This window comes from Gracilimonas tropica DSM 19535, assembly GCF_000375425.1.
GTDB lineage: Bacteria > Bacteroidota > Rhodothermia > Balneolales > Balneolaceae > Gracilimonas > Gracilimonas tropica.
In genome coordinates this window covers 288,356-519,041 of sequence record NZ_AQXG01000002.1, presented here as the reverse complement: position 1 = coordinate 519,041, position 230,686 = coordinate 288,356, and the positions used below count along the sequence as shown (strand labels likewise).

The 230,686-nt window shown below is 42.4% G+C and carries 197 protein-coding genes, 2 tRNA genes and 1 riboswitch (2 of these 200 cut by a window edge); of the genes, 90 read left to right on the top strand and 109 right to left on the bottom strand.

The features are described 5' to 3' along the window. From B151_RS0105940 to mutS, 5 genes are all read right to left on the bottom strand, one after another. On the bottom strand, window positions 1-166 hold the start of the coding sequence (locus tag B151_RS0105940; protein WP_020402694.1) for a homoserine dehydrogenase family protein. The gene continues 944 nt to the left of window position 1, outside the view; 166 of the gene's 1,110 nt are visible here — the first part of the coding sequence; it begins with the start codon at window positions 164-166; the stop codon falls past the left edge of the window. A gap of 4 nt (window positions 167-170) precedes the next feature. Continuing rightward, entirely contained in the window at window positions 171-1,211 is a 1,041-nt protein-coding gene (metX, locus tag B151_RS0105935) for a homoserine O-acetyltransferase MetX (protein ID WP_020402693.1), read from the bottom strand. Between the two features lie 65 nt (window positions 1,212-1,276). Then, window positions 1,277-2,605 carry an O-acetylhomoserine aminocarboxypropyltransferase/cysteine synthase family protein gene (locus B151_RS0105930; protein WP_020402692.1) on the bottom strand — a complete coding sequence of 443 codons (1,329 nt, stop codon included), beginning with the start codon at window positions 2,603-2,605 and terminating at the stop codon, window positions 1,277-1,279. A 145-nt stretch (window positions 2,606-2,750) separates the two neighbouring features. Next, window positions 2,751-2,892, bottom strand: a riboswitch (SAM riboswitch). 473 nt (window positions 2,893-3,365) lie between these two features. Then, window positions 3,366-4,256 carry a GTPase Era gene (gene era, locus B151_RS0105920; RefSeq protein WP_020402691.1) on the bottom strand — a complete coding sequence of 297 codons (891 nt, stop codon included), beginning with the start codon at window positions 4,254-4,256 and terminating at the stop codon, window positions 3,366-3,368. A 210-nt stretch (window positions 4,257-4,466) separates the two neighbouring features. Next, window positions 4,467-7,136, bottom strand: coding sequence for a DNA mismatch repair protein MutS (gene mutS / locus B151_RS0105915; protein ID WP_026166515.1), 2,670 nt, complete (start codon window positions 7,134-7,136; stop codon window positions 4,467-4,469). Window positions 7,137-7,599: 463 nt separating this feature from the next. Between mutS and B151_RS0105905 the strand changes: the two genes are divergently transcribed. Both B151_RS0105905 and B151_RS0105900 read left to right on the top strand, forming a co-directional pair. Then, window positions 7,600-8,508, top strand: a complete 909-nt coding sequence (locus B151_RS0105905) for a YihY/virulence factor BrkB family protein (RefSeq protein WP_020402688.1) — start codon at window positions 7,600-7,602, stop codon at window positions 8,506-8,508. Further along, window positions 8,508-9,104, top strand: a complete 597-nt coding sequence (locus tag B151_RS0105900; RefSeq protein ID WP_020402687.1) for a DNA-3-methyladenine glycosylase — start codon at window positions 8,508-8,510, stop codon at window positions 9,102-9,104. The genes B151_RS0105905 and B151_RS0105900 overlap by 1 nt, the downstream gene beginning before the upstream one ends. 58 nt (window positions 9,105-9,162) lie before the next feature. Here the strand turns inward: B151_RS0105900 and B151_RS0105895 are convergent, their stop codons facing one another. After that, window positions 9,163-9,663, bottom strand: a complete 501-nt coding sequence (locus tag B151_RS0105895; RefSeq protein WP_020402686.1) for a DUF4168 domain-containing protein — start codon at window positions 9,661-9,663, stop codon at window positions 9,163-9,165. 247 nt (window positions 9,664-9,910) lie between these two features. On the opposite strand from B151_RS0105895, the gene B151_RS0105890 reads away from it, so the two are divergent. From B151_RS0105890 to B151_RS0105880, 3 genes are all read left to right on the top strand, one after another. Beyond that, entirely contained in the window at window positions 9,911-10,537 is a 627-nt protein-coding gene (locus B151_RS0105890; protein WP_020402685.1) for a YceI family protein, read from the top strand. Window positions 10,538-10,631: 94 nt separating this feature from the next. Continuing rightward, on the top strand, window positions 10,632-11,186 hold the full coding sequence (locus B151_RS0105885; protein ID WP_020402684.1) for a DUF6580 family putative transport protein: 555 nt from the start codon (window positions 10,632-10,634) through the stop codon (window positions 11,184-11,186). A 49-nt stretch (window positions 11,187-11,235) separates the two neighbouring features. After that, complete coding sequence (locus B151_RS0105880) at window positions 11,236-11,955, top strand: SDR family NAD(P)-dependent oxidoreductase (RefSeq protein WP_020402683.1); 720 nt, start codon at window positions 11,236-11,238, stop codon at window positions 11,953-11,955. Here the strand turns inward: B151_RS0105880 and B151_RS20435 are convergent, their stop codons facing one another. The 3 genes from B151_RS20435 to B151_RS0105870 are packed head-to-tail and all read right to left on the bottom strand — an operon-like array spanning window position 11,956 to window position 13,748. Continuing rightward, window positions 11,956-12,087, bottom strand: coding sequence for a DUF2256 domain-containing protein (locus tag B151_RS20435; RefSeq protein WP_211207826.1), 132 nt, complete (start codon window positions 12,085-12,087; stop codon window positions 11,956-11,958). 1 nt (window position 12,088) lies between these two features. Then, the gene (locus B151_RS0105875; RefSeq protein ID WP_020402682.1) at window positions 12,089-12,349 is read right to left on the bottom strand and encodes a DUF3253 domain-containing protein; all 261 of its coding nucleotides are present in this window, start codon (window positions 12,347-12,349) and stop codon (window positions 12,089-12,091) included. Then, the gene (locus B151_RS0105870; protein WP_020402681.1) at window positions 12,324-13,748 is read right to left on the bottom strand and encodes a DASH family cryptochrome; all 1,425 of its coding nucleotides are present in this window, start codon (window positions 13,746-13,748) and stop codon (window positions 12,324-12,326) included. The genes B151_RS0105875 and B151_RS0105870 overlap by 26 nt, the downstream gene beginning before the upstream one ends. Before the next feature lie 102 nt (window positions 13,749-13,850). On the opposite strand from B151_RS0105870, the gene B151_RS0105865 reads away from it, so the two are divergent. Both B151_RS0105865 and B151_RS0105860 read left to right on the top strand, forming a co-directional pair. Then, a complete protein-coding gene (locus B151_RS0105865) occupies window positions 13,851-14,996 on the top strand; it encodes a PQQ-dependent sugar dehydrogenase (RefSeq protein ID WP_020402680.1) in 1,146 nt (381 codons plus the stop codon). A gap of 81 nt (window positions 14,997-15,077) precedes the next feature. After that, window positions 15,078-16,088: an isocitrate/isopropylmalate dehydrogenase family protein gene (locus tag B151_RS0105860; protein WP_020402679.1), complete on the top strand. Its 1,011-nt coding sequence runs from the start codon at window positions 15,078-15,080 to the stop codon at window positions 16,086-16,088. A gap of 89 nt (window positions 16,089-16,177) precedes the next feature. Here B151_RS0105860 and B151_RS0105855 read toward each other — a convergent pair whose 3' ends face one another. After that, window positions 16,178-16,507: a phage holin family protein gene (locus B151_RS0105855; RefSeq protein ID WP_020402678.1), complete on the bottom strand. Its 330-nt coding sequence runs from the start codon at window positions 16,505-16,507 to the stop codon at window positions 16,178-16,180. A 16-nt stretch (window positions 16,508-16,523) separates the two neighbouring features. On the opposite strand from B151_RS0105855, the gene B151_RS0105850 reads away from it, so the two are divergent. After that, window positions 16,524-17,018 carry a GNAT family N-acetyltransferase gene (locus B151_RS0105850; protein ID WP_245550361.1) on the top strand — a complete coding sequence of 165 codons (495 nt, stop codon included), beginning with the start codon at window positions 16,524-16,526 and terminating at the stop codon, window positions 17,016-17,018. Here the strand turns inward: B151_RS0105850 and B151_RS19425 are convergent. Both B151_RS19425 and glmS read right to left on the bottom strand, forming a co-directional pair. Then, window positions 17,007-17,354: an Hpt domain-containing protein gene (locus B151_RS19425; protein ID WP_020402676.1), complete on the bottom strand. Its 348-nt coding sequence runs from the start codon at window positions 17,352-17,354 to the stop codon at window positions 17,007-17,009. The genes B151_RS0105850 and B151_RS19425 overlap by 12 nt on opposite strands. 433 nt (window positions 17,355-17,787) lie before the next feature. Next, entirely contained in the window at window positions 17,788-19,620 is a 1,833-nt protein-coding gene (glmS, locus tag B151_RS0105840) for a glutamine--fructose-6-phosphate transaminase (isomerizing) (RefSeq protein WP_020402675.1), read from the bottom strand. Window positions 19,621-19,722: 102 nt separating this feature from the next. Between glmS and B151_RS18105 the strand changes: the two genes are divergently transcribed. Next, the gene (locus B151_RS18105) at window positions 19,723-20,928 is read left to right on the top strand and encodes a putative sugar nucleotidyl transferase (RefSeq protein WP_040516596.1); all 1,206 of its coding nucleotides are present in this window, start codon (window positions 19,723-19,725) and stop codon (window positions 20,926-20,928) included. Between the two features lie 2 nt (window positions 20,929-20,930). Here B151_RS18105 and B151_RS0105830 read toward each other — a convergent pair whose 3' ends face one another. From B151_RS0105830 to B151_RS0105805, 6 genes are all read right to left on the bottom strand, one after another. After that, a complete protein-coding gene (locus B151_RS0105830; RefSeq protein ID WP_040516594.1) occupies window positions 20,931-22,118 on the bottom strand; it encodes a C40 family peptidase in 1,188 nt (395 codons plus the stop codon). 23 nt (window positions 22,119-22,141) lie between these two features. Beyond that, on the bottom strand, window positions 22,142-23,533 hold the full coding sequence (locus B151_RS0105825) for a SusD/RagB family nutrient-binding outer membrane lipoprotein (protein WP_020402672.1): 1,392 nt from the start codon (window positions 23,531-23,533) through the stop codon (window positions 22,142-22,144). Between the two features lie 10 nt (window positions 23,534-23,543). Continuing rightward, a complete protein-coding gene (locus tag B151_RS0105820) occupies window positions 23,544-27,008 on the bottom strand; it encodes a SusC/RagA family TonB-linked outer membrane protein (protein WP_020402671.1) in 3,465 nt (1,154 codons plus the stop codon). 132 nt (window positions 27,009-27,140) lie between these two features. Beyond that, a complete protein-coding gene (locus B151_RS0105815; protein WP_020402670.1) occupies window positions 27,141-28,175 on the bottom strand; it encodes a FecR family protein in 1,035 nt (344 codons plus the stop codon). A 119-nt stretch (window positions 28,176-28,294) separates the two neighbouring features. Further along, window positions 28,295-28,807, bottom strand: a complete 513-nt coding sequence (locus tag B151_RS0105810; protein WP_020402669.1) for an RNA polymerase sigma factor — start codon at window positions 28,805-28,807, stop codon at window positions 28,295-28,297. A gap of 150 nt (window positions 28,808-28,957) precedes the next feature. After that, on the bottom strand, window positions 28,958-30,130 hold the full coding sequence (locus tag B151_RS0105805; RefSeq protein ID WP_026166514.1) for a serine hydrolase domain-containing protein: 1,173 nt from the start codon (window positions 30,128-30,130) through the stop codon (window positions 28,958-28,960). A 258-nt stretch (window positions 30,131-30,388) separates the two neighbouring features. On the opposite strand from B151_RS0105805, the gene B151_RS0105795 reads away from it, so the two are divergent. From B151_RS0105795 to B151_RS0105785, 3 genes are read left to right on the top strand one after another with little or no spacing between them, the layout of a single operon-like run. After that, complete coding sequence (locus B151_RS0105795) at window positions 30,389-31,114, top strand: pyridoxine 5'-phosphate synthase (RefSeq protein ID WP_020402666.1); 726 nt, start codon at window positions 30,389-30,391, stop codon at window positions 31,112-31,114. 3 nt (window positions 31,115-31,117) lie between these two features. Then, entirely contained in the window at window positions 31,118-32,011 is an 894-nt protein-coding gene (locus tag B151_RS0105790; RefSeq protein ID WP_040516593.1) for a GntR family transcriptional regulator, read from the top strand. Between the two features lie 51 nt (window positions 32,012-32,062). Next, complete coding sequence (locus B151_RS0105785; protein WP_020402664.1) at window positions 32,063-33,988, top strand: DEAD/DEAH box helicase; 1,926 nt, start codon at window positions 32,063-32,065, stop codon at window positions 33,986-33,988. 16 nt (window positions 33,989-34,004) lie between these two features. Here the strand turns inward: B151_RS0105785 and B151_RS0105780 are convergent, their stop codons facing one another. The 3 genes from B151_RS0105780 to B151_RS0105770 all read right to left on the bottom strand — a co-directional run bounded on the left by B151_RS0105780 (window position 34,005) and on the right by B151_RS0105770 (window position 36,770). Further along, the gene (locus B151_RS0105780; RefSeq protein WP_020402663.1) at window positions 34,005-36,005 is read right to left on the bottom strand and encodes a M1 family metallopeptidase; all 2,001 of its coding nucleotides are present in this window, start codon (window positions 36,003-36,005) and stop codon (window positions 34,005-34,007) included. A 53-nt stretch (window positions 36,006-36,058) separates the two neighbouring features. Continuing rightward, window positions 36,059-36,445, bottom strand: a complete 387-nt coding sequence (locus tag B151_RS0105775; protein ID WP_026166513.1) for a response regulator — start codon at window positions 36,443-36,445, stop codon at window positions 36,059-36,061. 234 nt (window positions 36,446-36,679) lie between these two features. After that, a tRNA-Leu gene (locus B151_RS0105770) sits at window positions 36,680-36,770 on the bottom strand. 299 nt (window positions 36,771-37,069) lie between these two features. Between B151_RS0105770 and nagB the strand changes: the two genes are divergently transcribed. From nagB to B151_RS0105670, 20 genes are all read left to right on the top strand, one after another. Then, window positions 37,070-37,849 carry a glucosamine-6-phosphate deaminase gene (nagB, locus tag B151_RS0105765; RefSeq protein ID WP_169332192.1) on the top strand — a complete coding sequence of 260 codons (780 nt, stop codon included), beginning with the start codon at window positions 37,070-37,072 and terminating at the stop codon, window positions 37,847-37,849. Between the two features lie 24 nt (window positions 37,850-37,873). Continuing rightward, window positions 37,874-38,737: a PIG-L deacetylase family protein gene (locus tag B151_RS0105760; RefSeq protein WP_157470698.1), complete on the top strand. Its 864-nt coding sequence runs from the start codon at window positions 37,874-37,876 to the stop codon at window positions 38,735-38,737. A 218-nt stretch (window positions 38,738-38,955) separates the two neighbouring features. Further along, window positions 38,956-39,585 carry an RNA polymerase sigma-70 factor gene (locus B151_RS0105755; RefSeq protein ID WP_020402659.1) on the top strand — a complete coding sequence of 210 codons (630 nt, stop codon included), beginning with the start codon at window positions 38,956-38,958 and terminating at the stop codon, window positions 39,583-39,585. 63 nt (window positions 39,586-39,648) lie between these two features. Then, window positions 39,649-40,686, top strand: a complete 1,038-nt coding sequence (locus B151_RS0105750; RefSeq protein ID WP_020402658.1) for a FecR family protein — start codon at window positions 39,649-39,651, stop codon at window positions 40,684-40,686. 102 nt (window positions 40,687-40,788) lie between these two features. Beyond that, the gene (locus tag B151_RS0105745; protein ID WP_157470697.1) at window positions 40,789-44,391 is read left to right on the top strand and encodes a SusC/RagA family TonB-linked outer membrane protein; all 3,603 of its coding nucleotides are present in this window, start codon (window positions 40,789-40,791) and stop codon (window positions 44,389-44,391) included. A 26-nt stretch (window positions 44,392-44,417) separates the two neighbouring features. After that, window positions 44,418-45,812 (top strand): RagB/SusD family nutrient uptake outer membrane protein, encoded by a 1,395-nt coding sequence (locus B151_RS0105740; protein ID WP_026166512.1) that lies wholly within the window; start codon window positions 44,418-44,420, stop codon window positions 45,810-45,812. A gap of 79 nt (window positions 45,813-45,891) precedes the next feature. Then, window positions 45,892-46,791, top strand: a complete 900-nt coding sequence (locus B151_RS0105735; RefSeq protein ID WP_020402655.1) for a PIG-L deacetylase family protein — start codon at window positions 45,892-45,894, stop codon at window positions 46,789-46,791. Window positions 46,792-46,836: 45 nt separating this feature from the next. Beyond that, on the top strand, window positions 46,837-48,081 hold the full coding sequence (locus tag B151_RS0105730; RefSeq protein WP_020402654.1) for a sugar MFS transporter: 1,245 nt from the start codon (window positions 46,837-46,839) through the stop codon (window positions 48,079-48,081). 44 nt (window positions 48,082-48,125) lie between these two features. Next, complete coding sequence (locus B151_RS0105725; RefSeq protein ID WP_020402653.1) at window positions 48,126-48,983, top strand: ROK family protein; 858 nt, start codon at window positions 48,126-48,128, stop codon at window positions 48,981-48,983. An 11-nt stretch (window positions 48,984-48,994) separates the two neighbouring features. Next, window positions 48,995-51,682, top strand: a complete 2,688-nt coding sequence (locus tag B151_RS0105720) for an exo-rhamnogalacturonan lyase family protein (RefSeq protein ID WP_157470696.1) — start codon at window positions 48,995-48,997, stop codon at window positions 51,680-51,682. A gap of 22 nt (window positions 51,683-51,704) precedes the next feature. Beyond that, window positions 51,705-53,186 (top strand): SLC13 family permease, encoded by a 1,482-nt coding sequence (locus tag B151_RS0105715; RefSeq protein WP_020402651.1) that lies wholly within the window; start codon window positions 51,705-51,707, stop codon window positions 53,184-53,186. A 120-nt stretch (window positions 53,187-53,306) separates the two neighbouring features. After that, a complete protein-coding gene (locus tag B151_RS0105710; protein ID WP_020402650.1) occupies window positions 53,307-53,882 on the top strand; it encodes an outer membrane protein in 576 nt (191 codons plus the stop codon). Between the two features lie 125 nt (window positions 53,883-54,007). Then, the gene (locus B151_RS0105705) at window positions 54,008-56,254 is read left to right on the top strand and encodes a RelA/SpoT family protein (RefSeq protein ID WP_020402649.1); all 2,247 of its coding nucleotides are present in this window, start codon (window positions 54,008-54,010) and stop codon (window positions 56,252-56,254) included. Between the two features lie 164 nt (window positions 56,255-56,418). Beyond that, window positions 56,419-56,748: an HU family DNA-binding protein gene (locus B151_RS0105700; RefSeq protein WP_020402648.1), complete on the top strand. Its 330-nt coding sequence runs from the start codon at window positions 56,419-56,421 to the stop codon at window positions 56,746-56,748. Window positions 56,749-56,771: 23 nt separating this feature from the next. Next, on the top strand, window positions 56,772-57,194 hold the full coding sequence (ruvX, locus tag B151_RS0105695; protein ID WP_020402647.1) for a Holliday junction resolvase RuvX: 423 nt from the start codon (window positions 56,772-56,774) through the stop codon (window positions 57,192-57,194). A 6-nt stretch (window positions 57,195-57,200) separates the two neighbouring features. After that, window positions 57,201-57,761, top strand: coding sequence for a peptide deformylase (gene def / locus B151_RS0105690; RefSeq protein ID WP_020402646.1), 561 nt, complete (start codon window positions 57,201-57,203; stop codon window positions 57,759-57,761). 5 nt (window positions 57,762-57,766) lie between these two features. Next, a complete protein-coding gene (gene fmt / locus B151_RS0105685) occupies window positions 57,767-58,681 on the top strand; it encodes a methionyl-tRNA formyltransferase (RefSeq protein ID WP_020402645.1) in 915 nt (304 codons plus the stop codon). Window positions 58,682-58,763: 82 nt separating this feature from the next. Then, window positions 58,764-59,459: an ankyrin repeat domain-containing protein gene (locus B151_RS0105680; RefSeq protein ID WP_020402644.1), complete on the top strand. Its 696-nt coding sequence runs from the start codon at window positions 58,764-58,766 to the stop codon at window positions 59,457-59,459. Between the two features lie 271 nt (window positions 59,460-59,730). Further along, the gene (locus B151_RS0105675) at window positions 59,731-60,213 is read left to right on the top strand and encodes an Lrp/AsnC family transcriptional regulator (protein ID WP_020402643.1); all 483 of its coding nucleotides are present in this window, start codon (window positions 59,731-59,733) and stop codon (window positions 60,211-60,213) included. After that, on the top strand, window positions 60,197-61,423 hold the full coding sequence (locus tag B151_RS0105670; RefSeq protein ID WP_020402642.1) for a trans-sulfuration enzyme family protein: 1,227 nt from the start codon (window positions 60,197-60,199) through the stop codon (window positions 61,421-61,423). Before B151_RS0105675 ends, B151_RS0105670 begins: the two co-directional genes overlap by 17 nt. Before the next feature lie 74 nt (window positions 61,424-61,497). Here B151_RS0105670 and B151_RS0105665 read toward each other — a convergent pair whose 3' ends face one another. From B151_RS0105665 to B151_RS0105655, 3 genes are read right to left on the bottom strand one after another with little or no spacing between them, the layout of a single operon-like run. Continuing rightward, window positions 61,498-62,250: a TPM domain-containing protein gene (locus tag B151_RS0105665; RefSeq protein WP_020402641.1), complete on the bottom strand. Its 753-nt coding sequence runs from the start codon at window positions 62,248-62,250 to the stop codon at window positions 61,498-61,500. Next, window positions 62,243-62,752: a TPM domain-containing protein gene (locus tag B151_RS0105660; protein WP_020402640.1), complete on the bottom strand. Its 510-nt coding sequence runs from the start codon at window positions 62,750-62,752 to the stop codon at window positions 62,243-62,245. The genes B151_RS0105665 and B151_RS0105660 overlap by 8 nt, the downstream gene beginning before the upstream one ends. 32 nt (window positions 62,753-62,784) lie before the next feature. Then, window positions 62,785-63,375, bottom strand: coding sequence for a LemA family protein (locus B151_RS0105655; protein WP_020402639.1), 591 nt, complete (start codon window positions 63,373-63,375; stop codon window positions 62,785-62,787). Between the two features lie 82 nt (window positions 63,376-63,457). Here B151_RS0105655 and B151_RS0105650 point away from each other — a divergent pair, with 82 nt between their 5' ends. Then, a complete protein-coding gene (locus B151_RS0105650; protein ID WP_020402638.1) occupies window positions 63,458-64,168 on the top strand; it encodes an HAD family hydrolase in 711 nt (236 codons plus the stop codon). 218 nt (window positions 64,169-64,386) lie between these two features. Here the strand turns inward: B151_RS0105650 and B151_RS18100 are convergent, their stop codons facing one another. The 9 genes from B151_RS18100 to B151_RS0105605 all read right to left on the bottom strand — a co-directional run bounded on the left by B151_RS18100 (window position 64,387) and on the right by B151_RS0105605 (window position 73,275). Further along, window positions 64,387-65,046: a sulfite exporter TauE/SafE family protein gene (locus B151_RS18100; protein ID WP_020402637.1), complete on the bottom strand. Its 660-nt coding sequence runs from the start codon at window positions 65,044-65,046 to the stop codon at window positions 64,387-64,389. Window positions 65,047-65,095: 49 nt separating this feature from the next. Then, window positions 65,096-65,554, bottom strand: a complete 459-nt coding sequence (locus tag B151_RS0105640; protein WP_020402636.1) for a FixH family protein — start codon at window positions 65,552-65,554, stop codon at window positions 65,096-65,098. 16 nt (window positions 65,555-65,570) lie between these two features. Further along, window positions 65,571-67,034, bottom strand: a complete 1,464-nt coding sequence (gene ccoG, locus B151_RS0105635) for a cytochrome c oxidase accessory protein CcoG (RefSeq protein WP_020402635.1) — start codon at window positions 67,032-67,034, stop codon at window positions 65,571-65,573. 149 nt (window positions 67,035-67,183) lie between these two features. Beyond that, window positions 67,184-67,789, bottom strand: coding sequence for a cbb3-type cytochrome c oxidase N-terminal domain-containing protein (locus B151_RS18095; RefSeq protein ID WP_020402634.1), 606 nt, complete (start codon window positions 67,787-67,789; stop codon window positions 67,184-67,186). Further along, the gene (locus B151_RS0105625) at window positions 67,786-67,977 is read right to left on the bottom strand and encodes a hypothetical protein (RefSeq protein ID WP_020402633.1); all 192 of its coding nucleotides are present in this window, start codon (window positions 67,975-67,977) and stop codon (window positions 67,786-67,788) included. The genes B151_RS18095 and B151_RS0105625 overlap by 4 nt, the downstream gene beginning before the upstream one ends. 2 nt (window positions 67,978-67,979) lie before the next feature. Beyond that, window positions 67,980-70,184 carry a cytochrome-c oxidase, cbb3-type subunit I gene (gene ccoN, locus B151_RS0105620; protein WP_020402632.1) on the bottom strand — a complete coding sequence of 735 codons (2,205 nt, stop codon included), beginning with the start codon at window positions 70,182-70,184 and terminating at the stop codon, window positions 67,980-67,982. Then, window positions 70,185-70,373 (bottom strand): cbb3-type cytochrome oxidase assembly protein CcoS, encoded by a 189-nt coding sequence (gene ccoS, locus B151_RS0105615; protein WP_020402631.1) that lies wholly within the window; start codon window positions 70,371-70,373, stop codon window positions 70,185-70,187. Further along, a complete protein-coding gene (locus B151_RS0105610; RefSeq protein WP_020402630.1) occupies window positions 70,364-72,811 on the bottom strand; it encodes a heavy metal translocating P-type ATPase in 2,448 nt (815 codons plus the stop codon). The genes ccoS and B151_RS0105610 overlap by 10 nt, the downstream gene beginning before the upstream one ends. Further along, the gene (locus tag B151_RS0105605) at window positions 72,811-73,275 is read right to left on the bottom strand and encodes an RrF2 family transcriptional regulator (protein ID WP_020402629.1); all 465 of its coding nucleotides are present in this window, start codon (window positions 73,273-73,275) and stop codon (window positions 72,811-72,813) included. Before B151_RS0105605 ends, B151_RS0105610 begins: the two co-directional genes overlap by 1 nt. Before the next feature lie 166 nt (window positions 73,276-73,441). On the opposite strand from B151_RS0105605, the gene B151_RS0105600 reads away from it, so the two are divergent. The 6 genes from B151_RS0105600 to B151_RS0105575 all read left to right on the top strand — a co-directional run bounded on the left by B151_RS0105600 (window position 73,442) and on the right by B151_RS0105575 (window position 79,681). Further along, on the top strand, window positions 73,442-73,729 hold the full coding sequence (locus tag B151_RS0105600; protein ID WP_020402628.1) for a nucleotidyltransferase family protein: 288 nt from the start codon (window positions 73,442-73,444) through the stop codon (window positions 73,727-73,729). Continuing rightward, window positions 73,719-74,060 carry a HepT-like ribonuclease domain-containing protein gene (locus tag B151_RS0105595; RefSeq protein WP_020402627.1) on the top strand — a complete coding sequence of 114 codons (342 nt, stop codon included), beginning with the start codon at window positions 73,719-73,721 and terminating at the stop codon, window positions 74,058-74,060. Before B151_RS0105600 ends, B151_RS0105595 begins: the two co-directional genes overlap by 11 nt. 90 nt (window positions 74,061-74,150) lie before the next feature. Continuing rightward, a complete protein-coding gene (locus tag B151_RS0105590; RefSeq protein ID WP_020402626.1) occupies window positions 74,151-75,422 on the top strand; it encodes an acetyl-CoA hydrolase/transferase family protein in 1,272 nt (423 codons plus the stop codon). A gap of 416 nt (window positions 75,423-75,838) precedes the next feature. Then, window positions 75,839-78,076, top strand: coding sequence for a phosphoribosylformylglycinamidine synthase subunit PurL (gene purL, locus B151_RS0105585; protein ID WP_020402625.1), 2,238 nt, complete (start codon window positions 75,839-75,841; stop codon window positions 78,074-78,076). Between the two features lie 265 nt (window positions 78,077-78,341). Continuing rightward, window positions 78,342-78,896, top strand: a complete 555-nt coding sequence (locus tag B151_RS18085) for a hypothetical protein (RefSeq protein ID WP_020402623.1) — start codon at window positions 78,342-78,344, stop codon at window positions 78,894-78,896. Between the two features lie 65 nt (window positions 78,897-78,961). Beyond that, window positions 78,962-79,681: an SDR family oxidoreductase gene (locus B151_RS0105575; protein ID WP_020402622.1), complete on the top strand. Its 720-nt coding sequence runs from the start codon at window positions 78,962-78,964 to the stop codon at window positions 79,679-79,681. Window positions 79,682-79,765: 84 nt separating this feature from the next. Here B151_RS0105575 and lat read toward each other — a convergent pair whose 3' ends face one another. Then, window positions 79,766-81,103, bottom strand: a complete 1,338-nt coding sequence (gene lat / locus B151_RS0105565; RefSeq protein WP_245550360.1) for an L-lysine 6-transaminase — start codon at window positions 81,101-81,103, stop codon at window positions 79,766-79,768. A 248-nt stretch (window positions 81,104-81,351) separates the two neighbouring features. Then, window positions 81,352-82,614, bottom strand: a complete 1,263-nt coding sequence (gene rocD / locus B151_RS0105555; RefSeq protein ID WP_020402620.1) for an ornithine--oxo-acid transaminase — start codon at window positions 82,612-82,614, stop codon at window positions 81,352-81,354. A 120-nt stretch (window positions 82,615-82,734) separates the two neighbouring features. On the opposite strand from rocD, the gene B151_RS0105550 reads away from it, so the two are divergent. Then, a tRNA-Met gene (locus B151_RS0105550) sits at window positions 82,735-82,807 on the top strand. Window positions 82,808-82,882: 75 nt separating this feature from the next. Then, entirely contained in the window at window positions 82,883-83,137 is a 255-nt protein-coding gene (locus B151_RS20430; protein WP_020402619.1) for a GIY-YIG nuclease family protein, read from the top strand. 333 nt (window positions 83,138-83,470) lie between these two features. Here B151_RS20430 and B151_RS0105540 read toward each other — a convergent pair whose 3' ends face one another. The 8 genes from B151_RS0105540 to B151_RS0105505 all read right to left on the bottom strand — a co-directional run bounded on the left by B151_RS0105540 (window position 83,471) and on the right by B151_RS0105505 (window position 97,464). Continuing rightward, window positions 83,471-84,865: a RagB/SusD family nutrient uptake outer membrane protein gene (locus B151_RS0105540; protein ID WP_020402618.1), complete on the bottom strand. Its 1,395-nt coding sequence runs from the start codon at window positions 84,863-84,865 to the stop codon at window positions 83,471-83,473. Window positions 84,866-84,877: 12 nt separating this feature from the next. After that, window positions 84,878-87,922, bottom strand: coding sequence for a SusC/RagA family TonB-linked outer membrane protein (locus B151_RS0105535; protein WP_083909870.1), 3,045 nt, complete (start codon window positions 87,920-87,922; stop codon window positions 84,878-84,880). 161 nt (window positions 87,923-88,083) lie between these two features. Next, the gene (locus tag B151_RS0105530; RefSeq protein ID WP_020402616.1) at window positions 88,084-89,514 is read right to left on the bottom strand and encodes a GWxTD domain-containing protein; all 1,431 of its coding nucleotides are present in this window, start codon (window positions 89,512-89,514) and stop codon (window positions 88,084-88,086) included. Between the two features lie 19 nt (window positions 89,515-89,533). After that, window positions 89,534-90,970, bottom strand: coding sequence for a GWxTD domain-containing protein (locus B151_RS0105525; RefSeq protein WP_020402615.1), 1,437 nt, complete (start codon window positions 90,968-90,970; stop codon window positions 89,534-89,536). Window positions 90,971-91,174: 204 nt separating this feature from the next. After that, on the bottom strand, window positions 91,175-92,653 hold the full coding sequence (locus tag B151_RS0105520; protein ID WP_020402614.1) for a SusD/RagB family nutrient-binding outer membrane lipoprotein: 1,479 nt from the start codon (window positions 92,651-92,653) through the stop codon (window positions 91,175-91,177). Window positions 92,654-92,667: 14 nt separating this feature from the next. Next, a complete protein-coding gene (locus B151_RS0105515; protein ID WP_083909869.1) occupies window positions 92,668-95,124 on the bottom strand; it encodes a TonB-dependent receptor domain-containing protein in 2,457 nt (818 codons plus the stop codon). After that, the gene (locus B151_RS0105510; RefSeq protein ID WP_026166507.1) at window positions 95,061-95,945 is read right to left on the bottom strand and encodes a carboxypeptidase-like regulatory domain-containing protein; all 885 of its coding nucleotides are present in this window, start codon (window positions 95,943-95,945) and stop codon (window positions 95,061-95,063) included. The genes B151_RS0105515 and B151_RS0105510 overlap by 64 nt, the downstream gene beginning before the upstream one ends. 91 nt (window positions 95,946-96,036) lie before the next feature. Beyond that, complete coding sequence (locus tag B151_RS0105505; protein ID WP_020402613.1) at window positions 96,037-97,464, bottom strand: GWxTD domain-containing protein; 1,428 nt, start codon at window positions 97,462-97,464, stop codon at window positions 96,037-96,039. 101 nt (window positions 97,465-97,565) lie between these two features. Between B151_RS0105505 and pyk the strand changes: the two genes are divergently transcribed. Continuing rightward, entirely contained in the window at window positions 97,566-98,999 is a 1,434-nt protein-coding gene (gene pyk / locus B151_RS0105500) for a pyruvate kinase (RefSeq protein ID WP_020402612.1), read from the top strand. A gap of 22 nt (window positions 99,000-99,021) precedes the next feature. Continuing rightward, window positions 99,022-101,754, top strand: coding sequence for a type IX secretion system periplasmic lipoprotein PorW/SprE (porW, locus tag B151_RS0105495; RefSeq protein WP_020402611.1), 2,733 nt, complete (start codon window positions 99,022-99,024; stop codon window positions 101,752-101,754). Here the strand turns inward: porW and B151_RS0105490 are convergent. Next, window positions 101,732-102,787, bottom strand: a complete 1,056-nt coding sequence (locus tag B151_RS0105490; protein ID WP_040516671.1) for a quinone-dependent dihydroorotate dehydrogenase — start codon at window positions 102,785-102,787, stop codon at window positions 101,732-101,734. The two genes, porW and B151_RS0105490, sit on opposite strands and share 23 nt — an antisense overlap. A gap of 67 nt (window positions 102,788-102,854) precedes the next feature. Between B151_RS0105490 and B151_RS0105485 the strand changes: the two genes are divergently transcribed. The 4 genes from B151_RS0105485 to B151_RS0105470 all read left to right on the top strand — a co-directional run bounded on the left by B151_RS0105485 (window position 102,855) and on the right by B151_RS0105470 (window position 106,665). Further along, a complete protein-coding gene (locus B151_RS0105485; protein WP_020402609.1) occupies window positions 102,855-104,126 on the top strand; it encodes an anthranilate synthase component I family protein in 1,272 nt (423 codons plus the stop codon). A 65-nt stretch (window positions 104,127-104,191) separates the two neighbouring features. Further along, window positions 104,192-105,676, top strand: coding sequence for a sigma 54-interacting transcriptional regulator (locus tag B151_RS0105480; RefSeq protein WP_020402608.1), 1,485 nt, complete (start codon window positions 104,192-104,194; stop codon window positions 105,674-105,676). Window positions 105,677-105,757: 81 nt separating this feature from the next. Next, the gene (gene rpmE / locus B151_RS0105475; protein WP_020402607.1) at window positions 105,758-105,973 is read left to right on the top strand and encodes a 50S ribosomal protein L31; all 216 of its coding nucleotides are present in this window, start codon (window positions 105,758-105,760) and stop codon (window positions 105,971-105,973) included. 65 nt (window positions 105,974-106,038) lie between these two features. Next, entirely contained in the window at window positions 106,039-106,665 is a 627-nt protein-coding gene (locus B151_RS0105470; RefSeq protein ID WP_020402606.1) for an MBL fold metallo-hydrolase, read from the top strand. On the opposite strand, the gene B151_RS0105465 is transcribed toward B151_RS0105470, so the two are convergent. From B151_RS0105465 to B151_RS0105450, 4 genes are all read right to left on the bottom strand, one after another. Further along, window positions 106,666-107,286, bottom strand: a complete 621-nt coding sequence (locus tag B151_RS0105465) for a tetratricopeptide repeat-containing protein (RefSeq protein WP_026166506.1) — start codon at window positions 107,284-107,286, stop codon at window positions 106,666-106,668. Window positions 107,287-107,342: 56 nt separating this feature from the next. Further along, a complete protein-coding gene (gene lptE, locus B151_RS0105460) occupies window positions 107,343-107,858 on the bottom strand; it encodes an LPS assembly lipoprotein LptE (protein WP_020402604.1) in 516 nt (171 codons plus the stop codon). Then, the gene (locus B151_RS0105455; protein ID WP_020402603.1) at window positions 107,845-109,134 is read right to left on the bottom strand and encodes a sigma-54 interaction domain-containing protein; all 1,290 of its coding nucleotides are present in this window, start codon (window positions 109,132-109,134) and stop codon (window positions 107,845-107,847) included. Before B151_RS0105455 ends, lptE begins: the two co-directional genes overlap by 14 nt. A gap of 143 nt (window positions 109,135-109,277) precedes the next feature. Then, a complete protein-coding gene (locus tag B151_RS0105450) occupies window positions 109,278-109,760 on the bottom strand; it encodes an Lrp/AsnC family transcriptional regulator (RefSeq protein WP_020402602.1) in 483 nt (160 codons plus the stop codon). 192 nt (window positions 109,761-109,952) lie between these two features. On the opposite strand from B151_RS0105450, the gene serS reads away from it, so the two are divergent. Next, a complete protein-coding gene (gene serS, locus B151_RS0105445) occupies window positions 109,953-111,221 on the top strand; it encodes a serine--tRNA ligase (protein WP_026166505.1) in 1,269 nt (422 codons plus the stop codon). Between the two features lie 74 nt (window positions 111,222-111,295). Here serS and B151_RS0105440 read toward each other — a convergent pair whose 3' ends face one another. Both B151_RS0105440 and dusB read right to left on the bottom strand, forming a co-directional pair. After that, a complete protein-coding gene (locus B151_RS0105440; RefSeq protein WP_020402600.1) occupies window positions 111,296-111,496 on the bottom strand; it encodes a hypothetical protein in 201 nt (66 codons plus the stop codon). Window positions 111,497-111,726: 230 nt separating this feature from the next. After that, window positions 111,727-112,716, bottom strand: a complete 990-nt coding sequence (gene dusB, locus B151_RS0105435; protein ID WP_020402599.1) for a tRNA dihydrouridine synthase DusB — start codon at window positions 112,714-112,716, stop codon at window positions 111,727-111,729. Between the two features lie 183 nt (window positions 112,717-112,899). Here dusB and B151_RS19420 point away from each other — a divergent pair, with 183 nt between their 5' ends. Next, a complete protein-coding gene (locus B151_RS19420; protein ID WP_020402598.1) occupies window positions 112,900-114,024 on the top strand; it encodes a T9SS type A sorting domain-containing protein in 1,125 nt (374 codons plus the stop codon). A gap of 92 nt (window positions 114,025-114,116) precedes the next feature. Here the strand turns inward: B151_RS19420 and B151_RS0105425 are convergent, their stop codons facing one another. From B151_RS0105425 to B151_RS0105385, 8 genes are all read right to left on the bottom strand, one after another. Beyond that, on the bottom strand, window positions 114,117-114,569 hold the full coding sequence (locus B151_RS0105425) for an Hsp20/alpha crystallin family protein (protein WP_020402597.1): 453 nt from the start codon (window positions 114,567-114,569) through the stop codon (window positions 114,117-114,119). A gap of 200 nt (window positions 114,570-114,769) precedes the next feature. Beyond that, the gene (locus B151_RS0105420) at window positions 114,770-115,156 is read right to left on the bottom strand and encodes a DUF302 domain-containing protein (protein WP_020402596.1); all 387 of its coding nucleotides are present in this window, start codon (window positions 115,154-115,156) and stop codon (window positions 114,770-114,772) included. Window positions 115,157-115,363: 207 nt separating this feature from the next. Beyond that, entirely contained in the window at window positions 115,364-115,816 is a 453-nt protein-coding gene (locus B151_RS0105415; RefSeq protein WP_020402595.1) for an OsmC family protein, read from the bottom strand. Continuing rightward, window positions 115,816-116,139, bottom strand: coding sequence for a thioredoxin (gene trxA / locus B151_RS0105410; protein ID WP_020402594.1), 324 nt, complete (start codon window positions 116,137-116,139; stop codon window positions 115,816-115,818). Before trxA ends, B151_RS0105415 begins: the two co-directional genes overlap by 1 nt. Window positions 116,140-116,145: 6 nt before the next feature. Further along, the gene (locus tag B151_RS0105405) at window positions 116,146-116,400 is read right to left on the bottom strand and encodes a hypothetical protein (RefSeq protein ID WP_020402593.1); all 255 of its coding nucleotides are present in this window, start codon (window positions 116,398-116,400) and stop codon (window positions 116,146-116,148) included. 343 nt (window positions 116,401-116,743) lie between these two features. Continuing rightward, window positions 116,744-118,960 (bottom strand): TonB-dependent receptor domain-containing protein, encoded by a 2,217-nt coding sequence (locus B151_RS0105395; protein WP_020402591.1) that lies wholly within the window; start codon window positions 118,958-118,960, stop codon window positions 116,744-116,746. A 136-nt stretch (window positions 118,961-119,096) separates the two neighbouring features. After that, window positions 119,097-119,903: a FixH family protein gene (locus B151_RS0105390; protein WP_020402590.1), complete on the bottom strand. Its 807-nt coding sequence runs from the start codon at window positions 119,901-119,903 to the stop codon at window positions 119,097-119,099. Window positions 119,904-119,992: 89 nt separating this feature from the next. Then, window positions 119,993-120,445 carry a hypothetical protein gene (locus B151_RS0105385; RefSeq protein WP_020402589.1) on the bottom strand — a complete coding sequence of 151 codons (453 nt, stop codon included), beginning with the start codon at window positions 120,443-120,445 and terminating at the stop codon, window positions 119,993-119,995. A gap of 179 nt (window positions 120,446-120,624) precedes the next feature. On the opposite strand from B151_RS0105385, the gene B151_RS0105380 reads away from it, so the two are divergent. Beyond that, window positions 120,625-121,374 (top strand): SDR family NAD(P)-dependent oxidoreductase, encoded by a 750-nt coding sequence (locus tag B151_RS0105380; protein WP_020402588.1) that lies wholly within the window; start codon window positions 120,625-120,627, stop codon window positions 121,372-121,374. A 123-nt stretch (window positions 121,375-121,497) separates the two neighbouring features. On the opposite strand, the gene lplA is transcribed toward B151_RS0105380, so the two are convergent. The 10 genes from lplA to B151_RS18065 all read right to left on the bottom strand — a co-directional run bounded on the left by lplA (window position 121,498) and on the right by B151_RS18065 (window position 127,472). Next, complete coding sequence (gene lplA / locus B151_RS0105375; protein ID WP_020402587.1) at window positions 121,498-122,502, bottom strand: lipoate--protein ligase; 1,005 nt, start codon at window positions 122,500-122,502, stop codon at window positions 121,498-121,500. A gap of 49 nt (window positions 122,503-122,551) precedes the next feature. Next, complete coding sequence (locus B151_RS0105370) at window positions 122,552-123,031, bottom strand: hypothetical protein (protein WP_040516590.1); 480 nt, start codon at window positions 123,029-123,031, stop codon at window positions 122,552-122,554. A gap of 42 nt (window positions 123,032-123,073) precedes the next feature. Next, the gene (locus B151_RS0105365; protein WP_020402585.1) at window positions 123,074-123,262 is read right to left on the bottom strand and encodes a DUF3565 domain-containing protein; all 189 of its coding nucleotides are present in this window, start codon (window positions 123,260-123,262) and stop codon (window positions 123,074-123,076) included. Between the two features lie 99 nt (window positions 123,263-123,361). After that, a complete protein-coding gene (locus B151_RS0105360; RefSeq protein WP_020402584.1) occupies window positions 123,362-123,544 on the bottom strand; it encodes a hypothetical protein in 183 nt (60 codons plus the stop codon). Between the two features lie 15 nt (window positions 123,545-123,559). Next, window positions 123,560-124,051, bottom strand: coding sequence for a DUF4149 domain-containing protein (locus tag B151_RS0105355; protein WP_020402583.1), 492 nt, complete (start codon window positions 124,049-124,051; stop codon window positions 123,560-123,562). A 50-nt stretch (window positions 124,052-124,101) separates the two neighbouring features. Then, a complete protein-coding gene (locus B151_RS18075; protein ID WP_020402582.1) occupies window positions 124,102-125,214 on the bottom strand; it encodes a hypothetical protein in 1,113 nt (370 codons plus the stop codon). Between the two features lie 2 nt (window positions 125,215-125,216). Then, window positions 125,217-125,543 carry a metal-sulfur cluster assembly factor gene (locus B151_RS18070; RefSeq protein WP_020402581.1) on the bottom strand — a complete coding sequence of 109 codons (327 nt, stop codon included), beginning with the start codon at window positions 125,541-125,543 and terminating at the stop codon, window positions 125,217-125,219. Between the two features lie 6 nt (window positions 125,544-125,549). Continuing rightward, window positions 125,550-125,792: a DUF2249 domain-containing protein gene (locus B151_RS0105340; protein WP_020402580.1), complete on the bottom strand. Its 243-nt coding sequence runs from the start codon at window positions 125,790-125,792 to the stop codon at window positions 125,550-125,552. A gap of 233 nt (window positions 125,793-126,025) precedes the next feature. Next, window positions 126,026-126,364: a DUF3470 domain-containing protein gene (locus B151_RS0105335; protein WP_026166503.1), complete on the bottom strand. Its 339-nt coding sequence runs from the start codon at window positions 126,362-126,364 to the stop codon at window positions 126,026-126,028. A gap of 97 nt (window positions 126,365-126,461) precedes the next feature. Beyond that, complete coding sequence (locus tag B151_RS18065) at window positions 126,462-127,472, bottom strand: COX15/CtaA family protein (RefSeq protein WP_020402578.1); 1,011 nt, start codon at window positions 127,470-127,472, stop codon at window positions 126,462-126,464. 144 nt (window positions 127,473-127,616) lie between these two features. Between B151_RS18065 and B151_RS0105325 the strand changes: the two genes are divergently transcribed. From B151_RS0105325 to B151_RS18060, 7 genes are all read left to right on the top strand, one after another. Then, on the top strand, window positions 127,617-128,372 hold the full coding sequence (locus B151_RS0105325; protein ID WP_020402577.1) for a hemerythrin domain-containing protein: 756 nt from the start codon (window positions 127,617-127,619) through the stop codon (window positions 128,370-128,372). Beyond that, window positions 128,366-128,989, top strand: coding sequence for a helix-turn-helix transcriptional regulator (locus B151_RS0105320; RefSeq protein ID WP_020402576.1), 624 nt, complete (start codon window positions 128,366-128,368; stop codon window positions 128,987-128,989). Before B151_RS0105325 ends, B151_RS0105320 begins: the two co-directional genes overlap by 7 nt. Before the next feature lie 333 nt (window positions 128,990-129,322). Beyond that, complete coding sequence (nadA, locus tag B151_RS0105315; RefSeq protein WP_020402575.1) at window positions 129,323-130,267, top strand: quinolinate synthase NadA; 945 nt, start codon at window positions 129,323-129,325, stop codon at window positions 130,265-130,267. A gap of 321 nt (window positions 130,268-130,588) precedes the next feature. After that, window positions 130,589-131,353 (top strand): DUF2249 domain-containing protein, encoded by a 765-nt coding sequence (locus B151_RS0105310; RefSeq protein WP_020402574.1) that lies wholly within the window; start codon window positions 130,589-130,591, stop codon window positions 131,351-131,353. Window positions 131,354-131,424: 71 nt separating this feature from the next. Continuing rightward, window positions 131,425-132,870 carry a pyridoxal phosphate-dependent decarboxylase family protein gene (locus B151_RS0105305; RefSeq protein ID WP_020402573.1) on the top strand — a complete coding sequence of 482 codons (1,446 nt, stop codon included), beginning with the start codon at window positions 131,425-131,427 and terminating at the stop codon, window positions 132,868-132,870. Window positions 132,871-133,198: 328 nt separating this feature from the next. Beyond that, complete coding sequence (locus tag B151_RS0105300; protein WP_211207823.1) at window positions 133,199-133,828, top strand: ArsR/SmtB family transcription factor; 630 nt, start codon at window positions 133,199-133,201, stop codon at window positions 133,826-133,828. 21 nt (window positions 133,829-133,849) lie between these two features. Beyond that, window positions 133,850-135,010, top strand: a complete 1,161-nt coding sequence (locus B151_RS18060) for an NAD(P)/FAD-dependent oxidoreductase (protein WP_051069719.1) — start codon at window positions 133,850-133,852, stop codon at window positions 135,008-135,010. Between the two features lie 27 nt (window positions 135,011-135,037). Here B151_RS18060 and B151_RS0105290 read toward each other — a convergent pair whose 3' ends face one another. Together B151_RS0105290 and B151_RS0105285 are read right to left on the bottom strand one after the other, a co-directional pair. Further along, window positions 135,038-135,829, bottom strand: coding sequence for an ABC transporter permease (locus B151_RS0105290; protein ID WP_020402570.1), 792 nt, complete (start codon window positions 135,827-135,829; stop codon window positions 135,038-135,040). 196 nt (window positions 135,830-136,025) lie between these two features. Continuing rightward, on the bottom strand, window positions 136,026-136,649 hold the full coding sequence (locus B151_RS0105285) for an ABC transporter ATP-binding protein (RefSeq protein ID WP_026166501.1): 624 nt from the start codon (window positions 136,647-136,649) through the stop codon (window positions 136,026-136,028). 219 nt (window positions 136,650-136,868) lie between these two features. Between B151_RS0105285 and B151_RS0105280 the strand changes: the two genes are divergently transcribed. From B151_RS0105280 to B151_RS0105260, 5 genes are all read left to right on the top strand, one after another. Beyond that, window positions 136,869-138,002: a multicopper oxidase domain-containing protein gene (locus B151_RS0105280; protein WP_020402568.1), complete on the top strand. Its 1,134-nt coding sequence runs from the start codon at window positions 136,869-136,871 to the stop codon at window positions 138,000-138,002. A 140-nt stretch (window positions 138,003-138,142) separates the two neighbouring features. Beyond that, window positions 138,143-138,955: a formylglycine-generating enzyme family protein gene (locus B151_RS0105275; protein ID WP_083909867.1), complete on the top strand. Its 813-nt coding sequence runs from the start codon at window positions 138,143-138,145 to the stop codon at window positions 138,953-138,955. Continuing rightward, window positions 138,952-139,572, top strand: coding sequence for an SCO family protein (locus B151_RS19415; RefSeq protein WP_020402566.1), 621 nt, complete (start codon window positions 138,952-138,954; stop codon window positions 139,570-139,572). Before B151_RS0105275 ends, B151_RS19415 begins: the two co-directional genes overlap by 4 nt. A gap of 2 nt (window positions 139,573-139,574) precedes the next feature. Beyond that, window positions 139,575-140,045: a cupredoxin domain-containing protein gene (locus B151_RS19410; protein ID WP_020402565.1), complete on the top strand. Its 471-nt coding sequence runs from the start codon at window positions 139,575-139,577 to the stop codon at window positions 140,043-140,045. A gap of 8 nt (window positions 140,046-140,053) precedes the next feature. Beyond that, window positions 140,054-141,316 carry an alginate export family protein gene (locus tag B151_RS0105260; RefSeq protein ID WP_020402564.1) on the top strand — a complete coding sequence of 421 codons (1,263 nt, stop codon included), beginning with the start codon at window positions 140,054-140,056 and terminating at the stop codon, window positions 141,314-141,316. Here B151_RS0105260 and B151_RS0105255 read toward each other — a convergent pair. Further along, window positions 141,311-141,667, bottom strand: coding sequence for a DUF488 domain-containing protein (locus tag B151_RS0105255; RefSeq protein ID WP_026166500.1), 357 nt, complete (start codon window positions 141,665-141,667; stop codon window positions 141,311-141,313). The two genes, B151_RS0105260 and B151_RS0105255, sit on opposite strands and share 6 nt — an antisense overlap. 110 nt (window positions 141,668-141,777) lie before the next feature. Here B151_RS0105255 and B151_RS0105250 point away from each other — a divergent pair, with 110 nt between their 5' ends. After that, window positions 141,778-142,827: an LLM class flavin-dependent oxidoreductase gene (locus B151_RS0105250; RefSeq protein WP_020402562.1), complete on the top strand. Its 1,050-nt coding sequence runs from the start codon at window positions 141,778-141,780 to the stop codon at window positions 142,825-142,827. 23 nt (window positions 142,828-142,850) lie between these two features. On the opposite strand, the gene B151_RS0105245 is transcribed toward B151_RS0105250, so the two are convergent. The 7 genes from B151_RS0105245 to B151_RS0105215 all read right to left on the bottom strand — a co-directional run bounded on the left by B151_RS0105245 (window position 142,851) and on the right by B151_RS0105215 (window position 150,598). Next, window positions 142,851-144,023, bottom strand: a complete 1,173-nt coding sequence (locus tag B151_RS0105245) for a DUF3095 family protein (RefSeq protein WP_245550364.1) — start codon at window positions 144,021-144,023, stop codon at window positions 142,851-142,853. A gap of 131 nt (window positions 144,024-144,154) precedes the next feature. After that, window positions 144,155-145,051, bottom strand: a complete 897-nt coding sequence (locus tag B151_RS18045) for a DUF4382 domain-containing protein (protein WP_020402560.1) — start codon at window positions 145,049-145,051, stop codon at window positions 144,155-144,157. 105 nt (window positions 145,052-145,156) lie between these two features. Beyond that, a complete protein-coding gene (locus tag B151_RS0105235) occupies window positions 145,157-146,923 on the bottom strand; it encodes a DUF2207 domain-containing protein (protein ID WP_020402559.1) in 1,767 nt (588 codons plus the stop codon). Between the two features lie 59 nt (window positions 146,924-146,982). Beyond that, complete coding sequence (locus tag B151_RS0105230) at window positions 146,983-147,285, bottom strand: ferredoxin family protein (protein WP_026166499.1); 303 nt, start codon at window positions 147,283-147,285, stop codon at window positions 146,983-146,985. A gap of 115 nt (window positions 147,286-147,400) precedes the next feature. Beyond that, a complete protein-coding gene (locus tag B151_RS0105225) occupies window positions 147,401-148,726 on the bottom strand; it encodes an FAD-dependent oxidoreductase (protein ID WP_020402557.1) in 1,326 nt (441 codons plus the stop codon). 67 nt (window positions 148,727-148,793) lie between these two features. Further along, window positions 148,794-149,768: an electron transfer flavoprotein subunit alpha/FixB family protein gene (locus B151_RS20385; protein WP_020402556.1), complete on the bottom strand. Its 975-nt coding sequence runs from the start codon at window positions 149,766-149,768 to the stop codon at window positions 148,794-148,796. 59 nt (window positions 149,769-149,827) lie between these two features. Next, a complete protein-coding gene (locus B151_RS0105215; RefSeq protein ID WP_026166498.1) occupies window positions 149,828-150,598 on the bottom strand; it encodes an electron transfer flavoprotein subunit beta/FixA family protein in 771 nt (256 codons plus the stop codon). A gap of 404 nt (window positions 150,599-151,002) precedes the next feature. On the opposite strand from B151_RS0105215, the gene B151_RS0105210 reads away from it, so the two are divergent. Continuing rightward, complete coding sequence (locus tag B151_RS0105210) at window positions 151,003-152,301, top strand: sensor histidine kinase (protein WP_020402554.1); 1,299 nt, start codon at window positions 151,003-151,005, stop codon at window positions 152,299-152,301. A 26-nt stretch (window positions 152,302-152,327) separates the two neighbouring features. Here B151_RS0105210 and porD read toward each other — a convergent pair whose 3' ends face one another. Continuing rightward, a complete protein-coding gene (gene porD / locus B151_RS0105205; RefSeq protein WP_020402553.1) occupies window positions 152,328-153,254 on the bottom strand; it encodes a type IX secretion system protein PorD in 927 nt (308 codons plus the stop codon). 23 nt (window positions 153,255-153,277) lie between these two features. Here porD and B151_RS0105200 point away from each other — a divergent pair, with 23 nt between their 5' ends. The 6 genes from B151_RS0105200 (at window position 153,278) to cysN (ending at window position 161,698) form a co-directional block, all read left to right on the top strand. Further along, window positions 153,278-154,099, top strand: coding sequence for a hypothetical protein (locus B151_RS0105200; protein WP_020402552.1), 822 nt, complete (start codon window positions 153,278-153,280; stop codon window positions 154,097-154,099). A gap of 44 nt (window positions 154,100-154,143) precedes the next feature. Next, window positions 154,144-156,153, top strand: coding sequence for a ComEA family DNA-binding protein (locus B151_RS0105195; RefSeq protein ID WP_169332189.1), 2,010 nt, complete (start codon window positions 154,144-154,146; stop codon window positions 156,151-156,153). Window positions 156,154-156,216: 63 nt separating this feature from the next. Beyond that, a complete protein-coding gene (locus tag B151_RS0105190; RefSeq protein ID WP_020402550.1) occupies window positions 156,217-157,986 on the top strand; it encodes an SLC13 family permease in 1,770 nt (589 codons plus the stop codon). 13 nt (window positions 157,987-157,999) lie between these two features. Further along, window positions 158,000-158,773 carry a 3'(2'),5'-bisphosphate nucleotidase CysQ gene (cysQ, locus tag B151_RS0105185; RefSeq protein WP_020402549.1) on the top strand — a complete coding sequence of 258 codons (774 nt, stop codon included), beginning with the start codon at window positions 158,000-158,002 and terminating at the stop codon, window positions 158,771-158,773. Window positions 158,774-158,813: 40 nt separating this feature from the next. Continuing rightward, a complete protein-coding gene (gene cysD, locus B151_RS0105180; protein ID WP_020402548.1) occupies window positions 158,814-159,722 on the top strand; it encodes a sulfate adenylyltransferase subunit CysD in 909 nt (302 codons plus the stop codon). A gap of 68 nt (window positions 159,723-159,790) precedes the next feature. After that, entirely contained in the window at window positions 159,791-161,698 is a 1,908-nt protein-coding gene (cysN, locus tag B151_RS0105175) for a sulfate adenylyltransferase subunit CysN (RefSeq protein ID WP_020402547.1), read from the top strand. A 131-nt stretch (window positions 161,699-161,829) separates the two neighbouring features. Here cysN and B151_RS0105170 read toward each other — a convergent pair whose 3' ends face one another. Further along, window positions 161,830-164,211: a GumC family protein gene (locus B151_RS0105170; RefSeq protein WP_020402546.1), complete on the bottom strand. Its 2,382-nt coding sequence runs from the start codon at window positions 164,209-164,211 to the stop codon at window positions 161,830-161,832. Window positions 164,212-164,441: 230 nt separating this feature from the next. Between B151_RS0105170 and B151_RS0105165 the strand changes: the two genes are divergently transcribed. Further along, complete coding sequence (locus tag B151_RS0105165; protein WP_020402545.1) at window positions 164,442-165,152, top strand: metallophosphoesterase family protein; 711 nt, start codon at window positions 164,442-164,444, stop codon at window positions 165,150-165,152. Between the two features lie 72 nt (window positions 165,153-165,224). Next, window positions 165,225-165,761, top strand: coding sequence for a hypothetical protein (locus B151_RS0105160; protein ID WP_020402544.1), 537 nt, complete (start codon window positions 165,225-165,227; stop codon window positions 165,759-165,761). Window positions 165,762-165,829: 68 nt separating this feature from the next. On the opposite strand, the gene B151_RS0105155 is transcribed toward B151_RS0105160, so the two are convergent. The 4 genes from B151_RS0105155 to B151_RS0105140 all read right to left on the bottom strand — a co-directional run bounded on the left by B151_RS0105155 (window position 165,830) and on the right by B151_RS0105140 (window position 170,102). Then, window positions 165,830-166,732 carry a glycine betaine ABC transporter substrate-binding protein gene (locus B151_RS0105155; RefSeq protein ID WP_020402543.1) on the bottom strand — a complete coding sequence of 301 codons (903 nt, stop codon included), beginning with the start codon at window positions 166,730-166,732 and terminating at the stop codon, window positions 165,830-165,832. Window positions 166,733-166,782: 50 nt separating this feature from the next. Beyond that, a complete protein-coding gene (locus B151_RS0105150; protein WP_020402542.1) occupies window positions 166,783-167,607 on the bottom strand; it encodes an ABC transporter permease in 825 nt (274 codons plus the stop codon). Then, window positions 167,607-168,833, bottom strand: a complete 1,227-nt coding sequence (locus B151_RS18040) for a quaternary amine ABC transporter ATP-binding protein (RefSeq protein WP_020402541.1) — start codon at window positions 168,831-168,833, stop codon at window positions 167,607-167,609. Before B151_RS18040 ends, B151_RS0105150 begins: the two co-directional genes overlap by 1 nt. A gap of 114 nt (window positions 168,834-168,947) precedes the next feature. Continuing rightward, a complete protein-coding gene (locus tag B151_RS0105140) occupies window positions 168,948-170,102 on the bottom strand; it encodes a hypothetical protein (RefSeq protein ID WP_020402540.1) in 1,155 nt (384 codons plus the stop codon). A 281-nt stretch (window positions 170,103-170,383) separates the two neighbouring features. Here B151_RS0105140 and B151_RS0105135 point away from each other — a divergent pair, with 281 nt between their 5' ends. Further along, window positions 170,384-172,051, top strand: a complete 1,668-nt coding sequence (locus tag B151_RS0105135; RefSeq protein WP_020402539.1) for a M1 family metallopeptidase — start codon at window positions 170,384-170,386, stop codon at window positions 172,049-172,051. A gap of 48 nt (window positions 172,052-172,099) precedes the next feature. On the opposite strand, the gene B151_RS0105130 is transcribed toward B151_RS0105135, so the two are convergent. The 3 genes from B151_RS0105130 to B151_RS0105120 all read right to left on the bottom strand — a co-directional run bounded on the left by B151_RS0105130 (window position 172,100) and on the right by B151_RS0105120 (window position 174,646). Continuing rightward, window positions 172,100-173,080 carry a c-type cytochrome gene (locus B151_RS0105130; protein WP_020402538.1) on the bottom strand — a complete coding sequence of 327 codons (981 nt, stop codon included), beginning with the start codon at window positions 173,078-173,080 and terminating at the stop codon, window positions 172,100-172,102. 141 nt (window positions 173,081-173,221) lie between these two features. Then, complete coding sequence (locus B151_RS0105125) at window positions 173,222-173,755, bottom strand: class I SAM-dependent methyltransferase (RefSeq protein WP_020402537.1); 534 nt, start codon at window positions 173,753-173,755, stop codon at window positions 173,222-173,224. Window positions 173,756-173,899: 144 nt separating this feature from the next. Further along, complete coding sequence (locus B151_RS0105120; protein ID WP_026166491.1) at window positions 173,900-174,646, bottom strand: MBL fold metallo-hydrolase; 747 nt, start codon at window positions 174,644-174,646, stop codon at window positions 173,900-173,902. 150 nt (window positions 174,647-174,796) lie between these two features. On the opposite strand from B151_RS0105120, the gene B151_RS0105115 reads away from it, so the two are divergent. Further along, window positions 174,797-175,693, top strand: a complete 897-nt coding sequence (locus B151_RS0105115) for a glycine betaine ABC transporter substrate-binding protein (protein WP_020402535.1) — start codon at window positions 174,797-174,799, stop codon at window positions 175,691-175,693. A gap of 17 nt (window positions 175,694-175,710) precedes the next feature. On the opposite strand, the gene rodA is transcribed toward B151_RS0105115, so the two are convergent. The 13 genes from rodA to B151_RS0105050 all read right to left on the bottom strand — a co-directional run bounded on the left by rodA (window position 175,711) and on the right by B151_RS0105050 (window position 189,877). Next, window positions 175,711-176,961, bottom strand: a complete 1,251-nt coding sequence (gene rodA / locus B151_RS0105110; protein WP_020402534.1) for a rod shape-determining protein RodA — start codon at window positions 176,959-176,961, stop codon at window positions 175,711-175,713. After that, window positions 176,954-178,819, bottom strand: a complete 1,866-nt coding sequence (gene mrdA, locus B151_RS18035) for a penicillin-binding protein 2 (RefSeq protein WP_245550358.1) — start codon at window positions 178,817-178,819, stop codon at window positions 176,954-176,956. Before mrdA ends, rodA begins: the two co-directional genes overlap by 8 nt. A gap of 5 nt (window positions 178,820-178,824) precedes the next feature. Beyond that, window positions 178,825-179,295 carry a rod shape-determining protein MreD gene (gene mreD / locus B151_RS0105100; protein ID WP_020402532.1) on the bottom strand — a complete coding sequence of 157 codons (471 nt, stop codon included), beginning with the start codon at window positions 179,293-179,295 and terminating at the stop codon, window positions 178,825-178,827. Further along, entirely contained in the window at window positions 179,292-180,134 is an 843-nt protein-coding gene (gene mreC, locus B151_RS0105095) for a rod shape-determining protein MreC (RefSeq protein ID WP_040516585.1), read from the bottom strand. The genes mreD and mreC overlap by 4 nt, the downstream gene beginning before the upstream one ends. Window positions 180,135-180,148: 14 nt before the next feature. Next, the gene (locus tag B151_RS0105090; RefSeq protein WP_020402530.1) at window positions 180,149-181,213 is read right to left on the bottom strand and encodes a rod shape-determining protein; all 1,065 of its coding nucleotides are present in this window, start codon (window positions 181,211-181,213) and stop codon (window positions 180,149-180,151) included. Between the two features lie 141 nt (window positions 181,214-181,354). Beyond that, window positions 181,355-182,929 carry a bifunctional phosphoribosylaminoimidazolecarboxamide formyltransferase/IMP cyclohydrolase gene (gene purH, locus B151_RS0105085; protein WP_020402529.1) on the bottom strand — a complete coding sequence of 525 codons (1,575 nt, stop codon included), beginning with the start codon at window positions 182,927-182,929 and terminating at the stop codon, window positions 181,355-181,357. 2 nt (window positions 182,930-182,931) lie between these two features. Then, complete coding sequence (gene purN, locus B151_RS0105080; protein ID WP_026166487.1) at window positions 182,932-183,516, bottom strand: phosphoribosylglycinamide formyltransferase; 585 nt, start codon at window positions 183,514-183,516, stop codon at window positions 182,932-182,934. Window positions 183,517-183,588: 72 nt separating this feature from the next. Then, window positions 183,589-184,677: an AI-2E family transporter gene (locus tag B151_RS0105075; protein WP_020402527.1), complete on the bottom strand. Its 1,089-nt coding sequence runs from the start codon at window positions 184,675-184,677 to the stop codon at window positions 183,589-183,591. Next, window positions 184,674-185,366, bottom strand: coding sequence for a regulatory protein RecX (locus B151_RS0105070; protein WP_020402526.1), 693 nt, complete (start codon window positions 185,364-185,366; stop codon window positions 184,674-184,676). The genes B151_RS0105075 and B151_RS0105070 overlap by 4 nt, the downstream gene beginning before the upstream one ends. Next, window positions 185,356-186,402, bottom strand: a complete 1,047-nt coding sequence (recA, locus tag B151_RS0105065; RefSeq protein WP_020402525.1) for a recombinase RecA — start codon at window positions 186,400-186,402, stop codon at window positions 185,356-185,358. The genes B151_RS0105070 and recA overlap by 11 nt, the downstream gene beginning before the upstream one ends. Window positions 186,403-187,030: 628 nt before the next feature. After that, window positions 187,031-187,483 carry an IS200/IS605 family transposase gene (tnpA, locus tag B151_RS0105060; RefSeq protein WP_020402524.1) on the bottom strand — a complete coding sequence of 151 codons (453 nt, stop codon included), beginning with the start codon at window positions 187,481-187,483 and terminating at the stop codon, window positions 187,031-187,033. Window positions 187,484-187,823: 340 nt separating this feature from the next. After that, window positions 187,824-189,008, bottom strand: coding sequence for a kynureninase/PvdN C-terminal domain-containing protein (locus B151_RS0105055; protein ID WP_020402523.1), 1,185 nt, complete (start codon window positions 189,006-189,008; stop codon window positions 187,824-187,826). Window positions 189,009-189,097: 89 nt separating this feature from the next. Beyond that, window positions 189,098-189,877 (bottom strand): tryptophan 2,3-dioxygenase, encoded by a 780-nt coding sequence (locus B151_RS0105050; RefSeq protein ID WP_020402522.1) that lies wholly within the window; start codon window positions 189,875-189,877, stop codon window positions 189,098-189,100. 365 nt (window positions 189,878-190,242) lie between these two features. Between B151_RS0105050 and B151_RS0105045 the strand changes: the two genes are divergently transcribed. From B151_RS0105045 to B151_RS0105005, 9 genes are all read left to right on the top strand, one after another. Then, complete coding sequence (locus B151_RS0105045) at window positions 190,243-193,395, top strand: TonB-dependent receptor (protein WP_020402521.1); 3,153 nt, start codon at window positions 190,243-190,245, stop codon at window positions 193,393-193,395. A gap of 31 nt (window positions 193,396-193,426) precedes the next feature. After that, window positions 193,427-195,595 (top strand): T9SS type A sorting domain-containing protein, encoded by a 2,169-nt coding sequence (locus B151_RS0105040; RefSeq protein WP_020402520.1) that lies wholly within the window; start codon window positions 193,427-193,429, stop codon window positions 195,593-195,595. An 8-nt stretch (window positions 195,596-195,603) separates the two neighbouring features. Beyond that, window positions 195,604-196,608, top strand: coding sequence for a PorV/PorQ family protein (locus B151_RS0105035; RefSeq protein WP_040516583.1), 1,005 nt, complete (start codon window positions 195,604-195,606; stop codon window positions 196,606-196,608). A 1-nt stretch (window position 196,609) separates the two neighbouring features. Next, window positions 196,610-197,854: an IPT/TIG domain-containing protein gene (locus B151_RS0105030; protein WP_020402518.1), complete on the top strand. Its 1,245-nt coding sequence runs from the start codon at window positions 196,610-196,612 to the stop codon at window positions 197,852-197,854. 61 nt (window positions 197,855-197,915) lie between these two features. Continuing rightward, complete coding sequence (locus B151_RS19405; RefSeq protein ID WP_020402517.1) at window positions 197,916-199,295, top strand: T9SS type A sorting domain-containing protein; 1,380 nt, start codon at window positions 197,916-197,918, stop codon at window positions 199,293-199,295. 82 nt (window positions 199,296-199,377) lie between these two features. After that, window positions 199,378-201,351, top strand: coding sequence for a family 10 glycosylhydrolase (locus B151_RS18025; RefSeq protein ID WP_020402516.1), 1,974 nt, complete (start codon window positions 199,378-199,380; stop codon window positions 201,349-201,351). Next, entirely contained in the window at window positions 201,351-202,373 is a 1,023-nt protein-coding gene (locus B151_RS0105015) for a metallophosphoesterase family protein (RefSeq protein ID WP_020402515.1), read from the top strand. Before B151_RS18025 ends, B151_RS0105015 begins: the two co-directional genes overlap by 1 nt. A 39-nt stretch (window positions 202,374-202,412) precedes the next feature. Further along, window positions 202,413-204,854 carry a phosphodiester glycosidase family protein gene (locus B151_RS0105010; protein ID WP_020402514.1) on the top strand — a complete coding sequence of 814 codons (2,442 nt, stop codon included), beginning with the start codon at window positions 202,413-202,415 and terminating at the stop codon, window positions 204,852-204,854. A 117-nt stretch (window positions 204,855-204,971) separates the two neighbouring features. Continuing rightward, entirely contained in the window at window positions 204,972-205,319 is a 348-nt protein-coding gene (locus tag B151_RS0105005; protein ID WP_020402513.1) for a hypothetical protein, read from the top strand. A gap of 14 nt (window positions 205,320-205,333) precedes the next feature. On the opposite strand, the gene B151_RS0105000 is transcribed toward B151_RS0105005, so the two are convergent. Continuing rightward, on the bottom strand, window positions 205,334-206,494 hold the full coding sequence (locus B151_RS0105000) for an acyltransferase family protein (RefSeq protein WP_026166486.1): 1,161 nt from the start codon (window positions 206,492-206,494) through the stop codon (window positions 205,334-205,336). Between the two features lie 106 nt (window positions 206,495-206,600). Between B151_RS0105000 and B151_RS0104995 the strand changes: the two genes are divergently transcribed. Continuing rightward, complete coding sequence (locus B151_RS0104995) at window positions 206,601-207,455, top strand: hypothetical protein (protein WP_020402511.1); 855 nt, start codon at window positions 206,601-206,603, stop codon at window positions 207,453-207,455. Here B151_RS0104995 and B151_RS0104990 read toward each other — a convergent pair. Beyond that, window positions 207,447-208,511 carry a glycoside hydrolase family 3 protein gene (locus B151_RS0104990; RefSeq protein ID WP_020402510.1) on the bottom strand — a complete coding sequence of 355 codons (1,065 nt, stop codon included), beginning with the start codon at window positions 208,509-208,511 and terminating at the stop codon, window positions 207,447-207,449. The genes B151_RS0104995 and B151_RS0104990 overlap by 9 nt on opposite strands. A gap of 112 nt (window positions 208,512-208,623) precedes the next feature. Between B151_RS0104990 and B151_RS0104985 the strand changes: the two genes are divergently transcribed. Beyond that, window positions 208,624-209,871: an exo-beta-N-acetylmuramidase NamZ family protein gene (locus B151_RS0104985; protein ID WP_020402509.1), complete on the top strand. Its 1,248-nt coding sequence runs from the start codon at window positions 208,624-208,626 to the stop codon at window positions 209,869-209,871. 4 nt (window positions 209,872-209,875) lie between these two features. After that, window positions 209,876-211,735, top strand: coding sequence for an N-acetylmuramoyl-L-alanine amidase (locus B151_RS19400; RefSeq protein WP_020402508.1), 1,860 nt, complete (start codon window positions 209,876-209,878; stop codon window positions 211,733-211,735). Between the two features lie 38 nt (window positions 211,736-211,773). Here B151_RS19400 and B151_RS0104975 read toward each other — a convergent pair whose 3' ends face one another. The 5 genes from B151_RS0104975 to B151_RS0104955 form a co-directional block, all read right to left on the bottom strand. Then, window positions 211,774-212,985, bottom strand: a complete 1,212-nt coding sequence (locus B151_RS0104975; protein ID WP_020402507.1) for a hypothetical protein — start codon at window positions 212,983-212,985, stop codon at window positions 211,774-211,776. A gap of 98 nt (window positions 212,986-213,083) precedes the next feature. After that, the gene (locus B151_RS20005) at window positions 213,084-215,588 is read right to left on the bottom strand and encodes an N-acetylmuramoyl-L-alanine amidase (RefSeq protein ID WP_051069716.1); all 2,505 of its coding nucleotides are present in this window, start codon (window positions 215,586-215,588) and stop codon (window positions 213,084-213,086) included. A 41-nt stretch (window positions 215,589-215,629) separates the two neighbouring features. Beyond that, window positions 215,630-216,589: a TolB-like translocation protein gene (locus B151_RS0104965; protein WP_020402505.1), complete on the bottom strand. Its 960-nt coding sequence runs from the start codon at window positions 216,587-216,589 to the stop codon at window positions 215,630-215,632. Window positions 216,590-216,672: 83 nt separating this feature from the next. Then, the gene (locus B151_RS0104960; RefSeq protein WP_020402504.1) at window positions 216,673-217,968 is read right to left on the bottom strand and encodes an MFS transporter; all 1,296 of its coding nucleotides are present in this window, start codon (window positions 217,966-217,968) and stop codon (window positions 216,673-216,675) included. A 16-nt stretch (window positions 217,969-217,984) separates the two neighbouring features. Continuing rightward, entirely contained in the window at window positions 217,985-219,670 is a 1,686-nt protein-coding gene (locus tag B151_RS0104955) for a phosphodiester glycosidase family protein (RefSeq protein WP_020402503.1), read from the bottom strand. A 138-nt stretch (window positions 219,671-219,808) separates the two neighbouring features. Here B151_RS0104955 and B151_RS0104950 point away from each other — a divergent pair, with 138 nt between their 5' ends. Beyond that, complete coding sequence (locus B151_RS0104950) at window positions 219,809-220,738, top strand: DUF4434 domain-containing protein (protein ID WP_020402502.1); 930 nt, start codon at window positions 219,809-219,811, stop codon at window positions 220,736-220,738. A gap of 38 nt (window positions 220,739-220,776) precedes the next feature. After that, window positions 220,777-221,952, top strand: a complete 1,176-nt coding sequence (locus B151_RS0104945) for an AGE family epimerase/isomerase (protein WP_211207822.1) — start codon at window positions 220,777-220,779, stop codon at window positions 221,950-221,952. 11 nt (window positions 221,953-221,963) lie between these two features. Here the strand turns inward: B151_RS0104945 and B151_RS0104940 are convergent, their stop codons facing one another. Both B151_RS0104940 and B151_RS0104935 read right to left on the bottom strand, forming a co-directional pair. Continuing rightward, entirely contained in the window at window positions 221,964-223,475 is a 1,512-nt protein-coding gene (locus tag B151_RS0104940) for a peptidylprolyl isomerase (RefSeq protein WP_211207821.1), read from the bottom strand. Window positions 223,476-223,650: 175 nt separating this feature from the next. Then, window positions 223,651-226,338: an alpha-mannosidase gene (locus tag B151_RS0104935; RefSeq protein ID WP_020402499.1), complete on the bottom strand. Its 2,688-nt coding sequence runs from the start codon at window positions 226,336-226,338 to the stop codon at window positions 223,651-223,653. Window positions 226,339-226,684: 346 nt separating this feature from the next. Here B151_RS0104935 and B151_RS19390 point away from each other — a divergent pair, with 346 nt between their 5' ends. Beyond that, the gene (locus B151_RS19390) at window positions 226,685-228,793 is read left to right on the top strand and encodes a T9SS type A sorting domain-containing protein (protein ID WP_020402498.1); all 2,109 of its coding nucleotides are present in this window, start codon (window positions 226,685-226,687) and stop codon (window positions 228,791-228,793) included. 54 nt (window positions 228,794-228,847) lie between these two features. Continuing rightward, window positions 228,848-230,686 carry the 5' portion of a TonB-dependent receptor gene (locus B151_RS0104925; RefSeq protein WP_169332186.1) on the top strand. The gene runs 810 nt beyond the window's last position, so the window shows 1,839 of its 2,649 coding nt (coding positions 1-1,839); its start codon is at window positions 228,848-228,850; its stop codon lies off the right edge, out of view.

The following is a 230,686-nucleotide window of genomic DNA, read 5'->3' as shown; positions in this document are numbered from 1 at the left end:
CGCCAATAATATTTACCTCAAATTGCTGATGATCCAGACCTTTGATCAGTTTCGTTAAAGTTCCCCCGACAGCTCCAATCCCAGCTATAAAAACATGCAGTTTTTTATTCTTGATGGAAAAGTCGGTATGAGGTTCCGTAGATGATTTTTTGAGTGAGAGTGACATAGGTTTATTGTACTTCGGTGAGTGAGTGATAAAATTTTTGTAATTCAATATTTAGCTGATCAAATTCGATCAGAAAAGCATCGTGCCCATAAGGAGATTCCAATTCTGCCAGGTGACTGCTTGGAATGAGTTTTGCCAATTCGCGTTGTTCTTCTATCGGGTAGAGCTTGTCGCTGTTAAACCCGACAATTAAAACCGGCCTGCGGAGGTCTCCTAAAACCCCTTCAAAAGTTCCTCGTCCACGAGATATATCATGACTATCCATAGCTTTGGTAAGCGAGATGTAAGCGTTAGCGTCAAATCGTTCTACCAGCTTTTTGCCTTGATAATTCAGATACGATTCAACTTGAAAAATTTCTTTTTCGGGGTGAATTTCCCGCCCAAATTTTTGCTGATAATTCTCCGGAGTTCGGTAGGTGATCATTGCCATTGCTCTTGCTGCTGCAAGTCCTTTTGCCGGAGGTTGATCTTGATCATAAAAACCATGATTCCAGTTTTTATCTGCGGAAATAGCCAGTCGTTGTGCTTCGCTGATTCCAATAGCCCAGGGAGTATGCGCTTTGCCCATCGCAAAAAGGGCTGCTCTTTGAATTCGCTCATCCATGATCGCAAATTCCAGCGCCGTCATTCCCCCCAGTGATCCGCCAATCACCAATTCAATTTTGTTGATTTCTAATTCATCAAGCAGTTTTTGATTGAACCGGACAATATCCCGAATGGTGATCTCAGGAAATTCTGCTTGCCACGCTTTACCCGTCTTTGGGTTGAAGGATGCAGGACCGGTAGTTCCATAGCAGCTTCCCAGAATATTCGGGCAAATGATAAAATGCTTTTCAGGATCAATGGATTTACCAGAACCGATCAACCCTCCAAACCAATCATCCGCATGGGGATTTCCGGTGAGAGCATGACAAATAAATACCACATTGTCTTTGGCTTTATTGAGCTTTCCCCAAGTTCGCCAGACGATCCGGGGTTGTGGAATTTCAACTCCTGATTCTGTAATAAAAGAATCTTTGAATGTATGCCTGTTAAGTGAGTCCATGATGCTTATTCAATATAAAATGGGACGAGGAATCATTCCCCGTCCCCAAGTTGAGTGATGGACAATTAAGCCGGTACTTTAATTTTTGAGAACGCTTTTTCGAAATCCTCAAGAATATCATCGATATGCTCGATACCAACCGATACCCGGATCAAATCTCCTTTTACTCCACTTGCTTTTTGCTCAGTTTCATTGAGCTGTTGGTGCGTAGTAGAAGCCGGGTGGATGACCAGCGTTTTGGCATCCCCAACATTGGCAAGGTGACTTGACAGTTCCACGTTCTCGATGAACTCACGAGCTGCATCATAGCCGCCTTTTACGCCAAATGTAAATACCGAGCCAAAGTGACCTTCTTTTAGATATTTTTTAGCTCTTTCATGATAATCATGATCTGGAAGTCCTGTGAAGTTGATCCACTCTACGGCGTCATGATCTTTCAGCCAATGAGCTAATTTGAGGGCATTTTCGTTATGGCGTTCAACCCGCAGAGACAGTGTTTCCAATCCCTGAAGCAGCAAGAAACTGTTGAATGGGGATTGAGCCGGGCCGAAATCACGAAGCCCTTCAACCCTTGCGCGAATGGCAAAAGCGATGTTTCCAAAAGGACCATCTTCTCCAAAAACTTCCCAGAAATTCAATCCATGATAGGAAGGGGAGGGCTCACTGAAACCCGGAAATTTTCCATTGCCCCAGTTGAAATTACCGCCATCTATAATCACTCCGCCAATGGACGTTCCGTGTCCGCCAATCCACTTGGTAGCCGAAGCGGTAACCACATTGGCTCCGTGCTTTAGAGGCTGAACCAAAGCTCCACCGGCTCCAAACGTATTATCAACCACGAGAGGGATACCGTTTTCTATAGCCAGAGCCGAGAGTCCTTCGAAATCAGCAATATTTCCACGGGGGTTTCCGATGGATTCCACATAAATAGCTTTGGTTTTATCGTCAATATGCCTGGCATATGCTTCCACCGTTTCTTCCTCTGCAAAGTGCACGTTGATTCCCAATCGGGGAAGGGAAACCTTGAATTGGTTATACGTTCCTCCATAGAGGTTTTGAGTAGAAACAATATTATCTCCGGCATCTGCGAGATTGGTGATCGCTAAAAATTGGGCAGCCTGACCCGATGCAGTTGCCAATGCGGCTGTTCCTCCTTCAAGGGAGGCTAGTCTTTTTTCGAACACATCGGTAGTGGGATTCATGATCCGGGTGTAGATGTTACCGAATTCGCGCAGGGCAAACAGGTTAGCTGCGTGCTCAGTGTCATCAAAATTGAAAGAGGTAGTTTGATAGATCGGCACAGCGCGCGAGCCGGTAGCGGAATCGGGTTCCTGCCCGGCATGCAGTTGGAGGGTTTCAAATTTAAAGTCTCGGTTTTCTTTTTCGTTGCTCATGATAGTTGGTTTTGAGTAAGTGATTTATTGTTTTGTTTGAATCGTGACTGATGATTCTCCTCTGTGAGACTTCATTGCAAAACAAAAAAGCCTCTTTCAGAGATGAATCCGAAAGAGGCTTTTCTTACAAAACCGGGGCTTATCGAACTCATCTTTTCCTCCCGCACATAAAATTTATGATTAGGGGGCAGGATGTAGCACCTTCTCTCCCGGACATAATTTCTATGTGCGGGAGACGGTTGCCAAGGCTTCAAAGGACCTGATCCCTCCACCTTTCGTAATGAGAATGCAACAGTATGTTAAAAGAACATTGAAAATTAAATCAACAAAAAAGCCCTTCTGAGTTGCATTCAAAAGGGCTTGAAAATGTTAAATATATCTTAGCCCTTATGTCTGCGCCATGCACATACACATGCAACACATAATTGCAGAAGAGCTTATGATATTTTGTCCGTTTAATTTCATGGCTTAAAAGCTATGGCAAGATTTTGGATGGTGCAAATTATTTTTTTGATGAAATGAATATGACGCTAATATTGCGGTTGGTCATGGATTTTAAATGGCTATTCTTTTTTGAACTTAAGCTGGATTTCAGGATCGATTCCAAACTCTGATCGTCTTCTATCTTCTGGAGATTTTCTCTTGATAAATAATTTTAAATAGAGAATAGATGAGAGTGGAATGCGCATGAAACCATCACGATAACCAATCAGCGAAAAGCGATAGCCCGCTTAATCCGTGTCATCCACTTTCCAGTCCACTACTTCCCATACCCCAGATTCCGTACCCAATTTTCTTTCTCTCTCCATTTCTCGCGGACTTTAACATGAAGCTCTAAATACACCTGCTTGCCAATAAATTCTTCGATGGATTTACGCGCCTCAATCCCCAGTTCTTTGATAGCCGAACCTCCTTTCCCAATTAGCATTCCCTTTTGTGATTTTTGATTTACTATGATATCGGCAAGAATACGATCGATGTCAACATCCGCATCGTAAGAGGCAATTTCCACGGTACAGGAATACGGAATTTCCTGGTGAAATTGCAGGAATATCTGCTCGCGGATCAGCTCGGAAACAAAAAACCGAACCGGATGTTCGCTCAGATCTTCTTTGGGGTAGAAGGGAGGCCCGGGCAGTAAACTGCTTCGTATATCTTCCATCAATTCCTTCACTCCGGTTCCCGCCGTTGCAGAAACGTAATGTGTGGAACGAATTTTCAGCTTTGCTTCAATTTCCTCAGCCGACTCCCTCGCTTTTTCCTCATTGGCCACGTCCATTTTGTTGACCACCAAATACACCGGCTTGTTAATGGATTTGATGAGCTCGATCACGTCATCGGTGGGATGCTTATCCATCGGATCGTGGATGAAAAGAATTACATCGGCATCACTACGGGCCCGCTCAACCGTTTTCATCATGGCCTTTTGCAGTTCGTATTTAGGAGAAATAACGCCCGGTGTATCCAGGAAAATGATCTGTGTATCTTCATCCGAAAAGATGCCTACGATTTGATGCCGGGTCGTCTGCGCCTTGTGCGTGGTGATGGAGATCTTAGCCCCCAAAATGTAATTCATAAGCGTAGATTTCCCCGCATTCGGCTTCCCTATGATGGCAACGTATCCGGATTTGTGAGCTTTGGTTTCTGGCATAAAGTTTCTGAATAATCTGGGATTGTAATGAGTCTTCCCTTGAGGGGAGAACAATTCAAAAAAGTTGTTCCTTTTTTGAATTTCGTGGGGTGTTGGTGCCAAGGCCTTGATACTTTTACCACAAACACCCTCCTTCCGAGTTCGTATTCACTCACTCCGGCACCTCCCTCAAGGGAGGACTTTCTCACTGGCTTAATAAAGCAATTTTCTTCAATCGACTAATTTCTTCAATTCCGTGATCATCATCAGCGCCTCGATCGGTGTCATCCTGTTAGGATCAGTCGCTTCGAGTTTATTCAGTACGGTTTCAATGCGCGGATCCACATGAGTCTGGAACATAGACATCTGGGAAGTTTCCGGCTGCTTTTCTACTTTTTCTGAAAGATTTTTAGTCGCTTCTTTTTTGGATGATGCTTCCTTCTCAATCGAACCATTTTTGTTGGTGATATCGAGACTGTGGCTTTCCAGATTTTTCAGTATCTCCTTCGCTCGCTCGATCACCACCTGTGGTAATCCGGCCATATCAGCTACCTGAATTCCGTAACTGTGATCGGCTCCTCCTGCCACTAATTTACGCAGAAAAACTACTTTTCCGTCGTGCTCTTTCACCTGCACGTTGTAGTTTTTGGTGCGCTCGTACATTTGCTCCAGCTCATTCAATTCATGATAGTGGGTGGCAAACAATGTTTTGGCAGCTACGGGAGCGTGATTGTGCAAATATTCCGCCAAAGACCACGCGATACTCAATCCATCAAAAGTGGAAGTACCACGACCGACTTCATCCAAAAGAATCAAGGATCGGGGAGTGGCGTTATTCAAAATATTGGCGGCTTCGTTCATCTCCACCAAGAAGGTACTTTCTCCTGCAGCCAGATTATCGGAAGCGCCCACTCTGGTGAAGATCTTATCCACCAATCCAATATTGGCCGATTTTGCCGGGACAAAACTTCCCACCTGAGCCAGCAAGACGATCAGTCCCGTTTGACGCAAAATGATACTCTTACCCGCCATATTCGGTCCGGTGATAATGAGAATCTGATCGTTTTCATTATCCAGCTTGATGTCGTTGGGAATAAACGGCTCACCCATTGGAAGTGATTTTTCAACCACGGGATGCCGGCCTTTTTTGATATCAATTTCTTCATGGTCGCCCACTTCCGGCTTGGCATAATTATTCCGGAAGGCGACTTCAGCAAATCCCTGTAAACAGTCGAGTTCGGCAATGGCTTGGGAGATCTGCTGGATGTCATCGGCAAACTCAGCGACCCAAAGTCGGAGTTCTTCAAACAACTCATATTCCAGTGTTTTGCTTCGTTCTTCAGCCGATAAAACTTTCTCCTCAACTTCCTTCAATTCCGGAGTAATGTACCGCTCAGAATTCACCAGCGTTTGCTTACGGATGAAGCTTTCGGGCACTTTATCCTTGTGCGTGTTGGTCACCTCGATGTAGTAACCAAACACTTTGTTGTAGCCAATTTTTAGTGAAGGAATATTGTGTTTTTTAGCCAGATCGTCTTTGATCTCAGCGATATACTTTTTCCCGTTCTTGGCCACATCACGAAGTTCATCCAGTTCGTCATTGAACGCATCGGCAATCATCCCGCCATCGCGCACACTGGCCGGCGGATCTTCTTTCAGGGCTGAACCGATGCGTTCCTGCACTTCAATCAACAATTTCAGTCGTGATAAAATATCTTGCAGCAGCGGATCATCAATAGCTGAGATCTGACTTTTAAGTCTTGGGATCTGAGCCAGCGATAACTTCAGTTGAACAACATCACGGGCGTTGGTCCGTCCGACACAAATGCGGGAAATGAGTCGCTCCATATCACCGATCTGTTCGAGTTCTTCCCGCAGCGTTTTACGGATCTCGTTGCTGTTATAGAGTTTTTCGACGGCATCCAGGCGCTGTTGGATGGGCTTCAGTCGCTTAAGCGGACGCATGATCCATCTTCTCAATAATCGGCCACCCATGGCCGTACAAGTATCATCCAAAATCGAGATCAACGTACCTTCGGTTCCGCCTTCCTGTATGCTGGCCGTGAGTTCCAGGTTGCGTTTGGTAGACGCATCCAGACTCATGAATTCATTGCTTTCATAGGCATACAACCGGCGCAGGTGACGTAAATACGCCTTCTGCGTTTCCTGCATATAATGCATTAGCGAACCCGCTGCCACATGAGCAATTTCCAGATTCTCGACTCCAAATCCTTTCAGGGAATGGGTTTCAAAATGATCGGTGAGTAAGTTGTAGCCGTAATCGCCATCATACACCCAATCCTCGATATAGGAAATATTGTGGTGAGTGAGCGATTCATCCAGCTTGTTTTTCTTCTTTTGCTGAACCAGGATCTCCGAAGGCTGAATGGCCGCCAGGAAATTATCCAAATGTTCTTCTTTAATATGACTAAGCGCAAATTCACCCGTAGAAATATCCGAAAACGCCACACCGATGGTGGAGCCATCCCAATGCAGGGAAGCGATGTAATTATTCCGCTTATGATCCAGCAACTTTTCCGACATGGTGACGCCGGGCGTTGTGATTTCGGTCACCTCTCGGGTTACAATTTTCCGTCCGGCTTTTTTGGCTTCGTCCGGATCTTCGGTCTGCTCGCAAACAGCTACTTTATGCCCTTTTTTGACCAGCTTAGGAAGATAATTATCCAGCGCGTGGTAAGGGAATCCGGCCAGGGGAGTTTGGTCGCCGCCGTTATTGCGCTTGGTAAGCGTAATTCCCAATTCCTTGCTGATGAGTTGGGCATCGTCGGCAAAAGTCTCGTAAAAATCTCCTACCCGGAAAAGCAAAATGGTGCCCGGATGTTCGTCTTTGATCTGAAAATACTGCCGCATCAGCGGAGTTTGTTTTTTCTTGCCAGCCATGCGCTGTAAAATAGGTGTTTTAAGCTGTTAGATTGCTGATTTTTGAATGCGGAACTTAGCAATGAAATGACTGAAAAACTAAAGGGGATTTGAGCGAGATCTTTAATTGAAATGTAATTGAAGATCATATCCCAAATCATTGAAGCAACCTCTTCATTTTGGCTTGATCCAAAACGAAGCAAAAGATCAAGGCTATAGAAAAAAGCTAAAGCTTGCTCCATTACGCTAAAAGAAGTCAATGTTCCATTTACGGTAGTGGAATTTTCAAGGTTAGTTCACGGAATGACTTCTTTCTTAGCGCTTCATTCTGTAATCTTCTAAACGCTTTTTTCTAAGGCCAGATTCGCTTTGACCTATTTCTTTCAGCAATAGGCTTACAGCAAACTGTTCATATCAAAAATCCCTGCTTGTATTTAACCGTTCATCCTGCGAATTTTAACGGCTCACTAATCAAAAGCACGTTTTGGATAAACAAAAGCAATTTTGGAAACGAGTACTTAAGTTGGCAAGCAAGAAGGATATTTTCTTCAACGCCTCGGCTATCACATTCAATTTATTTATTTGTGCAGTACCGTTTGTGCTCATCCTCATCTCGATTATTGGTTATTTGCTTTCGGCTGAAGAAGCTTTCAATGAAATTGTGAGATATGGCCGTGAATTTTTCCCCAGCTTCACCTATGAAACGCAAAGTGATGATGTATTTCGGGGCGCCATCACCATAGAAACCCTGCTTGAACCATTGATAGGGGCCCGACGTATTTTCGGGATCGTGGGTATTGTGGTACTTCTGTTTTTTACACAAGGATTGCTCCACAGCCTAAAACACGTACTTTTTGATGTGTTCGATATCAAAGAGAGGAAGCATCCAATTATGGATGTGATCTATAATTTCTTTGGATTTAGTGTGATTGGGATCGTCTTTCTGACTTTTAGCCTGGCTGTTTCTACGATCTCACTGTTTAACCTTAGCCAGATCGATATTCCCTTTACAGATATGGTGATCGAGTTACCCTGGATTTATGATTTCCTGAATTTTTTACTGCCGATCTTCCTCGCATTCTTTGTGGTATATGTGGTTTTTAGGTTTGTAAGTGAGCGGAAGATCAAACCCAGAATAGCTTTGATCGCGGCCGGTGTTTATACCATACTTTTTGAGATAGCAAAATATGGTGTCAGTATGTATATGGAATATGCTTTTGCAACTTACAGGTACTTTTATCAAGGGTATACGGTCTTGATCATTCTGACGGTTTGGACTTTCTATACCGCCTTGCTTTTTGTTTTAAGCGGGATGATAGCTCGGGCTTACAAGGATATTTATCTGATGGACCGTCCCTCTATTGAAGAGAATCCATACACAGCTATATCCTGATGGCTAAGAAACTTCCACGCTCTTTTTATGAACGGGATGATGTGGTAAAGATCAGCCGGGAGTTGATCGGAAAGCGATTATGTACCGTAATTGATGGGGTAAAAACGTCCGGCATGATTGTTGAAACCGAAGCCTATAACGGCCGAACCGATGCCGCATGCCATGCCTATCCTGAGGTGAGAACCAAGCGCACCGAAACGCTATACGGCCCTCCGGGATACTCCTACATATATCTGTGTTATGGAATTCACCATCTGTTCAATGTTGTGACAAACAGGGAAGGATTAGCAGATGCCATCCTAATTCGTGCTATTGAACCGGATGAAGGCACTTCATATATGCTTGAACGAAGGAACAGGGATATGCTTAAACCCGTGATAAGCAACGGTCCGGGAAAATTATCACAAGCTTTAGGGCTGACTACTGAACTCGATCAAACGGATTTGCTGGGAGATACTATCTGGATAGAACAAGGTGAAAAGGGAGCAGGAATGGATATTGAGGCTAGTCCTCGTATTGGAGTTGAGTATGCGGGCGAGGATGCCAAACTGCCCTGGAGGTTTACACTGAAAGGCTCAAAATGGGTAAGCAAATAAAAAAGCCCGGCTAACAACGCCGGGCTAAAAGACTATGGGAGACTATTTAGTTCTCCACTTACTGAGAGTCACCTTCCGCACTTATTTCTTCAAAACGATCAGCTACTTCCTGATGTGTTTGAATCGTCAAAGCAAGTTGTTGGAATTTTTGAGGAGTTAAGCCCTCATCCTGAATCGCTTTCACATACTTTGAACGTGCCTCATTGTTAATTTTTTGAAGATTGGGTTGAACGGTCTGAATGGTTTTTTGCTCTTCCTCTGTTACATCAACTTGTTGCGACATTTGTGGATTTTGCATGGCCATCATAATCTGTTGAAAGCGAGAGAATTGCATGCCTTCGTCTTCAAGGACTTTTTTCATCCTGGAATTAGCTTCCTGCTGAATACCTTCTGCAGCTTTGGATACATTTGCCACCATTTGAAGATCTTGGTCCGAAACCTCTTCAGGACTAAGTGGTTTTGGCTGGGGAGGCATTTGCTGTTGCTGTGCAAGAGCAGAACCCGAAATGAATAGGAGGCCTAAGATTAAAGTTAAAGAGTTTTTTAAGAGAGTTGTCATAATTAAAAATGGATTGATATTAAGTATCGGTTAAATAATGCATTAACTAACATGCTTTTATGTACTAATGCAAACCGTAATTAGATGGAAATGTTCTTTATGAGGTTTTGTTTTACATGTTCTAACATTGGCAATGGTGCTGATAGATAAAATTTAATATCAAATAGTTTAATGTTAAACAGAATGATTTTATCTTTGCTTCTGTTAACTCAGAAATTTTAACACTAAATATTAAATCATTCATCAAATGAGAATTCTTAATAAAATAACCACCTTTATTGCTGTAGCCATTTTTGCGGTATCCACACTGGCAATGACAAAATATGCAGCAATGAGCTGGACCATCGACAAAGCGCACAGTGCGATCAATTTTCAAATTACGCACTTCTTTACTCCGGTTAATGGACAGTTCCACGACTATGAAGCCACAGTGAACTTTGATCCTGAAAACCTCGAAGAAAGCATGATCGATGTGCAGATCATGGTAAACAGTATTGATACAGAAAATGAGCGCCGAGACGGACACTTGAAAACACCTGATTTTTTCAATGCTGAAGAGTGGCCGCAGATCAAATTCAGAAGCACCAACATAGAAAAAAGAGGAGAAAATGAATTTGTTGCCAAAGGAACGCTTACCATTAAGGATGTTTCCAAAGAAATTGAACTTCCCTTCAAATTGCTTGGTATCATGGATAATCCAATGAAAGAAGGAACAAAAGTTGCAGGTATTACCGCTTCAACTACTTTGGATAGAACCGATTATAAAGTAGGAACCGGTGATTGGGCGGCTACTGCGGTAGTTGGAGATGAGGTAAAAGTAGATTTGAACCTTGAATTAAATTCAACAGTCTCTACAGATTCCGGTACGTATTAAAAATTTCGGCTAACCGAATTTAATTCAAAGCATCGTTTCATTTGAGGCGATGCTTTTTTTATTTTAAAGATCTAACCAAGCATTTATCAGATCAATGAATAAAAAGCGTTTTTTAGTTTTATCCGGATTCATACTCATTGCCGCACTCTCAAGAATGGTGCCCCATCCCTATAATTTTGCACCGATCGGTGCTATGTCTCTTTTTGGAGCCGCCTATTTTTCAGATAAGAAATTTTCTTTCTTATTACCATTAGCAGCCTTTTTTGTGAGCGACATTTTGGTAAATAACATACTCTTTGCCTCATTCTATGATGGTTTCGTGTTATTTACTCCCGGTTTTTACTGGATGTATGGTTCAATGGCATTAATTGTTTTAGCCGGAATTTTTATTCTAAAAAAAGTAAATCTCAAAACAGTTATTGCCGGTAGTTTTAGTGCTTCTATTATATTTTTTCTGGTAACCAATTTTGGAGCTTGGCTTGGAAGTCCGATGTATCCCCAAACGCTTTCCGGTTTATTGATGAGTTACGGAGCCGGAATTCCATTCTTCCATTACACAGTTGCGGGAGATTTGATCTATTCGGGAGCCTTATTTGGTGCTTTTGAATATGCCCGCCGGAAAATTCCCGGAATACAATTGGCCAACTAATTTTGATCAGGGCTTCACAGGTTGAAGCCCTTTTTAATATCTGCCTGATATGAAAAAGATCATAATTACAGGAGCAACTTCCGGAATTGGTAGAGAGCTGGCTCTTCAATTTGCCAAAAAAGGGCATAAAGTAGGTCTCATCGGCAGAAGAACGGAGCGACTGGAAGAACTGAAAGATGAAATTGGAGAGCAAGCCTATATCCGTACACAAGATGTGACGGAACATGAAGAGGCTGAAAACACATACCGGTCTCTGATCGATGAAATGGGTGGGATGGATATAATGATTTTGAATGCCGGGATGGGCCGCATTCAAATGTTGCCGCCCTGGAAAGCAGAGTCGAAGCTTATTGAGTTGAATGCACTGGCTTTTGCTCATGGTTGTCATTTTGCTTTCGACTACTTTAAGGAACAGGGTCACGGGCAGATCGTAGGAATGTCATCAATGGCGGCTTTATTAGCTCACCACCGTGCAGCAGCTTACACGGCTTCCAAACATTTTATATCTAATTACATGGTGGGGTATCGCCAAAAGGCTAAAAGAGTAGATGCAGATATTTCTGTTACAGAAATTCGGGCAGGTTACATTTGGACAGAAATGACAGAACGGGCTAAAGGCATGTTTTGGGTTGCTTCCGTGGAGAAAGCTGCTTCACAAATGATCCGTGGAATCGATAAGAAAAAGAATATTTTTTACGTAACAAGACGCTGGAGGCTGATGGCTTGGGTAGCAAAGTTAGTCCCGGAATTTATTTGGAATCGGATCTGATTACTTATTTCTTCTGCAGCGTTCACTGCAATATTTGACCTCTTCCCAGTCCCTTTCCCACTTTTTGCGCCACTTGAACGGGCGGTTACAAACCGGACAGATCTTTTCAGGCAGATCGGATTTTTTGATCATATTAGTCACTCTTTGAAAAGACGGACAGTCTGATAGGGCCTTTCGCTTCATCCAGTCTGACTTCCTTTCCTCTTTGTGTGATCTTGATCAGGTTTTCACTTTGCAATTCGCCTGCAACCGTTCGAACGTCATCTACGTGATCTCTCCATACGTCAGAAAACAAGTCTTTTGTTACTTCTGAAGGGCAAACTGATTTTTCAGGACCGCGCTGCCGTGTAAAGGTCAGTATTCTGTTTTTAATCTCTTGCTTTGATTTCTTCATAACTTTCTTCCAGATTGATCATAGGATTTGGATATTCTTTCCCAATCCCTACGGTAAATAACGTTTGTTGTTCGGGATTCATTTTCTGTGGTTCATGAATAAACTCATTAGGTACATTCTTTAATTCCGGAATCCATAAACGAACATAATCACCGTTGGAATCATACTTTTGAGCTTGATTTATGATATTGAAGTATCGGTTTCTGGGATCGTGACCAACCGTAGAATTATATGCCCAGTTGCCATAATTACTGCATGGGTCATAATCCAAAAGCATTGATTCGAAATATTCGGCTCCCATTCGCCAGTCAATATTTAAGTTTTGAGCCAGAAAGCTTGCTACATTTTGCCGCCCCCTGTTACTCATGTAACCGGTGGCATTAAGCTCTCTCATATTAGCATCAATAAAAGGAATTCCTGTGTTACCTTCAGCCCATTTCTTGAAAGTGCCTCTTTCATGCCTCCAGGTTCGTTTTTTCTCTTGAATGCCGGAAGGCCAGAAAATTTTATTACCATATTTCCAGGCAGAGAACCGGAAAAAATCACGCCATATGAGTTCGAAAATCAGCCAATAAGTAGAGACGTTCTTTGTGCGCTGCTCTTCATATTTGCCCACTTCCCAAAAAATTCTTCGGGGAGAAATGCATCCGAAAGCAAGCCATGGCGAAAACTTTGAGGAATAGGCTGCACCAAGCAAGCCATTTCGTGTAAATTTATAATTTTTGAGATGATCTCCCTTCCAAAAGTAATCATCAAGTCGTTTGAGAGCAGCCGATTCCCCTCCTTTAAAACGAAGAGCCGAGCGTTCATCGTAAACCGGTTCACTCAAACCATAGGTACTGTGTTTGGGCAAGTTCTCATTCTCGATGCCGGCTAGTAGTGTTATCTTGCCGGGTATTTCAAATTCCTTGCGGATTCTGGAATGTTGTTCAATGCCCTTTCGGAATGATGTGAAAACTTTCGGAATATCTTCTTTCCCGTATGGAAGGTCATTGATATGATATAGCGTGCTTCCCCAAACAAAGCTTAATTTCGTGTCTAGGTTCTCTTTCAACGCATTCTCCACTTCGATCTCATCCCTTGTAATTTCTTTGGATGTAAAAACCAGGTCGATATCAAATTGTTCGACTAACTCCGGAATGATTTCCTCCGGATGACCATGACGAATGATTAAATCGCCACCCAGCGTTTGTAGTTTTGATCTTAAATCAATAACAGCTTCTAAAAGGAATTGCAGTCGGTGTGCACCGGTTTTTGAAAAACCGAAAGAGGTTAAGGCAAACTGACGAGGATCAAAGCAAAACAGGGGGAGCACTTCCCGGGCCTGACATGCTTTTATAAGGGCTTCGTTGTCGTGTATGCGAAGATCATTTCTGAACCAAACAAGTGACCGCTTCATATTTCTTTTTATCCTAAGAAGTGATTCCTTGTACTTTTCATTCCTTCAATTTCTATAAATTGAAAGGCACTTTTTTACTGAAATATTATCGGAGAAGAGTTTATGAGATATTTTATCTACGTTGTTTTTTTGTTGTTGATGAGTTCATGTGCATCTGAAAACTCACCTGAGAAGAAAGAAAAATCATTGTCTTTAGGTTATTTAGAGGCTCCTGTGGGTTTTTCTGTTGAGATATATGCAGACAGCGTTCCCAACGCACGGCAAATGACAATGGGTGAAAATGGGATTCTCTATGTGGGAACCCGAAGGGATGGAAGGGTTCATGCTGTGGTAGATTCAGATAGTGACCATAAAGCAGATACAGTTTATACCATTGCAAGTGATTTACGTTTACCGAATGGAGTGGCATATAAGGATGGTTCGCTTTACGTTGCCGAGGTGAGCAAAATCTGGAGGTTTGATGATATCGATAACCACCTTGATGATCCGCCAACACCTGTACTCATTACCGATGATTACCCAACGGAAGGACATCATGGCTGGAAATACATCGCCTTTGGCCCGGACGGAAAATTGTATGTTCCGGTGGGAGCTCCATGTAACGTCTGCAATATGGAAAAAGAAAATCCTGTATTTGCATCGCTCACGCGCATAAATCCCGATGGAACGGAACGTGAAATTATTGCACACGGAATTCGGAATACAGTAGGATTTACCTGGCACCCTGAAACCGGAAACCTGTGGTTTACGGATAATAACAGAGACTGGATGGGCGATGACCTGCCTCCGGGAGAACTCAATGAATTGACTGATGAGGGGCTGCATTTCGGTTTTCCATACTTACATGCAAGTAATGTTTGGGATCCGGAATTTGGTGAAGAGGGTAAGAACATGAATGTTGATTTTAAGCCACCGGTTCGAGAATTAGGGCCGCATGTAGCACCTTTGGGTGTGATGTTTTATACCGGGAATATGTTCCCGGATTCTTACAAAAATCAGGCTTTTATAGCTGAACATGGGAGCTGGAACCGCAGTAAAAAAATTGGTTACAGGGTAACTATGGTCAAGTTTGACAATGCCGGAAATCCGGTTTCTTATGAACCCTTTATTTCGGGTTGGCTGCAAGGAGAAGATGATGTTAGGGGGCGGCCTGTTTCGCTCCTGCAACTTGAAGATGGATCGGTGTTGATTTCGGATGACCACGGAAGTAAGATCTATCGCGTAACCTATACCGGAGATCGAAAGTAGGCCGATTGAGACAACACATTTGGGTCTTAAATTGGGTATATTCGAACCCTTAAAAATTTTGAAGTAAATAAATCTAATTTCATGAAAAACGTTGTCCTTATTCCCGGTGATGGTATTGGATCTGAAATCACCAATTCCGTAACTACCATTCTCGAAAAAGCCGGAGCTGAGGTAAACTGGATAGAAAAATCAGCCGGACTAAAAGCTTATGAAGAGACCGGTAATCCTCTTCCTGATGATACGGTAGCCGCTATCGATGAGCATAGAATTGCATTAAAAGGACCATTAACTACCCCTGTTGGTTCGGGATTCCGCTCAGTAAATGTGGCTTTGAGACAAAGATTCAACCTTTACAGTAATATTCGTCCTGCCCGAACACTTCCAAGTATTGAAACTCCATTTCGTGGAGTGGATATGGTTCTGTTTCGCGAAAATACCGAAGGATTATATATCGGTAAAGAAAATTGGGTGGAAGAAAAAGGAGAGAAAAGACATTCTGAGGCTATTGCCGTTGTAACGGAAGAAGCCAGCCGAAAAATTGTTCGTGCTGCATTTGAGTATGCCGTCAAGAACGAGCGGAAGAAAGTGACATTGGTGCATAAAGCCAATATTCTTAAGCTAACAACCGGTTTATTTCTTGAGGTCGGTAAGAAGGTGGCCGAAGATTATCCGGAGATAGAATTTCAAGATCTGATCGTGGATAATATGGCCATGCAAATGGTACTGCGGCCACAGCAATTTGATGTGGTGGTAACAACCAACCTTTTTGGAGATATCTTATCTGACCTGGCTTCAGGATTAGTAGGTGGTTTGGGAGTTACCGGCGCTGCAAACATTGGAGATGATGCTGCCATGTTTGAAGCCGTTCATGGATCTGCACCCGATATTGTTGGCAAAAATGTAGCGAACCCAATGGCCCTTCTGTTTTCATCTTTAATGATGTTGGAACATATTGATCAAAAGCAGGTTGCTGAAAACATCAGAAAGGCCATCTACAAGACTCTGGTAGAGAAAAAAGTGTATTGCACACCGGATATTGGTGGTGAGGGAACAACCTCTACCTTTACACAAGCTGTTTGCGACAATATCTAATTTCTTTGTATTGACAGATCAGTTTTATAAAAAAACCTCCGGGCATTAGCCTCTGGAGGTTTTTTTATGATATGAAGGAAGTGTAAAAACTATCCAAACAATTTAAACAAAACCCAACTGATCACTGACATTACCACACCGAAGATCAGCGCCCAACTAAAACTCTCTACCTTAAACCCGTCTACCATTTTGTCTACCAACATGATCAGAGCCGCATTGATCACCAAAACAAAAAGGCCAAAAGTAAGGATGGTAATTGGTAAACTCAGAAAAAGTAAAATGGGTTTAATTAAGATATTCACTATGGCAAGAAGTGCGGCTACAAAAATGGCACTCCAAAAATTCTTTATGTGAACGCCACGTAAAAGTGAAGCCGTGGCATAAACCGAAACACTATTCAATAACCAAGCCCAGATCATAATGAGATAATTTTGATTGAAGGTTGATTCTCTCTACGACTATCACTGGAAAATGGTTACATTCTCGACTAAAAATATGAACGTTATTCTTTCTGAATTTCAAGACCTGACCTCAAAACAAGTTGAGCAAATTTTTAAATTGAGGCAGAATGTTTTCATTATAGAACAAACTTGCTTTTATGAAGACATAGACGGTGAAGATGACAAAGCCCTTCATCTTATGTTTTTTGAAAAGGAATTTTTGGCTGCATACCTGCGAATTTTTTTGCCGGGCAGTAAATACGAAAGTGAAGCAAGCTTGGGTAGAATCGTAGTGCATCCAAAATTCAGGGGAACCGGAATGGGGCCAAAGCTCATTAGAAAAGGAATTGAGTGTTGTGGTAAATCCTCAATCCGTATAGAAGCACAAGCAGCTTTACAGTCTTATTACCAAAAACTTGGGTTTGAGCCGGAAGGAGATATCTACATCGTAGATGATATTGAACACCTTCAAATGACGCTAACTCAATGATTGCTTGGTCTCAACAAGTTCCGGTATAATTGCCTTAAAGCCGGAATCTAACTTTTGTATCGAATCCGGTATCAATTCAAGGTTTGTTTCTTTTTTACCAAATTCTTCCAGTTTTTCAGCGGTTTCCTTCAACTCAGCAAGGCCTACGTACAACAACATTGGCTTTATTTTGTGTGCTTCAGCGCCCAGTTTTTTCCAAAGTTTATCCCGGTTAAAACTCTTTATGTTTTCTATGTGAGTTGGAGTTTGTTCAATGATAAGATCAATCATCTCAATCATGATCTCATGGTCATTATCAGTAACACTCTCGAGGTAGCTTAAATCAATTTTTCCCATATTCAACGTATCAATTATAGCTGAAAATTAGCGACTCAACTGATGAATAAATATTAGGGAGGATTAATGTAGAGTAGACTTTTGTAATCTAAAGGTAGGATGTGAAGAACGTACCGTTACCACCATAGTGAGAAATGAAGATGAGATTAGTATAAAAGCAGGTATTCAGGAACCTTACCCGGTAAAAATTACGATACCTACCAATACCAAAACAACGACTTTAAAAATAAATGCCTTCCAATTTTTCATTGACTTTAAGAAACTTGACTACACTAATAGTTGAGGGACTTGGATTAAAAGCAATTTTATATTCATAGTCAAGATATTAACAATGAATTATTAAATTATTTTAACCAAAAATAGACTTTTAACGAGCTTTAGGATAATATTTTTTAAGTCAATTGCTCGGTTTCTGTAAACTTATCCACAAAAATTATTCCACGGTTACACTTTTAGCGAGGTTTCTGGGTTGATCTACATTACATCCGCGATTTACTGCAACGTAATAGGAAAGTAATTGAAGCGGAATTACCGAAAGCAAAGGAGAAAAGACATCCAGGGTTTCCGGAATTGTACATGAAAACTCTGCAAGGTCAGCTACTTCATTATTTCCTGCATTAGTAATAGCGATGATTCGACCTTTTCGGGCTTTCACCTCTTCAATATTACTGATCATTTTATCATTTGTATGATGAGTAGCTGCAATGACAACCACCGGCATCATTTCGTCAATTAATGCAATAGGACCGTGCTTCATTTCAGCAGCAGGATATCCTTCGGCATGAATGTAAGAGATCTCTTTCAGCTTCAAGGCACCTTCAAGTGCTACAGGGAAACTGTAAGAGCGTCCGAGATAAAGGAAGTTGGGAGCATAAGAAAAAAGGTTGGATACATGCTGAATCTGATCGGTTTGTTTTAGAATTTCTTCGATCTTAGAAGGGATCAAAGAGAGTTCTTTAATAAGTTTTTTGGCATGCTTTTTATCAATGGTGCCTTTTTCCAAACCAAGACGGATGGCCATTAGGGTGAGAACAGTTACTTGTGCGGTAAAAGCTTTAGTAGAGGCAACACCGATCTCTGGTCCGGCATGAATGTAGACGCCGGCATCTGTTTCTCTTGCTATGGTTGAGCCGACTACATTAACAACACCTAATACCAAAGCTCCCCGTTCTTTGGCTTCCCTAAGTGCAGCCAAGGTATCAGCGGTTTCTCCACTTTGTGAAATAACGATCATTACATCGCCTTCACCAATTAGCTGTTCTTTATACCTGAATTCGGAGGCGTATTCCACTTCAACCGGTACTTTGGCCAAATATTCGAACAAATATTCACCCACCAAACCTGAATGCCAGCTTGTTCCGCAAGCAGCTATCACAATTCGGTTGGCATTCACCAGTTGCTCCATTACGCTTTCGATGCCTCCAAGCGTTACGGTGCCTTCATTAACATTAATCCGTCCCCGCAGACAATCTGAGAGTGCTTTTGGTTGTTCAAAGATCTCTTTCAACATAAAGTGATCATAGCCGCCTTTTTCAATTTCTTCAAGGCTAAGGGCCAACTCATGTACTTCTTTGGTGAGTTCTACTTGTTCGGCCGACTCTACGGTATAATCATCTTTTGTGATCACGGCTATCTCGCCATCATCAAGGTAAACCACTTTATCGGTATAAGCGGCAACTGCAGAAGCATCAGATGCGATCAGCATTTCTCCATCTCCAATGCCTAAAAGAAGAGGAGAACCTTTGCGGGCTACGATAATTTGATCGGGAAAATCAGAATGCACCAAGGCTATTCCATAGGTTCCCGTTACCTGGTGCAATGCAAGTTGAACTGCTTTCTTCAGTGAAGAGGCATCTTTGTCCAAAAAGCTTTCGATCAGTTTGGCTATTACTTCGGTATCAGTTTCAGAATAAAACTCATAGCCTTGTTCCGTTAGTTTCTTTTTGAGTGTGTTGTAATTCTCAATGATACCATTGTGAACAAGAGCTAATTTCCCGTTTTGGCTTAAATGAGGGTGAGAATTGATGTCATTCGGCTCTCCGTGGGTAGCCCACCGGGTATGGCCAATACCAATTTTTCCATGTTGGGAATCGCCAACTAATTTTTCAAGATTTGCTACCTTTCCTTTTCCTTTATTCAGTTCGAGTGTTCCGTTCAGAGTGGCCAGTCCGGCAGAGTCATACCCCCTGTATTCCAATCTCTTTAAACCGTCAATAATTACTTTACTCGCCTGTTTATTACCTACGTACCCTACAATACCACACATGTTATATCAGAATAGTTTTTATTTAAAAATGATAATATGTAAATATAACTTTAAATTAATTAAATGACGATTGAGTTCTAAGAAAATTATTAAGGGTATTGAATGAATATTTGTTTTTTTTCGGATGAGAGATCAGGGCGTTTTCATCCTCTAACATTAACTCGTCCAATGGATGATCTTCGGGTTGGGGTATTTACGATCAGGGAAAAATGGGAACGGTCATTGGCCGTTTCAAATACTTGCAGGCTGGAGCCGGAATATTTGAAAGGGGTTTTTAGAAAAGGGACGTTAGCTGAAGGTGAGTCGTGCTTATGGATAAACTCCAGGTTTTTGCCATCACAAGATTTAATACAAGCAATCAATGAGCTGGAGGACGGACAAGGGTTGGTTCATGAGGATGACTTAATCGCAGCTCGCACAGATTACCCGTTTTCTAAGGATTTCTTTAGAGATAATAATTATCCTGAAAGTGGATTAGAGAAAGTTGAGTTTTCCGGCGCTCAAAGTCTCAATAATATTTGGGACTTAGTTGAATTGAATGCACAGCAAATTGAAGCGGATATAAAACGGTCAAACATTGAGCATATCTCAAATTCCGGACTTGGAGTAGAAGCGGTTGTCCAGAATTCGGATCACATCTACATTGGCCAAAATGTAAACATAGAGCCCGGATGCATCTTTATTGCCAAAGATGGCCCCATCATTATTGAAGACGGAGCAACCATAGAAGCGGGCAGTATTTTACGAGGCCCTGTTGCTGTATGTAAAGGTGCTACGGTAAAAATGGCTGCCCGTATTTATGGTGGTACAACCATCGGCCCGGTTTGTAAAGTTGGGGGAGAGGTTTCGGGCTCCATCTTTCATTCCTATTCTAATAAAGCACACGATGGGTTCTGCGGAAATTCCATTTTCGGGCAATGGGTAAATCTTGGAGCCAATACCGTTACTTCAAATCTGAAAAATGATTACAAAGAAATACAGGTAATTGACTGGGATACCAAATCTCCTATTGATACAGGCAGACAATTTTTGGGTACCATCATGGGGGATCATTCAAAAACGGCTATCAACACCATGTTAAATACGGGTACGGTTTGTGGGGTTAGTTCCAATGTTTTTGTGGATGACCTTTCGCCAAAAGTAATTGAGTCTTTTACATGGCTTGGTCCTCAGGGTCCAGCTCTCTATCGTTTCGATAAAGCATTGGAAGTAATGAAAGCCATGATGAAACGAAGAGAGGTAGAACTAACCCCTGAGTATCAAAAAATGATGAAAAATATACTTAACAACCGTAAAGGAGATGGTTGATATCAGAATTTGATATCCTCATACATGTCTCCGGTTCTGATAATATTCCCGGAATTATTTCCGATGTATCTTCGTGCCTCGAGGTAGCGGCCTGTATTGTATTCATCATAATTCGGGGCATTTGGATCTACGCTGCTGATGCGAACCTGTCTGGATGAGTGTATAAACTCGTTGTTCCCTATCCACATACCAACGTGGACTACCCTGCGTGAAGAAGTTTCTGTTGCTTCTGATCCAAAAAATAAAAGATCACCGGGTTCAAGATTCTCCCAGTTCTTTTGGCTGTCTATTAATTTTCCGGCATGAACTTGTTGTGAAGCATCACGCGGGATGATGAGACCATTCATCAAATAGACCGTTTTTGTAAATCCACTACAGTCGACTCCTTTTGTAGATGTGCCTCCCCAAAGATAGGGGATACCCATCATTTCATACGAGGTTTCAACCAGTGCTTTTTGCGTAGCTTCCAGGTTTTGATTCCATTCATCCAGTGGCTGAGCTTCACTTTTTCTTACATAAGCAGTTCTGCCGTCAGGATAAGATACGTGGTAAAAATTACCTGAAGTCCCGGTCATTTCAAGGATATTTCCTGTGGCAAGGTCGCTGATCTTTTGCGCAGCGGAGCTTGGTTCACGGTAGCTGAAACCGTACGTCTCAGTAAAGATGATTTTCTCAGTATTGCTCCATGCATCCAATTCAGGTTCGCTTACCCGTTCAATACCACCGGCATCCACCCAGGCCAGATAATCTTCAGGAGTTCTTACATAATACCAGCCGCCATCCTTTTTAAGCACTTGTAAAGGCATGCCAAGCAAAGCCTGGGTTGCTAACTGAGCGGAATGCTGAGGAGATGACCTTAAATTGGAAACCGAGTTGTTAACGAGGGCATATTTTTTGTCACCGATTTCTTCAGTGGGAAGCAGCCTAATCTCATCTACAACTTCAATGCCTTGACTTGAAAGTGTATCTAACAAGGCTTGTTTAGCCTCAGCTAAAGTTGTTTCTCCCGTTAAAGTAAGCGGGGATTTTTTTGAAATTTCAACGGTAAATTCATTTACCCTGGTATCGGGTACATAGTGATGTTTAGTGTTAGAAATTATTTCTTCAAGGTGTTGCTGTTGGGAGCCAGAACATGCTCCCAACAGAATACTCAACACCAATGCTTTACAAATAAATATTGTGTGTTTCATAAGTTGATAATGTGAAAATTAAGTTAGTTCGCGTCCCACCAAACTTTTCCATACAAAGTATTTTCACCGTTGAATTGTCTTTCAATGGCGGTTTCGTAGTTTTCGGTGTTATTCAAAGCCTCTTCAGCCGAATAACTTTGGCGAGTAGGAACATTGGCACCTGTGGCAGCCGGAACTAAGTTTGGAAACCCGGTTCTTCGCCACTCGGCCCATCCTTCATATCCATTTAGGAACAGGTGAATATAACGCTGTGTTGCGAGTTGTTCTAATGTCCCATCATAAGCTACTTCGGGTTGAGCTGTATAAGCGGCAACATCGTCGGTACTTCCGGTCCATTGTAGGATAGATGCTTCTATTGCAGCATTATAGTTGGTTGCGTCACTTTCGGATGTCCAGCTGCGTTGAGCTGCTTCAGCACGTGCAAATAGAGCCTGCGCGTAAGTAATAAGATACACGGGTTGATCCTGATCCAGAAGGTCGGAACCTAACAAGGAATAATCCAGGTAGTTAAATTCCGAAGCTTCAGTACCAATCGGAATACCGGCATAATCACCATTACGGGATGTATCAGCAAACACAGGAAGTCTGGGGTCATCCACAGGGTTCATAATATCGAAGAGTGTTTCAGTTATTCCCCACCATTGTCTGTTACTTTCTACAACCTGTCCATACCAGAAATTTTGGTTGTCGGCATTGGCCAAATGTTGATATACAAAACTATCGTCATTTGATTCCATTACACCTGCAGTTAAGGCTGCATTGAATTCAGCTTCAGCGTCGATGCCAGATTGAGCATCTACTTCTGAGAGCCGAAGTGCCATTAACATGCGCAGGGTATTGGCAAATTTTTTCCATTTGCTCATATCTCCGTTATAAATGATATCACTTGGTATAGATCCGCTTTCATCAATCTGCGTGTTTGCTTCTTTCAATATGGCGAATAGCGCCTCATAAATTGATTCTTGTGTATCATAAGCAGGAGCTATGATATCTGTGCCTTGCAAAGCTTCCGAGTAGGGTAAATCACCCCAGCGGTCGGTTAAAAACCAAAAGTAGTAGGCTTTGAGAATTTTTGCCACTGCATATTGATTTTCGCTGGTTGGAACAGTGAATTCTTCCGTCAGAATGGTTTCCAAGTTAATTAAAGGGCCCTCGTACCAACCGTAAAAGCTGGTTCCTCCGGCTGGATATTGAGACGCATTCGGATATTGTGTTTCGGCTAAATATTGCGCCATAAACTGCCCGGTGGTGTTAGAGCTGATGCCGGGAAGCGATCGCATGGAATTAGCCAGAAGTTGTTCGGCAGTGGCTTCGCTTGGAGAGTTTGGATTTTTATTCAAATCTTCATCAATCTGAAGAAGATCACAACTGCTTGCAAAAAATAGTGCAATAAAAAGGATATATAATTTCTTCATGGTCTTATGTTTAAAAAGTGATGTTTATGTCAATTCCAAATGATCGGACGGTGTTCAACTGTCCACTTTCATACCAACTTATTGATTGGCTGCCCGTGGAGAGTTCGGATGGATCGAGGCCTTTGGGGGCATCTTGCCATATCATAAGTGGATTGCTGGCAATAAAAGCCACATTCACATTTTGGACGGGAAGTTTATTGATGAACTGATCTCCCAAATTATATCCCAATCTCACCTCTCTCAGTTTAACATAAGAAGCATCATAGATGTAGGGCTCGTTAATGCGTTGCCCTAATCGTTTATAATAGCTTTTGGCATCTACATACTCCGTTACTTCCTGGCCGGTTGATGCTACAATACCAGTAACTTTGATTCCGCCACCTTCGGCAACAGGGTCTCGGACGTTATTTCCTTTGTCGTTAATGGCAGCTGTTTTTTTGGAAAGTCCGGTTCGGTCTGCCAGCGATTGTGTTCGGCTAAAGAATTTACCACCCACCTGAAAGTCGATAGAGGCGCTTAAATTGAACCCTTTGTAACTGAGGGTGTTTTGGAGCCCACCTGTGAAATCAGGTAAAGCGCTTCCGAAATCATGAGTATTATCGGTGTAAAGAGGCAAATAATTATCATCGAGAAGTATCTTGCCGGTAGCTTCATCTCTTTGATAAGCCTGACCTACAATATGTCCAAAGGCATCGCCTTCATATGAATTTAAGTAGGTTCTTACGCCGGAATAGTAGGTAGATCCATAAGTATAAACATCGATACCGGGATAAAGCTCAACAACTTCTCCGCTGTTTTTGTTGAAATTAAAAGAAGCATCCCAGATAAAGTTTTGAGTCTGAACAGGAGTACCGCTCAGGGCAATCTCTATACCCTTATTTTCAATCAAACCTGCATTTACAGTAGAGGCTGAGTAGCCGGTAGCTCCTGAAATATCAAGGTTAATGATCTGATCTTCATTACGCTGAAGATAGTAGGTGAATTCGAGCCCTAATCTGTTAAAAAAGCGAACATCAAATCCAGCTTCATAAGAATGGGCAAATGATGGCTTAATATTTGGATTGTTCAGTGTATTTGGAATATCCAGTGTACTGATTGAGCCATAATTGGTACCTACCCAATAAAAAGGAGTAGTTTGATAGGGGCTAAGGTCAGAGCCGGCTTGCGCGTAACTTACCCTTAACTTACCAAAGGAGAGGGCATCTGCATCCAAAAGTTCACTAAACACAAAACTCCCGGATACGGATGGATACCAATAAGAATTGTTGTCTTGAGGTAGGGCTGAAGACTTGTCATTTCTGATCGAGACATCCATAAAGTAGGTGTCCATATAGCCTAACGATACCAGGCCGAATGCGCTCACAATTTTCTTATTTAGTTCGTATGAACTTACACTGGGGCGGTCTATGGAAGCTTCAATATTATAGAAGTTAGGCGCTGATAATCCACCTTCCGTTGACTGTGACACATAGGAGTAATCTCGGTCATAAACATTCCCACCGAGGCTTGCCTCAATAGAAATTTCATTCCACCGTTTCTGGTATTGGGCCAGCACCTCGTAGTTCATTTCTGTGTTCTGATATTTGCCGGTAAAATAAGCCGGAGTATTTTCGCCTCCGAATGCCGTTCTTCCATCAAGATTTTGGGTGTACATATCAGAACGAATGAACGCACTTAATGAAAGATCAGAATTCACTTCAAACGTAGTTCCGATATTCCCAAAGAGACGATCCCGGCTATCATTGCCATAATTTTCGTAGGCAATGAAATAGGGATTATCAAAATACAATGGTGTTAAGTATGCCTTATCATTTCCATCGAGGCTGCTCGTTAAATTCCAGTGCTTGAAGGTGCCATCATCATATTTATAGTCTTTTAATTCCTTCATGCTCAGTTGTCGTTCAAACCACTGGCTGAAATACCGGGAACCGGATTCGGCTCCTTGGGTAGGACGGCGAGCCTTGTTGGTGGCAAAATTCACGTTTGCTGAAACATTCCATCTTTCCGTGAAGTCAACTCCGGCACTTACACCAACATTGTTTCTGTTGAGAAATGTATTCGGCTCAACCCCTTGAATATCAGTGTTATTAAAACTGATACGTAACCTGGAATTTTCACTTCCCCCGGAAATCGTGACTCCCTGACTGAAGTTTGTTCCGGTCTCGAAATAGTTTTTTACGTTATTTGGATGTGGATCAAAAGGGGTGAGTTCTCCGTAACGTGGATCCTGAGGGTAAAAACTAAAGTACTCACGAACCAGTTTTCCATCCATTTTTGGGCCCCAGCTTTCATCGTAATTGGTTTGCACATATGGATCGCCATTAGGCAGAGTCAACCAATCCTGTGTGCTTCCTGCTCCATATTTGTTTTGATAAGGCATGATATTACCTACACGCTCTATTGCAAAGGAGGAATTCAGATCTACGGTAAAGGCTTCTGCACCTTTAGCTCCTTTGGTGGTGGTGATCATAATAACGCCATACTGTCCCCGAATACCATAAAGGGCTGAGGCCGCAGGACCTTTAAGCACATTGATAGATTCGATATCATCAGGGTTAATATCCTGTGAAATATTTCCATAGTCTCTTCCGGTAGAGCCTGCAAAGTTTGCGTTCGAAATTGGGGTTCCATCAACAACAATTAACGGCTCGTCGCCTCCGCTAATGGAATTGACACCACGAATTTTGATTTTTTGGGTGCCCCCCATACTTGCTCCGGAGGCTCCAACAACTTGCACTCCCGCAATTTTACCGGCCAGCGTTCCTATCACATTATTCTCGTTTGAGTAGGTTAAATCTTCTCCATCTACCTGTTGAGTTGAGTAGCCAATGGCTCGTTCTGAGCGTACTATGCCAAGTGCTGTAACAACAAACTCTTTGCTCAGAGAGGTAACTCTCATCGCTACATCAATTTGGGTGTTGCCATTGATGGGTATTTCCTGGGTTTGGTATCCTACAAATGAAAAAATGAGGGTGTCTTGCAACGAAGGGACATTCAACTCATAGGTTCCATTTTCATCGGTAGAAGTTCCAATGGTGGTTCCTTTTACGGAAATATTGACCCCGGGCATGGGTTCCTGCATTTCAGCATCAATAACGGTCCCGGTAATAGTTTCCGGTAACGGCGACTGTTCTTCTTCAACCGGCTCCTTGTTTAAATGTACAGCAAGGGTATTGTCTGTTTGCCGGAACCGAAGTCCTGTTTGTGCCGAAATCTCGATCAGCACTTTTTCTACAGTTGTTGTGGTTTTAGGTATTGTAATCCGCTTGTTACTTGCTTCGATTCCTATCGATTCATAAAGAAACTTCAGTTCAGTTTTTTCTTCTATTTCATTGAAAGCATCCTGAATGGTTGTTCCTTCAAATTCAATCGTTATTTCGATTTTGCTAACACTTTGCGCGGAGGTAGTGCCTGCTAAAAGTGTAGTTGCAGTAACAAAACTGAATATAAATCCCCAGATAGTACAAAAAGACATATATAGGAGTGTTCTCGTGGTTATTATTTTCATAGATTACCAATGTTAATGGGCATAGAGATGCCGGTTAATATTAGAGGTCCGTTTTAATCCGATGCGCCAACATGTGAGATTAACTCGGGCCTTTTTTAGCTACTTTTCAGATGCCTGAATAGTGACCACCTGATCTTCAATGGTATATTCAATACCAAGTACAAACTGTATAGACTGAAGAACTTGCTCCAGGCTCATACTCTTATGTTTGCCTTTTAGTTTAGCATCTTTGAGTTCTTTTCCTTTAATAATAATTTCTGTTCCATACCATCGCTCCAGCATTTTGGCTACTTCGGAAAATGGCTTGTTGTTAAAGATCAATACTTGATCTTTCCACGCAATTTGTTCCCAAATATCTCCTTCTCCTTGTTCCACTAAAGTTCCGGAGCGGTGATAGGTAGCCCATTGGTTTTTTTCCAATACAATTTGTTCTTCAGGGTTTTTGGTTGAAGGGGCGGAATTAGATGTTACACCAACTTTGCCTTCAACAACGGCTATTTGCATTTCTTTGTCGTTGTCGTAAGCCTTTATGTTGAAAGAGGTTCCAAGTACGCGGGTAGTTGTATTACCTACATGAACCAGAAAAGGCCGGTTCTTATCGGGGGCTATATCAAAATAGGCTTCGCCTTCCAGGTAAACTTCACGTTTATCCTTTTCAAACTGTTCAGGAAATTTCAGCGAACTTCCTCCATTTAAGGTGATAACGGAACCGTCACTAAATCGAAAGGTTGAAGTTTGCCCGTACGCCAAATTACGTTGCTGCAATGGTAGTTTTTCAGGTTGGGGAGCTGCTGTTTTGGTGGATTCAATGTTAAAAGTCAGGCTTAATGCGATTATGAAAACAGAAACCATAGCAACCGCTTTTACCGCCCAGCTATTATTATGTTTATTAGGCTTCAGCGGTCTTATTCTTTCCTGATTCCCTGCCTCAATATGTTGAAAGACGGATCTTTTAATATGAGTTTTATTTAGCTCAGGCGGTTTAGTTAACCTGATTTCCCTGAGAACCTGCTCCAAAATTTGAACATGCTCCGGTGACTCATCGAGCCATCCCTCAACCTGATCAAGTTCGTTTTGGGTGCAAAGTCCTAAGAGATAATTAATTAAAATCTGTTTCTTAGGTATCTCTTTCATAAACGTTTAATTAGTGTCTCTACTATTAATATCCATTTTTTGGAGGGCACCCTTACTCTGAATATTATTTTTTTTGAAGAACTGTATTGAAAGGTCGTTAGGGGGAGGAAAAAGCGTATTTAAAGGCCACGAAAGTCTTTGAGTTCTTCTCTTAAAATTCGGAGAGCTCTGCTAATTTGTCCTTCAACCGTTTTTGTGGAAATGTTCATGGTTTGGGCGATCTCTTTATAATTGAGGCCTTCTTCACGGCTAAGGAGATACGCTTGCTGGGCGCGAGTTGGAATTTTAGAGAGCGCTGTTTGATAGGCATCATCAAAATCAGGAGGATTTAGGACGGGCTCTTTCGGGGGATGGCTGGTGGTTAGGTTTCTGATGTGTTCCTGCAACCAGCTTTCGTACTGTTTTTTACTCCGTAATTTTTTTAAAGCATGGTTTCTTGCAACCTTTAAGAGGTAGCTTTTTACGGAAGGATGATCAGGATCGATGCGCTCTCTGACTTCCCAAATCTTCAAAAAAACCTCTTGTGTCCAATCTTTGAGCTGATTCGGACAATTGGTATAGAGAGATAAAAAAGACGCGATATCATCAAAATATTGCTCGAAAAAAAGTTCAAATTTTTCTTTCGTCAGCATAAGGAGATAATCAGCCCTAAGTAGGCTAAAGTCTTAGGTTTTGGGATTGAACTAAAATGTGAAATCACAATAAAAAATCATAATAAAAAATTAACAAGGTAAATATATATGATAATATTGAATTTATAAGTTTCATTAAATGACGTATAATTAAAAAATATGTTCGAGCAGATAATCCAGGATATTGCGATCGACTTGCCTGGATTGTCTTAAACTGTTAAAAACAATTGCATATCCCACATTTTGTTCCGGAACTATATAGATGTGGGAAATAAAGCCGTTTTGGTTTCCGCTGTGACCAATCAACGAAGTGCCATTACGTTCGCCCAAAAAGAAAGAAAGTCCCATTTGTTGTCCTCCGGCATTTTCAGGTGCATCACTGCCATCATCAGAAACTGCAATTTGTGGAGTAAACATCTCGCTTAAAGAGGATTTATTAAGAATGAATTCGTAAGCCTCTTTATCTGCGTTTCCCAGCAAAAAATTGAGGTATTTCATCATATCCCCAATGGGAGCATTCAGTCCTCCATTCGAAACAGTGATTCCGGTATTAAGATTAAATCTTCCTTCTTGATAACTTCCATCTTCTGATTGAAAATAACTGTGCGCTAAATCATCGAGTAGGTAGCGAGGGGTGCGATCAAAATAACTTCGATGCATTTCAAGAGGGGCAAGAATGTTTTTCTGGATATAGTATTCATAATCGTCCAAAGTGATGGTTTCGATAATTCTACCCAGGAAAATTATGCCGGGATTAGAGTAGCTCCAGTCAGAGCCGGGTTCAAAGAGTATTTTTGTATATGGAAACATCGCTACGATTTGCTCCCAGTTTTGAGGCTCATGAGGATGCCATTCCTCAGAACCTCCCCATGGCCAGGTTGGATTTCTAAAACCGGCTGAATGTGTCATCAGGTGACGAATAGTGATACCATCCATGCTGCCATATGGATTATGAACATCCCGAAGTTCGGGTAGATATTTCGTTACGGGATCATCAAGTGATAACAATCCCCGATCCCGAAGTTGCATGATCGCAATACCGGTAAATGTTTTGGTGATGGAAGCCCAGTGGAAAATGGTGCTGTCAGTGACAGGAGCCTTTGACTCAAGATTTTTTACACCATGGGTTGTCTTATAAATGGTTTCTCCATTCTGAATGATAGCCAGGGCCCCGCCAACTACTCCATGTTCATTACATTGGTCCTGAAAAAATGCGGTTAAATGTTCAAATTCATTATTCATAGCAGATGATTTTTGTTGTGCCGTCGCGTTGAAAACAGGAAGAAGCCCGGCAATCAGTAAAAGCCTAAAGAGTAATTTCATAAAACGTAGTTTAAAAGTTTCAATGTGCTAAAGAGAAAAGTGAGGCGTCTTTAGATTAACCCGTTGGAATTGTAGGAACTATAAATTCTTCATTTGAAATGATGTTTCGTTTTAAAACCTCATAAGATGAAAGGGGCAACAAAATGAATTTTGTGAAAAACAGGCCCCTCATTTTTTCCTCGAAAATTTTCATGACCTGTAAATATAAACGGATATGCTTACTTTTGAAGCGAGAATTTAAATAGTCATTCGTTTTATATGAAATTACTCGTCAATATCGATCACGTTGCAACGCTCAGGAATGCCCGGGGAGAAGGATATCCCGACCCGATTGAAGCGGCCCGGGTGTGTGAGGAAGCCGGAGCCGCCGGAATTGTATTTCACCTTCGGGGAGACCGCAGGCATATTCGGGATGAAGACGTTTTTCGCCTGAAAGAAAATGTACGCGGAAAGCTGGATTTCGAAATGGCTGCCTCCGATGAGATGCTCGATATTTGCACGAAAGTTGATCCGCATCTCTGCACATTGGTTCCGGAAGGACGTGAAGAACTGACCACCGAAGGCGGCCTCGACATGGAAACTGTTTTTGATGATTATAAGAACAGGGTTTTTCCAAAACTCCGGGAAACGGATATCGAGATCAGTTTATTTTTAGATCCAAATCTCCGGGATATTGAATTAGCCCATGAATTAGGAACGGATGCTATTGAACTTCACACCGGAACATTTGCTAATGCTGATCCAGCTAAACGACAGCACGAACTTACCCGGCTCCGAAAAGCGGCAAAAATGGCGAATGATCTGGGTATTAAATTAAATGCCGGGCATGGGTTGAATTTAGAAAATCTGCCGGATCTGCTTGAGACCATTTCTGTACTTAATGAGGTAAGCATTGGTCATGCGCTTATCAGTAAGTCTCTATTTTGGGGATTGGAACGAACGGTGAAAGCTTATCTTGAGATCATTGAAGACTTTTATGGGTGATCATTGAAAACCTCTGCCAAACATATCGCTGATCGCATTCGTCTCATGATCGCTACCAAACAATTTCAGGTGGGCGAGATGTTGCCTTCTACGCGTGAATTGGGGCAACAGCTGGAAGCGAGTTTTCATACTGTTCGTAAAGCCTATCATATTCTGGAAGATGAAGGGCTGATTCTTGGTGAACAGGGTCGAGGCTTCACGGTAAAAAACCAAACGCCGCTGCTCGATAAATCGGCACGGCTTGAAGTGGGTGGTGAGAAAGTTCAGGCATTGGTAGAAGAGTTGATCGGGTATGGGCTTGATGAATCTGAGATCGAACTCTTGTTTCAGGAGCAGTTGGGTTTTATGGAGTGGCCGGATCGTATTCAAACCTCGGCAAGTGTGGGTGAAAATCACGAGATGGGGCGGATGCTTTCGGATGCCATCAAAAAACAGGTTGGGGTGAAGAGTCAGGTAATCAGCATCAATGAATATGAGAAAGCAGCTAAATATGATGCGCTATTTATTCCCATTCACTTGGTGAATAAATTCCGAAGTCTGCGCGACAGTTTGCTGATCCTGCCGATCGTGTATGATTTCGATCCGGATATTTTGCTTTCCATGGTAGATCGCGCAGCCATTGATACCATTGGACTTGTAACCGGTGCGGAAGACACCATTCCAAAGATCATCGACGAGCTTAAACGTTCTATTCATTTTGAAGGATCTTTTGTGGCCGGGACAACATACGGGAAATCATTACCGCTGTTTGTTCGTGAATCAGATCTTATCTTGTACACCACAGACAGTGCTCGACTGGTAGAGCAAAAAGTACCGGAACGCAGTCGATTACGGCTCGAGTATCTGCTTTCAGAGAAAAGCTCGGAGATGATTCGGGCCGAATTGTGGGATCAGTAGAACATCCAACTACCAACATCGAACATTGAATTTTGAAGGGATAATTTAGATTTGATAAAAACGGTTTTACAGCAGGCGATTAATGCCATCGAAAAAGAGATATTAGCGGTCAGAGAGACTCCTTCCACGGATGTACTTTTTAGCGGAGATCTTGAGAAAATTTCCGGGGAGTATATCTATACTTTTGAAACTCAGAACAAAGGTCTTCGGTTTGCGGAAGAGATTCGAGCAAAGATCGATTCCAAAGAGTACAAAGTGCAGCCGGTGGAGTTCAAGGACAAGAAGGTTCGGCTGGAATTTCCTGAAAATGTGGGCAGTAAAATTAATGAGGTGTTCCTGGAGTGGGAGAATGATTATGTACTCAAGAAAATGGAAGAACACCTGCTTAAACTTCAGGATAAGGCAGATGAGATTTCCCAGCTAAAAGCTCTTCTCAAACCGGATGAGTATTTCAAAGAAGGGTCCGGTTCACCCCAAATAAAAGTAGATGAGTTACGAAATGAGTCTCAGCGGGATGCCATCGAAAAATCCCTGAAGAACAATATTCTGTACGTATGGGGACCTCCGGGAACGGGTAAAACGGCTACGCTTGGCTACATCGTGGCTAACTTACTCAATCAGAATAAACGGGTATTGTTTGTCTCAAATACCAATCGTGCTGTGGATGTTGGATTGCTGAGTGTGATGGATGCACTGTATGAAATTGATCCGGGATTTAATCTGCAAAACACCACCCGTTTTGGGGAAGCTGCACTAGATGATGCGAGACTCGAAGACATTCTGTTTGAACATCAGGTGAAAGCGAAACTGGATGGCCGAAAAGCCGATGCCGTTCAGTTACAAAATCTTCTCAGCAACTACGAAAAACTACAGGAAACGGTAGATGATCTCATGCGAAATGGGGAGGAGGTTCCCGAGAAATTAGACCTCGAAACGCAACTCGCCGGCAACAAAGTTGATGAACACGGCGGGATAGAATCGCTGGAAATTGAGATCGACCGGCTCATGAATTTGAATGAGCGTTATGAGTTGAAGAAGAAAAAACTGGTGGCTACAACATTAGCCAAAGTCTGTACATCAGAGCTTTTCTATAACCTGAGTTATGATGCGGTGGTGGTGGATGAAGGCTCGATGGCTGGGATTCCATACATGCTTTTGATGGCTGCTAAAAGTAAAAAACATTTGGTGGTTGCCGGCGATCCGATGCAGTTGCCTCCTATTGCCATCACGGATCATCCCGAATCGAGAGAATTTCTGGAGCAGGATATTTTTACTTTTGTATCTAAATCTGAGTCGACGGAAGATCTTTTTAACTGGCATGATTTTAACAAGGATTTTACCAGTTTTTTTGATGTGCAGTATCGCATGAAAGATGATCTGGCTGGAGTAATCAGTTCGGTGTTTTATGAGGGGAGGTTGAAATCCGGGAAACCCGCAGATGGCCGTAATTTGGATAACGGGAGTTCGGCTTCTGTGGCTTTAGTGGATACGGCCAAATACAATCCGGCGCTGGAACAGGAATCGGGTGAACGCGGATTTAAGCCAATCAACGAAGTGCACCATCGTTTGATCGAAGAAAGCGTAAAACGGCTCACTAAAAATCATTCTCCGGAAAATATTGGGATCATCGTGCCTTTCAGAAACAGTGTGTATAAAGTAAGAAGTCACCTTTGGGAAAAAGGTTTTGGTGATATCGAAGTCGGCACTATTCATACCTTTCAGGGGCGCGAAAAACCGGTTATTATTTTTGATACGGTGATGAGCGGTGAATGGCAAAATGGGGGCAAGCGACATTATTCGGTTCGCCCGTTTGATGAGAATAAAAATGGATTATCGGTTCCTCGGTTATTAAATGTGGCTTTTTCCCGAAGCAAAGAATTGCTCGTCATTATTGCGGATATGGAACACATTCAAAAGGTATACGGGAATAAATTTTTGGGAAAATTGTTAGGATCCGTAAAGGAAATCTCCCTTTAGCGAAAACTCCTTTGATTTATTCTGTACGTTCCCAAATGTTATTTGCGCGATCTGCATCCGGGAAATAATGCCTGGCATCAATTTCTACTTTGGTAATGGGTGATGGCGCATCAACCCGCGTGCTTGTGATTCGTTTGCCCATCATCCAGTCATCTACACCAATGCGTACTTCAGTTTGGGAGCCGTTTTCAAACGAAATCGTTAAATCTACAGGCATAACTACTTTTCCAAAATCCCGGATGGTGATGGCAGCTTCTTTACCATTTTGAACTACCTTATCCACAGCCTGATCCAGAGTCCAGGTTTCGAAATACCAGGATCTCCAAAACCAATCGAGGTCTTGACCCGAAACATCTTCAAACGTATTGAACATATCGTATGGAGTTGGATGTTTGTAAGCCCATCGGCTCATGAATGTTTCCCATGCTTCTTTGAATACATCCTCCCCTAAAACTCCTTGTAACGCAATTAGCACTGATGCGGGTTTGGGATAAGAAGCTACTCCATAAGCAGGGCCGGGATAGTGATAATCGGACCAGCGCATGATCTCTCCTTCAAGAGAATTCCCTGCAATGGGCAGGTAGCTGTTAAATTCAGCTAAACGGCTGAAGGTATCCGGTAAATAGTCCCACCGTGCCTGGGCTTCATGAAAAGTAGTAGCGCCTTCATCCATCCATGCGTGTCGGCGTTCGTTGCTACTCACGATCATGGGAATCCACATGTGAGCAATCTCGTGTGCAGTGACATCATATAGAGCTCGTTCTTTTCGAGCCTGCGAAACATTCGGGTTGGGATTGTTATAACTGCCGATGACGGTCATCATAGGAAATTCCATGCCTCCACCAATGATATCGGCTCCTTCAACAGATGTCATGTGAGGCCACGGATAAGAAATTCCGGTATAGTCAGAAAGATAGGAAATGGAATGGGCGGTGTATTCTGCTGATTTTTCCCAAAGCGGAGCCAAGTCTCTCCAAAAAGCATTAATGAGTGTGTAATCCGTATTACCATCGTTATCCAAATCTCCAATGGGAGTTCGTTTGGCATCCCAATTTGATTCTTTGGTAGCACTAAAGGCGATATCCCTGACTTGATTAGCTTCAAACTTCCATGTTAAAGTTCCGTCTTCACTGACTTGGGTTAATTGGCCGAAATCAGCCGATGAGGCAATATTCACAACGGTATCGGAATGCTGAGCTACAGTATAACGGTCGAGCAGGGCAGAAGAAAGAACCTCATCTGGATTTTTGAGCTGTCCGGTACTCATAACCAGCCATTGTTCGGGGGCTGTAATATTGACCTCATAGTTTCCAAAATCATAATAAAATTCGGCATTGCCGGTGAAGTTATCTCCAAACCATCCATCCAGGTCATCATATGTTGAGATATGCGGAAACCAGTAGGCGATGAAGAATACATTGTCCTGGCTGTATCCCATACGTCCGCTTGCACCGGCCTGTGGTACTTTAAAATTCCAATCTATCTCAACATTTATTTTCTCATTTGGTAAGATGCGCTCATCAGGATATACCACCAGATTTGTGCCAATTTCCTGATAAGTAGGCCTTTGTCGGGTCATTTCCTTGGATTCGGTTCCATTCACAGAAATTCTACTGATGTGTACTCCACCTGTGATCTCTACAAATTCATTTCTGGGAACGCCGGCCTTATGTAAATTCTGTGCTAATTCAAAAACCAGGTAGTAAAGCGTATCCGAAGAGTTATTGGTGTATGAAATGGAAGCTTCTCCATAGAGCATGGTATCTGCAGGAACCAACTCAGCATCGAGTACATACTTATAGGAATTGGTAAAATAATGGGGTCCCGGATTTCCGGTTTTGGTGCGGGTTCCTTTGTCAATCGCTTTCTGAAAATAGTCCGGATGTTCTAAAGAGTAAGGAATAGGGCGTTCGACGTTCAAAACCCTTTGAGGCTGCTCCAAAGTATTTGAAGATGAAGAGCAATTCGTTATAAAAAGAACCAGGGCAAGGAGTACATAAAGGTATGCAGGCTTCATGGCAAAAAAGAAAAGAGGTTTATGTTACCCCGGTAAAGTAAAAAAGAATTATTTTACTTTTGAATTTTGTCCAGATTTCTTTCAATGGAATCTTTAAGATCGTTGAACTCGATGGGTTTGACCAGATAATCCAGATACTCGGTTTCCTTGGCACGTTGTACATGATGCGGATCAGAGTTTCCGGTTATATATATGACAGGGACATTAGAAAATTTCCGGATTTCTTTCATTGCGGTAATACCATCGATCTCGCCTTCCAAAGAGATGTCCATTAAAATAAGGTCGGGACTGATCTTTTTGGCAACTTCAATAGCTGTTTTGCCATACACCAATTCACCTTCGGCATCGTACCCCAATTTTTCGAGATAACTCTCATACAGCAAGTTAAGAATGAGATCATCCTCAACGATCATTACTGTCTTACGCTTTTGTTTGTCCATCTTTATCAATTATTTGCCATTGCAATAAAGCACATAGTCTTAATAATAACATGAATTGATATTAAACGAAATTTTTGAGGCATAAAAAATTCAGGAATATTTTTACAGTGTTCCTCCACAAGATAGCAAAAAGGGTTTTGGATTTATGAAGAAATTAAATGTTGGAAAAAAACTTCGAAAAGATAGAAGTAAAAACAAAAATAGCCCAGTAAAAACAATGCTTTACTGAGCTATTGGTACCTCGGGCCGGACTCGAACCGGCACGGACATTTTAATATCCATTGGATTTTAAGTCCAACGTGTCTACCAATTCCACCACCGAGGCTTTTGGTAGGCGCCAAATATAAGGTTAAAGTTGCTACATCTTCAAAGTTCTTTTGTTCTTTTTTTGGGATTTTCTCCCGTTCATTTTTGAGTGATGAATTTGAAAAACTTAAGGTGGTCCAAAATAACGGAGCAGTTTTTCAGAAAATTTAAGTCAAAGCTAATTCTCTCCTGTCCAATAGATCTTAAAAAGAGATTGTGAATGGATATCAAAAAAAGATTTAGGGGTAGGCTATTTCTCATCCGTCTTATGTGTAAATGAAGTAAGTGCAAAGTTTGATCAAGCGGATGGAAAAAACTGTGAGTTCAATAACAGTTAGAGTTTTTGAGGATAAACTGTCGGGCAGTCAGTATATAGCCGATGCTCTGCGTTCCAGGATTCATACAAATGATTCCGATTCAAAAAGAACGGTACTTGGCCTGGCTACGGGCGGCTCACCTAAAAAAGTGTACGATCTGCTGGTTGAAAGTGTTGAGACGGGTGAATTGAGTTTCCAAAACGTTACTTCATTTAATCTTGATGAATATTATCCGATCGGGCCCGAAAGCAGGAATAGTTATCACTACTACATGAATCAAAGGTTGTTCAATCATACCGACGTAGACCCCGGGCAGGTTTTTATTCCGGAAGGAGATATTGAGGTCTCTGAGGTTGATCATTATTGTAAGGCCTATGAACGTAAGATCGCAGGCTATGGCGGGATCGAAATACAGCTTTTGGGAATTGGGGGCAACGGGCATATTGGATTTAATGAACCCGGCTCATCAATAGAATCTGAAACCCGCCTTATTCACCTTGATGAAAAAACTCGCAGGGATGCAGCCGATTCATTCGGGGGAATACATCAAACTCCTGAAAAGGCAATTACCATGGGTGTAAAAACAATATTGAATGCGAAAAAGATCTATTGCATGGCATGGGGCGCTCATAAAGCAAGACCCGTGCAACAATTAATTGAAGGCGAAATTACTGCTGAATGGCCGGTTACCTTTTTACAAACTCATGCAAATGTAGAATTGATCATTGATCGTGCTGCAGCTTCTTTACTCACTGACTCATCGAATTTTATCGTGAACTAACCAAATAACTAAAACTTAATGAAGATGAAACGAATAACAATCTTGCTGGCATTTTTTGCACTTACTCCTTTTTTGCTATTTGCACAGCCGGAAACACCGGTAGAAGAATGGACCGGCAGAACAATACTTTTTATTGGAGCTCATCCAGATGATGATGGCGGATCTCATGGAACGATGTCTATGCTTCAGGATAACGGCAATGAAGTATACGTTATGTTACTTACAACCGGGAACGTTGGAACCGGAGATCCTACTATGACTCGCGACCGTCTTGCAAAGATTCGTCGGCAAGAAGAAGTTGATGCACTGAAGGAATTGGGGATACCCGAAGAAAATTACATCAACCTTGGTTATACAGATGGAATGCTGGAATTCGCAGATCGTGAAGAAGTGGTAAAACGCATTGTTTGGTGGATCCGCAAATTACAGCCAACTACATTAATGGCGTTTGATCCTGGATATGGATATCAGCAATGGCATAAAACAGATCACCGTACTGCTTCTTACCTGGCTGTTGATGCTGCACGTGCTGCAGAATGGAGATTGATCTTCCCAAGTCAAATTATCAACGAAGGACTTAAAGAGCATTCTGTGACCGACTACCTATTCTACAGTACCACGGCCGGACACGAAAATACCTGGGTAGATATTTCTGATTATGCAGAAAATAAAGTTCGTTCCCTTTCTAAGTATGTAAGTCAGTTTACTTCTGCTTTTGATAACTATACCGGTCCGAATCTGGAAGACCTGCCAGGAAATGAAGGAGAAGAGTTCCTGGAGCGAATGCGCCGACGAGTATTTGAACGCGGTGCCAAAGATGGCAAGCCTATGGAAAGCTTCCGTTACTACCGCGGAAATCCTGATGGAGCTGGCTCTCGAAGAGACTAATTTACAGATTGGATGGTTTCAACTATTAGTCAAATCATTAAGTAGCAAGTTAAATACTTGCTACTTAATACTTTAAAATAGAATTCAAAAATGTAATTTAACTCATTAATAAAATAATCATTTAGTGAAAATTAAATTATAAATGATTTTTGAATTGTACTTTAGTGTAATTTGAAATTACATTTTTAATAAATAAGTGTGTCATAAGTGTTAGTGTAATGTTTTTGTCTTCGATCTTTTTTAGCGACAAAAAAGAACCGTGTTGGGATGACTCGGAATGGGTTGCTATGATCAAAAAGGGAGATGATAAAGCTTTTGAGCAGCTTTTTTTCAGGTACCATAAAGAATTAAGTCATTTTGCGAACAGTATAACCAGATCAAGGGAGTTTGCAAGAGATGCGGTGCAGGATGTGTTCCTTAAGATCTGGAGAAACCGGGAAAATTGGGAGATCCAGGTTTCAATCAAAGCCTACCTTTATCAATCCGTACGTAATCAATCTTTAAATCTGCTTGAAAAGCAATATACCCGTCTTCGAATTATTGATGAGTATCAATCGGAACAGCAGGGGCAGAAGATATACAGTGTTACCAGGGAACTTATTCCTGATGATATCAGTGACGAGGAACAAGTGCTGATCCGTAAAATATGGAAGATCGTTGACCGGATGCCGGACCGCAGAAGAATGGTGTTCGAGCTTAACAGAAAGCATGGGCTGTCTTACAAGGAAGTAGCTAAAGTACTTGATATTAGCAGAAAGACGGTAGAAAACCACGTAGCAAATGCCCTTCAGGATATTCGGGATGAACTGCAGGCAAAAGGCTTTACAAAAATTTTTAAGAAAGTTTAGGGGTAGCAGTATTGCTGCCTGTCTTATAACTGAAATCGGTAATCATTTAATCATAAAGTAAACTTGGATATTAATTTACTTTCCAAATATATAACCGGCGAATGCTCTGCTTCTGAGAAAAAACAAGTGGAGAAATGGGCATACCAAAGTCCCGGGAATCGCGAATATCTTGAAGACTTAAAAAAGATATGGTCTTATTCGGGGCAAAAGAATTATTCCTCAGAATTGTTCAATACGGAAATGGATTGGACGGTTTTAAAGAATCGCATTGAGGATGAAGCCCTGGTAGGAAATATTAAGACCACGGCAAGCCGAAGTAAATTTTCATTGAATTCTACCTGGTCGGTATTGATGAGGGTTGCGGCGATTTTTCTTATTTCGGGTCTTTTCGGTTTTTATACCTTCAAATCTATCTATGTGCCGGTACCTGAAGTTCAGGAAACCGTTCTGAGAGATATTTTCATGCCCAAAGGTAAGCGTGGAGGAGTCACACTTTCGGACGGAAGTAAAGTGTTTTTAAATGCAGATAGCCGTATTACTATTCCAACCGTTTTCACCGGAAATGTGCGTGAAGTTTACCTTGAAGGCGAAGCCTATTTCGATGTAGTTGAAAATCCCAACCGGCCGTTTATCATCAAAACAAGAGGTGCTGTTGTACAGGTTTTAGGTACTTCTTTTGCTATTCGTAATTACTCGGATGATAAAACAGTGAGAACAGTGGTAGAGGATGGCGTGGTATCTTTCAAAGCCGAAGGAGCTCAAACCAATGATGGGGTAATACTTACGAAAGGAAAGTTAGGTAAGCTTGACCTGAACAGTAAACGCATGATCACTGAAGAGGTTAATGATTTAGATATTTATTTGAGTTGGAAGGAAGGTAACCTCAAATTTGATGATACGAAGATGACCGAGGTAGCCAAGCAACTTGAACGACGATACGATATTAAAGTTGAAATGAGCAATGAGTCTATTGGTGATCTGCACCTTACTGCAGAACTCAGAAGTCGCAGTATGGATAATGTGATCCATACCATCGCTACATCCCTGGATCTGGATTATGTGATCGACCAACAGAAACACAAAGTAATTTTTCAACAATAAAACTTAGGGCAGGTTAGCGAAGAAAAAAACTGCCCTTTTATTATCAGGATTTTGGAAGCGCTTTTTAAATAAAACAATAACAAGCTATGGAGAAGGACACGGATGAAAACATTTGTTACTAAAACAGCTAAGATGACAGTTTGCTTTTTCGCACTGTGGATGGTTGTGCTTCAGTTTGGCTATGCTGCCAACGCAAATGCACAGTTACTGACCTCATTGTCGAATAATTTGCAAACCAACAATAATCAATATTATGAGGTTCGGTTATATTCAAACAGTATTGCTGAACTGAGAACTAAGATTTCGATAGAAAGTAAGGAAAAAGCTCTCGGGAATGTATTGAAAGAAATATCCCAAAAAGCAAGTTTGGGTATTGCATTCAATTCAGATCTCGATGTTTTAAGTACTCCTATCACTGCGAGTCTCAGTGAAGTTACAGTGGCCGATGCCCTGCAGTACGTACTTCGTGAAACCGGATATGAAGCTGCCATTTCTTCAACCAGGGAAATTCTGTTGATCAAAGACAGAGCCGCTGTGAAGCCTGCAGAGAACATTGAAAAGGAAATATCCGGCGTAGTTCGAGATTCTGAGACGGGTGAAACATTGCCCGCTGTTAACGTTTTTGTTGAAGGTACCAACATTGGTGTAACAACCGACGTTAACGGAGAATTTGAGCTTACTGTACCTGATGATGCTGAAACACTGGTATTCAGATTTGTTGGATACATTACACAAGAAGTGCCTATTGGCGATCAGACCTATTTTGAGGTCGCCTTGGTGTATGATCTTGTTCAGCTTGAAGATGCTGTGGTAGTAGGTTATGGTACTCAGCAGCGAACAGAGGTAACAGGTGCGGTAAGTTCCGTGCGTACTGAAGAAATCAGTGGTGTTCCTGTCTCTAGTTTTGAAAATGCTCTTCAAGGAAGGATGGCCGGTGTAAATGTGGCGGAGTCTACAGGAGAACCCGGAGCTACTCCACAGATCACTATTCGCGGTACCGGTTCTATTTCTGCCGGTAATGACCCGTTGTATGTGGTAGACGGTGTTCCAATTTCAAAAAATACAAACCTGCAGTCCAGTATTGGCAGCCAGCGTGCTTCATTCCAGCCTCCAAAGGCGAACCCGCTTGCAACCATCAACCCAAGCGATATTGAGTCTATTGAGGTGCTGAAAGATGCTTCTGCCGCTGCTATTTACGGTTCAAGAGGCTCCAATGGCGTGATCTTGATCACAACGAAAAAAGGACAGTCAGGTACACCTCAGGTTTCTTTCGATAGTTATGTGGGTTCTTCAACGGTTTTCAATCAACCGGATCTGATGAATGCAGAAGAATTGATCGCTTATACCAAAGATTCCCGTAACAACAATTACCTGCAGGATATCGAAATGGGGAATACTCCAGCCAATCCAGATTATGATCCGGACACGAATGAGGGGCGTCCGGATGTAGGTAATTACCTGATCCCTGAACAGTACGTGAACTGGGATGGTACCGATACCGATTGGCTCGATCTAGTGTTTAGTCCGGCTTTAATGCAAAATTATGACTTGTCTGTGGCCGGAGGAAATGAACAAACCCGATATTTCCTTTCAGCCGGATTCTTGAATCAAGAAGGTGTTTTAGACGGCTCTGCATTTGACCGATACACCCTAAAACTGAACCTGACACAAGATATTAGCGAGAAATTCCGGGTTGGAACTTCGATCAATGCTGCTTTAACACAGCACGACCGACTTCCAGCTAATGCCCCATATTTCGGATCACCTCCGGGAATCGTGTATTCTGCATTGGTACACTCACCGGTAGTTGCTCCTTACAATCCTGATGGCACCATTAACCAGCGTAACAACCAGTCTTACCTGGGCGGTGGTACAACCACGGCAAGTAACCCACTGGCCATTATGGAATTTATTAGCGAGGATATTCAGAATAACCGCATCTTTGGAAACCTTTATGGAGATTTCCAGATCAATGACAACTTACTTTTCAAGTCATTAGTGGGTTATGATCTGAATAATTTCAAGCAGTCGTTTTTCCGTGGAACTGAATTCCTTTACAGAAATCAAACAGAAGGTCAACCATACGGGCAAGCCAGCAATGGAGACAGCTTCAACTGGTTATGGGAAAACACCCTGAACTATACCAAAACACTCGCACAGGATCATGATATCAATGCTATTGTAGGGTATACTGCTCAGAAGCAAACGGATGAGACTACTGTGATCGTTGCGGATGAATTCCCGGATGATCAGGTTAAGACCATTAACGGTGGTTTGGTATCCGGCGGAGATGAACTCAATTCCGAATGGAGTCTTGTTTCCATGTTAGCTCGTGTGAATTACGTATTCAAAGACAGATATCTGTTTACAGGTACCATTCGTTCTGACCGCTCTTCAAGATTTGGTCGCGATAATCAAACCGGGGTGTTCCCATCATTCTCACTCGGATGGAGGACTACTCAGGAGCCGTTTATGGCTGACCAAACCTTATTCAGTGAACTGAAACTTCGCGGTAGTTACGGTGTAACAGGAAACTTTGAGATTCCAAACTATGGTTCAATTGGTTTGCTTGAATCTGCCAACTATCCGCTTGGTGGTACTGAGGGTATTGGAATTGCCCCGCAAACATTAGGCGATGATGGACTGACCTGGGAAACAACCTATCAATATAACCTGGGGGTTGATTATGCACTATGGAAAAGCCGTATTTATGGTTCCTTTGATGTATACAACAGCCAGACTGAAGATCTGCTCTTGTTTGTAAGTCTCCCTGCTTCTATTGGCTTCGAGACCATCTTGACAAACATTGGTAAAGTGGAAAACAAAGGGGTTGAATTCTCCATCACTTCCCGAAATGTGTCTAACAAAGCGTTCACATGGGCCACAGATTTCAATATTGCTGCGAACCGTAACAAAGTATTGCAGTTAGGCCCTGAGGGAGATCCGATCCTGAGTTCAGGAGCAGCCGGACAGCGTCACATCACCAGAATAGGCGATCCTATTGGTAGCTACTATGGTTATGTGGTAGACCGCGTTTATCAAAGTCAGGCCGAAATTGATGCTGATAATGCGAATGCGCCCGGTGGAGATTACGACCTGATGGCTCCCGCACCTCGCCCAGGAGATTTCCGCTTCAAGGATATTAACGGTGACGGCGTTGTAAATGCTGATGACCGAACGGTAATAGGGAGTTACCATCCAGATTTCACTTACGGAATCACGAACCGTTTCAACTACAAAGGGTTCGATTTAAGCATCTTCTTGCAAGGTGTACAAGGCCGCGAGGTGTTGAACTTAACATCACGTCACTTGTTGAACGGTGAAGCCAATTTCAACTCCTATGCCGCATTGAACGAACGCTGGATCTCAGAATCTCAGCCCGGTAATGGCGAGCATCCAAGAGCTGATCGTAACTCTGCCGCTCATGGAAACAACAACAGAATTTCCTCTTACCAGGTGCAAGACGGTAGCTATCTGAAGATCAAGAACATCACTTTAGGATATAATTTCCCTCCTGAACTTATTGATGGATTATTTTCTTCAGCACGGATCTATGTTTCTGCTACCAACGTGGCCATGTTTACCGACTATATTGGCTTTAACCCAGAGGTTAGTTTGCAAACTAACAGTTTGACCCCGGGTGAAGATTATGGTGCTTATCCATTATCAAGAACGATCCAGTTCGGTATTAACCTCGATTTTTAATCAGAATTTTTAAAAAGGATATGACCATGAAAAAATTAATCACATTAGTTCTTCTTCCTTTTTTGTTTGTCTCGTGTGGAGAAGACTTTACGGCGCTAAGTCCTATTTCACAGCGAAATAGCGAGAATTACTATAGCTCTCAAAAAGATTTTGAGATTGCTATAACAGGAGCCTACAGCTCACTGCAAGAAAGCGGAACATTTGGAGTAAACTATGTTCTGTTAATGGAAATGCGGGCCGATAATGGTGCCAACGGTGGAGGAGCCACCGGTTTGGCCGCCGTGTACCAACAACTCGATGATTTCGATGAGATTCCTACAGCTGAGATCCTTGAGGATACCTGGGCTGCATCTTATGATGGAATTGCCAGTTGTAATGCCATTCTTTCCCGCATTGACGGAGTTGATTTTACCAGCGAAACGCTGAAAGATCAGATCAGAGGAGAAGCTCTTTTTATTCGTTCCCTTCTGTATTACCACATGGCAGTTATATTTGGAAATATTCCGGCACAGTTTGAAGAAGCCGATTATCCAAATATTGACATCAACCAGGTATCTGCTGCTGATATCTATGCACAGGTAGTGGATGACCTTGAGGAAGCGGAGAGCCTTTTACCTCCGGCATCCGTTAACGGCCGCGCTAATAAGTATGCAGCGGCTGCTCTTTTAGGCAGAGTCCATCTGCAGGCAGGAAATGCTTCTGCTGCGGAAGCTCCTTTACGCCGTGTTATGAACGACCAAGTGTATGATTTGGAAGATGACTTCTCAAGACTCTGGGATCCTAATACGCAACTGGATCAAAATTCAGAATCCATCTTTGAAGTGCAATTCATCAGCGGAGGATTAGGTGAAGGAAGTGCTTATACCGATATGTACACACCAAACGGTGTAGGCGGTGGTGTTGGAGGTGGTGTTGCTCCTCAAAACGTAACCGATGATATCGTTGCTGCTTATGACAGCGCCAATGACGGCCGTTTCTGGACTACTTTCGATACGGTTGGACTGGGCCCGGATAACTTTTGGGTGAAAAAATTCGACAGTAACCCATCACGCGTATTTGATGCCCCCAACAATTGGGTTGAAATTCGATACGCTGAAGTACTATTGAACCTAGCCGAAGCACTTGGAGAAAGTGACGAAGCTTACGATCTCATAAATGAGGTTAGAGATCGTGCAGGACTCGGAGACATCGATGAAAATACCCCCGGTACTTTCGAAGAAAAACTGCTGAATGAGCGACGTCTGGAATTTGCATTCGAGAACAAACGCTGGGCTGATCTGCTCCGCTTTGGACAGGCAAAGCCCGTTATGTCCGGCCATTTGGGTATTTCTGAGTCAGAAGTAACCCTTCTTTATCCCATACCTCAAAGTGCTATTGATGTTACCCCCGATGAGATGACACAAAACTCTGAGCATCAGTAGCCAATTAGTAGCTTAGAGCCGGAACAGCCTGGAAGGAGTTGTTCCGGTTTTTTTTCTCCATTTTAAATCATACACCATCATGAAGCATTTACTTTTTATTATTTTTCTGGGGCTGTTAAGCCTGAATGCATCCACTATTTCAGCACAGAATGAAGAAAATGACCGAATCAGGGTCATTGCGATTTTTGCACACCCGGATGACGGCGATGCCAAAATGGGCGGAACCGCAGCATTGTTAGCTGAGATGGGGTATGCTGTTAAATTTTTATCCATCACCAATGGAGATGCCGGGCATCATGAAGAAGGCGGAGGCATGTTGGCTAAACGCAGACGTGCTGAAGCAGCAGAAGCCGGACGAAGACTGGGAATTGATGAATATAAAGTATTGGACAATCATGACGGGGAATTACTCCCGGAATTGCATATACGCCAGCAAGTGATCCGCGAGATCAGAAACTGGAATGCTGATATTGTTCTTGGATTACGACCAAACGATTACCACCCTGATCACAGATATGCCGGAGTTTTGGTACAGGATGCCGCTTACATGGTAGTTGTTCCCAATGTAGCCCCTGATACTCCTCCATTGAAGAAAAATCCCGTATTTCTATATATGTCAGATGGATTCCAAAAACCCAATCCCTTCAGTCACGACATAGTCGTAGGTATTGATGAAACCTTTGAGAAAAAGGTGAATGCTTTTGATGCTCATGAATCACAGGTGTACGAGTGGTTGCCATGGGTTTCAGGAAACCTGGATAAGGTGCCCGAAGATCCTGAAGAACGAAAAGAATTCCTGCGTAACGGTTTTATAGGAAGAATGGGCGTTTCCCCTGACCAGCGTAAAGGCCTTGAAAAATGGTATGGCAAAGAAAAGGGACAATCTTTTAAATACGCGGAATCATTTGAGATTTGTGAGTATGGCTATCAACCTTCAGAAGAGGAAATCAGAGCATTGTTTCCGATGCTCAAAAAGTAGATCCGATACAAGCATAGAACTATAACAAGCAACTAACAGAATATTATGAAGCGCAATTATTACCTGGTCGGGCTTATTGTATTAACTTTTTTCGTTATCTCATTTTTAACCAATATCATTGGTCCTTTGGTACCTCAGATCATCGAAGATTTTGATTTGAGCCTGACCTTGGTAGCCATATTGCCTTTTGCTTTTTTCATTGCCTACGGAGTGATGTCGATTCCCTCAGGCATGCTGATCGAGCGCTTTGCTGAAAAGAAAGTAATGGTGGCTGCATTTGCGGTGGCCTTCTCGGGCGCTTTACTTTTTGCACTGATTCCTCAGTACCTGGTAGCCGTTGTATCCCTATTCCTGATCGGATCGGGAATGGCGATGCTTCAGGTAGCTATTAACCCCCTGCTTCGTGTTTCCGGTGGAGAAGAAAACTTCGCATTCAATTCAGTGATGGCTCAGTTGTTCTTTGGACTGGCTTCATTTCTAAGCCCGTTAGTGTATTCTTACCTGGTGCTAAACATTGGAACGGATGATATGGGGCCGTTTCTGTCCCTGCTATCTAATGTAGTTCCTGAAAGTTTGCCATGGGTTTCACTTTACTGGTTATTTGCGATGGTCTGTGTGGTAATGATCGTGGTCATCAGTGCCTCCAAATTTCCTGCGGTAGAAAAGAAAGAAGATGAGATCGTAGGAGCGCTGGAAACCCACCTTGAGCTGCTTAAGAACAAAAAAGTAATCCTCTTTTTTCTGGGGATCTTTGCGTATGTAGGTGCAGAGCAAGGAGTAGCTAACTGGATCTCCGAATTTCTTTCAACCTATCATGGATATGACCCACAGACAACAGGTGCAAGCGTGGTTTCCTGGTTTTGGGGGATGATGACAGCGGGAACTCTATTGGGTTTGTTTCTACTGAAGATCATGGACAGTAAAAAGGTGCTCATTCTGTTTACCTCAGCAGTTTTACTTTGTCTTTCTCTGGCCCTTTTTGGTGGCGGAAATATTGCACTTTACGCTTTTCCTGCTATTGGATTTTTTATTGCAGTGATGTGGCCCATCATCTTTTCACTGGCTCTGAATTCTGTAGCCGAGCATCATGGAACTTTCTCGGGAATCCTGGTAACGGGTATTGCCGGTGGAGCTGTAGTCCCCCTTATCGTTGGTTCATTAGGGGATATTTTTGGACTAAGAATTGGGATGCTCTTCCTATACATCGCCTTCGGCTACATTTTGAGTATCGGATTTTGGGCAAAACCGCTCATTAGTAATAAAACTATTGATTTCGGGAATAAGGAGTAAAGTAGAATCAATTATTTAGTTTAATATCATAAATATATCCTCCATTGAATAAGAGAAGTCTGATAGGGATAGACCTGGGTGCCACAAATGTGAGAGTGGCCTTGGTAGAAGAAAACGAAATTACCTCAATATCCAGTGAACCGATCAAGAACAGTTCATCACCGGAAGATCTGATCAATCAAATCAGGGTTCTGATATCCAAAGAGTTAACGGATAAAGTAGGAGCGATCGGCATTGGAGTTCCCAGTGTGGTAGATGTGAAAGAGGGAATTGTTTATGATGTGCAAAATATTCCTTCCTGGAAAGAAGTACCCCTTAAACATATCCTTGAAAAAGATTTTGATCGCCCGGTCTTTATCAATAATGATGCAAATTGTTTTGTGCTTGGAGAAAAACATTTTGGCAAAGCTAAAAACTACAGTTCAGTTGCCGGGTTAATTCTCGGTACCGGTTTTGCCGCCGGGCTTATCTTTAATAACAGACTCTACTCGGGGCCTAATTGCGGAGCCGGTGAGGTAGGAATGCTGCCATATAGAGATTCGATTTTTGAACATTACTGCTCCGGACAGTTTTTTGATCTGCACAAGAATATTTCAGGAAAAGAAGCTTATCGCCGTGCATTAGAAGATGATGAGGAAGCTTTAGAGATGTTTGATGAGTTTGGTCATCATTTGGGCAATGCTTTGAAAGCCGTGATGTATGCGTATGATCCCGAATTGATCGTATTCGGAGGTGGAGTCCGAAAGGCATACAATTTTTTTAAAAACTCTATGATCGCTTCTCTGCGAGACTTTGCCTACAAAAAATCTATAAATAAAATAAAAATAGAAATTTCAGAAAACGAACAGATCGCTGTGCTTGGCGCTGCTGCTTTGGTACTCGATTCGTTGAATTTCGACTAACAGGAAGTATTATGTATAAGAATATGAGAATATCATCCTTCGTCTTTTTGGCCATCATTTTCCCATTTATGTTTTTGAATGCATGCAGCAATAACGGGCCCACGAAGAAGATTCCTGTGACCGTTGAGAATAATGTAGCGGGTACTCCTCAAGTGTTTGGTGTGCCGATCCCGAAAGGAGAACTATATTCGCCGGACCACGTACGGGTTTTGAACAGCAGCGGAGACGAGATTCCTTCGCAAGTAACAAAAGTAACAACCTGGGAGCCGGCCGATGAAAGTATAAAATGGCTTTGGGTATTTTTCTTTACAGAAGAAGGCGACACTTATGAAGTTGAATATGGGGAAAATGTTCGAAATGCCCGTGAGTATGATCAAATTCTCACAGTAAAAAATAATCAGAGGCCTACCGGGGAAGTGATCGTTAACACCGGGCCGCTTCGCTTTACCGTTGAAAAAGGAGAGGGAGGCGGATTCTTTAATGCACCTGCCGGCAGTGGTTTCCTTGATAAGGTTGAACTGGATGTAGATGGTAACGGCTTTGAAGAAAGTGATGTGATAGCCACCGGTGAACCCGGAAGAAGTTCGTTTCTTGATATTATTGACAATATAGGTCTTGATAAATCCAAGGCAGTGGTTACTCGAACTGTCAAAGAATTGGGAACGGGGCCTTTACATGCAATCATCCGGGTAGAAGGGGAATATCATTATGGTCGCGATGATAATAACACAGCTCCTTTTATAACCCGAATTCATGCTTATGCTGGTAAAAGCTACATCAAAGTACAGCACACATTTGTCTATACCGGTGTTCCGGATAATCACACTTTGCCGGAAGGTGAATATGAGGCTATTGCTACCGAGAATGGTATCATCATTGACGAAAGTAAATTAGCGAACGATCGTGGTTTTGTTGAACCCAATGATCAGATTGCAGCAACCGGACTTTCCTTAAACTATAATTTGGCTTCAAACAAAACGGTTACTACCTCTTACTACAATGGAAAATGGTGGGAAACGGGCGGAAGTAATATTGTGCAAAGTGAACTGACGTCGGAAGCTTCCGTTCTGCAAACGGGTCCCAATCCCTCACAAATACCTCCTTTGGCAAATTCTTCAGCTGATGAGAGGTTGCAGAATAAGTTTAAGTCTACCATTAGCCTGGACAATAATTCAGATGTTGAGGCTGAACGCTCAGCCGGATGGATGGATATATCTGACAATAAATGGGGAATAACGGTTGGGTTTAAGAATTTCTTTGAGGAGTATCCCAAGGAGATCAAAGCAACTGATGATGAAGACAAACTAACCGCTTATATCTGGACGCCTTCGGTTGAACCGATGAGTTTTGCCCGCAAGGATAGAGAAAATGACAGTGGCATGATCGCTAACTTTGCTCAGGGGTTGGCCAAGACCACAGAAATGGTTTTTTATTTTCACCAAAAGAGTTCGAATGGCAACGTAGAAGAAACAGCTAAGAAGTTCATGGATTCTCCGGTTACCCATGCCGATCCAAGCTGGTACGCTAATTCAGAAGCATTTGGCAAGATGACGGAAAAGCTCGACCGGTTTGGCGCATATGAAAGAGGCCTGGAGTATAAATTCCGCTGGATGAAATTCAATCAGGAGTGGGAGCCTTGGTATGGAATGCTGAACTATGGGGATAATCTGACCTATTATTATGGAAATGAATGGGGGCAGTGGACCAACAATGAACCCGGAAATGATTATATGTGGTGGTTGCAGTTTGTGCGAACCGGAAATCCAACTTATTACAAAACTGCACAGGCTGCCAGTATGCATACCATGGATGTAGATAATATTCATTGGCCTAAAGATCCTGTTTACTTTGGAGATACCAACGAGTCTCTTCACGCATTCCAGGTAGAGGAAATGCCTAAAGGCTCTCCTTATGTTGGCATGGGGCGCCGACATGCCGATCAGCATTACAGTTCACTCTTAAGTGCCCATGTGTGGGTGCCGGGTTGGGTTGCGTCCTATTATCTGGATGCAAACCACCGTGGACTTGAAGTAGCTATGGAAACCGGTGATTACTACGTTCGAAGAATTTTTGGTGATCACGGGCTCAGAGGCCGCCGGTTGTATCTCTCAGTGTGGAACCTGGCTGAGATCTATGATGCAACCAAAATGGATAAATATGGGGATGAGCTTCGTGACCGTGTAAACCTGATGTTAGAGTTGCAAAAGCATCCCGACCAAGGCAGTGAGATGGTGATAAACCGATACGGCTACTCTCAAGTGTATGTCACAAACGGTATTCGAAAATATGTACAGCTCACCGGAGACGAAAAGGCGAAACGAGCCATGGTAGACCATGCCCGAAGACTTCGTGATGTGCCTCCTTACAATCACGACATGGAATCTTATTTGTCGTCTATAAGCAGCATGGTTTTAGGGTATGAGTATTCAAAAGAGGAAAGCTTACTTGAAGAAGCGGTGAAAAGAGCCGAATATCTTAAGACGGATGAATTGGCGCAGGAATTTGGTTCCTATGAAAATCAACGCATATTGGCAGAGGCCTTGGAAGAATCCAGTAACCTGCCAAATCCTCCAGGTGCCCGAAGGCCACCGATCTGGAAAATCACCAATGGTCTTAGAGTTTTCGGTTGGACAAGTATTTATAATGTTCCATATTTGGAATATTGGATGGAAAAAGAAAACTATCCTGCAGCCAGATAATTAACCGTTAATCGATCAAAAGATGAGTTTTACTTTTTCTGATGTCAGTAAGCGACTGGGGTTATTTGGCGGATGCCTGGTACTGTTGATAATGTTGTTTATTCCCGCGCCAGAGGGGCTTTCCGATGCCGCCTGGAAAACAGCTGCAGTAACCATTTTGATGGGAATCTGGTGGATCACTGAAGCTATACCAATTTCTGCCACCGCTTTATTGCCCATTGTGTTATTTCCGGTATTAGGTGTTGGTTCTATAAGTGAAGCAACCACACCTTATGCCAATCCTCTTATTTTCTTATTCATGGGGGGGTTCATTATCGCTTTGGCGATGGAGAAATGGAGTTTACACCGCCGAATTGCCATCAGTATTGTAAATCTTGTAGGGGTTAAACCGACCTCAATCATAATCGGATTTATAATAGCGGCCGCCTTTTTGAGTATGTGGGTGAGTAACACTGCCACTGCAATTATGATGTTACCCATAGCCACTTCCATCCTCGAGTTAGTGGATCGGGATGAGAGTCAGGATAAATTGAATTTTGAGATCGTTTTGATCCTGAGTATTGCCTACGCCTGTAATATTGGAGGAATGGGAACACTTATTGGGACACCGCCGAATGCTTTATTGGCCGGTTTTGCCCTCGAGAACTATGGTATTGAGATCACCTTCTTTGATTGGATGTTAGTCGGAGTTCCCATCATGCTTATTTCGCTTCCAATCATGTTTGTGGTGCTTACCAAGCTGATCTATCCGATCAAAATAAACGTACTCCCGGGCGGTAAGGAACTTATTCAGAATCAATTGAATGAATTGGGAAGCATCACCAAAGAAGAAAAACGTGTTGCCGTTGTTTTCGTAGGTGCTGCCGCTCTGTGGATCTTAAGGCCTGTTTTGGCAGAATACATTCCCGGTATATCGGATGCGGGTATTGCCATTGCCGCATCGGTAGCGCTCTTTATCATTCCATCGAATTTCGAGAGAAGTGAATTTCTGTTGAAATGGTCGGATACAAAACGATTGCCATGGGGAGTGTTGATCCTTTTTGGTGGAGGATTAAGTATGGCATCCGCAATAAGCTCTACGGGTTTGGCTTCTTGGATAGGAAATGGAATTGGCAGTCTGAATACCTGGCCCATTTTATTACTCATATTGATCGTAATCGCATTGATTGTCTTTTTAACGGAAATGACCAGTAACACGGCTTCAACCGCAGCATTTTTACCTATATTGGCATCTATAGCTATTGGTTTAGGTGAAAACCCGTTTTTATTTGCCATTCCTACGGTATTAGGAGCCAGTTGTGCATTCATGTTGCCGGTAGCCACCCCGCCCAATGCCATTGTTTATGGAAGTGGAAAGATCACCATTCCGGAGATGGCCAAGGCAGGATTTTGGCTCAATCTACTGTTCATAACCTTGCTTACCCTGGCATCACTGACGATCATAAGCTGGGTATTTGGAATTGAGTTAGGGGTACTTCCGGATTGGGTCAAACCCAATATGTAATGATGTAAAGGAATTTGAAGTAAAAGGAGGAAGCGATTAAGGTCAGAAAGTTAGAAACAAAAATATTGAATCAGCCTATCTGTTTTGTAACTTTGACCTAAATCAAAAAAAAATTCAATTATGAAACGGCTGACCATACTTACGGTACTTTTAATTACAATTTTTTCTGCTCCTGCCCTGGCTCAATTAGAGATTGGAGCTTCATACGAACTTAGAAATGAAGAGCCCAAAAATGGATTTGGTTTAAGGATCCAAAAAGGAATTTTTGAAAGACTTCCTCTTGTGAATTTGGGGATTCGTCTCCATGCAAGTTATTTCAGTGAGGAAAATAACATTGATCCTCAAAATCAAAGTTATTCCTATTCCCGAGATCTCACCAATATTGATGTTGGTATTGCGGCAATAGGAGGAGTCTCACTTGGACTTTTAGAACCCTATGTAGGGCTTGGGCTTGGAACCGAAAACTATGAGCAAGTCATCAACGATTATTCCGGGCCTGAATCAGTAAAACCACAAAGCGGAAGTGACAATAATATTTATTGGAATATGCTGGCAGGAGCTAAGGTAACCGTCATTCCCCTGATCAAACCATTTGTGGAATACAGATATTCAGATACCAGTTTGTCGGAACCAGCGTTTGAGAATGTAAAGTCACAAACCGGCCGAATTATGTTTGGAGTATCACTTAGCTTTTAACAAATTGCCGATACCTTTTTGATAGCGGATGTGAACTCCATATCCGCTTTTTTTGTAAGCAAAAATACTTACGGATGCTTTAAAGCATGTGAATGGCTACCTTTAGATGTAGCAGGTAATAGAATATGAGTAGAACGGCTTCCATAGAAAAATATGACCTGGAGGGTTATAAGCTTAAGAAAGCTCAGAGAGAGGATCTGAAGCAACTTGTAGAAGTATGCCAGGAGCATATCGAGAATGTTGACGAAGAGGCCATCAGTAAGGCTTTTAAACTCTGTTATTTGTCTCATCAAGATATGAAACGCGCCTCGGGTGAGCCCTATTATTATCACCCGGTTGAGGTGGCGAAGATTGTAGCAAGCGAGATCAATATTGATGATGTTTCGGTGATTGCATCTCTGCTTCATGATACGGTAGAAGACACCGATGTAAACCTCGACGATATCCGATATTGGTTTGGTGAAGAAGTAGCCGTTATCATAGACGGTGTCACCAAGATCACCGGTGTTTTCAAAAGCAGAGACAGCAAGCAGGCAGAGGCATTCATGAAGCTGTTGCTCACCATGGCAGAAGACATACGTGTCGTACTCATCAAGTTTGCAGACCGGCTTCATAACATGCGAACCATCCAACACCTGAAGCGCGAAAAACAGATACAGATCGCTTCAGAAACCATGGATTTATATGCTCCACTTGCCCATAGGTTTGGTTTATTTCGAATCAAAAATGAATTAGAGGATCTTTGCTTTAAAACCATAGATCCTACTTCTTACAAGTTCGTAGCGAGAAAACTGCGGGAGAAAAAGGAAGACCGGGAAGAGTTCATTCAGGAATTCATGGACCCAATTAAGAATGAGCTGGGCAGAATGAACTTTAAGTTTGAGATCAAGGGGCGTCCAAAGCATATTTTTTCTATCTATCGCAAAATGCAGCGGCAACAAAAGCCCTTTGAGGAAATTTACGACCTCTTCGCAATTCGGATCATCCTGGAAAACCCTCATACCAAAGAAGACTGCTGGCGCGTGTACTCCATTATTACTGATTGGTACACGCCAATTCCGGAGCGGTTCAGAGATTTTATATCGGTACCAAAAGCCAATGGATATCAGTCGCTACATACCACGGTGATCACCAATAAAGGACGAAAAGTGGAAGTTCAGATCCGGACCCGGCGTATGGATGATATTGCTGAAAAAGGCCTGGCTGCTCACTGGAAATACAAAGAAGGTGCTCAGCAAGGATCAGACACCCTCGATAAATTTGTCAACTGGGTGCGGGATGTACTTGATAATCCCCGTCCGGATGCTGCTACCGATTTCGTTAAGGATTTTCAGCTCAATCTTTATAAAGATGAGATCTATGTGTTCACTCCTGATGGGGAGTTGCGGACGCTGCCGCGAAATGCGACCCCTATTGACTTCGCCTTCGAGATCCACAGCGAGATCGGAGAACGGGCAATGGCCGCCAAAGTAAACGGCAAGATGGTTCCCCTGCGGCAGAAATTGCATAATGGGGATCAGGTAGAGATCATAACCGGAAATAAGATCAATCTAAATCCCGACTGGATAGATGATGTTGTTACCCATAAAGCAAAATCCCGAATCCGTCAGTTCATCAAGCAAAAACAACGGAAGGTGGCTGAGGAAGGCCGTACGATCTGGGAGAGAAGGGTAGATCGCGGTAATGTGCAAATATCGGAACAGGAATTGAATAAATTTGCCCGGCGATTTAAATATGAATCTACGCAGGAAATGTTCTTTGATATTGGATCAGGTGCTTTCGATGTAAATACCCTTTTCAAAGAAGTTAAGCAGTATAAAAGTACCGGCCGAATTGAAGCAGAAGAAACGGAGGAAGTTGCACCGATCTCGGATGAGGAGATCCAAAAAAACTATTACGATGCCGCCCGGGCCCTCGGTGAAGGTAAGGCTCTGATCATCAATGGAGAACTAAGTAACATAAAATACTCCTACGCCAACTGTTGCAATCCTATTCCGGGAGATGATGTGATCGGCTTTGTGAGCCGCACCGGAGACATTAAGATACACCGTGCCATGTGCAACAATGCGCAGCACCTGCTCAAAACCGAATCGGATCGGATCGTGGATGTGAACTGGGCCAAAAATCTGGATGCTAAGTTCCTTGGAGCCATCAAGGTTATTGGCGGAGACCGGGTAGGAATGATCAATGATATAACAGACGTTCTTTCCAAGTCATTAGAGACCAATATGAAAAGCATAAATGTCAGCAGCGACAGTGGAATGTTCGAAGGAATTATCACCCTGTATGTGGATGGTATTTCCCATCTAAATAAGATCATGAAACGCCTTGAGAAGATAGAAGGGGTTAAAAATGTTCTGCGCTATGAATGATATTAATATAGGACTTCAGGTAGATTTTTATTATAGTTATCTTTACAATAAAGAGTGATTATTCGTTTTAGGTAAAAACAACTATGGCAATAGTTAGTTACGAGTAATTAGGAAGGACAATAAAACGCTAATAATAGTTAGCATAAAAATTAAATCTCAAAACTATGATGACTTACACTAAACGAGATGTAGTACGGAGGGTGGCTGAATCTATGGATGAACCTATGATTCAAGCAGAGCCTTGGGTGGATGCTGTAATAGTAGCATTAAGAGAAATCATGATGTCTGCCGATACTGAATGCAGAATTGAAATTCGTGATTTTGGGGTATTTGAAGTGAAGGAAACAAAAGCGAAGCCAAAGGCTCGTAACCCCAAAACCAATGAAGTGATATATGTGCCTGCGCACCGTAAAACTCACTTCAAACCAAGTAAACTGATGAAGAAGTTTTTACGTCAGCCTCTGGAAGATGTGAAAAAGAAAAAATCAGATTAACCAATCAAATAGCATAACACTTTTTGCAAAATTATGCTCGCCTTATAGGTATTGATGTTGGGAAGAAAAGAGTAGGCATTGCTCAAACCGACCTGTTGAAAACTATTGCTTCACCGGTCGGTACTTTCCATCCCAAAGATGTTATCTCAGAACTCAAAAAAATAGTTCAGAACGAACCTATAGAAAAATTTGTAATAGGTTGGCCTTTATCTACAAAAGGAGAGAAAGGTTCTGCCACAGAAATGGTCGAAAAGTTCATCACTAAATTGAACAGCGCTTTTCCAAATATAGAAATCGTTAAAGTTGATGAACGCTATACATCCAACAAAGCCAGGGAGCTGATGATAGAAGCAGGCGTTCCCAGAAAAAAAAGACAAGAAAAGGGCAGGGTTGATCGTATAGCAGCTGCAATCATTTTACAAAACTACTTAGATACGAATACATAATTTATCATGCCCATTTTACCCATCGTAACTTACAATGATCCGATTCTTCAAAAAAAAGCTGAAGAGATTGAAGAGGATAGCCCTGAACTGCAGACTCTAATTGATAATATGCTGGAGACCATGTACAACGCAGATGGCGTTGGTTTAGCTGCTCCACAGATTGGCCGGTCCCTCAAACTTTTTGTAATGGACACGGATGCTATGATCGAAGACGGAGAGGTGCCTTACGGTCCAATGGTATTTATAAATCCACTTATTCTTGAAAAGAAGGGGAATAAAGTGCCTCTCGAAGAAGGCTGCTTAAGTATCCCTGAAGTCAATGAAAAAGTTTTTCGTCCGGAAACGGTTGTAATTGAGTTTTTTGACAGAGAGTTTAATAAACATCGTCTGGAAGCCAGTGGATGGACATCAAGGGTTATTCAGCACGAATATGATCACCTTGAAGGAATACTGTTTTTAGATTATTTAAGTGCATTTAAGAAAAGAATGCATAAAAAAGAACTTGAGGAAATTGACTCCGGCAACAAGAAAGTGAAATACCCGGTAGTTCCCAAAAAAGATCAATAAGATCTATGGATATTGTTTTTATGGGCTCTCCGGAATTTGCAATTCCAAGCCTGTTAAAGATTCACGACTCTGACCACACCATAAAAGCAGTGGTCAGCAATGTAGATAAACGTCGAGGAAGAGGTTCTAAGACCTCACCCACTCCCGTTAAAGCCAAAGCATTGGAGCTTGGTTATCCGGTTATAGAAGTAGAAGATTTGAAATCCCCTGAGTTTGCAGAAGAACTTCAAAAGCTGAATGCAGATCTTTTTGTGGTGGTCGCTTTTCGTATTCTGCCGCCTTCTATTTTGGCCATTCCCTCCATAGGTTCTGTTAATCTGCACGCATCTTTATTGCCTAAATATAGGGGTGCGGCTCCTATACATTGGGCAATTATGAAGGGCGAAAAGAAAACCGGATGTTCGGTGTTTTTTCTGGATGAAAAGGTTGATACCGGTAACATCATTTTGCAGGAATCGGTGAGCATCGGAGAAAATGAAACCACAGGCGAATTGTATGAACGGCTTAAAAATATGGGAAGTTCGCTGTTGATAAGAGCTATTGATCAAATAGAAAGCAAAAGCTATTCTCTTTCTCCGCAAAGTGATAAGGAAGCTACTCCTGCCCCCAAACTTTTTAAAGATGATTGTCATGTGGACTTCAGTAAGTCAGCTGAAATTGTACATAACAAGATCAGGGGACTTAGTCCTTTTCCAACTGCCTGGGCAGAATGGCAGGGGCAAAAGTTTAATATGTATCGATCGAAAATTTCAGAGATTCGGAATTTAGAGGCTGGAAAACTTTCCTCAGCGGATGATAAACTGATCGTTGGATGTGGAGAGAGAGCCGTTGAATTGGTAGAAGTACAATTGCCGGGAACTAAAAGAATGAGCGGGGCCGACTTTGTAAGAGGTTATGAAGTATTGGGAAAATTGAAGTAATTTTCTTCAATATTTAGTTTGAGATATACGTACGGTTTTTTATAATCCCGCCAACCCAAATGGTAAATCACAAGAGTTAGTCATGGAGCAACCAGCAATTATTGAAGCCGCAAAGGCAGGGAATTTAGAAGAAATAAAAAAGTTGGCAGGCGCAGATGAAAACATCAATAAAACCAACAGCAGCGGAGCATCTGCATTGATCATAGCGGCCGAAAAGAACCATGTAGATGTGGTTAAATTCCTCGTTGAAGAAGGTGCAGATCTTAATATCGAAACCAAAATGGGAGGTACCGCATTAAACAGAGCTGCTGAAACCGGAAATATCGAATTAGTTAAATATTTGATAGAAAAGGGAGCCCGGATTGGAGACGTTGCTTTAATTGCAGCTGCACGGGTTGGAAATCTGGAAGCCGTTAAGTTATTAGTTGATGCCGGCGCCGACGTAGACGCTCAACAACGCTGGGGCCATACCGCACTGATGGTAGCCGCCAAGGCAGGGAATACTGATGTGGTGAAATATTTGATCGAGCAAGGAGCAAATGTGAAATTGCGCGATAAGAATGGAGATACAGCGATGATCATCGCGATGGATAATGAACAAGATGATATTGCTTTGCTATTACGGCGTGCCGGAGCCAAGGCGGAAATCAAACCTAAGGCAGAAACAGCCCCTATTGTTGATGACGATGACGACGATGATGATATAGATGACACCCCGGATGTCGATGATTTGGTTGATGAAGACGAAGCACCCGATGATGTAGATCTTGACGATTAGATTAATTTTTTAATTTACGCACAGAAGGAATGAGTTTTGGCATCCCAATGCTATAACACATTCCTTTTTTTATTTTTGAAACCCCTCAAACGTAGAATAAAATTCTACGCTACTTTTCTAAATGAATATTTGACGGAATAATTTGTCAGTTGACGGTTTTTATTTAGAATAAAAATCTAAATTCAAGAACAGTAAAGATTATTATTCTTCATAGCTTACAAAATAAAGCATAATTGATTATAATTAGAAAAGAATCAAAGTCAATTATGCTATGCTTTCCTCATTCGACTCTACTGACCGCAAAATCATACAGATCCTTCAGGAAGACGGGCGGATTGCCAATAAAGAACTGGCAGAACGTATTGGCCTGACCACCACTCCGACCTTAGAGAGAGTTCGAAGGCTGGAAAGAGAAGGCGTGATTGAAGGTTATTCGGCAAGGATCAATAAAGAAGCCGTAAGCCGGGGTTTTTCTGCATTTGTGAAAGTAACCTTAAAAGTACATCAGCTTAATTTGATGGAGGAATTTACTTCGGCCATACAGAAAATTCCTGAAATCCTGGCTTGCTATCACACTACTGGAGACGGTGATTTTCTTCTTCATGTAGTTGCAAAAGATACCAAAGACTATGAGCAATTGATGCGTAACAAACTGACTACACTGCCTGATGTTGAGCGTTTATATACCAGCATCGTGCTTAACACTATTAAAGAACAATCTCCAATTCCTGTGTATCATGAAAACCAAGACTAAAGCTACATTTGCATCTGCAGCCATTCACGGCGGAAAAGGAAAGAAAGATCAATATGGATCTCATACTTCACCGATCTATCAAACCTCAACCTTTGTTTTTGATGATGTAGAATCCGGAGCCAAAGCATTCAGGCACGAGGAAGGTGGGGCAAGTCATGTGTATTCAAGGCTCGGAAACCCTACAGTCGAAGAACTCGAAAGAGCCATTTGTACTCTTGAAACATATGCATTGGATAACCCGGAAGCTTATACAGGTATGGCGTTCGGAAGTGGCATGGCTGCCATCACTACGGGCATTCTAAGTATGGCCAAAGGGGGACACGTGATCGCTCAAAATGATCTCTATGGTTGTACCTCTCAATTTCTGAAGGAAGAAGCTCCCGGAATGGGAATCTCTGTATCATTTGTAGATACTTCGGATCTTTTCTTGGTTGAAATGGAGCTTAAAAAGCATCCTCATTCAAAAATGATTTACCTGGAAAGTATTGCCAATCCTACCTTGAAGATATCGGATATCCGGGCGATAGCTCAGTTGGCAGAATCACATGGTGCATTGTTGATGGTGGATAACACCTTTGCAACACCGTATCATATTCAGCCGTTGGAATTGGGAGCCGATATCGTAGTTCATTCCACTACCAAGTATTTGGGAGGGCACGGTACGGTAATTGGTGGAGTTATGATTGCAAGGAAAGAATTATTTGAAGAAGCCGAAACTCATCTCTTTAGAAAGAATTTAGGCGGAATAGCAGGTCCAATGGATGCCTGGCTTACCACCCATGGAATTAAGACGTTACCCGTTCGCATGAAACAACATAACGAGAATGCGATGCAGGTTGCCCGTTGGCTGGAAGATCATCCCAAAATAGACCATGTTTTCTATCCGGGACTGGAATCGCATCCACAGCACAAACTGGCTTCTTCAATGATGAAGAATGGATTTGGCGGGATGATATCCTTTGAACTCAAGGGAGGATTTGATGCAGGTGTTGCTCTTATGAACAAAGTAAAATTATGCACATTGGCAGTAAGTCTTGGAGCCGTTGACAGTCTTATTCAACATCCGGCTTCTATGACACATTCTATTGTAGACGAAGACATCAAAAAAGCAGCTGGCATCACTGACGGTCTGGTTCGGCTTTCTGTAGGAATTGAAGGTGTGGAAGATATCATCTCCGATCTCGAACAAGCTATGGAAATTCAAGACTGAGGAATCAAAATCCAAAATTAGTAAACCTCAATTTTTCATCTTTAATCTTGAATCCTTAATTCCCGAAGGGATACCTACCAACCGCCTCCGGCGCCACCACCGCCTGAGCCAAATCCGCCACCACCGGAAAAGCCTCCAAATCCGCCGCCTCCGCCGAAGGACCCACCGCCACTGCCTCCGCCAAATCCGCCTCCGTAAAAGATAATACCGCCGGATCCGATAGAGTGTCTGCGACCTCCCTTGCCTCCTTTACCCCGGGAAATCAGAATAAAAATGATAATAATAAATATGATGATCACATCAATAGGCAGGCCTTCACCGGAAGATTCTTGTTTTGGAAAACCCTGGAATTCTCCGGCCGCTAAGTCGATCAGAATATTCGTGGCTTGATCCAGACCTCCGTAAAAATCACCGGCACGAAAACTGGGAACCAAAACATCCGCATATACGCGATTTGCCATAGCATCCGGAATGGCCCCCTCCAGGCCATAACCAACTTCGATCTGCATTCTGCGGTCTTGTTCTGATACAAGGATGAGCACGCCATTGTATCGTTCACCTTCCCACATACGCCAGTTATTAAAAAGAGTGGTAGCGATCTCTTCTTCAGGATATCCCTTCAGGCTTTCGAGGGTAACGATGGCTATTACGTTGGTGGTTGTATCCCGATAGCTTCTAAGTTTGGTTTCAAGCCGTTGTTCTTCGGAAGAGGTGAGCATATCAGCAAAATCATTAACCATACCGACCGGCTTATCAGGTAAAAAATCCTGCGCAGATACTGTTATAGATAGTATTAAGAAAATGGCAAGGCTTAAAATTCTACGCATCAGCTTCCCCTTCTTTTTTATTATAACTGATTTGGTCTGAAAGCTCATTGACATCTTCTTTTTTGTCGTAGGGGAAATTCTCTTTTAATTTTTGACCTATCTGCAATACTACTTCTGAGAGGCCGGTTTCATAATCCTCTTCTTTAAAATACTTGATCATAAGTGCAACTTCATCTTCCCAGAACTTCTGACCAACTTTCCCGTGAATGCCTTCATCTCCCCAAATAGCAACCTTTTGGTCTTTCCATGCAACATACACAATTACGCCATTTCGTGATTCCGTTTCATGCATCTTCAGTTCAGCAAAAACTTCTTTAGCGCGGTCAATGGGGTTTTCAGCTTTGCATTTCTTTTCTACATGGACGCGAATTTCTCCGGAAGTCGTTTCTTCGGCTTGACGGATAGCATCTACAATGTGTTCTTCTTGTTTCTGAGTAAGAAATTTTGCCATAATATACATTAGCCCGGGGGCACAGAGTTTTTCAGGATCTTCTTTATCCATATCACTCTGTGACCTCTGCGGGTTTAAATTATTTAATTATTGAAATCGACTTCAGGAGCTTGCTCAGCACCATCTTCTGCCTGGAAATATTCTTTTTGATCGAATCCTAATACAGAAGCAAACAAACTGGTTGGAAATTTTCGAATTTGAGTATTGAAAGACTGAGCAGCCTGATTGAAGCGCATTCGCTCAGTTGAAATCCGATTCTCTGTTCCTTCAAGTTGTGCCTGAAGATCCCGGAAGTTTTGGTTGGCTTTCAGCTCAGGATAACGTTCAACCGTAACCAACAAGCGGGACAATGCACCACTTAACTGATTCTGAGCCTCCTGAAATTGTTGAAATGCCTGCGGGTTGTTCAGATCGTTGGCGCTAATATTAACAGAGGTTGCTTTACTTCGGGCTTCAATAACGTCCTGCAAAGTTTGAGATTCGAAGTCAGCAGCTCCCTGAACGGTATTAACCAGATTGGGAATAAGATCGGCACGGCGCTGATATTGGTTTTCAACCTGGGCCCAGGCACTGTTTACTTGTTCTTCAGCTGTTACCAAGCTGTTATTTACACTGATTCCATAAAAAACGAGGAGTGCTAGCACTCCGATGAAGATCCAAAATTTTGCTTTCATGAGTTGAGATTTTGTGGTTTATTTGTTGCCCGTCTACGAAAGTAGGCTTCGTTAGGTTCAACAATAATCAAAAACTATTCCATTGTCACAACTTAATCCCAAGTTCATTTATTTTGACTTAGATGACACCCTTTTAGATCACAAAAAGGCAGAACAGGCAGGACTCAAAGATGTTCACGATCATTTCGACATGTTTAATGGAATTTCAGAAGAGCAGTTGTTGGAAACCTATCATCATATCAATAAAGGGCTCTGGGAAGAATATGGACGCGGAGAGATCGACCGCCACGAACTGCACCGCCGACGTTTTCAAGAGACGTTTCGGGATTTAAAGCTCGATGAATCGATGCACGAAAAAGCCGGAAATGTGTATATGGATTATTATCGAAATCACTGGGAGTGGATAGATGGAGCGAAGGAATCGTATCTGAAGATCGCGGATAAATATCAGGTAGGGATCATTACCAATGGTTTTGCGGAAACACAATGGTTGAAAATTGATCTGTTCAACCTAAAAGAGACGGCCCGTCATATTGTCATTTCTGAAGAAGTGGGAGAGATGAAACCGCATCCCAAAGTATTTGATCATGCCACAAAATTAGCCGGTGTGAACCGAGAAGATATTCTTTATGTGGGGGATTCGTTCACTTCTGATGTCGTGGGTGGTTCCAAAGCGAATTGGAAAGTGGCTTGGTATACCAAGAATCCCATTGAAGAAGGATATAAGCTGGCAAATTTGATCTTCGATGATTTTGAGGAGCTGTTGAAAGCTTTAAGTGTGAAAACAAAGTGACTTCCCTCCCTTCAAGAAACAGCAAGCTGTTTTTCCTGACCCTGCAGAGGGGCATAGGTTCTTGCCTCTGATAAAATCTTTATGGTCAATATTATGTGCTGGCAAGAACTATCTCTCTTTGGAGAGAGACTGATTTTAGTTCTACTGTCCCGAAAAATCGGGAAGAGAGGGGGCAGTGGTGAATTAGGCGTCGAAAATCTTGACTTAAGTAGTAGTGTTTAATGCCCCATCATCGCACCACCCGCCATGAAGCCTCGCCAGATGAGCAGCAAGCCAATAATGATCGCAAAATAGGTGGAGAAGGGGCGGAGTTTGGAGCGGAGTTTTGGAGAGATAAATCCCGGAGCCATGTTCATGAAGAGCATTACAGGGAGTGTCCCTAATCCAAATAGGGCCATGTAAATACTGCTGTGTAATGCAGTATTGGTAACTAAGGCTACCGCTAAGGCCGTTACCACAAATCCACAGGGGAGAAAGCCATTCAGTAAGCCAATCAAAAAAGAAGAGCCGGCAGACCTCTCTCTGTAAAGAGCAGCGATGGAGGAGCTGATCATAGATTGGAAATTTTGATAATTACCGGTCAATGTACCGGGCAGCTTGATGCGTGGTATCATGGCAAACAATATGATCAATGCACCCAAAATAATTGAAAGGATGTGTTGATATCCGGCTATTGTTGCGCCCATTCCCAAAATGCCAAGTCCAAAGCCAAGAAAGGCGTAGGTGAAAACTCGCCCTAAATTATATAGTACTCCACGAATAAACATGGCCGATTTTGAACGGTTTTGCCCCGGGATGCTCAAAGCAATAGGCCCACACATGCCAATGCAGTGAAAGCTTCCAAGTAATCCTAAAGTAAATCCGGTCCAAAGTTCCATTTTGCTAACTACAAAGTGCCCTGAGATGCACAGAGTTTAAGTTCTGACTCTAAATAAAAATGTTCTTCTCGTCAATATAGGTAAGTGTATCTTGCTGCCATGTTAGCGTCAGCTTCCAACGTCCTTCCTCGAAATCTGAAACAGGGATTGATTGACGGCCATCCCCATCAAGGTGAAGGGGGTAAGTACGATCCAGGGATGAGTCGTTGGGACGATAAAACCGAATGGTTCCATCCAGAGAATCGGATCTCAGCTTTTTGGGAAATGTGATCTTGATGGATACAGTAGGTTCATCAAATAAGATCAAAACCGGGGTGTCAAGGTTTCTGGCATTTTGAATACCTTCTATGGTTTGCTGGTATTCCACTCCTTGCTCGTAGTGATCCTCAGAAACAAGGTAGAACTCAAGACTGATGAGATAGCTTACTGTACTGAGGGTAGCTAATACAAATACCACTATGGCGATGGTAATACCGCTTCCCCAGTTTAATTTATCTTTTATACTCATAGGATTAATTGAACGATTAGTTGTTATTGGCCGGACCCAAAAATCCGGAAGTTACGGTTTCGAGTTTTTTATCACCTGAATAGATGCCGAAGACTAATTCTGTTTGTTGCCCTGTTAGTACAGAATCAGAGAGTTGAATCAAGAATCTGCCTTCTGCAGCATTTTGAGGGGCAATAGATGTAAAACTACCAAGAGATACCAACTCACCAGCCGGCTGCTCCAATTTTATCTCGATAGGAATTTCCTTGAACGTCTTATTCAGCATCTTCAGGTTGTAAATATTGCTATATCGGTTCTCTGGCAATTCCTGATATAAAGTACCCGGTTCTCTTAAAATCGTTGTTTCGGTATCGGGGCGCAGTGTCAATAGAGTGATAAAGGTGGTAAGCAAGATTAAAAGTATTCCGGAATAACCTGCCACACGAGGTGTTAACACTTTTTGCTTTCCTTCACGAATGGCGTCTTCGGAAGAATACCGAATCAGTCCTCGTGGCTTGTCGATCTTGTCCATGACAGAATCACATGCATCAATACAAGCTGTACAATGCACACATTCCAATTGAGTGCCATTCCGAATATCGATCCCCATGGGGCACACCTTCACACATTGGTAACAGTCTATGCAGTCTCCAAACTGCTCGTTTGCACTGAAACCAAGGTCTTCGAGGGTGGCCTTGCGGTTCTCAAGCTGGTAGCGATCTTTGACACTTGCCCGAGTCTCACCCCGCACATAATCATACATCACATTGATGGAGTTATTGTCGAGCATCACAGATTGCATACGTCCATAGGGACACACAAAATGACATACCTGTTCACGCATAAAAGCGAAAACACCGTAAAAAACACCACTGAATACGATCATTGCACTAAGTCCGGCAATATGCTCTGAGGGTGGATCTGTGATGATATCAAAAAGTTGATCTTTCCCGATGATGTAGGCGAGGAACAGATTGGAGATCAAAAAAGCCATTGCATAAAAAATAGCATGTTTGCTGACCTTCTTGGTGATCTTCTCCAAATTCCAGTCTTGTTTGTTGAGCCGGATCTGGGCAGCTGCATCGCCTTCGATCCAGTATTCGATCCGTCTGAAAACCATTTCCATGAAAATAGTTTGTGGACAGGCCCACCCGCACCACAATCGTCCAAATACTACGGTAAAAAGTACGACAAACAGAATAAAAGTCAGCATCCCAAAAAGCAGTAAATGCAGGTCTTGGGGCCAGAATGCCACGCCAAAGATCACAAATTTACGTTCGATGATGTTGATTAACAGCAGAGGGTTACCATTGACCGTTATAAATGGGCCACTGAAGAAGAAGGCCAAAAGGAGTAGGGCAACTATATTTCTTGCTTTATAGTAACGTCCACTTGGCTTCTTGGGATAGATCCAGTTTCTTTTTCCTTCCTCATTTACCGTAGCAAGGTGATTACGAAAATTCTGTTGGTCAATACGTCGTTGCTCTTCTAAACTTGCCATTTTTTAGTTTAACCTCAGGTTTCTCTCATTTATATCGGAATCTGAAATAAGGTAGATTTCATTTTTAATGATTGTGTGAAGACAGGTGTACAGGTAAAAGGCGATATGGTGATTATTTTGAGTTGATAGTCACCATATCACCGATCCCTTCATTCAATAGTGCAAGGTTGAGCACGCGGATCCGGTGCTTTGGGGTTTGCCGGTTCGCTGCCTTGAATAGATGCAATGTAGCTGATCAGGCTTTGCACTTTTTCATTGGGCATTCGGGAGCCACTTCCGTAGGCGATCATTCCACGATCAGGATAACCGTTAATAATGCTGCTTGCTACTTCTTCGGCAGAACAGCCGTGAATCCAAAGTTCATCTGTTAGATTTGGTCCAACCAGCCCTTCTCCGTTAGAACCATGACAGGTAAAACACAGGTTTCCTGTTCCCATGAAAATTTCACGGCCTTCGGCAATTCGTTCTTCATCATCCAGAAATGCCCAGCTGAATTGCTCGGCTACCGGCTCTCCGCCTTCACCATTTTCGGGTGACAGGTTATATTTTTCCTGAGCAGCAGCCATTTCCATTTCGTATTCCTCGTGCTGGTTGGGGCCGTCAAAAATATAGTAGTAAGTGAGATATCCTACCCCCCAGGCGATGGTGAAATAGAACAGCCAAAGCCACCATACAGGCATGTGGTTATCGAGTTCTTTGATGCCATCATAATCATGGTCCAGTAGGAGATCTTTTTCGTCGTCAAATACTTTCATTGTTCTGATTGTTTGATATTCATATTGTTCTCGTCCTCGAGAGGCAGTTTTTCCGCATCTTTCCAGTGATCTTTTCCTTTAATGATCAGGTACACGATCAAGCCTATAAAGAAGGTGAAGAAAATGATTAATGAGATACTTGGGTAGATGCCTATGTCCTCAATAGCGCGTAATACATTCTTGTACATCGCTAATTCTCCGTTTGAGGTTTGAAGTTTGCCTGAATGCGATCACCGGATGGCAGTCCTTCCCATGGGTTGACATTTCCTTTGATGTCAATTCCCAGGCGCTGCATGTAAGCAATAATGGCTATGATCTTCTTGTCGGAAGTAATTTGGATACCTTCGATCTGATCAAATCCATTTTGTCGAAGTCCGTCAACAATGTCGTTGGCCTGGGCTTCAAGATCACGAAGTGCGATGTCTTCGTATCCTTCAACATATGGTACCCCCACTTTTCGCAGTGCATTGATTCGGTTGGGAATGCTTTCCTTGTCCATATCTTCGGTAAACAACCAGGGATATGCCGGCATGATAGAGCCCGGGGAAGTAGAAGTTGGATCGTACATGTGGCGTACGTGCCAGCTATCCGGATACTTGCCTCCTACACGATGCAAATCAGGACCGGTTCGTTTTGATCCCCAAAGGAAAGGGTGATCATACACAAATTCACCGGCTTTGGAATACTCACCGTATCGCTCTGTTTCAGAGCGGAAAGGACGGATCATCTGAGAGTGACAGTTATTACATCCTTCCGCGATGTAAATATCCCTTCCTTCAATCTCCAGCGGGGTATAAGGCTTCACGCTGGCGATGGTAGGCACATTGGAATCCACAAGAGCGGTTGGCACATACTCCACAATTCCTCCAATCAGGATAGCCACTAATGTGAGCGCCGTAAATTGAAGTGGACGTGACTCCAAACGTCGATGCCATTTTTCTTTGGTGCCCGCAGCAGGATCGATGATCGCTTGTGCTTCATCTTCTTCCTCTGCTACAAACGAACCCTGATGTGCTGTTTTGATCAGGTTAATAGCACCAATAACAGCTCCAATAATGAACAAAGTGCCACCAATAGCCCGTAATCCATACATCGGGATGATCTGGGTTACCGTCTCAAGAAAGTTCGGGTACTGAAGAAGTCCTTCAGGAGTGAATTGTTTCCACATCAAACTTTGTGTGATACCGCCCCAATACATAGGGATCACATAAAAGATAGCCCCAAGGGTCGCAAACCAGAAATGCACATTCGCAAGTTTTACGGAGTAAAGCTTGGTCTTATAAATCCTTGGTGTAATGTAATAGAGCATGGCAAAAGATAACCCTCCATTCCACAGTAAAGCTCCGTTGTGCACGTGGCCAATGATGTAATCAGAATAGTGTGCGATGGCATTTACATTGGCAATAGATAACATTGGACCTTCAAAAGTTACCATACCATAGGCGGTTACACCTACCACCAGGAATTTGAGAACGGGATCTTCCCGAACCCGGTCCCAGGCTCCCCGCAAGGTTAATAAACCATTGAGCATTCCGCCCCAGCTCGGCGCGATCAGCATCAAACTAAATACTGTTCCCAGTGCTTGAGCCCATCCGGGAAGCGCAGTGTACAGTAAGTGGTGAGGTCCGGCCCAGATGTAAATAAAGATCAGTGACCAAAAGTGTACAATCGACAATCGGTAGGAGAAAATGGGGCGATTAGCCGCTTTTGGTATGAAATAATACATGATTCCCAAAAACGGGGTGGTCAGGAAGAAAGCCACCGCATTGTGTCCATACCACCACTGCACCAAGGCATCCTGAATACCCGCATAGATCGGATAACTCTTCAGGAAAGTAGCAGGCACCTCAAAAGAGTTTACGACGTGAAGCACAGCCACGGTCACAAACGTAGCGATGTAGAACCAGATGGCTACATAAAGGTGCTTCTCACGACGCTTCAATATCGTCATGATCATATTCAGGCCAAAGATCACCCAAATAATGGTGATGGCGATATCGATCGGCCATTCCAGTTCGGCATATTCTTTACTGGTGTTGATTCCAAATGGAAGCGTGAGCACCGCCGAAACAATGATCGCCTGCCAGCCCCAAAAATGAATCTGACTCAGTTTCTGACTCCACATAGGGGTTTTGGTCAACCTTGGCAGCGAATAATAGACGCCGTAGAAAATGGCATTTCCTGCAAAGGCAAAGATCACCGCATTGGTATGCAGAGGTCGTAATCGCCCATAGCTGAGTTCAGGAATAAAGCCGAGAAAGTCCGGCCAGATGAGTTTGAGAGCAATGGTTAGCCCAACGATAAAGCCAATGAGTCCCCACGCAATGGTGGCTACCCCGAATTTGCGGACAATATCGTTATCGTAATGAAAGGTTTCTAAAGTTGATGAAGACATTTATTCATCCCGATGGTTTTGGTTGTTGTTTGATTTTTTTGGTGAAGATTTTTTGTCGTCGAAGAGCACACGCATAGAGGGAGTGTATTGATCATCAAACTGCCCGGAACGCACCGCCCAAAAAAATAATCCCAGGAAAATGAGAGCCACGAGCAGACTAAATCCAATAAGCAAATACATCACTTCCATATATCCAGACCTCCTTTGCGTGCAAAAAACCGTGTAGTTAGGAACGTAAACACCATTACGCTGATAGAACTCAGCGGCATCAATATGGCGGCTACCAGGGGAGACAGATGTCCCGTTATGGCAAAGCCCAAACCGATGGTGTTATAGAGCAGCGAGAGCACGAAACTCGCGATGATGATATTCATGCTCTGTTGTGAAAATTTGATGAAGTGGTGAAGCTTATTTAGGGAATCCCCTTCCATGATGGCATCACAAGCCGGGGCAAAAGAGCTTACGTCATCTGCAAGGGCGATCCCAAAATCGGATTTTTTTAAGGCTCCGGCATCATTCAAGCCATCACCCACCATGATCACTTGTTCACCCTGATCCTGTAATCTGGTAATAAACTCCAGTTTTTCTTGTGGCTTTTGATTGAAGAGGAGTGAGCCATTTTCACCAAAGTAATCGGAGAAGGCCAGCTTCTGAGTCTCATTATCTCCGGATAGAAGGTATGTGCTGAATTTTGTCTTGATGGAGTTGAGTAGCTCTGAAATACCAGTTCTCATGACAGACTGAATACCAAAAAAACCCCTGTGTTTCCCGTTGACCGCAAGATGTACAGTGGAACCGTTGAAGAGAGGAATCTTAGACAAATCAATTTTACCTTTTTCTGCAAGAAATTGCTTGGAGCCAAGGCAGACGGATGAATGTCCAAAATCTGCATAAATACCTTTTCCCGGAGCCTCTTCAAAATGGTTGGGCTGATGGAGGAATGAACTCGAAAGTGAATTTGCAATCTTTCTGCTGAGCGGATGAATCGAATTCTTACAGGCCGATCGTACCCAATTTTGTTCTTCTTCAGACAATGCAGTGCCATGAAACGTGATCGTATCAGACTCATTCTCCGTAAGGGTGCCGGTTTTATCAAAAACAATGGATGTGGCTTTGGATAAATTCTCAACCAGCAAATGGTTTTTTATGAAAAGACCGTTCAGCGAAAGGATATTCAAAGCCGAGCCGAGAGTGAATGGGGTGGAAAGAGCTAAAGCACAAGGACATGCAATGATCAAAACGGCCGTGAAAACTGAAAGAGCGGTATCCATTTCGGCAGCCTGCAGCCAGTACAATCCCGCAAAAAAGGCAATTCCAAGCACCGATATAGTAAAATAGGGACTGATCTTATCAGCAAAAGTCGTCAGCTTCAGTTCCTTGTCATTATTTTGAAATGCTTCGTGATTCCACAGTTTGGTGAGATAACTGTTAGTGACTTTTTCTTCTGTATTGAAGAGAGCCGCATTCCCGGTCAATCTTCCCCCGGCAAACACCCGTTCTCCTTTTGTAACGGTAACAGGCTCAGATTCTCCGGTGATGAAACTGTAATCCATAAAAGCTTCATCCGAAAGCAGGGTTGAATCACAAGGCACTAATTCCTGATTGCGCAACCGCATGCGTTTTCCGGGCTCCAATTTATCCAGAGAAACGGAATATTCTTCGTCATGATCATTTAATACATTCACAGCAATAGGGAGGTAGGAGCGGTAATCCCGATCAAAAGACAAACGATGAAATGTTTTCTGCTGTACCAGTCTGCCGATCAACAAAAAGAAGATCAGCCCGGTAAAGGAATCCATGTAGCCCGTTCCCGTCATAGTGACGATCTCATATACACTGCGCGAAAATAACGCCACAATGCCAATCGAAATGGGAACATCGAGGTTCACCCCGCGCTGACTCAAAGCCGCAAAAGCTGATTTCAGGTAATCACTGCTGCTGTAAAGTAAAACCGGTAGCGCAAGGATGATATTCAATGCACCAAAGAAAAGATGGAAGTTGCCGCCGAGTCCGCTGCCGGAAGTATCCAGGTAATCCGGAAAGCTAAACAACATGATGTTCCCGAATGCAAACCCGGCCACGCCCATTTTTAACCAAAGTGCACGATTCTGATGAGCTTTTTCTGTTTTGGAATCTAATTTCTCGAGCCGGATTTCAGGTTCATAGCCAATAGTTACCAGCTGTTCTACTACGTCCCGGAGTGATGTATGATTGGTATCTATCAGCAGAGATAATTCCTTCTTTAAGAAATTGACTTCACTTTTTAGGACTCCGGAATCCAGTTTTTGGAGATTCTCGAGCAGCCACACACAAGAAGTGCAATGGATATTTGGGATGTTCAGGGTGAGTGAGAGCCTGGAAGCATCGCAAAAGTCAGAAATACGGTCGACGACTTCCTTATCTTCAAGGTAATCGAAACGAGTCCGGTGTTTGGTGTTTTTTAAGTTGATGCCGGGATTGGTATCAAGGTCGTAATAGGAGCACAACCCGCTTTCATCCAGAATTTGGTAAGCTGATTTGCACCCAAGACAACAAAAGGATTTGTCGTCAAAATGTACGGTCTCATCTACACAGTCCTCTCCACAGTGATAGCAAATATCAGATGATATGACTGCTGTGGTTCCCATTATTTGAATGAAGGACCTCCGTTGGAGAATTGCAAGCGAAGATCAAACCATTTTTGCGTCATTTTTTGATCGACTTGCTCAAAAGTGGTTTCCCGAAGCCATTTCTCTATCTTCTTTCGCTCTACCGACCAAAATTCATGAAAAGGGCAGGGTTCGATATTGCCGCACCCTTCGATACCCATAAAACATTTATCGAAGAACTCAGTACCGTCAATGGCAGCGATCACGTCCATCATAGTCACTTGGTTCACAGGTTTAGCGAGATACACGCCGCCATTCAGTCCACGCTGAGATTTAAGGATTCCGGGTTCCTTCAATTTGGCTAACACCTGAGAGAGATAGGCAGTTGGGCAGTTCAATGATTTAGACAGAAATGAAGCAGAAACGGCGCCGTCCTCGGTATGCTTCGAAATGGCGATAATTGCCGATATGGCGTACTGTGCGCCTTGTGAAATCAACCTCATAAAGATGAATTTAATTCTGATATTTAAATTCTAATATTGATATTAGATTTTAAGGGGAATTAGGAAAAGTGTCAATAACGGAAGGCATTAATTTTTTTCTGAAATGGAAAGTCAAGGTAATAGCAATGGTCATCGCATTTGAAAACCTGAGTTGATATCTTATGGCATGAAAAGAGAAGAAATCTATATCACCATAAAAAAATACTTTGAGGGAAAGCCGGTGAAAAGAGTATCCATTTTTGGCTCCTATGCTACCGAAAAAGAAGGAGCAGAATCAGATTTGGATATATTGATTGAACTAAAGCATCCGGTTGGGTTGATGGAATTATCGAGGTACAAAAATGATCTTCAGGATCAACTTGGTTTAAATGTGGATATAGGGACTGAGTTAGGACTTTCTGTTGATGCAATCAATAAGGTGCAGGAAGAAGCTAAAGTTATATATGAAGTATGATAGAAAAGACTTTGAAAGGCTCAATCATATATATGAGGCAATTTTAGCTGTTCAGGAGTTTACAGAGAATGTAAATGAAGTAGAGTTCAGAAATAGTGCATTGATACAATCTGCTGTTATTAGGCAGTTTGAAATTACTGGTGAAGCCGCCTCAAATATTTCTACTTCCACTAAAGAAAAATACTCTGAAGTTGAATGGCGAATTATAAAAGATTTCAGAAATATATTGATCCATGAATATTTTCGGGTTGATGCTTCCGAAGTCTGGTATTCCATAAAGTTTGACATTCCCGATTTAAAGATTCAGATAAAATCAATTTTGTCATTATAGAATTGAGGTACAAATCACATTCCCCTCTTTAAGAAAAATTCATAATGCTTCGTTATCATCGGTTCAAACCAAAAAAATTATTGAAGTACTATGAGTAAGTATGTGACGGCGGCGGAAGCGGTGAAGGAAATTAAATCGGGCGATCGGGTTTTTGTACATGGAGTTTCGGCCACACCTGTGCAGCTCATTCAGGCGATGACGGACCGGCATGCCGAGCTTAATGATGTGGAAGTGATCCATTTGCATACGGAAGGTCCGGCACCTTATGCCGCTCCGGAATACAAGGACAGTTTTTTTGTGAATGCTTTGTTTGTTGGTGCAAACGTGCGGAAAGCAGTAAATGAAGGCCGGGGAGATTACGTTCCGGTTTTTTTGAGTGAGGTTCCAAATCTCTTTCGTCACGGAATTCTGCCGCTTGATGTAGCGCTTATCCATGTTTCTCCTCCTGATGATCACGGATTTTGCTCATTGGGTGTTTCTGTGGATGCTGCGGTAGCTGCAGCTCAAACTGCTAAATATGTAATCGCCCAAGTGAACCCAAATATGCCCCGAACGCATGGTGATGGACAAATTCACATAAATAAAATTAATGCGTTGGTGGAAGTTGAAGATGCACTTCCTGAGCAGATCGTACCGGAACCCAATAAAGCTGAGTTGAAGATCGGACAGTATTGTGCGGGTTTGATTGATGACGGCGCAACTCTGCAGATGGGCATAGGAGCCATCCCAAATGCGGTATTAAAAAGCCTGGCCAACCACAAAAATCTGGGTGTACATACCGAAATGTTTTCCGATGGGGTGATCGAGCTGGTGGAAAATGGAGTGATTAACGGAATGAATAAGAAAATTCATCCCGGCAAAGTGGTCAGTGGTTTTGTGATGGGCTCCCGAAAGACGTACGATTTCATCGACGACAATCCCTCCGTGGCCATGCTGGATATCGCCTATATCAATGACACGGCCGTGATCCGGCGCAATCCTAAAGTGACAGCTATTAACAGCGCAGTGGAGGTCGATCTTACCGGGCAGGTTTGTGCAGATTCCATCGGAACATATCATTACTCGGGTGTGGGGGGACAAATGGATTTTATTCGCGGAGCCTCACTATCACCGGGAGGAAAACCGATCATCGCTTTGCCTTCAACTACCAACAAGGGAATCAGTCGAATTGTCCCATTTCTAAAACAAGGAGCGGGAGTAGTGACAACCCGTGCCCACGTGCATTATGTTGTGACGGAATATGGAGTTGCGAATTTATATGGAAAGAATTTAGGTCAGCGTGCCAAAGCTCTGGTAGAAATTGCGCATCCGGATCACAGGGAGGATTTAGAACAGGCAGTCTTTGAGCGGTTTCGTGGCTAAAGGTACAACGGCTCGCTGAGCCGATTTTGGTGGAAACACCATCGTTGACTTAGTCCGGCACGGTCCTCCCCGGAAGTAATGAGCAGGCTCATTCTTCCTGTCCCTCCAAAGGGACACAGGTTCTCGGCCTAGGCAATAGGGTTTGCTTAAAGTGATATTGTTTGTATTAGAAAGAACCTATCTCTCTTTGGAGAGAGACAGGATTTAGCTTTGCTATAATCAGAGAGAGGGGCGTGGGTTAATTCAGGCTCATAAACCTTTATAACCACTCCAAAACTGAAGCCTGATAGCTGAAAGCTGATCGCTCAAAACTCAAATCCAATTAGAGCCTTTTCCCAAATAATCGTACCTTCTGTTCCGTCTTAACTCATCCGGAATTTTACGCCCGGATCAACCCCAATTTCCAACATTCAACAATGTCAGCGAACCTTACTCCAGACCCGGAAGTTACCCTTGAACTTGCTCTCGAACACGGACTCACAGAAGAAGAATATGAAATGATCCTGTCCCGGCTTGGTAGGACTCCGACCTTTACTGAATTGGGTGTGTATTCTGTGATGTGGAGTGAACACTGCTCCTACAAAAACTCCATCGTAGAGCTTAAAAAACTGCCCTCTGAGGGAGAGAATTTATTGGTAGGAGCCGGAGAAGAAAACGCCGGATTAGTGGACCTGGGAGATGGACTTGGATGTGCTTTTAAAATTGAAAGTCATAATCATCCTTCAGCTATTGAGCCGTATCAGGGTGCTGCTACGGGTGTTGGTGGCATTCATCGCGACATCTTTACCATGGGAGCCCGTCCGGTAGCCAGTTTGAATTCGCTTCGATTTGGATCTATGGAAAATCCCCGAGTTCGCTATCTGCTGGATGGTGTAGTTCGCGGAATTGGCGATTATGGAAACTCCTTTGGCGTTCCGGTCATTGCCGGCGAAGTGGTTTTTGATGAAAGTTATGAAGGCAATCCGCTCGTAAATGCCATGAGTATCGGACTGGTGAAAGAAGGGGAAACGGCTTCTGCCATTGCTGAAGGAATTGGAAACCCGGTGATCATTGTAGGAGCCAGCACCGGTCGAGATGGAATTCATGGGGCCACGTTTGCCTCCGAAGAGATCAGCGAAGAAAGTGACGCAAAACGTCCCAGCGTTCAGGTGGGAGATCCGTTTACAGAGAAATTATTGCTGGAAGCCAGTTTGGAAGTGTTGAAAACCGGCGCCGTTGTTGGAATGCAGGATATGGGCGCGGCTGGAATTGCGTGCTCTTCTTCCGAAATGACAGCCAAAGGCGGACAGGGAATGCGCATAGATCTCGATAAAGTACCGGCGCGGGAAGATGGCATGACGGCTTACGAATTGCTGCTTTCCGAAAGTCAGGAGCGCATGTTGATCGTAGCGGAAAAAGGCCGCGAACAGGAGATTATTGATGTGTATGAGAAATGGGATCTTCACGGCGTGGTGATCGGGGAAGTAGTAGAAGGTGATAAAGTCACCTATTGGAAAGATGGCGAGATCAAAGCTGAAATTCCGGCCGAGCATTTAGTGCTGGGCGGCGGTGCCCCACAGTATATCCGTGAAACCAAAAAGCCGGCTTACCTGGATGAAGTACAGAAGTTTGATACAAACTCTTTGGATCATCCCTCGGATCAAACCGAAACGCTTAAGAAATTATTGAACTCACCCAACATTGCATCCAAGCGATGGGTACATGAACAGTACGATACCACGGTTCGAACCAATACGGTGACGCCTCCCGGAGCATCCGATTCCGGGGTGATTCGCATCAAAGGAAGCAAGAAAGGGCTGGTGGCTAAGACTGATTGCAACGGACGATATGTGTATCTGAACCCTCGCAAAGGCGGACAGATTGCCGTGGCAGAATCAGCCCGAAATGTTGTTTGTTCCGGTGCCAAGCCTATGGCCATTACCAACTGCCTGAACTTTGGGAATCCCTATAAACCGGAAGTCTATTGGACCTTCAAGGAAGCTTTGGGTGGAATGGGGGACGCTTGTCGTGCGCTGAATACACCTGTAACCGGTGGAAATGTGAGCTTTTACAATGAAAATCCCAACAGTGCTATCTTCCCGTCTCCGATCATTGGAATGTTAGGGGTGATAGAGGATGTGGAGAAACATGTCACTACACCTGCGTTTAAAAATGAAGGCGATATTGTGCTTTACATTGGTGCTGAACGAAAAGGATTAGGCGGTTCCGAATATCTGAAAGTGATCCACGGTCTGACTACCGGAGACGCTCCGGAATTGGATCTCGATTTTGAAGTAAAACTACAAACGGCATTACTCACCGCTATTCAAACAGGATTGGTTACAGCTGCACATGATATTTCGGATGGGGGATTAGCTACCACTCTCACTGAGATGGCGATCTTCGGTAAGAAAGGAGCCGAGCTTTCCCTGGAAACGTTAGCCGGCTCACCCCACGAAGTGTTGTTTAGCGAAGCACAATCCGGAGTGGTGATTACTATTCCGGCAGCTGAATTGCAGCGTGTAAAAGATCACTTTGAAAAATCTGAAGTGCCGATTTATGAACTGGGTGTGGTGAAAGGTGATACGCTGAAGATCAAAGATCTGGTTTCAATATCAGTTTCTGAATCGGAAGAGATTTATGAGAGTGTGATTCCAAAGGCGATGGAAGTATAGTTCATGAGACAGATTGCACTCGATTCTCACTCTGGATTATAGCTAAAGCTAAATCTGTCTCTCTCCGAACCTTAGGTTCTTTGCCAATTGGTTGAAATCTATCCTCTGGAACAGAATGGAATTGTGGCTGGGGGCTGTGTCCCTTTGGAGGGACAGCAAGAACAAACTTGTTTGTAGCTTGCGGGGAAGATAGTAGTTGATTAATCAGCAACTTATTCGGGAATTTTTCGATATTGATAAGTGAACCTTCACAAATTCAAGCATTATGAAAGTCCTTCCTCTCTATATACTGTCTTTGCTGTTACTAACATCAGCTTGTCAAAAACAAGAAGCGCAAGAACCCTTTGAAGAATCACTAACCAGCGAACTGGAGATCGAGCCGGAAGCTTATTTTGATTTTTGGCTGGGCGGATGGGAAGTGACCTGGGAAGAGGCTAACGGGGATACAGGGCGCGGCACCAACTTCATTGAAAAAACGCTGGATGGAAAAGTGATTCAGGAGAATTTCAGGGTGAATCACGGACAGATGGAAGGTTTCATGGGGACCAGCATTTCAGTCTATAACCCACGGACTAATACCTGGAAACAGGCGTGGGCCGACAATCAGGGCGGATATTTTGATTTTACGGGCAAAGTGGACGGGACCAAAAGGATCTTTCAGACAGAAATCAGGGAGATAGGGGAAGATACCTTATTTACTCAGCGAATGGTGTTTTACGACATTACCAATGATTCTTTGAAATGGGACTGGGAATCGTCGGTGGATGGAGGGAAAAGCTGGAATTTGAACTGGCGGATCAACTACAAAAAAGTAGACTGACAGGAACGAAATTTTAGCTAATCAGCTTCTATGATGTGACTATTCATCAAGAAAGACGTTACATCATGAAAGGTAAAATCGTACTGATCGTCGGAGGTTCCGGCGGAATCGGATCAGCAACGGCGAAACGATTAGGTAAAGAAGGAGCTAAGGTCATATTAGCAGCTCGAAATAAAGCTAAGGCTGAAGAAATAGCCAAAGAGATCAACGATAATGGAGGAGAAGCTTTTGCCATTGAAACGGACGCTACCAATCCCCGGGCCGTTGAGCGGATGGCTTCAGAAATCGAAAACCAGCTCGGAAAAATTGATGTGCTCATTAACGCATTCGGACAGGGAATCATCCAGCCGTTCATGGATATCGATCCAGCCGATGCCAAAGAAATTATTGATGTGAATGTGTATGGCACCTTTTTGGTCACCCAAACCGTAATGAAGCACATGAAAGAAGATGAGCCGACTTCCGTGGTTATGTTTCCCGGAACCATGGGCAAATATGTGATGAAAAATGCCTCTGTTTATGCCGCTTCCAAATTTGCTATTCAGGGATTTACCAAAGCCTTGGTTGAAGAGCAGCGTCGAGGTAAAACTAAATTCTCCCTTCTTTATTTAGGTGGAGTAGATACTGCTTTTTGGGATGACGACAGAGTAAACATGCGCGTCAAAAAAGACATGATGCTTTCGCCCGAAGAAGTCGCGGATGCCGTTTTCTATGCGGTAAATCAGCCAACGGGTTCGGTGATGAATGAGATCGTTATTCAGCCGGAAAGTCATCAGTTGGTATAATCAAGGAATCTGCGAAAATCAGCGTTTAATCTGTGCTTATCTGCTTGAAAAACTTTTTTATTCTCGCTGAGTTTCGCAGTTTTTTTAGCTTGCCACCGGACAATCATCCAGGCATTTTTTATAAGCTTTTTCGAGGATGTCGAGCCCTTCATCAATCTGTTCTTGAGTGATAGTGAGCGGGGGACGGAATCTTACGGTGTTGGGGCCGCAAGAAAGGATCATCAACCCATTATTTACACATTCTTTGATGACAGCATCACGGGAATGACCGTCCGGCAGGTCAATCGCACAGAACAAACCTTTTCCGCGCGGATTGGTGAAATACTCGTGTTTATCAGCCAATGCCTCTAATCTGCTTTGAAGATAACTTCCAACCTTGGCTGCATTCTCAACCAGATTTTCTTCTTCGATTACATCCAGGATTCTTCCAAAGCGAACCATATCAACCAGGTTTCCACCCCAGGTAGAATTGATGCGGGATGAAACGTGGAAGCAGTTGGTTTTAACATCATCTACGCGTTTACCGGCTAAGATTCCACAAACCTGTGCTTTTTTGCCAAAGGCCAAAATATCAGGCTTCACATAATGCTCGTGTGCCCAGAATTTTCCGGTCATGCCTACTCCGGTTTGAACCTCATCATAAATAAGAAGTGCTTCATGTTTGTTGGCCAAATCACGAAGTGCCTGGTGGAATTCGAGGCGGAAATGCCGGTCGCCGCCTTCTCCCTGGATAGGCTCAATCAAGATCCCTGCGATATCGTCTTTATAAATCTCGAAGAAACGCTCTGCCTGGGCAATAGCTAATTTTTCCTGAGCTTCCGTCTCTGCAATATTCTCGTTGGTTGCAGGGAAGGTCATGGCCGGACTGATCACCCGTGGCCAGTCAAATTTTGGGAAGTATTTTACTTTATCAGGAACGGTGTTGGTTACAGAGAGTGTGTAACCGGAACGACCATGAAAAGCTTTTTCAAAGTGGAGAATTTTATGTCCTTTTTCCTGTCGATATCCTTTTTCAAAATTCTTCTGCACCTTCCAGTCGAATGCAACTTTCATCGCATTCTCTACTGCAAGAGCTCCGCCTGAAATGAAAAAAGAATAGGGCATGTAATCAGGAATTCCCACGCGATCAAAAGACTCCATGAACTCCGCCATATCTTTGGTGTAGATGTCGGAGTTGGATGGTTTGTTGATGGCCACACGTGCCAACTTCTGCACAAAATCTTCATCCTGAGCCAGCTTAGGGTGATTCATTCCCAACGGATTGGAAGCAAAAAAGGTAAAGAAGTCGAGATAACGCTTGCCTGATTTTGAATCATAAAGATATGGCCCTTCACTTTCTTCAAGATCGAGTACCATTTCATAACCATCGGTAAGCATGTGTTTTCCTAAAACAGACCGAACCTGTTCCGGGCTAATTGTCATCTTATCTCGCATAACCATCTCCAACTTATATGTGTAATTTTATTTTAGTGAAGCTACCAAATCAACTTGAGTGCCTCAATAGCGTTTAAATTCACTAAAGTTAAAAATAGATATTTCTTGTCCTTTTGTTGAGCGGAGAAAAACCTATTTACCGTGAGTTCGATATAATATCTCTGAAGGGGCATTCCTGCTTTTGCCGGCAAAGGCAGAGATGACTACAAAGGAATAGTTTTATCTCGAACTGAATGTTATTTATCAAAACCTTCTATGGTCTTTCGGATGATTTTTACGCATTCTGAGAGTTGTTCTTTGGTCATAACAAGGGGAGGGGCAAAACGGATGATGTTTCCGTGCGTTGGTTTTGCAAGCAATCCATTATCCTTTAGGGATACACAAAATTTCCAGGCGGTATCACTCTCGGGGGTATCATTGATAATGACGGCATTCAGTAAACCCTTTCCTCTCACTTTTACGAAAAGGTCGAACTCATCAACTAACTTTTGCATCTCTGAACGAAATTTTGCTCCTAATTTCCGGGCATTTTGAGCCAAATGTTCGTCTTTGACCACTTCAAGTGCAGAAATAGCCACCTTGCAAGCCAGGGGATTCCCTCCATAGGTTGAACCGTGCTGTCCCGGTTTGATTACATCCATGACGGGGTCATCGGCCAAGACCGCTGATACCGGGTATGCTCCTCCGGAAAGTGCTTTACCCAAAATGAGGATGTCAGGTTTGGTATAGGTTGCTTGACGCTCACAGTGTCCCCCGCAACTACAATTTCCACATACGGCAAGTAGACTTCCGGTTCTTGCAATGCCGGTCTGAATTTCATCCGCTATGAACAATACGTTATTAGTTCGGCACAATTCGGCCATTTTAGGGATATAATCATCATCAGGAACTACGACTCCGGCCTCGCCCTGAATCGGTTCGGCCAATACACCGGCTATATTTGGTTGTTTAAGTGCTTCCTCGAGTGCTTTCAGATCGTTATATGGGATCTTGATGAACCCGGGCGTATAGGGCCCAAAATTTTTGCGTGCATCAGGATCATTAGAAAACGAGATTACGGTAGTAGTACGGCCATGGAAGTTATTTTCCAGCACTATGATCTGCGCTTCTTGCTCAGGAATCCCTTTTTTCTCATAAGCCCATTTTCGACAAATTTTGATGGCGGTCTCCACTCCCTCGGCCCCGGTATTCATGGGTAATACCTTGTCAAACCCGAAGTATTCCGTTACGTATTTTTCATACTCGCCCAATACATTGTTGTAGAAGGCCCTGGATGTAAGGCAAAGCGTTGATGCCTGATCTGTAAGCGCTTTGGTGATCTTTGGATGACAGTGTCCCTGGTTTACAGCAGAGTAAGCAGACAGGAAATCATAGTACTTATTGCCTTCAGGATCCCAAACGTGAACACCTTCTCCTTTGGCCAACACCACCGGTAGCGGGTGGTAGTTATGTGCTCCGTATTGATCTTCCAATTCAATGGCTTTCTTTGATGAAATCATATTTTACCTGCTTAAATTTTTGTTCGAAAATAGCAAAAGCCTCAAACAAGATTTTAAAAAATAAATCTGAAATTTGTCTTGATATCGGGGGGAGTTTACCCGTATATTTAAAGCCTTCACCGCGGGGTGGAGCAGCTGGTAGCTCGTCGGGCTCATAACCCGAAGGTCGCAGGTTCGAATCCTGCCCCCGCCACTACTTAAAGGCTTCTTGATTCAGTTCAGGAAGCCTTTTTTTTATCCAAAATAGAATGGATTGGGGTAATTAATTATGTTCACTGTCTATGCACTATATTCGCTGAAATATGAGAAAATTTATGTAGGATATACTTCTAATTTAGAACAACGACTATTGTCTCATAATAAATTGGGCAAGAAAGGATGGACGATTAAGTTCAGACCGTGGGAGGTCGTTTTTACGGAAGAGTTTGAGACGAAAAAGCAAGCGATGAAAAGGGAGTCGCAATTAAAGTCTGCACAGGGACGGGAATATGTATGGAAATGTGTCCATGAAAAATTTGGCTAGCTCGTCGGGCTCTTATCCGCCGGCTGGCGGACGCAGGTTCGAATCTGCACGTCACTTTAAAAGCTCTCTGATCCAGTTCAGAGGGCTTTTTTTATGCTCTTCAAACTATTCTGGCAAAGAATAGAAACCTGTACCTCCTATAACTACAATTTGACGTTTTATTGCGGTGTAATTACCCAATGTTAGTTAGACAGATAAGCTGAGAAGAGCAGTAGACTTACAGAGAACTCATTCTTAAAAGAAGAGGATAAAATAAATAGATTGGAAGAGGGAGAAATAAAAAAAGCCCTCACCGAAAGATGAGGGCTTTAAAATTATCCACAACTAAAAAAATTAGTTGGTGTAATAAGGGTTTTGATCCATACTAGAGTTTGCATCCATTTCAGCCTGAGGAATTGGCAACACAAACATTTGATCTCCAAATGGAATTGGACCGTTTGTCATGAAATTAACTCCTCTACCAGGAACGCTAACATATGGTATGTTAAGCTCGTGACGGGCAAGGTCAAATAAACGGTGACCTTCAAATGCGAGCTCTAAACGTCGTTCAGCTAGTACATCAGCAATGACTTGTGCTTGAGTTCCATATGTATAAGGATCATTTACACCTCTTGCAGTAGAAAGTGTATTGATCATGTCAACGGCCTCAATCAGGTCAGCAGCTCCACCTCTACGTGCTAGAGCTTCCGCTTTATTAAGCCATACTTCAGCAAAACGGATGATACGAGTGTTGTCAGAACCAAGTTCATCAACATATTTTCCGCTGATACGGATAGTATCACCTTCAACGCTAAATAAATCCAAACGAGCATCATTAGGATCATAGGCATCGTAAAGGTCTTGAGTTGCTTCAACATCACCGTAGTTAGTGTCACGATAAATTCGAGCAAGGCTATTATTACCAACATTATTGGTAGAAGTGAAACCCATTTCGAAAATCGCATTTGGTCCAGATCCGGATGCCCAAGCTGCAGCTAAATTAGCAGCAGAAACAGGAGTGTATCCGGGAAGGATAGCGTCTGCAGCTGCAATTGCTGCGTCAAACTCAGCAGTATATAGATAATAACGTGACTGAAGAGCTTTTACGGCGGTATGATTCATAAATACCGGGTTTCCTGCATCCAAAGAAGGATCCATAAGCGTTGCAGCTTGCTCGAAATCAGCTCCGATCTTATTCCAGATGTCAGCTACGGGTTCACGAGCAGGGAGCAAGTTTCCTTCATTGTAAGTAGTAATGTAAGGAATACCAAGCGTTCCACCTGAAAATTGCTGACCGAAGTTCAGCAGAAGTTGCATGTGGGCAAAAGCTCTAATAGCATAAGCCTGCCCTTTTGCGTAATCAACAGCAGGTGTTGATTCCAGTTCGGCGCCAATTGCAATGTTAGCTGCAGCTATTGCCTCATAGAAGTCATCCCAAATAGTTTCTGCATATCCACTGTTTTCAGTGAAGTTAAACTGGGATTGAACGATGAATCGTCCTGAATTCTGGTTAGAAAAAGCATTGTCGGACATTGCTTCTGGTCCGGCAACAAAATCTCGTCCGTATAACCCGGTTGAATTCATGAAATCATGAGCACCGAGTACTACAGAATTTAAGTCATCAATGGACTGGATAGCTGTATCTGTGGGCTTGTTCTGATCTACAGAAGGCTCCAAAAAGTCACTACAACCAGTACTTATTCCTGCTACAACGAGCAGTGCTAGTGTAAGTTTAAAAATATTCTTCATTGTCATTATTCCTTAAAAGTTAACTTTAACACCGAAAGTAACAGACTTCAGTGGGGCAGCTTGTAAGCTGGTGAAACCACTGGCTTGAACTTCAGGGTCGTAATTGAGTTCATCGTCAAATACGTAAGTCCATAGGTTCTGTCCTACAAAGTATACGGTAGCTGATTTCAGACCGATTTCTTGCAGGTATTTAGCCGGTACATTATAACCGATGTTTACAGTTTTCAATCTCAGATAGTCTCCATCATATAAGAATCGAGAAGATCCGCTGTTAGAATTAAGGTTACCACCTAACAATGGACGAGGGTTAGGAGCATCTGTGTTTTCAGGTGTCCAGTAATCTGCTTGTCTGGCATATTGACCAAAAGCAGAACCGAAAGCACCATCAGATCTCATGTAAAATGCCCAGTTGTCATATACTTTGTTTCCAAATGAATAATACAAGTTTGCACTTGCGTAGAAATTCATGAAATCAAAGCGGGTGTTAACACCACCAAAAGTAGTTGGAAGCGCATTTGCACCTTGATAATAGCGCTCAGCTTCGTTGTAGTTATTGGTAGTAGCTGTTTCAGTTTCATCGGTGTACCACAGTGGATCTCCATTTTCAGGATCAACTCCGGCCCATCCGCGCATATACCATGCATTCACTTCGTAGCCTCTAACAGCAGTATATCGGGTTCCGGTAGTGATTTCGATATCTTCACCATTACCGTCTTGTGGAAGGTCGGTTACTTCGTTCTTGATGTTACTGAAGTTACCACCAATGTTCCATTTGAAGTCGCGGGTACGAACAACGTCAACATTAGCTTCGATCTCAATACCTTGGTTGTACAGTTCACCAATATTTTGGGTTTGAGAATTGTGCCCGGTTGTTCTTGAAAGTGGAACGTTGAAAAGAAGGTCTTTACTGTCTTTTCTAAAGAAAGTAACACCACCTGAAACTCTTTCTAATACTTCAAATTCCAAACCAAGATCAACAGAATTAGCTGTTTCCCAGGTCAGGTTTCGGTTACCTAAGTTTGAAGGTTGAATAGAAGAGATATCGTAATAACTACCAAATCCAACCGTAGCTTGGTATTGATTCAGACCTACACCTGAGTTACCTGTTTTACCATAAGAAGCACGAACCTTCAGGTAGTTCAGGAAGTCAAGATCTTGCATGAATTCTTCCTCTGTGATAACATATCCAAGTCCAAGAGACCAGAAAGTTCCCCAACGCTCATCTTCTGCGAAGCGAGAGTTTCCTTCATAGCGCAAGCTGGCATCCGCATAGATCTTGCCCTGGAAACCGTAATTCACAAGTCCGGTGAAAGACTGAACAGCCCAGTCGGTTGTAGAAGAACCTACAAACTGAGGAGAAGCAACAGTGTTCAGGTTATACAAGCCTGGAGCGGCAATACCTTCACCATAAGCTTCCAGGTAGTAGTTGTAGTTACGCTGGCTTTCAGAAATACCTTTAAAAGTAAAGTTATGATCTGAATTAGGTACCCAGATGTAACTCAAAACATTTTGCCATACATAGTTGAAGTTACGGGTACTGATATCATCTACAGAACCGCTTACGTCATCAGAGTCTCCGTAGAATACATCGTTGTAATATTTTTCTTCGGTCTCAAGATAATCCGCAGCAAAACGAGTAGTAAACATCAGGTTTTCGGCGATATTTACATCAATTTTGGTGTTATTACGGATTCTATAGTTTCTTTTACGATCAATATCATTAGCCTGAACATATACAGGGTTAAAAATATTGGTGCTTAAGTTATTGATGTTTGGAGTTCCATCATCATTATAAGCACGGTCAATAGGCTTCATAAAATATTCGGCCAAAACAGGGCTACCGAAGTAACCGGCACCTTCAAGAATACCGTCTTGCTCAACAAATGAACCGTTGAAGCTGTTTTGGATACGAACACGATCATCCAATCTGTGGGAGACATCCAGACTACCACTGATTCGATCCAGCTGAGAACCAATAACCTGACCTTCCTGTCCAAAAATTCCGGCAGAAGCATAGAAATTAGTTACGTCATTACCGCCACGGGCAGAGATGTTGTATTCTTGTTGAACAGCATCTTCATTCCGAACAACTTCTCCCCAGTCAGTATCAGTTTCGCCATCCCAACCACTGGTACCAATGTATTGATCAACAGCGGCACGTGTATTAGGAAGTCCAAAACCAGATTCTAAGTAATTACCTGCAGCTGTGTAATACAAAGCATCCCAAGCTTCAGCACCCATTGGTGTTTCGCCTTCTACAGCACGGCTGTTAAAACCACGCTGAGCAGAAACAGAATAGGTTGTAGAACCTGAGCGTCCCTGCTTAGTTGTGATTACAACTACACCGTTGGTACCACGGGCACCGTAAGGAGCAGTAGAAGCAGCATCTTTAAGGATAGTGATAGACTCAATATCGCTTGAGCTTAGGTTAGCCAATACTCCCAGAGAACTGGTTGCACCGGAAGCGGCATTATTTCCGTTGATAACAGGAACACCATCAATAACAAATAATGGGTCAGTATCAGCATTTACAGAACTAATACCACGAATACGGATCTGCTGAACCGCACCTGGAGTACCGGTAGAGGAAGTAACAACAACACCGGCAGCGTTACCCTGAAGGGCTTGGTCAACAGATGCAACAGGTACGCTTTCAAGTGCTTCAGAGGAAACAGAAGAAACCGTTCCGGTAAATGCCTGTCGGTCAATAGTACCAAAACCGGTTACAACTACTTCGTCAAGACCTACAAGGTCTACAGAAAGTTGAGCATCGAGGGTCGTAGTACCTGATCCAATTTCAATATCTTGTTCAAATGTTTGGTATCCAACGTATGAGATACTAACAGTGTACGTGCCAGAAGGAATATCATTAATCGTGTATTCACCATCAATGTTGGTCTGTGCACCTCTTTGAATAGATTCAATGTAAACAGTAGCACCAATTAAGGCTTCTCCTGTTTCAGCGTCGGTGACCTCACCTGTCAATGTACCGCTTTGTGCATAAGCACTAACAGACATAAACATGGCGAGAGCCATGAATAGTAGCTTTTTAAACATAGTAGCTTTGATTTTAATTAAAGGGTTAGTGAGAATGAATAGGTAAATAACTTTAAACAGTTAATTTACGTTCATTCACGTATCAAACAGTATCTAATATGAAAAGTTTGTCTCTTAAAAACAAAGCAGAAATAAAATATTTACAAGTCAGATTTGAAGGGTTATTGACTTAAATAAATAATGGAACCGTCTTTCCAGGACTGTATTTGCCGATATTGTAAGCCGAAAAAGTCATCTGATCGCTCTAACTGGAAATTATGGAAGGGAAATTTATTATTTCCAAATCTCGGATCATCGAAGTAAAAGCCGCGTTCTTCCACTCCGGTATCAAAATCGTAGAACCATGTCATCTCACCAAACCCCTCGTCAACGTATAAAGGAGGCCCAAAAAGGATATAGATCATCCCGGGATCCGTTTTCCAGCCTTCTTTGAAGTTACTGAACTGCTTGTTGGCTTCCTCAACCCGCTCATAGTAAAGCCTGATGATCTCCCGTGCTTTGGGGGCATTTTTAATATTTCCTAACCAGAAATTATCGATGGCTTTTTTCAAAGAGTCGGCGTTCTTGATCGCCAAAAGGTCATTATATTCTGATTCATTCATCAAATAGTAGAGAGGCCGGGCAAGTTCAAAAGATGATTTTACTTGCGGGTAATTTTCGCTTTTAATACCAAAATCTCTGACTTCGTAGAGCGTCTTTGCTGAGGGTTGTTTCACGGATACTTCAAAACGGTAATTTCCGCGGGGCAGCTCCGTGTAGGTGTTCTCAATGGTGACGCTGCCCGGTGAATTCAAGATTCGCTTGGTAGATTGAATGGTTTCTGACCTTGTATAATCAAGTCCTTTTTTTACGAGGGAAGAATTTCGGTGTTCCCGCCCGCTCATGGACCGAGCCGGATCGAGATCTGCCGTAAAACGCACGAGTTTTAGTTCAACTTCCGTGGGTTTGTCAGCTTCTCCATTCAAAAGTTGGAAGGAAAACTTCAGGGAATCATATCCCATGTTTACATTGTAGCCATTCACTGCCACAAAATCAGCATCCGGGGATGGTTTGTGAAAGAAACGAACCTGGCTTACCGCAGTTTCATCAGAATCAGGGTCTGGGATATGGATTTTTCGCTTTCTGATGGTTGACTTTCCGGAGTGAAGATCGGTGATCTTCAAATTGATATTATAGTCGCCGGGCGGAATATTATAGGTAAGTTGTCGGTATATGGTGTTCTGTTCATAATATTTTGTGTCAGGACTTTTACCAAGCAAAATTTGATACATATCGCTGACTACAGGTGGGGCATCATCAGGGGTGATCTCTGCCCAAATTTCAATGCGACTGATCAGCGAATCTTGTTGATTCTTATATATAAGGCTGTTTTCCTGAATGGAAAGAAACAAAATGGCCTGGGTTTGCTGATCTTCGGTAATATTGGAAGAAGCATTTAGTGTAATGAAGGGCAGGCCCGGAACAACGGTCTCCTCTGAGCCTATATCTGCTTTACCGGAGTAACTGGATGAACAGGAAGTGCCTAAAAACCCTAATAGTAACAGGATTATGAATTGGAATTGGAACGGAATATGTTCGGGGCGAGAAACCATTCAACAGCCAATGATATAATTAGAGGTTAGTACTTAATATAGTTCCGGATCTCCATCTCTCAGTTTGCCGATAATAAATGGTATGGTAGTATGAGCTTCTTTGGAGGATAAAATGATAAAAAGGATAAAACTCATTTTTGAGTTTGGGCTGAACAAATAGAAAATTTCGTTCTGGATCTTCCTGATTATAGGAATAGGACCAAAGCATCTGATCAGAGAAATGATCGTTGTAAAGGGGCGGGCCGAATAAGATGTAGATCATTCCGGTATCGGTTTTCCAGCCTTCCTTAAAATTGGAGAATTGTTTATTGGCTTCTTCAACCCGCTGATAATATTGAGATATGACGTTTTTAGCCATATTTGAATTTTGAACATTGGATAGCCAAAACCGGTCAATGGCATTTTTCAATTCTTTCGGGTCTTCATGAGACATCAATTCTTCATACTCTTTGTCATCCATGAGATAATAAAGTGGCCGTGCCAGTTCTTCCGGTGTTTTTAGGGAAGGATAATTTTCACTTTTGATGCCAAAGTCACGGGCTTTGAAGAGCTCGTTGTCTTCATCGGTTTCTGATCTTACTTCCAGCCGGTAGTTTCCCCGGGGCAGATCTGAAAAGGAGAGCTCAATGATCACACTTCCGGTTTGTTCCAGTATCCGGGAAGATTGCTGGATTACATCGTACTTATTATAGTCGATACCCAGGTATTGAATGCTTGAACTTGAATAGTTATTGAACGACATAGGCCGTGCAATGGAAGTATCGGAGCGGAATTTAAGCAACCTCGAGGTGATCTCGATAGGGGCATCCGGTTTACTATTGGTTACCTGGAAAACAAACTTCAGAGAATCTATTCGTGAAGGTATATCATAAGTGGTGGCTTGATTGAAAGGGGCTTGTTCGTTGGATGTATTTTTTCCAAGTACCCGTATTTCTGTTATATGAGAGATTTGGTCGGAGGGATCCGGTATCTCGGTTTGAAGGGTTTGAAGAGAGCGCTTGTTTGATTTTTGATCTGTTACAATAATCTGGATTTCATATTTCCCGGGTTCAACTTCAAATATTTCTTCAAAGCGATAAACATCCTGATTATTTGTGATACTGGTGTTTTGTGCTTGTATCCGGTCTTCAATTACCCGCTTTTTATATGGAGAGCTATTATCAGAAGCCTCTCTGACTAATATTTCAACGGTAAAGTTCGCCTCATAGGATGAGGTTCCGTTATCCGTATATATAAGGCTGCCTTTCACCAAATCTCCTGATACAATAATTACAGGGGTGTTATCCTCTCTGATCTGTCCGGAAGCAGCGGCTCGCAATTCAGGATGCCCGGGGCGATAGTTATATCCAAGGCCTCGGTCAATGTCTTCAATATATTCGTTATTGCAGCCTGTAGATATAAGAAGCAGGGAAAGGAGGGTGAAAGAGAAAAAGATCTTGTAATAATTGTATTTCATAAATCCCTTTAAAATAAAAAATGACGTTTGGGAACACTTGCAGCCAAAAGTAAGGAATGTGTAGTTAAGGAGTTCCTGCCACTTAAACTAACTGCGAATCATTAACCTGCTAACAATGAATTTATTATTGGTTAGAAGGTAGAAGAAAATAAAAAAGGCCGACTTAAAAAAGCCGGCCTTCTTTTCAAATGAATAAATATTCATTTAGTCAATATCCCACCAGAAGCGAGAAGTGTTACTATCTTGACCTGGGGTCAACATGTTCACACCTGCATTATAAGCTTCAGTATTTACACCGGCTTCATCAGCAGGATATAAATATCTTCTTGGGATATTACCATTGTTCAATGGTTCAGCTGCTGGAGTCAGAGTAGGAATACCTGTTCTTCTCCATTCGCTCCAGGCATCATGTCCATTTGGAAACAGGGCTACCCATTTCTCTTCACGGATCACTTGCAAGGCACCTTCTGTACCGTAATCGATCACACGATTGGTTACATAGTTAGTGGCTTCAGCTTCCAGACTTCCATCTCCAACAAAGTGAGCATCCAGTGTTTCAAAGGATTTGTTGACTCCTTCCTGAAACATGTCTGCGGGCACTTCACTAGTCCAGCCTAATTCTGCAGCTTCTGCACGGTTGAGATAAGTATAGGCGGCAGTCATATATGGGAAGGGAGCATCAGGAGCTTTGATAGCAGAACTAATGGCTGCATATGTTCCTGAAGTACTTTCATATCCATATGGACGACCGGCTAAGCTGGTGTCTGAAGAAAACAGAACTAATCGCTCATCATAAGTAGTATTGGAATATCCAATAGTACCGGTATTTCCGGATTCACCACTTAATGCATCTACGAAAGGTGCAGAAAGAGAGTAGTCAGCACCACGGAAGTTGGAGTAAGGGTTGGTTGCTCCGGAAACATTCTGATGCTGATACCAGAATTCATCAGCGACTTCCTCAATCGGACCTGCTGAATGATTCAAGGCAGCAGAAAACTCCGTTGCAGCAAAACCACTGGCTCCTGGAAACTTCTTAGTGAGCTGCATAGAAAGTGACATGATGAAAGAGTTGGCAAATTTTTGCCATTTGGTTACATCACCACCATATACAACATCACCGGTAGGACCGGGAAGGTTTGCATCCAGCATATCACGAGCTGTTTTAGCTCGGGCAATCAGGTCACGGTAAATAGTTTCCTGACCGGTATATGCAGGGGTAAGGTTTTCTTCACCTAAAGCGCCTTCATAAGGAACCGGACCAAAAGAATCGGTAACTCGTTTCCAGATGAGTACACTCATCAGTTCAGCCACACCAATCTGATTAGTCGGTGCACCGTATACAGTCACAGAAATAGGTACTTCATCCTGTGAGTTGATATCTACTACTTTTTTCAGGTTACTCAATGTTTGCACATAGTAGCCTGTCCACGTTGATGGCGCCTCATTATAACGAGACTCATCGGTGTATACATTCTGAGACTGATACTGAACATACAGGGTAGGCCGGGCAACATACTCTCGACCACCGAGTGTAAAAAACCGGTTCATAGCACCGGCCATCAAGGCTTGTGCATCGGCTTGTGTTACAGCATCGTCATCTACGTTTGTGTCTCCAAAGTCTACGTTTTCACAGCCATAAAAGCCGATGAAAAGCAGCGGGAGTAATATTAATAGTTTCTTCATGATTCTGTAAATGATTAAAAGGTTAGTCTTACGTTGAAACCGAAGCTTCGGGTACCCGGAAGCTGTCCGTTCTCACCATATACCTGAGACATTTCAGATGGATCCCATCCGTGTACGTTGTCGTCAGATACGGCGATCAGCCACACGTTACGTGCAATGACTCCAACAGAAGCGGAATTAAAGAATCCGCCAATGATTCGGTCAGGCAGATTGTAAGACAAGCTTAGTTCACGCAGCTTAACATAGCTGGCATCATGAATAAATGGTTCAGCAAGACGGTTTGAGTACCACTGACCGTAGTAATTCAGGGCCGGTACGTACATGTCTACATTATTACCATTAGCATCAACACCGGTTACATGTACACCACCGCCATCGGCAACAGCATCACGTTTCGGGTTTCCTTTATCATTAAGCCCGGCTGTTTCTTCCAATAGTCCGGAGTAGTAACCCCACTGCTCAGAGAGTGAGAAGAACTGTCCGCCTTTCTGGAAGTCAATAGAAGCGGTAAGGCTTAAACCTTTATAAGCAAAGGTGTTTAGAATACCACCGGTGAAGTCAGGTAGTACAGAACCAAAGAATTGGTTTTGTTCTACGGCATAGGTTCCGTTTGGATTGATGATCTTGTTACCATTCTCATCACGGGCAAAACCTGCGCCTCGAAGCTGTCCCCACTCTTCATTGAGTTTGTGGGTTACAAAAACAAAGTCGAAAGCCTGGCTCGTATTCAAGTCATAAGTATCTAATCCCTGAGGAAGAGCGGTTACAATAGTAGAGTTTTGTGCCCAGTTAACCGTTACATCCCAAAGGAAATCTTCGGTTTGAACAGGGGCGCCCTGAAGGGTCAACTCAATACCTTCACGCTCGGAAGTACCGGCGTTTGTAAGGTAATTTTGTGCACCGTTTGTACTTGAAAGAGAAACAGGGATGATCTCATCCTTACGAGTCTCATTGTAATATGTAGCATTGAATGCAATACGGTCATCAAGGAATCGAAGATCAAATCCGGTCTCGAACGAAGAGTTCAAGGCAGGCTTGATGTTTGGATCGATGAACGTATTATCAGTGAACAACAATGGTACACTGCTTCCTGTGATTGGGTTAGAATACGGGTTACTGGAAAGAGCGAAAGCACTGTTAATAGATTCAGCACCTACGTCGTTACCTGCCTGTGCCCAACCTGCACGGAACTTACCGTAAGACAGGATATCGTTATCGATCAGCTCACTAAATACGAAAGAAGCACCAATAGATGGGTAGCCATATCCGTTATTGTCAGCAGGAAGTGCAGAACTCCAGTCCTGACGGAAAGAACCATCAAGATAAATGAAATCCTGGTAACCAATGCTTGCCTTAGCGAATACGGAGTAAACTTTTTTCTCCCAGTCGGTAGCAACCGGAGTGATCTGCTCAGCAGAGTTGGCAAATGAATAAACATCAGGGATGATCAATCCACCACTCTGGAAGTTACCGGTGCTCATATCAGCATTAAAGCGGTTATAATTTTCGAAGCGAAGATTACCACCAACAAATGCATCTACGTTGAAATCATCGAAATTACTGCGATAGTTCAAACGACCGTCAAAGTTAGTTTCCTGACGTTCGTCTTTCCAAACACCAAAGCTGTTAACATAGTAGTTATAGAAATCACTACTGTTTGCAGCTGAGTAATCAATGTTATAAGGAATATAGTACTCGCGAGTGTAGTTACGACGATCCGTATTGGCAGCAGCAGATAGTTCAAGTTCATTACTGATCTGATAGCTTGCTTCTGCATTCATGATAAGGTTGTCGGTCTGACGGTTGATATCATACTGGCTGGTCCAAGTATATGGGTTGAACCAGAAAGTAGCTTTTTGATATCCGTCATCATCTCCACCATATGGGTAAAGATTTGGTCCCCACCAGTTCCAGGATGCATAGTAACCATCCGGGGTAGTAAGGTTTTTAAGTTCTCGCATTTTGCTCATGTCCAGGTTACGTGCAAACCATGAGTTGAAAGAACCGGATGTGTTATTACCATAACCGTCAGAATAAACGTCTCCGTTAACACTTTGTGTGGTGAAATTCACATTTGCACCTACGTTAAAGTCTTCTGATACGTCGTAGTTAAACCGACCGCTCAAAAAGTGCTTATCTAAGTTAGAGTAAGGTATGATACCGTTCTGAGCAAGGTTGGTGTAGGCAATACGGCCGGAATAGCTGTTATTATAAATATTTACAGCAATACCCGCTTTGTTGGCAACACCGGTGTCATAGAAGTCTTTGATATTATTTTCTTGTGCTTCGTATGGAACGGTTTCTCCATAATAAGGGCTGTCCGGGAACCATGAATACCATGGGGCATAAGGCTGTCCGTCAAATTTTGGACCCCAGCTTTCATCAGCATAAGAGGAAGAAATAAATCTCACTCCATCAAGATCCTGAAAATAAGAAGGGTGGAGGTGTTGTCGTAGTTGAACGTAGACCATTCACCTTCGCCACTATAACCCTGGCCATATTCGTTTTGGTAGTTAGGCAGGTAAGCAACCTGATCAAAAGTAAGGGAGTTGGTCAACTCAACACTTACACCGGATCGGTTAGCTCGTTTTGTAGAGATCAAAACCACACCTGATTCACCACGCTGTCCGTAAAGAGCAGTAGCGTTAGGGCCTTTAAGAACGTTAATGTCAGCCACATTATTCATGTCGATGGCATTAGGGTCGTTCACAGGAACACCGTCAACTACGTACAGGGGCTCAGCGAGTTCATTGGTGAGTGAAATAGCACCACGAATACGGATACTACCAAAATCACCAAGCTTAGAACCGGCCTGTCCGGCGATCTGTACACCGGCAACTTTACCGGCAAGACCTGTTTTTACGTTAATATCCTGGGTTACGTTTAGCTTTTCAGCATCTACCGTTTGTGTTGCGAAGGTTACGGCACGCTCGTTGGTTTCCTGCCCAAGGGCGGTAACCACAAACTCACCGATTCCGAGAACGTCCTCGGAAAGTGCAACGTCAACAGTAAGTGTCCCTGATCCAACTTCGATTTCTTCTTCGAAAGTTTGGTAACCAACAAAAGAAACCCGCAGGGTATAAGTACCGGCAGGAACATTGTCGATCTCAAAGGTTCCATCAATATCTGATGGGGTACCTCGATTCAGTTCAACGATTTGTACAGTAGTACCAATTAACGGCTCTCCCGTATTGGCATCAGTAACTGTACCTGTAACGGTTCCACTCTGGGCATATGTAGTAGCACATAATATGAACCCAAAGAGGAATGTTGTAAGTAGCTTTTTCAACATATTTACCTCGTTTGATTGATTGTTTATAAGGAATGTGAATATTAATTATATAAGGTAAGAGAAACAAATTTTAACATTCAGCTTGGAACGATCAAATGTTCCGGCTAATGATGTTTCCTGAAAGCCATAATTCCCGGATCCGATACTCAATTCTGAAGTACATATTATTTCTTTGTAATACATAATGATCGAAGGGATAAAAGTCTGTTTTTGTTTTGGAACTCCTGAAGTAATAGGTGTACTCCGGATCCTCTTCATTGAATTTATAGGACCATCTGACCGTTCTCAATCGTTGGTAGGTATCCAGAGGAGGGCCAAATAGAATGTAAATCATGCCTCGGTCAGTTTTCCATCCTTCCTTAAAATTTGAGAAAAGTTTATTGGCTTCTTCCACTCGCTGGTAATATAAAGAGATCACATTCTTTGCCAGTGCGGCATTTTGAATGTTTTCGAGCCAAAAGCGGTCTATTGCTGCTTTCAGTGAATCGTCCGATTGAATAGCCATCATTTTTTCATGATCCTTGTCTTTCATCAAATACACGAGTGGAGCGGCTAATTCCCGGGGCGTTTTTACAGAAGGGTAGTTTTCGCTTTTAATGGAAAAGTCCCTTGCTTTATACAATGGCCCTTTTTCAGGCAGAGCAGTACCCACCTCAAAGCGATAGTTTCCCCGATCAAGATTTTTAAATACAAATTCAACTGTCACATTTCCGGGTCGATTTATCTGCCTTTGTGTGCTTTGAATAATTTCAAAGTCTCTGTAGTCTATACCTTTATGCTCAATACTTGATGCTGATGGATTGGTGAAACTCATTGGCAGGCCAACCGTTGTATCTGCATTAAATTTTAAGAGTCTTGCCTGAAAATTAATCGACTTTTCCGGATCGCTGTTGGTTACCTGGAATTCGAATCTCAGGCTATCAGCTGCTGAGCTTACATCATAAGTAGTAACCGGGAAAAACCCTCGACTGTTATCCTCATGCTTGCTGAGCAGCCGAATATTAGTAATGTTAGTAACATTATTATTGGTATTTGGAATGAAAGCTTCAGCTTTCCGGACTGTTGATTTCTTTGAAGATTTATCCGTGGCCGATACCGCTACAATGTATTCACCGGGTTGTGCATCAAACTCTCTTTCAAACATATACAGGTCATTCGAAAATACACTGGTATTTAAATCCTTAGTGACATCTATCTCAAAAGTGGAAGACCGAACTTGGTCAACCGTTGTATTTCTGATCTCAAATAACAAGGAGACGTCAGCGATTAGCTCCCCATCTCTTTGTTTGAAGATTAAACTATTATGAGGAATGGTCCCTGCAATTTTGATCTTAGATTGTCCTTCAGGAGTTATGAACCCGGCAATTTCAATGCGCAATTCCGGAAATCCGGGTTGGTAAGCATAGTCTCCTCCACGCTTCACATCTTCTATGTAAGAATTGGAGCAACCGGCCAAAAAAAACGAAATAAATACGGTTGCCAGCAAATATGTAGAGAAGTTTTGAAAGACTTTGATCATAAGACCTCGATATTTAAAAAATCATTTCACAATGATTGCCACATTTAACCTATCTTTAGCAACATTGTGAAATCACTTACTCAATTAAATAAACACTCTTTATGATATCTGCAAGGCGCCGTACAAAAATTGTATGCACCATCGGTCCGAGTTGTAATACCCAGGAAAAAATTGAAGACCTCCTGCTTCATGGCATGAATGTCGCCAGGGTTAATTTTTCTCATGGCAGCCATAAGGATCATGCCAAGGTCATCCGACATATTCGTAATGCTGCTGAGAAGTTTCAATACAGCGTACCTGTGCTGATGGACCTGCAGGGTCCTAAGATTCGGGTTGGAAAGATGAAAGAAGGAGGTCAGCAGCTTGAGACAGGTTCTACCATAAAAATTACAGGAGAGGATGTTGAAGGCACTTCTTCCGTAATTCCTATCGATTATAAAAATCTGCTTCACGAAGCGGAAGTCGGAAATTCGATCTTATTGGATGACGGACTCCTTGAGTTCAAGGTTACGGATAAAAAGCCTGATTCGTTAGAAGCAAAAGTTGTGGTAGGAGGATTGCTTAAATCCAGAAAGGGAGTGAACTTGCCAAATGTGCGTATTTCAATCCCTGCCTTAACGGAAAAAGATCTTAAAGATCTTGAATTTGGGATCAAACAAGATGTGGATCTTATTGCTCTTTCTTTTGTGAGATCAGCAAAGGATGTAAGAGATATAATTTCTCGTGTGCGCGCAGCAGGGAGTCAGGCAGGTATCATCGCCAAAATTGAAAAACCGGAGGCACTGGAAGTGATTGATGAGATCATTGAGGAGGCAGACGGAATTATGGTGGCACGCGGAGATCTTGGTATTGAGATTCCAACAGAAGAAGTGCCCATTGTGCAAAAAATGATCATCGAAAAATGCCGTATGGCCGGTAAGCCGGTGATAACCGCTACACAAATGCTGGATTCCATGATCAATAATCCACGTCCTACAAGAGCGGAGAGTTCGGATGTTGCTAATGCCGTATTAGACGGAACAGATGCCGTCATGCTTTCCGGAGAAACAGCTGCGGGTAAATACCCCATGGAAGCAGTTAATGTAATGGACAGAATTTGCCGGATGATCGAGGAAAAAAGGCCACAATTATATAATAGCCTTGAATACCGGAAACCTGAATGGAAGGAAAAACAGATCATTGAGTCGCTGGCCTTCTCTTGTGTAAGCATTTCAGACAATGTAGAAGCAAAAGCCATCAGTACGATTACTCATTCAGGGAGCACAGCCCGCAGAATTGCCAAGTTCAGGCCCAAAGTGCCGATTGTTGCTTTTACCGAAAGCCTGAAAGTACGCAGGCAATTGAATTTGGTTTGGGGGGTTTATTCGGTTAGGTTAGATGAGCTTTTTGACACAGATAAAAGCGTCAAAATGATGGAGCAATATTTGAAAGATAATGGGATGGTAAAATCCGGTGACCGGGTGATCGTTGCTACCGGAATGCCTATTGCAAAACGCGGCCGCACCAATATGATAAAAGTAAGTACGATTGAGTAACTCGATTCGTTAATTACCCGATATGAACTACCGCAGCATTGTTTTAGGTTTATTGATTGTATTCGTTATGACCGGATGTAAAAGTACATTCCAGTCGAGATGGACAAATTTTAATGCCTATTACAATACCTATTATAACGCAAAACAAAGCTATCAGGCCGGGTTGAAAAAAAACCTGGATCAGCCGCGCGATTATAACCCTCTTCAACCCATCAGGGTGCATCCCAAACCTGTAAACGCCGGGGCACAGGATTTTGACAAAGCCATTCAAAAGGGAGCAGATATTCTGCGTCGTTACGAGGACTCCAAATGGGTGGATGATGCCATTGGCCTGATCGGTAAATCCTATTATTTTCGGCAAGAGTATTTTTCTGCCGATCAGAAATTCAAGGAGCTGTTTGTAACTACTAAAAATGCAGAGCTGCAGCAGGAATCAATATTATGGCAGGGGCGGGTACTGCTCGATATGGAATTATATAATGAAGGCATCGCTTTTCTCTCGGAGCAGCTTTCGTTACAGGATGAGATATGGAGTGACCAAAGAAGAGCTGAGGCCAAACTTTTATTGGCTCAGCATCATGTCCAAATGAAAAATTGGCAAACAGCAGCCAATGAACTTACCGAAGCGTTGCCTAAGCTAAGTAAGAAGGAATATCGCGAGCGTGGGTATTTTCTGCTGGGCCAGGTATATGAGCGCATCGGCAATATTGAAGCGGCTTTTGAAGCTTATGACAACGTAAAAAATCACTATGTAGAATATAGAATTCAGTATCTGGCACAGCGAAAGAAAGCTGAAGTTGCGCGGGAACTTGGCAGAAATGAAGTCGCTTACCGTATTTTTAATGACATGGTACGGGATGATAAGAATCTTGATTATAAAGCTGAGTTAGATTTTGAACTTGCTCGAACTCAGCATGAGCGGGGAGAATTTGAGAAAGCTATTCGTTCGTATAATAATGTACTTAGAAATCGCTTAAGCAATCCCAGTGCTGAGATTGCCGCACGATCATATTATGGGTTGGCTGAAATTTATCGGTTTCAGAAAAATGATTTTACAAAAGCTGCAGCCTACTACGATTCCGCTGCTCAACGTAATGTATCAGCGGATAAATTACCCGAAGATTTCAGGGCACGTGAATTGGCGGAATCGTTTGGAAATTATGCTCGTTTAAAGAGCGATATTGCCCTTCAGGATAGTTTACTTCGCTTGGGTCAAATGAATAAAGAAGAATTTGACTCGGTATTGGTTAAGCTGAAAGAACAAAAGCTTGAGGAGCTTAGAAGGCTCCAGGAGCAACGGCAAGATCAACAAAACCAATTGGTAAATGTAAATACCGACGAGACCCAGGAAGCAGCAAATCTGACAAACGGTTTCCTTAATTCTAACAATCCCGGGATGCAAGAGAATGCCCGTCAGCAGTTTCGTGCTATTTGGGGAAACAGGCCATTGGCGGATAACTGGAGAGTGGAAGAGCTGATAGATTATTCTACCATTAATAATGAGGAAAATGCATTGCAAGGTTCCGGCAATGGACAAGAGTCGGAGATCGCCAGCGTCAGAATTGATCTTAGCGCTATCCCTTTTGAACCGCAAGAGCAGGACTCTGTGAGAAAACTGATCGCCGCTTCTCAGTATGAATTGGGCAACCTTTTGTTTCTATCTCTTGAAATGCCCGATAGTGCCATCCATTATTTTAAAAAGGCAATCGACAATCCGTCTTCTGAAAGTGTCAATATGGTATCCCTGTATTCTCTCTCTGAATTATATGCAAGCCTTGAGAATAGGGAAGAAGCAATTTTTTACGCCCGGAAGCTCGTTGAATTGTATCCAAATTCAGAATATGCACAACAAATTGCGGAAACCTATGAGCTGGAGTTACCGGAACAGCAGACTGATTCGGTTAATGTGCTTCGCCTGTATCAGCAGATTACTGATCTCGACTCGATATCAACTACAGTTAAAGCTGATTCACTGAGATCTTTTGCGTTGAATAATGGGAACCACCGAATAGCTCCACGTGCTCTTTTTGAGGCTATTGAATTATATATGAAGGCCGGAAAGGAAAATGAATCCTATCAGGAAAATTTGGATGCATGGGTGAATAGCCGAAGTCGCTGGAATGATAAGCTTGCTGATTTTCAATTCAGACAAGATTCACTTAGAAAAATTTTATCTGATACCACTTCTGCACTCACCGCAGATCAAAGATCGGATTATCGGGCCTTTGTAGACTCGACCCTTGAGCAGCCCGATTTTTCCAAAGACTTCCCATACTATGGTGCGAATTGGGACAGTGCCCGTTCAACGATCAACCTTTTCTTGTCAGAGTATAACGACTCTTCAATACGCACTCGTGTGGAGCGTTTGAGCAAAGAACTGAAGGTTCCTGAAAAAGAAGAACAATTGGAGGAAGGCCCAACAATAGAGCAGGATCCTGAGCCGCAAGCGATGGAAGGAGAATATATGAGTTGTGAGGAAGTGGGGGTGTCTTTGGAGATCCGGGGAGGAATGCAATCATTTATTGACCGGCTGAACATAACCGGTCAGTTGGAAAATACTGAGATCACCTATCTCTTTAGGGTAAATCAGAGAGGTGTATTAGAAAGCTATGAGCTGCAGACCGAAGATATTTCCGATGAGCTAAAGATGGCATTTGAGGAAGTTCTTTCAGCGGGTGTTTCCTTTGAACCGGTTTTGAGTGGTGGCCAGGCGATTTCGGTTGAGTGCCCAATTACTTTTCAGCTGAGAAATTAACACCCCTTTGGATTAATCCTTTTTTGATTAACCGAACCAATCCGGGCCCTTCGTAGATCATTCCCGAGTAAAGCTGCAGAAGAGAAGCTCCTGCTTCCAGTTTTTCCAAAGCTGATTCAACGTCATGGATGCCGCCTACTCCGATTATGGGTCTTTTCCCCTCGGTTATTTCGCTGATCCACTGTACCACTTGAGTGCTTCGTTGTTGGATGGCCCGGCCACTTAATCCTCCATTTCCGATCAGCTGAAGCTCGTGTTCGGATGTTTCAAGTCCTGCCCTGTTGGATGATGTATTTGTTGCCACATAACCCGAAACATGGTGTTCTTCACAGATCAGGATCAGTTTTTCCAAAGGCTCTTTTTCTATATCTACGGTGAATTTGACCAGCGTAGGGGCTCTGCCTTCTGCTCCGGGCCGAAGTGCCGCAAGAAGATCTTCCAGAGCCTGAGGGTCTTCAAATGTTTTTCCCTCACCGGTGTTGGGACATGAAATATTTACTGTAACATAATCCGCCAGATCCTGCACTTTCTCGTAGCTGTAAAGGTAATCTCTTATGGCCTCATCACCGTGAATAGAAGCATCATTGGTCTTCGCTATGTTGATTCCAAGGGGAACTTCTAAATGAAGTCCATGAAGCCGGTTGCATACCGCATCAACTCCGTCATTATTTAATCCCATGCGGTTGATCAAAGATTCATCCTCCGGAAGCCTAAAAGCCCTTGGCTTGGGATTGCCCTCAGAAGAGCGGGCGGTTACACTTCCAATTTCCACAAAACCAAAGCCTAATGCCTGCATAGCTTTGGGGGTTGTTCCATTCTTGTCAAAACCGGCTGCAAGTCCTATGGGGTTTGGAAAAGTTAGCCCGAAGATCTTTTGTTCAAGTTTGGGCGTCTCTAATCCATAAAAAGCTTTTGCGAGCTCTGAAAGAAATGGAGAATGATTTGTTTTGGATGCAAGTTTGAGAGCCAATTCATGGGCACTTTCAGCATCTTGTTGAAATAAAAGGGGGCGTATCAGTTTTTTATAAATCATGAGGACAATGATACGAAAAAGCATTCAAAAAGAGCGGGAGAACCCGTATACTCGAACGCCTTAGATCATGAGCACTTCAGAACAATACATATCGCAGCTTGTCAGGAAATTACGGGAAACCGGACCGGTCGTGTTATTGGAATCGCAGATGCAGGATCACCCGGCAAGTACAAAGAGTTACCTTGCCGCAAACCCTGTGGAGTGGATCAAAGCTTGGGGAAACAGGATCCAGGTTCAGAAAAGAGAAGAAACGGCAAGTTTCGAAGCCAATGCATGGGAGGCTTTTCAAGCATTTAAGGAAGAAGCGCAAGATTGGCTGTTCGGTTATTTTGGCTATGATATGAAGAACTCACTGGAAGACCTGCACTCCGAAAATAATGAACTTGTTGAAGCTCCCGATCTTTTTTTTATGAACCCAGGTCTGTTACTCGAAATCAAGCTGGACGGAAAGATAAGAGTGATCAAGGGGGAGATGCCTGATATAACACAAATTCCGCAATTTTCAGGATTCAAGGTTCACCCGGGAAAAAGGATCGACAAAAATAAATACATGAACCTGATTGATCAGGCTAAAAAAGATATCTACGAAGGCAAGTATTATGAGATAAACTTATCGCATGCGCTGGAGTTTTCCTTTGATGGGGAACCTTTCGAGTTATATCAAGCCATGAAAAAAGCAGGGCCGGTTCCTTTTGGAGGCTATATTCATATGGATGGAATTGATATTTGCAGCGCCTCTCCGGAACGATTTTTAGCCCGGAATGGGAGCCGGGTGTGGTCGCAGCCCATAAAAGGGACCGCATCCCGACAGGAAGAGTCAGATCATTCACTGATAAACCTGAAGGAATCGGAAAAAGAGCGTGCCGAAAACCTGATGATCGTGGATCTTGTACGAAATGACCTGAGCAGGATTGCTATGAAAAACTCAGTGAAGGTTTCCAATTTATTTGAGATCCAAAGTTTTGAGACGGTGCATCAGATGGTGTCTACGGTAGAATGCCGGGTTGAAGAAACCGTGAAAAGTTTAGAAGTTATAAAAGCATGTTTTCCGATGGGTTCTATGACCGGCGCCCCAAAAATAGCCGCAATGAAAGCCATAGAACATTATGAAGATTATAAACGGGGTATTTACTCAGGGGCAATAGGTTACTTCCGTCCAGATGATGATTTTGATTTCAATGTGGTTATCAGAACGGCTTTAATTCAAGGCAATAGATTATGCTATCCGGTGGGAGGTGCCATTACCAGCGATTCGGATCCCGCCGCAGAATGGGAAGAAACCTGGGTGAAGGCAAAGGCAATCACAAATATTTTGCAAAATGAGAGAAAGCCTGAATGAAGTATCGAAGATGAAGGTTATGAACACACAACAAACAAAAATCTTCATTTCATAACGAGAAGAGAATGAAAGCTACGACCATAGGCGAGCTTAAAAAGAGTGGATGGAAATCGGTTTCAGTTAAGGAAGAAATTCGCAAAAATCTCATTCAAAAGATCAGAGATAAGGAAGAACTTTTTCCAGGTATTCTGGGATACGAAAAGACCGTCTTGCCTCAAATACAACATGCGCTATTATCCAAGCATGATATGATTCTGCTTGGGCTGCGCGGACAGGCGAAAACTCGTATCCTGCGCATGATGGTCAACTTCCTGGACGAGTACATTCCCATTGTGAAAGGTTCGGAGATCAATGATGATCCCTACAATCCGCTTTCAAAATATGCGAGGGATTTGATTGCTGAAAAAGGAGATGAAACCCCTATAGAATGGCTGCATAGATCTCATCGATATGGAGAAAAATTAGCTACCCCCGATACGGCCGTAGCCGATCTGATCGGAGATATTGATCCCATTAAAGCAGCAACCAAGAAACTGACCTTGGCCGACCAAAATGTGATCAATTTTGGGTTAATACCAAGAACCAACCGTGGCATTTTTGTGATCAATGAATTGCCCGATCTTCAGCCCAGAATTCAGGTTGCCCTGCTTAATATCATGCAGGAACGTGATATTCAGATCAGGGGATTCAATGTTAGAATTCCGCTGGATGTATCCATGGCATTTTCTGCTAATCCGGAAGATTATACCAACCGTGGTAATATCATTACGCCGCTTAAAGACCGAATTGACTCTCAGATTATCACGCATTACCCCAAGGAAATTTCCATTGGTGTAAACATCACCAAACAAGAAGCATGGCAAGAAAGGGAAAGCGGGGTAAAGGTCATGATCCCGGATCTGTTCAGAGAAGTAGTGGAACAAGCTGCATTTGAAGCCAGGGATTCTGAGTATGTAGACCAAAAAAGTGGAGTTTCAACCCGAATGACCATCACGGCATTGGAGCAGGTGGTTTCATCCGCTGAACGTCGGGCCATACTGAATGGTGAAGACGAAACATCGGTAAGGATCGCAGATCTTTATCACATGGTTCCCGCCCTCACCGGAAAGATAGAATTGGTATATGAGGGTGAACAAGAAGGAGCGATCAACGTAGCCAAACATATTTTAGGTAAGGCGATCAGTAAAACTTTCAAAAGATATTTTCCGGATCCTCAAAGTAAGTCAGAAGATCAAAAAGAAAAATATAAGGCAATCATGGATTGGTTTGCCGATGGAAATGAGGTCAATATTTCTGATACACTCTCCAATAAAGAGTATAAACACGTACTGGAAAGTGTGGAAGGATTAAAAGAAGTTGTTCAGAAATATGCCAAAAAAGCTTCAGAAGGCGAACTTTTGGTTTGGATGGATCTTGTTCTTGAAGCCTTGCATCAGAATTCTATGCTTAGTAAACAAGATCTTGATGATCAAACATTGTACTCTGATATGTTAGGATCCATGTTTTCTTCTCTTGGAGATATGGACGATAACGAATTCGATGATTTTTGAGTAATTCTTTCGTTGAATTCAGTTTTAGTTAGCCTTATATTTAAAACCTTTGCAAATTTCAAGCAAGCATAGCATAAGACCATGAAAAAAGGAATTCATCCAGATTACAAAGAAATTACGGTAGTGATGAGCGACGGTACCGAGATCAAAACCCGCAGCACCATGGACACTAAAGACGGTGTTTATCGCAGCGAGGTAGATTCTAAAAACCATCCGTTTTATACTAAAAGTAACAGTTTTACTTCTACTGCCGGCCGTGTTGACCGCTTTAAGCGTCGTTACGGTAACAAAGATTAAGTTCGGTAACCATTTTTTTAAAAGGATGTATCTTCGCTGATGCATCCTTTTTTTATTTCAAGCTTATGGACATTCAAAAATTCGAAGTCGGCCCTTTTGCTGAGAATACCTACCTGCTCACAAGTCAAGACGAGCATCTGCTCATTGATCCGGGCTTTTCTTCAGAACCTGAATTTCAGCATTTCAAACAAGCACTTAAGGGTGAGCTAAAAGCCATTGTTTTAACTCATGCCCACGTAGATCATGTAATGGGAGTAAGCCGCACGCTTCGTGATTTTGATGTTCCCGTTTATTTAAGTGATGCAGACCGCTTCTTGTGGAACAATTTCGGAAGTCAGGCTCAGATGTTTGGTTTAAATCAAGCGGGATTTAATTTTGAACCGGAAGCTCTGCCAAAAGCCGGAACATTTCAGATCGGAAATTTTGAGTTTAACTGTTTGTACACGCCCGGACATTCTCCCGATCATATCTCACTGTATTTTGAAGAAGATCAATTTGTGATAGCCGGAGATGCACTTTTCAAAGAAAGTATAGGCCGAACGGATCTGTATAAAGGAGATTTCTCTGTTTTAGAAAAGAGTATCAAAGAAAAACTTTATACCCTTCCGGATGAAACCGTTGTGTACCCGGGGCACGGTCCTTCCACTACCATTGCTCACGAGAAAACATCTAACGCTTTTGTGAAGGCTTAGTTAGTCTGTCGTTTCTTCCTTAAGCTTGCTGATCTGTGTCTTATAATGATCTGCCTTATGCTCATCCCTTTCTATCAGTCGTTCATACATTTTGATGGCTTCTTTCTTCCGGCCTTGTTTGGTGTGAATTTTAGCCAGCGTTTCTGAAATGAGATCATCCACTTCTTCCGATTCCTTACTTAGGTCAGAATCATCAAAATCTTCATCTTCGGCCGGAATTTGAATTCGGTTAGATTCGACTTCTTCGAGCATTTGAATAAGACGGTCGAGATCCAAAACAGGAGAGGTTCTGGAACCTTGTTGAAGCTTTATCCCGGTTGAGATGTATGCTTTTTGGGGAACGGCAGCTTCAAACTTTTCGGGGTGAACTAAAAAATAGTGCAAGTGCTCCATCAAAGGACTTCCGGGAGCATAGGTTTTTGCCTTTAAAGCTTCCTGAATTGCTTTCTTGTTATCGTTCTGCAGATGGTAAAACCAGGACAATAAAAAGTGCCCAACAGCATCGGGTCCTCTTTTCTTTAAATGTCTTTTTAGTTTTGAAATGACGTTCTCAGGGTCATCTTCAAACTTTTCTACATAAGAAGACAAAGACTTTGGTATGTGGAATGGAAGTTCTTGCATAGGTTTGGTTAGAGCTCAACAATAATAACGGGAAGGAGGCTTACAATCAAAGCAAATTACCAATTACTTACCGCATCATTGAACATGTTATTGGCTATTTGCTCAAGCGCTCTGTTGGCCGCTTGATTTTCACCATTGATGGGATCTTGCGTTGGGTCATAAGTAAATTTTCCATTGAAAGATTTACTCCACTCCGGCTTCTCTTTATCAGCATAAGAATAGGTAGCCCGAACAGTAATACTTACTTCATTTTGAGTGGCTTGTTCATTACCGCTGATAGTAAATGGCCGGTTCGTGTATGAGGTTATGACACCGTCAAGAATGGCATCAGCGTCTGAGTCGTTATTAGCCAGGCTAATCTTACTTTGATTTACAAATCGGTTGATAAGAACTTCATTCAGCCGGTTACTTAAATCGCCCAGGCCACTGTTGGATTGATCCGGAAAGAACGGGATGTAAATAGTTTCAACCCCTTCAGGGATGGAAGCCCCGGTAAAACTATACCGGACGCAACTCCCGAGGGTCAAGCCGAAAGCAATAATGATCAGCAAAAGGTTTTTATTCCAGTCCATACTGATCCAATTTACGATATAAAGTCCGCTCACTAACTCCCAAAGATTCCGAAGCTTTCCGGCGGTTGCCATCAAATCTTTTAAGTGCCTGCTGAATAAGGAACTTTTCAGCTTCCTCTATAGAAGGGATCTCATCGGTATTAAAAAAGCTGGTAAGTTCCGTTTCTTCCGATTCTTCAAAATCTTGCTCTTCAGGCATCGACTGCATGCCTAAGGGCGTTTGGCTTCCCATGTTTACATTCACCCCCGAAACTTCCGATTTATCTACTTCATCACGGATAGAAGCCGGCAATGCTTTCAGGTTCTTATTGGAGAATGTGGAGTAAAGGAAGTTAGCGAACATCTTTTTTACGTCTGCTATATCGTTTCGCAGCTCCACAAGAGCCCGATAAACCAGTTCGCGATCGGCTCTTCCAAAATCGTCTTCCCTATGTGCTTCTTCTTGTTTTTCACGGTTAGCTACCATCGGAAGGTTATCGGCACTCCCGTAATGTTGCCGGCCTTTTAAATACTTCTGAAGTTTTTCTTTGTCAATAAACTGTGATTTCTCAAGCACCACAAGTTGTTCTGCCACATTTCTTAATTCACGGATATTTCCCGGCCACCGGTACGAAACTAAAAGCTCCCGGGCTTCATCAGAGAATCCCTTGAAAACAGAATCGTAGCGGGCAGAATATTCCTCAACAAATTTTCTGAATATTGGAATGATATCCTCTTGCCGATCCCTGAGGGGAGGCAGTTTTATTTGAACGGTATCAAGCCGGTAATATAGGTCCTCCCTGAAATCTCCATCCTGCACCATCTTCCAAAGGTCTTGATTGGTGGCTGCAATAACCCGAACGTCAGTAGTTTGTACCTTACTTGAGCCCACACGGAAAAACTCCCCGTTTTCTAATACCCGAAGCAGCTTTACCTGCACATTTTTTGGAGTATCCCCAATCTCATCAAGAAAAATGGTCCCGCCATCCGCTTTTTCGAAATAGCCTTCCCGAGACGTTTCGGCACCTGTAAAAGCTCCTTTCTCGTGCCCAAAAAGTTCACTTTCGATGATTCCTTCAGGAATGGCTCCGCAATTAACGATCACTAAGTTATTGCGGCCCCTCTTGCTCATGGAGTGGATGGCCCGGGCCGTCACATCTTTACCCACTCCGCTTTCACCTTGAAGGGTAACGGTTATATCGGTCTTGGCTACCTGCATGATCTTATCGATCACCTGCCGCATAGCCTCGGAGCTTCCCAATAAGCCAAATTGTTCCTGAAAAACTTCCCTGTCCATAGATGTAATGAGCTTTAAGCTTTAAATTTACAGTTACTTAATTAGAATAAAAGCAACGTCCTGTTTTCCTGTCAGAATGACGTAAGTTAACGATTCCTTTGGTAGTAAGTAAACGAAAAGTAAGGTTGTATGATTTACGAAGATCAGGATTTTATGAGCTCGGTAGCATGCTCAACAGGGATGGCACGGGTTTCTTTAAAGCTGGAAAGAACCAGGTTGGACCGGGTTTTGCTAACCCCTTCCCAAGCTTGAATCCGGGATAAAAGACTTTCAAATGAGCCGGTATTTTTTGTTCTGACTTTCAGAAAATGAGAGCCATCACCGGTAATGGAATGACATTCCAGAATTTCTTCTTCAGCCGAGGCTTTTTCAACAAAGTTCTGATAATTTTCGGAGCCGTCTACCTGTACAAAAATGAAGGCCGTGATGTCAAAATGAAATTTTTTACTATTTAGAATGGCTTTGTAACCTTCTATCAAGCCACGTTCTTCCAGTTTTTTCATCCGCTCTGAAACCGAAGGTACCGACAGGTTTACCAATTCTGCAATGGTGTTGCGTTGTGCACGACCATTTTCCTGTAGGTGATTTAGAATAGCAATGTCGGTCTCGTCTAATAAATGGCTCATATTATATCGGTTGTTGCCTAAAAATTGTTTGAATGTCGAAAAGTAGCCTAAATAATTTAGGTAGTCAATGGCAAAAGCGCTTTCAAGATTGAGAAATTAAGTTCATTCCAAAACCTAAAAAAGGCTCAACAAAAAGAGGAATACCTTGTATCTTTGGCACTCAAATTTGAACCCAATTCAGACGACAATTTCATGCTCGACATTAATTTTATCCGGGAACATCAGGAACAGGTGGAACAGGCTATTCTCAATAAAGGGGAGAAGGATACTTCTATAGTAGAAAGGCTGTTGGAGGCTGATGAAAAATGGCGAACAAAGGTGCATGAGGGAGATCAACTCAGAGCCGAGAGCAACACTAAAGCCAAAGAAATTGGAAAGCTGATGGGGCAGGGTAAAAAAGAGGAGGCCCAGGCGATCATCAAAGAAACTTCAGAGATGAAGGAGAAGATCAAGGAGCTGGAAGAAGAGGTTCGGGAGCTCAGTGAAGAGCGGGAAAATCTGTTGTTGAAAATTCCTAATGTTCCTCATTCAAGTGTACCTGTTGGTTTTACGGAAGAGGATAACGAGACCTTCAAAACCTGGGGCGATATTGATGAGCGAGAATGGCTCAAACCCCATTGGGAGCTTACCGAAAAACACGGTTGGATCGATTTCAAGCGAGGCGTGAAAGTGGCCGGAGCCGGATTTCCTTTTTATGTGGGGCCGGTAGCACAGCTTCAGCGAGCGCTCATTAATTATTTTATCAATGAAGGGGTAAAGGCAGGATATACTGAACTGCAGGCTCCGTATTTTGTGAATGAAGATTCCGCGCGCGGCACCGGACAAATTCCGGATAAGGAAGATATGATGTATGAAATTCCCCGGGATGAATTCTTTATGATTCCAACGGCTGAGGTTCCTGTTACCAACTTCCACCGTGATGAGATTTTTGAGCTTACTGAAGTTCCTAAAAAGTACGTAGCGTATACACCGTGCTGGCGACGTGAAGCCGGTTCCTATGGAAAGGATGTTCGAGGCTTGAATCGACTCCATCAGTTTGACAAGGTGGAACTGGTGAAGATCGTGAAGCCGGAAGATTCCTATGACGAGCTGGAAAGCCTTCGCGAACATGCCGAGAAATTGCTGGAAACACTCCAACTTCCATATAGAACACTGCTGATGTGCACCGGCGATATGGGTTTTACGCAAAGCAAGAAATATGATTTGGAGGTTTGGAGTCCGGGTCAAAAGCGTTGGCTGGAAGTGAGTTCATGCTCCAATTTTGAAAGTTTCCAGGCACGCAGAATGCAGTTGCGCTACCGCAAAGACGAAAAAGAAATCGAGATCCTGCACACGCTGAATGGGTCAGGATTGGCCTTGCCACGCGTAGTTGCAGCCATCATCGAAACCTACCAGGAAGAGAATGGAAAAGTGCGCGTTCCTGAAGTGTTGAAGCCTTTCTTTGGAAGGGATTATCTTTAGTGATAAAGTCATAGAGTAATGAAGTGATTAAGTGATTTGAGGTATGCAATTTTACTTAATCACTTGTCACTTTATCACTTTTTCTTTGAAAGCCAAACAATTCCCCAGATCAAACCTACTAAGGCAATAGCAATTCCGAATCCACCGAGAAAAGCGTAGAGGAGGTAGGGGATGATCAAACTAATGACAATTCCGGTGATGGCTTTGAGCGGAGCCGCAGCTACCGCAGAAGCTCCAAGAAATGAGTTCAGGAGTCGGGCAAATCGTGCAAACATGAGAACGTTGGTTTGGTTACAGAAAACAGTTAATACGCCTCAGCCCTTTAAAAGATTCAATTTTACAGTTATCAGTTACCAGTAAGCAGTGATCAGTGAACAAATTTGAAATAAGTTTGGGAGTCGTCTCATTAATCAGCACTCTGCTAACTGCTAACTGCTAACTGCTAACTGCTAACTGCTAACTGCTAACTGCTAACTGCTAACTGCTAACTGCTAACTGTTAACTGCTAAGCTACGGCATGAATTTCAGTCTCATCAAAATTGAGCAGCAGTTCGAGGATTGGATCCATTTCATCATGTTCCATAAGCTGCATGCGGAGTTTTTTACCATTCCGAACGCCTTTCAAGTATTGCCCGTAGTGCTTTTTCATGATGATGACGCCGTAACGCTCTCCATGTTGTTGAACCGATAAACGGAGCTGCTCGGCACAAAGTTCAACACGTTGCCGAACGCTTGGTTCGGGAAGAAGTTCACCCGTTTCCAGATAATGTTTTGTTTGTTCAAAGATCCATGGATTTCCAATGGCTCCCCGACCGATCATCACCCCATCCACACCGGTTTCTTCAAACATTTTCTTGGCAAGTTCAGGTGAGGTGACATCTCCGTTTCCGATAATAGGGATTTCGAGTCCGGGGGTATTCTTTAGTTTTTTGAGCCAGTCCCACCGGGCATCGCCTTTGTATTTTTGAGCACGGGTTCTGGCGTGAACCGTTAGAGCCTTCACCCCAAGTTTTTGCAGCATCAAAGCCACTTCCTGAATTTTGATGGTATTGTCATCCCAGCCAAGTCGTGTTTTTACGGTTACGGGTCTGTCGGTAACCGCATCCACTACGGTTCCTGCCATACGTTCCATCATCGAAAGGTCTTTCAGACAACCCGCTCCGGCTCCTTTCTTCACGATCTTGTACACCGGGCATCCAAAATTGATATCGACCAGATCAGGATTCTGATCAACAGCTACTTTCGCAGCTCCTCCCATGGCTTCTTCACGGCCACCGAAGATCTGCACGCCAAAGGGACGTTCCATTTCCTCGAAATCCATTTTTTGCATGGCTACATCTGCATCCCGAATAATGGCTTCAGAGCTGATGAATTCAGTGAAAACGATGTCTGCTCCTTTACGGCGACAAATTTGGCGAAAGGGAGAATCTGTTACATCCTCCATAGGAGCGAGGAATAGGGGTTGATCCGGTAATTCTATAGGACCGATGTTCATGGATAAAGTTTTATACTGCGATTTAAAGAATTATAAAAATAAGGGTTTCTCATCAACAATCGTATGATTGATTACTGCTTTTTTATTGATCCTTTCCGTTAAGAAAATTCGTAGTAAGGGTAAATCGAACAATAATTTGACTAAACTATGAAGATAACTAAGAAACCTTTTCTACTACTAATTATGCTTTTTTTTGTAAATGTAGGGGCTAAAGCACAGATGTATTTTGTTTCCGGAGATACATTATGGGTACAGAATAATGAAGGAGAAAAACCTCATTTTATAGCTGATGGTACTGTTAACCCTATTTACGGCGTAGCAGCAGATACGTCTGCGGGATATGTTTATTGGACCCAAAAGAAAACATTCGGTGCCGGAATTTTTAAAGCGGACTTGGATAGTTTGTCGACTGAAGAGATATACAGTGAAGCCGAATCTGCTCGTGGGATCGCGCTGGATACGCAAGCGGGGTTTATGTATTGGGCAGAAAATGTAAATGCGGGTAAGATCATGAAAGCAAAATTGGATGGAAGTGAGGCAGAAGTCCTAATTGACGGAGAAGGGTCTGACCATACGAATGGGATTTTGGATGTTGCATTGGATACTGAAAACGCACATATCTATTGGGTTCGAACCGGTGCCATCATGCGCTCTAATCTTGATGGAACAGAAATAGAAGCGGTTGCGGAAATCACCTCATACATTCAACCGGGAAGTATTGCACTGGATAAGGTAAACGAATTTGCATACTACACCGATACCAGTAACGATGAGATTCGAAGAGTTGCTTTCTCAGGTGGAGAGGCAGAGACTGTGACCGATGCTGAAAGTCCTGTTGCCGTTCACTTGATTGAGGAAATGGGGATGGTTTTCTGGGTTGAAGACTACTTATACTCCGGAGACGGTGGAGCTATTTATAGTGCGCAATTGGATGGAAGTGAAAAAATGATGGTCAAGGATCTATCCTGGACCAGAGGAGCTTTGTTTGTTACAAACTGGAACGTAGCCACTTCTTCAGAAGCTAAGCAAGCTGAACTGCCTGATAAGGTATATTTAACCAATAACTATCCAAATCCCTTTAACCCTCAAACCAAAATCAAATATGATATCCCGGAAATAACAGAAGTTAGTTTGACTGTGTATAATACGGTGGGTCAAAAAGTAAGATCATTGGTCGCTGGTGAAGTTCAGGCTTCAGGTTCTTATGAGGTTACATTTGATGCATCTGATCTGCCGACGGGAATGTATTTATATCGTTTGACTACAGAATTTGGCACACAAGTAAAGAAAATGACACTGATCAAATAGAGAAGCATTTCTTAGCTAACGATAGGATAATGTAAAAAGCCGCGAAGTTATCTCCGCGGCTTTTTAATAATGGCTGTAAGCTATTTTTGAGTTCAGCTTATCTTAATTTTTTTGGCAGCCTTGTCTTTCACTTTAGGAATTGTGACGTTAAGCACGCCATTCTCATAATTCGCAGTGATCTTATCCTGATCTACTAAATCGCCCGGGAGTGGAAGAGATCGGCTGAATTTGCCAAAACGGCTTTCGATACGGTGATAACGGCGGCCGTTTTCTTCTTTATTCATCTTTCGCTCGCCGCTGATGTTGAGAACACCGGAATTGAAGCTGATCTCGATGTCGTCTTTATTCATTCCCGGAAGTGCTGCCGAGACCTCAAACGCGGTATCCGTTTCATACACATTCAACTCCGGAACGAAAGAAGAATTACTCTCTCGAGGCCAGTTCAACGCATCTTCAAAAACCTCATCAATCCAATGGGAAATTTTAAGAGGTGAAACGGTTCTGTCTTCATTCCAAATAGTAGGGGTATTTGTTTTTGTTCGCATTAACATAGGTTTTTCCTCCTTTTAAATAGTTTTGTGGTTATTTAAAGATCAACGGGTTGAACCCAGATCAACACGAAGGTTGACATAGAGTTAATATCAAATACTGTGCCAGAATTTGATATATAAAATCTCGTCTGTCATTTTTTTCAATTGGAATTACAATATGACAAACTGGTTCGAAAAAACGTCAGTGGTTGGAATTAAAGCCGATCGATCACATTCTTCAGCATTCCCCGAACCGTGTCAGCTACTTCGCCCAACTCCTTATTTTCGATGGCCTGCATGGAAGCAACCGGATCAACGGCAGATATTTCTACCTTGCCATTTTCATGTTCCTGAACGATCACATTACAAGGGAGCATCAGTCCAATATGGCCTTCAGCTTGTAAGGCTTTGTATGCATTCGGAGGATTGCAAGCCCCAAGGATACGATATTTACGGAAATCCACATCCAGCTTTTTCTTTAGGGTTTCTTTGATGTCGATTTCGGTGAGCACACCAAATCCTTCTTCTTTCAGTTCGGCGATGGTTTTTTCGATGGCTTCATCAAAGCCAAGATCTACAAATTTGCTAAAATGGTAAGACATAGGATTTTTGATTGATGATTTTGGATTTTTTCTTGCTTTGTTGTCGTAAAGTAAAATTGGAAGTAGAGTTCAAATTTCAATGTATTACAAACAATGGATAATCTTCCCTCGGGATCGGCACCTCCCTCAAGGGAGGTGTTTTTCTCATTACAAATATTTTTTCGTTCTGTATTCCTGAACCACTGTTTCAAAGTAGTCGTACAAGGACTACCCGGCTACTCCAATCACAACTTTCGGTTCAAGCTTTACTTTCGTTTTTATGGAGCGAGTGATCAAACAGGCTTCTTCAGCTTTCTGCAAAATCCGGAGTGCTTTGTCTTTTCGGTCCTCGTCCATGATAACCAATTTAGGCCGGAGTATAATTTCACTCATCACAAATTTACCGGATTCGTTACTCATGATTCCGGTAGCCGGAACCGTTAGTTCTTCAAAATCGAGTTTTGAGTATTCGGCAATGGCGGCAAAAGTGGTCATAAAACAACTGCTGACCGAAGCCACAAATAAATGCTCGGGGCTCCAAATACCTTCCACTCCTCCGGGGAATTCGGGCGGAGTTGCCACTTCGATGGTTTCATTCAACTTACCTGACCTGAGCGTGCCCAGACGGCCTTCATTCCAGTGCAGGTCTACATCGTAGCTATGTTTGATCAACTCTCCCATCACTGCGCCAATTTTTCTTCGATGATCTGCTGAAGCTGCGGCATTCGAACTACACCGGCTTGTTGCCAAAGCAGTTGTCCTTTATGGAAAAGGATTAAATTCGGAATACCTCGAACCTGGTATTTTATGGCTACATCAGGATTACGCTCGGTATCAATTTTGATGATATTGAGTTTATCGCCCATCGCACTTTTGAGCTCGTGTAATATCGGAGGCATCATTCGGCAAGGCGCACACCAGTCGGCATAAAAATCTACCAGTACCGGTGTGTCATCATTGATGAGTTCGTTGAATGATTTTTTCTTGGTTTCTGTGTTTTCCATGATCTTCTATTTAACCTCAGTGTAATTAATTTCAGATTCTTGATCAGAGGCAGGCTCATTATGCCCGGGAATTCCACACGACTGAGCAACCATACATCCGGTATTTGTAACGGCCTGAAACACAAAAAATGCACTCAAAAAGCCTGTAAAAATATCCTTATGCCACATGGCCATCACCGCCAGGAAAATCCCAACTGATAATGCCACCCAGCGCATGGTGTGCCAATTCGTAAACAGTTTTGTTTTAATGGTTGAATTCATAGTTATAAATACTCTTTTAATGTGAAGACAATATTAAACTGATTTTGAGAAACCATGTTTGTTGTTATAACAAGTTACAACATCTGACTGCCCTCCCCGAAAGCAATGAGCAAGCTTATTCTTTCTGTCCCCGGTCTACCGGATTGGCAGGCTCCAAAGGGACATAATTCTTGTCAAAGTTTGGCTTAGTTTGTGAAGGATCAAATTTTTGAGAAGGCAAGAACCTATCTCTCTTCGGAGCCTGCTTGCCGAAGAGGTAAGAGAAACCGATTTCAGCTCTGCTGTCCCGAGAATCGGGAAGAGAGAGGAACGTGTGCTGAAACGGGTTGAAATCTTTAAAGGATCAAAAATTATAACTCACCGAAACCATTACATTTCTCCCGGCTTCAGGAATATTACCGATACTGGTATGCGTGTGATAATAATTGTCGAGAAGGTTATTTATGCTGAGAATTGAGGTCAGCGAACCGTTCAGCCAGTTTCGTTCCCAGGTCGCATTGAGGATGGCATAGGCATTGGTCCGATCCTCAGTTGACATTGTTTCAGCGATTCGATTTTGAGCGGCAGCCCATTCTACTTCACCCATCCACATGTTTTTTTTGTGATGGATATGGAGCATGCTGTTTCCCTTTAAAGGAGAGATGAGTGGCAGAGGCTCTCCCAGCGTCTGATTTTGTGCATACAGATAAGAAACACGATTTTCCAGGCTGAAAACATGTGAAAAATTGTTCAGCATACGTAACTCACCGCCGGAAATAGTTGCATTCCCAACATTGGCATAGCGCTTGAATTGGAAATCGATGCTGCTTACATCCTCCGCCAGAACTCCATCTATGTAATTGAAATATTGCTTGTGGAAGAGTGAGAAAGTGAATGAATGTTTAACTGTTTCAAAGGTCACATTAATATCTGTGTTGAAAGAGCGCTCGGTATCCAGCCAGGGATTTCCATCGTAGAAAAAACCATCGGTGTAGTTATAGACGTAGTGTCCGAAAAGCTCCATGTGGTTACCCATTCGTTCGGAATACACCAGGTTTCCGGAAAGACTCCAGCGATCATTAACCATCCATAATGTGCTTAATGAGCCGGATAATAAGAATTTTTGCTGCGTCTCCACTTCTCTGCCATAAGCACCTTCAAAAAAGGAGGCATAGCGGTCACTGCCAGTTCCCAAACTTTTATAATTGAGGCTCTCTTCCACCTTCATTAATACAGATTTCGACAGTTGGAATTGATGTTTAAGGCCCAATCCAAGGTTTCGGGTTTGCACATCATCCAGGTTGTAGATATACATATCCTCGATACCCGAGTAAATGCTGATCATTTCCATATCCCCAAAAGCATTGGAGGAAAAGCCATTCAAAAACCAGTCAAAGGAATGATCAAATAGATTAGCCCTGCCGTTGACCCGAGTCCCAAAAGTGGTTGTGGTGCCATACATAGGCATGTGCATGCCGCGCATCACTTCCCGATTAGCTACGTCCCGGTCTTCGTCATCCATCCAATGCCGGATGGTGTTAGCATACAATTGTATTTTCTGAAATTGAAGGTTGCCATCCGACGGAGCAAAATTGAATCGAATTTGTCCGATGTCGGCCAACGCTTTGGTTGCATCCATCAGCAGGGCAGGGTAGCCCACATCATAAGCTTTATCGGTGATGTAGTTTGCTTCGATAGAATGCTCGGAAGCAAACGTATGCTTGTAGCTCACGTTCAGGTTGAATTTCTCGTACTGCGTGTTGTTGATAATGCGGTCATTCCCAGCGGTAAAATCTTCAGCTTTTTTGTAGCTCCCTGAAAATCGAACGGCATTTCTTCCGGAGGCATCCGAGGTGTTTCCAGTTAGATTAAAGGTGCGAAAGTGATCAGGATAGCGGTAGGCAGAATTGACTTCCATCGAGAAAGGAGTTGATTCTGCCTGCTGGGTGATCAGATCCACCGAACTTCGACCGGAACCATTTTGAGCCACGCCCGATCCACTTTTGTCGATGTCCAGTTTGGAGAGATTTTTTGTTTCCACATAAGAAGTGATCGGGTCCATCTTATCTACACAGGCTTTAAAAACCTGCATTCCATCGATGGTCAGATTCATGCGCTGATCACTTTGTCCGCGTATGACCGGTTCCCAGGCAAAGGCACCGCGTTTGTTGGTGGAGATTCCGTCAATGTTATCCAGAAACTGATCCATATTCTGCGTAGAACTTCGCTGATGATAGGCATGCACATTCTCTTGTCCCTCAGGATTTGCAACCACTATAAGCTCGGTTTTATCCCGGAACACTTGTGGATTCAGGTAGACTATCTTTGTATCTGAATTCAGGTGAATTTCTATGGTCGAAAAGCCTACAGCAGAGATAAACACATGCGGATTTTGTTCTGGATCGATAGTGAAATAACCATCTGCATCCGTCACAGTAAGTACTTTTTCTGAGTGATCTTTAACGTGAGCCTGAACGACAGGCTGCTGGGTAGCCCGATCCAGTACCTGGATAGAAATTTCCTGGGCAAGCATCGGCTCAGCCCAAATAATAAAAGCGATGAAATAAATTAGTTTCTTCATAATCTCAATTTTTGCAGAGAGACCAATCTCACAGCGTCTCAAAGAACTGCGAGCGTTACGAATTTTGGTCTCTATAAATAAACATCGAACGCTGCGAGGTCTTGGGACGCTCGCAGGTTCTTTGAATTTGAATTAATTATTCAGCGCGAACGCTATATTCAAACACCACTTCCGGAAGGGTGTCATTTTCCGCGATCAGGTTTACAGAAGTCGTCCAGGTGCCACTCATACTATAGTTGATGGAGCCTTCGTAAAGACCATCACCGGAAGCCTTGGGATTGGTGAAATCCGTAGAGTGACCACTTCCACCGCCCATATCCATGTACGGATAAATTTCCATTTCCAGGTCTTCAACCGCAGGGAAATTCATCATGGATTCTCTGGTGTGAACCATGAAAGTCAGGTCATTTCCTCCCACAACGGGCGTTTTTGGCGCATGCCATGTTATGAAATAGATGTTGTCATTATCATCGCGAACGCTTGTGAGTCGCCACGAAGAAGCCACTTCAATGGGCATTTCTCCCGAGATGACTTCATCATTTTGTAAGGTGATCTCAAAACTGATCGACCAGCTTCCCATCATTCCGCCCGGCATAATGAAGACCGCCATGTTTTTAAAGTAGCGATCATCTTCTTTCGCTTTTTCGGGTTGATTGTACGGAGTCGAATGCATCATGTCGCCCATGTCCATTATGGGATTTATAGATACAGATTGGGGAGTCATGATCTCTCCATCTTGCTCGATCTTCCAAAAAAGATCATTGGATCCGGTCTCGAGTTCTTTGACTGATTCCAGCGAAATGGTGTAGCCATCAACCGTTACCGAGTTGATAGGGATGAGGTCTAATTTTGGATTAGAATCGTTGGTGGTGTTGCAAGAAACGGCAGTGAACACCAAAGCTGCTATAGCCGCAATACGGCCACATACTTTGAGCATATTCATAATAAATACCTTGTTTAGTTTCGTTTGAAAAAGGATAGAGCGAATCCACAATTCGTGAATCCGTGATTAGTAAGAAGGGACAAACAAAACTAAATCCTGGGTGGGCGGAGGAGATCGGGAATCACCCCGGGTAATTTATTGGTAATAGGGCCTGCATCAAACTCCCTTGAGTCGGTTGGCCGATCTAAATGATCTGAATCCAGATATAATGCATTGAATTTAGCAATCACGATCAGGGCTTGAGATGCAGTGTTTGCATCTGCATCAGAAGCAGAATAATAGCAAAAATCATTTTTCTCCCTGGAACCGTGATCATCACTGTGTTGACCGTGCTCGTTCATATCCCCATGATGACAGGTGCAAATGGTTTCTCCTTCCCCAATTTCGCAATAACAGAACGTGACTTCACAATGATTTGCTTCCCCGTGTTTATGGGAATGATCCAAGATGAGTCCAAAACCCAACCATCCTACAATATTCCACAACATCACGGCGGCAGTGAAGCTTGAAATAATACGGTGATATGTACTTTTAAGACTCATAGGTCTTTAAATATAACTTAATCAAGTAAAGAAATCGTGAAGATGCAAGATGTTCCTACACCAAATAAAAATACAAAGCACTATCATTAAATAATAAGCTCAAACAACTTTTTATATTTGCTTCAAAAAGAATTCACAAATGAAGGGTAACTATAGATAAAAATAAAGGAGGAGATACCATGGGATCATTAAATGGAAAAGTGGCCATAATTACAGGAGCTGCAAAAGGAATTGGTGAAGCTACGGCCAAACTATTCGCCAAAGAAGGGGCAAAAGTCGTAGTCTCTGATGTGGATGAAGAAAATGGCAAAAAGGTAGTAGAAGGCATTAAAAAAGCCGGAGGAGAAGTTATTTTTGTGAAGGCGGATACTTCAAGTCCCGATGACAATAAAAATCTGGTCAAAAAAACCGTGAAGGAATTCGGAGCACTTCACATTGCGGTAAATAATGCCGGAATTGGCGGGCCACTGGCTAAAACGGCAGACTATCCTATTGATGGATGGAAGCAAGTGATCGACATCAATCTCAGTGGGGTTTTCTACGGAACCAAGTTTCAAATTCCTGAAATAATTAAAGCCGGAGGGGGAAGTATTGTGAACATTGCCTCTATTCTGGGTCAGGTTGGAACTGCGAACTCGCCGGCCTATGTGGCTGCCAAGCATGGCGTGGTTGGCTTCACCAAAACGGCGGCCATTGAGTATGCCGAAGAAGGAGTTCGGGTGAATTCGGTGGGACCGGGCTACATCAAAACGCCACTTTTGAGCGCTTTGGATGATGAAACGCTGGAGTACATCAAAGGACTTCATCCTATGAAGCGATTGGGAGAATCCAACGAAGTAGCGGAACTGATACTTTGGCTGGCCTCCGATAAATCCTCCTTTGTAACCGGAAATTACTACGCGGTAGATGGCGGATATTTAGCCCGCTGATTCTTACTTAGCTCGAACACCTGAATGGAACACGGATGAGGCGGTTTTGGCTGATAGTCGCTGATTAATTTCAGGAATTTTATAAGTATACCATTTGTACTTTTTCTGTAACGATTGTAGAGGCTAACTATCCTCCCCATATAGCAATTCCAAAAACTCCTGCTTCTCGATGTTTCCGAAATATTCCGTCACATCCACTTTCTCCAGAGATCCTGCGATGTCTGCCGGTTCATATCGTATACCTTGCAACAGATCTTCCACTTCGTGAACTGACTCTTTCCCAAAGAAATCTCCGTAGATCTTCAGGTTTTGGATGTGCCCTTTTTGCACGTCAAGTCGCAGGTCAATTTCACCCACCGGAAATCGCTTGCTGCGCTGTATGTTGAACTTGGGTGACTTCCCGTAATTCCAGTCCCAGTTGCCATATTTTTCTTCCTTAAGCTCGTGAACTTCTTTCCATTCGGTATCGGTGAGTCGGTAGATGTCGAACGATTCCCGATCCTGGTATAATCCATCCAGTATTCTTTCGCGGAAATCGGCCAGCTCCATATTCTTGTCATCCAGATATTCGATGATATTGGCCACCCGGCTACGAACCGATTTATGTCCTTTGGATTGAATCTTGCTCATTTTCACATTTAGCGCGTTGGCAACTTCACCAAGGTCACTGTTAAAGAGGAGGGTGCCGTGAGAGAACATCCGCTTACCGGTGGAAAATTGCGCATTTCCGGAGATCTTTTTGTCGTTGGCGAGAATGTCATTTCGACCACTCATTTTTGCCGGAACTCCCATTTCTTTCAGAATTCTAATGACCGGCTCATTGAACTTCAGGAAATTATTCAGATTCTCTTTTTTGTACTTAGTGATGAAACTGAAATTCAGATTTCCCAGATCATGATAAACGGCACCACCTCCCGACATACGCCGTACTACATGAATGCCGTTTTCCCGCACGTACTCATCATTGATCTCCTCCAGTGTATTCTGGTTTCGTCCGATGATAATGGAAGGTTCATTGATATAGAAAAGCAAATAATCGTCCGATTCTCCAAAATTCCGCAGCGCATATTCTTCCAGCGCCAGGTTAATTTGGGGTTTGGTGATGCCTTCGTTATCGATAAAGATCATGATAAATAGGAATTATGAGTTTGATAAAAAGTTAAACAGGAATGAAAAATCAACCATTCACTCCATCCACACCGGCGACCTTCAGGGATTGGGTCAGAACAAGGCCATACACAATATGCATCAGCAATCCGGCGATAATAAGTTTTCCCGGTATCCAGGTTTCAGAATAAAAGAGTCCGAACGATTCTCCGGCTGCTATGGAAACTACAGGTGAAACAATTAATCCGGCAACGATGGAGATGATTACACCGTAAATGATACCTTGTACCAACCAGTTTCCCGGAATGCGTTTTTGAAGATACACTACCCAGATCAATGCAAGTCCGATACCGACCAAATTAAAGGCCAGGTTGCCAAAGATTATATGATAGGGATCGCCTTGATATACGTGGTTAAAACTCTCCGTCAAAATATGACCTACGTCGATCACCGGAAGTCCGACAGCACCTTGCAAAAAAGCGACCATAGCCATCAAGAATGTTGCGATAAATCCACAAATTACGGTACGAAAGAAAATAGAAGAGCTCATAATTTTACCACTTCAATTAAGGATTAGTAATTACAAAAATACTCAATTTTCATCACATTTCTTGCAGTTCAACTCCATACCCAACTTCGATTTACGGCCTTCTTCGCTAACCACCCATGGACGTAATTGCCATGGCGGATCGTGCCGGACATGCTGGGTGTGGCCGCATTTCAGGTCGGCCACCCAATCCCCAACTTCATCCTTATGAAAACCAATAATCGGCTGCTTCATCTATCCTTTAGCTACATTATAATAGAACGCTGATGGCACGGACGCTGCGGATAATCACGGATTAATAATTTAACTCAGCGGCCATCCGCCCAATCCGTTTCATCCGCGTTCAATTCGGTTGCCTGTTAAAATTTTTTCAATTTCCAGCGATTGCATGGCGCTGATGGCTGCTTCCATTGCGCCTTCCGTGCAGAGTCCACTCATGGAAGCATCCATAAATCCTTCCCGGGCTGCTTTGATGCAGGCTTCCCTGATTTTTTCCGCAAATTCTTTGTCGTCCATAATTCTGTTGATTGGTTAACCGCGTACCACTCGCATAGCATAGTATACAATCATCAACCCAAAGAGCAAATTCATGCGACCCAGCCAGCTCGAAATTTTCCGGAAGGTTTGGGTTTGGGGTGAACCGGGATCGGAATTAATAAGTCGGGCGGCTTTCGGGCCAAAGTAAAAATCATGCAATCCGCTGATGATGAGTACAATGCCAAAGATCATCAGTTTGATGCCGAGATAATAGCCAAAACCGGTTTGCCAGAAATTGGGATCCAGGAATAAACTTAGCTCAAATCCGCGGGTGGTCAGGTTGGTAATGCCGGTGATGATGAGGATCAAAAACAGTAACCAAGAAATACGACTGAATTTCTCTCCTATGATCTTAAAGAACGTGCCCCGATTCGGCTCAATAATTTTATGCTGTGAAACAGGAACCAACACAGCCACGGTAAACAACATCCCGCCAATCCAAAAAATAGCGGACAAAATGTGAACGTAGAGGGAGAGGTAGTACATGGATATATAAAGTTACATTGTTAAATCAGTGATTATCCGCAGCATCTGTGTTATCCACGCCTGTCCCGGGCAAATGGTCGGTATTCCTTTTGGGTATTCCTAAGGATTTGCACCAAAACCCCACCTAAAAACATTAAAATAGCGAGTACATTGATCCACGACCCGGTAGCGCGCACGGAATAATACCCCAGGAAATCTCCGGTTATGCGGATGATGAGTGAACCATGAAGCAGAAACAAGGGCAGATAGAAATATCGGTTCCAGGGAATGATTCTCCCTGAAAGCGAAGGGATGATAACCGAGGCGTGCGCAAAGATCATGCTGAATACGAATCCCACAAAAACCATGTGAAGTAATGCATCGTAAATTGGACCGGCGGTGGAAAGTCCGTAGATCAATCCAAAAATTCCGGTCAAAACCAGCCAGCCATACCCGCTAAGCAGGCACCAGGCACTGTATTTTGTCCATTGCGCGGATTTGATGGTTTTGCGGGCAATGTCGTATTTGATGAGCCACAGGGCTGTGGCTAAAGTGGAGATCATTACCAGATGCCAGCCGTGTGTTCGGGTGAAGTGCATCAAAATGGTTCCCAAAACCCAGATCGAGATGAGGCCTGCAAAAGTCCGTTGAGCTTTTTTGGGCGGACGCATAATACGATTCAGTTCCAGTCTTTCACCAAAAATAGTGAGTACCGGAAAACCCATCCACCAAATAACGATCTCAAAAACCGGTGCTCCCAATGTGAATAAGAGATTTCCTGTGAATAGAGACGTACCTCCTAAAGCCATGATGTAGTGATAGATCTTTGGCTGAATGAAACAGATGTGTAACAGTGTGAGGGAGACAAAAAAAGAACCGGCTGTAAATAACCAGCTGCCGTACTGAATGTTCACGAATAACATGAAGATGACAGAAGCGCCCATTAAAAAAGGACCGGAGAGCGTCCATCGTTTTTCCAAAGCGGCTGCCCGTTCCAGGCTGATAAGTGTCCCCAGAAAAGCGTTGATCATGAGAGGGCCGTGGAGTCCGCCCGGAATGGCTAATGGAACCTCAGTCAAAAAACCAAGTCGGGTCAACGCAGCATATAAGCCTGAGAGTAATCCTAAACCCGCAAAAGCTAAAAACCCTGCCAGCATTTTGTTTGAAAATTGGAAAACTTGCATCGCTATTTATTGAGTTGGGGTGGCGGAAAAGCAAAGAATTCAACATTCGGGACAATCATATCTACCGTCCATTCAGGCTTCATCACCAACTTGCTTTCAGTAGATTCAATGCCTTCGATTTCGGTAAGCGCCTGCTGGATCTGCTGTTGAAGATAACGACGCATAGGACAGCCCGGAGTGGTGGTGGTATATACTATGATGACGTGTCTATCCTCGATGAGGATATTATATACCAATCCAAGATCCACGATGTTTACTCCTAATTCAGGATCTATCACCTCTTTTAATTTCCGGGCTATCCGGCGTCGTTGATCGGTTACGGAACTCAAGCCAAATCACTCCGCAATTTTACCAATTCGCACTTTCCAAACCTCGGGCCCTTCTTCAAGATACTCCCAGTGAAATACATCATCTCCCAACATGGCTGACATCTGATAACGCAACGGCTTGGGGTCATGATCGTTAACCAGGATGAAAGCCTCATTTTCGCTAAGGTTCTCGAAGGTTTTAAAAATAGTTGGATGTTTCTGAGGAGGAGGGATAACCCTCACATCTAATTCGTGCTCTGTATCAGACATTTTTGTCCTATTTATGGTTAAAAATTTTAGCTTACAGGTTTTAGCTATCAGGCGTCAGATTTTTACCTCGCTTCTACACTCTGAGTTGGAGCGTAATAGTGGCAAACCTAACAATGAAGGTTCCACCGCGAAGCGTGTGGAACCAGGCTACATTCTTCCGTTTTTATCCGCCAAATCCGTGTCATTTGTGTTCTATTTCTTAGTTTTTTTGAGATAAATAGTTGATCGAGACACTAACTCCAGATTTTGATCAACTCATCGAGTTTGGGGAATTTGTCGGCCCAGGATTCTGCTTCAGGCAGCGGATCTTTCATTTCGTTGATAATTCGGTCGGACCATTGCTCGGAAAGCTCTTCATTAAGTGCTATATAATGCTCCCATTTCATAGGCACTTCATCATCCGGATAAATGGCTTCCACCGGGCACTCTGAAACACAGGCATCACAATCAATGCATTCAAGAGGATCGATTGCCAGGAAATTAGGGCCTTCGCGGAAAGCATCCACCGGACAAACAGCCGCACAGTTCGTGTGCTTGCAATTGATACAATTTTCAGTGACTACATACGCCATATTAAAATGGTTTAAACTTTATTGGTTTGCCTTTCTCAAAGTTAGAGAGTGGAATAGAAAGTGTCAATATTAAAAACGGTTAAAATAGATTTTAATATTATAATCGATGAACAATACTCAAGAAGATGATCCAAAATAAAATTGCTATTCCCTGGTGAATTATACCCAGCAAAATAGGTACACTATAAATTAGAGTAAGCACGCCAACAAGATATTGCAGTAGAATGATGGTAAGCAGAGTGCTGCTCATTGTACGCAACCAAATGTTTGATTGTTTTACTGCAGCCTTCCACCAAAACACGATCACGGCAAGTAATAGAAGAGTGCCATTTACTCTGTGGATCCATTGAACTGTACCTGGATTTTCGACCAGGTTGATCAAAAAAGGATCGAGTGCGGAAAAGGTGGGAGGGATCCATTGTCCAGCCATTTTAGGGAACGTGTTGTAAAGGTAACCGGCATCAAGACCGGCGGTAAAAGCACCATAAATAAGCTGAATGATGAATAGAAACCCGGCAATATAAAGCCACCTTTTTAAGCTGGATTCCTGGAATATTTGAATGGTTTTTTTTCTAAGATCAAGGGTATACCACAAACAAAATCCAATCAGTATAAAAGCCAGCATAAAGTGCATTGCAAGCCGGTAGTGGCTGACATAGGGGATATCCACCAATCCACTTTTTACCATAATCCAGCCCATTGTTCCTTGCAAGGCGCCAAGCCCCATCAGGATAAACATCCGCTTTAAAAAATCGGAGTTGAAATACCCTTTCTTCCAAAAATATCCAAAAGGAATAATAAAGACGATCCCAATTAATCGGCCAATAAGTCGGTGCAGATATTCCCAAAAGAAGATGCTTTTGAATTCGTCAAGGCTCATGCCCGCATTCAGCTGTTGGTACTGAGGAAATTGCTTGTACCTTTCAAAAGTTTGTTGCCATTCGTGATCATTCAGTGGAGGCACTGAGCCCATAACCAGGTTCCAGTCGCTCATGGAAAGTCCGGAATCGGTCAGCCGGGTAATTCCGCCTATCAGGATCATTAAACTGATCATAATGATGCCGGACCACAGCCAATATTGCACATGTTTTTTTTGAGTAGAAGTCATTAGGTAGAAAAGATTGAATTCAGGCTGAAAGTATAAAAGGCTAAAAATAGTATCAAAATTAAAAACTATTTAAACCGATTTTATTGATTAATGAAAATACTTTGCCTATCATAGATTTGAAATTTAAAACCACGAGATGAAGCAATGATGAACTTGGCAGAGAAGAAGCCATCTGTATTACTAAACCTTACTATTTCTGATTTTTTGCAAGAGAATGGACGGTCCTCTGAATTACTGGAGAGTCTCGGAATTTCGATACAAGGAAATGAAGACAAAACCCTGATGGAAGTTTGTACGGCTCAACAAAAGAATGAAGATGAAGTGGTGAAGGAGATCAGACGGTTTAAAATGGGGCGTTTTTTAAATTATCCGGAAGGCATTTTTAATTGGTCTCCAGAGCTTGTCATCCACTATTTGGAGGAGGAACATCATAATTATACGCGGTCACTGCTTCGCGATATAAATTACTATGGGGAAAGAGCCTGGGATGTGCATGGGACGCAATATTCTGAATTAAATCAGGTAAAATGGTATGTGGAAAAGCTTAAAGGAAAACTTGAAATGCATATTAAATTTGAAGAGAATAAGTTTTTTCCAATGACACTTCGTTTTTTTGGGATGAATGGAGACATTAAACACGGAACGGTACAATCGTTGAAGAAACAGGTTGATTTGGTAGAAAAAGATCAGAAAGAAATTGCGTATTTAATGGGGCGTTTAAGAGATCTGACAAAAAAGTTTACCCCGCCAAAAGAAGCTTGCACTACGTTCCGTTTACTTTATTCAAATCTCCAAAAGTTAGATGAAGACTTAGAAAAGCATCATTTTCTGGAAGAACAATATGTACTTTATCGGCTTAGGTCGAAATTAAGAAATTTACAAAACGCCCCAGCATGCTAACCGGACCTAAGAAAGAATTGTTAGACCTCATCAAACATCAGGGTCAAATAACCATTGATGAGTCGGTAGAGAAAATGGATTTGGCTAAGACGACCGTGCGTGAACACTTCACACAACTAGAAGAAGACGGCTACATTGAACGAAGCTATGAACGATCTGGACGCGGACGCCCCAGCCTTAGTTTTCGTCTTACCAAGAAAGGCAATGGAATGTATCCTTCATATGAGCCGGAGATGATGCGGGAGTTTATTCGCTTTTTGCAGACGGAAGGAGAGCACAGAATACTGGAGGATTTTTTTCAAAAATTTTGGAACCGGCGCTACCAAAAACTGGAGATGATGCTGGAAGAGGAGTCGGCGGATTCAGAGGAAGACAAAGCGCGGGTCACCCGAAGAATGCTGGATGAGGAAGGATTTATGGCTGAAATTGGGCACGATTCTGATTCAGGAAAGCTAATGATGAAAGAATGTAATTGTCCGTTTCGTGAGATCATTAAAGTGACTAAGCTGCCGTGCAAACTGGAAGAAGAATTCTACGAGAAAGTATTCGGAAAAAAAGTAGAACGTACCACATACATAGCCGAAGGCGATTTTGCCTGTACGTATTGTGTGGGGTGAATAGCCGTTAGCTTTTTGCATGATAGAATTAAGGAATTGAACCCCGACAATTTTTACGGGACAGACACGGATGACGCAGATTGGGCGGATGAGCATGGAAAGTTTTGAATGACTTCTCTGCTTTTACATGCTTTGCAGCTTTTTTTTCTGGTTCCACACGCTCTGCGTTGGAACCAACATTGATGGAGAATACCATTTGCCACTATTACGCTCCAACGCAGAGCGTAGGAGCGAGTTCGTGTGTGAATCAGTGTAGATCTGCACGATCATTGTTATCCGCGTTCCAATCGAGTTTCTTATTGACAACAAATTGTATTTAATGAATTAATAAACATGACAAACGAGGAACTGGTACTTCGCATTAACGAACTCAGAGAGCAGAAGAATGCCATTATTTTGGCGCACAATTATCAAATTCCGGAAGTGCAGGATATTGCAGATTATATTGGTGATTCGCTGGGACTGGCTCGTAAAGCAGCTCAAACAGATGCTGAGATCATTGTGTTTTGCGGAGTGCATTTTATGGCTGAAACGGCCTCGGTCATTTCTCCGGATAAAAAAGTGCTGATTCCAGATCTCGAAGCCGGATGCTCACTCGCTGATACGATTACAGCAGAGCAGCTCTGCGCATGGAAGGCTGCCCATCCCGGAGCAGTGGTGGTAATGTACGTAAACACTACCGCGGAAGTGAAAGCCGAAACTGACTATTGCTGCACGTCTTCCAATGCGTTGGACGTCATCAATTCCATTCCTAAAGACAAAGAAATTCTATTTGGTCCCGATAAATTTTTGGGCAGTTACATTGAACTAATGACCGGCCGGGAGAATATGCATATTTGGGATGGAGCCTGCCATGTACATGAAAAGATCGGGGATTTGAATTTGGGTGAGAAGCAAAAGGAGCATCCCGAAGCCGAAATTCTCATTCACCCCGAATGTGGCTGCTCAACTAGTTGTATGCTGAATTCTGCCTTTTACCATGATTGTAAAGATGCTCACATTTATTCTACCGGCGGTATGATTGATTTTGTGAAGAAATCGGAAGCCGAAGAATTTGTGGTAGCTACCGAAACTGGCATTTTGCATCGAATGAAAAAGGAAAATCCAACAAAGAGATTCATTCCGGCCAATGAAGAATCGGTGTGTGAATTTATGAAGAAGATCAATCTGCAAAAAGTGTATGAAGCTTTGGAATATGATCAATTTGAAGTGAAGGTGCCGGAAGAGCTGGCTCAGCGGGCTATAAAACCGATAGAGCGCATGCTTGCAATTGGATGAGTTTAGGTAATCAGCTGTAAGCTTTTATGTATTTGAATGCAGAAATAGAACACAGATAACACGGATTGTGCGGATAGGTTTTAAAAGATTTTTGGTTCCACACGGTCCGCGTTGGAACCAACATTGTTATAGAATGCCCAGTGCCTCTATTACGCTCCAACGCAGAGCGTAGGAGCGAGTACTTTGTTTTCGAATGACTTCTATCAATATAAATCAGCGACCATCAGCCGGATCGGTGTTATCCGCGTTCCTTCCGATTGTTACCAAAAAGCTGATGCCTGACAGCTTACAGCTATTTTTATAACCTTAAATAAGACAAAAATGTCTCAAATAACCGAACAAGAACTGGATGTCAGAACTCTCATTCCCATCAAACGGCATGAAAAACTGTTGAAGCTATTCAAAGATCTACCAACTGGAGAATGTTTTGTTTTTATTAACGATCATGATCCCAAGCCACTGTACTACGAATTTCGCTCTATTTTTGGAGATGTGGTTGGCTGGGAATATCTGCTGCGCGATCCCGAAGAATGGAAAGTGCGCGTAACCCGAACGGAAGCTTCAGAAGGCAGTAAAAGTAATGGAGTTTCGACGCTGATCGATTTGCGCAAAGCTGAGAAGAAAGATTGGAAGTACACCATTTTTCATCGCTATGGAATGATGTTGCCAGGGGATGTAATGGAAATCCGCGCGGCTGAAGAACCGGAAGAAATTCATCACATCTTCCAAAAGAAGTTTGAAGGAGAGCATAGCTGGGAATACAAGAAAAAAGAACAAGGCGAATACATCATCCACGTACAAAAGCACGCAGCAAACGATGTAGACACCACCGACATCACCGTAGTTAATAAATTTGATGTACGACCATTTCCACCGGCTAAGCGACACTACATGGTTTTCGAAGCTTTCGATGATCTGAATCCAGGCGAGGCCTTTGTGTTCATTAACGATCACGACCCGAAACCACTTTACTACCAGATGGAAGCAGAAAATGATGTTGCGTTCAACTGGGAATATCTGGAGGTAATGCCGGAAGAGTGGAAGGTGAAAGTGATGAAGCTGATCCCTGATGAGGAAGAGAATTAGCGGAGAATAGTTAGTAACTTTATGTGAAATGATCTCCAAATTCTAACGACAAATGTTCAAGATCAGAATTGATGCCTAAATCACGCATACGAATACTTCAGAAACAATCAAGATCACTGGAACCAAATAAAGAACAAAGAGCTGAATTGATGGAGAGGTCGTTGAACTATGGGGAAAAGTTTATGGATTCTCTGTCGGATCAAAAAGCATATCAAACCTTTGATCATGATCATGTTCACCAGCTTTTGGAAGATCCGCTTAGGGAAGAACCTTCAGAATTGAACACGGTGATCGAGGCTATTCAGCAGGATATTGTGCCTCCGGGACTCAATCCCGCTTCAGGAGCGCATTTTGGATACATTCCCGGCGGCGGAATCTTTAGCAGTGCGGTGGGCGATTATTTATCGGCTTTGACCAATCGCTATGTAGGGGTGTATTTTTCCTCCCCGGGAGCGGTGGTATTAGAAACGCGGCTGGTAAACTGGATGGCCGGACTGATCGGCTTTGATAAAAAAGCCGGGGGATTTCTCTCATCCGGAGGCAGCATTGCCAATCTTACGGCGGTTGTGACGGCGCGCGAGCATGCCGGATTACATTCTTCAGATTATTCCAAAGCCGTGGTTTATCTCACCAAGCAGACCCATCACTGCGTGGATAAAGCCTTGAATATTTCGGGTATGGGAGATTGTGTGAAACGGTATATCCCCATGGACGATCATTTCAAAATGGATGTGCATGAATTAAAGAAATCCATCCAAAAAGATCGTGAAGAGAAACTTATTCCCTGGATGATCATTGCCTCAGCCGGAACCACTGATACCGGGGCTATCGATCGGCTTGATGAAATTGGTGAATCGGCCAAAGAACAACACCTTTGGTACCACATTGATGCTGCTTATGGCGGATTTTTTCTCTTAACAAAAGAAGGAAAACAAAAACTGAAAGGAATTGATCGGGCCGACTCCGTGGTGCTCGATCCTCATAAAGGGTTGTTCTTGCCCTACGGAACAGGAGCTTTGGTAGTGAAGAACGCTGAGATATTGGCCAATGCCCATCATTATGAGGCTAATTACATGCAGGACACCAAAGTAGAGGCCGGAATGTATTCTCCGGCTGAAATTTCGCCCGAGCTCAGCAAACATTTTCGAGGCCTTCGCATGTGGATGCCGTTGAAACTCCATGGTGTGCAAGCTTTTCGGAGTGCATTAGAGGAAAAACTGCTGCTGACTCAATATGCCTGGGAGCGTTTAAGTGAGATGGAAGATATTGAGGTAGGCCCCGAACCGGAGTTAACGGTTTTCACCTTCCGTTGGGCACCAAAAATTAATGCTGATCTGGATAAACTCAATCAAAAACTTCACCAGGCAATGATTGAAGATGGCCGTGTATTTCTATCCACAACCCGCATAGAGGGTGAATTCCGTTTTCGTTTTGCCGTGCTTTCCGTGCGGAGTCATCTTGAGGAGATCGAGCTTTTCTTTTCTGTGTTAAAAGAAAAAATAGACCAGATCGGTTAAAAAAATATTCTTTCGGTCAACAAACAAGAATCGAAATCTTGTTAGCGGGGATGCATGAAGGTATGGAAGCGGATGCTACAAGAAGCATTATCCATATAGTTTCTTTGCTCAAAAAGAATACCCTGTATTGTAGCATATATTCTGAAAATTATAGATGACGGTGATTTCGATTCAGTATATAACATTGTTTCTTTTACAATTAAGGAAAATAATATTCAGAAGTTTTCATTCAATAAAATTATTGAATGAAAACTTCGGACTCCGTATTCTTTAATAGGAGATATAAACCATGAAGACCCGAGATTTCAAGACTAAATTGTATAAACAGATGGCAAAGGTTACCAAGGCTTTGTCTAATCCAAACCGTCTGGAGATTTTAGATCTGCTTGCGCAGGGAGCGGTACCCGTTGAATACATAGCAGAGCATACCAATCAACCGGTAGCGAATGTTTCTCAGCATTTACAGGTGCTAAAGAAGTCGGGACTGGTAACTACCGAGCGGAAGGGGAAATATCAGTATTACAGGCTGTCCGGCAAAGATTCTTATGATGCCTGGTGTAAGCTCAGAAAGTTTGGGTTGAGTCAGAACAAAGTGTTGTCAAAAATGCTGGATGACTTCAGAGATCAGAAGCAAAGTTTGGAGATCATCTCGACGGAAGATCTGATCAAAAAAATGAAGAAGAAAGAAGTGATCCTTATAGATGTGCGACCTGAAGCAGAATATGAACAAGGCCACATCAGGGATGCTATTTCGATGCCACAGAAAACTCTGAAGCAGCACGCCGGTTCGTTATCAAAAGAGACTAATATTGTAGCATACTGCAGGGGTCCGCTTTGCTTGATGGCAGATGAAGCGGTTTCCAAGCTGACCGAAATGGGCTATAAAGCCTTGCGGTTGGAGAATGGCTATCCTGATTGGGAGGCGAAAGGATTACCTGTGGAAATTAAACAGACATGAGAACATCAAATGAATAATATTATGGAAAAAAGGATTTTAGTTTTGGGTGGAGGCATTGGTGGAATCACTGTTGCAAAAGAACTAAGTCGAAAGATCGGCAACGAGGATGGCATCAATTTGGCGAAAATTCTCATATTTGAAAGGGAGAAGCAAAATCTTTATTACCCTTCATTAACATGGGTGATGGTTGGAGAAAGAGAGCCCGAACAAATTATCAGAAATACGGAAGCTGTTGAGCTGAATGGAGTGGAGGTTGTTTTTGGAGAGATAGAAAAGATTGACCCTCAAAAGAAAGAAGTGATCAGTAATGGCAGATCTTATGTGGGTGATTATCTTGTTATTTCTTTAGGAATGGCACAATCAGATTCATTTGGCTTAACCAAAATTGGACATAATTTTTATACGTTGGAAGGCGCTTCATCCTTTTACGATAGATTACAGGATTTTGAAGGGGGAAAGATCGGTATTGTGATCTCCAGTGTTCCATATAAATCACCGGTTGCACCTTACGAAGCGGCTATGCTCATTGAAAATTATATCCGAGAACAGGGGCTGGAGGATAAAACGGAAATTTTCTTGTATTCACCGGAAGAAAGACCAATGCCTTACGCCAGCGATGAAATATCGGGTCAGGTAGAGAAAATCATGGCATCAAAGGGGATTCAGTATAAGCCCAACCATCGGCTCATATCAATAGATGGAAAGGAATTGGAATTTAAAAATTCAACCGGTGAAAGCTCATTTAATAAATTCGATTTGATGGCATTCACGCCAAATCATGAATGTCCACAGGTGATAAAGGAAGCGGAACTTTCGGGAGATTCAGGATGGATAGAAGTGGTTAGGGCCTCACTACAAAGCCGGTTTGATGGTGTATTTGCACTTGGAGATATTGCTCATGTACTAAGTGAAAAAGGCAAGGTTTTACCAAAAGCTGGTATCTTTGCACAGCATCAGGCCGAAGTGATAGCAAATAATATTGCCCGGAAATTAGCCGGAAAAGAACCAAACAAGTCTTTTAAGGGAGAAGGAAAGTATATGATGGATCAAGGGGGGAACGGTGCCTCTAAGATCGGAGGTGATTTTTATCATTCCGATATAGATCTGTATCAATCAAATGCACTGCGTTACTGGGAAAAAGTGATCCGGGAAAAGTCCTGGTTTCTTAAGAACTTTAGTTAGACCATCCATGTATTGTATGATTTGGAGTTAATCCACAAATATAGATTCATCCAGCACATCATTCTCAAAAAAGACAAACCGGTTGCTGAGTTTGATCCCGAGATAGACCGAAAGTACCGTCCCTGAAAAGATCGCCAGCATGATCATGATCTGGTATTTAATGGCAATAAGGGGGGAACTTCCACTTAAAATTTGACCGGTCATCATTCCGGGCAGAGATACCAGTCCAATGGTGGCCATAGAAGCTAAAGTGGGGTTCGCGGATTTCTTCAAAGCATCTCTGAAAAAGGGAAAGACCGCCTCGTTTCTTGTCGCCCCGCAGCACAGGTAAAATCGATACCGCTCCTGATGCTCATGCAGGCTATAATAAAAGGCGTTGATCCCGATCACATTGCTGCGCAAACAATTCCCTAACACCATTCCTGTAATCGGGATGGTATACTGTGCCGATAGAAAAGTTGGGAGTTGAATAACGGCTTCCAAAAAAAACAGGTCTATCACAATGATGCCAAAGAAAGTGGCTGCAAAAATAGGGATCAGCAGTGATTTCTTACGGTTCAGTTCACTTCGATCGATGGTAGCAAAATCGGCGACTAACACCATGACCATGATCCATGCGGCATTCAGCCAGGCATTATCCAGCTCGAAAAGATATTCCAGGTAATATCCCACAAACAGAAGTTGCAAGGTCATCCGAACGGTGGCAATTCCCAGCTTTTTGTTGAGTCCGGTTTTGTACCGCCATAGAATCCATGCGGGAATGATCAGGATCAAGAACCCGATTCCAAGTTGCCACCAGCTAAGATCGATAATGTCCATAATTTTTTTCAATTAATTAAGCAGCAATCTCGAAGCGTCCGAAAAGACCTGCAAGCGTTGCGGTGGTGTATTTCACGAAAAGTTGCGAAGATGAAATCGCTGAGTTACGCTGATTTTTTCTGCGTGACTCCGAAAATCAGCGAGATTAAAAAGGTTGTACAAGAATAAACTTTTAAATTCCGAACATACTATTTATTCATAATTCAATCACACGATCACACCTTTCTACCCACCATGGATCATGGGAAGTGGATATCACGGTGAGATCTTCTTTCATGATCAGATCTGAGACCTTTTGCTTGGATCGTTCATCCAGGGCGGAGGTGGGTTCGTCTAAAAACATTATTTTTCTCCCAAGTAAATAACAGATCGCCAATCCCACTCGCTGTCGCTGTCCGGTGGAAAGATTACTAAAAGTGCTTTCCAGAATTTCTTCACTCAAGTTCAATTTCTGCAATGTTTCTACAATTTTAGTCTTTTGAGGCTTTGATTCTTTATTATGATGAAATTCAAAAATGAAATCTGCTAACTCTGATGTATTGCCAGATCCCAAGTTCAGATCCTGAGGCAGCCATGTAACCTCTTTTCTCAGTTTGTGAATATTTTTTGAGGAATAAGGCGCTCCATGGTAAAAGATTTCTCCCTTTTCGGGATGCTCAAATCCCAGTAAAAGCCTAAATAAAGTAGTTTTTCCGGAACCGGACGCTCCTTTGATAGCTACTTTTTCACCCTGATTGATGGCTAAGGAGAAATCCTGAAAAACAGATTCTTCATCATATCTAAAATGGATGTTTTGAATACTGAACAGCTGTGAACTCATAGATCTTTCGGATGAAAACGTTCGCATCGAGTATAATGAATTTTATGGAAACGAGAGTGGACAGAAGACTGGATAAAAATTACCAAGAATATATTTAAGACATCTTCATCTTAAATTCATAATAGGGTCTTAACATTAAATCAAAAGCGATATGAAAGCTTTTTGATCTTATTTAAGATAAAATAGTCTTAAAACTAATAACTACTAAAACCCAATACTATGAAAAGCGCAATCTCAAAGATCACTCTTATAGCCGGAATGATTTTAATTGGCATGAGTTCGGTTGTATCGGCTCAAACCAAAGAGTTCAAATTAGACGGTAAAACCTTCGGAATGCCGGAAGCTCAAATTTATACGGAAGACTATGACGGCCCAACTGTTGTAGGCGAGCATTTAACGCAACTTCCTAATCTTGCTCCTTTGAATTATGAAGGCAATAAGCATCATGAAGTACGAATTGATATTGTTGTACAGGAAATTGAAGTAGCAGAAGGCGTCCGTTACCAGGCATGGACGTTTGGAGGAACAGTACCCGGTCCGGTACTACACGTTAGAGAAGGGGATCGAATTACTTTTATCATGAAAAACCGATCTGATGAAGAAGTTACCATTACTGAGCCAAGCAAAGGCGGATCTCCATTTATGAACCAGGTAGCGAATAATCCTTATCAAAAAAATAAACCGGGTATTATGCCAATGCCACACTCTATGGACTTCCATGCCGGAACCGTAGCCAAAGATGATAAATGGAGAACCGTTGGTCCTGGTGAAACCATAAAATTTGATTTTATTGCCAACTATCCCGGCTCATATATATACCATTGTGGAACTCCGAGTGTGTTGATGCATACCTCGATGGGTCAGCATGGTGTGGTTGTTGTATCTCCTAAAGAAGGATATAAAACCGGATATGAAGTAGATCGTGAATATGTGATCGTACAAAGTGAATATTATCTCACAAAAGGTGCCGGCGATCTTTATACCTATGATTTTGAGGCTGCTTCCAATAATAATCCTTCACATGTGGTATTTAACGGACACCAAACAATTCTCCATGACCAACCATTGAAAGCAAATGCCGGTGAGCGTGTACGTTTTCATGTAAGTAATAACGGACCGAGCGGAACCTCAAGTTTCCACGTAATCGGCGGTATCTTTGACCGTGTTTGGTTAGAAGGTCATCCTTTCAATGAAATGCGTGGTATGCAAACAGTACTACTTGGTGCTTCAAGTTCTGCAACTATCGATATGATTGTGCCTGAAGAGGGTAAATACATCCTTATCGACCACGAGTTTGTAGATGCTGAAAAAGGAGCAACCGGTACGCTGAAAGCTGGTCCACGCAAGAAATAATAAAGACAGTGCGGGCAGTTTGTCCGCCTATTTATACTGACATTTTGATCTGAATTTTCAGTCCCGAAAGCCAAAAATTTTCGGGACTGCATTTCCTGGCCGAAGCTTGGGAATGAGTTTAAAAATGAAAGAATAAAACGATGAGATCCCAAAAGAACATATTTGCATTGACCTGTGTAATGATCTTTGTGATGGTAGCCTTCATGCCTGAGATTGCGTCATCACAAACGGTTCGTGTATTTGTTCCGGCGGGATCTTTTCATTCCGTCTTGCCCGAAGTTCCGGGCGAGCCCATTCAGGTAGATTCTTTTTACCTGGATAAAACTGCCGTCACTAATGAGGAATTTGTAAGCTTCCTGGAAGAAAATCCCGAATGGCGCCGATCTGAAATTCCTTCCATTTTTACCAATGCAGGTTATTTGAAGCAATGGAAATCTGATCTGGATCCGGGATATGAGAATTTAGGGAAAGATCGTCCGGTAACCAGGGTGTCATGGTATGCAGCCAATGCGTTTTGTGCAGCCCGGGGAGGCCGGCTTCCAACACTCAATGAGTGGGAATACTCAGCGCAACTGATAGATTTTGAAAACGAGAAGGAAGCCAACGCATTCAGTGCAAAATTGATCAATTGGTATTCAGGTATCGATGCAAACAATCTTGGGGCCGTTGGGTCATCAGAAATAGAAAATGAATATGGTGTAGAAGATCAGTTTGGCCTCATTATGGAATGGGTGGATGATTTTAAACCCCTGATCGCTGAAGACCTTTCTCTGGACTGCGGCACTGTAGGCAGAATGAACACGCTGGGTAGCGTGTACAGTTATGCCGCTTCTATTCGATACATCACCAGGATGAGTTTTAATGCAAAAATTACGACCGGAATGGTTGGTTTCCGATGTGCCTACAACACTCCGGCTCCAACTCCGGAATCACAACAAGGAGAAAGTTTATGAAGACGCTCATTATTTTATCAGGATTATTGATGGCAATGTTTTCTCAGAACGCAATGGCTCAGCATGGTGGTCATATGGGGCATCAGCAGGAAGCATTGAAAGCAGGAGATATTCATCCGGATCATTCACTCTATCACTTAGATGCAGAATTTGTAGATCACAGAAAAGCAGCTCTGAGTCTTGATGATTTTAAAGGTGAGCCGGTGATAATTGTGATGTTCTACGGAAATTGTACACAAGTCTGTCCCATCCTAATTCAGGATGCCTGGCGGTTGTACAGCAGTTTGGATAATTCGGCTCAAGCCAAAACCAATGTATTGGCCGTTTCTTTTGATACTGAAAACGATACTCCGGAAGTACTGAAGAATTATGCCGAATACGAACAACTCGATCTTCCTAAATGGCATTTTGTAACCGGTAAGCACACCGATATTCGAATGTTGGCTACCTTGTTGGGAGTAAAATATCAAAAGACCGGTGATGGAAATTTTGCCCATTCCAACCTCATTACTGTGTTAGATATTGAAGGAAAGATCGCCAAGCGCGTGGAAGGATTAAATCAACCTGTGAGTGAGGCCGCAGAACTGATTACAAATATGCTTACCGAACTTAACTAATCATGAGAAGCGGTTGGTACATATCATTTTTCATTGTGTTGCTGACCATGGTAACTGCTTCGGCAACCCCCTCTGATACGTTGGAAGTGTTAGTAAAAGGCACCGGTTCAGACGCTCGGTTTGAACCGGTGATCTTACAGATCAATGCAGGGGATGTCATCAAATTCAAAGTAATGGAAGGAGTGCATACGGTTACTGCTTATCATCCCGCCAACCGACGTCCTTTAAGAATACCTGAAAAAGCGGATTCTTTCGATTCAGGTATGCTAACTGCAGGTGATACCTGGTTCCTTAAATTAGATCAGGTTGGAGTATACGACTACTTTTGCCTTCCCCATGAACGTATGGGGCATGCGGGGCGTATTCTGGCAGGAACTCATCGTAGGGCACCAAATTATGAAGACAACCTGCTTCCGAAAGCAGTCTCAAATGTGCTCAATAAAGCCTACCAACAATTTATTAACCATAATTAGATAAGATCATGACTTCGAGAAAAGAGCTGAACTACATAATCATTGTTACATTGTTTTTAACCTTTCTTCCTGTTCTTGGCTTTTCTCAGGTGAGCATGACCGGCGAGTTCCGCCCGAGAACAGAGTTTCGTGATGGGTACCGCATTTTAAATACCCAACAAAGTGATCCGGCTTTTTTTACATCCCAAAGAACGCGCCTGAGTTTACTATTCAAGCAAGATTTGTATGATCTGAAAATTTCTGCCCAGGATATTAGAACATGGGGTGAAGTAGTACAATTGGGTGACACTCCTAACGTCAATATTCATGAAGCATGGGCACAACTGTACCCTTCTGATAAAATAGGATTGAAAATAGGCCGGCAAGAATTGGTTTACGATGATCAACGCTTACTTGGAAGTGTAAATTGGGTTCAGCAAGCACGGAGTCATGATGCTTTGGTATTTAAATACGATGACCCTGCCTCAAAATTTAAATTTGATGTGGGAGCAGCTTATAACCAAGAGGCAGAAAATCTGCAGGGAAATCAATACTCACTGAATAATTACAAAATACTTTCCTATGTGTGGGTTCATAAGGAGTTGGGGAAAGTTAACATCTCTGGATTGGTGCTTACGGATGGATTCGAGGTTCAACCGGGCATTATCAATTACAGATATACTTATGGTACACACATTACTTTGAATGCTACGGAAAATTTAAATGCAGCCGGAACTTTCTATCTCCAAAACGGAGACGATGCCACCCGCAAGGATATTTCAGCTTATATGGCTGCTTTGAAAGTTAACTACCGGGTAAAATCGGTTTTGTTTACAGGAGGTATTGATTATCTATCAGGAGGGAAAGCCGGTGACAGTAATCCTGATCAAAATACGTTTAATACTCTTTATGCAACCAATCATAAGTTCTATGGAAATATGGATTATTTCCTGGATATTCCGAATGAAACGCAAAATGGTGGCCTTCAGGATATTTACATGGGGATAAATTATAGCAGATCAACGAACCTAAACCTTAATGCGGTATATCATCATTTTTCATTAGTTAATAAGATCCAGGATCCAATGAATACTGCAGGTTCATTGAAACGGGCGCTTGCTTCAGAAATTGATTTTTCCGCAAGCTACAAATTATCGAACGAAGTCAGAATTCAAGCCGGTTATTCGCTTCTCTTTGACAAACAGAGCCTTGAATCTATTCAAAATAGAGTTGCAAATGGACTTCAGCAGTGGGGGTGGGTCATGCTTGTGATAAACCCCAAATTATTATGACGAGGCCAGTAAATCGGCTAAAAATTCTTTTAGTAGCACAGTGCTGTTATGCTCCTCATCTTTGGAGGCATAGACAAGGGTAACGGTATCATGCTTTTTAATGATCTCCAGCATTTCATTTACCGCTTCCGAGCCAAATAATTCTTTCCGGTAGCGCTCCTTGAATTCGTCCCACTTATCAGGATCATGGTCGAACCATTTTCGTAATTCATGGCTTGGTGCGATTGACTTCATCCACTCATCCAAAGCAGCCCGTTCTTTTGAAACGCCTCTCGGCCACAGTCGTTCGGTTAGGATTCTGTAGCCGTCTTCTTCGGAAGCTTCTTCGTAAACGCGTTTGGTTTTAAGCATTTTCAATTTTGTCTTATAGGATGTATCAGTGAAATCGATCATTAATCTAAGATAATTCAATCAAAAAATGATTAGTTTAATGTTAAACAAATAAATCATTTTTTATCGTAATGCAATTAGGAATTTATACTTTTGTAGAGAATACGCCCATTCAGGGAGAAGATAAGCTACAGCATCCGTCAAAACGGTTGGGGCAGTTGATGGAAGAAATTGAGCTGGCTGACGAGTTGGAACTCGATGTTTTTGCGATCGGTGAGCATCATCGGGAAGAATATGTCTCGTCTTCGCCGGCAACATTGCTGGCAGCGGCCGCGGCTCGAACCAATAACATCAAGCTGAGTTCTGCGGTTACGGTTTTAGGATCGGAAGATCCGGTGCGGGTGTATCAGCAGTTTTCAACCATTGATTTGCTTTCGAAAGGACGGGCCGAAATTATGGTGGGGCGTGGTTCCTTTGTGGAGTCGTTTCCTTTGTTTGGCTATGATCTTAAAGACTATGAAGAACTTTTTTTAGAAAAACTCCAGTTGCTGATAAAAATCAGAGAAAATGAGAAGGTGAGTTGGGAAGGGAAACATCATCCGTCTATAAATAACAGAGGCGTGTACCCGAGACCTTTTCAGAAAAAACTGCCGGTTTGGAGAGCGGTGGGAGGAACGCCGAAATCAGCTTATGAAGCCGGTGCAATGGGTATGCCAATGGCGATTGCCATCATTGGAGGTCAGCCGGCGCAATTCAAACAAATGGTGGATATTCACAAACGAGGTGCTGCCGATTATGATCAGCCTGAGCAGCGAGTCAGCATCAACTCTCATGGATTTATTGCCGAGACCACTCAAGAAGCTGCAGAAATAGCTTTTCCAGCATTCAAAACACAAATGGATAAAATAGGAAAGGAGCGAGGTTGGCCGCCCATGAGTCGCCAACAGTTTGATGCTTCCATCACTTTAAAAGGAGCAAATGCAGTGGGAAGTCCGCAGGATATTATTGATAAGATCATGTATCAGCATGAGATATTTGGGCATGATCGGTTTCTGCTTCAAATGAGTGTAGGAAGTGTTCCGCATGATCAACTGCTTCGGTCTATAGAGCTGTTTGCGAAAGAAGTAGCTCCTGTTATTCGAGAAAAATTAGGGACAGAAACGGTCCGCTCAGGCGCTTGAATTAGGTTTCGAATGGTTTGTAATTAAATTTCTAATTGGCTCCGGCGGTTTTTTAATTCCTGTGAGGCCTTCGCATATCCGCCATCGGTTCCATCTACAAAGTGTATATGGTTACTTTGATGGTTTCTCACATAGCACGTGACCATGGCTGCAAAGGAGGGGTGAACGCCATAAGCCAGTTTCTTTTGCCGGTACATATCATCCAGGAAAGCTGTGAGATCCATACGTTGCTGTATAGTTCCGGTAGCGACAAAACGAAGTCCGTCTCCGAATTTCTTGTAATCAGCATGACGCACCAGATCCGATTTGTAATCTCCCCAATTTGTTGCTGAAGTTTTCTTTTTGAAACGCATAAGATAAATACCGGTCACCAGCTGGAAGACCATCATGGCTGCGTGTTTTATTTTCTTTAAGATGGTTGGGGGTTGTGTTCGAAGTTTCCATTCAACTCCAAGTAAAAGAGGGTTGGCAGTCATTTGAAGTGCATGTTCACGGATAGGGTGGAAGGATTCATCAGAACCATAAATTGACTCAATTCTGCGAAAACATTCTTCGTAAATTTCTACACTTTCTTCTTCATCACGCCCAAAAGCCTGGATGATATAGGCAGAAACTTCGTCTTTATCGCTGGGTACCTGACTCCACCGGCATTCCAAGCCTGAAAAATCTGCCTCTACGGGATGGATGTCTTTTAAGGTGTCGTTTTCTTTAATATAATTCTCTGCAAAGGTGACCCCAGATCCCCAAAAAATAGTTTGGTCTATCACATCTGAAAGCTGCAATCTGGCTACGCTAATATCATGGCCTTTATCTCTGAGCTCTTTCATGGATATCAAGCCTACGGCCATTTCCAGACCATAAGCATCTTTAACTGCTCTTCTGCAAAAGGCCATAATACCTTTCACTTTCCCGATATTTTCGTTGGGCAAGGCGATCAATGAACCATCGCCTCCAAAAAGATAAGGTAGCAGGTTTTCTCCTTCATAAAAGTTATTGAGCGCTGCAATGATGGAAGCCCCTGCCATATTTACTTCTTTATACTTCCCAAGTCTTATGGCATCTGTAGATCCTCTGATGTCTGCCAATGCTACAAACCAATCATCCGGTAAGGGGGTGTAAAGCTCATGATTAGAAACCTCCCGAAAGGAGGGAAGTACCTTTAAGCTTTCATAAAACTTTTTGGAATGGGTAGAGATAACGGCTCCATATTTTTCTGATTCTCCCCAAAATATAGAAAATAATGAGGGAAGCCTTGTTCAATAAGTTCAGGAAATAAAAAAGCCTGTTTCCTCTACGGAAACAGGCTTAAAGATTTTATTCAGATAGGTTATTGAATGATGGCGGTGGTGTCTACAAGTTGAATACTTTCTTTGAACTCGTATTGTTCGCCATCCTCAAGTTCAATGCCTTCAACTAAAGAATCAGCATAAGACTCATTTGTAGGATTAAACCAAACATTATACGTGCCTTCTTCTAATCCGATGAGTCTGAAGTCACCATTATCATCTGGTTGTGTCCCAACGGTGTCCTCACCTGCTATGGCATACACAAAAGGTTCAGCTTCAATAGGAAGTACATTACCGGAAATACTGGCTTGCTCTTCAACGCTAACGGTTCTTAAGACCGGCTTCAGGATATACTTACCGTTGCCTGTAACCGTAATGGATTGAGATGCATCAAAGTCGATCACAAGATTATATACCTGATCTTCTTCAACTTCTGCATTAACATTTAGCTTGTATCCGGACTGCTGTGCGCTTGGAGTGGTGAGATTGAAAGTTTCTCCGTCTACAACAACAGTATTATTGTCTCCTAAAACTAAACGGATTTGATTATACATACCGGACTCGAGTTCGATTTCACCTAAGTCTAATACAGCTCCGTTTTGATAGTCAAGTAAGTTAACGGTAATGGAATCATCCATGATGGAATACCATCCGTTGTCATCCTCACTATCACTGTCGTCGCTTTCGGAATCGCCATCGGTGTCATTGTCGGGTTCTTCGGCATCTGCATCTCTGTTGACTAATACTTGACGCACTTCAATATTAACTTCTTCGAAGTTGGCGGGGGCATCAGTCAACCCAATTTTCAAGGTTCCTTTGCCGGAATTGCTGTTGGTACTACAGGCGGCAATGATGGTTCCTGCAATCAATAGCAGTGCAAAAGAGAAAAATCGCTTAATACTCATTATAAAACTCATGGTTATTTTGGATTGATTCATATTTCAATCCTTTAAACAATGACGCACGGAGAATGTTTCTTTTCAGGCAGGATTTTAATGTTTATTAAAAGAGATACCTTTAAATACTTTAAAGCCTGATTTATATCATCCTGCACCACCTGAAGCTCCGCCTCCGGCAACTCCAGCAGAGGTACCGCCTCCGAAACTTCCGCCTCCAGCAGAGGCAGAGCCTGTAGCCGCTAAATTACTGAATGAACTTGCTATGTTTGCAGGAGAAGAGTTCATGCCCGGCAAAATGACGATCCAATAAATAGCAGCAGCGGCTCCCGGGTGTTGTTCAAACATAGTTTCTACAGGTTTTTTACCCATTCCAAAAGCTATGGCATAAATGAAATGTAGCCCAAGGTAATCTTCAGAAATGGAGTATTCATGTGCATTTTGAAGCGCCTTGGTATAGTTTTTCCAGCGGCGATAGAGTTCTTCACCTTTCGGGGTTCTTCGAACAATAGTCAAAGATAAGATCAATGATATGAAAGTGACTCCCATCCCTATGAACATGAGCGGGTGCAATAAAAATATACCGACCACCGCCCCTATCAGTAAGATGCTTTGAACCACAATGTTCCAGGTTAACCCCGTATAACTTTTTGGATCGATCCATTCCTGTGACTTGCAATATTCCTCAAGTTCGCCTTTCCACTTATAAAACCATTTGCTGCCTCCAGATTTTCCAAAATTGAAGATCTCTTCCATTTTATTTCCTTCTTTTTCTACCTGTTCGTTTACAAAAGCCAACAAACTTTTTTCGTAGGCAGGGATACCCGGTTCTATAGGTTTCTCTTTTGGATGAACCGTGAAATATGAGGTTTTGGAGCTTAACCAACCTTTTTCTTCAGGTTCATTCTCTTTGATGGAAAAGTAGTTACGCCTTGCCAGATCCAACAAAGTAGCAAAGATCAAGTTTGAACCTACCGTTCGGTTCATAAGCAACCAACCAATAGCAGCCGGTTTTTGACGACCGGGCAGCATAATACTATTGTTTACGGATAGTGAGACTTTATGGCGGGTTCCAAATTTCCTATAGAAATAGAGAAATGCAATGATGCTTAATCCAGCCAAAATAATGCTCAATTCAGTAGCTAATGCTTTGTTTCTTTCTTCGTTCTTTGCGGCCTCAATTCGTTCTTGTCTTAGTTGTAATTCTTCCTGTGCTGCCATTTCCAAAGAAAAGTCAGGATCTGTGATCTGTACACTTTCCCGATCTAAGACAGCAGTAGGAAATACCGTTCGTATGCGAACGGCTTGATTTCTGCTTATATCCATCCCCTTATACCGAAAACCATTATCGATTATATTTGAGGTAATAGCCCAGGCCGGTTCCCTCACCCAGCTGTGCAAAGAGGTATCAGCCACTGCATTTGGGAGTTCAAGCAAAATTTCCAGGAGATCAGTGGATTTTTCTCTACCCGATGCGGCGTAGTTCCAGAAAAACTCACTCCACTGTGGCCCGATCGTGAGAGCGCCTTCAAGAGTGTAGGTTACGGTAAAAGTTCGTGATTCATCTTCTGCATCAAAAAACCATTTGATGTTGAAAACTTCATCAGATTCTTCTACCAAGAATGTTTGGGGTTCTTCGGAATTCAGGTTCACAAAGTCGGTTTCACTATCCGAAATACGGATATCACGAATGCCGGAGAATCCTTTTTTGGGGAGGCGATAATTGGCCCATGAGTAGGAGCCCTCAAAAATGTAAGTACGGTGTTCTGAGACAGTGATGGTCCCATCTGTATTTACCTGGACTTCAACTTGAATAGTTGGTATGGAATAGTCTTTAGCTAAAGCTTCGGGGGTGAGTATAAAAAGTCCCAATGTGAGAATACATTGGAAGATGACAATTTGTAGAAATTTCATTTATTGTTCCGATAATTAATGCCCTGTTGCACCTAATTACGGAAAAATCTGCACCTTTGTTACCCGAAATTCCAAGTCACTCCACGGCCGATCTCAGGATCGGGGTAATTCCAATCTACAGCACCCTGGTCGCAGGCATACATACAGGTTCCGCACTCTATGCAATCCTCTACCTGAAAATGTACCTTATTATTCTCATCCATGGTGTAGCAGTTAGCCGGACAAACCCATGTTGTACATTTATGCGGACAGGTGGAGTTACAGATATCCGTATCTACAATAATGTGAGGTTTGATCTCTGATTTGGACTGATTTCGGTAGCTTACAAGTCCGAGGCGTTCGGTGAGTTTGAGGTTCTTCATGGTGATCGATTTTAATAAATATTCTTTGTAAAAAGCTTTTAGCTTTCGGTTTGGATCCGGGTGGATGTTTGAATCAATTAGGGAAAACTGATAGCTCAAGTTTGTTAGCTGACAGCTACAATGATTTCCCTGCCTTAAATCCTAATTTCGCCAATTCCCAGAAAGAGGCATGTCGCTTCACAGCTCCCTTCAGCATATCTTTAGACTTCGGGGTTGGTTCATTCTTGATAGTAAAGAACTGACGGCCAAAGTCGCAGATCAAATTCGGTACTTTTTGCTGCATGGTTTCGGTGTGTAGAAGATGCACGGCATCCTGGAATCCGTTGATGTCCTTCATAACATAACTCTCATCCATTTTAGTGCGATACGCTTTCAAGGTCGCTGAACTGAAATCTTCCTTTTTCTTGGCTTCCACAATGGTTTCTGCAGCCAGAATTCCGGATCGCATCGCATAATCCATACCCTGAATGGCTTTTCCGGCATTCATCAGCAAGTTGGCAGATTCGCCGGCTAATAAAATACCATCTTTATATAATTCTCTCGGCATGGCTCGCTTATCACCGGAGGAAACCACGTGGGCGGAATATTCCACTACTTCTCCATCTTTGATAATATCAGCAATGGCCGGATGAGTTTTGAAGTGATTGAGTACATCGTGCGGGCTCTTCTTTTTCTCCCGCATATCTTTGATACCAAGAACTAATCCCAGGGAGATTGTATCGCGGTTAGTATAGAGAAACCCACCACCTTCTACGCCGTCAGTGGCCCAGCCTACAAATTCGTTGCTCATTCCGCTGAGTCCGTTAAGCTGAAATTTTTGCTCAAGCACATCCTGATCAAAACGAATAATTTCCTTAATACCCGTTAACATGTGATCAGCCGGGACGTATTTATCCTGAAGGCCAACCTGGCGGGTAAGTAAATTATTGACTCCTTCTGCAATGATCACAGAATCAGCGTGGAATTCATCTTCGCCGGTTCTGATTCCAACAGCCTTGTCATTTTCCATCAGCACTTCATCCACTTTGATGTTGGTGGCTATGAAGGAATCCATTGCGTAATCGGAGGCATCGATGGCTTCCTGAACTTTACCGGACAGCCAGTTATCAAATTTAGAACGCAAAACCACGACTCCTGTGTAAGGGGGCTCATTGAAATGCGAGGATTTAAAATCCAGGGTAAAAGCAGATTGTTCGTCCATGAGGGTGAGTCGGCGATGGTTAATAAATCGCTCCCAACCGGCATCTTCCTCTTCCCAGTAATTTGGAACGAGTTTGGCGAGGTCACTTCCCCATAAAACACCGCCGGATACATTTTTGGATCCGGCAAATTCACCCCGCTCAATGAGAAGGAATTTCATGTTATTTTTAGCGAGCGTCATTGCGGCTGCTAAACCGGCAACACCACCGCCAATTACGATACAATCAAACTTTTCGTCCATAAGGGAAATTTTGAATGTTGAATTTTAAATGCTGAATGATTCAAAATTCAACATTTAGCATTTAAAATTAGCTTTTAATTTTTTTCAATTCTTCAATGAAAGGAGGGAGAACTTGGTACAAGTCTCCAACGATCCCATAGTCGGCAATTTCGAAGATCGGAGCGTCTGGGTCTTTGTTGATAGCTACGATTACTTTGGAATTTGCCATTCCCGCCACGTGTTGAATCGCTCCTGAAATTCCTACTGCAATATACAATTGTGGAGAAACGACCTTTCCGGTTTGCCCAATCTGTAAACTTGGATCGTACACTCCGGCTTCCGTTAATGCACGCGAAGCACCGATTCCTGCATTCAACACTTCAGCCAATTCGGAGATCAATTTCTTGCCATCTTCATCTTTCACTCCACGTCCGGCAGCCACAATAGATTCAGCTTCGTTCAGGTCAATGGTATCACCTGAAGCGGAGATGATTTCTTTGAGGGTGGCTTTGAGTTCACCATCATCCATGCTGAAATCTACGTTTATCACTTCAGCCGAGACTTCATTCTCAACAAGATCATAAGATCCGGAACGAACCGAAACAATAACCGTATCGCTTTTGGCCTCGGTGTTTGAGATGATTTTAGCAGCCATTACCGGGCGTTTAGCCTTCACGCCTCCATCAATCAATTCAAAAGAAGAGACATCGGGGAGAACGGCGGCACCCTGATTAGCTGCAAGAGCTCCTAAAATATCTTTGGTGCCTTCTGTAGATGCAAAAGCGAAAACGGATGGCTTAGCAGTTTCCATAACCTTTGCCAGGGCTTTCAAAAGGGGGGTATTCATATGATTTTTGAAGATCGGATCCTCAACAGCATAAACTTTGGTAGCGCCGTATTTCTGAATGCCTTCAACGAAAGAAGAAGCGTTTGCATCTACCACAACGGCTTCAACCGAATGTCCACCCTGGTCAGCAAGTTGCTTGCAATGGGAAAGTACCTCTAATGATGATCGTTTTATTTTGCCATCTGCAATGGCGATGTGTGTTAATAGAGTGCTCATGATTGTGTGTTTTCGAACTAAATTTCTTGTTGGAAAAGTTGACAGCTGATGGCTGAAGCCTAAATAACGTTTGCTTCGGTATCAAGCAGTTGGGCTACTTCGCGGGCGATCTCTTCCGCTTCACCTTTAAACTTCTTGCCGGGCTCACGGCCGGGTTTTTCTTCATATCCAAGCACGGTTGTTTTTGGTACAAGTTTGTCTTCACTTAAACCTAAAGAAGAAAGCTCCACTTGCTCCATTGGTTTTCGCTTGGAGGCCATAATTCCTTTCAGGTTAGGGATACGTGGTTCATTCATATCATTGGAACATGTTACCGCACAAGGGGTTGGTAATTCGATCATTTCCTGTCCTGTATCACCCTGACGCTTAACGATGAGTTTGCCGTCCTCGGCTTCAAGTCCTACCGCGTTGGTTGCGTATGGAAGGTTCAATAACTCAGCGACCATACTTCCGGTCAAACCCGCGTCGGTATCCTGAGACTGCTTTCCAAGTGAAAGCACATCGTATTCCTTATCCTCAAAAAACTTGGCGAGAATATGAGCATACGAACCAGAATCGTAATTTTTATCCCCGGTAGTCACTATATGAGTGGCTTTATCTGCGCCCATGGCCAATGCCTTTCGGATAGTTTCGGAAGCTTTGCCCGAGCCAATACAAACGACTTCCACTTCGCCGCCATGTTTTTCTTTAAGAACCAAGGCTTCTTCAACTGCGGAAGCATCGTAAGCGTTAAGGATTTGGCGGTCGGAGTCTTGTATCAATTGACCGTCTTTGATTTGGAGAGGTGCATTTACATCGGGCACCATTTTTATACAAACGTAAAATTTCATTCGGGGTGAATTTTTGTCTTCAAAATTTCAGTTATGGAACCGCTTTTTTGGGCGGCTAATATACAAAAGCTTCAGCAAAATATTAGGGTGTAAAATGACTTTTACGAGTTGAAAATATAGATCTTTGGTTATTACTCGCAAAGTTCTAACAACGGCGTAACAAATAAGATTCACGAAGCCTGAATTTGCCCGTGAATTTTGAGAACTGTGCAGCTGTGGCAACCTTCAAATATTACAGTTTGTAAATTGAGGAAGATCAAAAAATAATTTTGTAACAAATGGGGCAGTAAAATCTCTTTACCGAAAATTTAGTTTTGGCTTTTATATGTGTCTAATCATCAGTTTCAAATATTTGATTGTTGAGCTAATTAGGCATTAAATCTAAAAAAAGAGGTTCGGCATAGATGTTTAGGGTAAAACGAATTCTAAGAGGTAGTCCCATTGCAATTACCTTTTCTTATGTATTCCTTGGGGCATTATGGGTGCTATACTCTGATAAGCTGCTGCTTTATTGGTTTGATGGAGCTGAAGTAATCACTCAGGTACAGTCATTTAAAGGATGGTTTTTTGTTTTAGCGACCGGAACTGTACTCTATCTGTTATTGAGGAAAAATAATTCGGTTTTGGAGTTGGCATTTGAAAACTTGAGGGAAAGTAATGAAAGATTCATTGATACCTTTGAATCTGCGCCATTGGGAATCGCCTATCACCGGCCAAATGAAAATTGGATACAAGTGAATGATACTCTGTCTAAGATGCTGGGTTATGGAAAAGAGGAATTCAGAGATCTGAATTTCGAAGATTTTATACATTTTGATGATCTGGAGGAGGGCAGAAAAATGGATAATGAATTGGTTGAAGGCAAAAGAAACTTCTTTAAAATGGAAAAGAGGTATAAGAATAAAAGTGGGGATTATTTCTATGGCCTTGTTCATAAATCCATGATCATGAAAAACGGGGAAGATCCATATATAGTGGTCATGCTTGAAGATATTTCAGAACAAAAAGAGATCCGGAAAAAACTAATCCATTCTATTAAAGAAAAGGAAGTACTGCTTGCTGAGGTTCATCACAGAGTTAGGAATAATTTAGCCCTTATTTCTGCTTTATTTCAGCTTCAGTCCATGACTACGACTGATGAGAGAATACAAGAGGTTCTCCAAGACAGTTTGATGAGGATCAAATGTTTGTCTCTTGTTCATGAAACGTATGCCAACGCAAATGAGATCGCGCACATAAATTTCGGGAAATATATTGAAGAACTTGTTCAATTTGTGGATAAGACATTTAATAAGAATCGGAATATTACTCTGAAGGCAGACATTGATGTAATGCAGTTGAATATAAACCAGGCGATCCCTGCCGGTTTACTTTGTAATGAGCTGTTAACTTTATCCTATTCCAAATTATCTGAGCAGCAAAACAAGCAAGCCATAGAATTTAAACTCAAGGAAAAAGGTAACCGGGTACATCTTCTAATTACTGATATTGGAGAAAAATCTCCCCTTGAGCAAGATGAAAGTGAAGCAGAAAATCTACGCGCATTGATCATAGAAACATTGATCTCTCAACTTCAGGGAGCTATTGACCATTCAAGTAATGACCGGGAAAATATGTTCAGCCTCGCATTTGAGAAAAGAGATTACAAAGGTCCAAGCAGTACTTTTGCAAGTAATGATGGTTTTCAGATCACAAATAACTGATCGTAGATTAATGCTGAATCAATAGCTTAATTTTGAAGATTCTCATATTCAGAAAGGTGTCCCTGATCGGTTTGCCGGAGGAGTTCGTAGGCTTCAAGACGCAGATCGGTCTCGGCTTCGTCAAAAACTGCAGAGATCTCCCTGGCTTTGGCATCAAAAAAGATATCGAATAGATAGTTACTGGTGGCCCGGCGTTTATTCTGCTGAATCTTTTCAAGAGCGCCAAGAATGTTTTGACGGGCATCAGATGGGGAATCAATAAATTTATCTAAGCCCAAACGGTGATATTCATAATACGCTTCACGCAGAGGATGGTAGCTTGAGGTCATCATTTCGCTAACCAAAATGTTTCTATTTCTTCGATTGTTGTTGGCCCGTGCCCAACCTATGGCTTGTGAACTTTGCGCAAGGTTTAGAATATTTTGGGCTTTACTGAAGTAAGGATCGCCTCCGAGCTTTGAAAAAGTGTCAAAATCATAACCCAGCATCATATACACATAGAAATCGATGAACCCGGTTAAAGCATCAAATTGCAGTTCATCATGAATTAAAGACTTGCCTTCCGGGAATGAAAACTCCCAGGTTTTATCATTTAAAAGAACAGTAGTGGTTTTGGTGTTTGTATTATAGATGGGGCGCTGTATCTGAAAAACAGCTTCTGCAGCGTAAGAAAAGTCCGACGAAGCACTGTTAAATACGATTTGTATCTGGCAATTGATGCGTTCATGCTCCTGGTAATCGAATTCGGTCCATTGATATTCGTTGATATAATCTTCCAAAACCGGTTTAAAATTATCAAGATAATCGTAGATAGTACCTTCCAATTGATCAGTATTAATGGTAACGGTACAGTCGAATTCCTGAGCTAAGGTTCGTGTGGATAATAAACCGATAAATAAACCTGTAACCAGGAATACATTAAATACTTTGTGAATGATGTTCAGATATCTCATATTCTAAGAAATGTTTCGGGGTAATGATACGAATACAAAGTTTTCCATATAAAATTTCTTTGATACTAATTTTCTATGGGTTTGCCTTGCCTTCTCAAGCCCAGTTCAAAATGGGGGCAAGAGGTCTTGCAACAGGTAACGCTACAACGGCTATTCCAAATTATAGTTGGGCATTGTTCTCAAACCCGGCCCTCATAAACAACGAAGAAATCAGCATAGGATTTTATGGGCTTCGAAATTATGGATTTTCTGAGCTGACCGATATGTCGGCACTGGGGAGCATTCCTACTAAGTACGGTACCGCAGCATTGGGATTTCATCGGTACGGGGACCATCTGTTTAATGAAACGAGGGTGAGGTTAGGGTATAAGAACAAATGGAAACAGCTTTATTTTGGGGTGGTTGCCAATTATAATAATATATCCTTTGGGGCAAATTATGGTTCGGGTAATGCCCTGGGAATTGATATAGGTTTAGCCGCAGAGATTACCCCGAATTTATGGTTTGGAGCTTCATCAGTAAATATAAATCGCCCGGAATATGAGGGAATTGATGAAGATCTCCCCAGGGAATTATCCATAGGATTGGCGTATAAGCTCAATAAAATTGCTCTTTTTAGTTTTGATGTGGTGAAAGATGTTCGGTACCCGGTATCTTACAGGGGAGGTATGGATGTCAAGGTGATTCAAAATTTACGGGGAAGAGTTGGAATAACCACGCACCCGTTAACATACTCATTTGGATTTGGGTATGGGATGAAGCGATGGGAAGTGAATGTGGCGGTTCAAAAACACGAACTCTTAGGGTTCAGTCCCGGACTTGATTTCATGATCTTCATTCCATGAAGTTTTATCCGATTCACATATTGGTTCTTTTTTTATGTGGGGTGATGGCACCTGTCTTCGTTTATGCTCAGGATACAACCGCCACCACTGTTGAAGAACAGCTCGAGAAAGCTTTTGAAGAACTTGATGGTGAAGAATCGGGCTTGACGGGAGAACAGCTTACCCAGTTTTTGGAAGACCTGGCGGCAAATCCGGTCAACATCAACAGCGCTATGCTGGACGATTTGTTACAAGTCCCGGGAATTAATTTGAAAGTAGCCCGGGCAATCCTTGATTATAGGGTTCAAAAACCTTTTGAGATTAAGTCTGAGCTACTGGACGTACAGGGAATTGGGGAGGCCACCTATCAAAGGATGGCGTCTTATATAACTATTGGCAGTACAAAGGCCCGGTTTCGTGATCTATACATGCGTCCGGAATACTGGCTGTCCGGCCAAAAAGTGGATGTATTCAGCCGTTATCAACAAGATCTAAAAACCAAATCTGGTTATGTGATCCCGGATTCTCTGGGTGGGTATCTCGGGAACCTGGGGAAATATTATCATCGATTTAGAGTAACTACGAATCATGTATCTCTGAATCTGACGCAAGAAAAAGATCCCGGTGAAACCATAAATGGTATTTCAGGCTTCGATTATAGCTCAGCACATCTTGCTCTTACCGACAACGGAAAGTTAAATGAATTGGTGGTAGGGGATTACAGCCTCAGCTTTGGACAAGGATTGGTGCTGTGGACCGGCGGTTCCTTTGGTAAGGGGCGAGAAGTTACAGGAGCGGTCAGCAAAAATGAGCGTGGTATAAAACCATACAGCTCTGCCCAGGAAACAAATTTCTTTCGGGGAGTGGCTGCCTCATATGGTGAAAAGATCGAAGTAACCGGATTCTATTCATCTCGCCCAAGAACGGCTTCAGTAATTTCAGGAGACTCCACCCGGTTCCCGACTTCCAGTGGTCTTCATAGAACAGAAAACGAACTTTTCAGAAAAAACAATATTGAACAAACGGTGATGGGAGGCCGACTTCGTGTGGATACCGGAATTGGGCTATTCGGAATTAGCGGGTATCAGAATGAATTCAGCAGTTACATTGCTAAAGGTACATCTTTAAGCAACAAATATGATTTCGAGGGGAAAACAAATTCCGTTTTCGGGATGGACTATCGTGGGTTGATCGGAAATGCTTTTTTGTTTGGCGAGTTGGCGAGAAGCAAAAATGGAGGGCTTGGAGGTGTAGCCGGAATGGAAACTCCAATTTTGAATAATACAGATCTGACTTTATCCTATAGAAATTATGGCCGCAATTTTCAGTCTTTTCTTGCCAGTGGGTTTGGAGAACGTTCCTCGGCTCCACAAAACGAAGAAGGATTTTATGTGGGAGTGCGGCATCAGTTGTTCAGGGAGATCACGCTAAGCGGATATTTTGATCAGTATAGATTTGCTTCTCCACGGTTTGGTGCAACACAAGGCACCGGTGGCTTCGATATGCTGGGTTTGATCGAGTTTATGTTGTCTTCAAAAGTAAATTTTTATGTATTGCTTCGAAATGAAGTTCAGGAAGAAGAGTATGTTTTGAAAAATGAATTGGGGCAAGAAGTACTCCGCATAGCAGAGGAAAAAAGAAATAGTTTGCGGTTCAATTTTGAATTCAGGGTAAGTCCTTCAGTGAGGCTGCGCACCCGCACTGAATTTGTGCGTAATAAAGAGGCTGGAAAAGGGTGGGAAGACGGATATTTGATATATCAGGATATCCGGGTAGAGCCGGTAAAAGGTCTTAGAGTAGATGGAAGGATCTCTCTTTTTGACACCGATAGTTTTGATACCAGGGTCTACCAGTTTGAAAGTGATTTATTGTATGTTTTGTCTAATACTGTTTTATATGATAGAGGGCAGAGAGCCTATGTGGCGCTAAAATATGATGCAGCAAATTTTTTGGATATCTGGTTAAAATATGGAATTACCGTTTTCGAGGACCGACAAGCAGTTGGTAGTGGTTTGGAGGAAGTTCAGGGAAATATCCGTAATTCAATAGGGGTACAAGCGAGACTGCAATTTTAAGAAGATAATGTTTCTTATCTCGATGCAAGCCTGTTATATTATCCCGAATAAAATTTTTGGTGTATGACTTTTGAAGGATGGGTGGTCTTATCCGTTATATTACTCTGTTTGATCGCGCTGATAGGGACTTCCGTTTCCGTTGACATAATTCTTTTTGCCGGATTGGCTGTTCTTTTCATCAGCGGAATTATTCCCGCTGATGAAGCACTTTCCGGATTTTCTAATGAAGGTATGCTTACCGTTGCTGCATTATATATCGTTGCTGCAGGTTTAAAGGAAACCGGTGCCATTCAGTTTATAGTGCAGCGGGTAATGGGGAATGTAAAGACGGTAAAAAATGCACAGCTCAGAATTATGAGTCCTGTTATGGTGATGAGTGCATTTTTGAATAATACGCCGATCGTGGCTTCCTTTATTCCGGCCCTGGAAAGATGGAGTCGTATATCACAGATCCCGGTGTCCAAAATCTTGATCCCACTTAGTTACGCAGCTATTTTGGGAGGTACCTGTACGCTTATCGGTACCAGTACAAACCTGATCATAAATGGATTGATGATTCAGGAAGCTTCTGTGCGAAGTATCGGAATACTGGAGCCGGCTCTGATCGGCATTCCCTGTGCCATCGCCGGTTTTATCTATTTGTTGATCTTTGGCGACCGTCTTTTGCCCGAACGCGGATCCAGTATGGATACCTTCAAAGATCCACGGGAGTATACCATTGAAATGATCGTGGAAGAGGGAAGTGCTCTGTCAGGAAAAACTATTGAAGATGCCGGTTTACGAAACCTTCCGGGATTGTTCCTTATTGAAATTCAAAGGAATGGAAGAACGATTCCGGCTGTAGGGCCTTATGAGAAACTCAGAAGCAAAGATCGGCTCATTTTTACCGGAATTGTCGATTCAATCATAGATCTGCAGCAAATGACAGGGTTGGAGCCGGCTACCAATCAGGTTTTTAAATTAGATGCTCCAAGAAATGAACGGAAAATGATAGAAGCCGTTGTTTCACGTTCTAATCCCCTATTGGGAAATACCATCAAAGGCGGCGAGTTTCGGAATCGTTATGATGCAGTTGTATTGGCAGTTTCTCGTAGTGGAGAGCGTATCAATGATAAAGTTGGGGATATCACCCTTAGAAGTGGAGATGTTCTACTGTTGGAGGCGCACCCAAACTTTGTCAACAGATACCGCAACTCCAACGATTTCTTTTTGGTGAGTTCTATTGAAGATTCATCCCCCGTGACCTACGAAAAAGCATGGATTGCTGGCTTGTCGTTAACAGCGATGGTTGTGTTGGCTGCTACAGGTGTTATGAGTATGCTTCAAGCAGCTATTCTTGCCGGAGGTCTGTTGCTCATTACAAAATGTTTTCGTTACTCGACAGCCCTGGAAAGCGTGGATTGGCGAGTACTGATTGCGATTGCATCTGCCTTGGGGCTTGGAAGTGCCCTTGAATATACAGGAGTTGCAGAGCACCTGGCTACTAATTTATTGGCGTTTGCAGGAGACGATCCCATTTTTGCACTTTTTCTTACCTATTTAGCAACGTGGCTGTTAACAGAAATGATCACCAACAATGCAGCGGCTGTGCTTATATTCCCAATTGCATTTTCACTGGCCCAGTCTATGGGAGTGGATTTCATGCCGTTTGCAATGGTTATGATCATTGCTGCCTCTTCAAGCTTTTCAACGCCTATTGGCTATCAAACCAATTTGATGGTTTATGGTCCGGGAGGATACAAGTTTACCGATTTTGCAAAAATAGGGCTGCCTCTTAATTTGATAGTCGCAATAATCGCGGTATCTTTAATCCCTCAAATTTGGACTTTTTAAAATAAACCGGAGCATGCTGAATCAAGTCATCAAGACAGCAAAAGAAGCGGGGCAAAAAATTTTAGAATTTTATGATACAGAGATAGAAGTCATCACAAAAGATGATGATTCCCCTCTTACCAAAGCAGATCTCGCCGCTCATCATATTATCGTTGATGCCCTCAAAGAAATAGATCCTGAAACCCCTGTAATTTCTGAGGAATCCGGCATTCCTGACTACCAGGAAAGAAAAGACTGGAATAAATTTTGGCTCGTAGATCCATTGGATGGAACCAAAGAATTCATAAAGAAAAACGGAGAATTCACGGTCAATATCGCGCTCATAGAAAATGAGAAACCTGTTTTAGGAGTCGTTTATGTTCCTGCATTTGACGTGATGTATTATGGTGAAGAATCTATTGGTTCTTATAAAAAAGAGGGTGAAAGATCTGCTCAAAAACTAAACAGTCCAGAGTTCAAGGCACCCGGAAGTGCCAAAATCGTAGTTAGCCGATCTCATGGGGATGACACTACCGCCAAGAAATTAAAAACGCTGAATATAGAGGTTAGCGAAGAAGTGCCATCAGGAAGCTCCATTAAATTCTGTTTGGTAGCTGAAGGCAAAGCTGATCTTTATCCGAGGCTTGGCCCTACCATGGAATGGGATACTGCCGCTGCAGATGCTGTGTACCGTTTTTCAACAAACAATGGAGTGAAATTCTCCCCGTTGAAATACAACAAAAAAACCATGAAAAATCCGTATTTTTTGTTGGGTATAAACGAATATATAGACGTCGAAAACCTGTAACAACAGGCCATTAAAATTTTACAACCACCTATTGAATAAAATGAGTGAAAAAAAGACACAATCTCACTTAAAAGAATTAGAAAACGAAGGAATTTACGTAATGAGGGAAGTGGCCGCGCAGTTCGATCGGCCGGTCCTTCTTTTTTCAGGAGGAAAGGATTCCATCGTTATGTTTCATTTAGCCTTAAAAGCTTTTTATCCCGGTAAAATTCCATTTCCTTTGATGCATATCGATACCGGCCATAATTTTCCGGAAACCATTGAGTTTCGGGATCATTTAGTAGAGAAATATGGGGTGGAATTGATCGTAGGCAGTGTTCAGGAATCTATTGATAAAGGCCGGGTTGAAGAAGAAACCGGTCCCGATGCCAGCCGAAATGCACTCCAGACAACAACGTTACTTGATACACTCAAGGAATACCAGGTTGATGCGGCACTAGGTGGTGGAAGGCGAGATGAAGAAAAAGCCCGAGCCAAGGAACGGTTCTTTTCTCACAGAGATGTGTTCGGACAGTGGGATCCCAAAAATCAACGCCCTGAACTTTGGAATCTTTACAACGGTAGAAAAAAACCGGGTGAAAACTTCCGGGTCTTTCCGATCAGTAACTGGACTGAGATGGATGTATGGCAGTACATAGCTCAGGAAGAAATTGAGATCCCAAGTTTATATTTCGCTCACGAACGTAAAGTATTTAATCGCCGAGGGGTATGGTTGGCAGATACTGAATTTGTCAATCGTATGGAAGACGAAGAATTGGAAACCAAGACGGTACGCTTCCGAACCATTGGGGACGCTACCTGTACGGGTGCGGTGCTTTCCGAAGCCTCAAATATGGAAGAGATCATACAAGAAGTGGCTTCTGCTCGGCAAACAGAGCGTGGCAACAGGCATGATGATAAACGCAGTGAAACCGCCATGGAAGACAGAAAACGTCAAGGGTACTTTTAGAAAGCCAAAGCCAAAGCCAAAGGCAAATACAGAACATCGAATAACGAACTTTTTTACTTCTCGAAATAATGAGTGATACGAACGGACAAACAAAAAATCCTAACAACGACAATAAATATCTGGATATGGATCTGCTCCGGTTTACGACAGCCGGAAGTGTAGATGACGGCAAGAGTACACTGATCGGCCGGCTTTTTTATGATTCAAAATCAATTTTTGAAGATCAGATGGAGGCCATTGAAAAATCCAGTAAAAGCAGTGGAGAAGAGGAAGTTAACCTGGCTTTGCTTACTGATGGATTGAAAGCCGAGCGAGAGCAGAAAATAACTATTGATGTAGCCTACCGCTATTTTGCGACCCCGAAAAGAAAATTCATTATTGCGGATACACCCGGACACACACAATATACCCGGAATATGGTTACCGGTGCTTCAACGGCTGATCTTGCGGTAATTTTAGTTGATGCATCAAAGGGTTTGCTTACACAGTCCCGGCGCCATGCTTTTATTTCTTCGTTGTTGCAAATACCTCACCTTGTTGTAGCCATTAATAAAATGGATTTGGTGGATTATGATGAGAAAGTATTCAATGAAATTGTTTCTGAATTCAGGGAGTTTGCCAAGAAACTTAATGTTACCGATGTAACCTATATTCCCATCAGTGCTCTGAAGGGAGATAATGTAGTAACGAAGAGCGAGAATATGCCTTGGTATCAAGGTTCGGCCATGCTTCACCATTTGGAAAACGTGAAAGTTGATGCCGATGATAACATTGTTGATTTCCGTTTCCCTGTGCAATATGTGATCAGGCCCAATCAGAATTTCCGTGGTTTTTCAGGACGTGTGGCTTCAGGACATATTCGTCCGGGAGATGAGGTTACGATACTTCCATCAGGTCTGCATTCTAAGGTGAAAGAAATTGTAACCAGAGAGGGCAATCTTGATATAGCCTACCCCGGGGACTCGGTGACCATCACCATTGAAGATGAAATTGATATTTCCAGGGGTGATATGATTGTTCGGAAGAATAATGTACCGACCGTAAGAAATGATTTTGAGGCCTATTTGTGCTGGATGAACGAGAAACCAATGGAGCTCAACAAACAATACATCCTTCAGCATACCACCAAAACCACGCAGGTTTTTGCAGAAGACCTGTTATATAGAATGAATGTAGATACCCTGAACAGCGAAGAAGGGATCAGTGAATTAGGCTTGAATGAAATTGGCCGTGTACGCTTCAAAACAAGTCAACCTTTGTTTTTTGATGCTTACCAGATCAACAAGAAGACAGGCAGTTTTATAATCATAGATCCGGCTACCAACGTTACTGTTGGGGCAGGAATGATGAGAGCAGGATCAACGGTTTCCGAAGAATCCAAGAGCAGAATGGCTCGTAAAAAATCCCCTAATGTAGTATGGGAGCCCTGGAATATTCAGCGTAAAGAGCGTGAAAAACGTAATGGGCATTCTTCTGAGATCTTCTGGCTTACAGGCATCTCTGGAGCAGGCAAAAGTACGATTGCAAAAGAACTTGAACGCCGACTTTTTGATGAAGGAAAACAAACAGTACTCCTCGATGGCGATCAGGTTCGCCATGGATTAAATGGAGATCTTGGGTTTAGCCCAACCGACCGTGCCGAAAATATTCGAAGGGTAGGTGAGGTGGCGCGCCTATTCTATGAACATGGAAATATTGTGATATGCACTTTTGTGTCTCCTTACAATAAAGACAGGGAAGGGGTAAAAGAACTATTTCCTGAGGGTGCTTTTAAAGAAGTACACATTACTTGTTCTCCTGAAACTGCTCAGAAGAGAGATCCGAAAGGGTTATATGCCAAAGCAAAAGAAGGCAAGATCACCGGTCTGACGGGCTATGATGCTGATCATGAAGCCCCGGAAGATCCGGTATTAACTATCAATACTGATGAGCTTTCAGTGGATGAAGCTGTAAATAGAATCTTAGAACTTTTGTAAAAATAGATCTCTGAGATTACACCACAGATTGTTTTTCTGAATTTCTGATCAAAAAAAAGCCGCTCAGTTAAACTGATCGGCTTTTTTTAGAGTTTAAATTCTATTCTATCTAATATTGAGTGTAGTCGGTGTTACGATTTATCTTCTTCGTAATAATCACTGTAAGCTCGTTTGTAATAGTAATAGTTCGTGTAATAGTCGCTGCTTTTCTTAGGATCGAATGCATTTAGAACGACTCCAACGATCTCTGCATTAAGTTGTTTGAGTCCGTCAAGAGTGAACTCAAGCTCTCTTCTCGTTGTCACCCCAAATCTACTTGCAATAACTATTCCATCGGTTAGTCTTAACAAGGAGGCTGAATCAGATATAATGCCATAAGGAGCGGTATCTAAGATAATGTGATCATATCTTTGTTTCAGAATATCGATAGTTTCCTTTAATCGTTTACTATCTAAAACACTTGCAGGTTCAGGTGTTTTCTTTCCTACTGTGATCAGGTCTACATTTGGGGCAATAGTTTCCTTAATCGTTGTATCAAAACCAGCGGTATCAAAAAGAAGTTCAACTAATCCGGGTTCTTTATTCTCACCGAATATTTTGTGCATAGTTGGACGTCTCAGGTCTAAGTCAATAACCAATGCACTTTTCTCTGCTTCTGCAAAAGTAACAGCGAGGTTGGCCGCTATCGTACTCTTTCCTTCTCCCTTGGTGGAACTTGTTACCATCAATACTTTATACTCCTTATCAGGATTAGCGTACACAGTATTGATTCTTAAACGTCTATAAGCCTCGGAAATCGGTGAAACATGATCAAGAAAAGTAAGCAGCTGATTTGAAATCGATTTTCCTTGTACAAACTGTTTTTGACTTGAGTCGAAAGAATCAATGATATTAAAGTCAGGAATATTACCCAAGAATGGAACTTTATAGCTCTTCAATTCTTCGGATGATTTTATAGTGTCATCTAATGCTTCTCTTACAAAAATAAAACCAACACCAAGTATTCCACCCAGTAAAAATCCGATCAACACCCATAATTTCTTTTGTGGTTTGATGGGATTCATTGGAACAACAGCATAATCAAGCGGCCGACCCATCCCAAACTGGGTACGTTCCCAAAGACTCATTTCAGCATATTGATTAGAAACCAAGAGGTAAAGTTCTTCGTTTATTTTTACGTCTCTTTTTAGACGAGCAAGCTGAATGATCTCTTGAGGTAGTTTTTCAAATTGCGAGTTGAATTCAGCAATACGATCGTTGAGCGCTTGGATTTGGGTTTCATATTGTGATTGTTCTACCCGTAATTGTGTGAGCTTTTCATTTATTTGAATGATTTTTTCGGCTATACCTCCGTTTTCACTTCCCAAAAAGCTTAAAGCAAGAGAAGAGTTCGAATTGATCAGTCGTTCAGCAATAGATTTAATTTGTGATTTGGTGGCCTCGATCTGATTGTCAATTCTGACAAGCTCCGGGTGATCGGGATTATCCCTCAGCTCTGGGTTTCTTTGGAGCAACATCAATCGTTCTGTTTCCAACTCCGCAAGGTTGAATTGGAAATTCGTCAATTGTGGGCCCAAACTTTCAGATATCTGATTTGCCAAACCGGGCTTAATTTCTTCAAGTTGACCTTCGTATGCTTGAATGGCCGATGTTGCAGCTACCAATTGAACCCTGATTTCCTGTTTTTTGGTCTCAAGGGTAGAAATATTATTAATCAATTGTTCTGTTTGAGCATCTACAGCTAAGAGATTCGAAGAATCCATAAAAGCTCTAAGATCATTCTCAGTCTCTGCTAATTGATTTTCAATGTTATCCCGCTCTCCACTTAAGAATTTGAGGGCTGATGAAGCCATAGAACGATTTTGTTCCGTTGAAAGCTTAGAATAGGTATCCATGGTTAAATTAACCACATAAGCTACTTCCTCCGGCATAGGACTTTCAAAACCAATACGAACGATATCCGTTTCCCTGTCAACTTGTTCAGCGGTTAAATTCTCTCGAATTCGCATAGCCACTGTATCGCGACTGGTGGTTGTAGAGTCGTCCGGGTAAGCACGCCATAGAACTGAATACTTTCGTCCCGATTCTGAAAACCCCTTAGCCATAATGCTGTCAGCCAGTTCCTGGCTCAGCGTTCTTGATTTCAGGATCTGGAGTTCATTGGCAATAGTACTTCCCACACCAATGCCATAAGTAGTTGTGAGAAGATTGGAGAGGTCTGATCCTGCATAAGAATAACGGTTCTTGCTCTCACTAATAAAAATAGTGCCTTCACTTTTATAGATTGGTATCTGGTTAAGAGCCAATAGAGCAGCTATAGCTGAAAAGACAAATAAAAAAGAAAGCAGTGTCCATTTGTGCTGTAAGAGTGTACCAAATAGCTTGAACAGATCAATTTCATCATCCCCCATGCGGTTGTTAAATTGATTGGAGGAATTGAAGCCGTTCCCGTTATAGAAACCATTATTTCCGTTTTGATGCGGATAATGGTGATCGTTAGATGATGAATTCATAAAAATTCTATGTTATAGCTTGACGTATCAAGATAGTGAAATAAGACATTAAACAATTACAATTTCTCTTTACCCGAATATAGAGTAGAAATGAAGTAAGATTGAAAAATAATAAATTAGAAGGGAATTATTCGGTCAAATATATTATCAAACTATTTAAAATACTCTAAAGAGCTTTTAATAATTTATAGCCGTAATTTTTCAGCTGATTTTTAAAAAAACAGGTTATTTTGGACAAAATAGCAGTTATTTCTGACGTACATGGAAATTTGCCCGCTTTGCAAAATGTTATTTCTTTGTTGGAGGGAGAAAAACCTGACGTTTGGATCTGTTTAGGAGATATTGTGGGCTACGGGCCGCACCCCGCAGAGTGTATAAATCTAATCATGGAAAAGAATATGATCTGTGTAATGGGGAACCATGATGCTGGTGTAACTGGAAGGCTCTCGCTTAAGCATTTTCGAAATCCAAACAGGAAACTTATTGAGAAAACCAAAGAATTGATTTCTGAAGACCATATGGAGTGGCTTAGTTCTTTACCATTATCAGTGGAAGGGGGAAAGGGTAACTGGATAGCGGTACATGCATCACCCGAAAATCCCGAGAGATGGGAATATCTTGAGAGTGCTTTTAAAATGAGGCCAATGTTGGAAAACCTTGACAAAAGAGTTTGTTTTTTTGGTCATACACATCGACCCTCTTTGGTATCTGAGACTATTGGAATGAATAAATTTGAAGATGGGCACAGTTATTTTATTAATCCCGGTAGCGTGGGGCAACCAAGAGACGGAGATAAAAGAGCTTCATGTGCCCTGGTCGATTTCAAAACTTTTGAATACAATAATTATCGGGTTGAGTACGATGTTGGTAAAGTTTTTATGGATTTGGAAAAACTTGGTTTTTCGAGGAGAGAAGCAGAACACCTGATGAGAACAAGTTAAAGCATTCAATTCTTTCACTTATAATGCAATAAATTTTTCTATCTTACTGAGGAATCAAATACAGACAAATACATGACTTTTTTACGTTCAACAGTACTATTTCTTTTTATGTTTCTTTGTGTCCAAACAATACAGGCGCAAAACAGACAGACTCCGGTTTCTCAGCAATTTCGATTGGCAGAACGCATCATTCGTATAGCAGAACCGGGTCAATTAACTGATTCTGTAAATGTTTGGGGTGATGTTGGGAGTTCTGGTCGTTATTTGGTGCCTAAAGGCACTTCTTTACCCCTGTTACTTTCCTATAGTTTTGGTCCGCAGACGCTCCGTGATGGGCAAACAAATTTGGACTGGTCAAAGATGAGAGTGGAGATAAATATTCAGGAATATGATGAAGAAAATCAATTGCAGACCATGGAAGAATTTAGATATAGGTTTGAAGAACCTTTTCCAGAGGGAATGAACAATTTTATAGTTGAGAATAATCAAACCATTACTGTTCGGGTAAAGCGTAAACCGAGTTTTCGTGATTACGTTGGCGTAATAGCACCGGCCATATCAGCTATTGCTACTACTATAGTAATTGTAGATCGACTCGCCGGAAATTAAATTAAGATATGTATAAAAGAAAAGGGATCACTTTTCGAGTGATCCCTTTTTTTAGTTTAAGCATTTTTTTAGTTCATGCCAGCTTGTTGATTACCCTCGGGTATCCAGTCTTCAACTACCTCTTCATGTTCCTGCATCCATTGACGTGCAACCACTTCATTATCTGCATCCGACTCATTGATGGCTACCATTAAATCAGCCAGCTCTCCATCGGTAAGATACATTTCGGAAAGAAATTCGGCTAATTCCGGTTTATCTTGAGCCAGATTATCTCGTCCCATAATATGAATGTTACCCTGTTTCCAGAGCATTTTGTCTTCATCCTGTTCGAGAAATTTCAGGTCGAAACGGCCAAACTTCCAATGAGGTTTCCAGCCGGTTACCACGATCCATTCTTCATTATCTATTGCTCGCTGCAGTGCAGAAGTCATTGCAGGCCCGCTCGATTGCACCAACTCATAATCAAGATCATATTCTTCAATCACTTGATTGGTTGTTTTCATGATACCCGCTCCGGCATCAATTCCTGTGATCTCACCGTTAAACCGGTCTCTAACCTCATTTAGCTCTGATATTTTATCTATTTCAACATATCTGGGGACAACGAGTCCACTTTGTGTACCTTCATAAACGGTTCCTAAATCGGAAATATCATCTTTAAACTGCTCATAGTAGTCAGCATGAAGGGTGGGCAGCCAGGTTTCCATGAATGCGTCAGCATCACCTTGCGCAACTGCGGTATAAGCGGGCCCAACATCAGCAGATGTTATTTCCACATCGTAATTCATTTTATCTTCGAGAACTACTTTGGCTAAGTTTGTGTAGGCGATGCCCTCGGCCCAATTCACATAGACCAGATCAGCAGTTTTTTTCTCTTGTTTTTGCTGGGTACATCCGGCTGCGAAAACCAATGCGAGTAGCAAAACACCAAGCTTCGAAAATATCGATGGTATATTTTTATGTATTTTCATGATTCTCTCTGTTTCTGTTTTCGATTATGATTAAACCTAATTCTAATTTCTTATTGTGATCGTTCTCCCAATGATTGAGTTACACGATCCAGAAATACAGCAAGGATGACAATTGCTAATCCTCCTTCAAATCCCAGCCCAATATCAAGCTGCTGGAGCCCGGTAACCACTGGTTGTCCTAAGCCTCCTGCCCCGATCAATGCGGCAATAACGACCATCGAAAGTGCCAACATAATGGTTTGATTTACTCCTGCTAAAATGGTGGGAAGTGCTACGGGTAATTCAACCTTAAATAGCATTTGCCTGGAGTCGGAGCCAAAAGCCAGAGCTGCCTCACGAATTTCTTCAGGAACCTGGCGGATTCCCAAATTTGTAAGCCTTACGGCAGGAGGCATGGCAAAAATCAAAGTGGCGATGATTCCCGGTACTTCTCCCAATCCGAAAAATAACACAGCGGGAATAAGGTATACAAAGGCTGGCATTGTTTGCATGAAATCTAAAACCGGTCTGGTAATTTTTTCAACGGTGCTATTTTTTGAAGCCCAAATGCCAAGAGGGATCCCAACCAGTAAAGCAATGAAAACAGCTGTAATGATCAGTGCGAGGGTTTCCATGGTGCCTTCCCACATGTCCATACCCTCAACCACAAAGAGACCGATCACCGTAAAAATTCCAACTCCTTTTCCTGAAACATACCAAGCCAGGGCAGAGAGTAATATAATCATCAAAATAGGGTGTGGGAAAAGCAATACATTCTCGATACCCACTAAAAATGTTTTTACGGTAACAGTTATGAGGTCAAAGAAACCACCAAGATTTTCGGTTAGCCAGTTAATGAGAAACTCGAAAAAATCACCTACAGGAATATCAAACATTATTTTGTGAGGGTCTTAGGTTCAGCTTTTTCGTTTACGGCTTCATTTCCATTCTCATTCAGCTCAGCGAGAATGGTGGCACGGTCAACAATACCTTTCAAGTTTTGATCTGCGTCCGTTATAGCTATGGGGTATTTTGATTCAATTGCTTTAGGGAGTAACTGATTAATGGGGGTTTGTGGTGAGGCAACGGCAATGTCTGAAATCAGTATGCTCTCAAGGTTTTTATGGTGCTGATCTTTTAGTCGTATTGCATCATCGATAGTCACCACACCTTTTAATTTCCGTTGCTCGTCAACCACGTAAGTTGTTGATACACCTACCTTTTCCATTTTTCGGATGGCTACCGAAGGTCCATCTTTTGGAATTTGAATGGATGGAGCTTTTCGCATAATTGCCTGGGCTGTGATGACTTTAGTACGGTCTACATTTTGTACAAATGCTTTCACATAATCATCTGCGGGATTGGTAAGAATTTCTTCGGGAGTTCCAACCTGAACCACATAACCGTCTTTCATAATAGCGATTCGGTCTCCGATCTTCAGCGCTTCATCCAGATCGTGTGTAATGAATACAACTGTTTTGTGTACTTCAGCTTGTAGTTCCAACAGCTCGTCCTGCATGTCGGCTCGAATCAGAGGGTCCAACGCACTGAAAGCTTCATCCATTAAAAGGATTTCAGGGTCATTGGCTAAAGCTCTTGCAAGACCAACCCGCTGCTGCATACCTCCACTGAGTTCGCTGGGTTTCTGTTGTTCGTAACCTTTCAAACCTACCTTTTGAAGAGCTCCATATGCCTTTGCTCTTCGGTTCTCTTTATCTATGCCGCTAATTTCAAGTCCGTATTCTACGTTATCGGCTACGGTTCGATGTGGAAATAGGCCAAAATTCTGGAAGACCATAGACATTTTATTCCGGCGCATGTCTAACAAGCGGTCTTTACTCACATTGGTTATGTCTTCATCCCCGATTTTAATGGTGCCTTTTGTAGGTTCGATTAATCGGTTCAAGCATCTTAGAACCGTTGATTTACCACTGCCGGAAAGTCCCATAATGACAAACATCTCCTTTTCTTTGACCTCGAAACTTGCGTTGTTTATGCCTATGGTGTTTCCGGTCTGGTCTAATATCTCTTCCTTGGATTTACCGGCTTCAATAAGGGGAAGTGCATTTTCGGGATTCTTACCGAATATCTTATATAGGTTTTGTACCGTAATTGCTGCCATTTCAAAGATTTTATTCTAATAATTACAGTTCATATCGTGAGGGATATCCTCAATAAAGAAAACTCTTCATTCAGGATATCCCTCCCGCAAGGGAAGGATTGAATCCTGTAATCTTTAGAAATAGTACCCTATGTTGATATTGAAGCGGGTATTCCAGCGTGCGTCATTGACACCTTGAGCAAGTCCGGTTCCAAAGTTTTGGGTAATCCAGGGCTGGTTACTTCCTCTGGCTATGTCGAAGTAGGTATATACGTTTCCGGCAGTCATCAGGAAGCCAAGTACATGCTGATGTGCATTATTGTATCCATCAATATTTTTTTGAAAGAACGTATAATCATTATAGAAATTCAGGTTACTGATGGGCCCCCAATCAACGTCGTAACTGTAACTTAGACCGGCAGAATATAGGTTCATCTCGGTAGCTACAGGATAAGGCGTTCCATAAGCGCCCATGTTTACAAAATTGACACTTTGGCCAAGATCATTTTGCGCATCCATACCGTAGTTGATAAACTGCCCTTTAAAATTCCAGTTACCGTAATTTATGTCGGTGTGGGCAGCTAAAGCATAACGAGAAGTGGTTTCATCCAAAGCCTGATTCCAGATTTGACCAACCTCTGCACTTGCACCCACTTCTAAAGATCCGTTTTCAATATTAAAAGTCCGCGTTGCTCTCGCATTGAGTTGGTTACGTTCATAATTTGATTGATTCCCTGTTGGAACAATGTCATAGGAATACCGTCCTGAGCCTCCAAAACCGAATGAACCGGATCCTCCTGCAGGTCCGGCAGGTTCAGGCTGAAAGAAATACGCGCCCATGAAATCCCAGTCCTTTCCGGTATATGTATATTTCAAACCCATGTCGTGGTCGTCCTCTAGTCCTACATAATAGGGTCCCTGAAACCACCAATTATGAGAATTGTATTGGAGATTGCCAAAGGGTACCTGTGTTACACCGATCTGAATATTATTCTTCTCATTGAAATCGTAACCAAGCCATCCTTGCTTTACAAAGTGAGTATTGAACGTGGGATAAAAGCGATACTCAAAATTAAGTTTTACCCCTTTCTTATTGGCGTTGACGTTAATTCTCCATGTATCCCATGTGAATTGACCATCATTATTATCAATGGTATTATCTTCGTAATCAGTTAGAAGTACATTATAGCGGACTGCCCCGCCGACTGAAAGTGAAGATTCTTCTTGTGCAAAAGTTGATGTCGAAATAAGTGTTAGTATTGAGGTGACAAACAGAATTAAGTTTTTCATGATTAGTTATGAAAATTTAAATTAAGTACTATTGTCAGTTGGTAACCCAAATATGGGATGAATAACACTATTGAAGCTTGAGCTTTTGCTTCAAATTAAACAAGTGTTTCGTTTTAAATTACCTAAATAATGAAGTTCTTATCTGTTTAATATAACAGCTTAAGGTGCCGGTGTAAAACCGTAATCGATAATAACTTCATAATAAAAACAACTTATAAAGCACGATCGGATCACATACGGTTTTTACATTGAGCTTGTTAGGTTCGCTAATATCAAAACATATGAAACTAAAAACGTTCAACTTTTTTCTTTGCCTTGTATTGGCAATTTCTATAACCGGCTTTGAGGATATATATGGCCAAGAAACTTTTTCTCATCAGGATACGCTGCGGGGGGCAATAACTCCCGAAAGAGCCTGGTGGGATTTGACATATTATCATTTAAATGTGAGGGTGCATATTGAGGACAGTAGTATCAGCGGTACAAATATGGTGCAATACCGGGTAATTGAACCCGCTCAAACTATGCAGATCGATTTACAGGAACCATTGGATATTTCAAAAATAGAGCAGGAGGGAAGGCAACTCAACTTTTACCGGGATGGCAACGCTTTTTTTGTGGAGTTGAAAAAAGACCAGGCTTTGGGTGACGTTAATGAACTTAAGATATGGTATTCCGGGAAGCCGGTGATAGCAGCTAATCCACCTTGGGATGGCGGTTTTACATGGACCCATGATTCGAATGGGAAACCCTTTGTGGCCACCTCAAATCAGGGCATTGGGGCAAGTATTTGGTGGCCTAATAAGGACCATCCTTATGACGAGCCTGACAGTATGCTCATCAGCATAACCACCCCCGATTCGCTTATGGATGTTTCGAATGGGAGACTTAGAAAAGTCGATGAAAATCAAAATAATACCAAAACATGGCATTGGTTTGTATCTAATCCGATCAACAATTACGGTGTGAACATCAACATAGGAGACTATGTACATTTTGGGGAGACTTATGATGGAGAAAAAGGCAGGTTAAGCTTGGATTATTATGTGCTACGCGAAAATGAGGAAAAAGCCCGGAAACAGTTCAAACAAGTAAAACCGATGATGGAGGCTTTTGAGTATTGGTTTGGCCCTTATCCATTTTATGAGGATGGTTATAAGCTGGTGGAAGCACCATATCTTGGAATGGAGCATCAAAGTTCGGTAACGTATGGAAACCGCTTTGAAAATGGATATTTAGGCCGGGACCTGAGCGGTTCGGGATGGGGCTTGAAGTTTGACTTTATCATTATACATGAAACAGGACATGAGTGGTTTGCAAATAATATTACATACGCTGATGTTGCAGATATGTGGGTACATGAGGGGTTTACTAATTATTCAGAGAGCCTTTATCTGGATTATCATTTTGGTGAACAAGCGGCAAACGAATACGTTCAGGGGCTGAGGTTAGGGATCATGAACGATCGTCCTTTGATTGGGGAGTACGGTGTGCACCATGAAGGCTCCTCTGATATGTATAATAAAGGAGGAAATTTACTGCATACGCTTCGGCAAGTAGCGGCTGACGATTCACTATGGCGCGCAACACTCAGAGGTTTAAATAAAGAATTCTATCATCGGACTGTAACTTCGAAGGAGGTGGAGAATTTCATAAGTGAGCAATTTGGCTATGATCTTAGCAGGGTTTTCGAACAGTACTTGAGAGACACCAGAATTCCAACCCTCGAATATGCTTACAGAAATGGAGTTTTGACGTATCGGTGGGGGAATGCCGTACCAGGGTTTGATCTCCCTGTAGATGTGACAATTAATAATGGTTACCAGATCAGGCTTAAACCTTCTACAACATGGAAAAGGTATCCCGTTGATGCTGTAGAATCATTCCGGCTAACCGTGGATCCCAATTATTATGTTGGCCAGTTTAATTTGTTGGGGTCAGAACACTAGAAAGTCCCCAAGGGCTGAGATTGAGGACTTTACTACTGTTTGGATTAATCACTCAGCTGGGGTGAACCTCTCAAAAGTATGTTCAACGGGTTCCACCGTTCTTAAATAAGCATAAATTGCTTTCAATTCCTGCTCCGACATTTGAGAATATTGTTTCCAGGGCATGGAGGTGTTGAAAGTTCCGTGTGCTATTTCCTTAAATTCAAATGAGGTATCTGCATAGCTTTTGAATCTGTTTACAAACTCCTCTTCACTCCAGGTTCCAATACCTGTATTGTTATCCGGGGTTATGTTAGCCGTTCTCACGATACTTTTGTCTATCATTGGGAATTCAAATCCACCCGCAAATTGCATCCCGGGTATGTCTGCTCCTTTTTCTTTGGGAGTGTGACAATCACTACAGCTTGCTACCGTCACCAGGTACTTTCCCCAGGAAACCGGATTGGTTGTATCTCTGACCATCTCGTGAGTAGGGGCTTTGGGAATAGTATTAATGATAAAATTCATTGGGAAGAATGATTCTGATAGTGGGACCTCATTTTCAATGGGATCCAGTGTCCGTAAATAGGCAATTACGGAATAAATGTCTTCCTTTTCGGCTTTCGCATATTTTTGATAAGGCATGATCGGGAATAAGGCCCGGCCGTCTTTACTTACTCCGGTGGTAATTGCACGATAGATCTCGCCATCTGTCCAGTCTCCAAGAAAGGATGGGGTCAGGTTTGCTGAATAATAATTTCCCGGTAATCCTTCTTCTGTTCCAAAAAGAATTCCTCCGGCACCAAGGCTGTCGGAGTTAAGGGGATGGGCGAATTTGGATCTTTCCTGTGGGCTATGGCAGTGGGTACACACCATGACATTATTGGCTAAATAGCGGCCTCTTTCGATCCGTTCATTTGTAAGCTCAATCTGAAGATCCGGGGCCGGTTCAACATCCGGTAAAACCGTTGTAACATAAGTAAGTATTCCAATGATTGAGAGTATTGCAACTATCGCCAATACACCTAAACCCTTCAATATATTTCTCATAGCAGTAGATTGTTAGTGGAAGTTAGAGAAGCTTTATACCCGCGATTATATCGTATTAAATAGAAAAAGCCTCATGTTGAATTCAAGGCTAATGTGATAATTTTTTATATAAATGTCTACAGCCCAACCACTTAACAAGGTCTAAAGAAATAATGAAATGTGTCGATCATCAATTTCAAGACTTGTAAAATTAAACTCTTCTTTGATCCACTCAAATGTTTTGGGATGGTAAAAAAACACATGGGTTCCATCTCCTTTATAGTACCAGGAATGAAAATCCAAATCGTCACTGTATAGATCAGTTTTCAGAAAAAGAGCACCTCCGGGCTTCAGCATACTGCGAAGCTTCTTGAATTCAGAATAGGGATTATGAAAATGTTCAATAACCTCACAGCTAACGATATAATCATAATTTAGCTCCAAAACCTCCGGATGATTATCAAAGAAAGGATCGAAAAGGTTGATACTATAATGGAGTTCCTGCAGCATTTTTGTGATCACGGGGCCTGTACCGGAGCCAAAATCTAAGCCAAGGTGCCCGGGCCCGAAATGTTTTTGTACCAATTCTACCAATGGGGATACAAACTCCTGATACCGAGGATCTTCTACATCATTATCGTGACTCTCATAGCGTTCAATTTCTTGCTTTGGAGTTGGATAATCATCCGAATCCATTAGAACAGCCCGACAGTTTGAGCATCTGTGATATTGCCGGGCCTCTCTTTCGTGAAAATAAAATGGTTGCGTTATGGAAGAACAAAGGGTGCACTTCATGCTTTTTGCACCAAGGTATAGTTATTATGATTCAGATTACAAATATTAGTTGGGGTACCAATTCTTTAACCTCACCTCGATTTCTTTGTTTTCAGCATCTACTATTTCTTTAAATCGTACAATGTCTTGTCCGCGGTGGTGATAAGGATACATGATAGCCGGTTCGAAATCGAGCACAGCGCTGGCGGCTTGATAAATATCCATGGTGTAAGGCAAGTTCATGCATACAAAGGCTACATCAATTTCTTCTAAATTTCTCATTTCAGGAATGTCTTCCGTGTCTCCGGAAACATAGATCCGTTTGCCATCAATGGTAAGGACGTAGCCATTTCCCCAACCTTTAGTGTGGCGTGCCCCTTCGTTTGGCAGATTATACATAGGAATCGCTGAGACATTAATACCATTTATATCCATGGATTCACCGTTATTCAAAATGTCAATCCGGTCGGAATATTCATCGGGCATTTGTTCTGCTACAACTTTCGGAACAATAAAAGTCACGTTCTCCGTATCCAGGTTGCCAAGTGTTTCAGGGCTAAGATGGTCTCCATGTGGGTGAGTAATAAGGATGATATCAGGTTCCGGCTTTCCAGCATATAAGGATACATCTCCCCAAGGATCTACATAAACGGAAAGTTCATCCCACTCAAAAATGACCGAACCATGGAGGATAGGATGTATGATGAGCTCTCCATTATTAGTTTGAATTTGGTCCGGGTTGTTATTCAGTTGCGCAAAAAGAAAAGAAGGAAGCATCAAGAGCAACAAGAGATTAAAAGAATGTTTGGTCATAGAAGAATCAGTTAGTTGAAAGTTGCTTCATAAACTTCAGAAAAGCTCATTTCATTCAGTAAGGCAGATGCGGAATCGGTTACTTTACATTATGCTTGAATAAGTTATTTTAAATAGGTAATTGTTTTTACAGTTAATAAGGGAGGAATTATGAAAATTGTTCGATCCGTTTCAAGTATTGTATTTATTATTACGGCAACCGTTCTAACAGGCCTTATTGTATATGGGTGCAACCCTGAAACTCAGGAACCGGAAGAGCCAACTATTAGAATGGTTTATGCAAATTGGTCGGAAGGTGTAGCAATGACCCACTTAACTGCTGAAATACTGGAGTCCAACCTTGGATACGAGGTAGTTACCAAGATGACGGACGTTCAATCGGTTTTCAAACAACTTCAAAGCAAAGAATATGATGTTTTTGTGGATGCATGGCTTCCAAATACCCATGAGAATTACATGCGGGAATATGGAACCGATCTTGACGATCTTGGAGTGAATGTTAGCGGCGTTCAGACCGGATTTTTAGTTCCCAATTATATTTCTGCGAGTACAATTTCTGATTTGTCCGCAGTTACAGATACAATTATCGGAATTGATGTGGGGGCAGGCATCATGACTTCAGCTGAGAATGCTATCCGAGAGTATGATTTGAATGTGGTTCTAAAGAGTGGCAGTGAAGCGAATATGACGAATGCGTTAATTGGGGCCATTAAGAAAAGAGAACCTATTGTTGTTACCGGCTGGGTTCCTCATTGGATCTATAACCGGTTTGAGCTTCGATTCTTGAATGATCCTAAGAATGTGTTTGGGAATGCTGAGAAAATACATACGATTGCAAGAAATGGTTTTACAGAAGACCATCCCAGAGCTGCATTATTCTTAGAACGATTTAAGATGTCGGATGCTCAGTTAGCAGCGCTCATGGATGAAATTCAGGCTTTTCCAACTGATGAGCGCAGAGCCGTAAGAAATTGGATGCAAGAAAATGAGTATGTAGTAAATCGTTGGATACGAGATCTTGAACCTGAACGTGAGAAGGTGATGTAAGCAGTAGTTTAAAATTCTTACCTGTAAATACTGAATTCCCGCTTGTGAAAATCCATGTTAAGACAAATTCCAAGCATCACCGTATTTACAATAAAGGCAGAACCACCATAACTGATAAAAGGTAATGGCAGCCCGATAACAGGAAGCAGGGCAGAGGCACTGCCAACATTGATAAAAAAGTGAGTAAAAAATACAGCCGTCACACTCACAATAAACAGTTGTGCAAAGGGATGTTTGTGATTTCCGGCCATGTTGAGCAGTCGTACAAAAAGAAATAGAAAAGCGACTATAACGATTGTTGCTCCTATAAATCCAAATTCCTCCCCAATAACGCAAAATACAAAGTCAGTCCATTGTTCAGGCAAGAACTTGAGTTGTGTTTGTGTTCCTTCAAGGAAACCTTTGCCGGTTAGTCCGCCCGATCCAATCGCCGTCTTTGCCTGAATAACATTCCAGCCGGCTCCGGTAGGGTCGTAAGATGGATTGGTAAAGGCTGCAATTCGTGCGATCTGGTGAGGTTGCAAAAGTTGAGTAAGGGCGAGTTGTATTCCGGAAATAGTTAACAATCCTGTGATCAAAGAGGTAATGGTAAGCCAAACCCTTCTCTGCACCAAAAAAATGATAAAGGAAAGAATGATTGCAGCGATAGCACCATAATACCATTCTATCACAGATAAATAAGCGATAACGGCAGGAGAGATGATGAATAATGATACTCCGTAGGGCAAACCTGACCAAAAAAGCATGACCGGTATCAAGGTAAGAAATATCAAAGCAGTCCCCAGGTCGTTTTGTAGAATCACAATTATGGTGGGGATTAAAATAATAGCTACGGTGGTGAGGGCATACTTCACATTCTCCGCAGAAATATTCCTCCGGCTGGTAAGGTAGTTTGCTGCTGCTAATATGGTGGCGACTTTCATAATCTCACTGCTTTGTCCTCCGAAAGGACCAATTCCAATCCAGCTTTTTGCTCCATTTACTTCACGACCGAACAACAGTGTCAGTATCATCAGGATGATTCCAAATGCATAAAATACATATGACAGTTGTACAAAATTCCGGGGAGGGACAATCAGAATACCGATCATAATAAAGACAGAAACCGCTACCCATCCAACTTGTTTGTAAAAGTTATTCTGAATGTATTCGGGCAAAAATTGAGAAACGGGCCCTTGTGTGGCACTGTAAATAGCAATAAGACCCATGGTTGCGAGCAGCACCCAGGTAAAGATCACCGACCAGCTAAGTTCTCTGAGGTTATTCATTAGCAGCAGTGGTTTCGGTGTTCGTGTCAGACTCATCAGCGTCCGGATCCGTAGGCTTAAAGTTGATCACATGATCGTAGATCCATTTTCTTTTGATTTCTCCGGTTAAGTATTTTTCTGTGATTAAAGATGCTACCGGAGCTGCCGATACAGAAGCAAATCCTGCATTTTCGATAAATGCAGTAACAACGATCTCGGGATTATCTATTGGGGCAAAAGTAGTAAACCACCCGTGATCCAGTCCATGTGGGTTCTGTGCTGTACCGGTTTTACCTGCAACTTCTAAATTGGGAATATTGGCATACCAACGTCCGCTGCCTTCAGTTACCACTCCTCGCATTCCCTTCTTGACTTCAGCAAGATATTCCGGTTTAACCCAATCAATCTTTCTGACCGCAGGTTGTTTGCGTGATATCTTTCCTTCAGAATTCCTGATAGCCTGTACCAAATGAGGTTCTACCCTGTATCCGCCATTGGCAATGGCGCTGGTCATGACGGCAATTTGCAGGGGAGAGGCGGAAATTAAACCTTGACCAATTCCAAAATTCAAAACATCTCCCAAACCCCATTTTCGGACTCCAAACCTGTTGTTGAGATAGGTACTATCCGGGATAATACCGGCGGTGGCATTATTGAGGTCTATATTTAAAGGAACGCCAAGACCAAAATCTTTTACGAGCTTACTCCATTCATTTAGTTTTCCCTGGGTGGCAATTTTGTCCATCAACGATAAAAAATAGGTATTACTTGAAAAAGTGATGGCTTTCTTAAGGTCATATTCTCCAACATCAGCCAGATCACGATATGCACGTCCGCGAATATATGCTCCACTGTTGTATACTTTTGTCTTTGGGGTGACTATCCCCAAATGCAGGCCTATAATTCCCATCAGCGGTTTAAAGGTTGACCCGGGGGGCTGCCTGCTTGATATAGCCCGATTATACAAAGGAGTTGTTGAGTCGGCATTAATCGATTGCCAGTAATCCAGATCGAGACGACCGGCCAGTTTACTTTGATCATAAGAAGGAGAGCTGGCTAAGGCGAGGATAGCACCGGTATTTGGGTTCATTACAACCACGGCACCGCGTTTTCCCTTCATCAATTCCTCCGTAAACTTTTGGAGCTCAACGTCAATCGTACTGATCAGGTCGCTGCCTTGCACAGGAATACGGCCTAACTCCTCCTGTTCAAAATTTCCCAATTCTTGCCCGAAAGCATTGACTTTGAGATAGCGGATACCCAATTCCCCACGTAAGGAATCTTCATAGGTTAGCTCAAGTCCACTTTTACCGATCTTATCGCCCAGCCGGAGTTCCGGTGAGTTTTGATATTCACTTTCATTTGCTTCTCGTAGATATCCCAAAACATGAGAAGCTTTTATATCGGTTGGGTAATGGCGTTTACTTTCTATCTGATGTCCTATCCCCGGCAGTTGCCACAAATTTTCCTGAATGAGTGAGAACCGCTTGAAATCAATTTCTGTAAATAAACGCGATGTTCGATACCAGGAATACTCCTGAGCTTGAAGAACCCGGGCTTTGATCACGGATTTATGAACACCCATCAGAGATGCCAAAAGAGGTATTTTTTCCCGATCAAACAGAGAAGGGGTGATGGTTATCGAAAATATAGGTTCGTTGTCAACAATCAGGGTGCCATTCCGATCGTAGATCAATCCCCGGGCCGGATCCACATATTCCTGACGAACAGAATTCTCCTGACCAAGTGCTGCATAAGTGTCGTATTCCACAACCTGCAAATAAAATATACGCCCAAGCACAATAAGGGTCATGCTGATCATGATGACCTGCAAAGCCCTGATGGAAGTTCTTGTTCTATTTGATTCAGCCGGTGACATGAGTTTTAATTTCCTTTAAATACAAACAATATGGAGCCAACTACAGCAGTATATAAACCGCTTCCAATCACAAAAATTGCAGGCTGATATGAAGTATTGTAAGCCTCCACAAAACTGCTTAAAGCCAGGAATATCAGGTTATGAAAAATGGCTGCTACTGCAATGGTGGCAAATATCTGCCAGATCAGAAGCCGGCCTTCCTTATTACGTTCTATGAAATTAAAGATCATAAAACAGAGCAGTGTTTTGGCAAACATGTTTAAGCCCCAAAAGTCGAACAATGCATCCTGCACAAAACCTAAGGCTCCGGCTTGCAGGATCAGGTTTCCCCGGTTTCTTTTGGTAGCCAGCCATAGCAAATATACCAATAACAGATCAGGGGTGGTCCCTAAAATGCTCAAGTGCTGAAATATGAGCACCTGAGCAAATATAAATACCAATCCAAGAATTAGATCTGTCAGGGTTTCTTTGCTCATTCGAAAAGCTGATTATATTGCTGTTGAAGATTTATGATACTCGAATCGGGTTTGAACTTTACAACAAACCCCTGAGCTACGTCAGCGAGCATTACGTTTGGTTCCAAAAAGATCTGCTGAGTTTCCTTACCGGGTTCGGGTATGGTTCTTGTTACTCTTCCTATTGGAATGCCTCCGGGAAATTGGTTGCTGCTGCCGGAGGTTTCAACTACAAACCCGGAGTCAACATTAATTGTTTTCGGGACGAAGTTCATGACCAACTCACCGTACTGTTCGCCGGGCCAACTTACAATGCCATTTGCCTGGTTGAGCTGAACCTGTGCACTTACACGAAAAAGCGAATTATAGTATGGCATTACCTGTGAGTAATATTTTCCGGCTAATATGATTTTACCAATCAGTCCGTCTGATGTAACCAATGGCATGCCCTCTTCTAAACCTTCATTGGTTCCGGCGTCAATAGTTAAAACATTATTTCGTCCTGAAAGCTGTTTACCTACAATAGAAACAGGGGTGAGGTCAAATGAACTGCGTTGCTTATAGCCTAAAAGTGCCCGGAGTTCCTCATTTTCTTTCTCGATGGATCGCAGCCTGCTAAGTTCATCCTGAAGTAATATGTTTTGCCGCTGAAGATAGTTATTGGTATTCAACGCCTGCCTATACACACGGATGTTGGAAAGCGGTTCTTCCAAAAGGCTTAAGGTAGTCATGGAAACTTTACGCAGGCTGTCTATTCCGCCTTGATGTCTGCTTATCATTAACGATAAGGCGATGACCAGGATAAATGCGGTTATTATGTAATCTTTAGCATCACTTAAGTTGAAGGATCTAAATCGCATTCATTTCCGGGGTATTAGGAAATTACCGGGCGGTAATATTCAAGATTTTCAAGAATAGCTCCGGTTCCGCGAACAACGGCGGTAAGCGGGTCTTCTGCAATGTGAACCGGCAGATCTGTTGTTTCCATGATCAGTTTATCCAGGTTTTTGAGCAATGCACCACCGCCGGTCAACATTATTCCACGATCCAGAATATCTGCTGAAAGCTCAGGAGGGGTTTGTTCCAATGATTTTGTGATGGATTCTACGATCGTATTAACAGATTCAGCAATAGCTTCACGGGCATCTTTGGAAGTAATATGACGTGTTCTTGGAACTCCATTAACAAGGTCACGACCTTTGGTGATCATTTCAAGTTCTTCATCAAGAGGGGCGGCTGAACCGATTTCACATTTGATCTTCTCAGCGGTTCGTTCACCGATAAGCAAGTTGTGATTGCGCCGGAAATAGTTGATGATGTCTTCGTTGAGCTCATCACCGCCCAAGCGAACCGACTGCGCATAAACAATTCCTGAAAGTGCAATAACTGCAATTTCCGTTGTTCCTCCACCTATATCAACGATCATGCTTCCAACTGGTTCGTGTACATCCAATCCAATACCGATGGCAGCGGCCATGGGTTCATCAACGAGATAAACTTCTTTAGCACCGGCGTGTTCAGCGCTATCACGAACGGCCCGTCTTTCTACTTCGGTGATGCCGCTTGGAACACAGATCACCATTTGGCGGGTGGTTGAAAACCATTTCATCTTTACTTTCTTGATCATACCCCTGATCATCTGTTCAGCTACCTCAAAATCAGCAATAACCCCATCGCGGAGAGGTCGAACAGTCCGAATTTTATTATGCGTTTTCTCATGCATTAGCCGGGCTTCGTGGCCAGTAGCAACAGGTACGTTCTGCTGATTTAAAGCTACGATGGAAGGTTCATTTAATACAATGCCTTCCCCCCGAGCATAAATGAGCGTGTTGGCCGTGCCTAAATCGATGGCGATATCGGTATATAAAAAATCAAAAAAGCCCTTTTGAGATTGTTTTTTAGAGGTCTCCGTAGCGTTTTTTCCGCGAGAATCTGACATTTGCGCTGAGTAGAATATTTTTAATTTATGGGGTATTGGAACATGAGAAAATACAATATTGAGATTGTATTTGCGAATGTATAAAGAATGAATATTTGGAAAATTTCAAATCTCGTTTACACCTGATGGATATTTGGTGCTTTAATGCCTGAAATGACGTTTTCCGGTAAAGATCATAGCCATATCAAACTCATCGGCTTTCGCGATTACTTCTTCATCCCGAATACTGCCTCCGGGTTGAATGACAGCTTTGGCTCCTGCCTTTGCTGCAGCTTCAACTCCATCGGCAAACGGGAAGAATGCATCCGATGCTATGGCTGAGCCTTTCAGATCGAGTCCTTCTTTGGCTGCTTTTGCTACCGCTATTTCGGATGAATCAACCCGGCTTGTTTGACCGGAACCTATTCCTAACGTTCGGCCGTCTTTGGCGTACACAATAGCATTGGATTTTACATGCCGTACAACTTTCCAGGCGAAAAGAAGGTCTTTCATCTCTTGCCCGGTTGGCCGGCGTTTACTTACTACTTTGAATTCATCTTCGTTGGCCGGCTGCAGATCGGCATCTTGGTTCAACAATCCACCAAAAATAGATCGGAATGAAGAGGTTTGTACCTCACGAACCGACTTTTTGATCCGAATTAAGCGGCGATTTTTTTTCTGGGTGAGAAGTTCCAGTGCTTCATCCGAATAATCAGGTGCAATGATGATCTCGGTAAAGATCTCATCGATGGAGGTTGCTGTGTCTAAGTCCAGCGTTTGATTCACCACTACGATCCCTCCAAATGGAGAAACACGGTCGGTGCTGAAAGCTTTTTGATAGGCTTCGTTCAGAGAATCTGCAACGCCAACCCCACTTGGGATCGTGTGTTTGATGATAACACATGCTCTTTCATTGTCTTCAAAATCTGAGATGATGTTGAGGGCTGCATCCACATCCAGGTAATTGTTGTAGCTGAGCTGCTTACCATGAAAACAATCTATGAACTCATTCTGATCGCCATAAACGGCCGCTTTTTGGTGAGGATTCTCTCCATATCGCAATTCCTGAGAAAGGGGCAATGATAGGTTAAATTGTTGAGCAGGCTCTTCCTCGATCAGCTTGGTAAAGTAATTGGTGATAGCGGAATCATAATCCGCAGTGTGAGCAAAAGCAGCTTTGGCTAACTTTTGGCGCGTTTCAAAAGAGATCGCCATTTTTTCTTCCAGCTCTTCCGTAAAAGCATCATACTGATTCGGGGAACTCAAAATAGAAACGTGCGCAAAATTTTTGGCTGCGGCACGGATCATCGTCGGGCCACCAATATCAATAAATTCAGTGGCTTCCGCAGGAGTCACGCTATGCTCTGCTACCTTATCTTTGAACGGGTACAAATTCACCACAACCAATTCAATGGGGGTAATGCCAAGTTCGTTGATCTCATCCACATCCGGTTGATAAGAAGTGCGAGCCAGAATTCCACCGTGAACCATAGGATGCAGCGTTTTAACTCGTCCATCCAGGCATTCCTTAAATCCTGTTATCTCCGAGACATCCTTGACCGGAATTCCTTCAGCTTCAATCGCTTTAGCTGTTCCTCCGGTTGAAATGAGTTCCACACCGGATTGATGCAAGGCCTTTGCCAATTCAGGAAGACCGGTTTTGTCTGAAACCGATAACAGTGCACGTTTAATTTTCAAGGGATTTTTAGGAAGGGTAGTAAGCGGTTTGAGTGCCACGGTTAGTTTAGGTTTTGTAAGTGTTTTTGGATTGCTTTTGGATAGAGTTTATGCTCTTCAGCTAAGATTCGTTTTGCCAATGATTCAGGGGTATCTCCGGGCAGGATCTTCACTTTTGTTTGGGCAATGACCGGCCCTTTATCGAATTCTTCAGTGACGATATGAACCGAGCAACCTGATTCCTGTTCACCTGCTTCAATCACTGCCTGATGAACATTCAGCCCATAAAAACCTTTTCCCCCAAATTTTGGGAGCAGGGCAGGATGAATATTCAGTATCCGGTTTGAATAAGCTTCGATCACGGAAGCGGGAATCTTCTTCAAGTATCCGGCAAGAACAATCAGGTCGGCATTCCAATGGTGGATTTGGTTGATCAGTTGATCTGCAAAATGATCTTCTGAAAGAATATCTGGATCAATGACTTTTACGGGAATGCCATGTTTTTGGGCACGATGGATAGCGCCAATATTCGTTCGGTTCGTGATAAGGCCGGAAATTTGGGCGGATAGGTCACCACGCGCAATAGCGTCGATCAGTGATTGAAAATTGGTGCCCGATCCGGAGGCAAAAACCACAATATTTTTCAAAAGAAACGGAATTTAGCGTTGCCTGGTAGGGCGGCAAAGATAGCAAATGTTTGGGAGCAATGAAGGGATAATTTAATCCGGTGGGGGAGAAGATGAACTTAAGTCTCTTCGAAAAACCTGGTAATTGTTAAAGCTCCAGCTTAGCTGTGTGATCGTAATCTTGATCACCGTTGCGATGGGAATGGCAACCAGCATCCCAACAATGCCAGCAGTTTCAGCCCCAATCAGGATGATAAACAAGATGGCTACCGGATGCATATCAGCCGACCTGGAGAAAAGCATGGGTTGAAACACCAGGTTATCCAACATTTGTACGATGAATATGGCAAGTATACAGGCAGCCACTAACGAGAAATTCCCGGTTTCTATAATGGATACAATGATGGACAGAAAATACCCAAGAATAGGCCCGAAGTAAGGGATGGTATTAGCCAGGCCTACGGCAATACCTACCGACATGGAATTATCAAGTCCTGCAACAGAAAGGGTAGTCCATGAAGACAAGGCAACCAGGAAACTTTGCATTAGCACACTTCTAAAGTATAAGCCGAGTCGTTTTTCGATTTTATCGATTACGGTTAATGTTGTTTCAAAGTATTTATTGGGTACCATGCGCAGAAGGTCGCGGCGTATTTTGCTTCCGTCTTTCAGAAAAAAGAAGGCAGCAAAGGGGACAACCAGTACGGCTGAAAAGATATTGGTGAAGATGCTCAGGGCATCACTGACTACCGATGAGATCTGGTTGACGTTGAAAAGTTCATTAAAAACAGCAGTAATATTATTCTCTAAAAAACCTTCAGGCAGAAATTCGAATTTTGCGGTAAGCTGGTTTTCTACTTTGACCGATATTTGCCGAATGTTCTCAAGACTTAATTGAGCCGTCAGTTCAGCCATTTGATTGGCAATGATCGGTATAACACTTGTTGAGATGAAGACGAGAATCAAAATTACCGTTGTAAGAATGAGCGTAACGCCAAAAGTACGGTTGAAACCGGCCGCTTGTAGGCGGTTAGCAAAAGGATCCAAAATGTAGCTTAAGATCATAGCGAGGATCAGAAAAACAACCAGGTTGGAATAGTTGTAAAGGATCAGCAGTGCAACAGCAAGAGCTGCCGCCCCGATGATAAATTTTACGACTCTGTCCAGAGTGATATTTCTCATTTGGTGATATCTAAAAGTTCATCCATGTGGTTAAGGATATCTTCCGAATTGTAACCTTTGCGCATCAAAAAGTCGAACATCTTTTTCCGGCGTTTTTCTTCCGGTTCTCTTTGGTAACGCTGTCTCTTTTTTCGGATCAGATCCATCATGCTGTCCCTTATCGAGTCCGCTCCAAATACTTGCTGAATGCATTGCTCCGCGACCTGCTTTGTGATCCCTTTTTTAAACAGCTGTGTACGGATCTTATATGGTCCCCAGTTATTGAATTCAAATTTTTCCCGGGTGAAGGCAAGTGCGAATTTTTGATCATTGATGTATTCCTTGGCTTCAAATTCATCCAGGATATCAGTGATGTGATCTCCCGAATAACCTTTCTTGAATGCCTTATCCCTTAGCTCTTTTCTGGAATGATCGCGCCTGGAAAGAATACGGAAAAAATAATCCCGTGCTGCAGAGCGCTCTTCTGATTCAATGAGTTGGTCAAACAAAGAAGGCGTTATTTCAACGCCTTTCTTTAAGTTTAACTTTGTAAGTGTAGATTCGGAGACACCGACTAAAAATTGGTTATCTGCAAAGAGAGAAAAACGAGTAGCATTCTTTTTCTGAACCTGAATCTCAGAAATAGTAGCTGGAAGAAGCGCCCTGGCTTCCTCCAGCTTTTCCTCTTTTGACTTCCGTTTATTCTTCAACTTCCGCTTTTTCTTTTTCGTCCTTTTGATCTTCTTCGATTTCTTCGCCTCTCAATTTTGCGCGAACTTTAGCCTCGATCTTTTTAGCCAGTTCGGGATCTTCCTCAAGAAATTGCATTGCTGCATCTGAACCTTGCCCGATTGGCTCTCCATCATATCGGAACCAGCTTCCCCGCTTCTCAATGATGTCGTATTCCACTGAAAGATCCAGTATTTCCGAGATACGGGAAATTCCTTTTCCATACATAATGTTAAATTCAACCACTTTGAAAGGAGGAGCCACCTTATTCTTGGCAACCTTAACTTTAGTGCGGTTTCCGATCACCTCATCTCCACTTTTGATGGAGCCGATCCGGCGAATATCTAACCGCACGGAAGAGTAGAATTTGAGGGCGCGTCCACCGGTGGTGGTTTCCGGGTTTCCAAACATCACTCCAATTTTCTCACGCACCTGGTTGATGAAGATACAGGCCGTACGACTTTTGTTGATAATACCTGTGATCTTACGCATGGCCTGCGACATTAAACGTGCCTGAAGTCCCATGTGTGAATCTCCCATTTCGCCTTCCAACTCAGCGCGGGGTACGAGAGCTGCTACCGAGTCAACTACAACTACATCGAGTGCTCCGGAACGAATGAGGGTTTCGGTGATTTCGAGTGCTTGCTCACCACTGTCGGGTTGGGAGACCAGCAGTTCTTCTACATTAATTCCCAGCGCTTTTGCATAACGTGGATCAAAAGCGTGTTCCGCATCAATAAAAGCTGCATAACCGCCTGCTTTTTGGGCTTCTGCAATAACCTGAAGGGCAAGGGTAGTTTTACCACTGGCCTCAGGACCATAAATTTCAGTGACACGTCCGCGAGGAATTCCCTGCACGCCAAGGGCATAATCCACCATGATGGAACCCGTTGAAATTACATCAATATCCTGAACAGCTTCTGCGCCCAGCTTCATGATGGTTCCTTTGCCGTGCTGTTTTTCAATTTGCCCTACGGCAATGTCGAGGGCCTTTTGTCGATCGTCTGATTTAGCCATTTTTCTTTTCCTTTTAAATTTGTTTTGGCAAATATAAGATGCGGATGTGACAGATGATGTCACCTTTTTTTATTCGAATGCAATATATGTTTGATATATGTAATTGCCAAACTTTGATTGAACCCCGATTTTATATTTTCCCAAAAGTTTTCTGTTTGTTAGTAAGAGGGATGAAAAGACAATTCCTTACAGAAATTTTTTGAGAGAAAGGATAGTCCCATAGGGACTAATATTTTAGATCGAATGAATAAATAATAGGTGATTTCTTTGTACCGTCCCGTTGGGACTTGTATTTGGTGGCATTGTTTACCACGGGATAAATCCCGTAGCTACATTCTTTCATCCCTCCGGGATTTATATTGAATTATTGGTCAAATCAGGGATTCTTAAAACGTGAAGAGTTATGTTGGAACTGATTTACTAAGCAAAGTTCGTGGTTATTGTTTCTGAGATTTTAAAGTGAAATCCATTAGCTAATTTCAGATGAAGGCGGTTTAAATAAACGCAGAATTAGTCCCGGTAGGGACGCACGAATGTAGCCCCGGATTTTAATCCGGGGCTATATTGTAGATTGATGAGAATCCCGGAGGGATGGCCCTAAAATATTTCCACAATATTCACTATCAACTCAATCCCACAAATATCGTTCGTCATAATCCACGTTGTATTTGTTCAATAAGTCCAAGAATTCTTCCTTTAACGTTTTTTGCTCATGATGTTTTTTCTGGTTTTGAATGTATCGGATCGCATGCTTCAATCCGGATCGACCAATGCTGAAAGCTCCATAACCTGCTTGCCAGGAAAATTCTCTGTTAGGATAAAATTCATCATTGATCCATTTAGAAGAATTACCCTTTATTTTTTGAATGGTTTGAGAGATCGTTATTGTTTTGGAGAGCTCCAGCAAAATATGAGCATGGTCCGGCATACCACCAGATGTTATGATATGAAATCCATTATGCTTCCCGATTCCCGCAATGTATGCCCAAAGGCGTTTTTCGAAATCTGGTTTTATGAGTGGTTTTCGATGTTTTGTGCTAAATACATAATGGATGTACGTTTGGTTGAATGAGTTTGCCATAATACCCCGTTCTTGATTTTTAGGTTTGATTGTAAGAGCGTTAAAAACGGGAATCCTTACAGATTTTTTTAGTGGCTTAAAAATTTTGGGTGATTTCTGTGGGTCGTCCCGCTGGGACTTGGGTTTTGGCACAACTTTCCACCACGGGATGAATCCTGTGGCTACATTCTTTCATCCCTCCGGGATTTTGAGATGAGATCTATTGTCTTATTTGTGAAATAGATGATTTAGGATAGGACATAAAGAGTCCCGGCAGGGACGCCCGAATGCAGCCCCGAATTTCAATTCGGGGTTTATGGCGAAAAGAGAACAAAATCCCGGAGGGATGACACGAATTTGTCTAAATCTTGCTCACTACTTTCTCCAACTCATCCATCGCCTGCCCGATTTGGGATGTGGTGATATAGGGAGCCGGGCCAAACCGTAAGATTTCCCCGCGGGCATCGGTGAACACTCCATTTTCCATTAATTGAGCGCGGATGTCACGGGCATGCGGTGACGTCAAAGATAAAAACCCTCCGTTCCTTTCCAGCGGTTCTTCATGAGTGAGCCGGATCGTGGACGGATCAAAATTCTTGGCTAAAAATCGTTCACGTAGCATTCCAACCTGTGCTTTGTATTGTTTGCGAAGTACTTCCGGAGTTAGTCTTTGCTCGCGAAAAAATTCTACAACTTTGGCTGCCCGGAATTGAGAGGAGGGATCATAGGTACCACTTGCAAAGCGCTGATTGCCATAATCGTATTCCACGGGATCATTGTTGCGAGGTTTATCAAGTGAGCTGAAGGCAGCGAACCACCCGGTAATAGCAGGCCGATACTCACAATCTTTGGGAAAACGAAGGAAACAATTGGCTTCGCCCCACTGCAAATATTTATAACCTCCAATCAGGATAAAACAGTCTTCAAGTCCTGCTTCCCGAATGGATAACGGAACTACATTGGTGCCGTGGTAATCATCGATCAAAACGGGAATGCCTTTTCCACGGGCAGCTGCTGCAATTTTGGTAAGGTGTGTGTTGATCAGACACGTCTCAAAATATACGCGCGAAAGCATGATGGCTGATGTTCGTTCATCCATTTCATTAATGATACGCTCGGCGAAACTGTCATCGGGTTGAACGGGAACCTGTACGAATTCAAGTCCTTCTTCTTCCAGCCGGTGAAGCTGACGGAAAAGCGAATGAAACTCACCATCCGTGGAAATGATCTTTGGCTTATTCTTCAGATCAAGGCTGCTCATCCAGCTTACAAATAACACATGTGTGCTTTCTTCGCGGCAGTAAAATCCATTCGGATCATCATAAAAATCGCGCAGGTAGTTACGAAGAATCTCGGTTTTCTCGGCCGCCACTTCCCATTTGTTATCCACTTCTCGGGCGCATACATCAAAATATTCGGTTTGTCCTTCACGGGCTACATCGGGCCAGGCCTGGTGAGAATGTCCGGTGAAAAGGAGTCGGTTGGCTACATCAAACCGGGAGTAGTGGGGGGCAAGGCGGTTGGCTAAAGTATCAATATCACTCATAGTATATAATTACAGTTTTGATGTGGAATCTTTTGAAATCAGTTATAATGAAAATCATTCCAAATCCGGATCTATATTTTTTCAAAAAACTAAAATTTGGAACGAATAGCCCACAAATCCGGGAAAATTGGGTTGTTTAACGTTTTGTGAAGATATTTCGCCCCATCCGACCCCCCGGTTCCTTTTTTGGTGCCGATAGTACGCTCCACCATTTTAACATGACGATATCGCCATTCCTGCAGGCCTTCATCATAATCCACAAAAAGCTCGGCGACCATCGCCGCTTCGGGGTCGTTTTTCATGGCCTCCACCAGAATTTCCTGATCCTGTTCATTCGGTTCATGAATCAATCCTTTTTCATTTTCTCTTTGGGGATGGATATCGTAGCCCCGGGTTCGCAGGTACGCGCAAAAACTTTCCCAAAGAGTAGATTCTTCCATGCGCTCTTCCAGGATGTCAAGGTGTTTGGGCTGATCTTTGTGAGCCTCTTTCATGAGCGGGAAGCGCAAGCCGCATACAATTTCCATCTCCCGAAACTGCAGCGATTGAAATCCACTGGATTGCCCCAAAAACTTCCTGAAGCTGTTGAATTCCAGCGGGGTCATGGTTTCCAAAATATCAATTTGAGAAACCATAGTTTTTAGAATGGTGAGAATGCGCCGCATGGTTTTGACGGCTCCCCAGGTTTTGCCGGCTTCCAGGTCGCGCCGAAGTTTCCCAAACTCGTGCAGAATCTGCTTGAACCACAACTCATAAGTCTGATGGATGATGATGAACAGCATCTCATCGTGCTCCGGAGGGTTCGATTTATATTCTTGCAGGTCTGTTAATTCGTCAATTTTTAAATAGCTGGTATAAGTTAAGCTCATGTATCAGGTTCTTCCCGGTTCATAAATTTCTGACAAAGTAGAATTTTTCGGAAACGATTTCATTAAGCAAAAAAAATGTAAGCGCTTTTGCTTAAAACAGAGCAGATTCTATAATGTACTCTCAGGCAAAAGGTTAAGTGTTAAAAATTGCAAGAAAATTTGAATCAACATTCAAGTAAATTCTTGGATTCTTTAAACAAAAATCGACTTTAACAGTCTTCCTGTTTATTTCGGGGAGAAATAAAATGTTTTAAGAAAAAAATTCCTTTAAGAGTTTATTTCTTAATTAGAATTTTATAGTATGCGGTTTCAGTCAATACTCAAATCGACAACGAATTTGATCGGTTGTTCAAAACAAATTTTTTATGGATGTGAAAAAGTTACTATCTCTTCTCTTTTTAGGCTTCATTTATTCTCATCTCGCTTTCGCCCAAACCGGTAAGATCACCGGTTTTGTAACCGATGAAAACGGGGAGCCTTTACCGGGTGTGAATATCATTATTGAGGGAACCACACAAGGAACCTCATCCGCAGTGGATGGGTACTACCAGATATTAAATGTCAATGCCGGCATTTATTCTTTAAAAGCTACGTATGTGGGCTTTACTCCGGTGGTAATAGAAAATGTGGAAGTGAATATAAACCTTACTACGGAAGTAGATATTGAAATGAGGGAGGAAACCCTGGAAGGTGAAGAGGTTGTGGTAACAGCCCGGCAACCGGTGGTGAAAAAGGATGTTTCTTCCAGTCAGGCAAACATAAGTGAGGAAAGTATTGATGCACTTCCGGTAACCAGTGTAAACGAAGTGGTTAGTTTACAAGCAGGAATTGAAGATGGTTTAAGTATTCGGGGTAGTGGGGCCGATGAGGTTGCATTTAACCTGAATGGTTTTTCCCTGCGTTCCGAGCGAGATAATACACCTTTCACGGGCATTAGTGTTACCTCTATTGAAAATGTTCAGGTTCAAACCGGGGGATTCAATGCCGAGTATGGAAACATCCGGTCCGGTGTGATCAATGTTACCAGTAAGGAGGGGAGCAGAGACCGTTATACGGTTGATGGTATTTTTCGAATTACCCCGCCTCAGCAAAAAAATGTAGGCCAAAGGATCAATGATCCTAACTCATACTGGTTGCGTCCTTTCCTTGATGATGAAGTAGCCTGGACCGGAACCAATAATGGGGCTTGGGATCAATATACTCAGGAAACTTATCCTGCATTTATGGGGTGGAATGCATTTTCTCAGCAGCTTTTGGGTGATGATGATCCAAATAATGACCTGACTCCTGAAGCGGCTCAACAAGCATTTTTATATCAGCACAGAAAAGATATGGCTATCACCGAGCCGGACTATGAAGTTGACCTTACTATAGGAGGGCCCGTTCCGGTGATCAGTGAGAAGTTAGGGGATCTTCGTTTTTCTGCCTCTTTCCGTGAAACGCAAACCATGTATATGGTTCCTCTTTCCAGAGATCGATACAAGCAGCGAACGTTTCAGGGTAAATTGACCAGCAATGTTGCTCCGGGAATGAAACTATCCATAGATGGTATGTACAGTAATGAAACCGGAACCGGTGCAAGTCAGTCCGGAAATCCGGGATTTTTTGTATCCCCTTCGGGAATCGCTTCCAATATGGATCAAGTGAGTTACATTGAATCAAGGATATATGCTTCCGACTATTGGGCTCCCTCTGAAAGAGTAAATGCCAACATTGGTGCTCAGTTCACTCATTCGATTAATAACAACACATTCTACGAAGTTAAGGTGAACAATTATTTCACCAGTAACAGCACCAATCCCGGTGCTTTCAGGGATACTTCGGATGTTTACACCATCGGTGGGGTAGGCTTTTCTGAAGCTCCCTTTGGATTCTATGATGAGACATCGTTCGGGGTTGCGTCAGGAATGCGTATGGGAGTTGGAATGAGTACCTCGCGCGACAGCAGTGAGATATCTGTATTGAATACCAGCTTTGCTATTACCAGTCAGGTTGACCGCGTGAACCTTGTTAAAGCCGGTTTTGAGTTTGTACGCACACACAGTAAAGTGAATTACGGATCTTTTGATAAAGTCTTGCGGTCCGGAAGAACTCGATCCGTTTGGGATACCACACCTTTACGGGGAGCTTTATTTGTACAGGATAAGATGGAATTCAACGGGATGATCGCAAACCTGGGGCTGCGGTTAACCTATTCAGATCCCAATATCGCATGGTATGATTATGAGCCATTTACCGATCTGTTTAATACCGGAAATGCCTCAGCATTAGACACGGCTGCTACTTCTGATGTGAGTCCACAAGTTGTGTTACAGCCACGATTGGGGGTTTCTTTCCCAATTACGGATAACAGTAAGCTGTTCTTTAACTACGGACATTTTGTTCAGCTACCTGATCCGGAAAACTTGTACTTGGTACGGGTTGAGCCTTTCACAAATACGGTGACCCGGGTGGCTGCTCCTGAGAATAAATTACCGAAAACCATTGCTTATGAATTGGGCTACGAACAGAATATTTTTGATAATTACTTGGTACGTGTCAGTGGTTACTACAAAGATCTTATAAATCAGCCTATAACGGTAGGCTACGTGGCAAGAAATGGAAGTGATTCCTATTCGGTCAGCCGGCCATTTTCTTACGAAGACATTCGGGGATTAGAGTTTACCCTCAGAAAACAAGCAGGCCGTTTCTTCTGGGGTGAGGTTAATTATACCTACCATATCGAATCACGTGGATTTTTTGGCACGCTCGTCAATTATGAAAACCCATTTGACCAGCGTAATTATGAGCGAACAACTAATGATAATGATATCACTCGCCCGGTTCCTCGCCCATTTGCTCGATTACAGCTCTACTTCCAGACCCCATATGATTTTGGTCCAAGATTATTAGGTACCAATCCTTTAGGTGGATGGCAGATCGTACCTTTGGTTAACTGGAGAGCCGGTCAGCGCCTTACATACACCGGAGGAGGTTCTATTCCAGGTATTGTAAATAACCTGCAGGCTCGCGATGTATGGACCACAAGCCTGCGACTTACCAAACGGGTAGATTTCAATGATGGCTCTAATATCAAGTTCTTTGCTGATATCAGTAACGTACTGAATACCAGAAATTTCAATGTATTCAATGCCGGCTTAATTGATGGTAATGACTACCTGGATTACATGGGTTCCCTGCACTTACCTAAGAATAAGTTAGAAGAAATTGGATTACTTAATTCCAGAGTACCCGGAAGTGACAAGGTGGGCGACTACCGTCCGGCCGGTGTAGAATATGTACCCATTGAAGCAACTCCCGACTTAAATAATATTGCTTCGCCAAACGGAAGAGCATTGTACTACGATACCCAAAGCGGGGTGTATTATCAGTATCAGAATGGGACGTTCGTTGAAGCCGATAACGGCTACGTAAATGATGTTTTGGATGATAAAGCATACATAAATATGCCGAATCAGGAATTCTTCCACTTCCTTGACCCACGTACTATTCGATTTGGAATTAGGTTTTCGTTTTAATTAACCGAGCAGTAACAACAAAAGAATTCAAATGAGTAATAAAAGTATATTCAAAATAACCTGTGCCTTTTTGTTAGTTGGAATTATAGGCTTGCCTCATTCCGCGAACGCTCAGGTTGAAAATAGATGGCTATCTGTAGGATCTTTTCACAATTTTTATTCCAATATAGGATCGGAAATTGAAGAGGGATTTATCAATGAACAACAAGGTGGCTGGCAATGGCCGGCTATTTACAGAGGGCAGGATGCCCAGGCCATGAAAGGAATGTGGCTTGGTGTAACTGATTTTACGGATGAAAGGGGCTTTGATTATGCTGAACGAGTTGTTCATGTGGGCCCGCGAGTGACCGGTCTCGGTGAATTTTATCCTATCAGTATGGAAACGGTAAGTAAGTTTCCGGCCCCTGAAGTATTTGTGGATGGTTTGCAGTCGATCAGTAAAAGTGTCAATAATGATCGTATTGATGAAAACATGGCTGCCGACCGTGCGATAGTATCTGAAATGAATACCCTGCTCGGTATTACCGTTAAGAGAACGGCTATGCAATTCAGTCAGCAGTACCATGACAACTATCATATCATTGAATACGAGTTTACCAATACCGGTAATATCGATGATGATGATGAAATTGAATTGCCTAATCAAACGGTTGAAGGTTTTGTAGCCTACTTCCTGAACCGAATGGCTCCTGTTAAAGCTTCCCGTTATACTATTGGAAACGCCACTGGATGGGGAGTTAATACTATGAATGATAGAAGGGGAGATGGTTTACGACCCAGCGAACCGGAAAATTTCAGAGCTTCTTTTGCCTGGCACGGATATTTTCCAAGTTTTGCTACGGCTAATTATAACAATATTGGAGCTCCTATTTTTGTACCCAATACTACCGGGGGCTATCTAACCGCTGATGATACTACCGGGAGGTTGGCGGCTTATCACTTTGTGGGAACTGTAACGCTTCATGCTGATGCTTCAGCAACCGATGAGACCGATGATCCGGGGCAGCCTTCAACCATGGCTTACGAACATAATGATGACCCGCTTTATAGTAACAACGATGCGTTCAACGTGACAAAAATGTCCGACGAGTATGATCTGATGACCAGAGGCCGTGTTCCCCGACATGCCTATACCGTTGAACCCAGCGGAGACTTTATAAATTCTACCAGTGATCCTTCTTTAGGAGAGGGAGGTGGTCAGGCGTACACTTATGGTTATGGACCCTACACAATTGCACCCGGTGAAACCGTAAGGATCGTGATAGCAGAAGCTTCAGCTGGAATATCCCGAGAATTAGCGGAAGAAGTGGGGCGTGCATTTAAACAAGCCGCTGAAGATCCCGGTGTTGACGAAAACAATGTTAAAATTCCATATACCATTAATGGTACCGATTACGAGTTCACGAAAAATGAATGGGTTTTTACAGGCCGTGATTCCTTATTTCAAACATTTGAAAGAGCCATCGCGAATTACGAGTCAGGGTATGACATTCCGCAAGGCCCTCAACCGCCAAGCTTGTTCAATGTAATCTCAGCCGGTAACGGTATTGAGTTAAATTGGGATTTTGAAGGCGATGCTTCCGATCTGACCGGTTTCAGGATCTACCGCGCTTCCGGGCGGGTAGACAGTACTTATCGTTTACTTTATGAAGCATCTTCAGAAGAAAGGGTTATCATAGATGGTGATGTGGATCGGGGACCGGAATTTAAACTTCCCCCTCCAATTCGAGGCAGAGATTATTACTACTATATCCAGAGTGTTGGGTCGGTCAATAGTGATGCTACAGGACAAACACCAACCGGTCAGCCTTTGGTAAGTAATCGGTATTACATGCAGAGTTTCGAACCGGCTCGCTTATTGCGACCGGCAGGGGAATCAATGGAAGAAATTCGGGTAGCTCCTAATCCATACAGGGCAAATTCACCGGATGCTTTAAGATTCGGTAACCAGGCTGATGACGATCGTATTGCTTTCTATGAAGTTCCTGCACAGTGTACCGTTGAAATTTATACAGAACTTGGTGAGTTGATCACAACCATTTCCAATGAAAACGGAAGCGGTGACATGTATTGGAACCTTAAAACCAATTCAAGGCAGCGAATAGTAAGTGGTGTCTACATCGCAAGGATCATTAATGAGGATCCTAATGACGATGAATTTGGAAGTGTAGCTACAAGAAAAATCGTAATCATATTATAGGTGTAAAAGTGAGATTCTTTAAAGTTTTCTTAATCAGTTTAGTTAGTCTCTTTTTTGCGACCAATGTTTTCGGACAGGAAAAAAGGGCGCAAACAAGTATGAAATTTTTAAGCGTTTCACCGTCAGCAAGAGCTTCAGCTCTTTCCGGTGCTGCCACAACCGTTAATATGGGAGCTTATTCTGCTTTTTATAATCCGGCGACTATGGCTTTCATTGAAGGATCTTACACAGCTACGGTAGGCGCGGTAGAGTGGATCGCCGATATCAATCATAACTCAGCGGCTTTTGTTTACAAACCCGCCGATGGGAAATTTGGTGTGATCGGAGTAAACGCTATGTCCGTTGATTACGGGGATATCTTGTCCACGGCTTTGGCTGATAATGAGGATGGTTATGTGGAGCTTGGAACCATAAACCCAACGGCTTTTGCTGTGGGTTTATCCTACGCCAATGCCATAACCGAACAATTTTCTGTGGGTGCTAACTTTCGTTACAGCTATCAGAATTTAGGCGAAGTTGCAGTTAGCACAGATGGTAACGGAAATTACGCCACCCAATCATTTTCTGCCGGTACAGGGCTTCTCGACTTTGGAGTGCTTTATAAAACCGGGTTTGAAAGCCTGAACTTTGGGATGGCACTGAGAAATTTCTCTCCGGAAATTAGTTACGACGATGAAAAATCTGAATTACCGCTGACCTTCAAGATCGGGATTTCAATGGATGTTCTGGACTTGACGGATGTAGATCCTGATAATCATTCTCTGCTCGTCAGTATAGATGCCAACCGACCCAGAGATTATGACGAACAGCTGTTGTTTGGAATGGAATACACTTTTATAGACCGATTTGTTCTGCGGGCCGGATACGGTTTTCCAAAAGATGAGGAGCAATTTTCATTCGGTGCCGGTATAAAACAACCGATCGGTCCGCTTACGCTTGGCATCGATTATGCTTATACACAGTTCGGTGTATTCGGAGAAGTGAACAGATTTAGTGCTCAAATAGGATTTTAAAATGAAATTACGTATAAATTCAAAAATGATTTCGCGAATAACATTAATAGCTATATTAACATTAGGTGTAGTTTCCTGTAAAAATGGAAACAGCGTATTTGATCCCGACTATGAGCCATCAAAACCAAATCCAGTCATTACAAATATACTTCCTGAAGGGCGTTATTTAGCTGGGGTGGATTCAGTAATAGTGAGGGGAGAAAATTTTTCAAGTGATATTGATAGTATGACTATTAATTTTGGAGGAGCTCCAGGAGTTATTAAAAGAGCTTCCAGTCGAGAGTTAATAGTAAGACCTGGTTACAAGACAGGTGATAATTTGGATGTTCGAGTATCTGTAAGAGGAGCTGAATATTTTAGTAACAGTTTTAGTTATACTTTGGATTCCGCAGAAACAAATCATCCTGGTTTATCAGATAATTATCGACCTGTCTCAGTTTTTGCAATTGATGCAGATGAAAGCATTTATGGCAGAATAGATATCCAAGGTAGTGTCAAATTCAGAAAAATCACAAAAAATGGTCAAGTTTCAGTTTATTCAGATACTACTAGATTTGGCAATTACACTGGTGCAAAATTTGGTCCTGATGGAGGTTTATATCTTATATCGCCGGAAACGCCAAATGCTGCCATATTCAGAATGCCTCCAGGAGGTAATCCGGAAGGAACAATTGATGAAGTATGGGCATATCCTCCACTTAATGAGGGTGCAAAATTTTATGACTTAGTATTTGACGGAATTGGTCACATATGGGTAGTAGGGAATAATACTAATATATATAGATTTACATTTTCTGATAAATCTATTAAGCGTTATTCTTTTACTGCAAACTTAAGATCAGTATTTGTCTATGAGAACAAATTATATGTTGCAGGTAATGAACCTGGATCGGTTGAACAAAAAGTATGGATGTTCCCAATTGATGGAACTGGAAATTTGGGAAATGCTTCTGAGATTTTAAATCTTTCTGGTAAGTATCAAGGCATGATTAGAGCAATTAATTTTGACTCTGAAGGGAACATGTACTTAGGAATTGTTGATGGAGATTATGGAATTTTAAAGGTTACTGAAACCGGTAAAGTGTTACCTTTTTATCAGTATGTGCTACAAGACAATTATTACTCACTTGTATGGGATGAGGAAGGTTTTATAATTGGTGCAAGAAGATCAGGTGCAAATGGAACACTTTTACTAAACAAAATTGATATGTTTGATAAAGAGCGATCTACTTTATACGGATTGTAAATTATCGTCAAAGAAAATGGGTATAACCCATACTAACAATAACTAAGAAATAGGAGAACTCATGAAAAGAGTTACAATTTTATTTTTCGCTTTACTTTTTGTACCTATTCTAGCTTCTGCACAACAGAACTGGGAATTCGATTCTGTATTTCCGGATAGTGCGAACTCAGATAGGGACGTTCATGGTATAGCAGTCGATCCAGATGGAAAAATTTGGATTCAATCATATTACCCATTAGGTGGTGACAGTGTATACGTAGAACAAACTGGTGATAGTGCCAGAGTTACGGTTATAAATGTCTTTAATCCTGACGGAACAAAAGCAGATATTTCTCCAATAAAAATTATTCCATTTGCAGACGGTACAGAGGATACTGTTGGTGGATTTTGGAATGGAGAAGCGTTTGAATATAGATCCGGTAGAGGATTGGCAACAAATCATCAAGGTGACATTGTTGCTGCATTCTATAATACGTTATACTTGATAGACTATGAAACAGGAGAAGGACTTGCTAAAGTTGAATCTACTGTAGATGATGGATTAGATGGTAGGGGAGCTGCTAAACCAGCAGTTGACGGCCAAGGAAATGTTTTTGTTTCGGGAGTATTTCCAGGAGATCCTATTATACAGTATAATCCTGATCTTACTTATAATGGTGTTGTAATTGATGAAAGTGTTGGATTCTCAAGAGGCTTTGAAGTATCTGAAGATGGAAACACTATTTGGTGGGCAGGATATGACAATAATGCATTATTCATCTATCAAAGACCGAGTGCTTTTGAAGGTTTTGATCAAGTACCAGATACCGCTCTTAAAGGTATGAGAATTGAATCATTTGACATTCATCCTGTTACGAAGTACTTATGGGTAAGCGCAGGTTCACCTAATGATCCTCCAAATCAATATCCTGGTACAGCTTCAAGCTGGAGAATGCATACCTGGTATGCCTTTGACTATGCCAATTTAGGGACAGAAGATGAAGTAGCCCTTGATAGTTTGTCATGGAATTTGGAAGGTTCCGGGCCGCAAGATGGAAGACCAAGAGCAATTGACTTTTCTCCAGACGGCACTATAGCTTACGTTGGACAATTTAATCAACCAGAATTTGGAGTACAGAAGTTTACTACTGATCAAGTATTTACTTCTAATGAAAACGAAGGAGTTGCAGAAATTCCTAAAGGCTATGAGTTGGATCAAAATTATCCGAACCCATTCAACCCTACCACCAATATTAATTACAGTATTAACGAAGCAGGTCCGGTTACACTTAAGGTGTATGACATGACAGGCCGAGAAGTTGCTACATTGGTGAACGAAAGAATGAGTGCAGGAAGCCATCAGGTAACTTTTGATGCTTCAAACTTGTCTTCAGGAGTATATCTGTACTCTCTGCAAGCTAACGGTGTTCGCTTAACTAATAAGATGACTCTTATTAAATAACAGCAACGAACTTTTACAAAAAAAGGCAGCTAATGTGCTGCCTTTTTTTTTATCCTTTGGAAAAAATAAACTATTGTGTGACATGCGCTTAAAGATATTTTATACTGTCATTTTATTACTGTTTTGTTCTTCACTAATACAAGCTCAGGAACCGCCCAAAAAAGAATTTCGTGGTGTTTGGATTGCTACCGTAATAAACTTGGATTGGCCAGAATCGAGCTCATGGTCAGTAGACCTAAAAAAGAAAGATCTAATTAAAAAATTAAATGCTTTAAAAAATGCCGGCGTAAATGTTGTTTTTTTCCAAATAAGAACAGAAGGAGATGCCTTATACGATTCGGATATTGAACCGTGGTCAAAATATTTGACCGGCGATGAAGGAACCCCTCCTGATCCATATTGGGATCCCTTGGAATTTGCCATTGAAGAGGCCCATAAAAGAGGTATGGAATTGCATGCCTGGCTGAATCCTTATCGCGCCATGAGAATGATACCGGATGACTTTACCCAAAAAATTCAGAATGCAGATATTGATGAAAGTTTGAAGCCTTTCCTTGCTAAAGAGTATGACGAAAACAGTAAAGCAAAAGGGAATGGTACTTCAGAGCGTGACTCCATGCATATTTCCAATACCCATCCTGAGTGGCTGCTGGTACTGAACGATGCCATTGCCATTTTTGATCCGGGCTTGCCTGAAGTGATGGAATACAACGTGAATGTGGTGATGGATGTAGTCAACAGGTATGATATTGATGGGATCCATTTTGATGACTATTTCTATCCTTATCCTCCAAATCACATGGGCAGCTCAGAAGAAAATGAAGCTTTGGACGATAGTACGTTTGCTCAATACCCACGTGGTTTTGAAAACAAGGATGACTGGAGAAGAAATAACATAAATTTATTTATTGAGATGGTGCATGATAGCATCACAGTTATGAAACCCTGGGTCAAATTTGGTATTAGCCCGTTCGGCATTTGGAAACCTGGTACACCGGGTGGTACAACTGGATTAAATGCATTTGCAACAATCTATGCTGATGGTGTTGCTTGGTTAGAAGCCCAATCTATAGATTACATTACACCGCAATTGTATTGGCCTTTTGGTGGCGGACAAGATTATGGGCTTTTGTCAAATTGGTGGGCTGCCAGGGCCACTGAGAACGATAGACACATTTATCCTGGACATGGATTGTATCGTACGGATGGAACAACTTTTTCAGGTTCGTTATTTGCCGCTAATGAAATTCCACGACAGGTTCGACACAATAGAAACAATGAAAATATTAACGGGAGTGTATTTTTTAGAGCAAAAAATATTACAACCTATTCTTCAAAAGGATTTGCAGATTCGTTAAAGAACAACTTGTATAAATATGCAGCTCTGCAACCAACGATGTCCTGGAAAGACACCACTAAACCCGAATCGCCTCAGAATTTAGTGGTAAACCGAGACAGCGAAGTAGAGTATAAATTTCATCTAAGTTGGGATGCCCCGAATAATGCTCCGGTGGCAAAACGTTCCAACACAGGCCATGTGGATTCTCTGATCAAATATGCCATCTATAGGGTGGATGCATCACAAGATCCAAATGAGATGGAAGAAATGGAGAAATACTACAACCTGATCGAAGTGACCGGAGAAACGAGTTATACCGATATTACGCCTCCTTCAGAAAACGGATACTGGTACTTTGTTACCGCGGTAAGCCGTAATAACGTTGAAAGTGATCCAACCGGTTCAGTTGAAGCAGGTGTGGTGGTTTCTAACGAAACTCTTACTGAGCTGCCGGAAAGTATGTCGCTGGAACAAAACTATCCGAACCCGTTCAACCCTACCACACAGATCAAATTTACATTGAGCGAATCCGGGTTTGCTACCCTTAAAGTTTATGACATGCTGGGGCGTGAAGTAGCTACACTTAAGAATGAAGTCCTGAGTTCGGGACAGCATTCGGTCAACTTTAATGCCTCGGACCTGTCTTCAGGGATCTATATCTACCAACTTACAATGGGCAGCGAAACTAAAACCCGAAAAATGACGCTCATCAAGTAATGTCGGATCGCAGATCATTCTTAAAGAAACTTGGATTGAGTGCCCTTGGATTGGGCACTCTTTCTTATCCAAAGAAAGACGCAGAAGACGAAGTACATTTCCGGATCGTACACCTGACCGATCAGCATGTTACGTCGCGCAGACAAGGGCATGAAGGCTATAAGAAATGTATAGCATCTGTCAATGCTCTTGATCCTGCTCCCGACCTTGTATTAATGGGCGGCGATATGGTTTTTGACGGCCTTTATACCGAATTGGAAACCTATAAAGAGTCTATTTCTCTTTACAAGGAAATTACCTCCGGATTGAAAATGCCTCATTATCCCTGTATTGGAAATCATGACGTGTTGGGGCTTTCTTCTCGCCGTAAAGTGCCGGCTGATCATCCCGGTATCGGCCGAAAAATGATCATGGATGAAATTGGGATGAATGATGATTACTACAGTTTTAACCATAAAGGCTGGCATTTTGTAGTCTTGAATTCCATTCATGAGATGGATGGAGAGAACGGGCCAAGCTACGAGGCAAGGATAAGCGAAAAACAACTGGATTGGCTTCGCTACGACCTTGGCGATAATCTTGATAAACCGGCAATTGTGGTATCACACCTGGCGGCTTTTTCTCACAAGGGGCAAATCAACAACGATTTTGACATGAAGGCTATGAGCCCCATCATTCTTCAAAACAATATTGACCTTCGTTACATCCTTGAGCGCCACAATGTGAAAGCTATGCTTCAGGGACACACTCATATCAGCGAGGATTTTCGGTTCAATGATGTCTGGTATATCACTTCTCAGGCCGCATCAGCAGCATGGTGGGGTGGAAACTGGCTGGGCTTTAAACCCGGATATACCGTGATGGAACTGGGTAAGGAAGATATTATTAATTGGTATCCTGTTACGTATGAGTGGGAGCATCAATTGGAGCCCGGAGATACCGTGGAACGTGAGCGCATCCAAAACAGAAAGAATTTGGAACAACGTCAGGACAGTTTGTATAAGGCTGAAATTAAACCCTGATTTTTCTGCACTTTAAGAAATAATTCAAAACCCTTCGATATGAAGAAATCGATACTAATTGCCATTTGCATTGCCTTCCCAATAATTACCAACGCCCAAATTCAGTACGACACACTGAGTGTGAAGCAGATCGGACATGGTATTTTTCATTACACCATTGAAGCTCCATCGGTTCCCTGGACCATTGATGTAGTTGAGATCGATATCACTGAATCGAGTACTACACTCGAAACGGTGAAGGCCGAAGACAGCTTTTCCGGTTATGAACGAACCAGTTCCATGGCCAAGAGGAAATCAACGGCAGGGCACCAGGTAGTTGCTGCCGTGAACGGCGATTTTTACGGAGGAGGAACCCCCACAAATGCCCAGGTAATTAAAGGCGATATCATGAAGGGCCCCATAAACAGGGATGTTTTTGGGTTCACCAGAGAAAAGAAAATGTTTATTAACCCAACCTCTTATTCCGGAAATATCTATGTGGATGGGGATGCTTTTGAAATGCATGGAGTGAACCGTGCGAGGGGAACCGACCAGCTCATCTACTACAACCATTTTTATGGGAGTTCAACAGGGACCAATCAATACGGAACCGAGCTTATCCTGTATGCGGTTGATCCATGGGTGGTCAATGGAAAGGTGAGAGCGGTTGTGACGGATACACATTCCGGAGGCGATGCTCCACTTACTGACACAACGTTTGTACTTTCGGGTCACGGAACTTCAAAAACTGTTTTGGATGCGATCGCCATTGGAGATACGGTCACGATCGAGCACCAATTACAGCCCGGTTTTGACAATCTGAAAGAAGTTGTTGGCGGACGTGGAAAGTTCCTGAACGACGGACAGAATCAGGGAGACTGGCCCGAACGTCATCCCAGAACCGCAGTTGGCTTTAATGATGATTCCACCAAAGTTTACTTTATGACCGTGGACGGGCGGAAAAGTACAAGTGCCGGAATGACCCTTACCGAAATGGGTGAATTCATGAGTACTTTTGGCGTTACGGATGCCCTCAATTTGGATGGCGGAGGCTCTACAACCATGGTGGTTCATGATGAGGTGGTTAACAGTCCATCTGATGGATCCGGTGAGCGGGCCGTTGCAAATGCACTTATGCTTGTTTCAACCAAGGAAAAGACCGGAGTTTTAAACAAGGTACAACTCAACCCCAATTATCTGAAAATGTATAAGGGAAGTACCTATGCTTTTGATGCTTACGGGAGTGATGAGAACTACTATCCAATGGAGCTGGATTCATCGAAGATCAATTTTTCACTAAGCGAGGGGTTTTCCGGATCGATTTCAGCAGATGGAAAATATACAGCCGGTTCTGCCGCTGACACCGGTTATGTGATCATGGAGTATGAAGGGATTGGCGATTCTTCTTTGGTGATCGTAAAAGGAATCACGGATTTCTCCATTTTTCCCAAATATGCAGTGTCAGATACTTCTTACCAGTTTTCTTTCTTTAATGAAGCATTCGACTTCGACGGACAAGAACACAACGTAAATAATGCTGATGTTGAATGGAGTGTTGAAAATCCGGAGATCGGAGCGGTTACGAATGGTGTTTTCAGCGGGTTAGGAGCCGGTTCAACCAAAATTATAGGTACCTATGACGGTGTATCTGATACCGCCGAAGTAGACATTGAGATCGGTGTAGGAGAAGAAGTGATCAACAGTTTTGAAGATGCCGGTACATGGACACTGAGTGGAAAAAATGTTGACCTGCAAAATTCAGCGATCTCTACAACCGATTCCGAGCAAACCGATGGAGATCATTCGCTTAAAATAGACTACAGTTTTGTTTACGAGAATACACCCGATGTATGGTTATACCTGAATCTAAATGAAGGGATCCCGCTTTTTGGTGTTCCTGATTCCCTCATTCTTGATGCAAAGACCGACGGCAAAAAACACCTGATCGAGATCGGGCTTGCAGATAACGATGATGAAGGTTTTCATATCCGCGTAAAAAAATGGGCGGAGAATACCTCTTTTGATATTTATCCAGCACTTACTGAAGACATTCTTTCTAATGGAGCATACAGCTCTTTCTATTATCCAATAACGATAACCCAAATTGGAATTCGTTTGGCTTCGGATCAGGAAACCGGAAAAGAATATACCGGTACCATCTATCTGGATAATCTGCGGATCACTTATCCCGCACGTTCCGGTGATGCGGTAAGTAATGAGGAAGTAAGAGAAATTCCTCAAAAGGTAGCATTAGAGCAGAATTATCCTAATCCTTTTAACCCGGTGACCCAGATCTCTTTTTCTGTGCCGAAAACAACCGATGTAGAATTAACGGTATATGATGTGTTAGGAAGGGAGGTTACTGCCTTACTAGATAAAAAAGTACAAGCTGGTAACCATAGTGTCTCGTTTGATGCTACCGGACTTTCTACGGGAATGTATTTTTATCAGCTAAGGGCTGACGATTATACTCTTTCAAAGAAGATGATGCTTATTAAATAACTTAACTATTAATCAAGTAATTAATAAACATTATTTCAAAATTTACTCTTGTAAAGAAATAATTAATTTAGTATATGTTATTGTTAATATTAACAATAGTATATAGAGGTAATTTTTATGTTTAAAAAACTCATTATTCCTTCCATATTAAGCGTCTTTTTTTTAGCATTAGCCAGTTATCCCAGTATGATTGGTACAAATGTGGATGCTCCAGGTGAAAGTTTCTATGTATCACCTATGTCAGAAGGTTATATGTTTTCATTTGATACATATGGTGTACAAGCTGAGACTATATCCTTAAGGGTGACTCCTCTTAATGGTGATCCTGAAATAAAAACATACTGTTTCTATGAAACCAGCTGCACAATGGATTTATCAAACTATGATTTTGATACTAGCTCTGATTATATAATTTGGGCTGGTGCAACTGGGACTTCTGGATATCTTTTCTTTGAACCTAATTAGTATTAGTATTTACACTATACTTTAATTATGATATCCTTTCTTTTCATCCAAGTTGCGAGGAAATAGAAAAGAATAATCCAAATAATTGCATATATAAGAGAAGCATTTATGGGAGAGGCTATTGAGTTTAAGACTATCTCATAAATCCAGCTTTTAACCGTAAATGTTTCTCCTCTATAATTAAATGTAATTATATATAGTAAACGGCCTATTATGCCACTCATGAAGAAAACGGTGATGGCATTCAAGCCAAAGGCCACGCCCCAATCGGTGAACTTCTGCTTTTCTTTTACATCAATGAACCAATAGCTCAATCCAAAAATACACATGGCCTGTCCTCCGGTAAACAAAGTGTAAGAGCTGGTCCAGATGTTTTTATTGATAGGAAAGATCCAACTCCAGGCATATCCGAGGATGATCAAAATAAAGCCCCAAACGAAGAACTGAAGCGTTCTGGAGGATTCAGAATCTTGTTTGCTCATCAGCATTCTTCCCGTCCAAATGCCAATCAGCGTGCTACCAATGGCCGGTAGTGTACTCAGGAAACCTTCGGGATCCCAGTTGGCTTTCCACATATGGCTGCCGAGAATAATCTGATCGATGTAAGCAGCGAGATTACCGTCAGAAGTGTCAATAGCGCCTGCACCGTGCCCCGGAACGGGGATAAAAGTCATTAACAGCCAATAGCCCACCAACAGTGAACCTAAAGTAACCATCTGAGTCTTTGGTTTGGTGTATAAGAATAAAACGGCTCCAATCGCATAACATATAGCGATGCGTTGCAGTACACCGGGAATGCGAATATCAATCAGGTTTTGGTGTAATCCGAAATCCGGTATAAAAGTCAGATAAGGAAATGCTGAGAGAGCCAGACCAAGCCCAAAGATCTTGGCCGCCCGGATCAATGTTTTATTCAAAAGGTCTTTATCATCAGCACCTTTTGCACGGGCTTTTGTAAAGGCAAGCACAATAGAAACGCCGACAATAAATAGGAAGAAAGGAAAGATGAGGTCGGTGGGCGTCCATCCATGCCAGGCAGCATGTTTCAAAGGTCCGTAAATGTGAGACCAGGAGCCGGGATTGTTGACAAGAATCATGGCAGCTACGGTAGCACCTCTGAAGAAATCAAGTGATACCAAACGCTTGCCGGATGAAATTCCGCTTAGTGTGCTCATAAATAAAATCTGATTTTGATTCAGCCCAATAGTATAAAAATACTCTTCAAAGTGGTAATGAAATTTCACTATAACTATCTTGGCACCAATCAATTATTACAGGTGAATGAATATACTAATTGCAGACAGCGGCTCAACCAAAACAGAATGGATCTTAGTAAACGAAAAAGGAGAAAAAAAGGATTTTTATTCTGAGGGAATGAACCCCTATTTCATGTCGAAGGAAGACATGAAGAAAAACATAGCCGCCCATGTTGCTGATCCATTGGCAGGCGAAGAAGTGGATAAGATCTTCTTTTATGGCTCAGGCTGCGGAAGCCCAAAAGGCAAAGAAACGGTAGAACAAGCGATTTCTGCGCACTTTCCAAATGCAAAGATCTGCGTGGAGACCGACCTTTTGGCCGCTGCTAAAGCTTGTTTTATGAATAGCCCGGGACTTGCTTGTATATTAGGAACCGGTTCTAATTCTTGTCTTTATGATGGCACCAAGATCACCCATAAGATACCGTCTCTCGGTTTTACTTTGGGTGATGAAGGCAGTGGGGGGTATTTCGGGAAAAAGATCATTCGGAGTTATTTCTATAACATCATGCCCAAAGACCTGCGAAAGGTACTGGAGCAAAGGCATGATATGAACCTGGACCATATTCTCGAAAACGTTTATAAAAAACCGAATGCCAATCGCTTTGTAGCTTCATTCTCTCAATTGCTTGGAGATCATGCTGACCACCCGTTTATCCGGGAAATCGTTAAGAAAGGTTTTGAAGATTTCGCGGATAAACAATTGGCTTATTTTTCGGGTATCAAAGGAGCCAACGTGGGATTTGTAGGTTCCATTGCAGCGGTTCATAAAGAAACGCTGGAGCAGGTTTTGAATGAACGGGAGCTAAACCTCAGCATCATCGTTCGCAAACCCATAGAGCGGTTGGTCGAATATCATGTAAAGAAATACTCAGAGTGAATACTGTTTCTTAAGAGCCAGTATTCTTTCCACTGAAGCATCGATCCGTTCTTCTTTGATCTCTTCATTTCTGATAAGCTCTTCCACGGCATCGATCGCATCCTCAAGTCGTATCTGCTCTTTTAACAAGTTGTTGCCGAAGCAGAAAAGGTCTAACCCGGCATTCAGTCCCAACCGAAGTGATTCTTTCAGGTCATAATGATCTGAAATAGCGCGCATTTGCATATCGTCGGATATCACCACTCCCTTAAATTCAAGCTGATTGCGCAGAAGTTCCGTCAAAACATGTTTTGAAAGGGTAGCAGGCATCTCCTTGTCCATATTTGCATTGAAGATGTGAGCCGTCATGATCAGTGGGCATTTACCCTCAGCGATCAATGTTTTATAAGGTTCAAGTTCTTCTTCTTTCCAGGTTTCAGTGACATCAACGAAACCGGCATGGGTATCGCCTTCTGCACTTCCGTGACCCGGAAAGTGCTTACAGCAGGTGATGATGTTTTCTTGCAGATGTCCCTCTATATAAGCACCGGCATGCCGGGTTACTGATTCCGGATCAGCGCCAAAAGAGCGTTCACGTTTAGCGATGATGGAACTCTCCTTATTCAAAGTCAGGTCTACAACGGGGGCAAAATTCAGATTTATGCCGCATTTTGAAAGGGTGGAAGCGATCAGCTTGCCTTCTTCCTTGGTAATTTCGGGATCATCAATTTCCCCAAGCTGTTTGTGAGATTTTGTTTCTGGAAAACCATATTCGGGTTTGAGACGGTTGATCAAACCTCCTTCCTGGTCTACACTAATAAAAAGGGGGATTTCGCTGGCGTTTTGAAGGGCTGCTGTCAGCTTCGATACCTGTTGTGGGGATTTTATGTTATGAACCGGTTTATTATCCACCATGTCTTTATCAAAAAGAATCACTCCGCCCGGTTTACCGGTTCTGATCATATCAAGAACTTCGGAATTTTCGGAAATGTCATTTCCCCGAAAACCCATAATGAAGAGTTGACCAATTTTTTCTCGAAGCGACAGTTTATTAACGGATAGCAAGTTGGCGGACATAAAGTTGACGATTTTTTTCTTTTTACAAGTGATCTATAATACCGGCTGAAGTTCAACTTAAGAATGTATAACTTCAACCGCTTAATGTTAAAAGATTGAACTTAAATTTACCATGATCAATAAATTATTTGCCATACTTCTGTTGCTTGTATTTACGGGGAGTATGTACATCAAAGCACAGGAACCGGCCGTAGTAAAAACGGGAATAGAAGTATTGGCTGAGCAAGATTTTGAGCCGTTGAAAGGCAAAAAGGTAGGACTGATCACCAACGCTACCGGTGTAAACAGAAAGCTTCGCTCAACAATTGATCTTATTTACAATGCTCCCGGGGTTGAGTTAGCAGCTATGTACGGCCCTGAGCACGGGGTTAGGGGAGAATTTGCCGCCGGCGATAAGGTTGATACCTACGTTGATAAATATACCGGTGTCACGGTCTACTCACTTTACGGTGAAACCCGCAAACCCACCCCTGAAATGCTTGAAGGAATTGATATACTGGTGTACGACATTCAGGATATTGGAGTCCGTTCTTACACGTACATCAGCACCATGGGGCTTGCAATGGAAGCCGCTGCTGAACACGATATTGAATTCATGGTATTGGATCGCCCAAATCCTTTAGGTGGGAATAAGGTGGAAGGAAATATTGTAGAGGATGGATATTTCTCTTTTGTGAGTCAGTTTCCGGTGCCTTATATCTATGGACTTACGCCCGGAGAGGTTGCCATTATGCTTAACGAAGAAGGCTGGCTTCAAGGTGGTGCACAGTGCGAGTTGACTGTGATCGAAATGGAGGGCTGGAACAGAGACATGACGTTTGATGAAACCGGGTTGCCCTGGGTTCCAACCTCGCCCCATATTCCCCATGAGTATTCCGTGTACTACTATGTCTCAACCGGTGTGATGGGAGAATTGGGAGTCTTTTCTGAAGGCGTTGGATATACGCTTCCATTTCAGGTATTTGCTGCTGAGTGGATCGATGAAACGGAACTTGCAAAAAATATGAATGCCCTTGGTCTTCCCGGCGTACGATTTCGGCCTATTGTATTTAAACCATTTTACGGCCGGGATGAAGGTAAAACCCTGCATGGTGTCCAAATTCATTTTACTGAATACGAGAAAGCGGAGCTGATGAAACTTCAGTTTTATTTTATGCAGGTGCATCACAAAATGTATCCTGATGTGAAAGTTTTCGAAATGGGTAAAAACAGGTGGTCTATGTTTGACAAAGTGACCGGCACCGATCAGATCAGGAAGCGGTTCAGTAAAAATTACAGCGTTTCTGATATCTCAGATTACCTGAACAAAGACATTACATCGTTCTTAGAAAAATCAAAAAACTATTACCTCTACAAATAATTCTATGAAGTATTTAGGTTTCTTATTTACACTACTGATCTTTTACACAACGGCATTCGCCCAGGTCGACACTTTAGCCGTTCAGGCAGACTCTGTTGCGGTTGATTCTACAATCGAAGCTTACAGTGATTCACTTTATCTTAATATTGTGATCCCCGAAACGGATACCGTTATGTATCCATATTCACGATATCGTATTGCCGGAAATACAAATCCAAGGGCGACGGTTGTAGTGAATGGGAACCTCTTGAAGGTATATGAGAGCGGTGCATTTGTTGATATGATCTCACACACCGCTGATACTACTCAAATACACTTCATGACGGCCTTGAACGGTGACAGCCTTTCTAAAACCATGTACCTCATCAGGCCGGAGCCTCCCAAGCCAATTTCCTTGAAGGGCAAAACGATCACTGACCGGTTTGAAAAACCGGGGAGCAACCGATGGTTCAAAACAGGAGAGAAGCTCGAGGTTCAATTTTTGGGCACACCCGGACAAAAAGTGGTTTTCAATATCGATGGTTTCAAAAGAAATATACCGATGCATGAAGTTCCTGTTTCTATTGCAGGGGTTGAAGGATTATACAGGGGAGTGTATTTGGTTCGTCCATCAGATTTTGTGAAAGACAAGCACATCACATTCAAGATGAAGAAGAACTTCTTCTCTTATAAAAAGAAAAAAAGCACGTACACCGTAAGTTTCAACGGACTTCCCCGTGTTGGACGCGTTAACAGTGACGATGCCTACCTGAATATCGGCATGGGAACGGATCGACTGGGTGGTGCTAAGTACGGTGATCTTGAGGAGGGAGTTTTATTGAATATTACAGGACTCAAGAATGACAACTATAAGGTGCAACTATCCAGAAGTTTGAGCGCATGGATTCCAACTCGTTTTGTGGATCTGGAAAGTGAATATTCATCACCGGTAGAGTCTTTGACCGGGAATATTCGGATCAGTGGTGAAGATAAATTGGATCGTATAACCCTCAATTTATCCGAGAAATTACCCTATATATCCTATACCGATGTTGAGCCAAATGTGATCATAGTGGATGTGTTTGGTGCAACATCCAACACTAACTGGAAGATCAAACACCGAAGTTCTCACGGTATCAAGGATGTAACCTGGAGCCAGGTTGAGGATGGCCGGTTTAGAATAGAGATCGAGTTAAGCCACAGCCAAAACTGGGGATATCATGTTGGATATGGATGGGGATCGCAGCTGAATATTGAGGTTCGTCGTCCTCCGGTAGTCACGAATATGAACAATCCATTGGAGGGAAGAACCATATCGGTGGATGCCGGGCATGGCGGAGATAACAATGGAGCCCTGGGAGCTGATGGCACCTTAGAGAAAAATGTAACGCTGCAGATCACCAAGAAACTCGAAGAGCTGTTACTGGAAAAAGGCGCGAATGTGATTCTCCCAAGAACCGATGACAGCTATGTGTACATGAGTGAGAGAAAAGAGATAACGCTTGAGAATGAAGCTGATCTGTTAGTCAGTATTCATGCGAATTCTATTGGTTATATAAGTGATCCGAGAGAGATTAAAGGAACGGGCGCTTTCTACAAACACATGGCGTTCAGACCGTTGGCTGAGATCATGTACAAAAATATGATGGATCTTGGTTTTGATGATTACGGTTTAACAGGAAGCTTTAATTTCTCTCTTAACGCACCAATTGAGTTTCCAAATGTTCTTGTTGAAACGGCTTTTATTTCCAATCCTGAAGAAGAAATGCTTCTAATGGACCCGGATTTCCAACAAAAGATAGCTGAACAGATCGTAAAGGGACTTGAGGAATTTTACCTCAAGCATGGCTATCTCGAAAGCGTATCTGACATGCCGGAAAAATAAAAAACCGGTTCAAATAAATATGCTCAAAAGCTACTGCGTTATTTGTAGTAGCTTTTGAGTAAATATTTAAAGCCTATGGTCAGGATTCCTTGCTTCACTTTTTGATCGGAAGAGATATCAGAAAGCCGGGTATTTAAATGTCTGAATTTGGCTTCCAGTATGTATCGATTGAAAACAGTGAGACCTAGACCTCCGGTTAAATGCCCGTTCATTTGAGGGTCGTTGAAGTCATTGTATCCGTTGCCTCCCAGTTCGTAATCAATCGATATACCTTTGCCAACCTCGAAATCACGTCCAAAACCCAATTCGGCGTGTGCCTTAACTTGATTGCCGAGGGGTAAATACCCTCTTACTCCTATAGAAGTTTGAATGACTTCATAAGTCAGGTCGATAGTTTGGGGTGAGCCAAGGATAGTTCGTTGATCGCTGTCAGAAAACTGCAGATAGCCGCCGGTAAAGAAGAATCCGATTCGGTTATTTATAGAGGGGAGTAAATATTCAACATCAACTTCAAAATAGGGAGCAATGGTTGAAAACCGTGCGATCTCAGTATCCAAAACAGTATTGGTGCTTTCTACAAAGTTTCCGGAAATCCCGGTTCCCAAGCCAATGTTCAGATATTTCCATGAGAGTGCGGGAATGCCCTGATATGTTTTATAATCCGAATCGGAGCACTCATTATATGCTTTAAAAACATTGATAAGCTCAAACCGGTTATACCTTAAAGATGAAAAATTCTGATCCCCACAATTCACATTTTCTGAAAGTTGGTCCCGAAAGGTGTTTTTTCGGGCAGTCTGACCATCGTTTCTGATATATTGTGCGTAAACAAGCTGTTCAGGAACCTGACCGGGAACAGAGTAATAGAAGGTGTATTTTTCATCTTTTTCAATACTATATAAAACAGCCCGGCCTTCAAGTTCAACCTTTAGAAGTTTACTTTGCCTGAAGAATTTCTCTTCCTCCAAAGTTGATTCTGAAGACAATATGCGGGTCTCATTTCTAATGTATTTGAAACCTGAAACCTTCAGTTCATTGATATGCTTATGGAAAACAGTATCGGCATCGCTTTTATATGTCGATTTGAACAGTATGAATGGCTCACTATCGGTAACGGAATTCAGACTTATAAGCCCTTCAACTTTCGTTTGACCTGAGTTTATATAATAGCCGCGTTCAAACATTTCCTGTGCGTTAGCTTGGAATGAAAGCAGGGAAATGAAAAAGAGAAATAGAATCGTATATCGCATAATCGGGCTTTTAGGTCTTGGGGATAAAAAAAAGGGACTGAAGTTTTAAGTCAGTCCCTAATAATACAATTTATAAGATATTGAAAATAGTAATTTTGCTATTTAAGCAAAGTCATTTTTTTAGAAATAACGCCGAAGTCAGTTTCTATTCGATATAAATATACCCCGCTTGATAGGTTAGAGGCATCGAAAGAAACGGTATGGAAACCCTGGGTTTTGACACCATTGTAAACGGTGGCTACTTCCCGTCCAAGCATATCAAACACTTTGAGGGCTACCCTGCTTTTCTGCGGCAGTCCAAAACTAATATTTGTAGTTGGGTTAAAGGGATTTGGGTAGTTTTGCTTTAACTCGATCTCTTCCGGGATGTCTGCCGCAACAGGTGATTCTTCTGTTGAGGTAGCTAAGCCCATTTCTACGGCTTTCAGGTCATCAAAAAGAATAAAGCCGGTTGCAGGTTGACCGGGAGTATAGGTAAGCTGGAAACTATCCAGGTAAAGATTTCCATTCAAAGTGCCATTGCCATTGGCCCAGGCTACGGTTTCATCTTCAGCCATGTTCCAGGTAACCAATTTCCAGCCGAGCCAGTCAACGGTATACCAGGTACTGCCCTCAAGCTCTCCGTTTCCATCTCTAACCATAAATCGGAATTTATTGCCATTTCCATCACCAAAAACATAAACCTGTAAAATGCGGTCTGTCCCAAACTTGGGAGTTGTTTTGGATCCGCGATATTCTCTGATCAGATGTGAGGTTTCATCGGTATCCCAGCCATAGTTGATACGCATAGCTCCGGTGCTTTCCGAAAATAAATTTACAATGTTATTGTCGATCTCAACGGAGGTGAACTCAGGATCATAGCCTTCCGTACTGCCGGATTGTTCAGGAGTCCACCAGGTTCCGGTTAGACCACTTTCAAAGTCATCTACAACGGTTTCATTTTTTATATCCTGATCGCCGGTCGGGAAGGTTCTGGCCACATCAGATCCCAGGCTGTTACCAACGGTATCACTTATGGATTTGGAAAAAGTCAGGGTGTAGTTTTTGCTTTTGGCGAGTCTCTCGGATGGGAAAAAGTTAATCACGCTTCGATCACCAACATTATAATACACGATCTCTCCCGGTACGGAGTAGCCGCTATTGCTTAGGTCTACAGTATTTTCATCAAAAAGAGTAGTGTCCAGCGGTTCATCAAAGGTAGCACTGATGATGGGCCAGAGCTCATTCAATCGGGTGTTGGTAGGGCGAATATCGGAAATGGCCGGAGGAATGATGTCAACCGGGCCGGTTGCAAAAGTAAGAGTAAATGAATCGCCTTGTGAACCATCTCCATTTCCGTCAAGGCTATGAGCATAGGATGAATTATCCAGCGCCGTGGAATCGATTTTCAAGGTATAGCTGCTTTCAAAATCAAAGCTCGCCGTCGAGATAATTAGTTTTTTGTTAGAAGTCCAGGTAAGACTGAAATCTGCCCCAGGGCTCAGACTTAAAGCATTTTCAACTGAGGAGCGGTTCATAGAACGGCTAAATTCGATAATAAGATCTTCACCGGGATTGATCTCATTATCTTCACCAACTGATGTGGTTGCAACAAATGGGGGAACACTGGAAACCAGAGCAACATCCGTAAAGGTGAAGTCATCTTCAATAACGTTGATGTCAAGCGTATCAGGGTAAAAGCCTTCCCCGGAAACGATCAACTGAGTGGGGCCGTTTTCTAACCCATCGAGGTAGTAGAAGCCATTGCTTAACTCGTCAGATTCACTACTGTATTTGTGAAAAAGGGATTCGTAAGAATCTGTAACATAGGTTGTGTCGCCTACCTGAACATTTATTCCATTAAGTGTCTTTGCTCCATCCGCATTGGTGATGTAACCTGCAGCAATACCCACCGGCGGACGTTCAACTCCGAGATACTCAAGTATAGACCAAAAGAAAGACTGGGCTTCAAGTCGCTTCCAATCGGCATTTAGATTACGCTGCTGCTGGATGGAGTTGGTATGAAAACCTGCCTCACTTAAAACAGAAGCCATATTGGTAGTTCGGTTCACAAACAGATAAGGGTATTGATTACTGTGATTTTCAACATTACTACCCTGATAAAAGTTGCGATCGGCCCAGTTTCCTATAGTTGGAATACGCATGGCGTCGGTAAGTTCAGTCTCCATGATATCTCCCATATCCTTACCGCCATTCGGGGTCTTTTCAACAGTTTGGCCATTAGAACGCCAGCCACCATACAAGAAAAGAGTGTTATTCTGGGTATTAGAACCCGCATTACTGTGAATGGAGTGATAAAAATCTGCTCCGGTTGCATTGGCAAGATCATCCCGTTGTGTCAATGGGACTTGTTGGGAATCACTGGTACGGCTCATATAGACCGTATCAATATCGGTTTGGGTAAGCAGCATGTCTCGTAACGCCAATCCAACTCGTAAAACTTTTTCGGGCTCAGAGTAGTTGTAGAGTCCCATATTTTCTGTTTCACTGTGTCCGGGATCCAGGAAAATGCTAAATCCATCCAGTCCCGTCACGGTTTGTGCCTGGGCATATTGGAAGGTAGTGAGAAGAGCTATTATGCAGGTAAATAAGTAAGATTTCATAGCTAAAAAAACGATTATAGTGTGCTGAAATTGAAAATGTGTTAGTAGGCGATATTTAAAACATAAATAGCTCCATCCTGAGAGGTATCGAATAAGATCTGTTGTCCATTAGGAGACCAGTCCGGGTTCATAGCTATCAGGTCGGTTGAGGAGGTCAGGTTAATGCGGTTTGTACCATCTACACTTAAGGCATAGAGATCAGATTTAGTAATATTGTGGCCGTCATCCTCTGTTACCATAGCCACGATATATTTACTATCCGGAGCCCATTTGGGGCGGTTTGCTTTTCCGAGATCCATCAGTCCTGTTCCATCAATATTCATTACGTATAAGTTCCCGCCATAAACCTCAAAGGCAAGTTTACGTCCGTCGGGAGAAACCTGCAGGTTTAGGTAAGTGGCATCCTGGAAAGGAGAGATATTCTCTGTGCTGTTTTCAGGAACCATTCCTTTGGCAATTTGATCGGTTTTAAGCACATAAAATGGCTGCCTTGTTTTTTGTTTCATGGCTGCTGGAACTTCTTTTTGAGAATCAAAGGCTTCAACCTCACCTTCATTTATAAGTACTACTTGCTGATCGAAATCAGCCCAGGTAGGCAGGGCAGGCATCTCGTCTCTGTATTCCGTGATCTGATCGGCGCTGCCATCGGTATGAAAGATCTTAACAGCGAGTTTGCGGCGGCGGTTCTGGTATTCCGAAACACGGGTAAGAATAGACTCTGAATCAGAGGACCAAGAAAATCCAAAACCGGCTTCTTCATCGGTGACTTTTCGTAGATTTTGTCCGTTTTCATCGGTGATCCAAAGTCCTTGATAGCGCGCCGAGGTAATAGCTATTTTCTCACCATCCGGCGACCAAGACGGATTCATAAAGACCATGTCAGGTTCTTCTATGATCTTGGTGGGTTCCCCTTGAGGAACCGGTTGGGCAGTTGCCGTAAAGACTGACAGTTGCAGGCTTAAAATCGAGAGCAGAAATAGGGTAGAAGATATTTTCATCATGATGTTAAGTAAGTTTGCTAAGTTCAAAAAGCATGGTGTGCTAAATAACGAAGTGGTTTTTAAGAATATTAGATTTAATCGATTTATTCAGGCTCGGTGTCATCCTTCTTTTTCCCAAAATCAGGATCAATGTTAATGAAAGGGGTTAATATGAAGATGGGTATTGCAGATGCGAGTACCCAAAGGAAGAAGTACTCATAACCGATAGCCTCTTGAATGTAACCGGATACGGCTCCCGGAATAGACATTCCAAATGCCATGAGGGCGGTACCAAAAGCATAATGTGCAGTTTTGTGATTTCCTTTTGCCACATAGATGAGGTACATCAGGAAAGCGGCAAATCCAAAGCCGTAACCAAATTTTTCCACACCTACCAAGGTGCTGATTGTAATAAAAGATTCGGGTTGAAACTTTGCAAGGTACCAATAGGCCAGGTTGGGCAGGTTCATGATTATGATCATGGGCCAAAGCCATCTTTTCAGTCCGTGTCTCGAAATTACAATTCCGCCTAAAATTCCTCCGGCCGTTAAAGCGAGCAGGCCTATGATACCGTTTATGACCCCGACTTCCGTCACCGAAAGTGCAAGACCGCCTGCCTCACGGGTATCCATTAAGAAAGGAGCGGCCAGTTTTACAAGTTGTCCTTCCCCAAAACGATAAAGCAGGATGAACAGAATAGCGAGCACGATCTGGTCTTTTTTGAAGAACTCAACGAAAGTTTCCCAAACAGCTTTCAGCGGCGATTCGCCCTCAACTCTTACGGGGTGATCGTCAGCAGGAGCGGGTAGCATGAAACCGTGGTAGGCCGACATCACAAACATAAGCAGAGCTACAATTGCCAGAATGGAGATCCACGAAAAGGAAGCGCTTCCCGTGCTGGTGGCGATAAGTCCGGCAAGTACAACAAATAAACCTTCACCGCTCCACATGGCGAGCCGAAAAAAGGTAGACCGGATCCCAACAAAAAAGGACTGATCCTCTTCCGAAAGAGCCAGCATGTAAAAGCCATCGGCAGCGATATCATGGGTAGAAGAACAGAAGGCTACAATAAAAAGGAATACCAGGGATGCTTCGAAAAAGTAGGGCGTATTTAAGGTGATGGCTGCCCCGGCAAAGCCAACTCCAATGATACCTTGCATGAGGTAGGTCCACCAGCGTTTCGTTTTAAAGACGTCAATAAGTGGACTCCAGACCGGTTTAAAAGCCCATGGTAATGCCAGTAAACTGGTGTAAAGAGCAATCTCAGCATTATCAATGCCAAGATCTTTGTACATAATTACCGAGACCGTTACCACCATTACATAGGGTATCCCCTGTGTATAATAAAGAGTTGGGATCCAGGACCACGGGTTCTTTTTAAACTTGGCAATAGAATTCATGCTATAGATTAAGTTCTTATTTAATTAGGGTAACCTTCTGTGTTCTTATCCAGCGATTAGTTGCAGTAGCGTATTCCAGTTTTATCAGATATATACCGCTTGACATATTTTTGGCATTCCAGCTATACTGAAAAGTACCGGGGTTTTGGGAGCCATCAACTAAAGTAGAAATCAGTCTTCCGGTTACATCAAATATTTTTAGAGATATTTTTCCTGCTTCGGGGATCTGATACGAAATGGTTGTATTTGGATTAAAAGGATTTGGATAAGAAGGTAATAGTTTAAATCCTTCTGGCACAATTAAATATTCTTCTTCATTTGAGGTTGGTTCCTTTTTCGCGGCTACAAAGCGAATAGCATCTGCAACGATATAATTATTTACATCTCCACCGGTATTTGAAATGATCACTTTATCAGAATTTGTCCCTGTAAATTCAAATTCTCCAAGTTTTACCCATTGTGAGTTGTCGGTGCTTTGGTCTGCAAATACCGTATCTCTTCCATTAGCATGTAGTACAACATATGCTGCTTTTTTACTTCTATTGAAGGAGGATACCCACCACCCGTAAAGTTCATATAAATTTGCTTGGGGTAAATTAGCATTAAAGGCAACAGTTTTAGAGCCATCTCCACCCAATGTTATAAGAGAAGGAGTGTCTCCATAATAGCCGGAGTTAGCTGATTCACTCCATCCCTCACTTACTGAGGCACTGTCATCACCGGTATCTATGATTTGTTCAAAACCGACAATAGGTATTTCCGGAATAGAGTCAGAGGGTACGATTGCCAAAAATGTAGCCAGGCTTCTTTGGAACGTGCTGCCATTTGGGCGGTTAACCAAGGAGTCTTCAATGACCATTTGACTCGATCCTCCGCCATCCAGGTTTAAAGCTTCAGTAGCTCCCAGGTCTATCATGATTTGAGCAAGTTCAGGAAGGCTAACGCCTTGGGAAACATCCCCTTGTCGACCATCCACTACCATCAATATTGCTTTTCCATCATCTGTGTATCCTACTGCAGTACGAGGATCGGCATTGTCTCTGCCGACTCCGGATCCCCAAAATATTTCTTCATTATAGCTTACATGAACTGAATCACCTTTCACTAATACGGGGCCGCCACCAACCCCCATAAACGGATCATTATACTTTAACCCATCTGCTTTTTCGGGCGCGGGTAAAGGATCGGTATTTGAACTTGAATAAGGCAACGGTGCATCGAACTTAAAAAGATTTTCGAGCCCTCCTCCGAAATGATAAATCCAATCGACCGACATACTCCGATCCTCGCGGATACCAAACATGCTGCGAATGACCGGATAGCTTTGGGAATTTCTAGTTAAAGAACTCACATTTTGTGCTAAAACACGCCCGGGTTGAATAAGAGTGGAGTAGCTTACGTCACCCCCAAAGAATCCTCCATTTATAGCGGCGTAAACATTTTTCCGGGAAGCGAAATCAGAGATTTTTTCAGTACCGCCTTTTGCAAGGTATGGAACTAAGGCAATGTTTTTGTTCTTAAGATCGACTTCAAAATACCAACCTTTAAATGCCGGTGTTTCTCTGACCCCTTCATAGAATTTTACCCCGTCAGGTAGACTAACCGTATTTGTTTTCTCTGTCCATGTTATTGATTGAGAAAATAAGTTTGGCTGATTGACAAAGAAAATTAAGAGTGCGGTAAACAGTATCGTTTTTTTCATGCTTTGTATCCTTTTTACAGTAGATAGGCCATTGTTATTTCTTAATCAAGAAGCATAATGTGCATAAATGGACATAATTTGTAAAAATGCCGATGTTGATTTTTGATTGAAGAATTCAGATTACGGAGTCAACTCACGATGATAAAACTGAAAGGTACTTTTTTAGATGAAATTACTCATGACATTCCTTCCCAAAATTGGACCAGAGAGGATTGGGTTAAAGATTTTGACGCAATGAAAGCCGTAGGCATTGATACGGTGATACTGATTCGCGCAGGCTATAAGCAACATACTGTCTTTAACTCCGATGTACTTTCAAAAAATATGAATACATATCCTGTTTATCACGACCTTTTAGATTTGTTTCTTGAGCAAGCTGAGCGATGTGATATGGATTTCTTTTTTGGTTTGTACGATTCGGGGAAATACTGGGTGAACAAAGAATATCAAAAAGAGATTGAGCTCAATAAAGAATATTGTGATGAAGTAATACAAAAATATGGCGACCGAAAAGCTTTTAAGGGTTGGTATATAAGCCATGAGATCGGCCGGTACGAAAAAGGGGTGTTAGATGTATATGAAGAAATGTCGGTTCACCTTAAGAAATTAAAAGATCAACCCATATTGATTTCACCGTATGTACATGGTGTGAAACAGTTTGCTGTTGATGCGATCTCTTTTGAACAACATACTAAAGAATGGAGAGAAATCTTTGAGCATATTGCCGGCCATATTGATATTGTAGCTTTTCAGGACGGCCAGGTTGGGTTTGATGAGCTCAAAGACTATTTAGAGGTGCATAAGGCCTTGGCTGATGAATTCGGTTTGGAATGCTGGAGTAATGTAGAGTCTTTTGACCGTGATATGCCTATTAAATTTCCACCTTTACCGTTCAAGAATCTAAGATATAAAATGGAGTTGGCTGAGAAAGCCGGAGTAGAAAATCTTATTACCTTTGAATTTTCCCATTTTATGAGCCCGAATTCTATGTATCTATCTGCGCATGGGTTATATAAACAGTATTGTGATTGGTTAAAAGACCAGGGATTCGATATTCCTTCGGTATAGATTTATGAAACATTTATGATAGCATCCGAATGGGCAAAATGAACAAAAACATTATTACTTATTACCGTCAGAAATTTGAAAAAGAACTATTTAGTTCAGTGATTCCCTTTTGGGAAAAATTTTCCCCGGATAAAAAAAATGGTGGTTTTTATAATTGCCTGGATAGAGATGGTGCAGTCTATGATACCCGCAAACATATATGGTTACAAGGACGACAGACTTGGTTGTTCAGTAAGCTCTACAATACCGTAACTCCAAAGGAGGAGTGGTTGGAAATGGCGGAAATGGGAGCCCGTTTTCTCCTTGAGAAGGCAAAGCGAAAGGATGGAAGAGTGTACTTTTCAACAACAAGAGAGGGTAAAGGCCTGTGGATGCAGCGAAAAATATTCTCGGAGTGCTTTTATATAATGGCGTTGGCAGAGTATAGTCGTGCTTCCGGGAATACAGAATTTATGGAAGAAGCTAAATCAGTTTTTCACGATGTTTGGCAGTGGTCAAGCGATCTTTCAAAGGTGGGAAGACCGATCTATGAAGGACAAGAAGAATCACAAGGGCTCGCTATTCCTATGATATTGTTAAACCTTATTGAAGAAGTAGCGGCAAACGATTGGGAAGATTATAAAGAGGAGATCAAAGAATGTATTCGCCGGATGTTACTGCATGTCCATTCTGAAAGAAAACTGGTTTTTGAAACAGTAACTCCCGGGGGCGAATTTATTGATGACATCGAGGGCAGGCTCTTGAATCCCGGCCATGCAATTGAAGCAGGATGGTTTCTTCAACATTGGGCTCAAAAGCTGGACGATAAGGAACTTTCTCAAACGGCTGTGAATATGGTTAGGTGGTCTTATAGAAAGGGCTGGGATAAAGAGCACGGAGGTATATTCTACTTTCTTGATTCAGAGGGTTACTCACCAACCCAACTTGAATGGGATATGAAGTTATGGTGGCCTCATACTGAGGCTGTATATGCCCATTTGTTAAATTACTCTATCACAGAAGAAGAACAAGATTTTAGATTTTTTGAGCAAGTGTCAGAGTATAGTTTAAGTCATTTTCCTGACCCGGAACACGGAGAATGGTATGGATATCTTAACAGGAGGGGAGAACGAACACACCGGTTTAAAGGAGGCCCCTATAAAGGCTGCTTCCATGTACCAAGAGCATTGCTTTTAAGTTGGAAACTATTGAAAAAGTTGGAAAGCGATATCTAATTAATTCGGTCCTAAAAGTAGAAAGGCAAAACCTCTTGCAGGATAGATTCATTGTATTCAATTTCATCCGGATTATAATCGGCTTTTGCTAATATTTCTTGATGTGTAACTTCCGGAATACGTGCTACAATATCTTGAAGTAAATCCTGCTGAACTTCTTCAAACTCTCGATAAACTTTTCTTTCGGATAGAACTTCGAGGAACTCCCAAGTTCCATTTAGGAGGTAGGGACCCCACAGTGTTATACTGTTTTCAGTAACTTTAGCATTTGCTAATTCAAACACAGGGTGAGAAGCATGTTTGATGGAGTTAAGTGATACCCGATTTTTTTGCCAGTGTTGCTTAAAGTTACTCAGCGTATTTTCTTGGTCTTTGGATTTTAGCAATTCTTTTAAGAAAATTCTTGCTGTGGTCGAATCTTCAAAGGAATAGGTGTTAAATTCTACCACTTTATTCTTGATATAGCGATCTTTCCACTTGTCATACCAGGTTCCGGCAATGCGGTTTAGGTTTAAAGTATCTGCTAATGCATTTTTGTACGCAAGGTTAAGAACACGAACACGTTCAATCTCTATTTCTTTTTGGATTTCCTCCTCTTTCTGAATCCCCTCTTTTATCGCTCTATCACTGAAGAATTTATCTTTCAGCAATGTTTCAAGTGCCGGTCTCAAATTTGGCTGAAGTTGCCAATAAGGGATATTGGGGAGTCTCATCATAAAATCGGCTACGGTAAAAGGGGTACCGTCAAGAACAGCCAGAGTTAAATTTGGAGACAGGCTGTCTCCATGGTAAGAATTTGCTTCCTTGTTTAGAACAGCAGGTATTTGATTGTTATTACTTGGCAGTCTTGGAGCCAGATAATTCCATAAGCGGTTTATATTTTCAGGATAAACAGCTAATTCGGTTCTTGATAACACCGAATCAATGAATTTCACGCTTTCTTCCTCAAACCTTCTTCGTTTCAGCACGGTCTGAATTTTTTCTTTGGCATTGTTGAAAGTGGTTTTGTCGGCAAAGAAAGTTTCTTCTTTGTTGACCATCCTGAAGATGTGCCACCCTGCCAAAGACTGTACCGGCTTTGAATTTTCATGTATTTCCAAATCAAAGGCGGTTCTTTCAGGAGCAAGATCCATTTCATTCCAGTTTACCCATCCCATTTTAAATGCTTCTGCGGACTCTCCGGCGTCAAGCATAGATTCCATGGCCAGTTCCTTAAAAGAAGATGAATCTTGCTTTAAGCGGCTGTAGTAATCATTGATTTCTTGCTTTGAGGGAGCATAAATTTGCCACAGCTTTACTCTTGTGTTGCTTCGGCGGTAGGCTTCCCATACTTCATCTTCGTTTGGGGATTGTATGGCAGGCTCAATCCGGCTGCGAACAAAATGCCTGGCCAAGGAAGTTTCTCTTTTCCTGAGTAAGGCTTCACGAACAGGTTTAAGGGTGTCAAATTTAGCTTCTGATGCAATTTGTGCTACAATCTTGCGCTCAAGCAATCTTTGTGCAAAGGCTTTACGGTTTTCCATTGAATCCTCAATAGGTGCCGTACTTAGATAACGCACATATTGCGTTTTAAAAACTGGTTCAGAAAGTTCGACTGATCTCCAAGAAGCCACAGAGTGGCTGAGTTCCTTTTTTTGGCATCCAGATACTGTCAATAAAGCAACCCATAAAAGAAGATATAATCGTTTTGGTACCATGTTACTTTTGCTTTCTTAACCTTAAAGTCAAGATTTGGTGGGGTTTTACTTCAATATCAAATGAGGATCCCCCCACACTCACTTTATTACCCTCAACCCACTGCTCCAACATATTTGTTTCAACATAGCATTCAACATCAAAACCTAAATTAACAGCAGTAGAAACGGTATCATCTGAAATATTATATACTCTTAAAATGATATCATTATTGTGAGACAAAGGCTTAAAAGCCGATAGCTGAATTCGGGGATCTTCAATTTTAAGATATGATTTCTGGCGAGGCAATGGGCCTTCTTGAGGTAAATTATGCAATACTGGGAGTTCGCGGACATAGACGGGATGGGCAAATGCCTTGGCTTTTCTAACTATTGCATAAATATCTGATTTTGAAGTACCCCACGATAATTCAGAAGATAATTGTCTCAGGCATTGAGCCTCAGGTGTAGGAATTTTTGGTCCGGCATGGGGCCTTCTAATGGAACCGTTACTGACGGATAAATAACCAACCGCCCGGTGTAAAGTAACCGCGAAATATGATGTTCCTTGCTTTTCAATCAGCTCGTACTCATTTAATCCCTTGTTGGCAATCCAGGTAATGTGAGAAGTGCTTTTTGCAAAACAGAAGTCGTTCTGAAAATTAGTGGTATAATTTAATTCACCGGGATATTTTTCATATCTGCCATTAGATTTTTCCGGTTCAATAACAGGCCTTTTGGTATGCTCATAGATCATAAAATGACCATCTGCATGACTTACATCAGTTTTAAAACCAATTGGGAGTAAAACTCGAAGGCGTCCGTTTTCAGCTACATTTTTATAGGAAACTTGTATTGAAAGTTGATCTTTGTTAAAAAGATCAACGTGTACTTTAATTGGGATCGTAATGGTTTCCCGGCTACCTAAATTCTTTGGAACTTCAATTGAATAGTTCGCCTTTAAAGTTTGGTTACCGGAACCCACTTTCGCATTTATAAATGTGCTGTAAATTTCTTCAGATGCTTTGCTGTAGGAATAAGTGTCCCCGTCGTCCTGTGTATATTCAAAAGTGATAAAATCAGGAAAATCAATTTTGTGCTTTTTATCAGTAACATGGAGACCGGTTCCTGTTATCCTGATTTCATAATGCTCGTTACTAATGAGACCATTTGTAACAGAAGGTAGATCTTTGGGTGCTAAATCGGTTTCTAAAATACGAATCAATTTATAACCGGTGGCCGGAAGATCAGTTTTGAGGGATAATTTGTATAATCTGCCCCATGTAAATTGTATAAATTCTGCTTTCAAGAAGGGAGCTTGGGTAGAAAGAACATTAAGTCCAAGTTCATTTCCATTTTCGTCAAAAGCCTTTAATTGTCTCTCAGGTAAAATTTCATCTTCTTCAAGTTCCTTGTTAGGAAATACTACGGTGGCTTCAACCCACTCATTCTTTTTTGGAAAAGGGTGAGGGTTGAACACAAAAACATCTCTAAAACGCCCATCGATATTTTCTAAATATTCATTATTGAAGCCTGACTTACAAAGCCCTTCCAGAGAGCTTACACAGATATTATTGCTATTCTCAATAACATGCCGGAACCGTACTTCATTGTCCTGGTGAACTCCATCGGCACTGCAACCGCAAATATCATCATGGGGGTGATTCTTGAGTAGGGTTTTCCAGGCATGATTTAAGAAGGAATCCGGAATGGGGAAGTCAACCAGATCATTGGCTATAACAGAAACAGGTTCTGCTATTCCCTCAAGCATGCTTTGTGCTTTTTGGTTTTGCTGTTTCAAATAAACGCGGGTGGAATAGACATTCAGCAGGATGGGGTGATCTTCATTTCCAAGGAGGTTGCCGGTATAAGAAATTTCAGTGTCCACTTTTTGGGCTTCTTGCATAAAGTCTGAAAATGAACCATGCTGAATTTCAAGATCGGGATTTTCTTTATTCAACCTTCGTAAGAGTTCAGGTATTTCAGGTTGCTCCGGCATATGATCCATGCCATTATTTAATAGAAAAAGATTTTTTGGGTGGAAAGAACCCAGGTTTGATAGGGTTTGCTCTATCTTTTTATCCGCATTTTTGATATCCGGTTTAACACAATCAAACCGCCCAATTTCTTTGGTATATCCTAAATTCGAAGCATTCAGATACCCATCTTTAGTATTATAGGCGAGAACACTATCGTCATTGGGCGCTACCCAGTTAAATAACAGTGTATTTTGATCTTCTACTTCTTTAGGCATGCCTCTCATAAAAATGAAAGTAGAGATATCAAACCCTTTTAGAATTTGAGGAAGTTGTGCAATATGTCCAAATGGATCCGGGACATAGCCAACATCAAGTCGCCCTCCATATTCTTTTGCCATCTTGTTACCGATCTGAAGATTGCGGATAATAGATTCCCCACTTACAAGAAAAAGGTCTGGAAGTATGTACCAAGGCCCAATGATTAATTTATTTTTTGAGATGAGTTCTTTAAGAAGGGAAGCATTCTCAGGCCTGATCTCAAGATAATCATCTATTAAAATGGTTTGGCCGTCCAGGACGAAACATCGAAATGAATCGTCCTTTGAGAGTAAACTAAGTATTCGGTCAATCATACCAACTAATCTGTACCGAAACTCTTCAAATGTTAAATACCACGCTCTATCCCAGTGGGTATGAGAAACTAAAATTGCTTTTCTTTTGATGCCGTTCTGCATTTGGGGGTTTTAAATTTTGGGTAAATGTAATAAAAAGGTCATAAAGTGCATAATAGTTATTTATGTATTCATAATCAGCTTAAGGGGCAATTTAACCTTTTAGACTTAAGGTAGTTACAAGATTTTAGAATTAAAATTGTAACCGCTTTTTTAGCTTTTAACACTCAAAAATAACCAAAAAAAATTATTCTTTAATGAATTGACAAACTCAAAACAGTTAAATATAATGAGAGGGCTCATTGGGCATAAATTATATACATAATGAACATTGAGTTTTTAACAACGATAATGAGTGAGGAATGATATGATAAACAAGCTACTATCAACGGTTTTTACACTAATATTAATGACGACTGTTTTACATGCCCAATCTCCGGCAGTAGACAACCTTTATAGGGTGGCGTTGAATGGCGATACGGTCACTGTAGATGGCAGTCTTGAGGATTGGAGTGATGCGCAATGGGTTTATTTAAGTGTTGATCATCCTGCATATCAGATTATCAATCCAACACAAAATTCAGGTCAATATCCTTCCGCACCTACAGATGCAAGTGGATGGTTTGCTGTTAAGATGGATGAGAGTAATATATACTTTGCGATGAATGTCAGAGATGAAAATAATCCCATGATATCAGATGCAGACGATGCCGCAAATCTTATTAACTATGATCATTTAAATGTTTTCTTAGGCTTATACGATATTGGTCCTGATGCTTATCTGAATCCTCACACAGAATTACTCAGCTCAGATGAGGGATATAGTCTGACAGATCCTGTTTCTGATGAACAGATCTATACAGGGAAAACGTTTAGAATCGCTCCTCAATACGATAATACTACTACTACCTTAGGTCCTGATTACCAAATTGGAGTAAGGGCTGTAGAGTATGGAGCGGCAGATTCTCCGATAACTTATAACTACGGATATGTAAATGCGGAAATCCCAAATACCGAAGTAGCAACCTCTCTGTGGGATGATTCAAAAGGATATACCCTTGAATGGAAAGTTCCTTTTGAATCTCTTGCGGGGAAGCTTGGTGCCGAATCCGGGGACTTTGCAAACTTTGAATGGCCATTGTATTCTCCTCAAGATGGGGATGTTATATCGTTGGATGCGACCATAGGAGATGCCGATGAAGTTTCAAATGGGACACCTGATACTGAGCGTTTAACACTTGGTACCGGAGGCGGGCTGGATACTTTTTCCAGTAGATTTGGTTTTCGGGGTTTAGTTGTGGATATGTCAAATAATCCAAATAATACCCCAAGGTGGACGTACAGTATAGATTATAAAGAATCTCAGGATGTATCTATTGATGCCGATCTCAGCGACTGGCTGGATGCACCCTTTATGGCAGTGAATCAGGATATTCCCAATTGGGTTCTGATTCAGGGGACACCCGATTCTCCGGATGACTTCAGCGGATATTTAGCCATTAAAATGGATACAGCAAATATTTACTTCGCAGTTCGGGTCCGTGATGAAGGTACCCCTATGATAGAGACATTGGATACTCCAAACTTAGCTTTTCAGTATGACCACCTAAGTGCGTATTTAGGGTTATATGATATCAGTGATATTCCATCCAATCCGCATGTTGAAGGTGCAGGGGAATTCGAAATGTATAACTTTAGAAATGCAGGGACAGACTCGGCTTTCACTGATACTATTCCGGCTACTCGAACCTATCGAATAGCGGATGAATATGACAATGTTGAATCTACCAGAGGCGCTGATTACCAGCTAACCCTCAGAGCGCTACCTTATGGAGATGAACCGGTAGATCCTGAAGATTATAATGGCGCATACGTAGATACTGTAATCTTTAAGGGAAATTCAGCTGCTGCAGTGAGAACACCTGACGAAACAGGATATATTATGGAGTGGAAGCTTCCATTTTCAAGTTTGGCAGGACAAATTAATAACCGAAGAACCCGTTCTGAATATTTTGGTTTAGAATGGCCATTATTTGTTCCTGAAAACGGGAAGGTTATTTCTTTTGATGCAGATCTGACAGATAAAGATGAGGGAGAAGGGGCTCGGACTGCGAACCGCTTTTTAAGATTAGGCAATAAACCTTCACTTTGGAGAGATTCCAAAAGTTTTATGATGCGTGGTGAAATTGTTTTAACCAATGAAAAAGTGGGAGTTTCTACAGAAGAAACGGAGTATGCAACCGACCTGCCTAAAAGCATACAGTTAAAGCAAAATTACCCGAACCCTTTTAACCCGAGTACTAATATTCAGTTTACTATTCCGCAATCCTCACAGGTAACGCTGAAGGTTTATAATGTGCTGGGACAAGAAGTAGCCACGTTGCTTCAGGAACGCAAACAAGCAGGAACCTACACTGTCCGCTTTGATGCAAGTAGCGATCTCTCAAGTGGCATCTACCTATATAGGCTGGAAGCTGCAGGAACTATTCTTACAAGAAAACTGACACTTATCAAATAAATAAGGAGCCGCTGTCCGGGTGCATTTTGCATCCGGATGTATAGGGGAGGATTAATGAGCTTCATAAGGTGTATTCTACTTACAATTTTCATTCTTTTTGTTTCAATAACTGGTGGCTTTGCACAAACTACAGGCAAAATCTCCGGTAAAGTAACAGATGTAGAAGGAAACCCGCTTCCCGGTGTGAATGTAGTATTGGAAGGAGAATTAAAGGGTAATGCCTCAGATGTGGATGGGAACTACTTTATCCTCAATGTACGTCCGGGTACTTACACGCTTGTAGCATCCATGATTGGTTTTAAAACTGTAAAGGTTGAAGAAGTACAAGTTTCTGTTGACAGAACTACGAAAATTGATTTCCAGTTACAGGAAGAAACTTTTCAGGGGGAGGAAGTTACCATTGTTGCCAATGCTAAAATGATCACTAAAGATCAGACCTCTGCATCAGCAAAAGTAAGTGGAGATGAGATCTTAAACCTTCCCGTTAATAATTTTACAGAAACGGTATCGGTACAAGCCGGTGTATCTAAAAGTGAAAACGGATCTCTTCATATCCGGGGAGGTCGAAGCAGTGAAATCAAATATTATGTAGATGGAGTGGCTGTTTCCAATCCATTCAGTAATGCATTAGCCACGCCAGTAGAGAATTCTGCAATACAAGAAGTTGAAGTCATTAGCGGAACTTACAACGCTGAATATGGACAAGCTAACAGTGGTATTATCAATATTGTAACCCGTGATGGTAGCGATGAGTTTAAAGGTACATTTATAGGGAGCGTTGGCAGTTATGCAACCGGAAACCCTAATAATTTTTACGAAATTGATGAGGCATCCTATGTAGGGGAACAAAGTTATGAAGGTTCTCTTTCAGGCCCAATTGTTGAGAATAAACTTACTTTTTTTACAAACCTGAAATACACCAATAATGAGGGATGGTTATTTGGGAGAAGAGTATTTCAACCCAGCGACTCTTCCGACTTTTCATCAAACAACCCAAGCGATTGGATTATAGAGTCAACGGGAGATTCCTCAGTAGTTCCCATGAATTCCAGGGAAGGACTTACAACAATGGGAAAGCTTACTTATAGGCTAACCAATAATCTGAAGTTTACCTATTCACTCACCCGATCCAACTCTGAGTCTAATTTTTACCGCCATAATTACCGATTAAATCCGGATTATTTACCGACCCAAAGAAGTACTTCTTACAATCATCTGTTGACGGTAAATCATGTATTGAATGATCGCACTTTTTACAATCTTAGGTTAACAGCCTATACCACAGACTTTTCACAATATAATTATCAAGACCCTTTTTCAGAGAAATACAGATACATAGACGGGAGAAATAATCAGCCTGCAAACGTATTTAACACCGGTGGAGTGGATAATTATTATTTAGACAGAACAAGTTCCACTTATGCAGCCCGCTTTGATATTACCCGACAGTTTGGAACCGAACATCTGGTTAAAACAGGGATCGAACTCAGATACAACGAGCTTGATTTCGAAGAATTTTTTATTCAGGCAAGAAGGGTTGATAACCTTGAACGTACCATTCCTCCTATTTCTTCAAGGCTACACAACCAATATAATCAAAGCCCTATTGAAGCAGCTGCTTTTATTCAGGATAAAATTGAGATCTCTGATCTGATCGTAAATGTAGGTTTACGGTTCGACTATTTTGATGCCCGGGGTACGGTTCCCACCGATCTTAGGGATCCTTCCAACTCTGAAGGGCTTCCTGAAGATCAGGCATACCGGGCCACTGAAGTAAAATGGCAACTAAGTCCCCGAATAGGTTTTGCATTTCCTATCTCTGATAATGGAGTTATCCATGCTTCTTATGGCCAGTTTTTTCAGATCCCGGAATACTCCCGCTTATATGAAAAC

Bases quoted from the DNA above. Each gene is read 5' to 3' on its own strand.
- B151_RS0104955 (WP_020402503.1), bottom strand. From the start codon at position 219,670: ATGAAAAAAACGATACTGTTTACCGCACTCTTAATTTTCTTTGTCAAT.
- B151_RS18065 (WP_020402578.1), bottom strand. From the start codon at position 127,472: ATGACTTCTACTCAAAAAAAACATGTGCAATATTGGCTGTGGTCCGGC.
- B151_RS18105 (WP_040516596.1), top strand. From the start codon at position 19,723: ATGAATATTTGTTTTTTTTCGGATGAGAGATCAGGGCGTTTTCATCCT.
- B151_RS0105720 (WP_157470696.1), top strand. From the start codon at position 48,995: ATGTATAAGAATATGAGAATATCATCCTTCGTCTTTTTGGCCATCATT.
- B151_RS0105480 (WP_020402608.1), top strand. From the start codon at position 104,192: ATGAAAGCTACGACCATAGGCGAGCTTAAAAAGAGTGGATGGAAATCG.
- B151_RS0105340 (WP_020402580.1), bottom strand. From the start codon at position 125,792: ATGTCTGATACAGAGCACGAATTAGATGTGAGGGTTATCCCTCCTCCT.
- B151_RS0105015 (WP_020402515.1), top strand. From the start codon at position 201,351: ATGTCGGATCGCAGATCATTCTTAAAGAAACTTGGATTGAGTGCCCTT.
- B151_RS0105440 (WP_020402600.1), bottom strand. From the start codon at position 111,496: ATGTTTGCACGATTTGCCCGACTCCTGAACTCATTTCTTGGAGCTTCT.
- B151_RS18060 (WP_051069719.1), top strand. From the start codon at position 133,850: ATGGAAAAAAGGATTTTAGTTTTGGGTGGAGGCATTGGTGGAATCACT.
- B151_RS0105590 (WP_020402626.1), top strand. From the start codon at position 74,151: ATGAGTAAGTATGTGACGGCGGCGGAAGCGGTGAAGGAAATTAAATCG.
- B151_RS19415 (WP_020402566.1), top strand. From the start codon at position 138,952: ATGAAGACGCTCATTATTTTATCAGGATTATTGATGGCAATGTTTTCT.
- cysN (WP_020402547.1), top strand. From the start codon at position 159,791: ATGAGTGATACGAACGGACAAACAAAAAATCCTAACAACGACAATAAA.
- B151_RS0105875 (WP_020402682.1), bottom strand. From the start codon at position 12,349: ATGAAGAAATCAAAGCAAGAGATTAAAAACAGAATACTGACCTTTACA.
- era (WP_020402691.1), bottom strand. From the start codon at position 4,256: ATGCCAGAAACCAAAGCTCACAAATCCGGATACGTTGCCATCATAGGG.
- B151_RS0105665 (WP_020402641.1), bottom strand. From the start codon at position 62,250: ATGCGTAGAATTTTAAGCCTTGCCATTTTCTTAATACTATCTATAACA.
- B151_RS19410 (WP_020402565.1), top strand. From the start codon at position 139,575: ATGAGAAGCGGTTGGTACATATCATTTTTCATTGTGTTGCTGACCATG.
- B151_RS0105255 (WP_026166500.1), bottom strand. From the start codon at position 141,667: ATGCTTAAAACCAAACGCGTTTACGAAGAAGCTTCCGAAGAAGACGGC.
- tnpA (WP_020402524.1), bottom strand. From the start codon at position 187,483: ATGGCAAACTCATTCAACCAAACGTACATCCATTATGTATTTAGCACA.
- B151_RS0105415 (WP_020402595.1), bottom strand. From the start codon at position 115,816: ATGGGAGAGTTGATCAAACATAGCTACGATGTAGACCTGCACTGGAAT.
- B151_RS0105150 (WP_020402542.1), bottom strand. From the start codon at position 167,607: ATGTTTGATATTCCTGTAGGTGATTTTTTCGAGTTTCTCATTAACTGG.
- cysD (WP_020402548.1), top strand. From the start codon at position 158,814: ATGAGTGAAAAAAAGACACAATCTCACTTAAAAGAATTAGAAAACGAA.
- B151_RS0105200 (WP_020402552.1), top strand. From the start codon at position 153,278: ATGATACGAATACAAAGTTTTCCATATAAAATTTCTTTGATACTAATT.
- B151_RS0105075 (WP_020402527.1), bottom strand. From the start codon at position 184,677: ATGAGAAATATCACTCTGGACAGAGTCGTAAAATTTATCATCGGGGCG.
- B151_RS0105715 (WP_020402651.1), top strand. From the start codon at position 51,705: ATGAGTTTTACTTTTTCTGATGTCAGTAAGCGACTGGGGTTATTTGGC.
- B151_RS0105010 (WP_020402514.1), top strand. From the start codon at position 202,413: ATGAAGAAATCGATACTAATTGCCATTTGCATTGCCTTCCCAATAATT.
- B151_RS0104935 (WP_020402499.1), bottom strand. From the start codon at position 226,338: ATGCAGAACGGCATCAAAAGAAAAGCAATTTTAGTTTCTCATACCCAC.
- B151_RS0105090 (WP_020402530.1), bottom strand. From the start codon at position 181,213: ATGTCAGATTCTCGCGGAAAAAACGCTACGGAGACCTCTAAAAAACAA.
- B151_RS0105895 (WP_020402686.1), bottom strand. From the start codon at position 9,663: ATGACAACTCTCTTAAAAAACTCTTTAACTTTAATCTTAGGCCTCCTA.
- B151_RS19400 (WP_020402508.1), top strand. From the start codon at position 209,876: ATGAAGTATTTAGGTTTCTTATTTACACTACTGATCTTTTACACAACG.
- B151_RS0104990 (WP_020402510.1), bottom strand. From the start codon at position 208,511: ATGTCCGCCAACTTGCTATCCGTTAATAAACTGTCGCTTCGAGAAAAA.
- B151_RS0105310 (WP_020402574.1), top strand. From the start codon at position 130,589: ATGTCTCAAATAACCGAACAAGAACTGGATGTCAGAACTCTCATTCCC.
- B151_RS0104975 (WP_020402507.1), bottom strand. From the start codon at position 212,985: ATGCGATATACGATTCTATTTCTCTTTTTCATTTCCCTGCTTTCATTC.
- B151_RS0105815 (WP_020402670.1), bottom strand. From the start codon at position 28,175: ATGAAAGAGATACCTAAGAAACAGATTTTAATTAATTATCTCTTAGGA.
- B151_RS0105625 (WP_020402633.1), bottom strand. From the start codon at position 67,977: ATGTACAAGAATGTATTACGCGCTATTGAGGACATAGGCATCTACCCA.
- B151_RS20435 (WP_211207826.1), bottom strand. From the start codon at position 12,087: ATGATCAAAAAATCCGATCTGCCTGAAAAGATCTGTCCGGTTTGTAAC.
- B151_RS0105520 (WP_020402614.1), bottom strand. From the start codon at position 92,653: ATGAAGAAACTATTAATATTACTCCCGCTGCTTTTCATCGGCTTTTAT.
- cysQ (WP_020402549.1), top strand. From the start codon at position 158,000: ATGCTGAATCAAGTCATCAAGACAGCAAAAGAAGCGGGGCAAAAAATT.
- B151_RS20005 (WP_051069716.1), bottom strand. From the start codon at position 215,588: ATGAAATCTTACTTATTTACCTGCATAATAGCTCTTCTCACTACCTTC.
- B151_RS0104960 (WP_020402504.1), bottom strand. From the start codon at position 217,968: ATGAATTCTATTGCCAAGTTTAAAAAGAACCCGTGGTCCTGGATCCCA.
- B151_RS0105490 (WP_040516671.1), bottom strand. From the start codon at position 102,787: ATGATTTATAAAAAACTGATACGCCCCCTTTTATTTCAACAAGATGCT.
- B151_RS0105515 (WP_083909869.1), bottom strand. From the start codon at position 95,124: ATGGTCTACGTTCAACTACGACAACACCTCCACCCTTCTTATTTTCAG.
- B151_RS19390 (WP_020402498.1), top strand. From the start codon at position 226,685: ATGACGACTGTTTTACATGCCCAATCTCCGGCAGTAGACAACCTTTAT.
- ccoS (WP_020402631.1), bottom strand. From the start codon at position 70,373: ATGGAAGTGATGTATTTGCTTATTGGATTTAGTCTGCTCGTGGCTCTC.
- B151_RS0105115 (WP_020402535.1), top strand. From the start codon at position 174,797: ATGAAAATTGTTCGATCCGTTTCAAGTATTGTATTTATTATTACGGCA.
- B151_RS0105700 (WP_020402648.1), top strand. From the start codon at position 56,419: ATGATGACTTACACTAAACGAGATGTAGTACGGAGGGTGGCTGAATCT.
- B151_RS0105320 (WP_020402576.1), top strand. From the start codon at position 128,366: ATGCTAACCGGACCTAAGAAAGAATTGTTAGACCTCATCAAACATCAG.
- B151_RS0105825 (WP_020402672.1), bottom strand. From the start codon at position 23,533: ATGAAGAAATTATATATCCTTTTTATTGCACTATTTTTTGCAAGCAGT.
- B151_RS0105680 (WP_020402644.1), top strand. From the start codon at position 58,764: ATGGAGCAACCAGCAATTATTGAAGCCGCAAAGGCAGGGAATTTAGAA.
- B151_RS0105235 (WP_020402559.1), bottom strand. From the start codon at position 146,923: ATGAAATTTCTACAAATTGTCATCTTCCAATGTATTCTCACATTGGGA.
- B151_RS0105605 (WP_020402629.1), bottom strand. From the start codon at position 73,275: ATGAGGTTGATTTCACAAGGCGCACAGTACGCCATATCGGCAATTATC.
- glmS (WP_020402675.1), bottom strand. From the start codon at position 19,620: ATGTGTGGTATTGTAGGGTACGTAGGTAATAAACAGGCGAGTAAAGTA.
- B151_RS0105470 (WP_020402606.1), top strand. From the start codon at position 106,039: ATGGACATTCAAAAATTCGAAGTCGGCCCTTTTGCTGAGAATACCTAC.
- B151_RS0105670 (WP_020402642.1), top strand. From the start codon at position 60,197: ATGAAAACCAAGACTAAAGCTACATTTGCATCTGCAGCCATTCACGGC.
- porW (WP_020402611.1), top strand. From the start codon at position 99,022: ATGAACTACCGCAGCATTGTTTTAGGTTTATTGATTGTATTCGTTATG.
- B151_RS0105125 (WP_020402537.1), bottom strand. From the start codon at position 173,755: ATGGATTCGGATGATTATCCAACTCCAAAGCAAGAAATTGAACGCTAT.
- B151_RS0105045 (WP_020402521.1), top strand. From the start codon at position 190,243: ATGGATGTGAAAAAGTTACTATCTCTTCTCTTTTTAGGCTTCATTTAT.
- B151_RS0105660 (WP_020402640.1), bottom strand. From the start codon at position 62,752: ATGGATAAAGAAGATCCTGAAAAACTCTGTGCCCCCGGGCTAATGTAT.
- B151_RS0105325 (WP_020402577.1), top strand. From the start codon at position 127,617: ATGATGAACTTGGCAGAGAAGAAGCCATCTGTATTACTAAACCTTACT.
- B151_RS0105860 (WP_020402679.1), top strand. From the start codon at position 15,078: ATGAAAAACGTTGTCCTTATTCCCGGTGATGGTATTGGATCTGAAATC.
- B151_RS19420 (WP_020402598.1), top strand. From the start codon at position 112,900: ATGCTTTTTTTTGTAAATGTAGGGGCTAAAGCACAGATGTATTTTGTT.
- ccoG (WP_020402635.1), bottom strand. From the start codon at position 67,034: ATGGCAAGTTTAGAAGAGCAACGACGTATTGACCAACAGAATTTTCGT.
- purL (WP_020402625.1), top strand. From the start codon at position 75,839: ATGTCAGCGAACCTTACTCCAGACCCGGAAGTTACCCTTGAACTTGCT.
- B151_RS0105525 (WP_020402615.1), bottom strand. From the start codon at position 90,970: ATGAAATACAATTATTACAAGATCTTTTTCTCTTTCACCCTCCTTTCC.
- B151_RS0105120 (WP_026166491.1), bottom strand. From the start codon at position 174,646: ATGACCAAACATTCTTTTAATCTCTTGTTGCTCTTGATGCTTCCTTCT.
- B151_RS0105455 (WP_020402603.1), bottom strand. From the start codon at position 109,134: ATGGACAGGGAAGTTTTTCAGGAACAATTTGGCTTATTGGGAAGCTCC.
- B151_RS0105900 (WP_020402687.1), top strand. From the start codon at position 8,508: ATGGCTAAGAAACTTCCACGCTCTTTTTATGAACGGGATGATGTGGTA.
- B151_RS0105745 (WP_157470697.1), top strand. From the start codon at position 40,789: ATGAAAACATTTGTTACTAAAACAGCTAAGATGACAGTTTGCTTTTTC.
- fmt (WP_020402645.1), top strand. From the start codon at position 57,767: ATGGATATTGTTTTTATGGGCTCTCCGGAATTTGCAATTCCAAGCCTG.
- metX (WP_020402693.1), bottom strand. From the start codon at position 1,211: ATGGACTCACTTAACAGGCATACATTCAAAGATTCTTTTATTACAGAA.
- mutS (WP_026166515.1), bottom strand. From the start codon at position 7,136: ATGGCTGGCAAGAAAAAACAAACTCCGCTGATGCGGCAGTATTTTCAG.
- B151_RS0105865 (WP_020402680.1), top strand. From the start codon at position 13,851: ATGAGATATTTTATCTACGTTGTTTTTTTGTTGTTGATGAGTTCATGT.
- trxA (WP_020402594.1), bottom strand. From the start codon at position 116,139: ATGGAAAACACAGAAACCAAGAAAAAATCATTCAACGAACTCATCAAT.
- B151_RS20430 (WP_020402619.1), top strand. From the start codon at position 82,883: ATGTTCACTGTCTATGCACTATATTCGCTGAAATATGAGAAAATTTAT.
- B151_RS0105210 (WP_020402554.1), top strand. From the start codon at position 151,003: ATGTTTAGGGTAAAACGAATTCTAAGAGGTAGTCCCATTGCAATTACC.
- B151_RS0104985 (WP_020402509.1), top strand. From the start codon at position 208,624: ATGATCAATAAATTATTTGCCATACTTCTGTTGCTTGTATTTACGGGG.
- lat (WP_245550360.1), bottom strand. From the start codon at position 81,103: ATGACAATTAGCCCGGAACAGGTTCGGTCTGTTTTAGGAAAACACATG.
- ccoN (WP_020402632.1), bottom strand. From the start codon at position 70,184: ATGTCTTCATCAACTTTAGAAACCTTTCATTACGATAACGATATTGTC.
- B151_RS0105000 (WP_026166486.1), bottom strand. From the start codon at position 206,494: ATGAGCACACTAAGCGGAATTTCATCCGGCAAGCGTTTGGTATCACTT.
- B151_RS0105730 (WP_020402654.1), top strand. From the start codon at position 46,837: ATGAAGCGCAATTATTACCTGGTCGGGCTTATTGTATTAACTTTTTTC.
- B151_RS0105530 (WP_020402616.1), bottom strand. From the start codon at position 89,514: ATGGTTTCTCGCCCCGAACATATTCCGTTCCAATTCCAATTCATAATC.
- B151_RS0105170 (WP_020402546.1), bottom strand. From the start codon at position 164,211: ATGAATTCATCATCTAACGATCACCATTATCCGCATCAAAACGGAAAT.
- B151_RS19425 (WP_020402676.1), bottom strand. From the start codon at position 17,354: ATGGGAAAAATTGATTTAAGCTACCTCGAGAGTGTTACTGATAATGAC.
- lplA (WP_020402587.1), bottom strand. From the start codon at position 122,502: ATGATCTTTATCGATAACGAAGGCATCACCAAACCCCAAATTAACCTG.
- B151_RS0105535 (WP_083909870.1), bottom strand. From the start codon at position 87,922: ATGTTTAAAAAGCTACTATTCATGGCTCTCGCCATGTTTATGTCTGTT.
- B151_RS0105425 (WP_020402597.1), bottom strand. From the start codon at position 114,569: ATGCGAACAAAAACAAATACCCCTACTATTTGGAATGAAGACAGAACC.
- B151_RS0105450 (WP_020402602.1), bottom strand. From the start codon at position 109,760: ATGAGCCATTTATTAGACGAGACCGACATTGCTATTCTAAATCACCTA.
- B151_RS0105930 (WP_020402692.1), bottom strand. From the start codon at position 2,605: ATGAGCAACGAAAAAGAAAACCGAGACTTTAAATTTGAAACCCTCCAA.
- B151_RS0105290 (WP_020402570.1), bottom strand. From the start codon at position 135,829: ATGGACATTATCGATCTTAGCTGGTGGCAACTTGGAATCGGGTTCTTG.
- B151_RS0105820 (WP_020402671.1), bottom strand. From the start codon at position 27,008: ATGTCTTTTTGTACTATCTGGGGATTTATATTCAGTTTTGTTACTGCA.
- serS (WP_026166505.1), top strand. From the start codon at position 109,953: ATGCTCGACATTAATTTTATCCGGGAACATCAGGAACAGGTGGAACAG.
- B151_RS18100 (WP_020402637.1), bottom strand. From the start codon at position 65,046: ATGGAACTTTGGACCGGATTTACTTTAGGATTACTTGGAAGCTTTCAC.
- pyk (WP_020402612.1), top strand. From the start codon at position 97,566: ATGATATCTGCAAGGCGCCGTACAAAAATTGTATGCACCATCGGTCCG.
- B151_RS0105225 (WP_020402557.1), bottom strand. From the start codon at position 148,726: ATGGACGAAAAGTTTGATTGTATCGTAATTGGCGGTGGTGTTGCCGGT.
- B151_RS0105285 (WP_026166501.1), bottom strand. From the start codon at position 136,649: ATGAGTTCACAGCTGTTCAGTATTCAAAACATCCATTTTAGATATGAT.
- B151_RS0105370 (WP_040516590.1), bottom strand. From the start codon at position 123,031: ATGAGCTCTTCTATTTTCTTTCGTACCGTAATTTGTGGATTTATCGCA.
- def (WP_020402646.1), top strand. From the start codon at position 57,201: ATGCCCATTTTACCCATCGTAACTTACAATGATCCGATTCTTCAAAAA.
- B151_RS0104940 (WP_211207821.1), bottom strand. From the start codon at position 223,475: ATGGAAAACCGTAAAGCCTTTGCACAAAGATTGCTTGAGCGCAAGATT.
- B151_RS0105675 (WP_020402643.1), top strand. From the start codon at position 59,731: ATGCTTTCCTCATTCGACTCTACTGACCGCAAAATCATACAGATCCTT.
- B151_RS0105855 (WP_020402678.1), bottom strand. From the start codon at position 16,507: ATGATCTGGGCTTGGTTATTGAATAGTGTTTCGGTTTATGCCACGGCT.
- B151_RS0105505 (WP_020402613.1), bottom strand. From the start codon at position 97,464: ATGATCAAAGTCTTTCAAAACTTCTCTACATATTTGCTGGCAACCGTA.
- B151_RS0105300 (WP_211207823.1), top strand. From the start codon at position 133,199: ATGGCAAAGGTTACCAAGGCTTTGTCTAATCCAAACCGTCTGGAGATT.
- B151_RS0105810 (WP_020402669.1), bottom strand. From the start codon at position 28,807: ATGCTGACGAAAGAAAAATTTGAACTTTTTTTCGAGCAATATTTTGAT.
- porD (WP_020402553.1), bottom strand. From the start codon at position 153,254: ATGAGATATCTGAACATCATTCACAAAGTATTTAATGTATTCCTGGTT.
- mreC (WP_040516585.1), bottom strand. From the start codon at position 180,134: ATGCGATTTAGATCCTTCAACTTAAGTGATGCTAAAGATTACATAATA.
- B151_RS0105795 (WP_020402666.1), top strand. From the start codon at position 30,389: ATGAAATTACTCGTCAATATCGATCACGTTGCAACGCTCAGGAATGCC.
- B151_RS0105880 (WP_020402683.1), top strand. From the start codon at position 11,236: ATGAAAAAGATCATAATTACAGGAGCAACTTCCGGAATTGGTAGAGAG.
- mrdA (WP_245550358.1), bottom strand. From the start codon at position 178,819: ATGTCACCGGCTGAATCAAATAGAACAAGAACTTCCATCAGGGCTTTG.
- B151_RS0105610 (WP_020402630.1), bottom strand. From the start codon at position 72,811: ATGGGAACCACAGCAGTCATATCATCTGATATTTGCTATCACTGTGGA.
- B151_RS0105360 (WP_020402584.1), bottom strand. From the start codon at position 123,544: ATGGACGACAAAGAATTTGCGGAAAAAATCAGGGAAGCCTGCATCAAA.
- B151_RS0105195 (WP_169332189.1), top strand. From the start codon at position 154,144: ATGGCACCTGTCTTCGTTTATGCTCAGGATACAACCGCCACCACTGTT.
- mreD (WP_020402532.1), bottom strand. From the start codon at position 179,295: ATGAGCAAAGAAACCCTGACAGATCTAATTCTTGGATTGGTATTTATA.
- B151_RS0104995 (WP_020402511.1), top strand. From the start codon at position 206,601: ATGAATATACTAATTGCAGACAGCGGCTCAACCAAAACAGAATGGATC.
- B151_RS0105385 (WP_020402589.1), bottom strand. From the start codon at position 120,445: ATGAGTCTTAAAAGTACATATCACCGTATTATTTCAAGCTTCACTGCC.
- B151_RS0105760 (WP_157470698.1), top strand. From the start codon at position 37,874: ATGAAACGAATAACAATCTTGCTGGCATTTTTTGCACTTACTCCTTTT.
- B151_RS0105540 (WP_020402618.1), bottom strand. From the start codon at position 84,865: ATGAAGAATATTTTTAAACTTACACTAGCACTGCTCGTTGTAGCAGGA.
- B151_RS0105130 (WP_020402538.1), bottom strand. From the start codon at position 173,080: ATGAGAAATATATTGAAGGGTTTAGGTGTATTGGCGATAGTTGCAATA.
- B151_RS0105250 (WP_020402562.1), top strand. From the start codon at position 141,778: ATGCAATTAGGAATTTATACTTTTGTAGAGAATACGCCCATTCAGGGA.
- B151_RS0105040 (WP_020402520.1), top strand. From the start codon at position 193,427: ATGAGTAATAAAAGTATATTCAAAATAACCTGTGCCTTTTTGTTAGTT.
- B151_RS0105600 (WP_020402628.1), top strand. From the start codon at position 73,442: ATGAAAAGAGAAGAAATCTATATCACCATAAAAAAATACTTTGAGGGA.
- B151_RS0105780 (WP_020402663.1), bottom strand. From the start codon at position 36,005: ATGAAGCCTGCATACCTTTATGTACTCCTTGCCCTGGTTCTTTTTATA.
- B151_RS0105140 (WP_020402540.1), bottom strand. From the start codon at position 170,102: ATGAAAAACTTAATTCTGTTTGTCACCTCAATACTAACACTTATTTCG.
- B151_RS0105655 (WP_020402639.1), bottom strand. From the start codon at position 63,375: ATGAAAGCAAAATTTTGGATCTTCATCGGAGTGCTAGCACTCCTCGTT.
- B151_RS0105740 (WP_026166512.1), top strand. From the start codon at position 44,418: ATGAAAAAATTAATCACATTAGTTCTTCTTCCTTTTTTGTTTGTCTCG.
- B151_RS0105890 (WP_020402685.1), top strand. From the start codon at position 9,911: ATGAGAATTCTTAATAAAATAACCACCTTTATTGCTGTAGCCATTTTT.
- B151_RS0105510 (WP_026166507.1), bottom strand. From the start codon at position 95,945: ATGTTGAAAAAGCTACTTACAACATTCCTCTTTGGGTTCATATTATGT.
- dusB (WP_020402599.1), bottom strand. From the start codon at position 112,716: ATGAACATCGGTCCTATAGAATTACCGGATCAACCCCTATTCCTCGCT.
- rodA (WP_020402534.1), bottom strand. From the start codon at position 176,961: ATGAATAACCTCAGAGAACTTAGCTGGTCGGTGATCTTTACCTGGGTG.
- rpmE (WP_020402607.1), top strand. From the start codon at position 105,758: ATGAAAAAAGGAATTCATCCAGATTACAAAGAAATTACGGTAGTGATG.
- B151_RS0105335 (WP_026166503.1), bottom strand. From the start codon at position 126,364: ATGGCGTATGTAGTCACTGAAAATTGTATCAATTGCAAGCACACGAAC.
- B151_RS0105380 (WP_020402588.1), top strand. From the start codon at position 120,625: ATGGGATCATTAAATGGAAAAGTGGCCATAATTACAGGAGCTGCAAAA.
- B151_RS18025 (WP_020402516.1), top strand. From the start codon at position 199,378: ATGCGCTTAAAGATATTTTATACTGTCATTTTATTACTGTTTTGTTCT.
- B151_RS0105735 (WP_020402655.1), top strand. From the start codon at position 45,892: ATGAAGCATTTACTTTTTATTATTTTTCTGGGGCTGTTAAGCCTGAAT.
- B151_RS0105155 (WP_020402543.1), bottom strand. From the start codon at position 166,732: ATGAAAATACATAAAAATATACCATCGATATTTTCGAAGCTTGGTGTT.
- B151_RS0105160 (WP_020402544.1), top strand. From the start codon at position 165,225: ATGACTTTTTTACGTTCAACAGTACTATTTCTTTTTATGTTTCTTTGT.
- nadA (WP_020402575.1), top strand. From the start codon at position 129,323: ATGACAAACGAGGAACTGGTACTTCGCATTAACGAACTCAGAGAGCAG.
- B151_RS0105275 (WP_083909867.1), top strand. From the start codon at position 138,143: ATGAGATCCCAAAAGAACATATTTGCATTGACCTGTGTAATGATCTTT.
- B151_RS19405 (WP_020402517.1), top strand. From the start codon at position 197,916: ATGAAAAGAGTTACAATTTTATTTTTCGCTTTACTTTTTGTACCTATT.
- B151_RS0105390 (WP_020402590.1), bottom strand. From the start codon at position 119,903: ATGAATATGCTCAAAGTATGTGGCCGTATTGCGGCTATAGCAGCTTTG.
- B151_RS0105595 (WP_020402627.1), top strand. From the start codon at position 73,719: ATGAAGTATGATAGAAAAGACTTTGAAAGGCTCAATCATATATATGAG.
- B151_RS0104945 (WP_211207822.1), top strand. From the start codon at position 220,777: ATGAACAAAAACATTATTACTTATTACCGTCAGAAATTTGAAAAAGAA.
- B151_RS0105405 (WP_020402593.1), bottom strand. From the start codon at position 116,400: ATGAATTCAACCATTAAAACAAAACTGTTTACGAATTGGCACACCATG.
- B151_RS0105485 (WP_020402609.1), top strand. From the start codon at position 102,855: ATGAGCACTTCAGAACAATACATATCGCAGCTTGTCAGGAAATTACGG.
- B151_RS0105030 (WP_020402518.1), top strand. From the start codon at position 196,610: ATGAAATTACGTATAAATTCAAAAATGATTTCGCGAATAACATTAATA.
- B151_RS0105135 (WP_020402539.1), top strand. From the start codon at position 170,384: ATGAAACTAAAAACGTTCAACTTTTTTCTTTGCCTTGTATTGGCAATT.
- B151_RS0104950 (WP_020402502.1), top strand. From the start codon at position 219,809: ATGATAAAACTGAAAGGTACTTTTTTAGATGAAATTACTCATGACATT.
- B151_RS0105420 (WP_020402596.1), bottom strand. From the start codon at position 115,156: ATGTCTTACCATTTTAGCAAATTTGTAGATCTTGGCTTTGATGAAGCC.
- lptE (WP_020402604.1), bottom strand. From the start codon at position 107,858: ATGGACTGGAATAAAAACCTTTTGCTGATCATTATTGCTTTCGGCTTG.
- B151_RS0105775 (WP_026166513.1), bottom strand. From the start codon at position 36,445: ATGGACAAACAAAAGCGTAAGACAGTAATGATCGTTGAGGATGATCTC.
- B151_RS0105190 (WP_020402550.1), top strand. From the start codon at position 156,217: ATGACTTTTGAAGGATGGGTGGTCTTATCCGTTATATTACTCTGTTTG.
- B151_RS0104965 (WP_020402505.1), bottom strand. From the start codon at position 216,589: ATGATGAAAATATCTTCTACCCTATTTCTGCTCTCGATTTTAAGCCTG.
- B151_RS0105870 (WP_020402681.1), bottom strand. From the start codon at position 13,748: ATGAAGCGGTCACTTGTTTGGTTCAGAAATGATCTTCGCATACACGAC.
- B151_RS0105705 (WP_020402649.1), top strand. From the start codon at position 54,008: ATGAGTAGAACGGCTTCCATAGAAAAATATGACCTGGAGGGTTATAAG.
- B151_RS0105465 (WP_026166506.1), bottom strand. From the start codon at position 107,286: ATGCAAGAACTTCCATTCCACATACCAAAGTCTTTGTCTTCTTATGTA.
- B151_RS0105215 (WP_026166498.1), bottom strand. From the start codon at position 150,598: ATGAAATTTTACGTTTGTATAAAAATGGTGCCCGATGTAAATGCACCT.
- B151_RS18040 (WP_020402541.1), bottom strand. From the start codon at position 168,833: ATGGCAGCAATTACGGTACAAAACCTATATAAGATATTCGGTAAGAAT.
- B151_RS0105305 (WP_020402573.1), top strand. From the start codon at position 131,425: ATGCCTAAATCACGCATACGAATACTTCAGAAACAATCAAGATCACTG.
- B151_RS18045 (WP_020402560.1), bottom strand. From the start codon at position 145,051: ATGAATCAATCCAAAATAACCATGAGTTTTATAATGAGTATTAAGCGA.
- B151_RS0105395 (WP_020402591.1), bottom strand. From the start codon at position 118,960: ATGAAGAAACTAATTTATTTCATCGCTTTTATTATTTGGGCTGAGCCG.
- B151_RS0105365 (WP_020402585.1), bottom strand. From the start codon at position 123,262: ATGAAGCAGCCGATTATTGGTTTTCATAAGGATGAAGTTGGGGATTGG.
- B151_RS0105355 (WP_020402583.1), bottom strand. From the start codon at position 124,051: ATGTACTACCTCTCCCTCTACGTTCACATTTTGTCCGCTATTTTTTGG.
- rocD (WP_020402620.1), bottom strand. From the start codon at position 82,614: ATGATTTCATCAAAGAAAGCCATTGAATTGGAAGATCAATACGGAGCA.
- B151_RS0105575 (WP_020402622.1), top strand. From the start codon at position 78,962: ATGAAAGGTAAAATCGTACTGATCGTCGGAGGTTCCGGCGGAATCGGA.
- B151_RS0105005 (WP_020402513.1), top strand. From the start codon at position 204,972: ATGTTTAAAAAACTCATTATTCCTTCCATATTAAGCGTCTTTTTTTTA.
- B151_RS0105755 (WP_020402659.1), top strand. From the start codon at position 38,956: ATGTTTTTGTCTTCGATCTTTTTTAGCGACAAAAAAGAACCGTGTTGG.
- B151_RS0105055 (WP_020402523.1), bottom strand. From the start codon at position 189,008: ATGAGTGATATTGATACTTTAGCCAACCGCCTTGCCCCCCACTACTCC.
- B151_RS0105280 (WP_020402568.1), top strand. From the start codon at position 136,869: ATGAAAAGCGCAATCTCAAAGATCACTCTTATAGCCGGAATGATTTTA.
- B151_RS18085 (WP_020402623.1), top strand. From the start codon at position 78,342: ATGAAAGTCCTTCCTCTCTATATACTGTCTTTGCTGTTACTAACATCA.
- B151_RS0105230 (WP_026166499.1), bottom strand. From the start codon at position 147,285: ATGAAGAACCTCAAACTCACCGAACGCCTCGGACTTGTAAGCTACCGA.
- B151_RS18075 (WP_020402582.1), bottom strand. From the start codon at position 125,214: ATGCAAGTTTTCCAATTTTCAAACAAAATGCTGGCAGGGTTTTTAGCT.
- B151_RS0105640 (WP_020402636.1), bottom strand. From the start codon at position 65,554: ATGAGTATAAAAGATAAATTAAACTGGGGAAGCGGTATTACCATCGCC.
- B151_RS18095 (WP_020402634.1), bottom strand. From the start codon at position 67,789: ATGAAAGTATTTGACGACGAAAAAGATCTCCTACTGGACCATGATTAT.
- B151_RS0105050 (WP_020402522.1), bottom strand. From the start codon at position 189,877: ATGAGCTTAACTTATACCAGCTATTTAAAAATTGACGAATTAACAGAC.
- B151_RS0105805 (WP_026166514.1), bottom strand. From the start codon at position 30,130: ATGAAATTACTCTTTAGGCTTTTACTGATTGCCGGGCTTCTTCCTGTT.
- recA (WP_020402525.1), bottom strand. From the start codon at position 186,402: ATGGCTAAATCAGACGATCGACAAAAGGCCCTCGACATTGCCGTAGGG.
- B151_RS20385 (WP_020402556.1), bottom strand. From the start codon at position 149,768: ATGAGCACTCTATTAACACACATCGCCATTGCAGATGGCAAAATAAAA.
- B151_RS0105885 (WP_020402684.1), top strand. From the start codon at position 10,632: ATGAATAAAAAGCGTTTTTTAGTTTTATCCGGATTCATACTCATTGCC.
- B151_RS0105260 (WP_020402564.1), top strand. From the start codon at position 140,054: ATGACTTCGAGAAAAGAGCTGAACTACATAATCATTGTTACATTGTTT.
- B151_RS0105830 (WP_040516594.1), bottom strand. From the start codon at position 22,118: ATGAAACACACAATATTTATTTGTAAAGCATTGGTGTTGAGTATTCTG.
- B151_RS0105710 (WP_020402650.1), top strand. From the start codon at position 53,307: ATGAAACGGCTGACCATACTTACGGTACTTTTAATTACAATTTTTTCT.